The organism is Nocardioides sp. Soil_C_8 (genome assembly GCF_057656315.1).
The window spans coordinates 113,694-336,893 of sequence record NZ_JBDGKQ010000004.1 but is presented as its reverse complement, the minus strand read 5'-3'; the positions used below and the strand labels follow the sequence as shown (position 1 = coordinate 336,893).

At 72.4% G+C, this 223,200-nt stretch carries 227 protein-coding genes, 1 tRNA gene and 2 pseudogenes (2 of these 230 running past the window's edge); 148 read left to right on the top strand and 82 right to left on the bottom strand.

Going from position 1 to position 223,200, the window contains the following annotated elements; genetic code table 11:
• Positions 1-444, bottom strand: partial view of a TadE/TadG family type IV pilus assembly protein gene (locus tag AC3A3L_RS18630; RefSeq protein WP_487641534.1) — the 5' portion only. The gene continues 6 nt to the left of window position 1, outside the view; 444 of the gene's 450 nt are visible here — the first part of the coding sequence; the start codon lies at positions 442-444; its stop codon lies beyond the left edge, outside the window.
• A 167-nt stretch (positions 445-611) separates the two neighbouring features.
• Here AC3A3L_RS18630 and AC3A3L_RS18625 point away from each other — a divergent pair, with 167 nt between their 5' ends.
• On the top strand, positions 612-1,571 hold the full coding sequence (locus AC3A3L_RS18625) for an ROK family protein (protein WP_487641533.1): 960 nt from the start codon (positions 612-614) through the stop codon (positions 1,569-1,571).
• Here AC3A3L_RS18625 and AC3A3L_RS18620 read toward each other — a convergent pair.
• Together AC3A3L_RS18620 and AC3A3L_RS18615 are read right to left on the bottom strand one after the other, a co-directional pair.
• The gene (locus tag AC3A3L_RS18620; protein WP_487641532.1) at positions 1,556-2,791 is read right to left on the bottom strand and encodes an ornithine cyclodeaminase family domain; all 1,236 of its coding nucleotides are present in this window, start codon (positions 2,789-2,791) and stop codon (positions 1,556-1,558) included. The two genes, AC3A3L_RS18625 and AC3A3L_RS18620, sit on opposite strands and share 16 nt — an antisense overlap.
• A gap of 39 nt (positions 2,792-2,830) precedes the next feature.
• Positions 2,831-3,304, bottom strand: a complete 474-nt coding sequence (locus AC3A3L_RS18615; RefSeq protein ID WP_487641531.1) for a hypothetical protein — start codon at positions 3,302-3,304, stop codon at positions 2,831-2,833.
• A gap of 128 nt (positions 3,305-3,432) precedes the next feature.
• Between AC3A3L_RS18615 and AC3A3L_RS18610 the strand changes: the two genes are divergently transcribed.
• Genes AC3A3L_RS18610 through AC3A3L_RS18590 form a run of 5 tightly spaced genes read left to right on the top strand, consistent with a single transcriptional unit; the run spans position 3,433 to position 7,392 of the window.
• Positions 3,433-4,242: an alpha/beta hydrolase gene (locus AC3A3L_RS18610; RefSeq protein ID WP_487641530.1), complete on the top strand. Its 810-nt coding sequence runs from the start codon at positions 3,433-3,435 to the stop codon at positions 4,240-4,242.
• Positions 4,243-4,251: 9 nt separating this feature from the next.
• On the top strand, positions 4,252-5,049 hold the full coding sequence (locus AC3A3L_RS18605; RefSeq protein ID WP_487641529.1) for a lysophospholipid acyltransferase family protein: 798 nt from the start codon (positions 4,252-4,254) through the stop codon (positions 5,047-5,049).
• Entirely contained in the window at positions 5,046-6,200 is a 1,155-nt protein-coding gene (gene macS, locus AC3A3L_RS18600) for a MacS family sensor histidine kinase (protein ID WP_487641695.1), read from the top strand. Before AC3A3L_RS18605 ends, macS begins: the two co-directional genes overlap by 4 nt.
• A 4-nt stretch (positions 6,201-6,204) precedes the next feature.
• Positions 6,205-6,711, top strand: a complete 507-nt coding sequence (locus tag AC3A3L_RS18595) for a flavin reductase family protein (RefSeq protein WP_487641528.1) — start codon at positions 6,205-6,207, stop codon at positions 6,709-6,711.
• A 36-nt stretch (positions 6,712-6,747) separates the two neighbouring features.
• On the top strand, positions 6,748-7,392 hold the full coding sequence (locus AC3A3L_RS18590) for a response regulator (RefSeq protein WP_487641527.1): 645 nt from the start codon (positions 6,748-6,750) through the stop codon (positions 7,390-7,392).
• 9 nt (positions 7,393-7,401) lie between these two features.
• On the opposite strand, the gene AC3A3L_RS18585 is transcribed toward AC3A3L_RS18590, so the two are convergent.
• The 3 genes from AC3A3L_RS18585 to AC3A3L_RS18575 all read right to left on the bottom strand — a co-directional run bounded on the left by AC3A3L_RS18585 (position 7,402) and on the right by AC3A3L_RS18575 (position 9,949).
• Complete coding sequence (locus AC3A3L_RS18585) at positions 7,402-8,301, bottom strand: hypothetical protein (protein WP_487641526.1); 900 nt, start codon at positions 8,299-8,301, stop codon at positions 7,402-7,404.
• 134 nt (positions 8,302-8,435) lie between these two features.
• Positions 8,436-9,086 (bottom strand): class F sortase, encoded by a 651-nt coding sequence (locus tag AC3A3L_RS18580; protein WP_487641525.1) that lies wholly within the window; start codon positions 9,084-9,086, stop codon positions 8,436-8,438.
• Positions 9,083-9,949, bottom strand: a complete 867-nt coding sequence (locus AC3A3L_RS18575) for a DUF4397 domain-containing protein (protein WP_487641524.1) — start codon at positions 9,947-9,949, stop codon at positions 9,083-9,085. The genes AC3A3L_RS18580 and AC3A3L_RS18575 overlap by 4 nt, the downstream gene beginning before the upstream one ends.
• Positions 9,950-10,086: 137 nt before the next feature.
• On the opposite strand from AC3A3L_RS18575, the gene AC3A3L_RS18570 reads away from it, so the two are divergent.
• Genes AC3A3L_RS18570 through AC3A3L_RS18560 form a run of 3 tightly spaced genes read left to right on the top strand, consistent with a single transcriptional unit; the run spans position 10,087 to position 12,383 of the window.
• A complete protein-coding gene (locus tag AC3A3L_RS18570) occupies positions 10,087-11,019 on the top strand; it encodes an arylamine N-acetyltransferase family protein (protein WP_487641523.1) in 933 nt (310 codons plus the stop codon).
• Complete coding sequence (locus tag AC3A3L_RS18565; protein WP_487641522.1) at positions 11,016-11,474, top strand: N-acetyltransferase family protein; 459 nt, start codon at positions 11,016-11,018, stop codon at positions 11,472-11,474. The genes AC3A3L_RS18570 and AC3A3L_RS18565 overlap by 4 nt, the downstream gene beginning before the upstream one ends.
• 9 nt (positions 11,475-11,483) lie before the next feature.
• Positions 11,484-12,383 (top strand): hypothetical protein, encoded by a 900-nt coding sequence (locus AC3A3L_RS18560; RefSeq protein ID WP_487641521.1) that lies wholly within the window; start codon positions 11,484-11,486, stop codon positions 12,381-12,383.
• Positions 12,384-12,396: 13 nt separating this feature from the next.
• On the opposite strand, the gene glpK is transcribed toward AC3A3L_RS18560, so the two are convergent.
• Both glpK and AC3A3L_RS18550 read right to left on the bottom strand, forming a co-directional pair.
• Positions 12,397-13,866, bottom strand: coding sequence for a glycerol kinase GlpK (glpK, locus tag AC3A3L_RS18555; protein WP_487641520.1), 1,470 nt, complete (start codon positions 13,864-13,866; stop codon positions 12,397-12,399).
• Positions 13,863-14,702, bottom strand: coding sequence for a DUF1028 domain-containing protein (locus AC3A3L_RS18550; protein ID WP_487641519.1), 840 nt, complete (start codon positions 14,700-14,702; stop codon positions 13,863-13,865). Before AC3A3L_RS18550 ends, glpK begins: the two co-directional genes overlap by 4 nt.
• A gap of 22 nt (positions 14,703-14,724) precedes the next feature.
• Here AC3A3L_RS18550 and AC3A3L_RS18545 point away from each other — a divergent pair, with 22 nt between their 5' ends.
• Positions 14,725-15,975 (top strand): MFS transporter, encoded by a 1,251-nt coding sequence (locus AC3A3L_RS18545; RefSeq protein WP_487641518.1) that lies wholly within the window; start codon positions 14,725-14,727, stop codon positions 15,973-15,975.
• Positions 15,976-15,981: 6 nt separating this feature from the next.
• Here the strand turns inward: AC3A3L_RS18545 and AC3A3L_RS18540 are convergent, their stop codons facing one another.
• Positions 15,982-17,178 (bottom strand): pyrophosphate--fructose-6-phosphate 1-phosphotransferase, encoded by a 1,197-nt coding sequence (locus tag AC3A3L_RS18540; RefSeq protein ID WP_487641517.1) that lies wholly within the window; start codon positions 17,176-17,178, stop codon positions 15,982-15,984.
• A gap of 192 nt (positions 17,179-17,370) precedes the next feature.
• Here AC3A3L_RS18540 and AC3A3L_RS18535 point away from each other — a divergent pair, with 192 nt between their 5' ends.
• From AC3A3L_RS18535 to AC3A3L_RS18520, 4 genes are all read left to right on the top strand, one after another.
• Entirely contained in the window at positions 17,371-18,819 is a 1,449-nt protein-coding gene (locus AC3A3L_RS18535; protein ID WP_487641516.1) for an APC family permease, read from the top strand.
• Between the two features lie 61 nt (positions 18,820-18,880).
• Entirely contained in the window at positions 18,881-20,269 is a 1,389-nt protein-coding gene (locus AC3A3L_RS18530; protein WP_487641515.1) for a metallophosphoesterase family protein, read from the top strand.
• Between the two features lie 86 nt (positions 20,270-20,355).
• Positions 20,356-21,693 (top strand): class II 3-deoxy-7-phosphoheptulonate synthase, encoded by a 1,338-nt coding sequence (locus AC3A3L_RS18525; RefSeq protein ID WP_487641514.1) that lies wholly within the window; start codon positions 20,356-20,358, stop codon positions 21,691-21,693.
• A 410-nt stretch (positions 21,694-22,103) separates the two neighbouring features.
• Positions 22,104-23,105 (top strand): threonine aldolase family protein, encoded by a 1,002-nt coding sequence (locus AC3A3L_RS18520; protein ID WP_487641513.1) that lies wholly within the window; start codon positions 22,104-22,106, stop codon positions 23,103-23,105.
• On the opposite strand, the gene AC3A3L_RS18515 is transcribed toward AC3A3L_RS18520, so the two are convergent.
• From AC3A3L_RS18515 to AC3A3L_RS18495, 5 genes are all read right to left on the bottom strand, one after another.
• Positions 23,083-24,204, bottom strand: a complete 1,122-nt coding sequence (locus tag AC3A3L_RS18515; RefSeq protein WP_487641512.1) for an NADase-type glycan-binding domain-containing protein — start codon at positions 24,202-24,204, stop codon at positions 23,083-23,085. The genes AC3A3L_RS18520 and AC3A3L_RS18515 overlap by 23 nt on opposite strands.
• Before the next feature lie 58 nt (positions 24,205-24,262).
• Positions 24,263-25,162, bottom strand: coding sequence for a DMT family transporter (locus tag AC3A3L_RS18510; protein WP_487641511.1), 900 nt, complete (start codon positions 25,160-25,162; stop codon positions 24,263-24,265).
• Between the two features lie 17 nt (positions 25,163-25,179).
• Positions 25,180-27,363 carry a Stk1 family PASTA domain-containing Ser/Thr kinase gene (locus AC3A3L_RS18505; RefSeq protein WP_487641510.1) on the bottom strand — a complete coding sequence of 728 codons (2,184 nt, stop codon included), beginning with the start codon at positions 27,361-27,363 and terminating at the stop codon, positions 25,180-25,182.
• Between the two features lie 152 nt (positions 27,364-27,515).
• A complete protein-coding gene (locus AC3A3L_RS18500) occupies positions 27,516-28,268 on the bottom strand; it encodes a lytic transglycosylase domain-containing protein (RefSeq protein ID WP_487641509.1) in 753 nt (250 codons plus the stop codon).
• Positions 28,269-28,440: 172 nt separating this feature from the next.
• Positions 28,441-29,241, bottom strand: coding sequence for a glycoside hydrolase family 16 protein (locus AC3A3L_RS18495; RefSeq protein ID WP_487641508.1), 801 nt, complete (start codon positions 29,239-29,241; stop codon positions 28,441-28,443).
• 92 nt (positions 29,242-29,333) lie between these two features.
• Between AC3A3L_RS18495 and AC3A3L_RS18490 the strand changes: the two genes are divergently transcribed.
• The 3 genes from AC3A3L_RS18490 to AC3A3L_RS18480 are packed head-to-tail and all read left to right on the top strand — an operon-like array spanning position 29,334 to position 30,554.
• The gene (locus AC3A3L_RS18490) at positions 29,334-29,705 is read left to right on the top strand and encodes an Rv2175c family DNA-binding protein (protein WP_487641507.1); all 372 of its coding nucleotides are present in this window, start codon (positions 29,334-29,336) and stop codon (positions 29,703-29,705) included.
• Positions 29,705-30,115, top strand: a complete 411-nt coding sequence (locus AC3A3L_RS18485; RefSeq protein ID WP_487641506.1) for a guanyl-specific ribonuclease — start codon at positions 29,705-29,707, stop codon at positions 30,113-30,115. Before AC3A3L_RS18490 ends, AC3A3L_RS18485 begins: the two co-directional genes overlap by 1 nt.
• Positions 30,116-30,119: 4 nt before the next feature.
• Entirely contained in the window at positions 30,120-30,554 is a 435-nt protein-coding gene (locus AC3A3L_RS18480; RefSeq protein ID WP_487641505.1) for a barstar family protein, read from the top strand.
• Here AC3A3L_RS18480 and AC3A3L_RS18475 read toward each other — a convergent pair.
• Positions 30,551-31,615: a polyprenyl synthetase family protein gene (locus AC3A3L_RS18475; RefSeq protein ID WP_487641504.1), complete on the bottom strand. Its 1,065-nt coding sequence runs from the start codon at positions 31,613-31,615 to the stop codon at positions 30,551-30,553. The genes AC3A3L_RS18480 and AC3A3L_RS18475 overlap by 4 nt on opposite strands.
• Before the next feature lie 63 nt (positions 31,616-31,678).
• On the opposite strand from AC3A3L_RS18475, the gene metF reads away from it, so the two are divergent.
• On the top strand, positions 31,679-32,569 hold the full coding sequence (gene metF / locus AC3A3L_RS18470) for a methylenetetrahydrofolate reductase [NAD(P)H] (RefSeq protein ID WP_487641503.1): 891 nt from the start codon (positions 31,679-31,681) through the stop codon (positions 32,567-32,569).
• 5 nt (positions 32,570-32,574) lie between these two features.
• The gene (locus AC3A3L_RS18465) at positions 32,575-33,183 is read left to right on the top strand and encodes an SIMPL domain-containing protein (protein WP_487641502.1); all 609 of its coding nucleotides are present in this window, start codon (positions 32,575-32,577) and stop codon (positions 33,181-33,183) included.
• On the opposite strand, the gene AC3A3L_RS18460 is transcribed toward AC3A3L_RS18465, so the two are convergent.
• From AC3A3L_RS18460 to AC3A3L_RS18450, 3 genes are read right to left on the bottom strand one after another with little or no spacing between them, the layout of a single operon-like run.
• Complete coding sequence (locus AC3A3L_RS18460; protein WP_487641501.1) at positions 33,177-34,487, bottom strand: phytoene desaturase family protein; 1,311 nt, start codon at positions 34,485-34,487, stop codon at positions 33,177-33,179. The two genes, AC3A3L_RS18465 and AC3A3L_RS18460, sit on opposite strands and share 7 nt — an antisense overlap.
• A 20-nt stretch (positions 34,488-34,507) precedes the next feature.
• On the bottom strand, positions 34,508-35,098 hold the full coding sequence (locus AC3A3L_RS18455) for a DUF4126 domain-containing protein (RefSeq protein ID WP_487641500.1): 591 nt from the start codon (positions 35,096-35,098) through the stop codon (positions 34,508-34,510).
• 13 nt (positions 35,099-35,111) lie between these two features.
• Positions 35,112-35,585: a YbaK/EbsC family protein gene (locus tag AC3A3L_RS18450; protein WP_487641499.1), complete on the bottom strand. Its 474-nt coding sequence runs from the start codon at positions 35,583-35,585 to the stop codon at positions 35,112-35,114.
• A gap of 46 nt (positions 35,586-35,631) precedes the next feature.
• Here AC3A3L_RS18450 and AC3A3L_RS18445 point away from each other — a divergent pair, with 46 nt between their 5' ends.
• The 7 genes from AC3A3L_RS18445 to AC3A3L_RS18415 all read left to right on the top strand — a co-directional run bounded on the left by AC3A3L_RS18445 (position 35,632) and on the right by AC3A3L_RS18415 (position 43,583).
• On the top strand, positions 35,632-36,099 hold the full coding sequence (locus tag AC3A3L_RS18445) for a hypothetical protein (protein WP_487641498.1): 468 nt from the start codon (positions 35,632-35,634) through the stop codon (positions 36,097-36,099).
• 183 nt (positions 36,100-36,282) lie between these two features.
• The gene (locus tag AC3A3L_RS18440) at positions 36,283-36,606 is read left to right on the top strand and encodes a DUF6504 family protein (protein WP_487641497.1); all 324 of its coding nucleotides are present in this window, start codon (positions 36,283-36,285) and stop codon (positions 36,604-36,606) included.
• Between the two features lie 11 nt (positions 36,607-36,617).
• Positions 36,618-37,061: an SAV_6107 family HEPN domain-containing protein gene (locus tag AC3A3L_RS18435; RefSeq protein ID WP_487641496.1), complete on the top strand. Its 444-nt coding sequence runs from the start codon at positions 36,618-36,620 to the stop codon at positions 37,059-37,061.
• A gap of 12 nt (positions 37,062-37,073) precedes the next feature.
• A complete protein-coding gene (locus tag AC3A3L_RS18430; RefSeq protein WP_487641495.1) occupies positions 37,074-40,979 on the top strand; it encodes a DNA polymerase III subunit alpha in 3,906 nt (1,301 codons plus the stop codon).
• Between the two features lie 94 nt (positions 40,980-41,073).
• Positions 41,074-41,859 carry a methyltransferase domain-containing protein gene (locus AC3A3L_RS18425; RefSeq protein WP_487641494.1) on the top strand — a complete coding sequence of 262 codons (786 nt, stop codon included), beginning with the start codon at positions 41,074-41,076 and terminating at the stop codon, positions 41,857-41,859.
• Positions 41,860-41,883: 24 nt separating this feature from the next.
• Positions 41,884-43,053, top strand: coding sequence for a DNA polymerase IV (gene dinB / locus AC3A3L_RS18420; protein ID WP_487641493.1), 1,170 nt, complete (start codon positions 41,884-41,886; stop codon positions 43,051-43,053).
• A 92-nt stretch (positions 43,054-43,145) separates the two neighbouring features.
• Positions 43,146-43,583, top strand: coding sequence for a DUF3040 domain-containing protein (locus AC3A3L_RS18415; protein WP_487641492.1), 438 nt, complete (start codon positions 43,146-43,148; stop codon positions 43,581-43,583).
• A 164-nt stretch (positions 43,584-43,747) separates the two neighbouring features.
• On the opposite strand, the gene AC3A3L_RS18410 is transcribed toward AC3A3L_RS18415, so the two are convergent.
• From AC3A3L_RS18410 to AC3A3L_RS18400, 3 genes are read right to left on the bottom strand one after another with little or no spacing between them, the layout of a single operon-like run.
• Positions 43,748-46,114, bottom strand: coding sequence for a transglutaminase TgpA family protein (locus AC3A3L_RS18410; protein ID WP_487641491.1), 2,367 nt, complete (start codon positions 46,112-46,114; stop codon positions 43,748-43,750).
• The gene (locus AC3A3L_RS18405; protein ID WP_487641490.1) at positions 46,111-47,379 is read right to left on the bottom strand and encodes a DUF58 domain-containing protein; all 1,269 of its coding nucleotides are present in this window, start codon (positions 47,377-47,379) and stop codon (positions 46,111-46,113) included. The genes AC3A3L_RS18410 and AC3A3L_RS18405 overlap by 4 nt, the downstream gene beginning before the upstream one ends.
• Complete coding sequence (locus AC3A3L_RS18400; RefSeq protein WP_487641489.1) at positions 47,372-48,379, bottom strand: AAA family ATPase; 1,008 nt, start codon at positions 48,377-48,379, stop codon at positions 47,372-47,374. Before AC3A3L_RS18400 ends, AC3A3L_RS18405 begins: the two co-directional genes overlap by 8 nt.
• 375 nt (positions 48,380-48,754) lie before the next feature.
• Between AC3A3L_RS18400 and mraZ the strand changes: the two genes are divergently transcribed.
• From mraZ to AC3A3L_RS18285, 23 genes and pseudogenes are all read left to right on the top strand, one after another.
• Positions 48,755-49,183: a division/cell wall cluster transcriptional repressor MraZ gene (gene mraZ / locus AC3A3L_RS18395; protein ID WP_268112446.1), complete on the top strand. Its 429-nt coding sequence runs from the start codon at positions 48,755-48,757 to the stop codon at positions 49,181-49,183.
• 321 nt (positions 49,184-49,504) lie between these two features.
• Entirely contained in the window at positions 49,505-49,666 is a 162-nt protein-coding gene (locus AC3A3L_RS18390; protein WP_268112445.1) for a hypothetical protein, read from the top strand.
• Between the two features lie 4 nt (positions 49,667-49,670).
• Positions 49,671-50,654, top strand: a complete 984-nt coding sequence (gene rsmH, locus AC3A3L_RS18385; protein WP_487641488.1) for a 16S rRNA (cytosine(1402)-N(4))-methyltransferase RsmH — start codon at positions 49,671-49,673, stop codon at positions 50,652-50,654.
• Positions 50,651-51,211 carry a cell division protein FtsL gene (gene ftsL / locus AC3A3L_RS18380; protein ID WP_487641487.1) on the top strand — a complete coding sequence of 187 codons (561 nt, stop codon included), beginning with the start codon at positions 50,651-50,653 and terminating at the stop codon, positions 51,209-51,211. Before rsmH ends, ftsL begins: the two co-directional genes overlap by 4 nt.
• 92 nt (positions 51,212-51,303) lie before the next feature.
• Complete coding sequence (locus AC3A3L_RS18375; protein ID WP_487641486.1) at positions 51,304-53,076, top strand: peptidoglycan D,D-transpeptidase FtsI family protein; 1,773 nt, start codon at positions 51,304-51,306, stop codon at positions 53,074-53,076.
• A 17-nt stretch (positions 53,077-53,093) separates the two neighbouring features.
• Positions 53,094-54,632, top strand: a complete 1,539-nt coding sequence (locus AC3A3L_RS18370) for a UDP-N-acetylmuramoyl-L-alanyl-D-glutamate--2,6-diaminopimelate ligase (protein ID WP_487641485.1) — start codon at positions 53,094-53,096, stop codon at positions 54,630-54,632.
• A complete protein-coding gene (locus AC3A3L_RS18365) occupies positions 54,629-56,041 on the top strand; it encodes a UDP-N-acetylmuramoyl-tripeptide--D-alanyl-D-alanine ligase (RefSeq protein ID WP_487641484.1) in 1,413 nt (470 codons plus the stop codon). Before AC3A3L_RS18370 ends, AC3A3L_RS18365 begins: the two co-directional genes overlap by 4 nt.
• Positions 56,038-57,150: a phospho-N-acetylmuramoyl-pentapeptide-transferase gene (mraY, locus tag AC3A3L_RS18360; protein ID WP_487641483.1), complete on the top strand. Its 1,113-nt coding sequence runs from the start codon at positions 56,038-56,040 to the stop codon at positions 57,148-57,150. Before AC3A3L_RS18365 ends, mraY begins: the two co-directional genes overlap by 4 nt.
• Positions 57,143-58,609: pseudogene (gene murD / locus AC3A3L_RS18355) on the top strand (UDP-N-acetylmuramoyl-L-alanine--D-glutamate ligase); the annotation flags it as partial. The gene mraY and the pseudogene murD, both read left to right, overlap by 8 nt.
• A gap of 163 nt (positions 58,610-58,772) precedes the next feature.
• On the top strand, positions 58,773-60,083 hold the full coding sequence (gene ftsW, locus AC3A3L_RS18350) for a putative lipid II flippase FtsW (protein ID WP_487641482.1): 1,311 nt from the start codon (positions 58,773-58,775) through the stop codon (positions 60,081-60,083).
• Positions 60,084-60,094: 11 nt separating this feature from the next.
• Positions 60,095-61,174, top strand: coding sequence for an undecaprenyldiphospho-muramoylpentapeptide beta-N-acetylglucosaminyltransferase (gene murG, locus AC3A3L_RS18345; RefSeq protein WP_487641481.1), 1,080 nt, complete (start codon positions 60,095-60,097; stop codon positions 61,172-61,174).
• A complete protein-coding gene (gene murC, locus AC3A3L_RS18340; RefSeq protein WP_487641480.1) occupies positions 61,171-62,583 on the top strand; it encodes a UDP-N-acetylmuramate--L-alanine ligase in 1,413 nt (470 codons plus the stop codon). The genes murG and murC overlap by 4 nt, the downstream gene beginning before the upstream one ends.
• On the top strand, positions 62,584-63,465 hold the full coding sequence (locus AC3A3L_RS18335; RefSeq protein ID WP_487641479.1) for a cell division protein FtsQ/DivIB: 882 nt from the start codon (positions 62,584-62,586) through the stop codon (positions 63,463-63,465).
• Between the two features lie 219 nt (positions 63,466-63,684).
• On the top strand, positions 63,685-64,932 hold the full coding sequence (gene ftsZ, locus AC3A3L_RS18330; protein WP_487641478.1) for a cell division protein FtsZ: 1,248 nt from the start codon (positions 63,685-63,687) through the stop codon (positions 64,930-64,932).
• Positions 64,929-65,681 carry a purine nucleoside phosphorylase YfiH/LACC1 family protein gene (locus tag AC3A3L_RS18325; RefSeq protein WP_487641477.1) on the top strand — a complete coding sequence of 251 codons (753 nt, stop codon included), beginning with the start codon at positions 64,929-64,931 and terminating at the stop codon, positions 65,679-65,681. Before ftsZ ends, AC3A3L_RS18325 begins: the two co-directional genes overlap by 4 nt.
• Entirely contained in the window at positions 65,678-66,379 is a 702-nt protein-coding gene (locus AC3A3L_RS18320; RefSeq protein WP_487641476.1) for a YggS family pyridoxal phosphate-dependent enzyme, read from the top strand. Before AC3A3L_RS18325 ends, AC3A3L_RS18320 begins: the two co-directional genes overlap by 4 nt.
• 61 nt (positions 66,380-66,440) lie before the next feature.
• Positions 66,441-66,926: a cell division protein SepF gene (locus AC3A3L_RS18315; protein WP_487641475.1), complete on the top strand. Its 486-nt coding sequence runs from the start codon at positions 66,441-66,443 to the stop codon at positions 66,924-66,926.
• Positions 66,927-66,940: 14 nt separating this feature from the next.
• Positions 66,941-67,234: a YggT family protein gene (locus tag AC3A3L_RS18310; protein ID WP_191196913.1), complete on the top strand. Its 294-nt coding sequence runs from the start codon at positions 66,941-66,943 to the stop codon at positions 67,232-67,234.
• A 105-nt stretch (positions 67,235-67,339) separates the two neighbouring features.
• Positions 67,340-68,098 carry a DivIVA domain-containing protein gene (locus AC3A3L_RS18305; protein ID WP_487641474.1) on the top strand — a complete coding sequence of 253 codons (759 nt, stop codon included), beginning with the start codon at positions 67,340-67,342 and terminating at the stop codon, positions 68,096-68,098.
• A 716-nt stretch (positions 68,099-68,814) separates the two neighbouring features.
• Complete coding sequence (locus tag AC3A3L_RS18300) at positions 68,815-69,276, top strand: TraR/DksA family transcriptional regulator (RefSeq protein ID WP_487641694.1); 462 nt, start codon at positions 68,815-68,817, stop codon at positions 69,274-69,276.
• On the top strand, positions 69,249-69,821 hold the full coding sequence (gene lspA, locus AC3A3L_RS18295) for a signal peptidase II (RefSeq protein WP_487641473.1): 573 nt from the start codon (positions 69,249-69,251) through the stop codon (positions 69,819-69,821). Before AC3A3L_RS18300 ends, lspA begins: the two co-directional genes overlap by 28 nt.
• Positions 69,818-70,756 carry an RluA family pseudouridine synthase gene (locus tag AC3A3L_RS18290; RefSeq protein WP_487641472.1) on the top strand — a complete coding sequence of 313 codons (939 nt, stop codon included), beginning with the start codon at positions 69,818-69,820 and terminating at the stop codon, positions 70,754-70,756. The genes lspA and AC3A3L_RS18290 overlap by 4 nt, the downstream gene beginning before the upstream one ends.
• Positions 70,757-70,784: 28 nt before the next feature.
• Entirely contained in the window at positions 70,785-71,483 is a 699-nt protein-coding gene (locus AC3A3L_RS18285; RefSeq protein ID WP_487641471.1) for a GNAT family N-acetyltransferase, read from the top strand.
• A gap of 110 nt (positions 71,484-71,593) precedes the next feature.
• Here AC3A3L_RS18285 and AC3A3L_RS18280 read toward each other — a convergent pair whose 3' ends face one another.
• Entirely contained in the window at positions 71,594-72,730 is a 1,137-nt protein-coding gene (locus tag AC3A3L_RS18280) for a ThuA domain-containing protein (protein WP_487641470.1), read from the bottom strand.
• Between the two features lie 151 nt (positions 72,731-72,881).
• On the opposite strand from AC3A3L_RS18280, the gene AC3A3L_RS18275 reads away from it, so the two are divergent.
• The 4 genes from AC3A3L_RS18275 (at position 72,882) to AC3A3L_RS18260 (ending at position 79,968) form a co-directional block, all read left to right on the top strand.
• Positions 72,882-73,853 carry a DUF2332 domain-containing protein gene (locus AC3A3L_RS18275; protein ID WP_487641469.1) on the top strand — a complete coding sequence of 324 codons (972 nt, stop codon included), beginning with the start codon at positions 72,882-72,884 and terminating at the stop codon, positions 73,851-73,853.
• Between the two features lie 171 nt (positions 73,854-74,024).
• The gene (gene dnaE, locus AC3A3L_RS18270; protein WP_487641468.1) at positions 74,025-77,588 is read left to right on the top strand and encodes a DNA polymerase III subunit alpha; all 3,564 of its coding nucleotides are present in this window, start codon (positions 74,025-74,027) and stop codon (positions 77,586-77,588) included.
• Entirely contained in the window at positions 77,585-78,169 is a 585-nt protein-coding gene (locus AC3A3L_RS18265) for a hypothetical protein (RefSeq protein WP_487641467.1), read from the top strand. Before dnaE ends, AC3A3L_RS18265 begins: the two co-directional genes overlap by 4 nt.
• Positions 78,170-78,237: 68 nt before the next feature.
• Positions 78,238-79,968 (top strand): DUF3352 domain-containing protein, encoded by a 1,731-nt coding sequence (locus tag AC3A3L_RS18260; protein WP_487641466.1) that lies wholly within the window; start codon positions 78,238-78,240, stop codon positions 79,966-79,968.
• A 9-nt stretch (positions 79,969-79,977) separates the two neighbouring features.
• Here AC3A3L_RS18260 and ybaK read toward each other — a convergent pair whose 3' ends face one another.
• Positions 79,978-80,469, bottom strand: a complete 492-nt coding sequence (gene ybaK / locus AC3A3L_RS18255) for a Cys-tRNA(Pro) deacylase (protein ID WP_487641465.1) — start codon at positions 80,467-80,469, stop codon at positions 79,978-79,980.
• 16 nt (positions 80,470-80,485) lie between these two features.
• On the bottom strand, positions 80,486-81,151 hold the full coding sequence (locus AC3A3L_RS18250; RefSeq protein ID WP_487641464.1) for an LON peptidase substrate-binding domain-containing protein: 666 nt from the start codon (positions 81,149-81,151) through the stop codon (positions 80,486-80,488).
• Between the two features lie 85 nt (positions 81,152-81,236).
• Here AC3A3L_RS18250 and hisD point away from each other — a divergent pair, with 85 nt between their 5' ends.
• The 6 genes from hisD to AC3A3L_RS18220 all read left to right on the top strand — a co-directional run bounded on the left by hisD (position 81,237) and on the right by AC3A3L_RS18220 (position 87,460).
• On the top strand, positions 81,237-82,553 hold the full coding sequence (gene hisD / locus AC3A3L_RS18245) for a histidinol dehydrogenase (protein WP_487641693.1): 1,317 nt from the start codon (positions 81,237-81,239) through the stop codon (positions 82,551-82,553).
• Positions 82,550-83,677: a histidinol-phosphate transaminase gene (locus AC3A3L_RS18240; RefSeq protein ID WP_487641463.1), complete on the top strand. Its 1,128-nt coding sequence runs from the start codon at positions 82,550-82,552 to the stop codon at positions 83,675-83,677. Before hisD ends, AC3A3L_RS18240 begins: the two co-directional genes overlap by 4 nt.
• Positions 83,674-84,282 carry an imidazoleglycerol-phosphate dehydratase HisB gene (gene hisB / locus AC3A3L_RS18235; protein WP_487641462.1) on the top strand — a complete coding sequence of 203 codons (609 nt, stop codon included), beginning with the start codon at positions 83,674-83,676 and terminating at the stop codon, positions 84,280-84,282. The genes AC3A3L_RS18240 and hisB overlap by 4 nt, the downstream gene beginning before the upstream one ends.
• Positions 84,279-84,938 (top strand): imidazole glycerol phosphate synthase subunit HisH, encoded by a 660-nt coding sequence (hisH, locus tag AC3A3L_RS18230; protein ID WP_487641461.1) that lies wholly within the window; start codon positions 84,279-84,281, stop codon positions 84,936-84,938. The genes hisB and hisH overlap by 4 nt, the downstream gene beginning before the upstream one ends.
• 59 nt (positions 84,939-84,997) lie before the next feature.
• Positions 84,998-85,630: a hemerythrin domain-containing protein gene (locus tag AC3A3L_RS18225; RefSeq protein ID WP_487641460.1), complete on the top strand. Its 633-nt coding sequence runs from the start codon at positions 84,998-85,000 to the stop codon at positions 85,628-85,630.
• 120 nt (positions 85,631-85,750) lie between these two features.
• Entirely contained in the window at positions 85,751-87,460 is a 1,710-nt protein-coding gene (locus AC3A3L_RS18220; RefSeq protein WP_487641459.1) for an alkaline phosphatase family protein, read from the top strand.
• A gap of 13 nt (positions 87,461-87,473) precedes the next feature.
• Here the strand turns inward: AC3A3L_RS18220 and AC3A3L_RS18215 are convergent, their stop codons facing one another.
• Positions 87,474-87,977 carry a hypothetical protein gene (locus AC3A3L_RS18215; protein ID WP_487641458.1) on the bottom strand — a complete coding sequence of 168 codons (504 nt, stop codon included), beginning with the start codon at positions 87,975-87,977 and terminating at the stop codon, positions 87,474-87,476.
• 198 nt (positions 87,978-88,175) lie between these two features.
• Between AC3A3L_RS18215 and priA the strand changes: the two genes are divergently transcribed.
• The 8 genes from priA (at position 88,176) to AC3A3L_RS18175 (ending at position 96,619) form a co-directional block, all read left to right on the top strand.
• The gene (gene priA, locus AC3A3L_RS18210) at positions 88,176-88,925 is read left to right on the top strand and encodes a bifunctional 1-(5-phosphoribosyl)-5-((5-phosphoribosylamino)methylideneamino)imidazole-4-carboxamide isomerase/phosphoribosylanthranilate isomerase PriA (RefSeq protein ID WP_487641457.1); all 750 of its coding nucleotides are present in this window, start codon (positions 88,176-88,178) and stop codon (positions 88,923-88,925) included.
• Between the two features lie 2 nt (positions 88,926-88,927).
• Positions 88,928-89,380: an NUDIX domain-containing protein gene (locus tag AC3A3L_RS18205; RefSeq protein WP_487641692.1), complete on the top strand. Its 453-nt coding sequence runs from the start codon at positions 88,928-88,930 to the stop codon at positions 89,378-89,380.
• Positions 89,377-90,138, top strand: coding sequence for an imidazole glycerol phosphate synthase subunit HisF (gene hisF / locus AC3A3L_RS18200; protein ID WP_487641456.1), 762 nt, complete (start codon positions 89,377-89,379; stop codon positions 90,136-90,138). The genes AC3A3L_RS18205 and hisF overlap by 4 nt, the downstream gene beginning before the upstream one ends.
• A gap of 27 nt (positions 90,139-90,165) precedes the next feature.
• Positions 90,166-91,080 carry an ABC transporter substrate-binding protein gene (locus AC3A3L_RS18195; RefSeq protein ID WP_487641455.1) on the top strand — a complete coding sequence of 305 codons (915 nt, stop codon included), beginning with the start codon at positions 90,166-90,168 and terminating at the stop codon, positions 91,078-91,080.
• A gap of 10 nt (positions 91,081-91,090) precedes the next feature.
• Positions 91,091-91,954 carry an amino acid ABC transporter permease gene (locus AC3A3L_RS18190; protein WP_487641454.1) on the top strand — a complete coding sequence of 288 codons (864 nt, stop codon included), beginning with the start codon at positions 91,091-91,093 and terminating at the stop codon, positions 91,952-91,954.
• Positions 91,955-92,043: 89 nt separating this feature from the next.
• Positions 92,044-92,751 (top strand): amino acid ABC transporter ATP-binding protein, encoded by a 708-nt coding sequence (locus AC3A3L_RS18185; RefSeq protein WP_487641453.1) that lies wholly within the window; start codon positions 92,044-92,046, stop codon positions 92,749-92,751.
• Between the two features lie 126 nt (positions 92,752-92,877).
• Positions 92,878-94,740, top strand: coding sequence for an ABC transporter ATP-binding protein (locus AC3A3L_RS18180; protein WP_487641452.1), 1,863 nt, complete (start codon positions 92,878-92,880; stop codon positions 94,738-94,740).
• Between the two features lie 70 nt (positions 94,741-94,810).
• The gene (locus tag AC3A3L_RS18175; protein ID WP_487641451.1) at positions 94,811-96,619 is read left to right on the top strand and encodes an ABC transporter ATP-binding protein; all 1,809 of its coding nucleotides are present in this window, start codon (positions 94,811-94,813) and stop codon (positions 96,617-96,619) included.
• 46 nt (positions 96,620-96,665) lie between these two features.
• Here the strand turns inward: AC3A3L_RS18175 and AC3A3L_RS18170 are convergent, their stop codons facing one another.
• Positions 96,666-97,100: an SsgA family sporulation/cell division regulator gene (locus AC3A3L_RS18170; RefSeq protein WP_487641450.1), complete on the bottom strand. Its 435-nt coding sequence runs from the start codon at positions 97,098-97,100 to the stop codon at positions 96,666-96,668.
• Positions 97,101-97,308: 208 nt separating this feature from the next.
• Between AC3A3L_RS18170 and AC3A3L_RS18165 the strand changes: the two genes are divergently transcribed.
• The 3 genes from AC3A3L_RS18165 to AC3A3L_RS18155 all read left to right on the top strand — a co-directional run bounded on the left by AC3A3L_RS18165 (position 97,309) and on the right by AC3A3L_RS18155 (position 99,901).
• Positions 97,309-97,812 carry a PGPGW domain-containing protein gene (locus AC3A3L_RS18165; RefSeq protein ID WP_487641449.1) on the top strand — a complete coding sequence of 168 codons (504 nt, stop codon included), beginning with the start codon at positions 97,309-97,311 and terminating at the stop codon, positions 97,810-97,812.
• 52 nt (positions 97,813-97,864) lie between these two features.
• Positions 97,865-97,936 (top strand) — tRNA-Val (locus AC3A3L_RS18160).
• Positions 97,937-98,185: 249 nt separating this feature from the next.
• Positions 98,186-99,901 (top strand): glycosyltransferase family 2 protein, encoded by a 1,716-nt coding sequence (locus AC3A3L_RS18155; RefSeq protein ID WP_487641448.1) that lies wholly within the window; start codon positions 98,186-98,188, stop codon positions 99,899-99,901.
• A 30-nt stretch (positions 99,902-99,931) separates the two neighbouring features.
• On the opposite strand, the gene AC3A3L_RS18150 is transcribed toward AC3A3L_RS18155, so the two are convergent.
• From AC3A3L_RS18150 to AC3A3L_RS18140, 3 genes are all read right to left on the bottom strand, one after another.
• Positions 99,932-100,402, bottom strand: a complete 471-nt coding sequence (locus tag AC3A3L_RS18150; protein WP_487641447.1) for a hypothetical protein — start codon at positions 100,400-100,402, stop codon at positions 99,932-99,934.
• Between the two features lie 88 nt (positions 100,403-100,490).
• Positions 100,491-100,649: a hypothetical protein gene (locus tag AC3A3L_RS18145; RefSeq protein WP_487641446.1), complete on the bottom strand. Its 159-nt coding sequence runs from the start codon at positions 100,647-100,649 to the stop codon at positions 100,491-100,493.
• Positions 100,646-101,989, bottom strand: a complete 1,344-nt coding sequence (locus AC3A3L_RS18140) for an LssY C-terminal domain-containing protein (RefSeq protein WP_487641445.1) — start codon at positions 101,987-101,989, stop codon at positions 100,646-100,648. The genes AC3A3L_RS18145 and AC3A3L_RS18140 overlap by 4 nt, the downstream gene beginning before the upstream one ends.
• A 26-nt stretch (positions 101,990-102,015) precedes the next feature.
• On the opposite strand from AC3A3L_RS18140, the gene AC3A3L_RS18135 reads away from it, so the two are divergent.
• Positions 102,016-102,837 carry an alpha/beta fold hydrolase gene (locus AC3A3L_RS18135; RefSeq protein WP_487641444.1) on the top strand — a complete coding sequence of 274 codons (822 nt, stop codon included), beginning with the start codon at positions 102,016-102,018 and terminating at the stop codon, positions 102,835-102,837.
• A 22-nt stretch (positions 102,838-102,859) separates the two neighbouring features.
• Here AC3A3L_RS18135 and AC3A3L_RS18130 read toward each other — a convergent pair whose 3' ends face one another.
• From AC3A3L_RS18130 to AC3A3L_RS18115, 4 genes are all read right to left on the bottom strand, one after another.
• Positions 102,860-104,218: a M20/M25/M40 family metallo-hydrolase gene (locus AC3A3L_RS18130; protein WP_487641443.1), complete on the bottom strand. Its 1,359-nt coding sequence runs from the start codon at positions 104,216-104,218 to the stop codon at positions 102,860-102,862.
• 2 nt (positions 104,219-104,220) lie between these two features.
• Entirely contained in the window at positions 104,221-104,667 is a 447-nt protein-coding gene (locus tag AC3A3L_RS18125) for a hypothetical protein (protein ID WP_487641442.1), read from the bottom strand.
• Positions 104,664-106,112, bottom strand: a complete 1,449-nt coding sequence (gene gadC / locus AC3A3L_RS18120; protein WP_487641441.1) for a glutamate/gamma-aminobutyrate antiporter GadC — start codon at positions 106,110-106,112, stop codon at positions 104,664-104,666. The genes AC3A3L_RS18125 and gadC overlap by 4 nt, the downstream gene beginning before the upstream one ends.
• Positions 106,113-106,266: 154 nt before the next feature.
• Positions 106,267-106,725: an LURP-one-related/scramblase family protein gene (locus AC3A3L_RS18115; RefSeq protein WP_487641440.1), complete on the bottom strand. Its 459-nt coding sequence runs from the start codon at positions 106,723-106,725 to the stop codon at positions 106,267-106,269.
• Positions 106,726-106,908: 183 nt separating this feature from the next.
• On the opposite strand from AC3A3L_RS18115, the gene AC3A3L_RS18110 reads away from it, so the two are divergent.
• Entirely contained in the window at positions 106,909-107,076 is a 168-nt protein-coding gene (locus AC3A3L_RS18110) for a hypothetical protein (RefSeq protein WP_487641439.1), read from the top strand.
• A gap of 14 nt (positions 107,077-107,090) precedes the next feature.
• Here the strand turns inward: AC3A3L_RS18110 and AC3A3L_RS18105 are convergent, their stop codons facing one another.
• Positions 107,091-107,471, bottom strand: coding sequence for an SHOCT domain-containing protein (locus AC3A3L_RS18105; protein ID WP_487641438.1), 381 nt, complete (start codon positions 107,469-107,471; stop codon positions 107,091-107,093).
• Positions 107,472-107,473: 2 nt separating this feature from the next.
• Positions 107,474-107,890 carry a DUF7144 family membrane protein gene (locus tag AC3A3L_RS18100; RefSeq protein ID WP_487641437.1) on the bottom strand — a complete coding sequence of 139 codons (417 nt, stop codon included), beginning with the start codon at positions 107,888-107,890 and terminating at the stop codon, positions 107,474-107,476.
• A gap of 131 nt (positions 107,891-108,021) precedes the next feature.
• Between AC3A3L_RS18100 and AC3A3L_RS18095 the strand changes: the two genes are divergently transcribed.
• Positions 108,022-108,540: a hypothetical protein gene (locus tag AC3A3L_RS18095; RefSeq protein ID WP_487641436.1), complete on the top strand. Its 519-nt coding sequence runs from the start codon at positions 108,022-108,024 to the stop codon at positions 108,538-108,540.
• Here AC3A3L_RS18095 and AC3A3L_RS18090 read toward each other — a convergent pair.
• The 3 genes from AC3A3L_RS18090 to AC3A3L_RS18080 form a co-directional block, all read right to left on the bottom strand.
• Positions 108,537-109,766, bottom strand: coding sequence for a helix-turn-helix transcriptional regulator (locus AC3A3L_RS18090; protein WP_487641435.1), 1,230 nt, complete (start codon positions 109,764-109,766; stop codon positions 108,537-108,539). The two genes, AC3A3L_RS18095 and AC3A3L_RS18090, sit on opposite strands and share 4 nt — an antisense overlap.
• Before the next feature lie 281 nt (positions 109,767-110,047).
• Positions 110,048-112,270, bottom strand: a complete 2,223-nt coding sequence (locus AC3A3L_RS18085) for a winged helix-turn-helix domain-containing protein (protein WP_487641434.1) — start codon at positions 112,268-112,270, stop codon at positions 110,048-110,050.
• A 216-nt stretch (positions 112,271-112,486) separates the two neighbouring features.
• Positions 112,487-112,696: a hypothetical protein gene (locus AC3A3L_RS18080; RefSeq protein WP_487641433.1), complete on the bottom strand. Its 210-nt coding sequence runs from the start codon at positions 112,694-112,696 to the stop codon at positions 112,487-112,489.
• 119 nt (positions 112,697-112,815) lie between these two features.
• On the opposite strand from AC3A3L_RS18080, the gene AC3A3L_RS18075 reads away from it, so the two are divergent.
• Positions 112,816-114,159 carry a hypothetical protein gene (locus AC3A3L_RS18075; protein ID WP_487641432.1) on the top strand — a complete coding sequence of 448 codons (1,344 nt, stop codon included), beginning with the start codon at positions 112,816-112,818 and terminating at the stop codon, positions 114,157-114,159.
• 9 nt (positions 114,160-114,168) lie between these two features.
• On the opposite strand, the gene AC3A3L_RS18070 is transcribed toward AC3A3L_RS18075, so the two are convergent.
• Positions 114,169-115,500 carry a YhjD/YihY/BrkB family envelope integrity protein gene (locus tag AC3A3L_RS18070; RefSeq protein WP_487641431.1) on the bottom strand — a complete coding sequence of 444 codons (1,332 nt, stop codon included), beginning with the start codon at positions 115,498-115,500 and terminating at the stop codon, positions 114,169-114,171.
• 180 nt (positions 115,501-115,680) lie between these two features.
• On the opposite strand from AC3A3L_RS18070, the gene cls reads away from it, so the two are divergent.
• The 6 genes from cls to AC3A3L_RS18040 all read left to right on the top strand — a co-directional run bounded on the left by cls (position 115,681) and on the right by AC3A3L_RS18040 (position 119,836).
• Positions 115,681-117,132 carry a cardiolipin synthase gene (cls, locus tag AC3A3L_RS18065; RefSeq protein WP_487641430.1) on the top strand — a complete coding sequence of 484 codons (1,452 nt, stop codon included), beginning with the start codon at positions 115,681-115,683 and terminating at the stop codon, positions 117,130-117,132.
• Positions 117,133-117,145: 13 nt separating this feature from the next.
• Entirely contained in the window at positions 117,146-117,616 is a 471-nt protein-coding gene (locus AC3A3L_RS18060; RefSeq protein ID WP_487641429.1) for a hypothetical protein, read from the top strand.
• 4 nt (positions 117,617-117,620) lie between these two features.
• A complete protein-coding gene (locus AC3A3L_RS18055; protein ID WP_487641428.1) occupies positions 117,621-118,391 on the top strand; it encodes an MBL fold metallo-hydrolase in 771 nt (256 codons plus the stop codon).
• 115 nt (positions 118,392-118,506) lie between these two features.
• The gene (locus AC3A3L_RS18050) at positions 118,507-118,983 is read left to right on the top strand and encodes a DUF6325 family protein (protein WP_487641427.1); all 477 of its coding nucleotides are present in this window, start codon (positions 118,507-118,509) and stop codon (positions 118,981-118,983) included.
• A gap of 24 nt (positions 118,984-119,007) precedes the next feature.
• Positions 119,008-119,313: an SHOCT domain-containing protein gene (locus AC3A3L_RS18045; RefSeq protein ID WP_487641426.1), complete on the top strand. Its 306-nt coding sequence runs from the start codon at positions 119,008-119,010 to the stop codon at positions 119,311-119,313.
• 163 nt (positions 119,314-119,476) lie between these two features.
• Positions 119,477-119,836 (top strand): hypothetical protein, encoded by a 360-nt coding sequence (locus AC3A3L_RS18040; protein ID WP_487641425.1) that lies wholly within the window; start codon positions 119,477-119,479, stop codon positions 119,834-119,836.
• 22 nt (positions 119,837-119,858) lie between these two features.
• Here AC3A3L_RS18040 and AC3A3L_RS18035 read toward each other — a convergent pair whose 3' ends face one another.
• The 3 genes from AC3A3L_RS18035 to AC3A3L_RS18025 form a co-directional block, all read right to left on the bottom strand.
• Positions 119,859-120,293, bottom strand: a complete 435-nt coding sequence (locus AC3A3L_RS18035; protein WP_487641424.1) for a DUF7144 family membrane protein — start codon at positions 120,291-120,293, stop codon at positions 119,859-119,861.
• Positions 120,294-120,381: 88 nt separating this feature from the next.
• Complete coding sequence (locus tag AC3A3L_RS18030) at positions 120,382-120,909, bottom strand: DUF1269 domain-containing protein (RefSeq protein WP_487641423.1); 528 nt, start codon at positions 120,907-120,909, stop codon at positions 120,382-120,384.
• 10 nt (positions 120,910-120,919) lie between these two features.
• Positions 120,920-121,783, bottom strand: coding sequence for a class II glutamine amidotransferase (locus tag AC3A3L_RS18025; protein WP_487641422.1), 864 nt, complete (start codon positions 121,781-121,783; stop codon positions 120,920-120,922).
• Between the two features lie 149 nt (positions 121,784-121,932).
• Between AC3A3L_RS18025 and AC3A3L_RS18020 the strand changes: the two genes are divergently transcribed.
• Complete coding sequence (locus AC3A3L_RS18020; protein ID WP_487641421.1) at positions 121,933-122,481, top strand: hypothetical protein; 549 nt, start codon at positions 121,933-121,935, stop codon at positions 122,479-122,481.
• 10 nt (positions 122,482-122,491) lie between these two features.
• On the opposite strand, the gene AC3A3L_RS18015 is transcribed toward AC3A3L_RS18020, so the two are convergent.
• The 3 genes from AC3A3L_RS18015 to AC3A3L_RS18005 form a co-directional block, all read right to left on the bottom strand.
• Positions 122,492-123,610 carry an aminopeptidase P family protein gene (locus AC3A3L_RS18015; protein WP_487641420.1) on the bottom strand — a complete coding sequence of 373 codons (1,119 nt, stop codon included), beginning with the start codon at positions 123,608-123,610 and terminating at the stop codon, positions 122,492-122,494.
• A complete protein-coding gene (locus AC3A3L_RS18010; protein WP_487641419.1) occupies positions 123,607-125,100 on the bottom strand; it encodes an MFS transporter in 1,494 nt (497 codons plus the stop codon). The genes AC3A3L_RS18015 and AC3A3L_RS18010 overlap by 4 nt, the downstream gene beginning before the upstream one ends.
• A 118-nt stretch (positions 125,101-125,218) precedes the next feature.
• On the bottom strand, positions 125,219-125,788 hold the full coding sequence (locus tag AC3A3L_RS18005) for an ion channel (RefSeq protein WP_487641418.1): 570 nt from the start codon (positions 125,786-125,788) through the stop codon (positions 125,219-125,221).
• Positions 125,789-125,900: 112 nt separating this feature from the next.
• On the opposite strand from AC3A3L_RS18005, the gene AC3A3L_RS18000 reads away from it, so the two are divergent.
• Positions 125,901-126,050 (top strand): hypothetical protein, encoded by a 150-nt coding sequence (locus AC3A3L_RS18000; RefSeq protein ID WP_487641417.1) that lies wholly within the window; start codon positions 125,901-125,903, stop codon positions 126,048-126,050.
• Here the strand turns inward: AC3A3L_RS18000 and AC3A3L_RS17995 are convergent.
• The 16 genes from AC3A3L_RS17995 to AC3A3L_RS17920 form a co-directional block, all read right to left on the bottom strand.
• Entirely contained in the window at positions 126,038-128,143 is a 2,106-nt protein-coding gene (locus AC3A3L_RS17995; RefSeq protein ID WP_487641416.1) for a SpoIIE family protein phosphatase, read from the bottom strand. The genes AC3A3L_RS18000 and AC3A3L_RS17995 overlap by 13 nt on opposite strands.
• 105 nt (positions 128,144-128,248) lie before the next feature.
• Complete coding sequence (gene idi / locus AC3A3L_RS17990; protein WP_487641415.1) at positions 128,249-128,887, bottom strand: isopentenyl-diphosphate Delta-isomerase; 639 nt, start codon at positions 128,885-128,887, stop codon at positions 128,249-128,251.
• Positions 128,884-129,924, bottom strand: coding sequence for an NAD(P)/FAD-dependent oxidoreductase (locus tag AC3A3L_RS17985; RefSeq protein WP_487641414.1), 1,041 nt, complete (start codon positions 129,922-129,924; stop codon positions 128,884-128,886). The genes idi and AC3A3L_RS17985 overlap by 4 nt, the downstream gene beginning before the upstream one ends.
• Positions 129,917-130,477, bottom strand: coding sequence for an isoprenylcysteine carboxyl methyltransferase family protein (locus AC3A3L_RS17980; RefSeq protein ID WP_487641413.1), 561 nt, complete (start codon positions 130,475-130,477; stop codon positions 129,917-129,919). The genes AC3A3L_RS17985 and AC3A3L_RS17980 overlap by 8 nt, the downstream gene beginning before the upstream one ends.
• On the bottom strand, positions 130,474-131,538 hold the full coding sequence (locus tag AC3A3L_RS17975) for a type III polyketide synthase (RefSeq protein WP_487641412.1): 1,065 nt from the start codon (positions 131,536-131,538) through the stop codon (positions 130,474-130,476). Before AC3A3L_RS17975 ends, AC3A3L_RS17980 begins: the two co-directional genes overlap by 4 nt.
• Position 131,539: 1 nt before the next feature.
• A complete protein-coding gene (locus tag AC3A3L_RS17970) occupies positions 131,540-132,751 on the bottom strand; it encodes a geranylgeranyl reductase family protein (protein WP_487641411.1) in 1,212 nt (403 codons plus the stop codon).
• Positions 132,748-133,599 carry a UbiA family prenyltransferase gene (locus AC3A3L_RS17965; protein WP_487641410.1) on the bottom strand — a complete coding sequence of 284 codons (852 nt, stop codon included), beginning with the start codon at positions 133,597-133,599 and terminating at the stop codon, positions 132,748-132,750. Before AC3A3L_RS17965 ends, AC3A3L_RS17970 begins: the two co-directional genes overlap by 4 nt.
• A complete protein-coding gene (locus AC3A3L_RS17960) occupies positions 133,596-134,459 on the bottom strand; it encodes a phosphatase PAP2 family protein (RefSeq protein WP_487641409.1) in 864 nt (287 codons plus the stop codon). The genes AC3A3L_RS17965 and AC3A3L_RS17960 overlap by 4 nt, the downstream gene beginning before the upstream one ends.
• Positions 134,459-134,959, bottom strand: coding sequence for a glycosyl-4,4'-diaponeurosporenoate acyltransferase CrtO family protein (locus AC3A3L_RS17955; RefSeq protein WP_487641408.1), 501 nt, complete (start codon positions 134,957-134,959; stop codon positions 134,459-134,461). The genes AC3A3L_RS17960 and AC3A3L_RS17955 overlap by 1 nt, the downstream gene beginning before the upstream one ends.
• Entirely contained in the window at positions 134,959-136,140 is a 1,182-nt protein-coding gene (locus tag AC3A3L_RS17950) for a glycosyltransferase family 2 protein (protein WP_487641407.1), read from the bottom strand. The genes AC3A3L_RS17955 and AC3A3L_RS17950 overlap by 1 nt, the downstream gene beginning before the upstream one ends.
• On the bottom strand, positions 136,137-137,540 hold the full coding sequence (locus AC3A3L_RS17945) for a cytochrome P450 (protein ID WP_487641406.1): 1,404 nt from the start codon (positions 137,538-137,540) through the stop codon (positions 136,137-136,139). The genes AC3A3L_RS17950 and AC3A3L_RS17945 overlap by 4 nt, the downstream gene beginning before the upstream one ends.
• Positions 137,537-137,884 (bottom strand): lycopene cyclase domain-containing protein, encoded by a 348-nt coding sequence (locus tag AC3A3L_RS17940; protein ID WP_487641405.1) that lies wholly within the window; start codon positions 137,882-137,884, stop codon positions 137,537-137,539. Before AC3A3L_RS17940 ends, AC3A3L_RS17945 begins: the two co-directional genes overlap by 4 nt.
• Complete coding sequence (locus tag AC3A3L_RS17935) at positions 137,881-138,246, bottom strand: lycopene cyclase domain-containing protein (RefSeq protein WP_487641404.1); 366 nt, start codon at positions 138,244-138,246, stop codon at positions 137,881-137,883. The genes AC3A3L_RS17940 and AC3A3L_RS17935 overlap by 4 nt, the downstream gene beginning before the upstream one ends.
• A 7-nt stretch (positions 138,247-138,253) precedes the next feature.
• Positions 138,254-139,876: a phytoene desaturase family protein gene (gene crtI / locus AC3A3L_RS17930; RefSeq protein ID WP_487641403.1), complete on the bottom strand. Its 1,623-nt coding sequence runs from the start codon at positions 139,874-139,876 to the stop codon at positions 138,254-138,256.
• A complete protein-coding gene (locus AC3A3L_RS17925) occupies positions 139,873-140,757 on the bottom strand; it encodes a phytoene/squalene synthase family protein (RefSeq protein WP_487641402.1) in 885 nt (294 codons plus the stop codon). The genes crtI and AC3A3L_RS17925 overlap by 4 nt, the downstream gene beginning before the upstream one ends.
• Positions 140,754-141,797 (bottom strand): polyprenyl synthetase family protein, encoded by a 1,044-nt coding sequence (locus AC3A3L_RS17920; protein WP_487641401.1) that lies wholly within the window; start codon positions 141,795-141,797, stop codon positions 140,754-140,756. The genes AC3A3L_RS17925 and AC3A3L_RS17920 overlap by 4 nt, the downstream gene beginning before the upstream one ends.
• 42 nt (positions 141,798-141,839) lie before the next feature.
• Here AC3A3L_RS17920 and AC3A3L_RS17915 point away from each other — a divergent pair, with 42 nt between their 5' ends.
• Positions 141,840-142,730, top strand: coding sequence for a DICT sensory domain-containing protein (locus AC3A3L_RS17915; RefSeq protein WP_487641400.1), 891 nt, complete (start codon positions 141,840-141,842; stop codon positions 142,728-142,730).
• A 34-nt stretch (positions 142,731-142,764) separates the two neighbouring features.
• A complete protein-coding gene (locus AC3A3L_RS17910) occupies positions 142,765-144,573 on the top strand; it encodes an ABC transporter ATP-binding protein (RefSeq protein ID WP_487641399.1) in 1,809 nt (602 codons plus the stop codon).
• A 42-nt stretch (positions 144,574-144,615) separates the two neighbouring features.
• Here AC3A3L_RS17910 and AC3A3L_RS17905 read toward each other — a convergent pair whose 3' ends face one another.
• Complete coding sequence (locus AC3A3L_RS17905) at positions 144,616-145,206, bottom strand: hypothetical protein (RefSeq protein WP_487641398.1); 591 nt, start codon at positions 145,204-145,206, stop codon at positions 144,616-144,618.
• A 138-nt stretch (positions 145,207-145,344) separates the two neighbouring features.
• Between AC3A3L_RS17905 and AC3A3L_RS17900 the strand changes: the two genes are divergently transcribed.
• The 4 genes from AC3A3L_RS17900 to AC3A3L_RS17885 all read left to right on the top strand — a co-directional run bounded on the left by AC3A3L_RS17900 (position 145,345) and on the right by AC3A3L_RS17885 (position 150,220).
• On the top strand, positions 145,345-145,959 hold the full coding sequence (locus AC3A3L_RS17900) for an HAD-IA family hydrolase (protein WP_487641397.1): 615 nt from the start codon (positions 145,345-145,347) through the stop codon (positions 145,957-145,959).
• A 28-nt stretch (positions 145,960-145,987) separates the two neighbouring features.
• Positions 145,988-146,941, top strand: coding sequence for an SDR family NAD(P)-dependent oxidoreductase (locus AC3A3L_RS17895; protein ID WP_487641396.1), 954 nt, complete (start codon positions 145,988-145,990; stop codon positions 146,939-146,941).
• A 115-nt stretch (positions 146,942-147,056) separates the two neighbouring features.
• Positions 147,057-149,060, top strand: a complete 2,004-nt coding sequence (gene thrS / locus AC3A3L_RS17890; RefSeq protein WP_487641395.1) for a threonine--tRNA ligase — start codon at positions 147,057-147,059, stop codon at positions 149,058-149,060.
• Between the two features lie 5 nt (positions 149,061-149,065).
• Positions 149,066-150,220, top strand: coding sequence for a MalY/PatB family protein (locus AC3A3L_RS17885; protein WP_487641394.1), 1,155 nt, complete (start codon positions 149,066-149,068; stop codon positions 150,218-150,220).
• On the opposite strand, the gene AC3A3L_RS17880 is transcribed toward AC3A3L_RS17885, so the two are convergent.
• The gene (locus tag AC3A3L_RS17880) at positions 150,180-150,779 is read right to left on the bottom strand and encodes a GNAT family N-acetyltransferase (protein ID WP_487641393.1); all 600 of its coding nucleotides are present in this window, start codon (positions 150,777-150,779) and stop codon (positions 150,180-150,182) included. The two genes, AC3A3L_RS17885 and AC3A3L_RS17880, sit on opposite strands and share 41 nt — an antisense overlap.
• An 11-nt stretch (positions 150,780-150,790) precedes the next feature.
• Positions 150,791-150,913 (bottom strand): hypothetical protein, encoded by a 123-nt coding sequence (locus AC3A3L_RS17875; protein WP_487641392.1) that lies wholly within the window; start codon positions 150,911-150,913, stop codon positions 150,791-150,793.
• Between AC3A3L_RS17875 and AC3A3L_RS17870 the strand changes: the two genes are divergently transcribed.
• From AC3A3L_RS17870 to AC3A3L_RS17850, 5 genes and pseudogenes are all read left to right on the top strand, one after another.
• Positions 150,912-152,324, top strand: coding sequence for an HNH endonuclease signature motif containing protein (locus AC3A3L_RS17870; protein WP_487641391.1), 1,413 nt, complete (start codon positions 150,912-150,914; stop codon positions 152,322-152,324). The two genes, AC3A3L_RS17875 and AC3A3L_RS17870, sit on opposite strands and share 2 nt — an antisense overlap.
• Before the next feature lie 150 nt (positions 152,325-152,474).
• The gene (locus tag AC3A3L_RS17865; RefSeq protein WP_487641390.1) at positions 152,475-152,936 is read left to right on the top strand and encodes a hypothetical protein; all 462 of its coding nucleotides are present in this window, start codon (positions 152,475-152,477) and stop codon (positions 152,934-152,936) included.
• A gap of 379 nt (positions 152,937-153,315) precedes the next feature.
• A pseudogene (locus tag AC3A3L_RS17860) lies at positions 153,316-153,729 on the top strand (class I SAM-dependent methyltransferase); the annotation flags it as partial.
• 28 nt (positions 153,730-153,757) lie between these two features.
• Entirely contained in the window at positions 153,758-153,952 is a 195-nt protein-coding gene (locus AC3A3L_RS17855; protein WP_487641699.1) for a hypothetical protein, read from the top strand.
• Positions 153,953-154,333: 381 nt separating this feature from the next.
• On the top strand, positions 154,334-154,810 hold the full coding sequence (locus AC3A3L_RS17850) for a hypothetical protein (protein ID WP_487641389.1): 477 nt from the start codon (positions 154,334-154,336) through the stop codon (positions 154,808-154,810).
• On the opposite strand, the gene AC3A3L_RS17845 is transcribed toward AC3A3L_RS17850, so the two are convergent.
• Both AC3A3L_RS17845 and AC3A3L_RS17840 read right to left on the bottom strand, forming a co-directional pair.
• Positions 154,800-155,483: a GAF and ANTAR domain-containing protein gene (locus AC3A3L_RS17845; RefSeq protein ID WP_487641388.1), complete on the bottom strand. Its 684-nt coding sequence runs from the start codon at positions 155,481-155,483 to the stop codon at positions 154,800-154,802. The genes AC3A3L_RS17850 and AC3A3L_RS17845 overlap by 11 nt on opposite strands.
• Positions 155,484-155,572: 89 nt before the next feature.
• Positions 155,573-156,052: an N-acetyltransferase family protein gene (locus AC3A3L_RS17840; RefSeq protein WP_487641387.1), complete on the bottom strand. Its 480-nt coding sequence runs from the start codon at positions 156,050-156,052 to the stop codon at positions 155,573-155,575.
• 23 nt (positions 156,053-156,075) lie between these two features.
• Between AC3A3L_RS17840 and AC3A3L_RS17835 the strand changes: the two genes are divergently transcribed.
• The 4 genes from AC3A3L_RS17835 to pdxS all read left to right on the top strand — a co-directional run bounded on the left by AC3A3L_RS17835 (position 156,076) and on the right by pdxS (position 158,952).
• On the top strand, positions 156,076-156,573 hold the full coding sequence (locus AC3A3L_RS17835; RefSeq protein ID WP_487641386.1) for an HIT family protein: 498 nt from the start codon (positions 156,076-156,078) through the stop codon (positions 156,571-156,573).
• A gap of 1 nt (position 156,574) precedes the next feature.
• Positions 156,575-157,345, top strand: a complete 771-nt coding sequence (locus AC3A3L_RS17830; RefSeq protein ID WP_487641385.1) for an inositol monophosphatase family protein — start codon at positions 156,575-156,577, stop codon at positions 157,343-157,345.
• Between the two features lie 9 nt (positions 157,346-157,354).
• Positions 157,355-157,978 carry a phosphatidylinositol phosphate synthase gene (gene pgsA, locus AC3A3L_RS17825; RefSeq protein ID WP_487641384.1) on the top strand — a complete coding sequence of 208 codons (624 nt, stop codon included), beginning with the start codon at positions 157,355-157,357 and terminating at the stop codon, positions 157,976-157,978.
• Between the two features lie 65 nt (positions 157,979-158,043).
• On the top strand, positions 158,044-158,952 hold the full coding sequence (gene pdxS, locus AC3A3L_RS17820; protein WP_487641383.1) for a pyridoxal 5'-phosphate synthase lyase subunit PdxS: 909 nt from the start codon (positions 158,044-158,046) through the stop codon (positions 158,950-158,952).
• A gap of 43 nt (positions 158,953-158,995) precedes the next feature.
• On the opposite strand, the gene AC3A3L_RS17815 is transcribed toward pdxS, so the two are convergent.
• Positions 158,996-160,153: a serine hydrolase domain-containing protein gene (locus AC3A3L_RS17815; RefSeq protein WP_487641382.1), complete on the bottom strand. Its 1,158-nt coding sequence runs from the start codon at positions 160,151-160,153 to the stop codon at positions 158,996-158,998.
• 45 nt (positions 160,154-160,198) lie between these two features.
• On the opposite strand from AC3A3L_RS17815, the gene pdxT reads away from it, so the two are divergent.
• From pdxT to AC3A3L_RS17775, 8 genes are all read left to right on the top strand, one after another.
• Positions 160,199-160,795, top strand: coding sequence for a pyridoxal 5'-phosphate synthase glutaminase subunit PdxT (gene pdxT / locus AC3A3L_RS17810; RefSeq protein WP_487641381.1), 597 nt, complete (start codon positions 160,199-160,201; stop codon positions 160,793-160,795).
• Between the two features lie 35 nt (positions 160,796-160,830).
• Positions 160,831-161,616, top strand: a complete 786-nt coding sequence (locus AC3A3L_RS17805; protein WP_487641380.1) for a YebC/PmpR family DNA-binding transcriptional regulator — start codon at positions 160,831-160,833, stop codon at positions 161,614-161,616.
• A gap of 104 nt (positions 161,617-161,720) precedes the next feature.
• Positions 161,721-162,278 (top strand): crossover junction endodeoxyribonuclease RuvC, encoded by a 558-nt coding sequence (ruvC, locus tag AC3A3L_RS17800; RefSeq protein ID WP_487641379.1) that lies wholly within the window; start codon positions 161,721-161,723, stop codon positions 162,276-162,278.
• Positions 162,275-162,877: a Holliday junction branch migration protein RuvA gene (gene ruvA, locus AC3A3L_RS17795; RefSeq protein WP_487641378.1), complete on the top strand. Its 603-nt coding sequence runs from the start codon at positions 162,275-162,277 to the stop codon at positions 162,875-162,877. The genes ruvC and ruvA overlap by 4 nt, the downstream gene beginning before the upstream one ends.
• Before the next feature lie 16 nt (positions 162,878-162,893).
• Complete coding sequence (gene ruvB / locus AC3A3L_RS17790) at positions 162,894-164,006, top strand: Holliday junction branch migration DNA helicase RuvB (RefSeq protein WP_487641377.1); 1,113 nt, start codon at positions 162,894-162,896, stop codon at positions 164,004-164,006.
• Positions 164,007-164,073: 67 nt separating this feature from the next.
• Positions 164,074-164,370, top strand: a complete 297-nt coding sequence (gene yajC / locus AC3A3L_RS17785; RefSeq protein WP_487641376.1) for a preprotein translocase subunit YajC — start codon at positions 164,074-164,076, stop codon at positions 164,368-164,370.
• Positions 164,363-164,911 carry an adenine phosphoribosyltransferase gene (locus AC3A3L_RS17780; protein ID WP_487641375.1) on the top strand — a complete coding sequence of 183 codons (549 nt, stop codon included), beginning with the start codon at positions 164,363-164,365 and terminating at the stop codon, positions 164,909-164,911. Before yajC ends, AC3A3L_RS17780 begins: the two co-directional genes overlap by 8 nt.
• A gap of 56 nt (positions 164,912-164,967) precedes the next feature.
• The gene (locus AC3A3L_RS17775) at positions 164,968-167,256 is read left to right on the top strand and encodes a RelA/SpoT family protein (RefSeq protein WP_487641374.1); all 2,289 of its coding nucleotides are present in this window, start codon (positions 164,968-164,970) and stop codon (positions 167,254-167,256) included.
• A 19-nt stretch (positions 167,257-167,275) separates the two neighbouring features.
• On the opposite strand, the gene AC3A3L_RS17770 is transcribed toward AC3A3L_RS17775, so the two are convergent.
• Positions 167,276-168,538 carry a DUF349 domain-containing protein gene (locus tag AC3A3L_RS17770; RefSeq protein WP_487641373.1) on the bottom strand — a complete coding sequence of 421 codons (1,263 nt, stop codon included), beginning with the start codon at positions 168,536-168,538 and terminating at the stop codon, positions 167,276-167,278.
• A gap of 115 nt (positions 168,539-168,653) precedes the next feature.
• Here AC3A3L_RS17770 and AC3A3L_RS17765 point away from each other — a divergent pair, with 115 nt between their 5' ends.
• From AC3A3L_RS17765 to AC3A3L_RS17660, 22 genes are all read left to right on the top strand, one after another.
• Positions 168,654-169,352: an MBL fold metallo-hydrolase gene (locus AC3A3L_RS17765; protein ID WP_487641372.1), complete on the top strand. Its 699-nt coding sequence runs from the start codon at positions 168,654-168,656 to the stop codon at positions 169,350-169,352.
• Positions 169,349-170,701 carry a histidine--tRNA ligase gene (hisS, locus tag AC3A3L_RS17760; RefSeq protein ID WP_487641371.1) on the top strand — a complete coding sequence of 451 codons (1,353 nt, stop codon included), beginning with the start codon at positions 169,349-169,351 and terminating at the stop codon, positions 170,699-170,701. Before AC3A3L_RS17765 ends, hisS begins: the two co-directional genes overlap by 4 nt.
• On the top strand, positions 170,698-172,494 hold the full coding sequence (gene aspS / locus AC3A3L_RS17755) for an aspartate--tRNA ligase (protein WP_487641370.1): 1,797 nt from the start codon (positions 170,698-170,700) through the stop codon (positions 172,492-172,494). Before hisS ends, aspS begins: the two co-directional genes overlap by 4 nt.
• 172 nt (positions 172,495-172,666) lie before the next feature.
• Positions 172,667-173,701, top strand: a complete 1,035-nt coding sequence (locus tag AC3A3L_RS17750; RefSeq protein ID WP_487641369.1) for an ABC transporter permease — start codon at positions 172,667-172,669, stop codon at positions 173,699-173,701.
• A gap of 65 nt (positions 173,702-173,766) precedes the next feature.
• Entirely contained in the window at positions 173,767-175,545 is a 1,779-nt protein-coding gene (locus tag AC3A3L_RS17745) for an ABC transporter substrate-binding protein (RefSeq protein ID WP_487641368.1), read from the top strand.
• A gap of 130 nt (positions 175,546-175,675) precedes the next feature.
• Positions 175,676-176,686, top strand: a complete 1,011-nt coding sequence (locus AC3A3L_RS17740; protein WP_487641367.1) for an ABC transporter permease — start codon at positions 175,676-175,678, stop codon at positions 176,684-176,686.
• Between the two features lie 2 nt (positions 176,687-176,688).
• Positions 176,689-177,780, top strand: coding sequence for an ABC transporter ATP-binding protein (locus AC3A3L_RS17735; RefSeq protein WP_487641691.1), 1,092 nt, complete (start codon positions 176,689-176,691; stop codon positions 177,778-177,780).
• Positions 177,777-179,102, top strand: a complete 1,326-nt coding sequence (locus tag AC3A3L_RS17730) for an ABC transporter ATP-binding protein (protein ID WP_487641366.1) — start codon at positions 177,777-177,779, stop codon at positions 179,100-179,102. The genes AC3A3L_RS17735 and AC3A3L_RS17730 overlap by 4 nt, the downstream gene beginning before the upstream one ends.
• A 36-nt stretch (positions 179,103-179,138) precedes the next feature.
• The gene (locus AC3A3L_RS17725) at positions 179,139-180,518 is read left to right on the top strand and encodes a replication-associated recombination protein A (RefSeq protein WP_487641365.1); all 1,380 of its coding nucleotides are present in this window, start codon (positions 179,139-179,141) and stop codon (positions 180,516-180,518) included.
• Between the two features lie 18 nt (positions 180,519-180,536).
• Positions 180,537-181,493, top strand: coding sequence for a TIGR03885 family FMN-dependent LLM class oxidoreductase (locus tag AC3A3L_RS17720; RefSeq protein ID WP_487641364.1), 957 nt, complete (start codon positions 180,537-180,539; stop codon positions 181,491-181,493).
• 33 nt (positions 181,494-181,526) lie between these two features.
• Positions 181,527-183,197: an alpha-amylase family protein gene (locus tag AC3A3L_RS17715; RefSeq protein WP_487641363.1), complete on the top strand. Its 1,671-nt coding sequence runs from the start codon at positions 181,527-181,529 to the stop codon at positions 183,195-183,197.
• A gap of 29 nt (positions 183,198-183,226) precedes the next feature.
• Entirely contained in the window at positions 183,227-183,745 is a 519-nt protein-coding gene (locus AC3A3L_RS17710; RefSeq protein WP_487641362.1) for a hypothetical protein, read from the top strand.
• Complete coding sequence (locus AC3A3L_RS17705; protein ID WP_487641361.1) at positions 183,745-184,023, top strand: DUF6167 family protein; 279 nt, start codon at positions 183,745-183,747, stop codon at positions 184,021-184,023. Before AC3A3L_RS17710 ends, AC3A3L_RS17705 begins: the two co-directional genes overlap by 1 nt.
• Positions 184,023-186,722 (top strand): alanine--tRNA ligase, encoded by a 2,700-nt coding sequence (gene alaS / locus AC3A3L_RS17700; RefSeq protein WP_487641360.1) that lies wholly within the window; start codon positions 184,023-184,025, stop codon positions 186,720-186,722. The genes AC3A3L_RS17705 and alaS overlap by 1 nt, the downstream gene beginning before the upstream one ends.
• Before the next feature lie 2 nt (positions 186,723-186,724).
• Positions 186,725-187,192: a Holliday junction resolvase RuvX gene (gene ruvX / locus AC3A3L_RS17695; protein ID WP_487641359.1), complete on the top strand. Its 468-nt coding sequence runs from the start codon at positions 186,725-186,727 to the stop codon at positions 187,190-187,192.
• A complete protein-coding gene (gene mltG, locus AC3A3L_RS17690) occupies positions 187,185-188,372 on the top strand; it encodes an endolytic transglycosylase MltG (protein WP_487641358.1) in 1,188 nt (395 codons plus the stop codon). The genes ruvX and mltG overlap by 8 nt, the downstream gene beginning before the upstream one ends.
• Positions 188,366-189,190 (top strand): shikimate dehydrogenase, encoded by an 825-nt coding sequence (locus tag AC3A3L_RS17685; protein ID WP_487641357.1) that lies wholly within the window; start codon positions 188,366-188,368, stop codon positions 189,188-189,190. Before mltG ends, AC3A3L_RS17685 begins: the two co-directional genes overlap by 7 nt.
• Before the next feature lie 8 nt (positions 189,191-189,198).
• On the top strand, positions 189,199-189,933 hold the full coding sequence (locus AC3A3L_RS17680; RefSeq protein WP_487641356.1) for a prepilin peptidase: 735 nt from the start codon (positions 189,199-189,201) through the stop codon (positions 189,931-189,933).
• Between the two features lie 12 nt (positions 189,934-189,945).
• The gene (gene aroC, locus AC3A3L_RS17675) at positions 189,946-191,124 is read left to right on the top strand and encodes a chorismate synthase (protein WP_487641355.1); all 1,179 of its coding nucleotides are present in this window, start codon (positions 189,946-189,948) and stop codon (positions 191,122-191,124) included.
• A complete protein-coding gene (locus tag AC3A3L_RS17670; RefSeq protein WP_487641354.1) occupies positions 191,124-191,624 on the top strand; it encodes a shikimate kinase in 501 nt (166 codons plus the stop codon). Before aroC ends, AC3A3L_RS17670 begins: the two co-directional genes overlap by 1 nt.
• Positions 191,621-192,811, top strand: coding sequence for a 3-dehydroquinate synthase (gene aroB / locus AC3A3L_RS17665; RefSeq protein ID WP_487641353.1), 1,191 nt, complete (start codon positions 191,621-191,623; stop codon positions 192,809-192,811). Before AC3A3L_RS17670 ends, aroB begins: the two co-directional genes overlap by 4 nt.
• Positions 192,808-193,239 carry a type II 3-dehydroquinate dehydratase gene (locus AC3A3L_RS17660; protein ID WP_487641352.1) on the top strand — a complete coding sequence of 144 codons (432 nt, stop codon included), beginning with the start codon at positions 192,808-192,810 and terminating at the stop codon, positions 193,237-193,239. Before aroB ends, AC3A3L_RS17660 begins: the two co-directional genes overlap by 4 nt.
• On the opposite strand, the gene AC3A3L_RS17655 is transcribed toward AC3A3L_RS17660, so the two are convergent.
• Positions 193,236-194,015 carry a helix-turn-helix domain-containing protein gene (locus tag AC3A3L_RS17655; protein ID WP_487641351.1) on the bottom strand — a complete coding sequence of 260 codons (780 nt, stop codon included), beginning with the start codon at positions 194,013-194,015 and terminating at the stop codon, positions 193,236-193,238. The two genes, AC3A3L_RS17660 and AC3A3L_RS17655, sit on opposite strands and share 4 nt — an antisense overlap.
• A 13-nt stretch (positions 194,016-194,028) precedes the next feature.
• Positions 194,029-194,448, bottom strand: coding sequence for a hypothetical protein (locus AC3A3L_RS17650; RefSeq protein ID WP_487641350.1), 420 nt, complete (start codon positions 194,446-194,448; stop codon positions 194,029-194,031).
• 80 nt (positions 194,449-194,528) lie between these two features.
• Between AC3A3L_RS17650 and AC3A3L_RS17645 the strand changes: the two genes are divergently transcribed.
• Together AC3A3L_RS17645 and AC3A3L_RS17640 are read left to right on the top strand one after the other, a co-directional pair.
• Positions 194,529-194,807, top strand: a complete 279-nt coding sequence (locus AC3A3L_RS17645) for a hypothetical protein (protein WP_487641349.1) — start codon at positions 194,529-194,531, stop codon at positions 194,805-194,807.
• Positions 194,808-194,843: 36 nt separating this feature from the next.
• Positions 194,844-195,683 (top strand): PhzF family phenazine biosynthesis protein, encoded by an 840-nt coding sequence (locus tag AC3A3L_RS17640; RefSeq protein WP_487641348.1) that lies wholly within the window; start codon positions 194,844-194,846, stop codon positions 195,681-195,683.
• A 13-nt stretch (positions 195,684-195,696) separates the two neighbouring features.
• On the opposite strand, the gene AC3A3L_RS17635 is transcribed toward AC3A3L_RS17640, so the two are convergent.
• Both AC3A3L_RS17635 and AC3A3L_RS17630 read right to left on the bottom strand, forming a co-directional pair.
• Positions 195,697-196,830, bottom strand: coding sequence for an ankyrin repeat domain-containing protein (locus AC3A3L_RS17635; protein ID WP_487641347.1), 1,134 nt, complete (start codon positions 196,828-196,830; stop codon positions 195,697-195,699).
• A 137-nt stretch (positions 196,831-196,967) separates the two neighbouring features.
• A complete protein-coding gene (locus AC3A3L_RS17630) occupies positions 196,968-197,954 on the bottom strand; it encodes an SMP-30/gluconolactonase/LRE family protein (RefSeq protein WP_487641346.1) in 987 nt (328 codons plus the stop codon).
• Positions 197,955-198,093: 139 nt separating this feature from the next.
• Here AC3A3L_RS17630 and AC3A3L_RS17625 point away from each other — a divergent pair, with 139 nt between their 5' ends.
• Both AC3A3L_RS17625 and AC3A3L_RS17620 read left to right on the top strand, forming a co-directional pair.
• Positions 198,094-199,314 carry a sensor histidine kinase gene (locus tag AC3A3L_RS17625; protein ID WP_487641345.1) on the top strand — a complete coding sequence of 407 codons (1,221 nt, stop codon included), beginning with the start codon at positions 198,094-198,096 and terminating at the stop codon, positions 199,312-199,314.
• On the top strand, positions 199,311-199,937 hold the full coding sequence (locus tag AC3A3L_RS17620; protein ID WP_487641344.1) for a response regulator: 627 nt from the start codon (positions 199,311-199,313) through the stop codon (positions 199,935-199,937). Before AC3A3L_RS17625 ends, AC3A3L_RS17620 begins: the two co-directional genes overlap by 4 nt.
• 177 nt (positions 199,938-200,114) lie before the next feature.
• Here AC3A3L_RS17620 and AC3A3L_RS17615 read toward each other — a convergent pair whose 3' ends face one another.
• Positions 200,115-200,660, bottom strand: coding sequence for an N-acetyltransferase family protein (locus AC3A3L_RS17615; protein WP_487641343.1), 546 nt, complete (start codon positions 200,658-200,660; stop codon positions 200,115-200,117).
• Positions 200,661-200,783: 123 nt separating this feature from the next.
• Here AC3A3L_RS17615 and AC3A3L_RS17610 point away from each other — a divergent pair, with 123 nt between their 5' ends.
• The 4 genes from AC3A3L_RS17610 to AC3A3L_RS17595 all read left to right on the top strand — a co-directional run bounded on the left by AC3A3L_RS17610 (position 200,784) and on the right by AC3A3L_RS17595 (position 203,019).
• Complete coding sequence (locus AC3A3L_RS17610; RefSeq protein ID WP_487641342.1) at positions 200,784-201,545, top strand: histidine phosphatase family protein; 762 nt, start codon at positions 200,784-200,786, stop codon at positions 201,543-201,545.
• Positions 201,538-202,413 (top strand): NAD(P)H-hydrate dehydratase, encoded by an 876-nt coding sequence (locus AC3A3L_RS17605; RefSeq protein ID WP_487641341.1) that lies wholly within the window; start codon positions 201,538-201,540, stop codon positions 202,411-202,413. Before AC3A3L_RS17610 ends, AC3A3L_RS17605 begins: the two co-directional genes overlap by 8 nt.
• Positions 202,414-202,498: 85 nt before the next feature.
• A complete protein-coding gene (locus AC3A3L_RS17600; protein WP_487641340.1) occupies positions 202,499-202,687 on the top strand; it encodes a hypothetical protein in 189 nt (62 codons plus the stop codon).
• Positions 202,684-203,019, top strand: coding sequence for a hypothetical protein (locus AC3A3L_RS17595; protein ID WP_487641339.1), 336 nt, complete (start codon positions 202,684-202,686; stop codon positions 203,017-203,019). Before AC3A3L_RS17600 ends, AC3A3L_RS17595 begins: the two co-directional genes overlap by 4 nt.
• Positions 203,020-203,039: 20 nt before the next feature.
• Here the strand turns inward: AC3A3L_RS17595 and AC3A3L_RS17590 are convergent, their stop codons facing one another.
• Both AC3A3L_RS17590 and AC3A3L_RS17585 read right to left on the bottom strand, forming a co-directional pair.
• A complete protein-coding gene (locus tag AC3A3L_RS17590; protein ID WP_487641338.1) occupies positions 203,040-204,572 on the bottom strand; it encodes a Ppx/GppA phosphatase family protein in 1,533 nt (510 codons plus the stop codon).
• 22 nt (positions 204,573-204,594) lie between these two features.
• Positions 204,595-206,652 (bottom strand): glycosyltransferase, encoded by a 2,058-nt coding sequence (locus AC3A3L_RS17585; RefSeq protein WP_487641337.1) that lies wholly within the window; start codon positions 206,650-206,652, stop codon positions 204,595-204,597.
• 111 nt (positions 206,653-206,763) lie between these two features.
• On the opposite strand from AC3A3L_RS17585, the gene AC3A3L_RS17580 reads away from it, so the two are divergent.
• From AC3A3L_RS17580 to AC3A3L_RS17570, 3 genes are read left to right on the top strand one after another with little or no spacing between them, the layout of a single operon-like run.
• The gene (locus AC3A3L_RS17580) at positions 206,764-208,263 is read left to right on the top strand and encodes an arylsulfatase (protein WP_487641336.1); all 1,500 of its coding nucleotides are present in this window, start codon (positions 206,764-206,766) and stop codon (positions 208,261-208,263) included.
• A 1-nt stretch (position 208,264) separates the two neighbouring features.
• Entirely contained in the window at positions 208,265-209,206 is a 942-nt protein-coding gene (locus AC3A3L_RS17575) for a formylglycine-generating enzyme family protein (RefSeq protein WP_487641335.1), read from the top strand.
• A complete protein-coding gene (locus tag AC3A3L_RS17570; RefSeq protein WP_487641334.1) occupies positions 209,203-210,120 on the top strand; it encodes an HAD family hydrolase in 918 nt (305 codons plus the stop codon). The genes AC3A3L_RS17575 and AC3A3L_RS17570 overlap by 4 nt, the downstream gene beginning before the upstream one ends.
• Here AC3A3L_RS17570 and AC3A3L_RS17565 read toward each other — a convergent pair.
• From AC3A3L_RS17565 to AC3A3L_RS17550, 4 genes are all read right to left on the bottom strand, one after another.
• On the bottom strand, positions 210,117-211,487 hold the full coding sequence (locus tag AC3A3L_RS17565) for an HNH endonuclease signature motif containing protein (protein ID WP_487641333.1): 1,371 nt from the start codon (positions 211,485-211,487) through the stop codon (positions 210,117-210,119). The two genes, AC3A3L_RS17570 and AC3A3L_RS17565, sit on opposite strands and share 4 nt — an antisense overlap.
• A 67-nt stretch (positions 211,488-211,554) precedes the next feature.
• Positions 211,555-211,962: a DUF7715 family protein gene (locus AC3A3L_RS17560; RefSeq protein ID WP_487641332.1), complete on the bottom strand. Its 408-nt coding sequence runs from the start codon at positions 211,960-211,962 to the stop codon at positions 211,555-211,557.
• Positions 211,963-212,042: 80 nt separating this feature from the next.
• A complete protein-coding gene (locus tag AC3A3L_RS17555; protein ID WP_487641331.1) occupies positions 212,043-212,378 on the bottom strand; it encodes a gamma-glutamylcyclotransferase family protein in 336 nt (111 codons plus the stop codon).
• The gene (locus tag AC3A3L_RS17550) at positions 212,378-213,028 is read right to left on the bottom strand and encodes an SDR family oxidoreductase (protein WP_487641330.1); all 651 of its coding nucleotides are present in this window, start codon (positions 213,026-213,028) and stop codon (positions 212,378-212,380) included. The genes AC3A3L_RS17555 and AC3A3L_RS17550 overlap by 1 nt, the downstream gene beginning before the upstream one ends.
• Before the next feature lie 34 nt (positions 213,029-213,062).
• Between AC3A3L_RS17550 and AC3A3L_RS17545 the strand changes: the two genes are divergently transcribed.
• From AC3A3L_RS17545 to AC3A3L_RS17530, 4 genes are all read left to right on the top strand, one after another.
• Entirely contained in the window at positions 213,063-213,833 is a 771-nt protein-coding gene (locus AC3A3L_RS17545; RefSeq protein ID WP_487641329.1) for an aminoglycoside phosphotransferase family protein, read from the top strand.
• A 75-nt stretch (positions 213,834-213,908) separates the two neighbouring features.
• Positions 213,909-214,472: an elongation factor P gene (efp, locus tag AC3A3L_RS17540; RefSeq protein WP_172259690.1), complete on the top strand. Its 564-nt coding sequence runs from the start codon at positions 213,909-213,911 to the stop codon at positions 214,470-214,472.
• A 6-nt stretch (positions 214,473-214,478) separates the two neighbouring features.
• Positions 214,479-214,889: a transcription antitermination factor NusB gene (gene nusB, locus AC3A3L_RS17535; RefSeq protein WP_487641328.1), complete on the top strand. Its 411-nt coding sequence runs from the start codon at positions 214,479-214,481 to the stop codon at positions 214,887-214,889.
• Positions 214,890-214,999: 110 nt separating this feature from the next.
• Positions 215,000-215,809 (top strand): DUF1206 domain-containing protein, encoded by an 810-nt coding sequence (locus AC3A3L_RS17530; protein WP_487641327.1) that lies wholly within the window; start codon positions 215,000-215,002, stop codon positions 215,807-215,809.
• On the opposite strand, the gene AC3A3L_RS17525 is transcribed toward AC3A3L_RS17530, so the two are convergent.
• Positions 215,806-216,531 carry a TetR/AcrR family transcriptional regulator gene (locus AC3A3L_RS17525; RefSeq protein ID WP_487641326.1) on the bottom strand — a complete coding sequence of 242 codons (726 nt, stop codon included), beginning with the start codon at positions 216,529-216,531 and terminating at the stop codon, positions 215,806-215,808. The genes AC3A3L_RS17530 and AC3A3L_RS17525 overlap by 4 nt on opposite strands.
• Before the next feature lie 54 nt (positions 216,532-216,585).
• On the opposite strand from AC3A3L_RS17525, the gene AC3A3L_RS17520 reads away from it, so the two are divergent.
• The gene (locus AC3A3L_RS17520) at positions 216,586-217,446 is read left to right on the top strand and encodes a S1 family peptidase (protein WP_487641325.1); all 861 of its coding nucleotides are present in this window, start codon (positions 216,586-216,588) and stop codon (positions 217,444-217,446) included.
• Between the two features lie 13 nt (positions 217,447-217,459).
• Here AC3A3L_RS17520 and AC3A3L_RS17515 read toward each other — a convergent pair whose 3' ends face one another.
• Complete coding sequence (locus tag AC3A3L_RS17515; protein ID WP_487641324.1) at positions 217,460-218,989, bottom strand: ATP-dependent DNA ligase; 1,530 nt, start codon at positions 218,987-218,989, stop codon at positions 217,460-217,462.
• A gap of 69 nt (positions 218,990-219,058) precedes the next feature.
• Here AC3A3L_RS17515 and AC3A3L_RS17510 point away from each other — a divergent pair, with 69 nt between their 5' ends.
• The 4 genes from AC3A3L_RS17510 (at position 219,059) to AC3A3L_RS17495 (ending at position 221,875) form a co-directional block, all read left to right on the top strand.
• Entirely contained in the window at positions 219,059-219,691 is a 633-nt protein-coding gene (locus AC3A3L_RS17510; RefSeq protein WP_487641323.1) for an FMN-binding negative transcriptional regulator, read from the top strand.
• Positions 219,688-220,302, top strand: coding sequence for a hypothetical protein (locus AC3A3L_RS17505; protein WP_487641322.1), 615 nt, complete (start codon positions 219,688-219,690; stop codon positions 220,300-220,302). Before AC3A3L_RS17510 ends, AC3A3L_RS17505 begins: the two co-directional genes overlap by 4 nt.
• A 98-nt stretch (positions 220,303-220,400) precedes the next feature.
• On the top strand, positions 220,401-220,628 hold the full coding sequence (locus AC3A3L_RS17500; RefSeq protein WP_487641321.1) for a hypothetical protein: 228 nt from the start codon (positions 220,401-220,403) through the stop codon (positions 220,626-220,628).
• Positions 220,629-220,780: 152 nt separating this feature from the next.
• Complete coding sequence (locus tag AC3A3L_RS17495) at positions 220,781-221,875, top strand: carboxypeptidase-like regulatory domain-containing protein (protein ID WP_487641320.1); 1,095 nt, start codon at positions 220,781-220,783, stop codon at positions 221,873-221,875.
• Between the two features lie 22 nt (positions 221,876-221,897).
• Here the strand turns inward: AC3A3L_RS17495 and AC3A3L_RS17490 are convergent, their stop codons facing one another.
• Positions 221,898-222,914, bottom strand: coding sequence for an App1 family protein phosphatidate phosphatase (locus tag AC3A3L_RS17490; RefSeq protein ID WP_487641319.1), 1,017 nt, complete (start codon positions 222,912-222,914; stop codon positions 221,898-221,900).
• A 237-nt stretch (positions 222,915-223,151) separates the two neighbouring features.
• Here AC3A3L_RS17490 and AC3A3L_RS17485 point away from each other — a divergent pair, with 237 nt between their 5' ends.
• Positions 223,152-223,200 carry the start of a resuscitation-promoting factor gene (locus AC3A3L_RS17485; protein ID WP_487641318.1) on the top strand. The gene runs 779 nt beyond the window's last position, so only the first 49 of its 828 coding nucleotides appear in the window; it begins with the start codon at positions 223,152-223,154; the stop codon falls past the right edge of the window.

Below are 223,200 nucleotides of genomic sequence, written 5' to 3'. Positions count from 1 at the left end.
GTACTCGCACTGGAACTCCGCCTTGCTGGTGAGCGTTACCGAACCGGGGATGACGGACGACGGCAGGGGCCACGGGATCATGAACTTCGACCTGACCGTGCCCTTGACGATCATCCGGCCGCCGTAGGCGCTCCCCTTGCACGTCGATCCGACTCCGCCGTCGTAGACGACGCTGATGGGATCGGTCAGTGAGCGCGCCGTCGCGGTGGAGTTCCACTGGTCGGTCGCCACGGTGATGGGAGTCGGGGCCGTAGTGCCCCGATCCACGACACCCGCGCGTGCACCCGCCCGCACGGAGTTGTCGAGTGCCAGCTGCTGGGCGAAGACGAAGCCGAAGTTCACGATGCCCGCGATGATCATGAGCAAGGGGACGACGACGATCGCGAACTCGACGGCCGACGCACCGCGATCGGTGCGGTCGTCGAGGCGTGGGCGCCAGCGCATGAGATCCCCTTTCCCCGAGATGTTCGCCCGCCACCGTAGGAGGTGTCGGTCTCGGGTGTCGCTGGTTTGACGACACTCGTGAGCCTCCGTGACGCGAGATGGCTAGAAGTGACTACTGAGACCATCCGATCGGGCCATGCGGTGCGTCGTACGCCAAGATGTGGCCCGTGGACGAGGGCGTGGTGGTCGGGGTCGACATCGGTGGCACCAAGGTGCTGGCGGGCGTCGTCGACGACGAGGGGCGCGTCGCCCGCACAGCACTTCGTACGACGCCCGGGCGCCGTGTGGTGACCAGCTGGGTCGAGGACGCGCTGGTCGATGCCATCGTCGATGCTGCCGCCGGCGCGCCGCTCGTGGGTGCCGGGGTGGCCGCCGCCGGATTCGTCGACTCCGCGGGGGAGCGGGTCATGTTCGCGCCGCACCTGCCGTGGCAGGGCGAGCCGCTCAAGGAGCTGCTGGAGGAGCGCCTCGGCTGCCCGGTGGGCCTGGACAACGACGCCAACTGTGCGGCGCGCGCGGAGGCCCGCTACGGCGCCGCCCGTGGCGCCGCGTCCGCGCTGATGGTGACGATGGGCACCGGCATCGGGGGCTCCGTCCTGCTCGAGGGGCGTGTGGTGCGCGGCGCCAACGGGATGGCGGGGGAGTTCGGGCACATGCAGGTCGTGCCCGACGGCCAGCCCTGCGAGTGCGGCCGGCGGGGGTGCTGGGAGCAGTACTCGTCCGGCAATGCTCTCGTCCGCAACGCCCGCGCCCTGATGGTCGAGCAGCCCTCGGTGCTGGGGGAGATGACCGACGGCAACCCCGATCGGGTGACCGGACCGATGGTGACCAGTGCGGCCGAGCAGGGCGACCTCGTCGCGCACCGTGCCTTCGCCTCTGTGGGGCACTGGCTCGGCGTGGGCGTGGCGAACCTGGTCGCGGCCCTCGACCCCGAGGTCGTGGTCGTCGGCGGTGGCGTCTCAGCCGCGGGCGACCGGCTGCTGGAGCCCGCCCGGGACGCGCTCCGCCGCACGTTGGTCGGCGCAGCACATCGCCGGGTTCCCGACCTGCTCGCGGCCGAGCTCGGGCCGCAGGCGGGGATGATCGGGGCCGGGCTCCTGGTCGCCGGGGATCAGCCGCGGCGGTAGTCGGCGACCAGCTCGAGGGCGAGCTGCTCCAGGAAGAGCCCGACGTCGGTCACGATGCCGCGCCCCTGGCCGGTGCCGCGGTCGGCGAGCCGGGTGACCATGGCCGGGTTGATGTCGACGCAGACCAGCGGGACCGACGCGGGCAGGAGGCTGCCGGTCGCGACGGCGTACAGCTGGGTCGCCATCATCAGGCAGTAGCCGATGTCGTGGATCTCGGCCCGCATGGCCCGCTGGCCCTCGACCACGTCGGTGTGGACCTCGGGGAGGGGTCCGTCGTCGCGGACGGACCCGACCAGGACGAACCGCTTCCCGGCGGTGACGATCGCGTGCATCACGCCGCTGGGCAGGACACCGTCCCGCACCGCGCGCTCGATCGACCCGGCCCGGCGGATGGTGTTGACCGCACGGACGCGGTGCTCGTGGCCGTGCTCGTGGCCGGGCTGGGCACTGGTCTCGGGGGTGGGACCGAAGAGGGCGGTCTCGATGTCGAGGGCGGCCACGGCGTTGCCCGCGAAGAGGACGTCGACCCACCCTGCCCGCACGAGGGCGGTCATGGCAGGTACGCCGCCGGCGTGCACGAGCCCCGGGCCGGCGACCCAGAGGAGTCGCTTCCCGGCTGCCCGCGCGTGCCTCATCCCGTCGGCCACCTGTCGCACGAGGACCGTCTGCGGTCGGTCGGTCCCGGGATCCATGTCGAACGAGGCGACGGGGTCGGCGCCGGGGTCGTGACCCGGCACGGCCACCTGGATGCCGGTCGCGCCCACCACGATCCGCATGCCGCGGGCGACGTCCGACATGGGCACCGTCCGCACCCGCACGTGGTCGGGTATGGACTCGTCGACGACCAGGCCGCAGTCCATCTCGGGGTTCTCGACGTCGTACCACCGGCCGCCGAGACGCACGCGCGTCTCGAGGTTGGTCGTGGCGTAGAAGCCGTCGGGCAGCACCCCGTCCTGATCGGCGGTGCTGACGGAGGCGTCACCGTGGGCGACCTGGTTGACCCCGCGGGTCTGCAGCCGCATGAGCAGGCGCTGGAGCGACTCGTCGTCCGGGGCCTCGACGGTGATGCGGGCGCTGCTCGGGTCGTGCGCCTCGTGGCCGACGTCGAACTCCTCGATGACGAAGTCGCCGCCGTACTCGCGGATGTCGTCGAGGACGCGCGACAGGATGCCGCTGTCCATGAGGTGTCCCGTGACCTCGACCGTCTCGCGCGCCCCCACGCGGCAGACCCTACGCCTGAGGGAGGCCGGTCGTGCGGCTCAGATGCGGGAGCCGTCGTCCCAGGGGTCGCGGGGCGCCTTGGGCATGACGAGGACGAGGTAGGCGAAGCCGCCGACGAACCACCCGACCAGCACCCAGCCGACCAGTGGGTTGACGTAGATCGAGAGCAGCCCGATGACGAGCGCGATCAGGGGAGCCACGAAGATGCCGGCCCACGCCAGGCCGCGCTGCCAGGTGCGGGGGACCGGGAACGGGGGCGCCGGCGGCGGCCGGAAGCGCTCGGACTCGGCGATGGCCCGCTCACGCTGCTCGACCTCGTCGTCGTCGCGCAGGTGGTCGGGCAGGTCGGTCGGGGACGAGGCCGAAGAGTCCGCGGACGACGGACGCTCAGAGGTGGGTGCCGCCTCGTCCGAGGGGGTCGCGGGGTCGTCCAGGACAGCGCGCTCGCCGTAGTTCTCGACGATCTCGCGCCACGCGAGCTCGGTGCGGCTCTCGTCCTCCGGGCGACTCACGCGGACCACGGTAGCCGTAGGAGGTGAACGCAGTCTCGTGACGGGCGCCGGGCGCCTTCCTCGACCCCCGGGTGAGTGGGGGCCGCCGTCGACCAGCGGTGTCCCGGGTCCTGGTGCACACTGTGCCGGTGAGGATCCCCTTCCGCGCCCCGTCCGCGCCCCTCGACCCCACCCTGGTCGCGCCGATGTCCACCCCGGCGGAGCCCGAGCTGACCGGCGGCCGGCGCGTCGGTGTGCTGGTCGTGCACGGCTTCACCGGCAGCCCCGCCTCCATGCGGCCCTGGGCCGAGGACCTCGCGGCGCGTGGGTACGCCGTCGAGATGCCGCTGCTGCCCGGACACGGCACGCGTTGGCAGGACTGCAACAAGGCCACCTGGTCCGACTGGGTCGCGACGGTCGAGGGTGCCTTCGACCGGCTCGCCGCCGAGAACGACGCCGTCCTCGCCGTGGGCCTGTCGATGGGCGGCGCGCTCGCGCTGCGGCTCGCGGCGGACCGCGGCGAGGAGCTCGCCGGGCTCGTGGTCGTCAACGTCGCCGTCGACACGCTGCGCAAGGACGCCGTGCTGCTGCCGGTGCTGCAGCGGTTCGTGCCCGCGTTCCCCGGCATCCGCAACGACATCAAGAAGCCCGGGATGGACGAGATCGCCTATCCCGTCATGCCGCTGAAGGCCGCCCACGAGATGTCTCGCGGCTGGGCCGAGCTCCGCCGCGACCTGCCGAGGATCACGATCCCGGTGCTCTACTTCCGCTCGGAGGAGGACCACGTCGCCGACCTGTCGTCGTCGAAGGCCCTGCACGCCGGCCTGTCGTCCAAGGACTTCGAGGAGCGGGTGCTGGAGGACAGCTACCACGTGGCGACCCTCGACCACGACGCCCCGAGGATCTTCGCCGAGTCCGCGGAGTTCATCGAGCGGGTCACCGGCCAGCAGCAGGGATAGTCTCGACCCGTGCTCTATTGGTTCCTGAAGTGGATCGCCCTCGGGCCCGTCCTGCGACTCGTCTTCCGGCCCAAGGCCTACGGCATCGACCACGTGCCGGAGGTGGGTCCCGCGATCCTCGCCAGCAACCACCTGTCGTACGCCGACTGGCTGTTCATGCCGCTCACGCTCACCCGCCGGGTCACCTTCGTCGCCAAGGCCGAGTACTTCACCACCCCGGGGATCAAGGGCTGGTTCCAGAAGAAGTTCTTCACCGGTGCCGGTCAGGTCCCGATCGACCGGTCGGGTGCCAACGCCGCCGAGGGCGCCATGAAGTCGGCCATGAAGATCCTCGCCGAGGGCGAGCTGTTCGGGATCTACCCCGAGGGCACCCGGTCGCACGACGGCAAGCTCTACCGCGGCAAGACCGGCGTGGCCCGGCTCGCGCTCGAGAGCGGTGCCCCGGTCATCCCCTGCGCCGTCGTCGGCACCGACGTGGTGGCCCCGACCGGCAAGGTCTACGGCACGTGGACGCGCCCGGTCGTGCGCTTCGGGAAGCCGCTCGACTTCTCCCGCTACGCCGGCATGGAGAACGACCGCTACATCCTGCGGTCGATCACCGACGAGATCATGTACGAGATCATGCGGCTCTCCGGGCAGGAGTACGTCGACCTCTACGCCAGCAAGGCGAAGGAGCTCGACAAGGAGAAGGCCAGGCAGGCCGAGCGCGAGAAGGCCGAGCGGGAGAAGGCCGAGCGGGAGAAGGCCGAGCGGGAGAGCGCGGCCCGCGAGCAGGCCGTGGACGGGCCTGAGCAGAAGGCGTCCTGAACGCCGATCTCCGCCCGCAGGTCCACCACCCGCGGGCCGACTCCGCCCTCGCGGTCGAGGACCGGCTCTACTCCGCGCTCGCGCTCGTCCGGGTGGTGGTCACCGTCAACATGGTGGCCCTCAACGCCTACCGGCGTGACAGCTTCTCCCACCCGGACCTCGCCCTCGTCGTGGTGATTGCGCTGGTGGTGTGGACCGGGGTGGCGACCTGGCTCTACGGCCGGCGATCCACTCGCACGCCCGCCCTGCTCGTCGCCGACCTGCTGATCGCCGTGGCCGCGATCGCCGTCACCCCGTGGCTGAAGACGGAGAGCTTCAACGCGACCCTGCCCGGCTTCTGGGTGATGGGCGCGCTCCTGGCGTGGGCCATCCACTGGCACTGGAAGGGTGGGCTCGTCGCCGCGGTCGCCCTGTCGCTGGCCGACCTGCTGCCGCGCCAGGAGATCGACCAGGGCAACTACGGCAACGTCTTCCTCGTCCTCATCGGCGGACCGATCGTCGGCTACATGTGCGAGTCGCTGCAGCGCATGGCGGAGGAGCGGGACGCCGCCGAGCACGCCGCGGCGGCCGCCGAGGAACGCACCCGCCTCGCTCGCGCGGTGCACGACGGCGTGCTGCAGGTGCTGGCGATGGTGCAGCGCCAGGGCGCGGCGGCGGGCGGCCAGTGGGCCGAGCTCGGGCGGCTGGCGGGCGAGCAGGAGCGCGGGCTGCGCTCGCTCATCCGGCAGCAGGACACGGTGCCGACCCGGGCCCACGGACGGTCGGACCTCGCGGGGGCTCTCGAGGCGATGGCCACCGCGCACCCGGTGCGGGTGGAGGTCGCCACCCCGGGCGGCGCGATGCTGGTCGACCACCACGTCGCCACCGAGACCGTGGCCGCGGTCAAGGCGTGCCTCGACAACGTCCTGTCCCACGCAGGACCGGGGGCGTCGGCGTGGATCCTGGCCGAGGCCGCACCCGGTGCGATCACCGTCTCCGTGCGCGACGACGGTCCCGGCATGACGCCGGGCCGGGCGGAGGAGGCGGCCGCCGAGGGGCGTCTCGGCGTCGCGTCGTCGATCCGCGGCCGCATCGAGGGACTCGGCGGCACCGCCACCCTCGAGAGCGGCGAGTGGGGCACCGAGTGGGTGCTGTCGGTGCCGCTAGCGTGACCGGGTGACCATCCACGCCGGCCACCCGTTCCCGACCCCCGACGACCCCGTACGACGCCTGCGCGGGCGCCTCGGCGGGACGGTGTCCCTCTGGACCGCGGGGGACGACACCGGACGAGCGGGCCTGACCGTCACCTCGTGGCTCGTGGCGGGCGGCGACCCCGGGCGGGTCCTGGCGCTGCTCGACCCCGACGCGGACCTGACCGAGCTGCTGCTCGACACCGGGCGCGGCGTCGTACAGCTGCTGTCGTGGGACGACCGCGGCCTGGCGGACGCCTTCGCCGGCACCACCCCGGCGCCCGGCGGCCCGTGGCGGCTGGCGGACTGGACGGACAGCGGGTACGGCCCGCGGCTCGCGTCAGCCGGCACCTGGGCGCTGTTGGGAGTGGAGACGGCGACGGACGTCGGGTGGTCGCGGTTGGTGACGTGCACGCTGGACGAGGTGGTGGTCGGCGACGATCCCGCGCCGCTCGTGCACCGTCGGGGGCGTTACGTCCCGCCGGGCGGCTGAGCGGTCTACGCTGCGGTCCAACCGGGAGGGGGACCCATGGTGAGGGTGATGGTGGTCGACGACCACCCGATGTGGCGCGACGCGGTCGAGCGTGACCTGCAGGCGGCCGGCCACGAGGTCGTGGCGGTGGCGTCCAACGGGCGCGAGGCGATGGCGCGGTTCCCGGCGGCAGCGCCGCAGGTCGTCGTGCTGGACCTCCAGCTGCCCGACAGCAGCGGGGTCCAGGTCACGAGCATGATGCTCGCGCACGACCCGACCGCACGCGTGCTGATCCTGTCGGCCAGTGGCGAGCAGGAGGACGTGCTCGAGGCGATCAAGGCCGGTGCCACGGGCTACCTGGTGAAGTCGGCCTCGAGCGCCGAGCTCATCGACGCGGTGACGCGCGTGGCCGACGGCGACACCGTCTTCACGCCGGGCCTCGCCGGTCTGGTGCTGGGGGAGTTCCGCCGCATCGCGGACGGGCCGGCCGACGACCCGCGCGACCAGCTCACGGAGCGTGAGACCGAGATCCTGAAGATGGTGGCGACAGGCATGAGCTACAAGCAGATCGCCGCGCGGCTGGTGCTGTCGCACCGCACCGTGCAGAACCACGTCCAGAACACCCTGCGGAAGTTGCAGATGAACAACCGCGTGCAGCTGACCCGCTGGGCCATCGAGCACGGGCTCGACGGCGACGCCTGAGCCGCCGGCTCAGGACGGGACCGTCACGACGGCCATCACGCGGCTCCCGGCGTCGGTCCCGGTGAGCTCCACCCGCCACTGGTCGTCGCCCTCGGACCTCCCGCACGGGACGGGCTGCTGGTCCGGCTGGGCGCACGCGAGCGACAGCACCTCCTGCGACCGCACCACGCGGACGTCGCGTGCCTGCGGCGCGGTGACGACGAGCGAGGTCGCGGAGGCGAGGCCGCGGCCGTCGGCGGACGAGCTGAGCTCGACCGCCCCTGACATCCGGTAGCGGACCTGGATGCGGTTCGCGTCGTCGAAGGTGTACGTCGCCCCGCTTCGGGTGACGGTCGTGGGGCCCGTCCCGGGACGGCCGTCGGCGGTCACCTCCACCGCGGTCGCCGCGAGGTCCGCGCCGTCGAGGTCCGGCAGTGCGAGGCCGAGCTCGCCGACCGGGTCGTCGGCGTGTATCCAGTGGGTGACCTCCAGCTCCCCACCGGGCAGCACTTCGGTGACCGCGCGTGACTCCCCGGCGGCCGGCCACCCGTCGATGGGCAGCGACGCGGCCGGAGACGCGGACGGGTCATCGGGGCCGCCGAGCACCTGCCAGGCGACGACACCGCCGGCGAGCACGCCCATCAGCGCGGCTGCCACGAGGGCGAGCACCCGACGGTTGGCCGGTCCGGTCCGCGGCGCCGGTGGTGCGACCGGGGGCGGAGCGAGCGGGGGTGCGGGCGGGGCTGCGGGTGGGGCTGCGGGTGGGGCTGCGGGTGGGGCAGTCGGCTCGGCCGGCGGTGCGACGACCGCGTCCTGCTCGGCCGGACCCGCGGCGGGCGGGGCCTCGGCGACGTCGGGCTCCGCCGCGGGGGCCGGGGCAGGCGCAGGCCGGGCGGACGGCGTCGCGGACGGCGTCACGGACGGCGTCACGGGAGGGGGTGTCCGGGGCGCCCGGCGGGCGCGTGGGGGAGCAGGTCGCGGCCGGACGGCCTCCTGGGCCGGGGCACGACGCGGGGCCGGGGGCAGGACGGTCGGGAGCCGTTTCTGGTACGGCTTCTTCGGGCTCACGACGCCTCCGGCGGTCCGAGGGGGACGGCGGTGACCACGGCGAGGTTCTGGTAGCCACCGCGGGAGGCGTCGTACGGCGGTGCGCACGTGACCAGGGTGAGCCGCAGCCGGCCTCCGGCGTCGTAGATCCACGCGTCGTCGACGAGGCTGCCCTGCGGCACGAGCCGGCGCGACCGCACCCCGAAGTCCTGGCGCAGCCCGTCGGCCTCGAGGCGGACCTTCGCTCCCGGGCGGACCGCCAGGAGCTCGGCGAAGGGGCCGAGCCCCTCGGAGTCGCTGTCGACGTGGGCGGCGACGAGGATCGACCCGAAGGGGTCGCCGAGGCGCGAGCCGCCGCGCCACCACCCCGCGACGTCCACGTCGTCGGGCACGTCGAGCACACCGCTGCCGGTGGTGCCGGCAGGGCTCACGGGTACGACGCGCCCGCTCGGCAGCGTGGCCCGGTCGGGCCGGCGGGGCGTGACGACGGACCGGGCTCGCCGCGCCGGGGAGACCGGCTCGGCCGACGGGGGAGAGGAGGCGGATGTCGTGGGGGACGACGAGCGGGTCCCGGGGTCGGCCGGGCGGGCGGCGTCGGTGCTGCCGGCACATCCGGCGGCGACGACGAGGCAGGCGGAGGTCATGAGCGCACGCGTGCGGACGCTCATCCGGGCGGGGGAACGGCGCGCGTGCGGCGCCACCGCAGGCCCGCAGCGCCCAGTGCCACCAGGGCCGCCACCCCCAGCGCTCGGACCGCCGGCGGCAGGTCCCGGTCGCCCGCAGTCATGGGAGCGGTGAAGGTCGTGACCCGGCCGCGAGCCAGTCCCGCCGACCCGGTCTCGATGCGGGACGGGCGGACGCTGCCGTCGGCTGCGAGGTCCACGGTGTGGGCGATGACGTTCATCGAGCTGTCGCGCGGGTTGCCGTAGGCGTAGATCATCGAGAGGGTGCGGCCCTCCAGGGCCACGTCGAGCGGGCCGAGGATGGGGTCGGCGCCATCCTCGCCCGACGGCAGCAGCGCCACCTCGATCGAGCCCTCCGGGACGTCGGCGTCGGCGAACTCGCCGTTGGCGATGTTGGTGAACACCGTCTGGCCGTCGACCTCGACGTCGGCGGGTGCGACGGTCGCCGTGTGGGCGAGCAGGACCCTGGCCTTGCCGGGCCCGATCGGGCCGGCCGGTGCGGCGTAGGAGTGGACGACCGGGTCGCCCCCGACGTCCGCGGGCAGGTGCAGCACGACGTCGCTGGTGTCGCCGGCCCCGACGTCGAGGGTCGAGTCGACCTTGACGCCCTTGCCGCGGAACGAGATCTCGTGGCTGCCGGGATCGAGCTCGAACGGCCCGAGCACGTCGCCGACCGCCGCGCCCGCGGCGACCCGGCGGCCGTCCACGGAGACCTCGACGGTGGCCCCGGGGACCGCCTGCACGACGTTGACGTTGGCCGGCTGCGGCGCCGGGGCGTCGGCCCCGGCCGGTGCGCCGGTCAGAAGAGGCAGGCACACGGCCGCCAGCACTGCAGAGAGTCGACGCATCCCGACCACACCCCCATGGCCCCACTACGACGTCGTCCCGATCGGGACGCCGGACCTCACCTGAACACCTCGGCGCCCAGCGCCTCAACCCCGATATCGGGTACGTCCGACCGGTCGGACACCCTTAGGGTTGAGCCGTGGAGACCGGGGTCGTGCGCAGGACGGAATACAGCGGCAGGGACGTCGACCTGACGGTCCAGGGCTACCTCGCCCGCCTCGGGCTGGATGCACCCGTCGAGGCCACGACCGAGGGCCTGCGCGTGCTGCAGCGGGCCCACGTCGCGCGCATCCCGTACGACAACCTGTCCATCATGCTGGAGCGGCCCGACCCGGTCGACCCGGCCACGTGTGCCGCCCGCGCCGCCGGTGGGGGCCGGTTGGGCTACTGCTTCCAGCAGAACGGCGCCCTCGGCTGGCTGCTCGAGGAGCTCGGGTTCGCCGTCAGCCGACGCCACGGCCATGTCTGGGCACGTCCTGAGGACGAGCTGGCCACGTCGTTGAACCACCTCGTGCTCGTCGTCTCGGGGCTGCCCGCCGAGGGCAACCCGGGTGGTCACTGGTGGGTCGACGCCGGGCTCGGGGAGGGGTTCGCCGAGCCCCTGCCGCTGGTGCGCGGCGACCACCTCGTGGAGGGGTGGACGTTCGGCATCGGGGCGGGCTACGGCGCCCAGGCGGCGGGGCGGCCGACCGGCCCCGCGGCCTGGACCTACCGGCACCTGCCCGGCGGCGTGCTGCGCGGGATCGTGGTCACCTCGCGTGACCACGGCGACGATGCGATCGCGCTCGCCCACGCGACGCTGGGCGGGGGCGCGGCGTCGCCGTTCCGGCGGGTCGTCGTCGCCCAGCGCATCGAGGGGCGGCGGCAGCGCACGGTCCGCGGGCTGGTGCACCAGGCCATGACGCCGACCTCGACGGAGCAGCAGGACCTGACGTCGTACGACGACTGGCGCGGCGCGCTGGTGGACGACCTGCTGGTGCCGGTCGACGACGTCACCGACGACGAGTGGTCGGCGCTGTGGACCCGCGCGCAGGCCTCCCACCGGGCATGGGACGAGGCGGGGCGGCCATGAGCGACCGGGGGACGACCACCTGGCGTCGCGCGACGGCGGAGGACGCGGCCGCACTGCGCGACCTCGAGCGCATCGCGAGCCAGACCGGGCTGGCGCACGTGTTCGGCGACCTGCCCTACCCCGACGACGACGTGCTGGCGCGCTGGGCGCTCCTGCTCGACGACCCGGGCGTGGTCGTCGAGGTGGTCGAGGACGAGCGCGGGCTCGTCGCGCTCGCGGCCCACGACGGCACCACGCTGCGGCACCTGGCCGTCCGACCCGACCACTGGAGCGCGGGTCTCGGGCGGGAGGCGTTCCGTCGCGCCGAGGCAGCGGGTGCGCGACGCCTGTGGGTGCTGGAGGCGAACGGGCGGGCCCGAGGGGTCTACGAGTCGCTGGGCTGGACGCCCAGCGGGACCACCCAGGAATGCCCCTGGCCGCCGTACCCCACCGAGGTGGAGTACACCGCTCCCTAGGATCGGGGCATGCCGGACGCCGACCCGCTGCTGGACATCGCCGACGACCTCTATGCCCTGCCGCTCGCGGACTTCACTCCTGCCCGTGACGCGCTGGTCAAGGAGCACAAGGCCGACAAGGCGCTCGCCGCCTCGATCAAGGCGCTGCGCAAGGCGTCGGTGGCGGCCTGGGTGGTCAACCTGCTCGTCCGGCGCGACCCCGACCAGGTGGACCAGGTGCTGGCGGTGGGCGAGGCGCTGCGGGAGGCGCAGGACAACCTCGACGCCACCCAGCTGCGCGAGTTCACCAAGCAGCGCCGGCAGCTGACCGCCTCGGTGACCACGGCCGCCCGGCGGATGGCGCGCGAGGAGGGCGTCCGGACCACCGAGTCCGTCGGCGAGCAGGTCGAGGCGACGCTCACCGCAGCGATGCTGGAGCCGGACGCCGCACGAGCGGTGCGCAGCGGGCTGCTCGTGACGTCGCTGTCCGCGACCGGGCTCGGCGACCTCGACCTCAGCGGTGCCGTGGCGGTGCCCGAGGCGCTCGGGTTCAGCGCGAAGGCCCGTCCCGCTCCGGGCCCCGACCCCACGCAGCGGCCCCAGCTCCACGTCGTACCCGACCCGGACGCCGACGTGAAGGCCAGGGCGGCCGCCGACGAGCGGCTCGCCGACGCCCGTGCCGCGCTCAAGGAGCAGGAGAAGGAGCACCGGGCCGCCCGTCGGTCGGTGGAGAAGCTGCAGGCACGGACCCTGCAGGTCCAGTCCGAGGTCGATGAGCTCCGCAGCCGGATCGCGGAGCTCGAGGACACGCTCGAGGAGGTCGACGAGGAGCTCGCCGAGGCGGAGGCCGCGCAGGCCGAGGTGGAGGAGGCCGTCGAGGAGGCGCGGTCGGAGGTCGACGCCGCCCGCGAGGCGCGCGAACGCCTCTAGGACCCTCGGCCCGTCACCCGGTCCAGCCCTTCGACCGCTCGACCGCGTCGGTCCAACGGGCGTACGACGCGTCGAGCGCGTCCCGGTCGCCACCGGGCTCGAAGCGCCGGTCGAGGGCCCAGGTCTCCCGCAGGTCGTCGGTCGACCCCCACACCCCCGTGCCGAGCCCGGCGAGGAAGGCTGCGCCGAGCGCCGTCGTCTCGACGATCTCCGGACGCTCCACCGTCCGACCGACCTGGTCGGCCTGGAGCTGGCAGAGGAAGTCGTTCTCGGCTGCCCCGCCGTCGACGCGGAGGGTGGTGAGCTCGGGGAGCGTCTCCAGCACGTCGCGGACCTCGAAGGCGATCCCCTCGAGCGTGGCCCGGACGAGGTGGGCGCGCGTGGTGCCGCGGGTGATGCCGAGGATGGTCCCACGCGCGTGGGGGTCCCAGTGGGGTGCGCCGAGACCGGTCAGCGCCGGTACGAACACCACCCCGTCGGTGTCGTCGACGGTCGCGGCGATCGCCGCGGTCTCGGCGGCGTTGCCGACGATCTGCAGCCCGTCGCGCAGCCACTGGACCGCAGCACCGGTCACGAAGATGGCGCCCTCGAGGGCATAGGTCAGGTCGCCGTCAGGGGAGCGCCAGGCGGCGGTCGACAGCAGGCCGGCGTCGCTGCGCACCACGCGGGTGCCGGTGTTGGTGAGGATGAACGAGCCCGTGCCGTAGGTGCACTTGGACTCGCCCTCCTCGAAGCAGGTCTGCCCGAAGAGCGCGGACTGCTGGTCGCCGGCCACGCCGGCGATCGGCAGGGACAGCCCGAGGAAGACGGTCGGGTCGGTCGGCGCGATCTCGCCCCAGTTGGGGACCAGCTCGGGGAGTGCGTCACGGGGTACGCCGAAGAGCTCGCACAGCTCGTCCGACCAGTCGCCCGACTCGAGGTCGAGCAGCAGGGTGCGGCAGGCGTTGGACACGTCGGTGACGTGCCAGGTGCCGCGCGTCATCCGCGCGATGAGGTAGGAGTCGACGGTGCCGACGGCGTATCGTCCGGACTCCACCAGCGCCCACGTGTGCGGCTCGTTCTCGGCCAGCCACGTCAGCTTGGTGCCGGAGAAGTAGGGGTCGAGGCGCAGGCCGGTCAGCTCGGTGACGCGGTCCTCGTGGCCGTCCGCGCGCAGCCGGTCGCAGATGTCGGCGGTGCGGCGGTCCTGCCACACGATGGCGCGCCGCGGCGAGCCGAGCGTCTCGCGGTCCCACAGCACGACGGTCTCGCGCTGGTTGGTGATGCCGACCGCCGTGAGGTCGGACTGGTCGACCTTGGTCAGGACCTCGCGCGTGGCCTCCAGCGTGGCCTGCCAGATCTCCTCGGCGGAGTGCTCGACCCAGCCGGGCTGCGGGAAGTGCTGGCGGAACTCCTGGTAGCCCTTGGCCTGGATCCGCCCGTCGGGCCTGACGACGACCGCCGTCACGCCGGTGGTGCCGGCATCGATGGCCAGGATGCTCACTTCGCGCCCCCGCGGATGATGTCGAGGATCCGACGGTCGATCCACGCCGGGCGGAGTCCGGGCGCGACCCGCATCTCGTAGTTCTCCGAGCCGACCCACATGTGGAAGCTGTCCTTGCCCTCGGCCTTGGCCAGCGACTCCAGCTCGATCATCAGCGCGTCGTCGACCGGCACCTGCTCCTCGGGGGTCGAGGCGGTCAGGTAGAGCTTGTTGAGGTCGACGAGCCGGGCCAGCTCCACCACGGGGTCGGCGTGGTCGTCGACGCGGAGGTCGACGGCGACGTCGTCGTGACCGCCGTAGCCGGCACCGTCTCGCACGACGAGCAGAGCCGCGGACTGCCGGCCGCGGCTGTCGCCTCCCGCCTCGTCGCCGGCAGTCAGGGCCGCGAGCAGCCGCCGCTCGAGCGACTGGTCGACCGCGGCGATCCACGCACGCTCCATCGCCTCCACCACCTCGGGGCCGGTCAGGATGTTGCCCTGGATGGCGTAGCCACCGCGCTCGCCGCTGCGCCCGGTCGTCCCGCCCGCCCAGGCGAAGCAGTCGGAGCCGGTCCAGGTCGCGGCGTTGCCGTCGGAGTCGACGACGCCCACCTGCCGGTGCTCGCGCTCGTCGTCCTCCTCGACCAGCCGGTCGAGGGCGACCTGGGCGGTCGCACCGTCGTCGAGGTGGGCCAGCCCGAGGTACTTGAACGAGAGGTTGGCGTCGGCCTGCGTGGCGATGGCGCCGACCCCGGCCGCAGCTGCCGGGACGGCGGACCCGACGGCCAGGAACTTGGAGGCGACGGCGACGCCCCACGACTCGCCGTCGTCGGAGCGGGCCACGATCGAGAACGTCATACCTCGACCCTAGTCTGAGCCCGTGCTGACTCGTCTCGGCTTCCCCCGCGTGGGGGAGCACCGCCGCTTCGTCGTGGCGATCGTCGCCGACACCGTCGGCAGCGGGCTGTTCATGCCGATCACGCTGCTCTACTTCCTCGCGATGACCGACCTGTCCTTGGTGCAGGTGGGGTCTGCGCTGTCATTGTCGGCCCTGCTGACGATGCCGGGTGCGTTCGTCATCGGGACCCTCGTCGACCGCTTCGGTCCGCGGAAGATGATGCTCGTCGGCAACCTGGTGCAGGCCGCCGGGATGGTGGCCTACCTCTGGGCCGACTCTCTGCTCGCCGTCGCCCTGTGGACGGCCCTCCTCAACCTCGGGCGCCAGTCCTTCTGGGGCTCCTTCGGCAACGTCGTGACAGCGATCTCGGCCCCGGGCGAGCGGGAGATGTGGTTCGGCTTCCTGCAGGCCGTGCGCAACCTCGGCTACTCGGTCGGCGGGCTGCTCGCCGGGCTCGCCCTGCAGGTCGGCACCGACGTCGCCTACCAGTCGGTGGTGGTCGTCAACGCGGTCACGTTCGTCCTCGCGTTCGTCCTGCTGCTCGACGTGCCCGACCACCGCGTCGCGCACCCCGCGGACGCGCCGGTCGAGGGCTGGGGCGTCGTGCTGCGGGACACCGCCTACCTGCGGCTCGTGCTCGGCCAGCTCGGATTCGTGGCCGGGATGATGGTCCTCAACTTCGCGCTCCCGGTCTACGTCGCCGAGACGATCGACCTGCCGGGGTGGGTGGTCGGCGCGATCTTCACGCTCAACACCGCGATGGTCGGCCTCGGCCAGGGACTCGTCGTACGACGCATGACCGGGCGCGTGCGTGCCCGGATGATGGGGCTGGCGCAGCTGACGTTCGTCGTCGCCTACGCCCTGTTCGTGCTCGCCGGCTGGCTCCCGGTCTGGCTGGCGGTCGTGGTGATGCTGGTCGGCGCGGCGGTCTACACCGCCGGTGAGCTGACCGGTGGTCCCGTCTTCAGCGCCACTGCGGCCGAGGCCGCACCCGACCACCTCCGCGGTCGCTACCTCGGCCTGTTCCAGCTCAGCTGGGGCGTCGGGGGAGCGGTGACGCCGGTGGCGTTCACGTGGCTCCTCGCCCACGGGCAGACGACGCTGTGGTGGGTGCTGGCGCTGGTCGCGCTCGCCAGCGCGGCGTACCTCCAGCGGCTCCCGGGCGTCCTGCCGGCAGCGGGCCGGCGGGTGACCAACCGCGTCGAGGAGGAAGCCGCAGCCGACCCCGTCTGATGTCGCTCAGGCCTGGCCGATCTGCGCGAGCAGGTCGGTGAACCACTGCTGCTCGGCGTCGAACGGCTTGTGCCCGGCGATGCGCTCGAACTCGATGGCCCGCAGCTCGCCGTCGCGGTCCTCGTCGTGGCCGATCACCCCGGGCGTGCCGTCGAGGGCACAGGCGACGGCCAGCTCGGCCATCTCGCGGATGAGGGCGAGGTCGGTGTCGTTGGCGGGAGCCGAGCGGGAGAAGTAGCCGGACTTCTGCACCATCTTCTTCTCGGCGCCGATGGCCTCGGCGAAGCGGTCGGCGAAGTAGCGGCCGGGGTTGATCGTGTCGATCTGGACGTGCCCGAACGGGTCGCGCTTCACGGTCTCGCCCAGCGCCTCGAGGTGGGAGACGATGTCGTCGACGCCGGCCCCCTCGGCCAGGAAGATGTTGACGCAGCCGATCTCGTCCATGACCCCCCGCAGGCGGTCGGCCTCGGCGGCGAGGTCGATCGGCAGCTCGGGCACGTAGACCGCGTGGATCGCCCACTTCCGCCCGTCGAGCCCGATGCCGGGGAGCCACTCCTGGTCGGCGTGCCACGCCATGTAGTCGCGCGCTGCCGCTGCGGTCAGCCAGCCGCTCGCCCGCCCCATCACCTCGTGGACGATGAGCATCCGCGGGTTGGAGCCGTGCTCGGCCAGCACGTTCTGGGCGAACCGGGAGGCCTGCTGGGCCGCCGTCAGCGCGCCGAGGCTCTGCCGGATCGGCACGATGTCGTTGTCGATGGTCTTGGGGAGCCCGACGACCGTGAGCTCGGACCCCTGGGTCTCGAGGTACGCCGCCAGGTCGGCCGCCGCGGTGTTGGTGTCGTCCCCGCCGATGGTGTGCAGGACGTCGATCCGGTCGGCCTGCAGCCCCGCCGCGGCCACCTCGAGGGCGATGTCGCTGTGGCCGATCAGTCCTCGCCGGCGGCAGTCGTCGTCGTTGGTCAGCTTCACCCGGCTGTTGCCGATCGGGCTCCCGCCGTAGCGGTGGAGCAGCTTGGCGCCCGCGCGCTCCTCGGGACCGATGGTGATGCTGTTGCCGGTCAGCAGGCCGTGGTAGCCGTGCCGGTACGCGATCAGCTCGATGTCCGGGTCGACGGCGTCGTACGTCTCGATCAGCGCACCGACTGCGGACGAGAGGCAGGGGGCGTACCCGCCCGCGGTCAGGATGGCAACACGCTTCGGCATGGTGAGCAGCGTAGTTGGAACGATACAAGCCCGGAAGTACGTCCCCCCACCGTTGCGGGGGCGCCGGGCTGCCTCGGCGTGACCCGGAGGCCGACACGCCGTTGTGCCGGGGCGGGGGTGGTTGCCACACCCCCTCAGCAAGGTCATTGTGAGGGAAGCCGTGCGCTGCGCGGTCCGATGATGGGAGTCTCGATGAGCGCGACCGAAGCCAGGCAACAGGACGTCAACGGCCCCGAGGACGCCGATCTCAAGCGGGTGCTCGGACCCAAGCTGCTGCTGCTCTTCATCGTCGGTGACATCCTCGGCGCCGGTGTGTACGCCGTCACCGGCAAGCTCGCCGGCCAGGTCGGCGGCATCGCGTGGTTGCCGTTCCTGGTGGCGTTCGCGGTGGCGACCGTCACCGCCTTCAGCTACCTCGAGCTCGTGACCAAGTACCCGCAGGCCGCCGGTGCCGCGCTCTACACGCACAAGGCGTTCGGCATCCACTTCGTGACGTTCCTGGTCGCGTTCACCGTGGTCTGCTCGGGCATCACCAGCGCCTCGACGTCGTCCAACCTGCTCGCCGCCAACCTGCTCATCGGCTTCGGCAACGACGACCCCGGCTCGAGCGCCACGCTCCTGACGGCCCTGGCGTTCATGCTGGTGCTGGCGGCGATCAACCTGCGCGGCGTGGGCGAGAGCGTGAAGTTCAACGTCCTGCTCACCCTGGTCGAGATGCTCGCGCTCGCGATCGTCATCGGCATCGGCTTCTGGGTGATGGCGCGCGGCGACGCCGACCTGGGCCGCATCACGGTCTTCGAGAGCCCGGACGACAAGGGCCTCTTCATGGCGGTCACGATCGCCACGGCCATCGCCTTCTTCTCGATGGTGGGCTTCGAGGACTCGGTCAACATGGTCGAGGAGACCAAGGACCCGCTGCGCATCTTCCCCCGCACCATGCTGACCGGCCTGGGCATCGCCGTGGTGATCTACATGCTGGTCGCGATCTCGGTGGTCGCCGTGATCCCCGCCGGGCAGATCGCCGAGCCCACCAACGCCGAGGCCGGGATCCTGCTCGACGTGGTCAAGATCGGTGCGCCCGACCTGCCGATCGACGACATCTTCCCGTTCCTCACGGTCTTCGCGGTCGCCAACACGGCCCTGATCAACATGCTGATGGCGAGCCGGCTGATCTACGGGATGGCGCAGCAGGACGTGCTGCCGCGCTCCCTCGGAAAGGTGCTGCCGGGTCGTCGCTCGCCGTGGACCGCGATCCTGTTCACCACCCTCCTCGCGCTCGGCCTGATCACCGTCGTCACGCTCGACTCGGAGTCGTCGGTGGTCGGGGCGCTGTCGGGCACCACGGCCCTCCTGCTGCTGGCAGTGTTCACCATCGTCAACATCGCCTGCCTGATCCTGCGGCGCGACCCCACCCCGGACGGGGCGTTCCGCGCACCCTCGGCGCTCCCGGTCGTCGGTGCCATCTGCTGCGGCTACCTCCTCGGCCCCTGGGCGCGGCTCGAGGCCGACATGATCCAGTACAAGATCGCAGCCGGGCTGCTCGCCATCGGTGTGGTGCTCTGGGCGCTGACCTGGCTCACCAACCGCGGCGTGCGCGCCAAGAAGACGGGCTTCCGCGACATCGACCACCTCGAGGAGTGAGCCGGCCGACACGGAGGGGTTCCGCACGCGGACGTGGGCCGCGGCGTCTACGGTGGGGCGGGTGACCAAACGACCTGTGGGGCCCGTGCTGGCGATGCTGCTGGCCGGTGCGATCGGCTGCTCGACGGTCACGCCGCCCTCGCCCTCCGCGAGCGCCGTACCTGACTCGGACCCGCCGGCGCGGACGTTCACCGCGCCGCCGGTCGACCCGACCACCGCCACCTCTCCCGAGGTCCGTCCGGGCACACCCGCGGCCGAGCGCGGACCGCGCGACCGGCCGGCGGTGGCGGCGGCACCGGAGCTGCCCGGGGCCTACCGGTTCGTCTCCGCGCCCGACTTCCTCAACCAGGACGTTGCCGACCTCACGGCCGACGGCCGCAAGCAGTTCGTCGACAGGCGCACGGGTGAGGTCGCCAACTCCATCAACGCCGACTACGACGCGGCGCTGGACCACGTGATGGACGAGATGGCGTCGCACGACGCCGACGACGTCCTCGTCGCGGGTGACCTCGTCGAGGGGCGCTGGGGTCGCGACGACGCACGCACCGGGGTGTTCGGGCCGGTGCGGACCCAGTCCCAGCGGCTGCGGGCCTGGCGCCGTGCCGCCGACGTCTACTACCCGGCCTGGCGCGAGCGGTTCGAGGACCGCGGGCTCACGACCTATCCCGCCCTCGGCGACCACGAGATCGGTGACGACCCGTGGCGGACCCGCAAGCGCAACGCCTGGATCGACTTCAAGCGCCGCCACGTGCCGGAGTTCAAGCGGATCTACGCCGACCACATGCTGACCGGCCAGGACGGCCGGCCCCGGTTCCCCGACCGCCCCACCGGGCAGGCCCGCCGCACCGCCTACGCCGTACGCCTCGACGCGGACGTCCTGCTCGTCACGCTCGACGTGTTCCAGCGCCGCGGCGGCGACGTGCACATGTCCGTCGACCCCGCTCAGCTGCGGTGGCTCGAGCGGGTGCTCCGGCAGGCCCGCAAGGACGACGTGCCGTGGGTGATGGTCCAGGGGCACGTCCCGATGACGTCCAAGATGCGCGTCCGCAACTCCAGCAACCTCGTCTACGAGAAGGGCGCACGCTCGGCCCTGTGGAAGGCAATGGTCGACGGCGGCGTCGACGTCTACCTGAGCGGCGAGGTGCACGACCAGACCGCTCACGTGCGCGACGGCATCCTCCAGGTGTCCCACGGCTCGCTCCTCTACCGCGGCGAGGCGTCGTACGTCCTCGGCCAGGCCACCCCCGACCGGCTGGTGCTGGAGAACCACCAGTTCCGCGGGGAGATCGGGTTCGAGGACCGGCTGTGGACCACCTCGCGCCAGGGCGCACCCGGTCACATCAGCTATCCCGACCCGTCCGTCGTCACCGGCACCCTCGAGGCCAGCCGCACCCGCTCGGGGGGCCTGCGGGTCGACGACGCCGAGGGAGTGCTCGCACCGCAAGGCTGAGGTGCCCGCGCGGCGTGCGCGGAGTCACGCGTTCAGCGGGCGGTCACGGTTCGGGGGCGGCGGCCCGGCCGCCGTACCCTTGTGGGGTGAGTGCCATCCCCACCCTCGAGCAGCTGCACGCCCTGGGTCCCAAGCAGCAGCCGACCTATCCCGACTCCGGGGCGGTCGATGCTGCGGTCGCCCGACTGAGGACCGCGCCGCCGCTCGTCTTCGCGGGTGAGTGCGACGACCTCACCGACAAGATCGCCGCGGTCACCCGTGGCGAGGCGTTCCTGCTCCAGGGCGGCGACTGCGCCGAGACCTTCGCCGGCGTCACCGCCGACAACGTCCGCAACAAGCTGCGCGTGCTGCTGCAGATGGCGGTCGTGCTGACCTACGCCGCCTCCGTGCCCGTCGTGAAGCTCGGCCGCCTCGCCGGCCAGTACGCCAAGCCGCGCAGCTCCGACGAGGAGACCCGCGACGGCGTGACCCTGCCGGCGTACCGCGGCGACGCGGTCAACGGCTACGACTTCACGTCCGAGGCGCGCATCCCCGACCCCCAGCGGCTCGTCGAGGTCTACAACTCCTCCGCCGCCACGCTCAACCTGGTCCGTGCGTTCGTGACCGGCGGCTACGCCGACCTCCGCCAGGTCCACACCTGGAACACCGACTTCGTCCAGACGTCGCCATTCGGGCAGCGCTACGAGGCGATGGCCGACGAGATCGAGCGCGCGCTGACGTTCATGAAGGCGATCGGCGCCGACCCCGACGAGTTCCACCGCGTCGACTTCCACTCCAGCCACGAGGCGCTGCTGCTGGAGTACGAGCAGTCCCTCACCCGCATCGACTCGCGCACCGACGACCCCTACAACGTGTCGGCGCACTTCGTGTGGATCGGTGAGCGCACGCGCCAGCTCGACGGCGCCCACGTCGAGCTGCTGTCGAAGATCAAGAACCCGATCGGCATCAAGCTCGGCCCGACCACGTCGCCCGACGACGCGCTCGCCTACGCCGCGCGGCTCAACCCGGAGAACACGCCGGGGCGGCTGACCTTCATCACCCGCTTCGGCGCCGGCAAGATCCGCGACGGGCTGCCCGCCCTCGTGGAGAAGGTCACCGCCGAGGGCCTCAACGTCGCCTGGGTCTGCGACCCGATGCACGGCAACACCTTCGAGGCGTCCTCGGGCTACAAGACCCGCCGCTTCGACGACGTCATCGACGAGGTCCAGGGCTTCTTCGACGTGCACCGCGGCCTCGGCACCTGGCCGGGCGGCATCCACGTCGAGCTGACCGGTGACGACGTCACCGAGTGCGTCGGCGGTGGCGAGGAGATCGACGAGGTCGGCCTGGCCCACCGCTACGAGTCCGTCTGCGACCCCCGCCTCAACCGGGTCCAGTCCCTTGAGCTCGCCTTCCTCGTCGCGGAGATGCTGCGCAAGGCCTGAGGCGGCCGTTTTGTGCGGTGGCTGAGCGACCGACCCCGGCGCGGGGTGGGTCGAGCGGACCAGTGTCCGCTCGACGCACGCCATGGCGTGCGTCAGGCGTCCACGCCGTGCGTCCAGACAGGACACCGCGTCCCCGCCGCGACTCGAGCGGACCAGTGTCCGCTCGACGCACGCCGTGGCGTGCGTCAGGCGTCAACGGCGTGCGTCCAGTCCGCGGCTGACCGCTGGCGGCGTACGGCGGTCGCCGGCGGGCGGTGGGTGAGACACCTTTCCGGGCTCCGGAACATGTCTCACGCACCGCCAGCGCGCGGCTGGTCGTACGAGCGGTGAGCAGGACACCTTCTCGGGTTCCAGAACATGTCTCACGCACCGCTCGAGGACGGTCCAGCGGTGCCCGATAGGTTCGGCGCGTGATCGACCTGCGCTCCGACACCCTGACCCGGCCGACCGACGCGATGCGCGAGGTGATGGCTCGCGCGGAGGTGGGCGACGACGTCTACAACGAGGACCCCACGGTCACGGCGCTGGAGGAGCGGGTCGCCGGGATGTTCGGCCACGAGGCCGCGCTGTTCACCCCGACCGGCTCGATGGCCAACGTGCTCGCCGTGGCGAGCGTCGTGTCGCCCGGCCAGGAGGTGCTGTGCGAGTCGTCAGCCCACATCGCGCGTGCCGAGCTCGGTGCCCACGGCGCCATCACGGGCCTCACGATGCGCACCTGGACGCAGGCGCGCGGCCAGGTCGACCTACCGGCGATCGAGGCGATGCACGCCCCGGACATGGGTCCGTTCTTCGTGCGCACGGCCGCGGTGTCGGTCGAGAACACCCACAACTTCGCCGGCGGCGCGGTGCTCCCGATCGAGGACCTGCGGGCGCTGCGCTCGTGGTCCGAGGCCAACGACACCAAGGTCCACCTCGACGGCGCGCGGCTCTGGAACGCGCACGTCGCGACCGGGACGCCGCTGGCCGACTACGGCCGCGTCGTCGACGTGCTCGCGGTGTGCCTCTCCAAAGGCCTCGGCGCACCGATCGGGTCGCTGATGGTCGGCTCGGCGGACGCGGTCGCCGAGGCGCGGGTGCGGCGCAAGCGGATGGGCGGCGGGATGCGCCAGGTGGGCGTGCTCGCCGCGGCGGGGGCGTACGCCCTCGACCACCACGTCGAGCGGCTGGCCGACGACCACGCCCACGCGCGGCTGCTCGGCGAGGCGCTGGGGCTCGACCCGGAGGCCGTCGACACCAACATCGTCGTCGTCGAGCGCCCGGACGCGGCGTCCTTCGTCGAGCGTGCGGCGGCCGAGGGCGTGCGCATCGCCGCCGTGGGGCCGCGCACCGTACGCCTCGTGACCCACCTCGACGTCTCGCGCACGGACGCCGAGCGTGCGGCAGCGGTGCTCAGCCGGCTCGCCGCCCCGTGACGCTGACCTCGCTGATCGCGGTGTAGTCGCGACCCAGGCTGCCGGCGCCCGGGGGTGTCACGGTGGTGATCGTGATGGTGACCGTGGCGGTCTCGACCGGCGGCACCTTGAGCCGCTGCATGGTCGGTTGCTCGGCGAGGGTCTGCTCGACGGACGACCCGTCGTCGAAAACCCAGGTGACGGCGAGGATGCGGCGGTTGTTGGGGTACCAGTCGACCCCGGCGACCTGCTTGGCGTAGCCGTTGACGAGCCCGACCCGGCTGACCACCCCGGGCTCGGTCAGCGTCACCGTGATCGTCCCGCCGGTCGCGTCACCCGCTGTGCGCCACGCCGTGGCCGGGTTGCCGTCCCCCATCTGGCTGGCTTCGTAGGCCACCAGGTTGCCGTCGAAGTCGGTGGTCGGCGGCGCGGTGCCGGGGACCTCGAAGGTCGCGCCGCGGGCCAGGTCGAGCGGCTTGCCGACGCCGGCGGGCGCGTCGCTGGTCTCCGTCGGCTCGGCGCTGGGCTCCGTCGGGTCGCTGCTGGACTCGGGCGCCTGTGAGCTCGCCGTCTCGCCGGCAGCCGGGTCCGTGGCCACCTCGTCGCCCTCGGTGTCGAAGACCCGGAGCAGGAGGAAGGCCAGGGCGACCAGCAGCGCAGCGCCGATGACCCAGCCGATCCACGCCTTGCCGCGCACGGGCAGGTCGCCGTCGACGTCGTCGACCTCCTCGTAGGGCAGCAGCTCCTCGCGGGGGTCCCACGTCGGTCGTCGTGAGGGGGGCGGGGCACCCCGCTCGGTGGGCACGACCTCGGGCGTGACCTCGGGCGTGACGTCGGGCGGGCTGGTCGGCGGGACGGGGGTGGGGTCGGCCGCCTGGACGGGTGGCGCGACGGGCGCCGGGGAGCGCTCCTCGTCGGACGGGGCCGGGCGGTCGGACGGGGCCGGGCGGTCGGACGGGGCCGGGCGGTCGGACGGGGGAGCGGTGGCGGTCACCGTCGCCGGCTGTGGAGCCGCGTCCGGCTCGCGGCGGACCGGTGCGGGCGCACCGATGCGGTGCCCACAGTTGAGGCAGAACCGCCCCACCCCCAGCTCGGCGCCGCACGCCACGCACGTGTCCACGGGCCCACGATAGGGGGACGGACCCACGTCGGGTCCTCACCCATGGGACGGGAGAAGCTCAGACGGCGATGTGCGGGACCTCGCCCTCGACGGCCCGCCGCGGCGCGAGCTCGACGATCAGCATGGCCGCCAGCACCATCGAACCGCCGATGAGCAGCCGGGCCGTGACGTCCTCACCTCCGAGCCAGACCGCGAAGATCGAGGCGAACACCGGCTCCATGCTCATGATGAGCGCGCTGCGCGTCGGCGGGAGGTGCGCCTGCGCCCAGGTCTGGCCGAGCAGGCCGAGCGCGCCGACCACCACGGCCATGTAGAGCACCGCCCACCAGTCGGCGGTCCGGTCGGGCAGGACGATGCCGTCGTGCGCGGTCGCCATCGTGCACACGAGGGCGATCACCATCACCTGGAGGATCGTCAGGCCGACCGCGTCCTGGGCGCTCGACCACGCCCCCAGCCCGACGATGTGGAGGGCGTAGAGCACTGCGGACGCCAGGGTGATCAGCTCGCCGTAGCCGATGCTGAAGCCGTTGAGCGCGAGCACGCCGAGCCCCACGGTCGCGAGCACGACGGCCGCCCAGGTGATCGGCGGGATCCGGGTGCGGAGGATGGCAGCGGCGAGCAGCGGCGTGCAGACGACGTACAGCCCCGTCACGAACCCGCTGATGCTGGCCGGGGTGTGCGCCAGGCCGGCGGTCTGGAGGATCTGGGCGACGCCGTAGAGGAGGCCGAGGACCACGGCGTGGCGACGCACGACGGGGGAGAGCCGGCCCAGGGCCTTGGGCGCCACCACGAGCAGGGCGAGCGAGGCGATCGCGAACCTCAGCGCCACGAAGTCGAGCGTCGGCACCCGCTCGAGGAGGTCCTTGATCATGAAGAACGTCGAGCCCCAGCACGCCGCCAGGGCGAGCAGGGCCGCCGCTGCGAGCAGGGACGTACGACGGTTCTGCTCGGCGTGCACGGACGAAATCTAGGTGCTCAGACGAGGAACAGCGTGATCGTCGAGCCCTTCGGGACCTCGTCGCCGGCCCCGGGGTCGGAGCTGGCGACGAAGCCGAGGCCGAGGTAGGTGTCGGACTCCTTGGTCTCGACCTCGAAGCCGAGGCCCTCGAGCAGCTCGGTGGCCGCCTCGACGCCCATGGCCTGCACCCGCGGCACCTCGACGAGCTCGGGGCCGAGGGAGACCACGAACGACACCGTGTCGCCACGGAAGAGCGTGGCCTCGGGCGGGTCCTGCGAGATGACGTCGCCCTCCGCGACGGTGTCGCTGTGCTCCTCGCTGGTCACGCTGACCTGCAGGCCACGCTTCTCGAGGGCGGCGGAGGCGTCGTCGAACGACTCGCCGGTCCAGTCCTTCACCTCGATCGGCTTGCGGCCGCGGCTGAGCACGAGGTCGACGGTCGCGCCCGGCTTGAGGGTGGTGCCCGCCTTCGGCGAGGTGCGGATGACCTGCCCCTCGGGCACGGTCTCGCTCCACCGGCCCTTGCTCTTGCCGAACGCGAGGTTGGTCGCGGCGAGCGCGTCCTGGGCCTGGTCCTCGGTCTGCCCGGCGAGGTCGGGGAGGTCGTAGCGCTCGGGTCCCAGCGACAGCGTCAGGGTCACGGTGCCGCCGTCGAGCACCTTGCCGCCCGGTCCGGGGTCGGTGGCGATGACCAGTCCGGCGGTGACGTTCTCGCTGTAGGCCGGCTCGCCTGCCTCCGCCTCCAGGCCGGAGTCCTCCAGCTCGGCGGTGGCAGCCGCCTCGTCGAGGCCGAGGACGCCCGGCGTGGTGGTGTAGCGCTCCCAGCCGAACCACCACGCGCCGGCGGCGACGCCGCCGACCAGCAGGAGCGAGAGCAGGAGGAGCAGGGGGCCCTTCCTCGAGCGGCGGCGCGCGGTCGTCTCGACCGGGCCCACCCGGGTCGGCGCGCGGCCGGGGGTGGGCCGCGCGCTGGTCGGAGCGGCCGGGAGGGTGGTGGTCGCGGTCCCAGCCGCGGGGACCGTGGTGCGCATCGGCTCGGTCACGGGCCCGCCGGGCGGCCCGTCGGTGGTGGGAGGCCCGGCGGGAACGGGGCGGCGTTCGAGAGCCGTGGTGCGGTCGGGGCTGCCGTCGTCGACGAGCCCGGAGTCACTCGGGTCGACCTCGGTCAGCAGCGCGAGGGCACGGGCGTCGAAGGGCTCCGGGGTGGTGTCGTCGGGCGAGACCGGCTCGGCCACCGCCTCGGCCGCGCGCCGGGGGAGCAGGTCGGCGGCGAGCTCTGGGTCGGAGTCGAGCCCCTCGCGCAGGGCCTGCACGACCCGGTGGAGGTGGTGCAGCAGCACCGTGGCGTCGGCGGGGCGCTGGTCGCGGTCGCGGGACGTCGCGCGCGCCACGAGCGCGTCGACGTAGTCGGGGATGCCGGGCTCGACCAGGGACGGCATCGGCACGTCGTGGTGGACGTGGCGGTAGGCCACCTGGATCGGCGACTCGCCCTCGTGGGGCTTCGCGCCGGTCAGCAGCTCGTAGAGCACGACGCCGGCCGCGTAGACGTCGGCCCGGGCGTCGGAGCGGCCGTCGACGACCAGCTCGGGGGCGAGGTAGGAGACGGTGCCGATGAGCACGCCCCCGGTCGCGGTGTGCTGGGTGTCGGCGCTGACCGCCTTCGCGAGACCGAAGTCGGCGACCTTCACGGTGCCGCCGTGGGCCTCGTCGGCGATGAGGACGTTCTCCGGCTTCACGTCGCGGTGGATCAGCCCCGCCCGGTGCGCGGCAGCGAGCGCGGAGATGACCGGCTCCAGCAGGGCGAGCGCCCGCGCGGGCGGCATCGGGGACTCCTTGCGCAGGACGTCGCGCAGCGTGTGGCCCGGGACGTACTCCATCACCAGGAAGATCGTGTCGGTGCCGTCCGAGGTGTCGTCGCCCTGGTCGTAGACGCCCACCACGTGGGGGTGGTTGAGGCGGGCGGCCGCGCGGGCCTCGCGCACGAAGCGCTGCGCGAACTCCTGGTCGTCGCCCAGACCCGGGTGCATGACCTTGACCGCGACGGTGCGGTCGAGCCGGGTGTCGGTGGCCTCGTAGACGCTGGCCATGCCACCGCGCGCCACCCGGGCGAGGATGCGGTAGCGACCGTCCAGCAGCCGTCCGACCAGGGGGTCGCCAGCAGCCCCGGGCGCGGTTGCGCGGGCGTGCTCGGGTGGCTCCACTGGTCGACCTCCAGGTGCCGGACCAGGACGAGACGGGGAAGGATCCGGCGCGCCCATCGTACGGAAACGGCGCCTGCGCGCACGCTCAGGCGTGGTCCCGGCGTGGCGGCACCCCACCGGCGCGCCCGCGACTGCGGGCCGTCACGCACTCGTCACGACGGCGCCCGACCGGCCTCGAGGCGTCGCTTGATCGCCTCGACGTCGGCGACGTAGGCACGGGTCTCGTCGTACAACCCGTGCCGCCGCACCGCGCCGAGGCCCTGGTAGTAGGCGCCGATCTTGTGCGTACGACGATGGGTGTGCCGCGACAGCACGTCCAGCAGCAGCACCCCGGCCGTGGCGTTGTCGCCGAGCTTCTCCAGGTCGAGCGGACGGCCTGCGTAGTGCTCCATCCAGCGTCCCGTCGGGCGCAGCACCTGCATCGCCCCGATGGCGTCGGCGTGCGAGACGACGCCCATCTGCCACCCGGACTCCTGCCACGACACGGCGAGCGCGAGCTGCGGGTCGACGCCGTGCCTGCGGGCGGCGCCGGCGATGACCCGGCAGACCTTCTCGCGGTCGGGGTCGGGGTGCTGCCACATGGTGGCCTGCGAGCCGCCGGCCCTGCCGACGACGGGGATCTCGATGCGCTGGCCGACCTGCAGCGCGCCGAACCGGTCGAGGTGGTTGTGCGAGACGATCTCGGCCGTCCACGCGTGGAACCGCACGGCGAGGCCCGAGACGGTGTCACCGGGCTCGACGACGTACGACACCAGCGTGCGGCCGGCCGGGTTCCGGTCGTGGTCCGCGTGGGCCGGGACCGCGACGCTGGACAGCATGGTCGCCGTGAGCACGAGACCGGCTGCGCACTGGGCGAGCCGGCGCCACGAGCCGGCTGGTCGGGCTGGTCGGGGGTGTGGGGGCACGGAGCTGCTCCTCGTCACGTCCGCTGCGCCCGGGGTCCGAGGCCCGCGGGAGGGAAGCGCGCGAACGAGCAGTCGACGCTAGCCACTGCCGGTGGCGGGACGCGAACGGCGGCCGGGTCGGGCGTGTCGCCCGGCCACGGCCGCCGCTCGTGGGTCGCTGGTCGCCTGCCGGTCAGCAGGCTCCGTTGTAGGTGCTGAGCTCGAACTGGGGGGCCTTGATCGACTTCTCGTTGGGGGCGCGCATCGACCAGTAGCGCATCCAGTCCATCTGCATCCGGGCCGGGTCCATCTTCTTGCCCTTCTTCGCGCGCAGCTCGAACTTCAGCTGACGCGGCACCGGGTCGAGCGCCTCGTCGCGGCGCTCGGTGTGGATCACGTGCGCGTCGACGAACCACGAGATGTGGTCCTTGGCGACCTCGACGGCGTAGGTGTGCCAGCGGTCGTTGCGCAGGTGGCGGCCGAGGAACCCGCGGTAGGAGCTGTTCGGCAGCGTGTGGACGTAGGACTTCACGGTGTTGGTGCCGAGCGTGAAGTTCTGCATGCCGATGTCGCGGCCGCCGCAGTGCTGGTCTCGGGTGCCGCCGGGGACGAGCTCGGTGACGACCTTGAACGGCTTGCCGCCCTTGACCTTCGCCATGGTGCGGGCCCGCATCCGGATCTCCCAGCGCCCGTAGGAGTGGCCCTTGAGGTCGAGCGTGGCCGACACGCTGCCGCGCTTGGTGCTCATCAGCGTGAGCATGCCGTTCTGGGTGCGGACGACGCCGCGGCCCTTCTTCTTCCAGAAGCCGGGCTTGGGGCCGATGAACTCCTGGCGGAACACCCCGTGCTGGTACCAGCCGAAGGTGTTGCCCGCGTGGATCGGGCCGGGAGCGCCGTCGTAGTGGTCGGCCGAGGCGGGGGAGACGACCGGGGAGAGCGTGAGCGCCAGCAGGCCCACGAGGGCAGCGGCGACCGCAGACTTGAGGGGGTGCATCCAGGGCACGCTACGGATCACCCGCCGGGGTGACAACTCCGGCGGCCCCGGACGACTTCGCCGCTGGGCCGCTGCTCTCCTAGGCTGATGACATGACTGACGTGCCTCTCGCCGACCGTGACCTGGCCGCCCTCGTCCCCGAGTGGCTCGACTGGGACCAGGTCGCCGAGCTGCTCGGCGTGACGCCGGGCAAGGTGCGCACGATGATCCGCGAGCACGAGCTGGCCGCCGCCGTGCCGGAGCCGGGCACCGGCCCGCAGGTGCCGGCCGACTTCATCCAGGACGGCCTGGTGGTCAAGGGCCTGCCCGGCCTGCTGACCCTGCTGCACGACCACCGCTTCGACGACCGCGAGTGCATCGCCTGGCTCTTCACCGACGACGACCTGCCGGGCCGCCCGATCGACGCCCTCCGGGAGAACCGCGGCAGCGAGGTCAAGCGCCGCGCCCAGGTGCTGGAGTACTGATGGCCCCGGCCGCGTCCACGGGCAGGCAGCGCTACCGCTGGCTGCTCGTCCTGGCCGCGGCCGTGATGCTCGTCGCCTGGCTGGTCGCCGGCGGCGGTGACGAGGACCCCGCGACCGACCCGGCGACCGGCCTGCCCGTGGTGCTCCTCGCCGACCTCCCGCCCGAGGCTGAGCAGACGGTGGAGCTGATCGACGCGGGCGGTCCGTTCCCCGAGCCCGACCACGACGGCGGCACGTTCGGCAACCGGGAGGAGCTGCTGCCCGACCGCCCGCTGGGCTACTACCGGGAGTACACGGTCCCGACCCCCGGCTCCGACGACCGCGGTGCGCGTCGCATCGTGGCGGGCGACGGCGAGGAGCTCTACTGGACCGCCGACCACTACAGCTCGTTCTCGCGCATCAGGAGGTGAACACGTGAGCGGACTCGCAGCGGTGCTGTCGGGGCACGAGCCCCCCGGGATCCACCTGTGGCACGGCGCGTTCGACGTCGTCGACGTCCGCCACTCCGTCGAGCACGCCGGGTGGGCCTTCGGCTGGGTGGACGGCTGGACCGGCGCCGACACGAAGCCCGGCTTCCTGGCAGCGGTGGGCGAGGCGCTCGACTTCCCGGACCACTACGGCCAGAACTTCGACGCCCTCGCCGACTGCCTCCACGACATCGGGATCGGCCGCGGTGGCGTCGTCCTGCTGTGGGACGGCTGGGCGACGCTCGCCCGCGCGGACGAGAAGGCCTTCAGCATCGCGCTCAGCGTGCTGGGCTCGCGGGTCGACGACGACCGGGGCGTGCCGTTCACCGTGCTGCTGCGCGGCGAGGGTCCGGTCGTGCCCGGGATCACCAGCCTCGACTAGACCGAGCGCTGGGTGGCTGCCGCGGCCAGCTCGACGAGCACGTCACGCGCGTGGGGGTCGATGTCGGCCGCCCGGAGCGCCTCGACCGCGTGGTCGGAGAGCTGGCCGATGACCGCCTCGACCTGGGCGCGCGCCCCGGAGTCGTCGATGATGCCGCGCAGCTCGTCGACGTCGGTGCTGGTGAGCGGGGTGCCGAGCGCGGCGTCGAGGCGCTCGGCCGCGGCGCGGGGCGCGGCGTCGAGGGCGAGGGCGACGAGCACCGTGCGCTTGCCCTCGACGAGGTCGTCCCCGGCAGGCTTGCCCGTCTCCTCCGGGTCGCCGAACACTCCGAGGAGGTCGTCACGCAGCTGGAACGCCTCACCGAGCGGCAGGCCGAAGCGCCCGAGCTGGTCGAGCTGCTCGGGAGCTGCTCCGGCGAGGGCGGCACCGATGTGGATCGGCCGCTCGATCGAGTACTTGGCTGACTTGTAGCGCAGCACCGTCATCGCGGTGTCGACGTCGGCGCGCCCGCGCGCCTGGACGGACACGTCGAGGAACTGGCCGGCGATGACCTCGTTGCGGCACCGCTCGAAGATGGCCAGGCCGGGCGCGACCTCCTCGGCGGGGAAGCCGCTGCGCCGCAGCATGTCCTCGGCCCAGCCGAGCAGGAGGTCGCCGAGCAGGATCGCGGCAGCGGCGCCGTACTGCTCGGGGTCGCCGCGCCACCCCGCGTCCCGGTGCTCGGCCTCGAAGGCACGGTGGGTCGCGGGTCGGCCACGTCGAGTGTCGGAGGCGTCCATGTAGTCGTCGTGGACGAGCGCGCTCGCGTGCAGCACCTCCAGCGACGCGCACGCCCGGGCCAGTGCCGCGTCGTCGTCCACCGACGGCCGGATCGCCCGGTGGCCCCAGTGGCAGAACGCCGCCCGGAACCGCTTGCCGCCGCTGACCGCGGTACGAGCCTCGGCGATCAGCCGGCCGGCGTCCGGGCCGAGGGGGGCGAGCTCGGCCTCCCGTTCGTCGAGGAAGGAATCCAGCACCTGCTGGACCCGGTCGCGGAAGTCGGCGGGGTCCCAGGTCGTCACCAATTCAGACTAGTCACTGGACACGTCACGTCCGACGGCGCGGTCCTCCGTAGGCTGTTGCGCATGACGCACGGACCGGGACAGAGCATGCGAGAGCTGCTGGCGCGTGGCGACAAGTCGTTCTCCTTCGAGTTCTTCCCGCCCAAGGACGAGGTCGGCGAGCAGCAGCTGTGGCAGGCGATCACCGATCTCGAGCCCTACGGGCCGACCTTCGTGTCGGTGACCTACGGCGCCGGCGGCACCACCCGTGACCGCACCGTGGCGATCACCGAGCGCATCGCGCGCGAGACCAGCCTGCTCCCGGTCGCCCACCTGACCTGCGTCGGCCACACCACTGAGGAGATCGCCGCGATCCTCGACGACCTCGGCCGTGCGGGCGTCGAGCACGTGATGGCGCTGCGCGGTGACCCGCCCGGGGGACCCGGCACGCCGTGGACCCCGACGGAGGGCGGGCTCACCTACGCCAACGAGCTGGTCGCGCTGATCCGGCGGCGCACCGACATGCGTATCGGCGTCGCTGCCTTCCCCGAGGGCCACGTCGACGCCCCGGACCTCGACCACGACGCGCGGGTGCTCAAGGCCAAGCACGACGCCGGCGCCGAGTTCGCGGTGACCGAGATGGTGCTGCGCGCCTCGGACTACGTGGCGCTCGTCGAGCGTGCCCGCGCCGTCGGTGCCGACCTGCCGATCATCCCGGGCATCATGCCGATCCTGAACCTCCGGTCGATGGAGCGGATGGTGGAGCTCTCCCGCCGCCAGCTGCCCGAGGAGATCACCGCCCGCCTCACGCCGTACGCCGACGACCCGGCCCAGCTGCGGGCAGAGGGCATCGCGATCGCGACCGAGCTGTGCGAGACGCTGCTCGACGCCGGCGCGCCGGGCCTGCACTTCTACACGCTCAACCGGTCCAAGGCGACGCGCGAGATCTTCGCCAACCTGCAGATCACCGTCTGACGCCCGTGCAGACCGTCACCGTCACCGGCACCGGAGTCGTGCCCGTCGTCCCGGACAGCGCGGTGGTGCGGCTCGCGGCCGTGGCGCGGGGGAGCGGCGTGGCCGAGGCGTACGAGGCGATGGCGGCGGCGGCCGCAACCGTCGTCGAGGTCGCACACCGCCACACTGAGGAGCGCCGCGTCGCCTCGTCCGGGGTCTCCGTGTGGCCGGCCCGTGACCACGCGGGACGCGAGGCCGGCCACGAGGCCCATCACTCGTTCGCCGTCGCCTGCCCCGACCTGGCGGCAGCCGGCGCCCTGCTGCGAGACCTTGCAGGCGAGCTCGGCGACTCGCTCGTGGTCGACGGGGTGACGCTCGAGGTCACCGAGGCCCACGGAACCGGTGACCGGGCGCGCGAGGCGGCCTTCGAGGACGCCCGGGAGCGCGCTGCCCAGCTCGCCCGGATGGCGGGTGCAGGTCTGGGGGCCGTGCAGACGATCGTCGAGGGCGATGCCGACCGGGGTCCGTCGCCGATGCCCAAGGTGGCCCTGGCCCGCGCGTCCGCGGGAGGGATCGAGCCGGGCGAGACCTCGGTGACCACGACCGTCACCGTCGTGTGGGAGCTCGTCTACTGACGTGGTGCCCGGCCGACCATCTCGGCCACCAGGGCGGCGCTGAGGCCGGCGAACGGCAGGCCCGACCCGGTCGTGGCGTGGGCTCCGGCGGCCAGCACGCCGGCGATCGGCGTGCGTGGACCGAGGCGCGCGCGGGCCGTGCGCGGATCGTGCCACTGCACGCCGTGCGGTGAGCCGCCCCAGGCCTCGACGAGGTCGCGAGGGCTGCGGTCGACACGGGTGACGACCTGTCCACGGACGTCGAGACCGTGGCGCGCCACGGCCGTCAGGACGTCCTCCGCGATGTGGCCGCGGGCCAGCACCGTCCAGGCAGTGGCTCCGTGCGGCGCGCGGCCACCCGTGCGCACCACCAGCAGCGGGTCGCCGTGCAGCACCACCTCGTGCGGGAGGTCGGGAACGTCGCCCTCCAGCCCCACGTGGCACACGACCGGTGGGAAGGCAGGCATCGTGCGCCGGACGTGGGTCGCCAGGGCGGGCAGGCGTCGCGGGTCGACCGCGACGACCACGACGTCGGCGTCGAGCTCGCCGCCCGACGTCCGCACCGCTGCGACCCGGCCGTCGCGCACGACGAGGTCGGTCGCCGGCGTGCCGGTCAGCACGGTGACGCCGCGCAGCGCGAGACGGTCGGCCATCGCCACACCGAGGGCGGCGAGCCCACCCGGGACCGTCCACGTCCCGAACCGCTGCTCGAGGTAGACGTCGACGCCGGCGAGCACGGGCGCGCGGCGGAGCTCGTGGCCGTCCATGACGACCCGGTGGCCGGCGACCAGCCTCAGCCGCTCGTCGGTGAGCGCCTTGCGCAGCCGCTTGTGCAGCGACTCGCGTCGGTCGATGAGCGCGGTGAGCTCGGGGGGCGCGACGTCGGGGTCGAACGGCCGCTCGTACCACTCCTTGCGCAGCACCTCCCAGGGCTCGCCGTACGACGCCACGTGGTCGACCCACTGCCGACCGAGACCGGCGCCGAGGGACTCGACGGCCGCCAGCTGTGCTGCGCGCGAGCCGCCGGGCAGGCGTAGGGACGAGCCGTCGGCGAAGCGGTGCTCGCGGACCAGGTCGAGTGGCTGGAGGTCGAGCTCGCGCTCCAGCGGGCGCCCCGACTTGCGGAACAGGTCGCGCACGACCGCGGGCAGGAGCGTGGTGGTCGGCCCGGCGTCCCACGCGAAGTCGTCCTGCTCGACGGTGGTCAGCGCACCGCCCAGCTGCTCGGCGCGCTCGACGAGCGTCACCTCGTGGCGGAGCCGGGCGAGACGGGCAGCGGCCGCCATGCCGCCGAAGCCGCCGCCGACCACCACCACACGTGCCACGGTGGAACCCTAGGGGTCCACTAGGTGGCCCGACGGACGGGCTCCTTGTCGCGCCAGCGTCGCCAACCGCGGCGCACCGCCCGACCGAGCACGAGCAGCAGTCCCAGGCCGCTCAGGAGCAGGACGCCGGCGATCGCGGCGGCCGCCTGAGGGTGCTCGATGGAGAACCACACCACGCCCAGCACGGCCGCGTCCTCGGTGAGGCTGGCCCCGACGTTGGTCACCGGTTCGGGGGAGGAGTTGATGGCCAGCCGGCTGCCGGCCTTCGCCAGGTGGCTCAGCAGGGCCGTGCCGCCGCCGACCACGCCGAGCACGGCCTGCTCCAGCGAGGTGGCGTCGCCGGCGAGGAGCACACCGATGACCGCGCCGACGGTCGGCCGGATCGCGGTGGAGACGGCGTCCCAGGTCGAGTCGAGGTAGGGGATCTTGTCGGCGACGAACTCCATCGCGAACAGGAAGCCGGCGACGGCCAGGACGTCCCCTCGCCCCAGCACGTCGGGGATGTCGGCGAAGGAGCCGAGTCGGTCGGAGATGCCCAGCACCAGCACGACGAGGTAGGCGTTGATGCCGCTCGCCCAACCGCTCGAGAAGGCCAGCGCGAGGCTGTCCATCAGCGCGCCCCCATCAGTCCACCTCGACCTCGACGGCGCCGGTCATCCTCACGAGCTCGTCGTAGGACGTCGAGAACACCGCGGCCGGGTGGCCGGCCGCCGCCCACACGACCTCGTGGCGACGCAGCCACGGGTCGATCCAGGTGCGGATCGGCGCCGGGTGGTCGATGGGGGAGACGCCACCGATGACCTGGCCCGTGTGGCGGCGCACGAAGTCGGGGTCGGCGCGCTCGAGGCGCGTGACGCCGATGCGGTCGGCGACCGCCGCGGTGTCGACGCGGTGGGCACCGGAGGTCAGGACCAGGACGGGCTCGCCGTCAGCATCGAAGAGAAGGCTGTTGGCGATGGCGCCGACCTCGCACCCGAGTGCCGCCGCGGCGAGTGCCGCAGTGTGGGCGCTGTCGGGCAGGATGACCACGTCACCGGCGCCACCGCGCCGGGCGAGGTCGCCTCGAAATGAGGTGATCGATGCGTGCTCGGTCGACATGATGCGAGCCTAGCCACGAACGACGACAGCTGAGGGGTACTCCACGATGGCGCGCGACCTGCCCGGATCCGTGGTCAACAGCATGCGAGTGCTCGGGCTGATCGTGGCCACGGCCGGCGTGATCACGCTGCTGATCTGGCTGATGCGCGACGACGTCATCCTCGGGTGGGCCGAGGGCAACCCGTCGGCGCAGGAGCTCCTCGCCCAGGGCGGCATCGAGCTGCTGCGGGAGAGCCCGATCGTGCCCGGCTTCGTGGCCCTGTCGATCGTCGCCTTCGTCGGCTTCGCGGCGCTGGTGCTCGTGCTCGGCTGGTTCTTCGTCGGCGGCTACGGCTGGACGCGTCCCGTGCTCACCGCCACCGCCGGTGTCGGCGTCCTGGTCGGCATCGTCTGCCTCGACAGCCACCTGCCGATCATCTTCGTGGTGCTGTCGGCCCTCGTGATCGCCGAGGGCCTGGTGCTCTCGTTCTTCCTGTGGCAGCGCGAGACGACCGACTACCTGCGCAGGGTCTGACGCCTCCTCCCGCCGGACGCGTCCTTCGTCCCGAGCTCGGGCGCGGGCCTTGACGGGCTGTCGGTGGGAGGGAGTACCGTTCTGGGTGTTCGAACAGATGTTCGATGCGACCCGGTGGCGGTGACCTCGACCCCCACCGTTCCCGGGTCGGCCCCGGGGTCGACGGATGTGCGAGGAGGCGCGATGAGGCAGTACGACGACCCCGTCGAGGTGCGACGGGGCGAGGCGGAGGACCCTGACCAGTTCCTGTGGCGGGGCAGGTTGTGGAAGGTGCGCGCGGTGGTCGCGCACTGGGTGGAGACCGGTGCCTGGTGGCAGGGCGGGGCCGAGGGCGCGCAGCGGGGCGCGGCCGACCTCGTCGCCGAGCGCGAGCTGTGGCGGGTGGAGGCCGGCCGCGGCATGCCGGGCGGACGACAGCAGTCCGGCGACCAGCAGTCCTACGGCGTGTTCGACCTCTCCTTCGACTGGACCGACGGGCGCTGGCAGCTCGTCGGGTGCCTGGACTGAGGGGGCCGACGATGACCACGACGACCAGTCGCCGATCGGTGAGCGGGCCCGGTGCCGGGCCCCACCTGCTCCCTGCCACCGCCCACTCCTACCTCGAGCGTTCCGCCACGTCCCTGCGGGACGCGATCACCGCGCGCGACGTGCCGACCCGATACGCCTGCGCCCACGTCGCAGCGCTCTGTGCGGCGGCCGCCCTGCTCGCGGCCAAGGCCCGCCCGGCTCCGCGTGGCCGGAGGCAGAAGAACGCCTGGGTCCTGCTCGCCGAGGTGGCTCCCGAGCTGTCCGAGTGGGCGAGCTTCTTCGCCGCCGGAGCCGGCAAGCGCGCCGCTGCCGAGGCCGGGTCGACCCGGGCCGTCACCGAGCGGGAGGCCGACGACCTGGTGCGTGACGCCGACCGGTTCCTGGCCGTGGTCGAGCAGGCGCTCGGCCTGGTCCCGCATGCCAGCGTCGCCTGAGGGCGGGGCGAGGTGTCGCCTGACCCGTTCGTCCACCTCCACGTCGCCTCCGGGTTCTCGCTGCTCCACGGCGCGTCCCACCCCCACGTGCTCGTCGAGCGCGCGGCCGAGCACGGCATGGACACCCTCGCGCTCACCGACCGGGACGGCACCTACGGCGCGGTGAAGTTCGTGGGCGCCGCCGGCCGGGCCGGCATCCGGCCGGTGCTCGGGGTCGACCTCGCCGTCGCCCCGACCACCGGTGCGGCGCTCGGGGACCGACCCGTCCGCGGCGCACGCCCGGCCCCCCGTCGTACCCCCGTCCGCGGTGGCGTGGCGCGCGACCCGTCCCTGCAGCAGGGCGGCAGCGCGCGCGTCACGTTCCTGGCGATGGGCCGGGCCGGGTGGGCGGCGATGTGCCGGATGGTGTCCTCGGTCCACCTGTCGGGAGAACGCGGCAGGCCCGTCGCGACGCTCGACCTGCTCGCGCCCCACCTCGCGGGAGGCGACGTGCTCGTGCTCCTCGGTCCGTCCTCGGAGCTGGGCGCGGTCGCCACCCGGCGACGGGACGACCTCGGCCCGGCAGCGCTCGCGCCGTGGCTCGAGGTCGTCCCGCGACCCAACCTGGTCGTCGAGCTGGTGTCCCACCGGCTCGGTGGGCGCGGCGGTGCCTGGGGTCCGGGCACGTCCGCCCACGCCGCCCGGATGGCGGGCCTCGCACGCCGCGCCGGGCTCGCCACGGTGCTCACCAACGCGGTGCGCTACACCGACCGGCTCGACGCGCCGACCGTCGACGTCCTCGACGCAGCCCGGCGACTGGTGCCGCTGGGCTCGCCCGGGCTCCGCGACGTCGGCCCCCACGGCAGCCGCGGCAACGCCGAGGGGTTCCTCAAGTCCGGCAAGCAGATGCACGAGGTGGCCGAGGAGATCTGCCGCCTGGCCGGGCTGGGCGACGCCGAGCTGGAGGCGCGGCGGCTGCTCGCCCGCACGAGGGCGTTGGCCGACCGGTGCGCGCTCGACCCGCGCACCGACCTGGGCATCGGCGAGGTGCACTTCCCCGAGCTCGACCTCCGCGGTGCGGGGTCGGACCGCACGGCCGACCACCTGCTGCGGGCGCGGTGCGAGGCGGCGATCGGCCGGCGCTACGGCACGGGTCCGAGGATACGGGTCTGGAAGCGGCTCGACGACGAGCTCGAGACGATCCGGTCGCTGGGCTACGCGTCCTACTTCCTGACCGTCGCCGACGTCACCGACCTGATCGGCGCGATGGGCGTACGTCGCGCCGCGCGCGGGTCCGGCGCCGGCAGCATCGTCAACTACCTGCTCGGCGTCTCCGGCGTCGACCCGATCCGCCACGACCTGCTGATGGAGCGGTTCCTGTCGCCGCTGCGCGCCTCGCTGCCCGACATCGACGTCGACGTCGAGTCAGCGCGGCGGGAAGAGGTCTACCGCGCGATCCTCGACCGCTTCGGCGGCGAGCGGTGCGTGACCGTCTCGATGATGGACACCTACCGCGTGCGTCACGCCGTGCGCGACGTCGGCGCCGCCCTCGGCATGCCGCCCGGGGAGGTCGACGCGATCGCCAAGGCGTTCCCCCACGTCCGCGCGCGCGACGCCCGGGCGGCGCTCCGCGACCTGCCCGAGCTGCGGGCCAGCGGGCTCGGCGACGGAGGGCTCGACCGCTTCTTCGGGCTCGTCGAGCGGCTCGACGGGCTGCCGCGCCACATCGCGATGCATCCCTGCGGGGTGCTGCTGTCCGACCTGACGCTGCTCGACCGCACTCCTGTCGAGGCGTCCCACGCAGGCTTCCCGATGAGCCAGTTCGACAAGGACGACGTCGAGGAGCTCGGCCTGCTCAAGCTCGACGTGCTCGGCATCCGGATGCAGTCGGCGATGGCCCACGCGGTCGCGGAGGTGCGGCGCGTCGACGGGGTGCACGTCGACCTCGACGACGAGGCGCAGGTGCCGTTCGACGACGCCACGACCTACGACCTCATCAGCAGCGCCCGGACGCTGGGCGTCTTCCAGATCGAGTCGCCGGGCCAGCGCGAGCTCGTCGGCAAGTCCGGCATCGAGACCTTCGACGACATCGTCACCGACATCTCGCTGTTCCGGCCCGGTCCCGTCAAGAGCGACATGATCACGCCCTACCTCGAGGCCAAGCACGGGTGGCGCGAGGTCCACTACCTCCACGACGACCTGCGCCCGATCCTCGAGGGCACCCGTGGCGTGGTGGTCTTCCACGAGCAGGTGATCGAGATCATCGCGAGGTTCGCCGGCGTCTCCAACGCCGAGGCCGACGAGAAGCGGCGTGCGCTGGGGAGCGCCGACGGGATGTCCGCGACGCGGGCCTGGTTCGTCCCACGGGCGCTGGGCCGGGGCTACGACCTACGGCTGGTCGAGCGCATCTGGGCGGTCCTCTCGGCCTTCGCCGCCTTCGGCTTCTGCAAGGCCCATGCGGCAGCGTTCGCCCTGCCGACCTACCAGTCGGCGTGGCTCAAGGCGCACTGGCCGGCCCACTTCCTCGCCGGCGTGCTGACCCACGACCCGGGCATGTATCCCAAGCGCCTGATCCTCGACGACGCCCGGCAGGTCGGCGTCGGCGTGCGGGGGCTCGACGTCAACGCCAGCGCCTCCACCTACGTCGTGGAGCGCGCCGACGACGTCGGAGACGGTCGCCCGGCGCACGCGATCAGGCTCTCGCTGGCCGACGTGAAGGGGATCAGCGCTGCCGAGGTGGCCCGCATCGTCGAGGCGCGCGAGGGCGGCCGCTACGTCTCGCTGTCCGACTTCTTCCACCGTGCGCGGGTCTCCCGGCCGACGCTCGAACGGCTGGTGCTGGCGGGTGGCTTCGACAGTGTCTACGGCATCGCGACGGGCGAGCAGGCCCTCGATCGGCGCGGTCGCGTCACGCGTCGCGACCTCCTGCTGCAGGCGGCCGAGCTCGACCTGCACGCGCGCCTGGTGGACCGGGGGTCGCGAGCGCGGGGTCGCGGTCCGAGCAGGCGGGGTGCCGCCTCGCCGTCGGCCTCCGCCGCATCCGACGCCGCTGCCCGCAACAGCACCGACCCCACGGTGCGCGCCGGGTCGGGCCCCACCGAGCGGCACGCGCTGGCCGACGCCGGCGTCTGGGCGCGCGCCTCCGCCCAGTCGCGATCGGCACGGCCGGTGGTCGGGGCCGAGTCGGTCCAGCTCACGCTGACGCTGGGCGACGAGCCGGGCCGGCCGGGGGAGCGGCCGAGCGGGTTGCCGGAGATGACCACGCCGGAGCGGATGCGCGCCGAGCTCGAGATCCTGGGCCTCGACGTCAGCCAGCACGCCGTCACGCCCTACGCCTCGCTCCTCGACGCGCTCGGGGTGACGCGCAGCCGCGACCTGCTGCGTCGCCGAAGCAGGTCCGAGCTGCTCGTCGGCGGGGTCAAGGTCGCGACCCAGACCCCGCCGATCAGGTCGGGGCGACGGGTGGTGTTCCTGACCCTCGACGACGGCACCGGCCCGGTCGACGCGACCTTCTTCGAGGACGCCCAGGGCCACTGTGCCGCGACCGTGTTCTCGTCCTGGCTGCTGCTCGTGCGCGGTGAGCTGCGGCGCACAGGTCGCCGAGGGGTGTCGTTGCGGGCCACCGGTGCGTGGGACCTGACCGACCTGCACGCCCTCTGGCAACGGGCCGGCACCACCGACGAGGCACTCGACCGGGTGCGTGCCGAGCTCGCGCGACGGCCCGAGACCCTCCCGCACGACGCGGACGAGCCGGCCGTGAGGCGGGCCCTCGTCCACTCCAGCGGGTTCCGGCTCTCGCCCTACGCCGACGTGGCGCCGGCCGGCGACCCGACCCGGGACGTCGGGCGCAAGCTCGGTGCCGCCGGCGCGGATCCGCGGGTCGGCGAACCGCCCCCGTCCCGCACGCTGTGGCACCGCAGTCCCGGGAGCCCCGGATGAGTGCCACGACCGCCCCGACCGGCATGAGCAGCAGCCGTCGTGGCGCCTGTGGGCACGGCGAGGCGCCACTCACCGAGCCACTAGGGTGGCGCCCATGGCCCAGCCGACCGCGAGCTCCTCTGCCAGCGAGCGCCGCCAGTCCGTCCGCACCGGTGTGGTCTGGGAGGGCGTACGCCGCCTCCTGGGGTCCGGCGACACGGCCGACGGGCGGCAGGCCCGCATCGTCGACATCGGCGGGGGCACCGGCGGGTTCGCCGTCCCGCTCGCCGAGCTGGGGCACACCGTCCAGGTCATCGACCCCAGCCCCGACGCCCTCGCCTCCCTCGACCGGCGCGCCCGCGAGGCCGGCGTCGCCGACCGCGTCACGGGCCAGCAGGGCGACCTCTCCGACCTGCCCGACCTGGCCGACGAGGCCGACCTGGTCCTCTGCCACGGCGTCCTCGAGATGGTCGACGACCCGGCGACCTCCCTCGCCTCGATCGCCGACGTGCTGCGCTCGGGCGGCCACCTCAGCCTGCTGGTCGCCCAGCGCCACGCGGCGGTGGTGGCGCGCGCCATGGCCGGTCACTTCCAGGCTGCCCGCGAGCTCCTCGACGACCCGCCCCACGGATCGTCCGGCCCGGCCGACGGCCCCAGCGGTCCGATCGGGCGCGGGGGGCGCCGCTTCACCCACGACGAGGTCGTCGACCTCCTCGACGGTGCTGCCCTGCACGCCGAGTCGGTCCACGCCGTCCGGGTCTTCGCCGACCTGGTGCCCGGCAGCCTCCTCGACCTCGAGCCCGGCGCGACAGCGGCGCTCGTCGAGCTCGAGAAGGCAGTGGCCACCCGCCCGGAGTACCTCCCTCTCGCCACCCAGCTCCACGTCATCGCGCGGCGCTGACCCCCGCCCCGACGGGGGCGTGCGGTGACCGATACCCCGCTGCTCCACGTCGACATGGACGCGTTCTACGCCTCCGTCGCGCTCCGCGAGCGCCCGGACCTGGTCGACCAGCCGGTCGTGGTGGGCGGCAGCGGTCGGGGCGTCGTGCTCGCCGCCAACTACGTCGCCCGGCGCTACGGCATCCGGTCGGCGTTGCCGATGACCCGCGCCCGCCGGCTCTGCCCGCACGTCGTGGTGCTGCCGCCCGACTACTCGACGTTCACCAGCGTCTCCGCCTCGGTGATGGAGACCTTCCGCGACGTCACTCCCGTGGTCGAGGCCATGTCGCTCGACGAGGCGTTCCTCGACGTGCGAGGGGCGACCCGACGTCTCGGCGACCCCGGCGAGATCGCCGAGCGGCTGCGGGCGACCATCCACGACGAGCAGGGCATCACCTGCTCGGTCGGGGTGGCGGCGTCGGTCTCGGTGGCGAAGGTGGCGAGCCGACGCGCCAAGCCCGACGGTGTGGTGGTCGTGCCGCCGAGCGAGGTCACGTCGTTCCTGCACCCCCTCGACGTCGGCGAGCTCTACGGCGTGGGGGAGAAGACGCAGGCGCTCCTGCACCGCTTCGGCCTGCTCACGGTCGGCGACGTCGCCCACACTCCCCTCCAGACCCTCCAGCGCGCGGTCGGTGACCACCTCGGTCGCCAGCTCCACCACCTGGCCTGGGGCACCGACCGCAGCGACCTGACGCCGACGGCCGGACCGCACGAGCCGGAGCGGTCGATGGGAGCCGACGAGACCTTCGCACGCGACACCGACGACCGCGACGTGATCGTGCGCGAGCTGCTGCGCCTCTCGGCCCGGGTGGCCGGGCGCATGCGCGCGGCCGGGGTCGCGGGTCGCACGATCACGCTGAAGGTGCGCTTCGCCGACTTCACCACGATCACCCGCTCCCGCACGATGCCGGAGGCCACCGACGTCACCGTCGAGGTGCACCGCACGGCGACGCGCCTCTACGACGCGCTCGGGCTCCAGCGGGCACGCCTGCGGCTGGTCGGCGTACGCGTGGAGGGGCTCGTGCCGCGGGCGACCGTCCACCGGCAGCTGGTGCTCGGCGAGCCCGAGCACGGGTGGGCCGAGGCCGACCGCGCGGTGGACCGCGCGACCCGGCGGTTCGGAGCCGCGGCCGTCCGTCCGGCGAGCCTGGTCTGAGGTCCACCCCCTGCGCGGGGGTGAATTTTCCGGGGACGCCTACCGTAGGTGGTGGCGGGTGCCTAGACTTGGACCAGAGGTGAGGAGGAAACGTGGAGCTCTCCGAAGAAGAACTTCGAATGCTCGAGCAGATGGAGCGCGCCCTCGTCGAAGAGGACCCCAAGCTCGCCTCGACCTTGCGCGGCACCTCCTTCCAGCGCGCCGCACGTCGCCGGATGGTCCTGGGCGGGGCGATCCTCCTCGTCGGCATCGGCCTCCTGATCGTCGCCGTGCTGCTCGACCTCACCGCCGTCCTCCAGACCATCACCGGTGTCCTCGGCTTCGTCGTGATGCTCGCCGGCGCGATCCTGGCCCTCACGTCCGCGCGCAGCCCCGGCCGGGCGACGCCCAAGGTGCGTGCCTCCGGCCGGACCGGCTTCGGCGTCGTCGACGGCGGTCGTCAGCACCGCCCCGGCCGCCAGCGCTCCGGGAGCCCCTTCATGGAGCGCATGGAGGAGCGGTGGCGCCGTCGACGCGAGCGCGGCCTCTGACCTGATCGCAGCCTGATCGCACCCCATCGCCCGGTCCTCGGACCGGGCGTTCGTGCGTCCGCCCACCTTCGCAGACGTCATGGGCGCCGGTCGCCGGGACGACCGCCTGCCATGACGTCGTACGCAGTGGAGGACCGGTCGTGTCCGGCCGGGGGCCGGGCGGGTCAGCCGACCAGCTCGTCGACCGTCCGGGTGGTCTCGTGGTCCGGCGTCGCGGTCGCGGCGCGGCCGGCGCGGGTGCGGGGGCGCCACGACCGCCGTCGTCCCACGACGGACGCGGGCCACCACTGGGCGCGGCGCTCGTCCCGCGCGGTCACCCCGGCGCTGAGGGACTCCTCCACCAGGGCGAGGTCGTCGGCGAGGTCGCTGGCAGCGAAGCTCTCCGGGTCGCGGGCGTAGCGGCTGCGCTCGAGGACCGCGACGAGTCGGTCGAGGGCGTACGCCGCCTCCGGGGCCTGGTCGCGACCTCGGCGCGGGCGGTCGGGTCGCGACCCGTCGTGGACGGGAGTCGCGAGCAGGTGGCCGAGCCACTCGCCGGCGCGCCGGGGTGAGCGGCCCGCGGGCCAGGCGTGGCCAAGGTCGACCGCCATGTCGCGCAGCTCGAGCCACAGGTCCTCGACGTCGCCGTCGAGGCGGCGCCGGCGCCGAGCCGCGCGGACCAGGCGCGGGGTCAGCAGCAGGAGGGTCACCAGCGCCAGGGCGAGGACGCCGGCGAGGATCGGCACCCACGGGATCGAGGAGGCGCTGCTGTCGTCGGTGGTCGTGGCCGCGTCGGCCTCCGCACCGCGCTGCGGCAGGTCCTCGGTGGGACGCGCGGCGCTCGGGGTCGGTGTCTCGGGCACCTCGGCGAACTGGGCCTCGGTGTAGTCGGGCGGCTGGCTGGTGCGCGTCTGGGGCGTGGGCTCGAAGCGCACCCAGCCCGAGCCCGGGAAGTAGAGCTCGGGCCACGCGTGCAGGTCGCGCGAGGAGAACTCCCACGAGCCGTTGGTGGCGCGCTCGGGCTCGAGAAAGCCGACCGCCACCCGGCTCGGGATGCCGATGATGCGCGCCATGATCGCCATCGACGCGGCGAACTGCTCGCAGTAGCCGACCCGGTCGTTGAGGAACGCGAGGAGGTCGGCGCTGCCGTCGCCCGCGGACGGGACCTCGCTGAGGTCGTAGCGGAAGCCGCCGTCCTCGCGGAACCACTGCTGCAGCACCTGCGCCTTCTGGAAGCGCGTGGGGGCGGTCGCGGTGATGCTCGCCGCGAGCCGCCGGATCTCGTTGTTGAGCGTGCTGGGCACCTCGGTGAAGATCCCGGCCACCGACCCGGCGCCGGACACCGCGGAGTTCATCCGGTCGGCGTCGTAGGTGAGCTGCACGCCGGTGAAGTCGTAGGTGCTGTCGGCCGTCGTGACCCCCTCGCGGGCCGCGATCACGTCGCGGGTGTCGAGGTCGTAGCGCCAGTCGTTGCCGGCGGCGATCCGCGTCGTCTGCTCGGCGGTGGGCAGCCACGTCGAGGCGAAGTCGGGCCCGACGCGCACGTCGTACTTGAACTCCCGACGGGGCACGTCGACGCCGACGCCGTCGAGCGCGGGCAGCGCCCCCGTCGCGGACTGGGACTCGGGGATCTCGCGATCGCCCGGCGTCCACTGCGACCCGCTGAAGCGGGACAGGACCGAGATGCGAAGGTAGGTCGGCTTCGGTCCGAGCGTCGTGACCCACAGGAGCGGGACGTCCTCGCCGCGGCGCAGGTCGCGGCGGAGGTCGACCATGGGGTCCTGCACCTCGACCTCGCGGGTGCCGGGCCCGTTGCCGTCGAAGACGCTCATGCTCATCGTGGGAACGGCGACGGGTACGACGACCGCGAGCGCGATCGCGGTCGCGCCGAGCGCGAGGGCGGTGTTGCCGATCGCCCCGGTGCGGACCGAGAACGAGCCCTTCTCGCCCTCGGGTGCACGGCCCCAGCTGGTGACGTGGTCGCTGTGCTGGATGAAGACCAGGGTGAGGAAGAGGCCCGCGACCACGGCGAAGAGCCACCACGAGACGGAGTTGCCGGTGACCGCGACGGGGAGGGTGTAGGCGGCGAGCAGCACGAGGCCGGCCACGGGGGCGCGGCGGAGCGTGCAGGCGATCACGTCGACCAGCAGCACGACGAGGGCGCCGCCGATGAGCAGCAGGGGGTGGACGGGCGGGACGCCGGACTGCACGGGAGCTGCGTAGGCGCGCGAGGTCTCCAACGCGTCTGTCAGTGCGGCCGTGAAGGCGTCGACGTTGGCCGGGGTCGGGACGGGCGACCCGGTCGTGGTGCCCAGCACGAGCAGGGCGCCGAGGACGAGCTGGCCGGCGACGATCGCGAGCGCCGGGACGCGGCCCCACCGCGCCACCGCTCCCGCGCCGCAGACGACCACACCGATGAGGAGCAGGGGGATCGCGACCTCGCCGAAGCCCTCGGTCAGCACGCGCCACGACAGCACGGTCGCCCAGGCCGCGAGCAGCGCGACGCCGGCGATGCGCAGCTGGTGGGGCAGCGTGCTCCAGGACGACCTCATCGGGCGGCTCCTGCCGACGCGGTGGCTCGGCTCTGCATCAGGCCGAGCTCCTGCCACGCAGTGTCGAGGCGGTCGCGCGGGCCGAGGGTGATCGAGCGCCAACCGGTCGAGGTGAGGTGGGCGGCCGCACCGATGCCGGGCTGGGCCGGCAGGTGGGGAGCCCACGCGTCCACGTCGAGCGCGATCGCGAGGCTCGACGACGCGTGGTGCTGCAGGCGGCGCAGGAACGGCAGGTCGGTCTCGCCCAGTCCGCCGAAGATGCCGATCGTCAGACCGCCGTGCCCCGGCTCGGCCAACCACTGCGTGTCGGGCGTGGGAGAGCTGTCGAGCTGGACCACGGCGAGCGCCTCCAGCAGCGGGATCGTGCTGGCCTCGGCGGTGTGGGAATGCCACTCGGTCTCGCGGCTGTCGCCGGAGGCGGTGAGGAGACGGACGGTGTAACCGTGGTGCGCGAGGTGGATGGCGATCGACGCGGCAGCGGACACCGCGCCCTCCAGCGAGCTGGCGGCGCCCTGGCCGCGGTGGGCCAGCGCCCGGTTGTCGAGGAACACGGTCGCGCGGGACTGCCACGGCTGCTCCTCGCGGCGCACCATCAGCTCGCCGACGCGGGCCGAGCTGCGCCAGTGGACGCGCCGCAGGTCGTCCCCGCGGCGGTACTCACGGACGGTCACGTCCTCGGCGCTGCCGGTGGCGAACGCGCGCGGCCGGTTGTCGCCTGACCCGGTCCACGCCCCGCCGAGCGGGATGCTGGGCAGGGGAGTGGTGCGCGGCGTGACCGTGAGGCGGGTCGTGGCGTGGAAGGTGCGACCGAGCTCGACGAAGCCGAACGGGTCGGTCACCCGTACCGACATCGGGCCGATGTCGAACTGCCCCCGCAGCTCCGAGCGCACCTGGTAGGTCGCGTGGCGGCGCCACCCGTGGCCTAGGCCCTCCAGGACGAAGCGTGGGCGGGTGCCGAGGACGTAGGGCAGGCGCTCCTCCAGCAGCAGCACGCCCGTGGGCGTGCGCGACTCGTTGGAGACCGTGAGCTCCACGGTCGCGGGTTGGCCGGCGACGACGAGCTGGGGCGAGACCGTGCGCACCAGCGAGAGGCGGTAGCGGGAGCGCCCGACCCACCAGGCGGTGAGCAGTGGCAGCACGGCGACCAGCACGCCGATGCGCACCACGGAGGAGTGCCCGACCACGATCGCGGCCACGACAGTGGTGATCCCGGCCGCGAGGAACGCCCGTCCGCGGACGGTCAGCGCTGCGAGTGCCTCACGCACGGCTGCCACGTGGCGACGTGGAGTCGGGCGCCGAGGGGACGGGGACCGACTCCACGATCCCGGCGAGGATCGCGGCGGTGGTGCGTCCGCTCATCGTCGCCTCGACGTTGGGGAGCAGCCGGTGGGCGAGGACGGGCGACGTGATGCCGAGGAGGTCGTCCGGGAGGACGTAGTCACGTCCCTGCGTGGCGGCGACCGCCTTGGCCGCCCGCACGAGGTGGAGCGTCGCCCGCGGTGACGCGCCGAGGTGCAGGTCGTTGCTGGCGCGGGTCGCGGTGGTGAGGGCGACGGCGTAGCGCTGCACGGCGGACGACACGTGCACCCGGCCGACGATCTCGATGACCTTGCGGATCTCGCCCGCGTCGGTGACCGGCTCGAGGTCGTCGAGCGGGTTGTGGGCGGTGTGCCCCTCGAGCATCGCGATCTCCGCCGACTCCACTGGGTAGCCCACCGAGACACGCGCCATGAAGCGGTCGCGCTGGGCCTCCGGCAGGGCGTAGGTGCCCTCCATCTCGATGGGGTTCTGGGTCGCGATGACCATGAACGGCTTCTCGAGCTGGTAGGTCGCGTTGTCGACGGTGACCTGGCGCTCCTCCATGCACTCGAGCAGCGCCGACTGCGTCTTCGGGGACGCGCGGTTGATCTCGTCGCCGACGACGATGTTCGCGAAGACGCCGCCGGGGCGGAACTCGAACTCGCGGGTGTTCTGGTTGAAGATCGAGACGCCGGTGACGTCCGACGGCAGCAGGTCCGGGGTGAACTGGATGCGGCGCACGGACGAGTCGATGCTCCGGGCCAGCGCCTTGCTGAGCTGGGTCTTCCCGACGCCGGGCACGTCCTCGATGAGCAGGTGACCCTCGGCCAGCAGGACGACCAGGGCGGCGTTGACGACGTCGGGCTTGCCCGCGATGACCCGCTCGATGTTCTGGCGTACGGCGCCGGTGACCCGCCGCACGGTGTCCAGGTCGGGCGCCTGCCCGGATACGCCAGTCGTCGTCACGTTGTCCGTCCCCTCGTCCGTGCTCGTCACCACGGTATGTGGTGCGCGCAACATACCTGCCCGACGCGGCGCCTGCGGCTCCCCGCGGTGGGCGTCCCCCACCCGGGGGACCCGCCTTCCCCCACTTAGCTCCACAGCCCGTGGTCGATCCTCCCCACCGGCGCTCCACCCAGGCCCTCCTGAGCGTGGATCACGCTCGTCGCGAGCGTGGATCGGCGCGCCCGGGACCGACGCGGGCGGTGGAGCGATCCCGCGGCGCGCTCGAAATTCGTGCGTGAAACACGCTCGTTCTGGTTGACGGTGGAGTGAAGTGGAGTACTGTGGGGCGAAGTGGGGGACAGGGTCGATCTGCCCGCCGAGCAGGGGAGGTGCCGGATGTTCTTCGGCACCTACACGCCCAAGCTCGACGAGAAGGGCCGGCTCTTCCTCCCGGCGAAGTTCAGGGACGAGCTGACGGAGGGACTCGTGGTGACCAGGGGTCAGGAGCGCTGCCTCACCGTCTGGTCCATGGCCGACTTCGAGAAGCTCACCGACCGGCTCCGCGAGGCACCGGTCACGCAGAAGAACACCCGTGACTACGTCCGCATGCTGTTCGCCGCCGCCAGCCAGGAGGTGCCGGACAAGCAGGGACGCATCAACATCCCCGCACCCCTGCGGGAGTACGCCTCGCTCCGCAAGGAGTGCGTGGTCATCGGGTCGATGAACCGGATCGAGATCTGGGACCCGACCGCCTGGGCGACCTACTCCGAGGAGCAGGAGCAGAAGTTCTCCGAGCTGAGCGACGAGGTCTTCCCCGGCATCTGAGCCAGCACCACCCGCAGGACCAGGCGCAGCAGCACCGACAACTCCACAGCTGACATCGCGACCCGTATCACCAGGTCTCGAGCCCGCTCCTCGCGTGGCCATCTGGGGCACTTCCCCGGCACCAGAGGGCTTTTCCCCTTCGCAGGGGAGCGGGCAGGGACCTGGTGCGGCGGCTCGCCCCGTGCCACACGGCGGGGAGTGTCAGCCGCACCGCCAACCCAGAAGAACCCAGAAGAACCCAGCAGCACCCAGCAGCACCCAGCAGCACCAGCCAGCAGCACCCAGCCAGCACATCCGCAGCACACCAGTGGGGTCGAGACCATGAGCACCACCCAGCCCGTGGGACGCACGGCAGCGGCACCGCCGCTGCGGGTGCGCGACCAGGCGCGCGAGGCGGCTGCCCTGATCGCGTTCTCGGCCGCCACGGCGTGCGGCCTGGCGCTGGCCCTGCTCCTGCTGACCCACCTGGGCTCCCAGGGCTGAGCCGATGACCACTCCTCGCCACGCCCCGGTGCTCCTCGACCGGGTCGTCGCCCTGCTGGCGCCTGCGCTCGAGGCACCCGGCTCGGTCTACGTGGACTGCACGCTCGGCCTCGGCGGCCACAGCGAGGCGGTCCTGGAGCGCCTCCCGAACGCCCGGGTCATCGGCATCGACCGCGACCCCACCGCCCTACAGATGTCGACCGAGCGGCTCGCGGCCCACGGTGACCGCTTCACCGCCGTGCACGCGGTGTACGACGAGCTGCCGGAGGTGATCGGCTCGCTCGGGCTCGACCACGTCGACGCCGTCTTCTTCGACCTCGGGGTCTCCTCGATGCAGCTCGACGTCCGCGACCGTGGCTTCGCCTACGCCGAGGACGCGCCGCTCGACATGCGGATGGACCCGACGACCGGCCGCACCGCGGCCGACCTGCTCAACACGGCCACGGCCCAGGAGCTGACCCGCATCCTCCGGGAGTACGGCGAGGAGAAGTTCGCCAGCAGGATCGCCCGCGAGGTCGTCCGCCGGCGCGAGGCGACTCCCTTCACCACGAGCGCCGACCTCGTCGAGCTGCTCTACGCGACGATCCCCGCCCCGGCACGGCGTACGGGTGGCCACCCGGCCAAGCGCACCTTCCAGGCGCTGCGCATGGCCGTCAACGACGAGCTCGCCGTGCTCCGACGTGCCATCCCGGCGTCGATCGAGGCCATCGGCGTCGGCGGCCGCGTGGTGGTGGAGTCCTACCACTCGCTCGAGGACCGTCTCGTCAAGCGCGCCTTCGCCGATGCCACCCGGCTCGACGTGCCCCCGGACCTGCCGTTCGTGCCGGACGGCGCCGAGCCGGCCCTGCGGCTCGTCACCCGCGGGGCCGAGCAGGCCGACGAGCACGAGATCGCCGAGAACCCCCGAGCAGCCTCCGTCCGCCTGCGCGCCGTCGAGCGCGTCCTTCCGTCCGCGTCCTCTCCCTCTTCCCCAGGAGTCGCCCGATGAGCAGTCCCGCCCTCCAGCCCAGGACCCGGGTCACCAGGATCGCCCAGGAGGCGGTCGACAAGGCCCGACTCACCGTGGTGCCGCGGGTGCGGACCCGTGCCCCCCGGGTTCCGTTCATGACGCTGGTGAGCCTCGTCCTCGTCGGTGGCATCGTGGGGCTGCTCCTCTTCAACACCTCGATGCAGCAGGCGTCGTTCACCGCCTCCGCGCTCGAGTCCGAGGCCGACACCCTGGCCGCCCGCGAGCAGACGCTGCGGATGGAGCTCGACGAGCTCCGCAACCCGCAGCGCGTGGCGACCGAGGCGCAGGCGATGGGCATGGTGATCCCGTCGGCCCCGGTGTTCCTCGACCTCGAGACCGGGAAGACCACCGGCGAGCGCACGCCCGCCACCCGGGAGAACGCCATCCAGCTGCTGCCGCCGGCCCCGATCAAGCCGGCGATCCTCGCGCCCGAACCGACCTACGTCGAGGTGCCCGCCGCGCCGACCGTCGAGGAGCAGGCCACGACGGACCCCGGGGCGGCGAACGCCAAGCCGCGGAAGAACCGCAACCGCTGACGGCGCGGTCGCGCCGTTCGGCGGCGCCACGGACCTAGATTGTCGAGCAGGCCGGATCCAGTCGGGATCCGACCGGGAAACGAGGGAGACAAGTGCCGAGCACCCGCACCAGGCGTGGCGCCTCGCGCGGCGCGCCGATGCTGCGACTGCGCATCGGGTTCGTCCTCATCGCGATCGTCCTGTCCTTCTTCGGTGCCCGGCTCGTGCAGCTCCAGGGCGTCGATCCGCGCTCCTACGCGGTCCGCGCAGCCGCCGAGGGCGCGGTGCGTCTGCCGCTCGTGGCCGAGCGGGGCGACATCCTCGACCGCAACGGCGTACCCCTCGCCGACTCGGTCAAGGGCAAGATGGTCATCGCCGACCCCGACCTGACGGCCGACCGCGCGCCCGAGCTCGCCCGGCTGCTCTCCGACCGGCTCTCGATCGACTACTTCAAGACCCTCACCGCACTGCGCGGACGCAAGGAGGGAAGTCGCTACGAGTACGTCGCCCGACGGGTGCCGAGCACCCTTGCCGGCGACACCCTCGCGGAGCTCGACGAGGCCGGGTTCACCGGCATCAGCCTCCAGGACGACCCGATCCGCTCGTACCCCTCCGGCGACGTCGCCGCCAACCTGCTCGGCTACATGGGCACCGACGAGCCGCTCGGCGGCTTCGAGCGCACCTTCGACAAGCAGCTGGCCGGTGTCGACGGCGAGGCGACCTGGCAGTCCAACTCCGGCAAGGGCGTGCGGATCCCGCTGCGCGAGAGCACGCTCAAGGCCGCGCAGGACGGCGCGCCGCTGCGCACGACCATCGACCGCGACCTCCAGTGGTTCACCCAGAAGGTGCTCGCGCAGGCCGTGCGCCAATACCGCGCGGAGAGCGGGGCCGCGGTGGTCATGGACACGCGCACCGGCGAGCTCCTCGCCCTGGCCGACGTGCCGACCTTCGACGCCAACGCGCCGACGGAGGCGGACGAGGACGACCTCGGCTCGCGCGCGATGAGCGACACCTACGAGCCGGGCTCGGTGGAGAAGGTGCTCACCGCCGCCTCGCTCATCGACGCCGGCAAGGCGTTCCCGCGCCAGCGCTTCAAGGTCCCGCCGAACCTCGCCCGGCAGGACCGGGTGATCGGTGACTGGTTCGACCACGGGAACATCCGGCTCACGCTGGCCGGCATCATCGCCAAGTCCTCCAACATCGGCACCGTGCTCGCCGCGGACGCGTTCTCCCCGCTCGAGCTGGTGACCTACCTGCAGAAGTTCGGCCTCGGCCAGCGGACCGACATCGGCGTGCGCGGCGAGACCCCCGGCATCCTCACGCCCGGTGAGGCGATGAGCTCGCAGACCAAGGACCGCGTCGCCTTCGGCCAGTCCCTCTCGGTCAACGTCGCCCAGATGGCCGCGGCCGTCAACACGGTGGCCAACGGCGGCGTCCGGGTGTCGCCGAGCCTGATCGCCGGCTCCGCGGTCACCGACGACGGGGTCACCGTCGGCACCGACGTCGCCACCCGCACGCGGGTCGTCAGCAAGAAGGCCGCCCGCGCGACCGCGCGCATGATGGAGAAGGTGGTCGACCCCGAGGACGGCGTGGCGCCCGCGGCGCAGGTGCCCGGCTACCTCGTCGCGGGCAAGACCGGCACCGCGCAGCGGGTCGCCAGCGACGGCACCGGCTACGACGGCAGCACCTCGGTGTCCTTCGGCGGCTTCGCCCCGGCCGACGACGCGCGCTTCACCGTCTACGTCGTGGTCCACGCCCCGAAGGTCGACGGCGGTGGCGGTTCCATCGCCGGTCCGGTGTTCTCCCGGATCATGGGCTACGTCCTGGGCCGCTACGGCGTCGAGCCCACCAATGGCACCCCGTCGCGCCTGCCCGTCGAGTGGTGACTCGATACGCTCGGTCGGTGCACGAGCCCGTGAGTGCGACGCGTCCGCAGCAGTCCCCGGCGACCCCTGCTGCCGAGCTCGCCGACTGGCTCTCGGCCATCACGGAGGTGGCCGTCCACGGCGACCTCGACGTGGCTGTGTCCGGCATCTCGCTCAGCACCGCACGCGTGCGCGCCGGCGACCTGTACGCCGCCCTGCCGGGCGCGCGCGCCCACGGCGCGGACTTCGCGGCGCAGGCCGTCGAGGCCGGTGCGGTCGTCGTGCTGACCGACGCAGCAGGCCTCGACCGGCTGCCGTCGGGCACGCCCGCCCTCGTGGTGGCCGACCCTCGCCGCGTGCTGGGGCGCCTCGCCGCACGCATCTACGGGGATCCCGCGTCCGGCCTGCGCGTCATCGGCGTCACGGGCACCCAGGGCAAGACCACCACCACCCGCGTGCTCGAGCAGGGCCTCACCGAGGCAGGCGTCACCTCGGCCGTCATCGGGACCAACGGCACCCGGATCGCGGGCGAGGACGTCCGGACCGCGCTCACGACGCCGGAGGCGCCGGACCTGCACGGCCTCTTCGCGGTGATGCGTGAGCGCGACGTCGACACGTGCGCGATGGAGGTCTCCAGCCACGCCCTCGTCCTCGGTCGGGTGGACGGCGTCGTCTTCGACGTCGCGACGTTCCTCAACCTCGGCCGCGACCACCTCGACTTCCACGCCGACCTCGACGACTACTTCGCCGCCAAGGCCGGTCTCTTCACCCCGGAGCGGGCTCGCGTCGGGCTTGCGAACCTCGACGACGAGTTCGGCCGTCGCCTCCTCGACGTCGCCGGCATCCCGATGTCGACGTACTCCTCACGCGGGGGCGACGCCGACTGGCGGGCGGTCGACGTCGACCTCACCGCCGGGGGCGCGAGCTTCACCGTCCTCGGTCCGGACGTCGAGCTGCGCACGGAGATCCACGTGCCCGGCGAGTTCAACGTCTCCAACGCCCTCGCCGCCATCGCCTCGGCGGCGCTCGCCGGGCTCGACCCGCAGCGCGTCGCCGACGGGATCGCCCGCGTCGGTGGCGTGCCGGGCCGGCTCGAGCAGGTCGCCGCCGGCCAGGACTTCACGGTCGTCGTCGACTACGCCCACAAGCCCGACGCCCTCGAGGCGGTGCTGGCCACCCTGCGGCCGCTGACCGACGGCCAGGTCGTCGTCGTGGTGGGCGCGGGCGGTGATCGCGACACCGTGAAGCGTCCGGTGATGGGGGAGATCGCCGCACGTCTCGCCGACGTCGTGGTGGTCACCGACGACAACCCCCGCACGGAGGACCCCGCCTCGATCCGCGCTGCGGTCCTCGCCGGCGCCCGGGGACCCGCCGAGGTGCTCGAGGTGGGGGACCGCCGGCTCGCCATCCGTGAGGCCGTACGCCGCGCGCGTCCCGGCGACGTGGTCCTGGTCGCCGGAAAGGGGCACGAGACCGGGCAGGAGGTGGGGGACGTGGTGCACCCGTTCGACGACCGGGTGGTCGCGGCCGAGGAGCTCCGTGCGCGCGCCACCCACGCCACCGGGGACGACGCATGATCGAGATGACGCTCGACCAGATCGCCGACGCCGTCGGGGGAGTGGCCCACGGCGAGGCCACCGTCACCGGCGGAGCGTTCGTCGACACCCGGACGCCGGAGGCGGGCGGCCTCTTCGTGGCCGTCGCCGGCGAGCGGGTCGACGGCCACGACCTCGCCACCGCCGCCGGTGACGCCGGAGCCGCGGCGGTGCTCGGCACCCGTCCGACCGAGCTGCCGACCGTGGTGGTGGACGACGTGACCGTGGCGCTCGGACTGCTCGCGCGCCATGTCGTCGACCGCCTGCCCGACGCCGTCGTCCTCGCGATGACCGGGTCCCAGGGCAAGACCGGCACCAAGGACTACCTCGCCCACGTGCTGTCCGAGTCCGGGCCCACCGTCGCAACGCGCGGCAACTTCAACAACGAGCTGGGCGTGCCGCTGACCGTTCTGCGCGCGACCCCCGACACCCGCTACCTCGTCGTCGAGATGGGGGCGCGCGGCGTCGGGCACATCGCCGAGCTGTGCGCGATCGCGCCGCCCCGGATCGCCGCCGTGCTCAACGTCGGCACCGCCCACATCGGCGAGTTCGGCAGCCGGGAGGCGATCGCCCGGGCCAAGGGCGAGATCGTCGAGGCGCTGCCCTCCGACGGCACCGCCGTGCTCAACGCCGACGACGACCTCGTGGCCGCGATGGCCGGTCGCACCGCGGCGCAGGTCGTGACCTTCGGCGGCCCGGTGGCCGGCGAGGCGGACGGCCCGGCGCCCGACGTCGCCGTCAGCGAGGTCACCGCCGACGAGCTGGGCCGGCAGTCGTTCGAGCTGGCCCACCGCGGCTCCGGTGCCACGGTGCACCTCGCCCAGGTCGGTGCGTACCAGTGGCGCAACGCCGCCGCGGCCGCCGCGATGGCGCTCGCCGCGGGGCTCGACCTCGACACCGTCGCCGACTCCCTCGCCGACGCCGTCCCGGCCAGTCGCTGGCGGATGGAGCTGGCCGAGCGCCCCGACGGGCTCGTCGTGCTCAACGACTCCTACAACGCCAACCCCGAGTCGATGCGGGCTGCGCTCGAGACGCTCGCCGGCATCGGCGTCCGCACCGGCCGGCGTACGGTTGCCGTGCTGGGCCAGATGCTCGAGCTCGGCGAGGGTGCCGCCGCCGCGCACCGCGGCGTGGGGGACTACGCCGCCCGCGCCGGGGTCGACGTGCTGCTGGCCGTCGGCGACGCCGCGGGGATCGCCAGCGGGTTCGACGCTGCCGGCAGCGGGGGAGTGAGCATCACCACGGCGGGGCGTGACGAAGCGTCCGAGTGGCTGCGGCACAATGTCTCGGCTGCTGATGTCGTCCTGGTGAAGGCATCGCGGGGGGCGGCGCTGGAACTGATCGCCGACGACCTCCTGACCGGGAGCGGCAAGGAAGGAAGCACCACATGAGAGCCATCCTGTTCGGAGGAGGACTCTCCCTGCTGATCTCCCTGCTCGGGACGCGTTACGCGATCCGCTTCTTCACGCGGCAGGGGTTCGGCCAGCCGATCCGCGACGACGGCCCGACGACCCACCACGTCAAGCGCGGCACCCCGACCATGGGCGGCGCGGTGATCGTGCTGGCCGCCGTCGTGGGCTACTTCGCCGCCAAGGTCATCACCGGGTCGGCGCCCACCGCCTCGGCGCTGCTGCTGATCTTCCTCTTCGTCGGCCTCGGGACCGTCGGCTTCCTCGACGACTTCCTCAAGGTGAGCCGGCAGCACAACCTCGGCCTGCGCAGCCGCGCGAAGATGATCGGCCAGACGCTCGTCGCCGTGGTCTTCGGCTTCCTCGCCCTGTCGCCTGTGCTGGAGGACGAGCGCGGCTGGCGTCCCGCGTCGGACCACATCTCGTTCATCCGCGACTACGAGGGCTTCGCGCTGCCGACGGTGGTCGCGATGCTCCTCATCTGGTTCTTCGTCACCGGGTTCAGCAACGCGGTCAACCTCACCGACGGACTCGACGGCCTGGCCGCCGGCTCGTCGATCCTGGTCTTCGCCGCCTACACGCTGGTCAACATCTGGCAGAACAGCCAGTCGTGCGCGCTCGAGGCCGGGCCGAAGTGCTACGAGGTGCGTGACCCCCTCGACCTCGCAGTGGTCGCTGCCGCGATCACCGGCGCGTGCTTCGGCTTCCTCTGGTGGAACGCCTCTCCCGCCCAGATCATCATGGGCGACACCGGCTCGCTCGCACTCGGCGGCGCGATGGCGGGCTTCGCGATCATGACCCGCACCGAGCTGCTGCTGGTCATCATCGGTGGCCTCTTCGTCGCGGTCACGCTGTCGGTCATGATCCAGGTGTCGGTCTTCAAGGTGAGCCGCGCGAGCGGGCTGTTCCGGAGCATCTTCAAGGTCCAGCCCGGCCACCGGGTCTTCCGGATGACGCCCCTGCACCACCACTTCGAGATGCTCGGCTGGGAGCAGGTGACCATCGTCATCCGCTTCTGGATCATCACCGGCCTGACGGTCGCCATCGGCCTCGGCATCTTCTACGCCGAGTGGGTCGCCGGCGTTGGATAGCACTGCGATCGAGGCCCTGGGCCGCACGAGCGACTGGTCCGGCGTGCGAGCGGTCGTCGCCGGGTTCGGCGTCTCCGGGTTCGCCGCCGCCGACAACCTCCTCTTCCTCGGCGCGCAGGTGACGGCGCTCGACGAGTCCACCAGCGACGAGAAGACGGAGAAGGCCCGCCTCCTGGAGACGCTCGGCGCGACCATCCGGCTGGAGCCGGGTGCGACCGACGTGCTGCCCGACGACGTCGACCTCGTGATCACCTCGCCGGGCTGGAAGCCCACCGCACCGCTGCTGGCCCAGGCCACCGGGCGCGGGATCCCCGTGTGGGGCGAGGTCGAGCTGGCGTGGCGCCTGCGCGACCCCGAGGCACCCGCCCCGTGGCTGGCCGTCACCGGCACCAACGGCAAGACCACGACGGTGCAGATGCTGCAGTCCATCCTCACCGCGGCCGGGCTCCGCGCCGCCGCCGTCGGCAACGTGGGCCTGCCGATCGTCGAGGCCGTGATGGACCCCGAGCCCTACGACGTGCTCGCCGTCGAGCTCTCCAGCTTCCAGCTCCACTACACCCGCTCGATGGCGGCCGAGTCCGCCGTCGTCCTCAACATCGCCGAGGACCACCTCGACTGGTACGACGACGAGCCGGGTGCGGGCACCGACCCCGGCGCCCGGACGGGCATGCAGGTCTACGCCGCCGACAAGGCACGCGTCTACTCCGGCGTGCAACGGGCCTGCGTCTACAACCTGGCCGACCCCGCGACCGAGGACATGGTCCGCGAGGCCGACGTCGTGGAGGGCGCGCGAGCGGTGGGCTTCACGCTCGGCACCCCTGCTCCCGGCAACCTCGGTGTCGTCGAGGACCTCCTCGTCGACCGGGCGTTCATCGAGGAGCGTGCGACCAGCGCCGCCGAGCTCTGCACCCTGGGCGACCTCGCCTCCCCGGCGCCGCACTTCGTCGCCAACGCCCTCGCCGCGGCAGCGCTGGCCAGGGCGCACGGCGTCAGCCAGCAGGCGGTGCGCGACGGCCTGCGCGCGTTCCGTCCCGACGGCCACCGGATCGCCCACGTCGCGGAGGCCGACGGCGTCACCTGGATCGACGACTCCAAGGCGACCAACCCGCACGCCGCCCAGTCGTCGCTCTCCGCCTTCGACGACGTCGTGTGGATCGCGGGCGGTCTCGCCAAGGGTGCGCGGTTCGACGACCTCGTCGAGGCGGTGCGCGGCCGGCTGCGCGGCGTGGTCCTGCTCGGCCGGGACCGCCAGGTCGTGGCAGACGCTCTTTTGCGACACGCGCCCGATGTGCCGGTCATCGATGTGGGCGCCGACGAGACTGGGGCTCCGATGGAGCGTGTGGTCGACGCGGCCGCCGGGCTCGCCAGGTCCGGTGACACGGTGTTGCTCGCGCCGGGGTGCGCGTCCATGGACATGTTCGCCAACTACGGCGCCCGCGGTGACGCGTTCGCAGCCGCCGTGCACGCCCGCATCGCCCGCACCACCCAGCCGAACCAGCCAGACCAGCCCGACCAGCCCGACCAGCCCGACCAGCCCGACCAGCCCGACCAGCCAGACCAGCCAGACCAGCCAGACCAGCCAGACAGCGACTGAGCAGCCGACCCGAGGGGAGCCGCGACGCATGACCACCGCGAACCCCGGAGGAGTGGGACTGGACGTCGGTCCGGAGCCGGCGCCCGAGACGCTGACCGACGGCTCCGGCGGTGCGCCCCGGGTCGGGCGTGCGCCGCTGGGGTCCGGGCTCGTCGCAGGCCGGCGCTCCATCCGCGAGGCGCTCGACAAGCCGCTGGCGTCCTACTACCTGCTCCTCGGCGCGTCGCTGCTGCTCCTCACCATCGGGCTCATCATGGTGCTCAGCGCCTCCAGCGTCTCGTCGTACCGCACCTACGACGACTCCTACGCCGTGGTGAAGCGGCAGCTGCTCTGGGTCGCGATCGGCCTGCCGTGCGCGTGGGTGGCGTCGCGCATGCCGATCAAGCACGTGCGCCGGCTCGCCTATCCCGGCTTCCTGGTCGCGCTGGTGCTGCTCGCGCTGGTGGCACGGTTCGGCGAGTACATCAACGGCAACAAGAACTGGCTGGCGATCGGCCCGTTCACGATGCAGCCGGCCGAGGTCGCCAAGCTCGCGATCGTGCTGTGGGCCGCCAACATCTACGCCCACAAGGAGCGGCGCCTCCGCGAGCTCCACCACCTGCTGGTGCCCGTCGTCCCCGGGCTCTTCGCCGTGATCGGCCTCGTCCTCGTCGGCCGCGACCTCGGCACCGCGCTGGTCCTCGCCGCGATCCTGCTGGGGATGCTCTGGGTCGTCGGAGCCCCGATGCGCTTGTTCGGTCTCAGCCTGTCGGTCCTCGGTGTCGCCGCCGTCGCGCTCGCCGCCACGGACGCCGAGCGGCTCAAGCGCATCACGCACTTCACCGACCCCTTCAAGGACTACACCGACGCAGGCTGGCAGCCCGCCCACGGCCTCTACGCGCTGTCCAGCGGTGGCTGGTTCGGGCAGGGCATCGGTGCCTCCACGCAGAAGTGGGGCGACCTGCCCGAGGCCCACACCGACTACATCTTCGCCGTCCTCGGCGAGGAGCTCGGCCTCGTCGGCACGCTGCTGGTCATCGCACTGTTCTTCACGATCGCCTACGCCGCGGTCCGGGTGGCGCTCAGCACCCAGGACCCCTTCGTCCGCTACGCCACCTTCGGCATCGTGGTGTGGCTGCTCGGCCAGATGATGATCAACGTCGGCATGGTGCTGGCCCTGCTCCCGGTCATCGGCATCCCGCTCCCGATCGTGTCCTACGGCGGCTCGGCCCTGCTGCCCTCGCTCGTGGCGCTCGGCCTGGTGATCGGCTTCGCGCGACGGGAGCCGGAGGCCGCGGCCGCGCTGGCGGCACGCCGACGCAACCGCTCCGCCGGTCTCTCCGCAGGCCCCGCTCGCTAGATTTGCCTCCGATGCGCGTACTCCTCGCCGGCGGCGGCTCCGCCGGCCACACCTCGCCCCTGCTCGCCACCGCCGACGCCCTGCGCCGGCTCGACCCGGCGACCGAGGTCACCTGCCTCGGCACCCGCGAGGGACTCGAGGCCCGCCTGGTCCCGGAGGCCGGCCTGCCCCTCGAGATCGTGCCCCGCGTCCCGCTCCCGCGCCGGCCCGGCCCCGACCTGCTGCGTACGCCGACCCGGTTGCGCGCGGCCCGCGCGGCCGCGCTCGAGGTGGTGGACCGGGTGCGCCCCGACGTCGTCGTCGGCTTCGGCGGCTACGTCTCCGTGCCGGCCTACCTCGCCGCCCGCAAGCGCGGCGTGCCGATCGTGGTGCACGAGGGCAACGCGATCCCCGGCATCGCCAACAAGCTGGGCGCGCGCATGACGACCCACGTCGCCACGAGCTTCCCCGACACGGACCTGCCCCGGGCGGTGTGCACCGGCCTGCCGATCCGCCGGCTCATCTCGACGATGGACCGCGGCGCTCTGCGGGCAGATGCGCTGGCGACGTTCGGCCTCCGCGACGACCTGCCGACGCTCCTGGTCACCGGCGGCTCGCAGGGAGCCGCCCGCATCAACGCGGCCGTCTCCGGGGCGGCGCCCGCGCTCGCCGCCGCCGGCGTGCAGGTGCTGCACGTCGTCGGACCGAAGAACGAGCTCTCGGTCGCGTCGGGGGAGGTGCCCTACGTCGTGCTCGGCTACGTCGACCGCATGGACCTCGCCTACGCCGCCGCCGACGCGGTGCTGTGCCGCGCGGGCAGCAACACCGTCACCGAGGTCTCGGGCGTCGGACTGCCGGCGATCTACGTCCCGCTGCCGATCGGCAACGGCGAGCAGGCGCTCAACGCGCGTCCGGTCGTCGACGCCGGCGGTGGCCTGCTCGTCGCCGACGGCGCGCTGACGCCTGAGTGGGTCGCGGCCAGCGTCCCCGGTCTGCTCCGCGACGCCGAGCGGCTCGCGACCATGGGCGCCGCTGCGACGGGCGTCATCCCGCTCGACGCCGACGAGAAGCTGGCGCGCATCGTCCTCGACGCAGGGGGGCGGCGCGCGTGAGGATCCCCGTCCCCGACGAGGTGCTGCCCGCCGCCGAGCTCGGGCGCGTCCACTGTGTCGGCATCGGCGGCGCGGGCATCTCCGCGATCGCCCGCATCATGGCCCAGCGCGGCCTCACGGTCACCGGCAGCGACGACCACGACACACCGTTCCTCCCGGCCCTGCGCGAGCTCGGGGTGACCTGCCACTTCGGCTACGACGCCGCCCACCTCGGCGACGCCGACACCCTGGTCGTGACGACCGCGGCGCGCGAGGACAACCCGGAGGTCCTCGAGGCGCGACGCCGCGGCCTGCGGGTCCTGCCCCGCTCCGCCGGCCTCGCGGCGGTGATGGCCGGCTCCCGCGTCCTCGCGGTCGCCGGCACCCACGGCAAGACGACGACCACGGGCCTGCTCACCTCGGCCCTGCTTGCGGCGGGCGTCGACCCGTCGTACGCCGTCGGGGGCGTGCTGACCGCCACCGGTCGCAACGCCGACGCCGGTGCCGACGACCTGTTCGTCGCCGAGGCCGACGAGAGCGACGGCGCCTTCCTGCACTACCGGCCGCACGCGGCGATCGTGACCAACGTCGAGGCAGACCACCTCGACAACTGGGGCACGGAGGCGGCCTACCACCGGGCCTTCGAGGACTTCGTCGACACGATCGACCGCGACGGCTTCCTCGTCTGCGTCGTCGACGACCCCGGCGCGGCTCGCCTCGCGGGCATGGCGCGCGAGCAGGGACTCGACGTCGTGACGGTGGGGGAGTCGGAGGTCGCCGACGTGCGCATCCACGACCTCGTGCTCGACGGGTCCACCTCGTCGTGCCGGGTGACCCGTGGCCGCGACGACCTCGGCGAGCTCCGGCTGCGCATTCCCGGTCGCCACTACGTCCTCGACGCGGTCGCCGCCCTCGCGACGGGTCTGCGGCTCGGGTTGTCCTACGACGCGCTGGTCGAGGGCCTGGGCGGCTTCACCGGCACGGGCCGCCGGATGGAGCTCAAGGGCGAGGTCGGGGGCGTGCGGGTCTACGACTCCTACGCCCACCACCCCGTCGAGATCCGCGGCGACCTCGAGGCGGCCCGCGCCCTCGCCGGCGACGGTCGTGTCGTCGCGGCGTTCCAGCCGCACCTGGTCTCCCGGACCCGCATCTTCGGCGAGGCGATGGGCCGCGAGCTCGGCGCGGCCGACGAGGTCGTCGTGCTCGACGTCTACGTCGCCCGCGAGGACCCGGACCCCGCGGTGACCGGACTGCTCGTCGCCGACGCCGTACCCCTGCCGGTGCAGCACGTGACCTACGTCGACGGCCTGGGCGCCGCCGCCCAGGCGCTCGCCGAGCGCGCGCGCCCCGGCGACCTGGTCATCACGCTCGGGGCGGGCGACATCACCGGCGTCGGACCACGGGTGCTCGACCTCCTCGAGGAGGGCTGAGTGGATCGCGAGGCACCGGAGCGCGGCCGCGAGGCGTCCGGCACCACCAGCACCGGCATCCCGCGCGACGGCGGGCACGACACGCCGGCCACCGAGCACAAGCCGGGCAAGGCGGACAAGCCGGGCAAGGCGGACAAGCCGGGCAAGCAGGCCGCGGCGACGCGGCGGACGCGCCGCCGCTTCGCCCGTCGGCAGTGGGCCCGGCGCTGGCTGTCGCTGCGCTACGTCCTGGCGTTCCTGCTGGTCCTCGCCCTGCTGGGCACCTCGGTCTACATGGTGTTCTTCTCCGCGACCCTCCAGGTCAAGCGCGTCGAGGTGGTCGGCAACAGCCTGCTCAGCGACGGCCGGATCCGCGAGGTGGCCGATGTCCCGGTGGGCGAGCAGCTCGCCCTCGTCGACCTCGGTCGCGCGGACGCGCGCGTCGGCTCCCTCGCCGAGGTGCAGTCCGTCGACGTCACCCGCACCTGGCCCGACGCCGTACGCATCGCCGTCGTCGAGCGCACCGCCGTGGCGGTGGTCGAGCTGGCCGGGAGGCTCCGCGGCCTCGACCCCGAGGGTGTGGTGTTCCGCGAGTACCAAGCAGTCCCCAAGGGGATGCCGCGGGTCCGCCCGGGCGCCAACGCGGGCACCGACGCCCTGCGCGAGGCGGCCACGGTCGTCTCGGCACTGCCGGACGACCTGGTCACCCGCGTCGACCACGTCGAGGTCGCCACGGTCGACCAGATCTCCCTCGTCATGCGGGACCGGCGCGAGGTGCTGTGGGGGAGCGCTGAGGAGTCGGAGCTCAAGGCGCAGGTCCTCGACAAGCTGCTGGCCGCCCAGAAGGCGCCGTTCTACGACGTCAGCGTCCCGGGCAACCCGACCTACCGCACGACGCCCTGACGCAGTCGGACGCCGCGGGCAGAATTTCTTTGGCGACACGCGTCGCGTGGGCGTGTCCGCCCGGGAATCGAGGTGCTCGGTGCCTAGTGTCTGGCGAAAGGCGAGGTTGACATAACTATAACCCTCAGGCTCACGGTTAGGGTTCCGGGAGCCACCGAGGGTGTCGACCACCGTCCATCCCCAGACGTCACAGACCCACACAAGGAAGGCCCCGGAGCCGTGGCAGCAGCGCAGAACTACCTGGCGATCATCAAGGTCGTGGGCATCGGTGGTGGCGGCGTCAACGCCGTCAACCGGATGATCGAGGTCGGCCTCAAGGGCGTCGAGTTCATCGCCATCAACACCGACGCCCAGGCACTCCTCATGAGCGACGCCGACGTCAAGCTCGACATCGGCCGCGAGCTCACCCGCGGCCTCGGCGCCGGCGCCAACCCCGACGTGGGCGCCAAGGCGGCCGAGGACCACGCCGACGAGATCGAGGAGGTCATCAAGGGCGCCGACATGGTGTTCGTGACCGCCGGCGAGGGCGGCGGCACCGGCACGGGGGGTGCGCCCGTCGTGGCCCGGATCGCCCGCTCGCTGGGTGCCCTGACCATCGGCGTGGTGACGCGTCCGTTCGCGTTCGAGGGTCGCCGTCGGGCCAACTCTGCGGAGGAGGGCATCAGCCAGCTCCGCGAGGAGGTCGACACCCTCATCGTGATCCCCAACGACCGGCTGCTGTCGATCACCGACCGCAACGTGTCGATCCTCGACGCCTTCAAGCAGGCCGACCAGGTGCTGCTGCAGGGTGTCTCGGGCATCACCGACCTGATCACCACCCCCGGTCTGATCAACCTCGACTTCGCCGACGTGAAGTCCGTGATGGCCAACGCCGGCTCCGCCCTCATGGGCATCGGCTCGGCCCGCGGCGAGGACCGCGCCGTCGCGGCCGCGGAGATGGCCGTCTCGAGCCCGCTGCTCGAGGCGAGCATCGAGGGCGCGCACGGCGTGCTGCTCTCGATCGCCGGTGGCTCCGACCTCGGCCTGTTCGAGATCAACGAGGCGGCGGCGCTCGTCTCGCAGGCGGCGCACGCCGAGGCCAACATCATCTTCGGAGCGACCATCGACGACGCGCTGGGCGACGAGGTGAGGGTGACGGTGATCGCCGCCGGCTTCGACGGCGGCATGCCCAAGCGTCGCTCCGACGGCAACGTGCTGCGGCAGGGCCAGCCCGCCCAGACCCAGGAGCAGACCCGTGCGGCTGCCCGGCAGATCGCGACGAAGGAGGCGGCGCCGGCCCAGAACGCGCCCGCTCCGGCTCAGACGAGCACCACCTTCGCGCCGTCGACCCCATCGGCCCCGGCACAGTCCCCGCAGCAGTCCCAGCAGCAGTCGCAGCAGCCCGCCCAGCAGTCGGCGCCGTCGCGGCCGGCCCGTCAGGTCCAGTTCGACGACGACGACCTGGACGTCCCCGACTTCCTGAAGTGAACGTCTCTGACGCGACGGGCCTCCTGCGCCACCGCGACCGGATCGAAGGCGACCTCGTGATCGAGGTCGCCTTCACCGACGCCTCCCTGGATCTCGGGGACGCGGCGCCCGACGACCGGCGCAGCATGGCCCTGGGCGCGATCGCCGGCGTGTCGGGCACGTTGACGGCGGTGATGGACCAGGTCCACGGTGCCGACGTCGTGCACCTGGACCTGCCGGTGCCGTGGCCCGAGCGGCCGACCTGTGACGCCCTCATCACGTCGCGACCCGGCCTGTCCCTGCTCGCCCGCGCCGCCGACTGCGTGCCCGTGCTGCTCGCCGACCCGGAGGCCGGGTGGGTGGCGGCCGCGCACGCCGGTCGACCCGGCCTGGCGGCGGGAGTGGTCCCGGCCACCATCGCCGCGATGCGTGCGGAGGGCGCCGCGCCCAGCGTCGCGTGGATCGGGCCGCACGTGTGCGGCGCCTGCTACGAAGTGCCCGCGGAGATGCAGGACGAGGTCGCCGCGATCGTCCCCGAGGCGCGCTCGACCACCTCGTGGGGCACGCCTGCGCTCGACCTCGGTGCCGGGGTGCGCGCCCAGCTCGCGGCTGCGGGCATCGACGACGTACGCACTGTCGACACCTGCACGCGAGAGGACCCCGGCTGGCCGTCCTACCGCCGCGACGGCGCTGCCGCGACCCGTTTCGCCGGCGCGATCTGGATCGAGCACACACCTGCCCGCCGCGAGCGGAAGCGGTGGTCCCGGTGACGGCGCGCCGCGACGAGATCGCCGCCAACCTCGACGTCGTACGACGTCGCATCGCCGCGGCCTGCGCCGAGGCGGGGCGCCCCGAGGACGACGTGTCCCTCGTCGTCGTCACCAAGTTCTTCCCCGCCTCCGACGTCCGCGTGCTCGCCGAGCTCGGGGTCACCGACGTGGGGGAGAACCGCCACCAGGAGGCCGAGGCGAAGGCCGCCGAGTGCGCCGACCTCGGCCTGCGCTGGCACTTCATCGGCGGGCTCCAGTCCAACAAGGCCGCCGCGGTGGCGGCCTACGCCGACGTCGTCGAGTCGGTCGACCGCGCCAAGCTGGTCGCGCCCCTCTCGCGAGGCGCCCACTCGCGAGGCCACGACGTGGACGTGCTGCTCCAGGTCAGCCTCGACCCTCCGGGCGCCACCCACCGGTCCGGGGCGGACCCCGGCGACCTCGCCGACCTCGCCCAGCGCGTCGAGGAGGCCGGCATGCTCCGGCTGCGCGGCCTGATGGCCGTCGCGCCGCTGGGTGAGGAGCCCGACGTGGCCTTCGCCCGGCTCGCGGAGGTCCGCGAGGCCTTCGTCCGCGACCACCCCCGGGCCACCACGCTGTCCGCCGGGATGAGCGGCGACCTGGAGGCGGCCGTCCGGCACGGTGCGACACACGTGCGTGTCGGCTCCGCGGTCCTCGGTGAGAGGCCCGCGGTCCAGTAATGTCCACAACAGTCAACAGGCGCCCGGTCCCGGGTGCCAGGTCTAGCGGAGGAACAGTCTCATGAGCGGCGCGATGCGCAAGATCGGCGAGTACCTCGGCCTGCTCGAGGACACCGGCCACTACGACGACTACGACGGCGACACCGAGACCACGACCCACGACGCTGTCGAGCAGCGCCCGGTCCAGCGCGAGCGCCGTCCTGCCCCTGTGTCCGACCTCGCCGAGCGCCGCCGTCCGGCCTCGGTCCAGACAGGAGTCGTGGCCGAGTTGAGCCGCATCACCACCCTGCACCCCCGCAACTACAACGAGGCCCGCCTGATCGGTGAGAACTACCGTGACGGCACGCCCGTGATCATGAACCTCAGCGAGATGGACGACAACGACGCCAAGCGTCTCGTCGACTTCGCCGCCGGCCTGATCTTCGCCACCCGTGGCTCCATCGAGCGCGTGACCAACAAGGTCTTCCTGCTCTCGCCGCCCAACGTCGCCATCTCGGCGGAGGACAAGGAGCGGATGGCGGAGGACGGGTTCTTCAACCAGAGCTGACCCATACTTCTCTCGTGCAAGCCTTCGGTCAGGTCCTCTACGTCATCCTGCTGCTCTTCATCGCGCTGCTGTGGGTGCGTTTCGTCGTCGACTGGGTCCAGGTGTTCGCGCGCCGGTGGGAGCCCCGCGGGCCGCTGCTGGTCGCGCTGGAGGGCGTCTACTCGGCGACCGACCCGCCGATCGTGGCGCTGCGCCGCGTCGTCCCACCGCTGCGGATCGGCCAGGTCGCCCTCGACCTGAGCTTCCTGCTGGTGATGGTGGGAGCATGGCTGCTGCTCAACGTGGTCGCCACCATCTTCGGCCTCTAGAACCATCCGTCACACGGGTCACTGTGCCCGGTGGCATTCCGGGCGCTATTGTCTCCTGACAGCAGAGCCACCGTGATATTCGATCGTGAAAGTTTGGGTGAGGTCATGCCGCTGACGCCTGAGGACGTGAGCAACAAGCGCTTTACGCCTGTCCGCCTCCGTGAGGGCTACGACATGGGCGAGGTGGACCAGTTCCTCGACGAGGTCGAGGCCGAGCTCGCCCGGCTCACCAAGGAGAACGACGACCTGCGGGCCAAGCTGTCGGCCGCGCAGTCCGGTGCGCCGACGTCCGCTCCCGCGCCTGCGTCGTTCGCCCCCGCCGCTCCGGAGCCGGAGCCCGAGCCGGAGCCGGAGCCGGAGCCCCAGCGGCCCGCGCCGGCACCCGTCGCCGCCGCGGCGCCGGTGCAGACGATGCGCGTGGAGACCGTGCCGGAGGCGTCCAACGCCGCCGCCCGCCTCCTCGAGATCGCGACGCGCAACGCCGACGAGCTCGTCGAGGACGCCAAGAACGAGGCCGACCGCATCGTCGGTGCCGCGCGCACCAAGGCCGAGCGCGTCGAGTCCGAGGCCAAGACCAAGGCCGACCGCATGGAGGCCGACGCCCGCCAGCGTTCGCAGATGCTCGACTCGGAGACCGCCGAGCGCCGCCAGCAGATGTTCGGTGACCTGGAGAAGGAGCGCGACAAGCTCAACAGCGACGTCGAGACCCTCCGCCAGTTCGAGCGCGAGTACCGCTCCCGCCTGAAGACCTACTTCACGCAGCAGCTGGAGGCACTCGCCAGCGGCAGCGAGACGCAGGCTCCGGTCGACAGCGGCAACGCGCCGAAGCGCCTCCGCTCCGTGCTGGGTGACGACGACAGCTGATCGCCGCACCTCACACAACTGTCGAGGACGACCACCCCCCAGGGGTGGTCGTTCTCGCATTTCGGCGAGCCGAGGTTGGTTCGTCAGGGTGCACCGGCTAGCCTCCCTGCCACCGTGTGGTTCCCACCACACCTGACGGATGCGGGAGGCCCTCGGAGATGGCTGGCACCACGCGCAAGTCCCTGGCCGGCACCGCCGCCGCCGCTGCGAAGCGGGTGATCGGCCGCAAGCGCGCCGCGACGCCGGACGAGTCCGCCACCACGGCTCCCGCGAAGAAGAGCACGGCCACGAAGGCCACGGCCAAGAAGGCCACCGCCGAGAAGGCCACCGCCGAGAAGGCCACCGCCAAGAAGGCCACGGCCAAGAAGAGCACGGCCACGAAGAGCACGGCCAAGAAGAGCACGGCCACGAAGAGCACCGCCACGAAGAGCACCGCCAAGAAGGCCGCCACGAAGAGCACCGCCGCGAAGGCCGCGACCACGAAGGCCGCGGCAGCCACTCCCACGAAGAAGGCGTCCGCCACGAAGAAGGCGTCCGCCACGAAGAAGGCGTCCGCCACGAAGAGTCCGGCCACGAAGGCGGCTCCCGCCAAGGTGGCCCAGAAGAGTCCGGCGAAGGCGGCGAGCAAGAAGGCGCCGACGAAGAAGACCGCGACGAAGAAGACCGCCGCGACGTCCGCATCCACCACCTCGACCCCCACGAAGAAGGCTGCACCCGTGACGAAGGCCGCTCCGACGCCCGCCAAGAAGGCCGCGCCGGCGAAGAAGGTACGCAAGGCCACCCCCTCCACGCTCGTGGTGCTGGACGGCGAGGACCCGTGGACCAGGGGTGAGCTCAACGAGGTCGTGAAGGAGCTCAAGGAGCACCGCGACCGGCTCGCCGCCATCGTGGGCGAGTCCGAGCAGGAGCTGGCGGGCCTGATGCGCGACGCCGGCGACGGGGCCGGGCACGACCAGGCCGACGTCGGTGCGACCAGCTTCGAGCGCGACCACGAGCTGACCGTCCTGGCGCGCGAGCGGGAGACGCTGGTGCAGATCGAGCGGGCGCTGGCCCACATCGAGGACGGCTCCTACGGCGTCTGCGACTCCTGCGGCAACCCCGTGGGCAAGAATCGGTTGATGGCGGTGCCCCATGCCACACTGTGCATGTCATGCAAGCAGCGCGAGGAGCGTCGCTGAACCCCAGCGACCAGGCCGACCCCGTCCCGTCCCGACCCCGCGTGGATGCGCGGTTGGTGTTCGCCGCAGTGGCCCTGCTGGCCTACGGCCTCGACCTCGCCAGCAAGCAGTGGGCGCTGGCCGAGCTGGCCGACGGTGACATCCCGGTCCTCGGTGACTGGTTGACGTTCCACCTGACGTTCAACCCGGGCGCGGCGTTCAGCACCGGCACCGACTTCACCATCGTGTTCACCTGCCTGGCGATGGTCGCGGTCGTGGTCGTGCTGTGGCTCAGCCGCCGGATCCGCAGCACCGGCTGGGCGCTCGCGCTCGGCCTGCTGCTGGGCGGCGTGGCCGGCAACCTCACCGACCGCATCGTGCGCGAGCCGGAGCCGTTCCACGGGCACGTCGTCGACTTCCTGATGCTCCCCAACTGGCCGGTCTTCAACGTCGCCGACATGTGCATCAACATCGCCGCCGGCCTGATCATCCTCCAGACGTTCCGCGGCATCGCCCTCGACGGCAGCCGCGACTCCGACCGCGGATCGAGGCACGAGGCGGCGTGACCACCCACGCCGAGCAGCGCACGGTCCTCGTCCCCGACGGCCTGGCCGGAGAGCGCGTCGACGCCGCGATGGCGCGGATGTTCGGGTTCTCCCGCACCAAGGCCGCCGACCTCATCGCCCAGGGCCTCGTGCACGTCGACGGCGCGTCCGTCGGCAAGAGCGACCGGGTCGACGCGGGGGCGATGCTCGACGTGACCATCCCGGCCGAGCGCGACCCGCTCGAGGTGAAGCCCGAGATCGTCGAGGGGATCCGGATCATCCACGACGACGACGCCATCGTGGTGATCGACAAGCCGGTCGGCGTGGCCGTGCACCCCTCGCCGGGCTGGACCGGTCCCACCGTGGTCGGCCACCTCGCCGGTGCCGGGTTCCGCATCTCCACCAGCGGCGCGAGCGAGCGGCAGGGCATCGTCCAGCGCCTCGACGTCGGCACCAGCGGCGTGATGGTCATCTGCAAGTCCGAGCACGCCTACTCGGTGCTGAAGAACGCCTTCCGGCACCGCACGGTCGACAAGACCTACCACGCGCTCGTCCAGGGCCACCCCGACCCGCTGTCCGGCACGGTCGACGCCCCGATCGGCCGCCACCCGCACCACGACTACAAGTTCGCCGTGATGGCGGACGGTCGCCACAGCGTGACCCACTACGAGACGCTCGAGGCGCACCGCTTCGCCAGCCTGCTGGAGGTGCACCTCGAGACGGGGCGCACCCACCAGATCCGCGTGCACATGAGCGCGCTCAAGCACCCGTGCGTGGGCGACCTGACCTACGGCGCCGACCCCACGCTGGCCAGGCGGCTCGGTCTCGAGCGGCAGTGGCTGCACGCCATGCGCCTCGGCTTCGACCACCCGGAGACGGGTGACTACGTCACCTACGAGTCGACCTACCCGGACGACCTCGCGCACGCGCTCGACGTGATCCGTGACTTGTCCTGAGGAACGCGTGGAGCGCGTGTCACGAAGCGTGAGCACTGAGCTGACGCTCCGCCCGGTCACCATCGACGACCTCCCGGCCGTCGCCGAGCTGCACCTCGCCGCGCGGCGCGGGGCCGGTGACGCCTTCCCGCCGTCCGTGCACCCCGACCACGAGGCGCGTGCGTGGGTCGCGGGCTGGGACCTGGCGGCGTACGACGTCTGGGTGGCCGAGCGCGGCGGGGAACCGGCCGGCTACGCGCGCTGGACAGCGACCTGGCTCGACGACCTCTACGTCCACCCCGACCACCAGGGCCACGGTGTCGGGACCGCGCTCTTCGAGCTCGTCGCGTCGGCGCGCCCGGCTGGCTTCTGCCTGTGGGTCTTCGAGTCCAACGAGCCGGCCCGGGCGTTCTACCGGCGGCACGGGTGCCTCGAGCTCGAGCGCACCGACGGCTCGGCCAACGAGGAGGGTGCGCCGGACATCCGTGTGGCATGGCCCGGCGCCGACCCGTTGGCGTTCCTGCGCGGTCTGATCGACGAGACGGACCTCGTGCTCGGTGACGTCCTGGCGCGCCGGACGGCACTGACCCGGGCAGTGCAGGCGGTGAAGCCGTCGACCGAGCGCGACCCTGTGCGTGAGGCGGAGATCGCCGAGCGGGTGGCCGGGGTGGTGCCCGAGCTCGGTGTGGAGCGGGTGGCCCGCATCGTCGACCTCATCATCACCGAGTCGCTCGACGCGTCCCGCTGAGCGGGCACCCCTCCACGCGCGACGACCGGCCACGCCCGGGTCGGGCGCGGCCGGTCGTCGACCGGTGGTGCGTCAGGTGGTGCTCCAGGTGGTGCGTGGTCGGGCGGTGGTCACCAGCCGACCAGGCCGCCCTGCCACTCCTGCAGGTCGGCGAGCTTGTCGACGATCGTGTCGTCCTGCAGCCCGTGGGCCTTGCCCTTGGCCTGCTTCAGGATGTGCGCGGCCCGGGCGTGGTCGCCGGCGTCGGCTGCCGCCTCCGCGGACGCCAGGTAGGCGGCCACGTCGCTGCTGAGCTTGGCGTTGCGGTTGCCGCCGGCCTCGCCGAGGTCACTCGTGATCTTCTCGACCTCCGGGAAGGTCACGCAGTTGCCGCCACCCTCGACGACACCCGCGGTCCACTCGATGCCGCCGAGCAGGTGCTCGAGGAACAGCGGGTCGCTGTAGGCCGCGTCGACGTGGCCGGCTCCCTCGTACCAGGAGCGGCCGCCCTCGAAGTTGTGGCACCAGGCGATCGGGTGGTCGGCGCCCATCGCGCCGTTGCCCGGGTTGTAGGTCGACTCGTCGAGCGTGAGCAGGACGTGCACGTCCTCGCGCGGGTTGGACGTGAAGTTGTACCACTCGTCGAAGCGCGACCACTGCTTCGGCAGCATCGTCGTCGACGGGTGGTTCGGGCTCTCGACGACCATCGTGGCCTGCTGCTGCGCCGGGTGGTTGCGGAACCGCGCAGAGCCGCCGGTCAGCTCGCTGAACCACGGGACGGCATGCATCTCGTCGGTGGCCGCGTGGAGGCCGACGAAGCCGCCGCCCTGACGGATGTAGCCCTGGAACGCCGCCAGCTCGGCGTCGTCCAGGGTGCGGGGGCTGGCCGGGTTCTGGCTGTTCGTGCCGTCGACGGGCGAGGCGAACATGATGGTGGCGTACTTCGACAGGGCCTCGGTGCTCGTGAACGGCGTCGTCGCCATGGACAGCGCGGGCTGGCCGGGCGAGCGGCCGATCGGCGGGTCCCAGACGTCGACGGTGAAGCCGTGCTCCTGGCCCAGCTTGATCACCGCGTTGGTGGTGTCGTCGATGTGGGAGTGGCGGAAGCCGAGCGTCTTGCCGACGACGAGCACCTTGTAGGGCTCGGCAGCTGCAGCGGCGCTGGTGGCGGGGTCGGACTCGGCACCGGCGGAGGCGTAGCTGGCCCCCGTCAGCAGCAGGGCGCCGGCGGCGAGGCCGGTGGTGAGCAGGCTGAGCGGTTTCCTCATGAGTCGTCCTTCTCGGGATGGGGGGAGTTTGTTTGTTTGGAACCCAAACAAATGGCCTGGGTGGAACGCTATGTGACCCACGTCACCTAGGTCAACGCCCCCGCCCGGACTACGAGCGCGTGCCAGGCAGGTGGTCAGGGATGATCAGCAGGTGCTGCTCTACGACGACGTGGTGGCGGAGTACCGCGACTTCGCGACCTACGCGGCGGGCGACTCGCCCTGCTTCGAGTCCTGGGCGCTGGGTGTCGCGGACGACGAGGAGGTCCTTGCCTGGCTGGGGACGCTGCCGCCCGTCAAGCGACAGCCCAACCTCGTCTTCGCCGCCGCCCGGTGGCACGGCGCCCCGGCCCCGGCGTCGTACGACTCGCTCCGCACGGTGCTGAGGGAGCAGGAGCCGGCCGTGCGCGCCACCGTCATGGCCCGGGCCACCCAGACCAACGAGGTCGGCCGCCTGGCGACGCTCGCGCCCGTCCTGGGACTGGTCGCACAGGCCGAGGGGCCGCTGTCCCTGATCGAGGTGGGGGCCAGCGCGGGGCTGTGCCTCTTCCCGGACCGCTACGACTACGCCTGGCCACCGACGGGCGAGCTGCGGGGGAGCGGGGGACCCGTGCTGACCGCGCGAGCGTCGGGGCCGCTGCCCGTGCCCGCCTCGCACCCGGACGTCGGGTGGCGGGGTGGCGTCGACCTCAACCCGCTCGACGTCGCGGACCCGGACGCGATGGCGTGGCTGGAGAACCTGGTCTGGCCCGAGCAGGACGAGCGCCGGGCCAGGCTCCGGGCTGCGGTCGCGGTGGCCCGCCGCGAGCCACCGGCGCTGCGCCGGGGCGACCTCTTCGACCACCTGCCCGACCTGCTCGACGAGGCGGCCCCGCACGGCACGCCGGTGGTGTTCCACTCGGCCGTCATCGCCTACCTCGAGGAGCCCGACCGGGCGCGCTTCCACGACCTGATGACGCGCCTCGTCGGCGAGGGCCGGTGCCGGTGGATCAGCAACGAGGGGAGGCGGGTCCTGCCCCGCGTCGCGGGCGGGTCGGACGCACCGTCGGGGCGGTTCGTGACCGCGCTGGACGGCGTCGCCGTGGCCTGGAGCCACGGCCACGGTCACGCGATCGACTGGCTGTGAGCGCGGCGCCCCGGGCGGTCCGGATCGGGTCGAGTGTCCTGTCGGTGGGGGCGGGCACACTGACGTAGGCTGACTGCTCTTCCCCCTCCTTCTGGATGCACCGCTGCGCAGTCAGCAACCGCTCCACCGATCGACCCGTCAGCGACCCCGAAAGGCGCGGAAGTCTCCTCCATGTCGTCCGGCTCCTCCACCAGCTCCGCGGACAACTTCGTGCACCTCCACGTGCACACCGAGTACTCGATGCTCGACGGGGCGTCGCTCCTCGACGGCCTGTTCGCCCGCACCAGCGAGCTCGGCATGCCGGCCATCGCGATGACCGACCACGGCAACCTCCACGGCGCCTACGACTTCTACCGCAAGGCCAGGCAGCACGGCGTGAAGCCGATCATCGGCATCGAGGCCTACCTCACCCCCGGCACCATGCGCGGGGAGCGTCGCCGGGTCCGCTGGGGCCAGGGCGACGTGGCCGAGGAGGGCGGCAAGGACGTCGCCGGCGGTGGCGCCTACACCCACATGACGATGTGGGCCGAGACGACCGAGGGGATGCACAACCTCTTCCGGCTCGCCAGCCTGGCCAGCATCGAGGGCTACTACTACAAGCCCCGCATGGACCGAGAGCTGCTCCAGCGCTACTCGAAGGGCATCATCGCCAGCACCGGGTGCCTGTCCGGCGAGATCCAGACCCGGCTGACGCTCGGCCAGTACGACGAGGCGCTCCGCGCCGCCGGGGAGTTCCAGGACATCTTCGGCAAGGACAACTTCTACCTCGAGCTGATGGACCACGGCATCGCCGCCGAGCGGGCCACGCGCAAGGACCTGCAGAGGATCGCCGCGACCCTCGGCCTGCCGACGATCGTCACCAACGACACCCACTACACCAACCCCGAGGACGCCGACGGCCAGGACGCCCTCATCTGCGTCGCCTCCGGCAAGCGGCTGGCCGACACCAACCGGCTCAAGTTCGACGGCGGCGGCTACTACATCAAGTCCGCCGCCGAGATGCGTGAGCTGTGGGCCGACGTCCCCGAGGGATGCGACAACACGCTCGAGATCGCCGAGCGGTGCAACGTCGAGTTCGTCGAGTCCACGGGCGGCTACATGGCCCGCGCCGACGTCCCCGAGAGCGAGACCGAGGAGTCCTGGTTCCGCAAGGAGGTGTGGCGCGGCATCGAGGCGCGCTACCCCGGCGAGCGACTGACCCAGGAGGTCAAGGACCGGGTCGAGATGGAGCTCGGCGTCATCTCGCAGAAGGGCTACTGCGGCTACTACCTCGTGGTCGCCGACTTCATCCAGTGGTCCAAGCGCAACGGCATCCGGGTCGGCCCGGGTCGAGGCTCCGGTGCGGGCTCGATCGCCGCCTACGCCCTGAGCATCACCGACCTGTGCCCCCTCGAGCACGGCCTGTTCTTCGAGCGGTTCCTCAACCCCGAGCGTCCGTCGATGCCCGACTTCGACATCGACTTCGACGACGCCCGCCGCGGCGAGGTCATCAAGTACGTCACCGAGAAGTACGGCACCGAGCGGGTGGCCCAGATCGCGACCTTCGGCCGGCTCAAGTCCAAGGCCGCCATCAAGGACGCGGCGCGCGTGCTCGACCACGGCTTCGCGATCTCCGACCGCATCACCAAGGCGCTGCCCCCCGACGTGATGGGCAAGGGCGTCGCGCTCAAGGACATCTTCGACCCCCAGCACAAGCGCTACAACGAGGGCGGCGAGTTCCGCGCGCTGCACGACTCCGACCCCGATGTGCGCACCATCTTCCACACCGCGCTCGGCCTCGAGGGCCAGATCCGCAACTGGGGCGTGCACGCCGCCGGCGTGATCATGTCGAGCGAGCCCATCATCGACGTCGTACCCATCATGGCGAGGCCGCAGGACGGCGCCGTCATCACCCAGTTCGACTATCCGATGTGCGAGTCGCTCGGGCTCGTCAAGATGGACTTCCTCGGCCTCTCCAACCTCCGCATCCTCGAGGACGCGCTGGCCAACATCCAGGCCAACCGCGACGAGACCGTCGTGCTGGAGGAGCTGCCGTTCGACGACCGGGCCACCTACGAGCTGATGGGCCGCGGCGACACGCTGGGCGTCTTCCAGCTCGACGGCTCGGGCATGCGGGCGCTGCTGCGCTCCCTGCAGCCCGACGCCTTCGCCGACATCACGGCGGTCAGCGCCCTCTACCGCCCCGGCCCGATGGGCGCCGACTCGCACAACAAGTACGCCCGCCGCAAGAACGGCCGCGAGGCGATCGAGCCGATCCACCCCGCCCTCGCCGAGGCGCTCGAGCCGGTCCTGGGGGAGACCTACGGCCTGATCGTCTACCAGGAGCAGGTCATGGCGATCGCCCAGGTGCTCGCCGGCTTCACCCTGGGTGCCGCTGACAACCTCCGCCGCGCGATGGGCAAGAAGAAGAAGGAGGAGCTCGACAAGCAGTACGCCGGCTTCCAGGCCGGCATGCTCGAGCGCAACTTCCCGCAGGTCGCGATCGACAAGCTGTGGGAGATCCTGCTCCCGTTCTCCGACTACGCCTTCAACAAGTCGCACTCCGCCGCCTACGGCGTCATCACCTACTGGACCGCCTACCTCAAGGCCAACTACCCAGCCGAATACATGGCCGCGCTCCTGACGTCCGTCAAGGACGACAAGGACAAGATGGCCATCTACCTCAACGAGTGCCGGCGCATGAAGATCCAGGTCCTCCCGCCCGACGTCAACGAGTCGCACGCCAACTTCACCCCGGTGGGCAACGACATCCGCTTCGGCCTCACCGCGGTGCGCAACGTCGGAAGCAACGTCGTCGACCGGATCGTCGGCGCCCGCGAGGAGAAGGGCCGCTACACCGACTTCAACGACTTCATGGACAAGGTCCCCGCGCTGGTCTGCAACAAGCGGGTCGTCGACTCGCTGATCAAGGCCGGCGCCTACGACGACATGAAGCACCGGCGTCGTGCGCTCTCGATCATCCACGAGGACGCCGTCGAGAAGTACGTCCAGGCGAAGAAGGACGACGAGAGCGGGCAGGACTCGCTCATCGACATGTTGATGCCGGACGACGTGGGGGCCGCCGGTGCGACGGTCGTGATCCCGGACGTCGACGACTGGGACAAGATGACCCTGCTCGGCCACGAGCGCGAGATGCTCGGCCTCTACGTCTCCGACCACCCGCTCCTCGGGCTCGAGCACGTCCTCTCCCAGGGCACCGACTGCACCATCGGCCAGCTCATGCTCGACGAGGACCGGCCGCACAACTCCACGATCACCGTCAGCGGCCTGATCACGTCGGTCTCGCGCAAGATCACCAAGCGCGGCGACCCGTGGGCGACGATCACGCTCGAGGACCTCGACGGCGCCATCGAGGTGCTGCTGTTCCCGAGCTCCTACACGCTGGCCTCGACCCTCCTCGTCGAGGACAACATCGTGCGGATCAAGGGCCAGCTCTCGCGCGACAAGGACCAGCCCGAGCTGCGCGCGCAGGAGGTGACGGCCCCCGACCTGACCCAGGGGCCGACCGGCCCGGTCGTGATCAGCCTGCCGTCCACGCGGTGCACCCCGCCGGTCGTCGCCCAGCTGCGCGACGTCCTCGGCACCCACCCCGGGATGACCGAGGTGCAGCTGCGACTGCTCACCCGCAGCTCGACCAAGGTGCTGCGCCTCGACGACAACCTGCGCGTCAGCCCGAGCCCCGCTCTCTTCGCCGACCTCAAGCAGCTGCTCGGGCCCGGCTGCCTCACCGGATGAGCGAGGCGACGGTGACGCCCGGCGGGCCGGACGTGGCGCCCGAGACGCGGACCGGCGCGCCGCGCCGGCTGGTGCTGCGCCTCGCCTCCGTGCTCGGGCTCTTCGTCGCGGCCGGGGCGGCCGGCGGTGTGCTCTGGGAGCGGTTGTGGAGCGCACCCACCGGCGTCGCCTACCGGGGCCACTGGTACCTCGAGCCGGCCGGGCCGGACTTCTCCTTCGAGGGCATCGCGCTCTTCGTCCTCATCGCCTTCCCGATCGGCCTGGTGCTGGCGGTGCTGGTCGGTCTGTGGCGCGGCGGCGAGACCGTCACGGTGGTGGGGGTGCTCGTCTCGGCGGTGGTCGCTGCGGGCGTGATGTACGCCGTCGGCAGCGCGCTCGGGCCCCCCGACCCGCAGGTGCTCGCAGCGGGCCGACCCGACTACACGCCGCTGCCCGGCGACCTCGGCCTGACCGCGCCCGACCGAGGCCGGGTGCCGTGGCACTCGACCGCCCTGGTCGCCCTGCCCGTCGGCGCGATGTGCGGCCTCGTCGGGACCTATCTCTTGGGGAACAGAGGGTTCGCCGGGCGCTTGCGTGGGTAGGCTTGCGCCGCCCGCAAGTGGGCAGTCCCGGCGCCGTCGGGACCCGTGCAACGGGGGAGCAGAGCGACATGAGCATCACACCGGGCGGTCCGGCCGACGGGCCTGAGTACCTCGAGGGATCGGGTCCGTCGCAGACGGCGCCCGACAACGACAACAAGAAGCGGCTGATCGCGGTGGGCGCGATCGTCGCCGGCGGGGCGGTCGTCGCCGGCGGCGCGTGGGCGGCCACCAGCTTCTTCTCCACCGGTGCGCAGCCCGCGGAGGCGCTGCCGAGCTCGACGGTCGCCTACTTCAGCGTGGACCTCGACCCCGCCGGTGGTCAGAAGATCGAGGCGATCAAGACGCTGCGCAAGTTCCCCGCGTTCACCGACAAGGTCGACCTCGACACCGACGACGACCTGCGTGAGCGCCTCTTCGAGGAGGTCACGAAGTCCGGCGAGTGCGAGGGCCTCGACTACTCCTCCGACGTGAAGCCGTGGCTCGGCTCCCGTGCCGCGATGGCCGTCGTCGACCTCGGCGAGGACGAGCCCGCCCCGGTCGGCGTGATCCAGGTCAGCGACGCCGGCAAGGCCGACGACGGCATGGCCAAGCTGGTCGAGACCTGTGGCGGCAGCACCGACGGCGAGGCCGGCGGCTGGGTCGTCGACGGCGACTGGATGGTCGTCGGCGAGACGAAGGAGGTCGCCCAGCAGGTCGTCGACGCGACCGACGGCGGCACGCTGGCTGCCGACTCCGCCTTCGGCCAGTGGACGGGCGAGGCGGGCGACGACGGCTTCATGTCGATGTACGTCGCCAAGTCCGCGGCGAAGTACCTCGAGGACGCGGTCGGCATGAGCGGCATGAGCGGCCTGGGTGGCGTGACCGGCGGTCCATGGCTGTCGGACGACGCCCCGATGGGGTTCGACGAGGACTGCCTCACTGACGCCACCACGCCCGAGGAGATGGACGCCTGCTTCAGCGAGTCCACCGACCCCTCGGACGCCACCTCGTCGGAGGAGATCCCGCCGGAGCTCCAGCAGATGATCAACGACTTCGACGGCGCCGCCGCCACGGTCCGCTTCAACGACGGTGCGGTCGAGGTCGAGTACGCCATGTCGGACTACCAGAAGGACCTGACGAAGTTCATCGACAGCAAGGAAGGCGTCGACATGGTCTCCGGGCTGCCGGAGGACACCGTTGCCGCCTTCGGCTTCGCGCTCTCCGAGGGTTGGGCCCAGGGCATGCTCGACTACGTCAAGACGCTCGCGCCCGACGAGGCCGCGACGATCGACGACGAGCTCGCGCAGTTCGAGAGCGAGACCGGCCTCGCCTTCCCCGAGGACGTCGAGACGCTCCTCGGCGACGGCGTGACGGTCTCGGTCGGCGGCGGGATCGACCCCGACGCGATCGCCAACGGCGGCCCGGGCGAGATCCCGGCCGGCATCAGGATCAAGGGCGACGCCGACGAGATCCAGGCCGTGCTCGACAAGATCAGCGAGGTCGCCGGGCCCGAGGCCGAGCAGTACCTCCAGGTCACCGAGGGTGACGGCTACGCCGTGCTGGCGCTCCAGGACGACTACCGCAGCAAGCTCGAGGGTCAGGGCGACCTCGGCGGCAGCGAGGCCTACTCGAAGGTGGTCGACGGCGACGCGGAGTCGGTGTTCTTCGTCGACTTCGACGCCGACGACGACTGGCTGGTGCGGCTCACCGGCGACGAGCCCGAGCTCAGCAAGAACCTCGAGCCGCTCGCAGCCTTCGGTGTCAGCGGCTGGGTGGACGGCGACGTCGTCCACGGCATGGTGAAGCTCACGACCGACTGAACGGCCTCGTCAGCGACCGATGGTGGCGGTCACCGCTCCGGTGATCGCCACCAGGTCGGTCGGCGCGAGCTCGAGGTCGAAGCCGCGCTGTCCGCCCGAGACGAGGATCGTGTCGTGGTCGAGCGCCGAGGCGTCGAGCACCGTGCGGTGCCGGCGTTTCTGACCGACCGGCGAGATGCCGCCAGCGACGTAGCCGGTGGCCCGCTCGGCGGCCGCCACCTCGGCCATCACCGCCTTGCTGCCGCCGAGGGCGCGGGCCAGGGCCTTGAGGTCGAGCTGGCCGGTGACCGGCACGATGCCGACGACGAGCGAGCCGTCGAGCGAGGCCAGCAGGGTCTTGAAGACGCGCGCCGGATCGACGTCGAGCGCCTCGGCCGCCTCGGCGCCGTACGACTCGGCGCGGGGGTCGTGGTCGTAGGCCCTGACCTCGAAGGCGATGCCGGCAGCCGACAGCGCGACCGTGGCCGGCGTACCCCCGGCGCCGCGCGCCCTTTTCGCCATCAGGTGGTCCCGCCCGTCAGTTGGGTGACCACGCGGTGCGGGCCACCTGGGTGGCCGGCAACGACGGGATGACGTTGATCGCGCGGAGCTCCTCGGTCAGCATCCGGGTCACCAGCGTGAGCCGCTCGGTGGCGTCCTCCGCCTCCAGCAGCGACTGCCGCTCCGCCATGGGCAGCGGCGCCAGGGCGGACAGCGTCCACGCGAGGTAGTCGGGGTCGCGGGGGAGCGTGCCGCTGAAGGGGTCTCCCTGCAGCTCGGTCATCGCCGCGCGGAACGCGGTGAAGGTCGCGCGGGCCCGCTCGAGGACCTCGGCCGGCACGTCCACCTCCGGCTCGGGGAGCACGACGGCGAGGCCCTGCGGGTAGTCGGCGCCCCGCTGCATCTCCTCGAGGACCAGTCGCTCGCGGGCCACGGCGACGATGTCGAAGGTGCCGTCGTCGCGCCGGTCGACCTCGGTCAGCTGCAGCACGCAGCCGACGCGGTAGACCGACTGGGCGCCGTGGTCGCCGACCTCGTAGCCCTCGCGGATCGCGACGGTGCCGAAGACCCGCTGCGCGGGGTCGTCCTGCTCGAGGAGGTGGCGCACCAGCATCCGGTAGCGGTCCTCGAACACGTGGAGCGGCACGCTCATGCCCGGGAACACCACGGTGCTCAGCGGGAACATCGGTAGCGGCTCGCTCACACCCACGACACTAGTGGCCGCTGTCCACCGCTGGCCCGCGACTTCGGGTCGACCCGCGGAGGAACCTAGAATCGGGGGCATGTCCCTGATCCGTCGCATCGACCTGCGGGGCGCCGACACGGCGTCCGTCGACTACCGCGCGAGCGTGCCTCGCGCCGAGTTCGACGTCGAGGCCGCCACGCATCAGGTGCAGCCGATCCTCGACGCGGTCCGGTCCCGCGGTGTCGAGGCGATCACCGACTTCTCCGCCCGTTTCGACGGCGTGCAGAGCGACGACATCGCGGTGCCGCGCGAGGCGCTCACGACCGCGCTGGAGGCGCTCGACCCGGCCGTGCGGGCCGGTCTCGAGGAGTCGATCCGTCGCCTGCGCGCCACCTGCGAGGCCGAGCTCGAGCGCGACGTCACGAGCCAGGTCGCCCCCGGCGCGACCGTCACCCACCGCAAGGTGCCCATCGGCCGCGTCGGTCTCTACGTGCCCGGCGGGCTCGCCCCGCTGGTGAGCAGCGTCGTCATGAACGTCGTCCCGGCCCAGGTCGCCGGGGTGCGATCGATCGCGCTCGCGAGCCCGCCGCAGAAGGAGCGCGGGGGCCTGCCGGAGCCGACGATCCTCGCTGCCTGCGCCCTGCTCGGCGTCGACGAGGTCTACGCCGTCGGCGGCGCCCAGGCGATCGCGATGTTCGCCTACGGCGCCGGTCCGTGCGCCCGCGTCGACCTCGTGACGGGGCCGGGCAACATCTACGTCGCGGCCGCGAAGCGGTTGCTCCGCGGCGTCGTCGGCATCGACTCCGAGGCCGGGCCCACCGAGATCGCGATCCTGGCCGACGACAGCGCGGAGGCCGCGTTCGTCGCCGCCGACATGGTCAGCCAGGCCGAGCACGACCCGATGGCGGCGTCGGTGCTGGTCACCGACTCGCTGGAGCTCGCCGACGCGGTCGAGGCCGAGCTCGACAAGCAGGTCTTCGCCACCCGCCACACCGAGCGGATCCGCACGGCGCTGGGCGGGCGGCAGTCCGCGATCGTGCTGGTCGACGACATGGACCAGGGTGTCGCCGTGGTCGACGCCTACGCCGCCGAGCACCTCGAGGTCGTCACCCGCGACGCCGCCGCACACGCCGCGCGTGTTCGCAACGCCGGCGCGATCTTCGTCGGCGCCTGGTCGCCGGTGTCGCTCGGCGACTACTGCGCAGGGTCCAACCACGTGCTGCCGACGGCCGGCTGCGCCTGCCACTCCAGCGGGCTCTCCGTGCGTGCGTTCACCAAGTCGGTGCACGTCATCGACTACTCGCGCGAGGCGCTCGCCGAGGTCGCCGACCACGTGGTGACGCTGGCCGAGGCGGAGGACCTGCCGGGCCACGGCCAGGCGGTCAGCGTCCGGTTCGACAGCGACCGGCTCCAGCCGTGACCGGGCCGTTCCCACCCCTGCGCGAGGAGCTGCGGGGGATCGAGCCCTATGGTGCGCCCCAGCTCACGCTGGAGCAGGCGCCCGTGCAGCTCAACGTCAACGAGAACCCCTACGGTCCCTCGCCCGAGGCGGCGGCCGACATCGCCCGTGCCGTCGGTGCGGCGGCGGTGTCGCTGAACCGCTATCCCGACCGCGAGTTCGTCGAGCTGCGCACCGCGCTGGCGGCGTACCTCGACAGCTCGGGCGGCACGGGCATCACCCCCGAGATGGTGTGGGCGGCCAACGGGTCCAACGAGGTCATGCTGCAGCTGCTGCAGGCCTTCGGGGGGCCGGGGCGCGTCGCGCTGTCGTTCGCCCCGACGTACTCGATGTACCCCGAGTACGCCCGCGACACGATGACCGAGTGGGTGGCCGGGCACCGCGCAGAGGACTTCTCACTCGACCTCGACGCCGCGCGCCGGCTGGTGGAGGAGCGCCGACCCGCGGTCGTGCTCCTGCCCAGCCCCAACAACCCGACCGGGACGGCGCTGCCGCCCGAGGCGGTCACCATGCTGTGCGAGGCGGCCGCGTCCTACGAGCCCGGCGGCGTCGTGGTCGTCGACGAGGCCTACGGCGAGTTCCGTCGCGCCGGGACCCCGAGCGCGCTCGAGCTGCTGCCGCGGCACCGCAACCTCGTCGTCACCCGCACCATGAGCAAGGCGTTCGCCCTGGCCGGTGCGCGACTCGGCTACCTCGCGGCCGACCCCGCGATCTGCGACGCGATCCGCGTCGTGCGGCTGCCCTACCACCTCTCGGCCGTCACCCAGGCGACGGCACTGGCGGCGCTGCGGCACGCGCCCGAGCTGCTCGGCAAGGTCGACGACCTGCGAGCCGAGCGGGACGCGACGGTGGCCTGGCTGCGGGAGCAGGGCCTCGAGGTCGCCGACTCCGACGCCAACTTCGCGCTGTTCGGCCGGTTCGCCGACCGCCACGCGGTCTGGCAGGGTCTGGTCGACCGCGGTGTGCTCATCCGCGAGACCGGTCCCGGCGGGTGGCTGCGCGTGTCGATCGGCACGGCCGCGGAGATGGCAGCCTTCAAGAAGGCCCTGCTGGACACAATCGAGACGACGAAGGAGCTCGCATGAGCCGCACCTCCAAGATCGAGCGCACCACCAAGGAGTCCGGCGTCCTCGTCGAGGTCGACCTCGACGGCACCGGCCGCTCCGACGTGTCCACAGGCGTGGGGTTCTACGACCACATGCTCGACGCCTTCGCCCGTCACTCGCTGGTCGACCTGGTCGTCCAGACCACCGGCGACACGCACATCGATGCCCACCACTCGGTCGAGGACACCGCCATCGTGCTCGGCCAGGCACTGCGCGAGGCCCTCGGTGACAAGGCAGGCATCCGCCGCTTCGGCGACGCCACGGTGCCGCTCGACGAGGCGCTGGTCCAGGCCGTCGTCGACGTGTCGGGTCGACCCTACTGCGTGCACACGGGTGAGCCGGAGGGCCAGGAGTACGTCGCCATCGGCGGCACCGGCGCCACCTACATGGGCTCCCTGACGCGCCACGTCTTCGAGACGATCTCCTTCCACGCCCACCTCGCGCTCCACGTGCGGGTGCTCGGCGGTCGCGACCCGCACCACGTGGTCGAGGCGCAGTTCAAGGCCTTCGCCCGCGCCTTCCGCGACGCCGTGGCGATCGACCCCCGCGAGACCGGCGTACCGTCGACGAAGGGCAGCCTGTGACGGTTCCGGACGTCGTCGTCCTCGACTACGGCTCGGGCAACCTCCGCTCGGTCGTGCGGGCCGTCGAGCGCGCCGGTGCCACGGTCACGCTGACCGGTGACTTCGACACCGCGCTCGCGGCCGACGGCCTCGTGGTGCCCGGCGTGGGCGCCTACGCCGCGTGCATGGCGGGCCTGCGCGAGATCAAGGGCGAGCGGATCATCGGCCGGCGCCTGGCGGGCGGACGGCCGGTGCTCGGCATCTGCGTCGGCATGCAGATCCTGTTCGCGGGCGGCGTCGAGCACGGCGTCGAGACCGAGGGATGCGACGAGTGGCCTGGACTGGTCACCCGCCTCGAGGCGGACGTCGTGCCCCACATGGGCTGGAACACCGTCGAGGCGCCCGGGGGGACGCGGCTGTTCGCGGGGGTCGAGGACGAGCGCTTCTACTTCGTGCACTCCTACGCCGCGCGCTCGTGGGACCTCGTCACCAACGACCGCACGGCCGCACCGCTGGTGACGTGGGCCGAGCACGGGGGAGACCGGTTCGTCGCAGCGGTGGAGAACGGTCCGCTCTCCGCGACCCAGTTCCACCCGGAGAAGTCCGGTGACGCCGGCGCCGCGCTGCTGCACAACTGGGTCTCCTCGTTGACGGTGTCGGCGCAGGGCGCTCGCTGACCGGGAGATACCCCGAGATCGGGTCGCCGCGGTCCGGGCCCGCTCGCTAACGTCCGGGCATGACGGGGACCCTGAGCATGAACCAGATCATCCATGCGGCGGTGCGCCGCGACGTGAGCCGGACCGAGCACGCACTGCGCACGCTGCCCGACGGTGACACGGCGCGCGCCCGCGAGATCCGCACCGCCTGGCGCAACCTGGTCCGGGAGCTCACCCACCACCACGAGGCCGAGGACGAGCACGTGTGGCCGTTCCTCCAGTCGCGGGGCGTGGACCTCACGCTGCTCGAGGAGATGGAGTCCGAGCACGTCGCGATGAAGCAGGCGCTGGCGTCGGTGTCGACCAGCCTCGACGAGGTCGTCGCCGCGCCGTCCTCGATGAACGCCTCGGCCGCAGCCGACGAGGTCGCCCGGGCACGCGAGGTGATCAACGGCCACCTCGACCACGAGGAGCGTGACGTCGAGGGTCCGATGGGCGCGTTGAAGGACGACGAGGAGTTCAAGGCACTGACCAAGAAGCTCCGCCCGGCCAGCCCGGTCGACGCCGCCAACTCGCTCGCCTGGATGCAGGACGGGGCAGGGGAGCGGGAGCTCTCCTCGCTGAGGGCGACCATCCCCGCACCGGTGGTCGCGATACTGACCCGCTTCGTCGCGCGCCGCTACCGCCGTGAGGTCGCCCCCGTCTGGCGCTGACGGCACCCGGCCGTCGCCGGTCGCGGACCTACCCATCCCTGGGGATTGCCGGGGGTGCGGGCCGGGTCTACGTTCGGCTCACGGACCGCGGCAGCGTGGCCGCGCCGGGAGGGAGTCGTGATGGCTCAGCGCCGTGCCCGCCTGCTCACCGTCGTCGCCGCCGCCGCGGTCGCGCTCACCGTCGCCGGCACCCAGTCGGGTGCGCAGGCCGGGGGCCGTGGCGGACACGGACCGCAACCCGTGGCGAAGCCGACGAAGGTCGTGGTCATCGTCGTCGACGCGCTCAGCAAGGAGATCGTCGACCGGTACGACATGCGCAACGTGCAGGCGCTGATGAAGGACGGCGTCGACACGCCGAAGGGATATCTCGGCCACACCGGCTCCGTCACGGTCGTCACCCACAACGTGCTCACGACGGGAGCGTCGCCCAAGCACATGGGCTGGACCACCGAGGGCTACCGCGACGTGAAGGGGCTGCTCGGCGCTCCCGGTGGCCTCTACCTCACCAGCAACTTCGGCCGCGCCCAGATGGCGCCGCTCCAGGAGGCCGCCGGCTACCCGCACCTGTCCGACTACCTGGACGACACCGGCAAGGTCTTCACGGTCAGTCCGAAGGGGTACGCCGCATGGGGGCTCAGCGGCCCCGGGTCGGCGAACACGTCGACGATCACGTTCGGGAGCGGCCCGAGCTGCACCGACCCCGACGGTTCGACCACCCGCTACCGCCAGCCGACGGGGTGGAACGTGCCGGCGTACTTCTCCGCCGCCTGCGGCTCCCGCTGGCTGGTGCGGCGCGACACGATCTACGACACCGGCCAGTACCCGGCGCAGCTCTACCCCGCCACCGACAACCGCTACGTCGTGGGCCACGACCCCGTCCAGCAGGGCGGTGACGTCTGGGCCACCGATGCGGTCCTCGAGATCATGGGGAACGAGGCAGACGGGTGGAGCGGCATCTTCGTCAGCCTCCCCGGCGTCGACAAGGCCGCGCACATGTGGGGAGGCGTCAACGACCCCGAGGGCGCGACACCGGGCTACGACCCGATGACGCACATGCGGTACGCCACCCGGACCGCCGACGCCCAGGTCGGCCGGATCATGCAGGCGCTCGAGGACAGCGGCCAGCTCGACGACACGCTCGTCGTCCTCACCGCCGACCACGGGTCCGTCGCGGCCGGCGAGGGCCACTTCCACGGCGACTTCGAGCCGGTGAACGACTACGGCTACTTCAACTGGTACTACGGCTCGCCGGCCAACGACGTGCCGTACCTCCGCCCGCAGCAGGCGCTGCGACCGCTCATCGAGGGCACCGACGACGGCACCGGCCAGACCAACGTCGGCTTCTCCTACAGCGACTCCTCGCTCAACGTGTGGCTGAAGGACCAGTCGCCCGCTGCGGTCGCCGACGCGGCGGCCATCATGGAGGACCTGCCCGACGTGACCGCGGTGTGGCAACGCGACGGCGACCACTACGACAGGGTGTCCCCGGTGCGCTGGGACCGGATGCACGGCGCCGAGAAGCGGTGGTTCGCCACCAAGGCCCAGGAGCTCGTCGACACCCAGGCCGCCGACTACGGTCCCGACCTGGTCGCCACGCTGCCCGACGACACGACGTACTCCGTCCTGGGCGACCACGGCGGCATCCAGCGCTCCGCCCAGCAGGTCCCGATCGTCTTCGCGGGCGCCGGCACCTCCCACAAGGACCTGCGGGCCGAGGTGCGGTCGGTCGACGTCATGCCGACGATCCTGCGGGCGATGGGCATCACGCCGACCCACCCGATGGACGGCATCGCCTACGAGCTGCCGACCCGGAGGGGCGGCGGTCACTAGGCCGCTCGGGTGCTCACCTGCTCCGCTCGTCCGACTCCGCCAGATCCTTCAGGGTCAGCAGCTGCTTGCGCGCCATCACCAGGTCGCCGACCGAGAGGGCCGGCGCGAGCCAGCGGCTGGCGCGCGCGACGACCTCGAGCACGAGGCGTACGTCGCCATCCCACGGCAGGACGGCGTACGACATGTGGGCGCCCATGATCGTCGCCGTGAGCTCGCGGCCGGGGTCGACCGACACCACCCGGCCCTGGTCGCGGCCGAGGGCGTGCGTGAACGGGTCGCCGACGCGGGGGTCCGGCAGGTCGCGAGGGTCGCGCGGAGACCGTCGGCCGAGGTTGTCGACGAGGTCGTACGGGTAGGGCGCGACCCGCACCTGGCGCAGACGCGCCCACACGGTGCCGGGCTCGGCGTGCACGGTGACGCCACGCCACGCCTCCAGGGTCGGCGCGGGGACGAACACGTCGCAGCCATAGGGACGGCGCACCTCGGCGTCGCTGACGCCCCAGCGGTCGCCGATCATGGGCCCACGCTAGCGCTCGATCTGGCCGCGCCGAGCGGAGAACTGCGGCCGCGCGACAGCCCACGGCCCGAGACCCTGTCGCCCGGCCGCAGTTCTCGAGGAGCGGGTCCTCCGTCCGCACCTGGCGAGGACGTGGCGAGTGTCTCGCCGGGCACCCGGGCGACGGGCAGCGGCGTGCGCGGCTCCTAGGATCGACCCATGCCCAGCACCCCCGAGCAGCCCTACCTCGAGCTCCTGCCCGCCGTGGACATCAAGGGCGGCCAGGCCGTCCAGCTGGTGCAGGGGGTGGACGGGTCGGAGAAGCGGTTCGGTGACCCGATCGAGGCGGCGCTGCGCTGGCAGGAGGCGGGCGCGGAGTGGATCCACCTCGTCGACCTCGACGCGGCCTTCGGCCATGGCCACAACCGCGAGCTCCAGGCCCGGATCGTCGGCACGCTCGACATCCAGGTCGAGATGAGCGGCGGCATCCGCGACGACGAGTCGCTCGGGGCCGCGATGGCGACCGGCTGCCGTCGCGTCAACATCGGCACCGCCGCGCTCGAGCAGCCCGAGTGGTGCGCGCGCGCGATCGCGACGTACGGCGACCGGGTCGCGGTCGGCCTCGACGTGCGTGGCACGACGCTGGCCGCACGCGGGTGGACCCGCGAGGGCGGCGACCTGTACGAGACCCTCGCCCGCCTCGACTCCGAGGGGTGCGCCCGCTACGTCGTCACCGACGTCAACAAGGACGGCATGCTCCAGGGGCCCAACCTCCAGCTGCTCCGTGAGGTGTGCGCGGCCACCGACAAGCCAGTGGTGGCCAGCGGCGGCGTCACCACGCTCGACGACATCCGCGCGCTCATGACCCTGGTCGACGAGGGCGTCGAGGGCGCCATCGCCGGCACCGCGCTCTACGAGGGCCGGTTCACCCTCGAGGACGCGCTGGCGCTGACGAAGCCGGTGCCGTGACCATGGAGTTCACCGACTACCACACCCGGCTCGGCGCCTACGTGCTCCTCGTCGACGAGGTCGACGGGCAGGAGTGCGTCCTGCTCGCGTGGTGGAACGGCGAGGGGCACAGCGACCCGGCCTGGTCGCTGCCCGGCGGCGGCATCGAGTTCGACGAGTCGATCCGCGACGGGCTCGTGCGCGAGGTCTACGAGGAGACCGGCTACCACGTCGAGCCCGGCGCGCTCCTCGCCGAGGACTTCTTCACCGGTCAGGGGCGGACCTTCGACGGGCCGTTCCGCTCCCAGCGGTTCGTCTTCGAGGCGACGATCACCGGCGGGGAGCTCGGCACGACCGAGGTGGACGGCTCGACCGACCACGCCGCCTGGGTGCCGCTCGCCGAGCTCGGCGCCGCGTCCCGGGTCAGCATCGTCGACGTCGCCCTGGCGGCCCGTGAATCCCGGGAGCAGCGATGAGCCTCGCGATCCGCGTCATCCCCTGTCTCGACGTCGACGGCGGTCGCGTGGTCAAGGGGATCAACTTCCAGGAGCTCCGCGACGCCGGGGACCCGGTCGAGCTCGCCCGCGTGTACGACGCCGAGGGCGCTGACGAGCTGACCTTCCTCGACATCTCCGCGTCGCACGAGGGCCGCGCCACCACGATGGAAGTGGTCAGCCGGTGCGCCGAGGAGGTCTTCATCCCGCTCACGGTGGGTGGCGGCGTGGGCAGCGTCCAGGACGTCGACCGGCTGCTGCGGGCCGGCGCCGACAAGGTCGCGGTCAACACCGCCGCGATCCACCGACCCGAGCTGGTCGCCGAGATCGCCGACCGCTTCGGCAACCAGGTGCTCGTGCTCAGCGTGGACGCACGCCGTGCGCAGGGCACCCAGAGCGGGTTCGAGGTCACCACCCACGGTGGTCGCAGGAGCGCCGGGCTCGACGCCGTCGAGTGGGCCGTGCGCGCCGCCGAGCTCGGGGCGGGGGAGATCCTGCTCAACGCGATGGACGCCGACGGCACGACCGACGGGTTCGACCTCGAGCTGATCCGTGCCGTACGCCGCGAGGTGGGCATCCCGGTCATCGCCAGCGGGGGAGCGGGTGCGGTCGAGCATTTCCCGCCAGCCGTGGATGCCGGGGCCGACGCGGTGCTGGCGGCCACGGTCTTCCACTTCGGGACACTGACCATCGGCGACGTCAAGACCGGTCTGTCCACGGCGGGTCATCCGATCCGCTGACGTCGTGCTCGGTCGTAGGATTCGGCCATGCTGAAGACCTCCCGGCGCGCGACCAAGCGCCACCTCGCCGTCGTCACCCTCGCGTCCGCTGCGATCGCTCTCTCCGCGTGCGCCCCGACCGACGAGACCGACAGCGGGAGCGACTCCTCCTCGGAGACCTCCGACTCGGAGTCCGCGTCGCCCGCCGCCGACGAGTGCACGCCGGACACGATGCAGACCGTCGCCGACGGCACCCTCACGATCGCGACCGACGACCCCGCCTACGAGCCGTGGTTCGTCGACAACGACCCCACCAACGGTGAGGGCTACGAGTCCGCGGTGGCCTACGCCGTCGCCGAGCAGCTCGGCTACACCCAGGACCAGGTCGCCTGGGTGAAGGTGCCGTTCAACAAGGTCGTCCAGCCCGGGCCGAAGGACTTCGACTTCGACGTCAACCAGGTCTCCATCACCGAGGCCCGCCGCAAGGCCGTGGACTTCTCCTCCGGCTACTACGACGTCGTCCAGACCGTCATCACCAACAAGGGCAGCGCGATCGACGGCGCGACCAGCCTCGCCGAGCTCGCGGACGCCAAGCTCGGCGCGCAGGTCGGCACCACCAGCTACACCGCGATCACCGACCAGGTCCAGCCGTCCGCGGACCCTGCTGTCTTCGACACCAACGACCAGGCCGTACAGGCCCTCAAGAACGGCCAGATCGACGGCATCGTGGTCGACCTGCCGACGGCCTACTTCATGACGGCCGTGCAGCTCGACGACGGCGTGATCGTCGGGCAGCTGCCGCTGCCGGACGGTGAGCCGGAGCAGTTCGGCGCTGTCCTGGCGAAGGACAGCCCGCTGACCGACTGCGTCTCGTCGGCCGTCGACACGCTGCGCGAGGACGGCGTCCTCGACCAGATCGGCCAGGAGTGGCTCGCCCAGCAGGGCGCTCCCGAGCTGTCCTGAAGGCTGACCCATGACTGACCAGGTGGACACCGCCTGGGAGCCCTCCACGGTCCAGCGCGAGCGCGACGAGTGGCGGCGGCGGCGCACGATCCGCAGCGCCGTCATCGCGTCGGGCAGCACCCTGCTGCTGCTCGGCGTCGTCGGCGGCCTTGTGGTCAGCTCGCCGGGCTGGGAGCGCGTCCAGGAGACCTACTTCGACTGGGACAAGGCGGTCTCGTCGTTCCCGGCGGTGCTCGAGGGCCTCTGGCTCAACATCCGGGTGATGCTGCTGTGCGCGGTCCTCATCGTCGCGCTGAGCCTGACGATCGCGGTGATGCGCACCATCCGCGGTCCCGTCGCGTTCCCGCTGCGCCTCGTCGGGACGGCGTACGTCGACGTCTTCCGCGGCCTGCCGCTGCTGCTCGTGATCTTCCTGCTCGGCTTCGGCGGCCCCGCGCTCAGCCTCTCCGGGCTGCCCACCTCGGCCCTCTTCTGGGGGTGTGCGGCGCTGGTGCTGTCCTACTCGGCCTACGTCGCCGAGGTGTTCCGCGCCGGCATCGAGTCGGTGCACCCGAGCCAACGCCTGGCCGGGCGGTCGCTGGGGCTGACCTACGGACAGACGCTGCGCCACGTCGTGCTGCCCCAGGCCTGGCGCCGGGTCATCCCGCCGCTGATGAACGACCTGGTCTCGCTCCAGAAGGACTCCGGGCTCATCGCGGTGCTCGGCGTCGTGGACGCGATCCGGGCGGCCCAGATCGAGACGGCCATCGACTTCAACTACACGCCCTACGTCGTCGCCGGCGTGCTGTTCTGCTGCCTGACCATCCCGATGGCCCGGCTCACCGACCGCTACGCCCGCAAGAAGGGCTACCACGGCGCTGGAGGCCACCTATGAACACCCCACGACGTTCTTCTCCTCCGCTCCGCTCCTCCGAACAACGCCGCGGGGACCCCGTTCCCTCCGAGCTTCTCACCCTGAAGGGCGTGCGCAAGTCCTTCGGCGACCACGTCGTGCTGCGTGAGGTCGACCTGAGGATCGAGCCCGGCCAGTGCGTCGTGCTGATCGGTGCGTCGGGGTCGGGCAAGTCGACGCTCCTGCGGTGCGTCAACCTCCTCGAGGTGGTCGACGACGGCGTGATCACGTTCGAGGGCCGCGACATCACCGATCCCCGCGTCGACGGCGACGAGGTGCGCTCGCGCATGGGGATGGTCTTCCAGGCCTACAACCTCTTCCCGCACCTCGACGTGATCGGCAACGTCACCCTGGCGCTCCGCCTGGTGCACGGGATGGGTGCCGACGAGGCCCGGTCGCGCGGCCTGGCGATGCTCGAGCGGGTCGGGCTGTCCGCCAAGGCGGAGGCGCGCCCCGACGACCTCTCCGGCGGGCAGCAGCAACGCGTGGCGATCGCGCGGGCGCTGGTGGCCAACCCTCGGCTGATGCTGCTCGACGAGGTGACGAGCGCGCTCGACCCGGAGCTCGTGGGCGAGGTGCTCGACCTGCTGACCGACCTCAAGGCCGAGGGCGTGACCATGCTCCTCAACACCCATGAGATGGGCTTCGCGCGCGACGTTGCCGACGAGGTCTGCTTCCTGCACGACGGCCGCATCCACGAGCGGGGCAGGCCCGATCAGGTGATCGGCGACCCCCAGCAGGAGCGCACCCGCGCCTTCCTGTCCCGCATCCGCGCCTGAGGGTGCTCGTCGCGACGGGCTGATTGGGCCGCTGTCGGTGCGGAGGAATAGCCTTGCCCGGTTGGTTGGTTGCGGTTGGCAACCGACCGGCGGAGACAGCGGACGACGAGGAGGCGGGCGACACCTGTGGGCGACGACACGGAGCTTCGGGGCGGCACCACTCTCGACGGCTTCCGGGTCCTGTGGGTCGCCATCTTGCGCGAGCCGATCGTCTTCACGGTCGCAACGGCGGGAGCCGTGCTCTTCGGCGTGCTCACGGTGGCAGACGCGTGGGTCCTGGGCTGGGCCACCCAGCACGTCCTGATCCCGGCGTTCGAGACCGGCGAGATCGGCACCGACATGCTGGTCTGGGTGGTCGCCCTCTTCATGGGCGTCGCGATCCTGCGAGCCGTCGGCATCGTCGCGCGGCGCCTGGGCGGCGGCATCATGTACTACCGGATGCAGTCCCACACGCGCCGCGGCGTCACCAGGCAGTACCTCTCCCTCCCGATGGAGTGGCACCAGCGCCACCCGACCGGTCAGCTGCTCTCCAACGCCTACTCCGACGTCGAGGCGGCCTGGGCGCCGATCATGCCGCTGCCGATGGCGCTGGGCACCGTCGTGATGATGGTCGTAGCGGTGGTCCAGATGTTCGTCGCCGACGTCGTGCTCGCGCTGGTGGGCCTGCTCGTCTTCCCGGCGGTCGTCGTCGCCAACCTGCTCTACCAGCGCTTCTCCTCCCCGCTGATGACCCGCGCCCAGGGGCTGCGGGCCGAGGTGAGCGAGATCGCCCACGAGTCCTTCGACGGTGCGATGGTCGTCAAGACCCTGGGTCGCGAGGTCGAGGAGACCGACCGGTTCCGCGCGAAGGCCCACGAGCTGCGCGACGTCAACATCCGCGCCGGCCGCTTCCGCGCGATCTTCGACCCGACCCTGGCCAGCCTGCCCAACCTCGGCGTGCTCGTCGTCCTGGCCGTCGGCGTCTCCCGGGTCACCACGGGCGCGACGGAGGCCGGCGACGTGGTGACGGTCGCCTACCTGCTCACGATCGTCTCCTTCCCGATCCGGGCGATCGGGTGGCTGCTCGGCGAGTTCCCGCGCTCGGTCGTCGGCTACCGCCGCGCCAAGGCCGTGCTGGACGCGACCGGCAGCATGGCCTACGGCCACGACGAGCTGCCCGCGCGCACGACGGGCGCCCTGCTCGAGGTCGAGGACCTGCACTACTCCTACGACGCCGACGCGCCCCTGCTGCGCGGCGTCGACTTCGACGTGCGCCCCGGGCGCACCGTCGCCCTCGTCGGTGCCACCGCCTCGGGCAAGAGCACGCTGACCAGCCTGATGACCCGCCTGGTCGACCCCGACTCGGGTCGCATCCGCATCGACGGCCACGACCTCAAGGGCCTCCGCAAGGGCGAGCTGCCGCGCGACGTGGCGCTGGTGCCCCAGACGGCCTTCATGTTCGACGACACCGTCCGCGGCAACGTCACGCTCGGCGCCGACATCCCTGATGCCGACGTGTGGGCCGCCCTGCGCACCGCCCAGGCGGACGGCTTCGTCGCCGCCCTCCCCGAGGGTCTCGACACCAGGCTGGGGGAGCGCGGCACCTCGCTCTCCGGCGGCCAGCGCCAGAGGTTGTCGCTCGCCCGCGCACTCGTCCGTCGTCCGCGGCTGCTGATCCTCGACGACGCCACGTCCGCGGTCGACCCGGAGGTCGAGGCACGGATCCTCGCCTCCCTGCGTGACGACCGCGAGGGCACGGGCGATGGGGATGGCGATGGCGAAGGTGGCGACTCGGCCGCGTCGCTCGTCGTGGTGGCCTACCGCAAGGCGACGATCTCGCTCGCCGACGAGGTCGTGCACCTCGACGAGGGCCGGATCGTCGGCCGGGGCACCCACGCCGAGCTGCTCGCCACGAGCCCGGCCTACGCCCAGCTCGTCAACGCCTACGAGGCCGACGCCGCGCTCGATGCCGAAGCCGGGCCTGCCACCGATGGAGGGAGCCGATCATGAACCCACCCCACGACGTTCCCGACCTCCCCCGCTTCGCTCCTCCGATCGACAACGCCGTAGGGACCCCGAGATGAGCACCACCGCTCCGACCGCCGGCACGCGGATGGACACCGGCGAGGACATCGGCGCCATCGCCACCATCCGCATCGGCATGAGGTACTCACCCGAGCTGCGCGAGGGCCTCGGCCTCACGCTCCTCTACGCGGTGATCGCCTCGTGCGGCCAGATCGTCGTCCCGATCGCGGTCCAGCAGACCCTCGACCGCGGGCTCGGCGCACCCGGTGGGCCCCGCCTCGACTACGTCGCCTGGATGGGCGTGCTCGCCGCCCTCGCGATCGCCGCGACGAGCTGGGCGTCCTACATGATGACCAACCGGCTCTTCACCACCTCCGAGCGTGGGCTGGCGACCTTGCGCACCAAGGCTTTCCGCCACGTCCACGACCTCCCGCTGCTCACCCAGAACACCGAGCGCCGCGGCGCGCTGGTCTCCCGGGTGACGAGCGACGTCGACCAGGTCAGCCAGTTCCTCGTCTTCGGCGGTCTGATCTTCGTCGTCAGCATCGGGCAGGTGCTGGTCGCGACGGTGGTGATGGTCTTCTACAGCTGGCAGCTCGCGCTGGTCGTCTGGCTGGCGTTCGCGCCGCTGTTCCTGTCGATTCGCTGGTTCCAGAAGAAGCTGTCGGCCGCCTACACGGTCGTACGCCACCAGGTGGGGGTGCTGCTCGGCGCCATCTCCGAGCCGGTCGTCGGGGCCGCGGTCGTCCGCTCCAACGGAGTCGAGGACCGCACCCAGGCGCGGATCGACACCGCCATCCAGGACTGGCAGGACGCCTATACGCACGCGCAGACCTACACCGTCACCTCGTTCTCGCTCGGCGGCCTCTCCGCCGGCCTGGCCAACGCCGGCGTGATCGTGATCGGCGTGCTGCTCGGCTTCACCGGTGACATGACACCGGGGCGGGTCCTCGCCTTCGCGTTCCTCGTCACCCTGTTCGTGGGCCCGGTGCAGATGGGCACCCAGATCCTCACTGACGCGCAGAACGCGATCGCCAGCTGGCGCCGCGTCCTCGGCATCCTCGAGACCCCGGCCGACCTCGTCGACCCGGGAGCCGAGGGCGAGGTCCTGCCCCGGGGCCCGATCGACGTCCGCTTCGCCGACGTCACCTTCGCCTACCCCGACGGGCCGCCGGTGCTCCGCGAGGTCGACCTGGCCATCGCCGCCGGCACCCGGGTCGCGATCGTGGGGGAGACCGGTTCGGGCAAGTCCACCTTCGCCAAGCTGCTCACCCGCCTGATGGACCCGACGCACGGTGCCGTGCTCCTCGACGGCGTCGACGTACGCCGCATCGAGGCGCAGTCGTTGCGGCGCAGCGTCGTGCTCGTGCCGCAGGAGGGCTTCCTCTTCGACGACTCGATCGCGGCCAACGTGCGCTACGGCAAGCTCGACGCCACCGAGGACGACATCCGCGCCTCGGCCGTCGAGCTCGGCATCGACGACTGGCTGCGCGGCCTCCCACGCGGGCTCCAGACCCAGGTGGGCCAGCGCGGTGAGTCGCTCTCGGCCGGCGAGCGCCAGCTCGTCGCGCTCCTGCGGGCGCACCTCGCCGACCCGGACCTCCTGGTCCTCGACGAGGCCACCAGTGCCGTCGACCCCGCCCTCGAGATGCAGATCGGTCGAGCCCTCGAGCGGTTGATGCAGTCGCGGACGTCGGTCACTATCGCGCACCGGCTGTCCACCGCCGAGAGCGCGGACGAGGTGATCGTGGTCGACAAGGGACGGGTGGTGCAGCGCGGACCGCACCGCGAGCTCGTCACCCAGGCGGGCAGCATCTACGCCGGACTGCACGCGAGCTGGGTCGCGCAGCACTCGCGCGTCTAGCTCCGGCGGCCCGCTCGCGACGTGGCTGTGCCCGTGGCCGCGGCGGTCAGGAGGCGAGCAGCTGGCTGATGAGCAGGTCGGCGTCGAAGGCGTCGGACTCGCTGCCGGGCGGGACCACCGCGGCGGTCCGCGTGATGAAGTCGAGGACGTCCGAGGCGCGGGCCAGCAGCACGAGGTGGCCGTCGGGAGAGCTGAGCTCGATGGAGACCATGGCGCGGCCGCTGAGGCCGATGGCGGGGGAGACGTGCACGTCGCCGTCGCCGGCGGGGGCCTCCGTGCCGCGGATCAGCAGGTCGCGACCGAAGGTCCACACGAGGTTGCCCTCAGAGGTGACGAAGGTCATCGCCACCGCGAACGGGTCGGAGGCGGCATAGCTGAGCACGGTGTCGATCTCGTGGCGGATGCCGCGGTCGTCCATGCACTCGACGGTGATGTCCAACGCGACGTCGGACAGGGTGTGCCCGCTACCGGACAGGTTCATCGAGAGCTCCTAGTGGTCGCCCGGAGGGAGGGGTCCTCCGGGGTTCGTGCTCATGAGACGGCATGCCGGGATGCTCGTGATGCAGAACGGCAAAAAATGACCCGGGCTGGTCCAGACCGGATCTTGAAGCTGGCTCGTGGCGAACTTGACGGTAACCCCGCGTTTCGCCTGCTGCGAAACCGCTGGCCCGGCCGGGTAGGTTCGTCCCATGACGGGGGCAGCCAAGCGCATCGGTCTCGAGGTCCTGGGATGGACGCTGCTGGTCCTCGGGGTGGCGGCGATCTTCCTGCCGGGCCCCGGGTTGCTCGGCATCTTCGCCGGCCTCGCGCTCCTCTCCCAGCAGTACGACTGGGCCGAGAAGCGGGTCGAGCCGGTCCGGCTGCGGGCGATGCTGGGCGCAGCGGAGAGCGTCGAGACCTGGCCTCGCGTGATCGTCTCCTGCTTCGGCGCGGTCGTGCTGGCGGCGTGCGGTGTGCTCTGGATCATGAAGCCGCCGGCCCCGGGCTGGTGGCCGGTCTCCGACACCTGGTGGCTGCCCGGCGGGATCTGGACCGGCGTCACCCAGGTGGCGTCCGCCCTCATCGCAGTCGGCCTCATCGTCTACAGCTACCGTCGCTTCCACGGCCACCCCGAGGAGGCCGACGAGCTGCGCCGCGACATCAAGGCTCGCGGCCGCAAGTCCGAGGACCGCACCGTCGCGGCCGACAACTGACTGACCCGATTCCGGCTCGGGTGCCACCATGGGATACGGTTCTGCCGAGCTCGGGCGATTGGCGCAGTGGTAGCGCGCTTCGTTCACACCGAAGAGGTCACTGGTTCGAACCCAGTATCGCCCACCGACACCGAGACAGCCCCTGACCTGCGAGAAGAGCAGGTCCAGGGGCTGTCGGCATTCAGGCGCACCTCCGCCGTGCGCCCACCGGGCACAGGCGCCAGGGTCCACCACCGGACGTCTCATGTCCCTACAACGACGCATGGTCGGGTGAGGTGACGGCTGCGAAGTTCACCCGTTGCAGGTCACCCGCCCCCGGCGGACGTGGGGGAGAGTGGACGCGTTCCTGTCGTCCCGGGGAGGGAGCACGCGGGTGTCCAGCGCGAGCCAGCCTGCCCTGCGCACGCGTGCATCGCGGTACGGATGGTCCACGGCCGTCCTCGCCGCGGCTGCTCTCGTGCTCCTGGTCGTGGCGGCGGCACTGCTCGCGGCGGCGCGGGATCCCGGGCGGCACCCCACGCTCGCCCCGCTCAACGTGCGATTCGCGAATCCTGGCGGAGCAGTGCTGACGGCAGCCGCCGTGCTGGTGCTCGCGACCTTCGTCGGGCTCGCCGCCCTCCAGACGTCCGCCGCCATGCAGATCCTGTCGCCGGAGCGGGCGATCCCGCCGCCGCCCTCCCGTGCGGTCCGTCAAGCGCGGCGGCTGATGCTCGGACCCCTCGAGCACGACCTGGTCAGCGTGGAGCGTGGGGAGGACCTGCCTGCTCTGGCGCTGCCGACGCCGGAGGAACGGGCAGTCGGCGTCGCCGTACGGTGCACCGTGCTCGTTCCGGCCCACGACGAGGAGGCGGTCCTGGGCGACACGCTGGTCTCACTGGCACTGCAGACGAGGCGACCGGACCGCATCGTCGTGGTCGCCGACAACTGCACCGATGCGACCGCGGACGTGGCGCGCCGGCACGGCGTGGAGGTCGTGGAGACGGTCGGCAACACCGAGAAGAAGGCCGGCGCGCTCAACCAGGTCCTCGCCGACCTGCTGCCGGGCTCCGAGCGGCATGACGTGGTCCTCGTCATGGACGCCGACTCCACCCTCTCCGAGGACTTCCTGGAGGTTGCTCTCGGGCTGCTCGAGGACGACCCGGGCCTGATCGCCGTCGGCGGCCTGTTCTACGGCGACGACGGTGGGCGGCTGGTCGGCCAGTTCCAGCGCAACGAGTACGGCCGCTACCAGCGGCTGGTGGCCCGCAAGCTCGGCAGGGTGTTCGTCCTGACCGGGACCGCCTCGGTGATCCGGTCCTACGCCCTCCACGCCGTCGCCCAGGCGCGAGGAACCCTCGTTCCGGGGACCCTGGGAAACGTCTACGACACGCACGCGCTCACCGAGGACAACGAGCTCACGTTGGCGCTCAAGACGCTGGGCGGCCGGATGACATCGCCGCCGGAGTGCCAGGTGACGACCGAGATCATGACGTCCTGGCGGCACCTGTGGCGGCAGCGCCTGCGGTGGCACCGCGGTGCGCTGGAGAACATCAGCGACTACGGACTGACCCGGGCCACCGCGCTCTACTGGGGCCAGCAGCTCGGCCTGGCCTACGGCGTCCTGGCCCTGCAGTCCTACTTCCTGCTGATGACGGTGTCCCTGCTCGCCGCCGACACCATCCGGTGGTCCCCGTTCTGGCTGTGCATCGGCGCGATCTTCGTCGTGGAGCGACTGGTCACGGTGTGGCGGGTCGGGTGGCGGGCCCGCCTCGTGGCGGCGCCGATCTTCCTCGAGCTGGCGTACACCGCGTTCCTCCAGGCCTGCTTCGTCGCCTCGCTGGCGCAGATCATGCTGCGCCGCAAGGCCGACTGGAACTACGTCCAGCAGCCACCCGTCGCGAGCGTGACGACGCTCGTGGCGCTCGCCTGGCTGGTCGCCCCGTGGGGCATCCTCCTGCCGACCTCGGTCCTCTACACCGACTGGTTCCACGCACTCTGCCTGTGGGTCGGCTTCAACACCCTGGTGTTCGCCTTCCTCAGCGTCCTGCACCTCCTGCCGCCCAGGCGGCGCTCCCGACCGCTCCGCGACAGGGCCCCGGCAGCCCCATGACGTCCGGGACCGACGTCATGGTCCGACCCCTCAGTGAGACAGCGGCGAGGCGTTGCGCAGGGCCCGCTTCGAGCTCTTCACGCCCGCTCTGGCTGCTGAGGTGATGCCCTGGGTGAGCAGGGTCAGTCCGGCACCGACCAGCCATACGTCCTTCGCCACTGCCGTTCCCTCCTGGCTCGGGCGGATGCCGTCGTCCAGGGTCATGGCGGGCGTCCTCAGGTACATGCCGATCAGGCTGGCACCGAAACCGGTCAACGCCGCTCCGGCCACGGTCGCGGGGACCATGGGCGCGAGGAGGGCCGTCCCCACGCCGATCTCGCTGACGGCGAGCAGGCGCGCGAACTTCGTCGCCTCCATGTCCTTGAACACGGCCGGATAGGTGGCCGCTGCCGCGCCGTGGAGGAACTGGGCCGTGCCTTCGTCGGCGCCCAGCTTGCCGATGCCCGAGTTGAGGATGAACGCGCCGGTGGCGAGGCGGAGCGGTGCTTGGGTGAAGGACACGATCTCTCCTGGGTGACGTCGTGGGCAGCTCTTGCACACTCAGTGACCACCCGGCCGCAGTTCATGCGCGGTTCAGTCCACGAGACCCCTAGGCTCCGCCGCCACCACCGCCGCCCCCACCGCCGTCCCCGACGCCGCCGTCGCCGGCCTGGCTCCCGGTCCTCGTGGCCTCCAGGGGACCGCGGAGAGCGTTCTCGACGACGAGGCCGACGAGCAGGACGACGAGCACGAGGACGAGGTACGTCATCTCGATCGCCGCCCGAGCCCCACCCAGCCCCGGGCCGCGTCCGAGCTCACTGCGATGAGGATCAGGACGGTGATCGCGGTGCTCGTCAGGACCAGGAAGTGGGCCTCGTCCGCGGCGCCGAGGTCGATCAGCTGGGTGACCGCCTCGGCGGTGCACACGACCAGCAGGGCGGTCCTGGCCCACGCGTGGTGGGCGAGCATGAGCACCCACAGGCCGATCAGGCACAGGGCGCTGATGCCCATGACGGCGATCTCGCGCGTCGATGCCGTGGTCGGGGCGGTGTCACTGAGGAAGACGGCGACGAGCACGGTGGCCAGGGTGACGGTGGCCTTGGCCATGCTCATCACGGCCGCGGCCAGCAGGGTGGGCGGAGGCATGCGGTGGGACGCCGCGCGCGTCAGCGCATCGGTCGCCGGCTCCGTCCGTTCCGGCTCCGTCTCACGGAGCCCGGTCAGGTCGAGGATCGGCAGGCTTCCGTCGGTGCGGACGACGTCGCCCCCGCCGTTGCGGGTGGTGAACGCGGTGGAGTAGTCCCGGATCACGCGCAGGGAGGCGTCCGGGACGGCGTACCGGACGGTGTCGATCACGTAGTCGCGCTCGAGGTCGATGTCGGCATCGACCCGGTGCGTGACCTGGAGCGTGAACAGGGAGATGCCGACGGCCTTGTCGTACGTCGCCGCGGCCAGCCACTGCACCTCGAACCCGCCGGGCAGCTTCCAGCCGTCGGGGACCGGCCAGAACCGCACGTGGTGGCGTTGCGACGGGTTGCCGTCGACCTCCTGCTGGTAGGCGAAGGCCTGCCGCCGGCCGAAGAGGAACAGGGAGGAGACCGGGGCCTCCGGGTAGGGGCGGCGCAGCACGGACGAGACCACGATCCTCCACGAGGAGCGGACCGTGAGCTCGTCGGCACGCGTCCAGCCGGCTCGGCGCATCGCCGCGTGGATGTCGGCCTCGCTGCCGTCGAGAGCCAGGTTGATCGGGTCACCGAGCACGCCTACGTCGGTGAGGGACCGTCCGATGAAGTAGTCGGGCACGTAGACCTTGGAGAGCACCTCCTGGAGTCGTGGGAGGCCCACGTAGGCCAGCAGCACCCAGAACAGGAACACCGAGGCGATCGCGTACCAGCCGTCCTCGAGGCCGACGGTGACCACGATCCAGCCGAGCCACATGACGAGCACCGTGCCGATGACGAAGAAGGCGCCGTCCACCATCTGCTGCACGGGCCACAGCGGGGTGCCCGGGACGTCGTCCGGTGCCAGCTCGAACGTGGGTGGTGACGTCGGGGGCGGCGTGTCCACGGCATCGCCGCGTCGCCAGTCGTCGGCGGGCTCGACCCTCATGCGTGGACCTCCACTAGCCTCGGCCCATGAGGGCCCGACCAGGACCAGGCAGCGGTTGGCTGGACGAGCGGCTCCGCGTCGGCGGTACGTCGGTGCACTGCCGGCGCAGCACCGCCGAGGGCGGCGTCCCGCTCGTCCACCTGCACGGATTCGCGATCTCCGGCTCGTACCTGATGCCGACCGCCCGGGCCCTGGCCGGCCGTGGCGTGAACGTGGTGCCGGACCTGCCCGGCTACGGGCTGAGCGAGCGCCGGGACCATGTCCTCGACATCCCTGCCCTGGCCGAGAGCGCGATCGAGGTCCTCGACCGGCTCGACATCGACGAGGCGGTCCTGGTCGGGAACTCGATGGGCTGCGCCGTCAGCCTGGAGGTCGCCCACCAGGCGCCGGGGCGGGTTCGCCGGCTGGTCCTGGTGTCGCCGGCCGGGGGAGTGCACAACCAGCCGCTGGGACGCGCGATCGGGCAGCTGGCGAGGGACGTCCTGCGCGAGAGCCCGAGGATGTTCCCAGTGGCCCTGCCGGACTACGTGCGGTTCGGGCCCCTCAACGGGCTGCGACTCTTCGCCGAGCTGACCCGCTTCCCGTCCCTCGAGCGGCTGCTCCACACGCCGGTCCCGACCCTGGCCGTGCTCGGGACCCGAGACCCTCTCCTGCCGCCCCCCGACCGCATCCGCGACGTGGCCGGGCAGGCCCCGGAGCACCTGACGGTCGCCCTCGTCGACGGGGCGGCGCACGCGGTCAACTTCAGCCACCCGGTCGAGCTCGCGGGCGCGATCGGGTGGTGGCTCGACGACTCGGTCGATGACGTCTCCCTCCTGCCGGGCGGGGTGCGGGTGGTCACGGCCTAGCCCGGCCTGTGCTGCCCACGAGTCAGGGCGATCCAGCGGCGTATCGCTGGAGGAACAGCGCCTCGGTCAGGGCCATGGCGGAGATCTCCCGCGGGTCGACGCTCTCGTTGGGTGCGTGGATCAACGCCAGGGGCTCCTCCACGCCCATGAGGATGATCTCGGCGTCGGGGTAGGTGTCGGTGAACACGTTGCACAGGGGGATCGAGCCTCCTTGGCCCAGGAACCCCATGGGCCTGTCGTAGGCCTCCTGCATCGCCCCACCCATCGCCCGGTAGGCCGGGCCCTCGGTGGTGGCCCGGAACGGCGCGCCGGTCGCCTCGATCTCGACGGAGACGTGGACGCCCCACGGCGCGGCGTTCAGCAGATGCGCCGTGAGCGCCTCCTGCGCCACCTCCGGGGCCAGCCCGGGCGGGATGCGGAGGTTGAGCCGGGCCGCCGTCCTCGGCACGATCGCGGCGGCCGACCCGACCACGGGCGGGCAGTCGATGCCGAGCACGGTGACGGCCGGCCGAGCCCACAGCATGTCCGACACGGTCCCGTCACCGAGGAGCTGCACGCCGTCCAGGAGGCCGGCGTCGTCACGGAACTGCTCCGGTGGATAGGGCTGGCCCTCCCAGCGCCCTGTGCCGTCCAGGCCGTCGACGGTCGTGTTGCCCTCGGCGTCGCGCAGGGAGGCGAGCATGGCGACGAGCGCCGCCAACGCGTCCGGTGCGGCGCCACCGAACATGCCGGAGTGCACCTCGGACGCGAGCGCCTCCACCGTCACGACCACGTTGACCATCCCGCGCAGGCTGACCGTCGCGGCGGGCTCGCCGACGGCGGCGTTGCCGGTGTCGCACACCAGGATCGCGTCGGCCCGCAGCAGGTCGGGGTGGTCGACCACGAAGGCCTCGAGGCCGCCCGTGCCCTGCTCCTCCGACCCCTCCACCACCAGCTTCAGGTTGACCGGGACGTCGTCCCCCAGGGCTCGTAGCGCCAGCAGGTGCATGAGGATGTTGCCCTTGCAGTCCGCCGTCCCGCGGCCGTACCAGCGCCCGCCCTTCTCGGTGAGCTCGAAGGGCGGCGTCTCCCAGGCGTCGTCGTCCAGGGGCGGCTGCACGTCGTAGTGGGCGTACAGGAGCACGGTGGGCGCGCCGGCGTCCGCGCACGGCCGGGACCCGACCACGGCGTTGCTGCCGTCGGACGTCCTGGCGAGCCGTGCGTCGGTGAAGCCGAGGGCTGCGAAGTGGTCGAGCACCCACTGGGCCGCCCGGTCGCACTCCTCGGGTGGGAACTGCCGAGGGTCGGCGACCGACCGGATGGCGACCAGCTCGGCGAGCTCGTCCGCGGCCCGCGGCATGAGCCCGGCGACGCGTGCGCGAAGGTCCGTCCCCACGTCCATGGTCATGAGCCCGCCACGCCGTCGGTCTTGAGGTCGTCGACGAACGCCTTGAAGTCGTCCAGCTCGTCGGGGCAGTAGATCTCGATGATGAGCAGCTGGCCCTGCACGACCCGGCTGTCCGCGATCACCGGCCGCGCGCCCGGGCCGGAGGCCCCGTTGGCGAGCTGGGACAGCAGGATGGACCGGCTGAGGGCGTCGTTCGGGTTCTCGCAGGTGGCGCCCCCGTCGTCGCCCAGGACGCGCGCCACCTGGTCCACGTCGGGAGTGCGGGCCCCGACCTCCGTGAGCCTGTCGACGAGCTCGTTGGCCTTGTTCTGGGCCTGGGCGTCGTTCACCCCTCTGCTGAAGGCGAGGACGCCGGCCAGGGTGACCACGGCGAGGAGGACCAGCGCGGTGATGAAGATCCAGCTGCGCTCGCTCTTGCTCTGCGTCTCCGCGGGCGTGCTCATGACGCGCTCACCTCCTGCGGTTCCGGCTGCCTCCAGCTCGGCTTGCGCATGCGGTAGAAGAGGAAGGGAACCAGGAGCCCGAGCCCGAGCGCGCCCCCACCCACGATCACGAAGTAGAGCCCCGAGTTGCCGTCCGCGAACTGCGACGGCGGGATGAACCCGACGAGCAGGGCCGCCAGGGATGCCGCGAAACCGATGCCGCACAGCCCGATCAGCATGGGTGCGCGGTAGCCCCGCGGGTGGTCGGGCTCCTTCCGGCGCAGCTGGATCGCAGCGACGAACATCAGCAGGTACATGATCAGGTAGACCTGCGTGGTGATCACCGAGAAGATCCAGTAGGCGCTGGAGACGTCCGGGATCAGGGCGTACGCGAGGCCGATCACCGTCGTGAGCAGGCCCTGGACGACCAGGATGTTCTGCTGGACGCCGTTCTTGTTGAGCTTCTGCAGGAACGGCGGCAGGTAGCCCTCCTGGCGGGAGATCAGCAGCAGGCCCTTGGACGGGCCGGCGAGCCAGGTCAGCATCCCGCCCAGCGAGGCGGCGACGAGCATGATGCCCACGATCGGGGTCAGCCACTGCCAGCCGAAGTTCGCGAAGACCGCGTCGAAGGCCTGCATCACACCAGCGGTCAGCGACAGCTGCTCGGCCGGGACGATCCAGCTGATGGCCAGCGCGGGGAGGATGAAGATCAGCAGCACCAGGCCCATCGCCAGGAACATCGACTTCGGGAACTCCTTGCCCGGGTTCCTCAGCGAGCCCACGTGGACCGCGTTCATCTCCATGCCCGAGTAGGAGAGGAAGTTGTTCACGATCAGCACCAGGCTCGAGAGCCCGGCCCACACCGGGAAGATGTTGTCGGCGGTCATCGGCGCTGCTGACTCGTTGCCCTGTCCGAGGAAGACCACGCCCAGCAGGACCAGGACGACGCCGGGGATGAGGGTCCCGATGATCAGGCCGCCGCTGGCCAGGCCGGCCACTCCCTTGGTGCCGCGCGCGGAGACCCACACGCCGGACCAGTACACGACGATGATGACGGCAGCGGTCCACACGCCACTGCTGGCCAGCTCGGGGTTGAAGACGTACGCGAGCGTGCTGGCCACGAACCCGAGCAGGCTCGGGTAGTAGAAGATCGTCATCGCGAACTGGCACCACACGGCCAGGAAGCCCATCGGCTTCGAGATCCCCTCGGAGACCCACTTGTAGATGCCGCCCTCCCATCCGGACGCCAGCTCCGCGGACACCAGCGATGTCGGCAGCAGGAAGACCAGGGCCGGCAGGAGGTACAGGAACACGCAGGCCAAGCCGTAGACGGCCATCGTCGGCGCCGCGCGGAGGCTGGCGACCGAGCTGGTGGTCATCATCGCCAAGGCCACCCACGAGATCCAGTTGGTCGCCGGCACCGCGGCACGCGCGGCCACGTCCCGGCCCCGCTCCGAGGCGGTCACGTCGCCCGCCACTCCGAGTCGGGCTCCACACCACGAGTCATCCTCATCACCCCTCCAGCGAACGGCCCAGTGCCGGACTTCGACGCTAGTCAGGCGGCCGGAGGAGCCGGATCATCCGCGACGGGTGACCCGACCACCCGGAGGGAGCACGGCTTCAGCCGCGCGCCATGGCGTCGACGCACACCGTGATCGCGAGGATGAGCGCGACGTCCTGGCCCTCGGCCAGCTGGACGCCGTACGTGTCGCGGACCCGGAACCACTTCTTCGACACCCGCGCGACCGTGTCACCGTCGCGCTCGATCTCGTACTCGTGGTCGACGATGTTGCCGTGGGCCTTGAGGTCCTCGCCGTCCTCCACCTCGATGACGTAGTGGTCGCGGATGCCGACGAGCCGCTTGTGCACGGTCGCGGTCGTGCTGCCGTGCTCGATGGTCATCTTGTCGCGCACGGACAGCTTCTTCTCCTGGATCTTGCACAGCTCGTTGCCGCCCGCGTCCTCCAGGACGAAGGTGTCGCGCCACCGGACGGCCTTGCCGTTGACCTTGAAGAGCCGGTGTCCGCGGTCGTCCTCGATCCAGTAGTCGTCCCCGATCGCGATCAGCTTCTCGCGCATCCTGAACGTGGGGCCCCCGAGGTCCCGGTCGCGAAATCCCATCGTTCCTCCCACGTGTCGGGCGTCTCGGGCAGCTCGAGCGTCGTCCCCTGCGCCACCCGCGACCTCCTCCGTGACGGGTGATCCGGGCGGGGCGGCACGAGGCGGACCATGGGCGGACACGTGACGGGGAGGAGGTGCCTGATGAGCACGAGTGGTGCAGTTCCCTGGGGTCCGCTGGCCGTCGTCGCAGGAGGAGTCGTGACGTACGTCGTCGGAAGACGTGCGGTGCACGCCGCGGTGCGTACGGCGCTCGGTGAGCTCGACTACCGGGCGAGCGACCTGGGCTCGCTGGTCACCTGGCGCCGCTGAGAGCGCGCGTCCGCTCAGGCCAGGACCTTCGCCTTGGCCTGGTCGTACTCCGCGGGGGACAGGACGCCGCTGTCGCGCAGCTCGGCGAGACGGGCGAGCTCGTCCGACACCTGGGGTGCGGGCGCGCGCTGGGAGTCGTAGATCGCCATGCGCGCCATCGCCGCCTGGCGGTTGCGCTCGTTCATGGAGTCGCCTCGCGAGATGATGTACACGAGGGCTCCCAGCCACGGGATGAGGACGATGAAGATCGTCCACAACGCCTTCTTGCCGCCGCTCAGGCTGTCGTCGCGGAAGATGTCGGCGAGGATGTGGATGAGGAGCGAGATCCAGGCGAGCAGGATCGTGAACCAGAAGATCGAGACCATCACGTCCCAGAATCCGAAGTCATCTGACATGTCTACCCAGCTCCCATGGATCGGCGGTCACCGTGGACCGTGACGGCGTAGATCACCAGGACGTTGATGGTGATCATGATGAGCGACCACAGGGGATAGGCCGCCATGAAGACCAGGTTGGCGAGGGAGCTCGCCACCGCCAGCACGATGGCGACGATCCGGGCCCACATGGCGCCCCGGAGGAGCGCACCACCCGCGCAGGCCACCAGGATCCCCAGGAGCAGGTGCGTCCAGCCCCAGGTCGTGTAGTCGACGCTCACGACGAGCCCGTTCTCGCCGACCCGGTAGTAGTCCTCGTCGAAGATCCCGACGAAGCCGGCGATCGCGTGGAAGCACCCGAGGATCAGCATCAAGGTGCTGGCGAACACGATCCAGCCCGACCACGCACCTCCCGTGGTCCGGCGGTCCTGCTCCCTCACCGGGGCCGATGTCGACATCGACGTGCCTTCCTGTCGTGGTGCTCGTGCCCTCAGCATGGGGACAGCGCAGCAGACCGGCCTCACCCCCCGAGGGTGACGCGGGGAACGGCCCGGCGGAGCACCGTTGCGGGATGGTGGACGAGGAGCAGGCATTCGAGTACGACGTGCAGCTGACGCGACGTCCCGACGACACGCTCCGTGAGCTCTACCCCCACATGACGGTGCGCGTCACCGAGCCCCAGACCGCCCTCCGGCGGCGGGTCGAGGGCCCGGAGGAGCTCAGTGCCCTGCTGGTCCAGATCGCCAGCCTGGGCCTGAAGCTGACGGACGTGCACCGGGTGATGAGCCTCGAGGACGGCGACGCCGACGGGGACCGGTCCGGCGAGCACCGTGGGTCCGGCACGTGCCCCGCCGGCGCGGGCCTCTACGAGGTCCGGGTCGTCGGTGAGCTGGGCGGGACCTCCCTGCGGTACCTGAAGTGCACGCACTACTCCGTGCAGAAGCAGACCGTCGTACGGCTGACGCTGGTGGCGGGCGAGCTCCACCGGTTCCTGCAGGCCTGCACGGACTGCGGTGCGGGTCTGGCGCGCGTGCACCGCGTGGGGTCTCCTGGCGGGGTGCGCTCGCCGGCCCTCGCCGGTCCGGCCTAGCAGAGGCCGAGGGTCCGGCCGCGGCGCACCGCGTCCACCCGGCGGTTGACCCCGAGCTTGCCGAAGATCCCCTTGAGGTGGGTCTTGACCGTGTTGGTGGACACGAAGAGGGTCGCGGCGATCTCCTCGGTGGAGTTCATCTGGGCCAGCAGCTCGAGGACCTGGCTCTCGCGCTCGGTGAGCAGCGAAGGGCGGATCCGGTCGGCGTCCGTCGTCGCCGGTGCGATCGTCGTCGGTCTCGCGGTCTCGTCGTAGCCGGGACACGTGGCGAGGAAGTCGCGGTGCTTGCGCAGCAGGCCGGAGTCGCGTTCCACCGTCCGGCGCAGCCAGCACCAGTCGCGCATCACGGCGCGTCGCATGCCCTCCCCGGTGGCCGAGCGGAGGGCTCGGTCGGTCAACAGCCGGGCCCGCTCCGGTCGCTGCTGGTCCTCGGCCATCCTGGCCTCGAGCAACCAGGCCTCAACCTGCACGGCCAGCGGCGCGTGGTCGAGGTCGGTGACCGCGCGGCTGAGGACGGCCAGCGCTCCGCGCACGTCCCCGATCATCCGCCGGGCAAGGGCCGCCATGACCATGGCCTCCACGACGGCGTGCCGCGGCACGGGGGTGAGCAACGCCATGGCCCGCTGGGGCTCGCCCGACGCGATCAGCGCCTCGGCCCGCGCGACCGTCACCAGCTCGGAGAGCCAGTCCGTGGGTGCCGCGAACGAGGCTGCTCCCTGACGGGCAGCGAGGAGTCGCGTCGCGGCCTCGGGCGCTCCCGCTGCGATCGAGAGCTTCGCGTCGAGCAGCACGTGGCTCGTCGCGAGCCAGGCGTCGTGCCCGCGCACGACGTCGTCCAGGTCGTCGAGGTGACGCCGGGCACCGTCGAAGTCCGCCCGCTCGAGGGCGACCCAGCCCTGGGCGAGCCGGGCGTGGGCACGGCTCGAGCCACCCTGCGGGTCGGACGCTCCGGAGAGCACCTGCTCGGCGTGGCGCTCGGCCCGCCGCAGGTCGCCCTGGAAGGCCTCCACGTGGGACAGCGGGCCGAGGAAACGGCTGCGGGTCTCGGCCGTCGCGGCGCCGGCTCCCCGCGAGAGCAGCGAGGCGACCTCCTCGCGATCGGCGTCATCGACCTGGGCGGCGGCGAGGTGGGTCCGGAGGAGCTCGCTGAGCTCGGTGATGCTCGACGGGACCGATGTCAGGGCCTCGACCAGCGGCGGCTCCAGGGTCCCGGGTGCCGGGATCACGCGGGGTTCGCCCCAGGTCCCGTCCGCTCGGATCTCCACCAGTGCCCAGCCCCACGTGGGCGGGCTCTGATCGCGGACGGTGCTCCGCGGGCGTGGCAGCGCGGGGCCCGGAACACGTGCCGGGGAGCGGGTCTGCCGGGACAGGGACTGCCGGGCAGGCGGGTGGAGTGACATGTCGGGACCCCCGGGTGCGTCGGACGACGGACGCCACCAATAACCCACCCATCGGGGTGACCCGGGATCACCCCGCGTGCGATCTCACCCGGGTGAGGTCCAGACCGCTAGACCAGTGACCGCTGGCGCGCGAGGCGGACCGCATCGGCCCTCGAGTGGGCCCCCAGCTTGCGGTAGACCGCCCGGGCGTGCGACTTCACGGTGTTGGTGGACAGGTACAGCTCCACGGCGATCTCGTGGAGGCTCAAGGAGCCCTGGAGCAGGCGCAGCACGTCGAGCTCGCGCTCGGTGAGGGGTTCGCCGACAGCCCCGAGGGCATCGTGGTCGTTGACGATCCTCCGGACCGCGTCCGCTCGCGCGCGCATCGCCATCATCCCGTCGTCGAAGCGGCTCATGCGCTGGGTCAGCTCCGCCAGCAGCTCCCTGGCGAGGTCCGCGTGGCCGAGGCGGGCGGCGATCCGGGCGCTCACCTGCAGGTGGTGGATGGGTCCCCACACCGCCTGTGCGTTGTTGAGCCGCCGCGTGGACAGACCCAGCTCCAACGTGCGCATCGCGTCGTCGGACTTGCCGGCGTCGGCCTGCGCCTGGGCCAGGGCGACGTAGGCCCACGAGGCCTGGGGAGTCGCTCCGAGCCCGCGGCTGTCGAGGACCTCCATGGCCTGCTCCGCGCACTCGCGCGCGTGCGTGGTGTTGCCGCGCTCGCTCTCGGCGAAGCACTCGAGCGAGAGGGTGAGGATGCGGATCATCCCGGGAGCGCGATCCGCCCGGGTGGCCGCTCGCAGTGGCGGGACCGCCTGGTCCAGCTCGCCCTGCACGTAGTGCGCATGACCGAGCGCCGCCTGGGCGATGGCGAACTGGGCCGAGCGACCGTCCGTCTCGAGCTGCGTGGCGCGTCGTGCGGCCGCCATCATCTCGACGGGCCCGCCGTAGCCGAACAGCGCGCGCAGCTGGGCCGTGGCTGACTCGACCGAACGGGAGCCGTCGGGCAGCGGTCCGTAGTCGTCCTTGCCCTCGAGGGCGCAGAGGTGGCGTGACATCCCCTGCTCGTCACCGACCAGGCACGCCATCCAGGCCGCGGTGACGTGGGCCGGGGGAGTGTCGTCGCCGGGAGCCAGGACGTCGAGCCACCTCTGCACGGTCCCGGCGCGGCCGGCGTCGACGAACTCCAGCCAGTGCGCGTGGACGAGCTCGGACGCGTCCGACGTCCGCCCGGCAGCGAGCCAGTGCGAGATCGCCTCCGGGACCAGTCCGTCGCCGGAGAACCACTCGGCGGCCCGGGCATGGAGCTCCTCGACGCGCTCGGGCCGCGACAGCTCGAGCTCGCTGCGGGCGACGGCGGCGAAGAGCTGGTGGAACCGGTACCACGTGCGGTCGGCGTCGAGCGGCACGAGGAACAGGTTGGCCCGCTCGAGGTCGTTGAGGATCGTGGCGCTGTCACTGCGCGCGAGCAGGTGGTCGCAGAGCGGGGCGGAGAACCGGTCCAGCACCGAGACGTCGAGGATGAAGTCCCGCAGCCGCTCCGGGTGCCGGCTGAGGACCTCCTCGGTGAGGTAGTCGCCGATGAAGCGGTTGCTGCCGCTGAAGCGGTGGACGAATGCGTCGGGATCCGGTCGGTCGGCCAGCGACAGCGCGGCGAGGTAGAGCGCTGCGGGCCAGCCCTCGGTCCGCTCCACCAGCTCGGCGAGGGTGTCGTCCGCGAGGTCGACTCCGGTGCGGACGACCATCTCGTGGGCCTCCTGCGGCGTGAAGGCGAGGTCGTCGGCCCGCAGCTCGGCGAGGTCGTGGGACACACGCAGCCGGCCCAGCCGCAGGCCGGGGTCGGAGCGGGTGATGATCACCAGGTGCGCCTTCTCCGGCAGCGCCTGGATGAGGGTCTCGACCTCGTCGTGGCGCTCGGTCGACTGCACGAAGTGGAAGTCGTCGAGGACGAGCACCAGGTCGTCCGGCATGGCCGCCAGTGCGGCCATGATCGTCACCAGCAGGGTCGGCGGGGCTTCCACGGCCCGGCCGAGCACCCGCGACGGCTCGACCAGGGGCAGCACGCACCCTGCCCGCTCGAGGGCCGCCGCCACGTGGCTCCACAACCGAGCCGGGTCGTTGTCCCCGGCGTCGAGGGAGACCCAGGCGGAGCCGGGGCACTCCTCGGCCTGCAGCGCCTGTGCGACGACTGTGGTCTTGCCGTAGCCGGCCGGGGCCGCCACGAGGGTGACCGGCAGCCGGATCGCATCGGCCATCGCGGCCATCAGGCGTGGTCTGTCGACCCAGCTCGCGCGACGTGACGGCGCGTGGAGCTTCACGTCCGAGAGGTGGCCGGTCGACGGAGCGAGCACGGCACCACGGACTGGCGGTTCCGACCCGAACGCGCTCATCGGTCAGCCTCCCATCCCGCCCGCCCGTCTCCCCCGAGCTGATCGCGACCCACGGGCGACGATACGGCCTCCGGCGCACCGGCGTCTGCACCCGGGACGGTCCTCGGACCGTCCCGGGACGGTCCCGGGCCGGCACGGCCACGCCGGTGTGCGGCCTCCCGGCCCGGTGCCTGCGGGCTAGACGTCCGGCTCGCGGCGCACGTCGACAAGTGCGAACCCTTGACGGCTCAGCGCGGCCAGCAACCCGTGCAGCTCGGCGTCGTCGCCGAGCTCCACGTGGATCGTGAACCCGCCCGGGTCGATCGAGACGGTCGCACCCTCGAAGTCCTCCAGCAGGTCGGAGGGTACGTCGCCCACGGCGCGGATCTCGTAGGCCGATCTCGACATGAAGTCCTCGATTCGTCGACGGGGTGTGCCGGCACCTCCTACGGTGCGTCACCACGGTGCGGGATCGCGTCACCCTCTGCGGGTGACGCATGCACCCTGTGGAGGTCGCACGGTGGAGCATGGCCTCCTCCCAGACGTACGACACCCCGGAAGCAGCCGCCGAGGAGATCGAGCGCCTGCGTGCCGAGCTGGCCCGGCTGAGGGCCGCGCCCCCCGCCGCTCAGTCCCCGACCGCCGCGACCGAGCGCCACGGCTGGTGGCGGCCCGTGGTCGCGGGCGTGCTGATCCTGCTCGCCGCGCTGCTCGCGCCCCTGTCGGTCCTGGCGACGTGGTCCAACGGTCAGATCCAGGACACCGACCGCTACCTCGCGACCGTGTCCCCGTTGGCGGACGACCCCGCCGTCCAGGAGGCCATCGCCGCCCGCCTGGAGCAGGTGATCTTCTCGTACATCGACGTCGACGCGGCCGTCGACGAGGTCGTCACCGCGCTCGAGCAGCGCGGGTTCCCGGACCGGGCCGGCACGACCCTCTCGGCCCTCTCCGGCCCGCTCTCGACCGGTATCCGCGGCTTCGTCGAGGACCGCATCCTGGCCGTCGTGCAGTCGGACACCTTCAAGCAGGCGTGGGTGGAGGCGAACCGGACGGCCCACGACGAGCTGGTCGCCGCCCTGGAGGGTGACGCCGAGGGCGCGGTGGTCATCGACAGGGGAGAGGTCAGCGTCAACCTCGCCACGCTCATCAACACCGTCAAGCAGCAGCTGGTCGACGCCGGCTTCACGATCGCCGACCGGATCCCGGAGGTCGACGCCTCCTTCGCGATCGTCAAGTCTGACGACCTGGCCACGGCGCAGTCCCTGCTCGGCGTGCTGGACCCCCTCAGCAGGTGGTTGCCGGTGGTCGGACTGGCCCTGATCGGGTGTGCGGTCGCGATCGCCCGAGACCGGCGACGCACGGTGCTGGCCGCGGGCCTGGCGGTGGCGGCATCGATGCTGCTGCTCGGGGCGACCCTCAACGTGATCCGGCCGTTCTACCTCGACGCACTGCCCGAGAGCAGCTCGCCGGCGGCCGCCGGTGCGGTGTACGACCAGCTCGTGTCCTTCATCAGGCTGGCGCTCCGCGGTGTGCTGGTGATCGCCCTGACAGTGGCCCTCGTGGCCTGGCTGAGCGCCCCGCGCGGATCCGGTGCGGCCGCGCGTTCGGGGTTGGCGAGGGGGGTCGACTCGCTGCGGAGCGGGCGGTCCCGGGCCGGGATGGACACCGGCCGGCTGGGCGTGGCGCTCGCGACCTACCGGGGCCCGATCCGTGCGGGCGTGGTGGGGTTGGCAGCGATCCTCTACCTCGCGCAGGACCACCCGACCGGAGGAACCGCCCTCGCGTTCGTGCTCGTCACCGCACTCGTGCTGCTCGTCCTCGAGGTGCTGGCCGCCCGGCCCGACCCGGCCCCCACGGACCGTCAGGCGTGAGCCAGCCGGTCAGGGGGAGTCGCCCGGGGTGTTGGTCGAGGCGCTGGTCGGCGTGCTGGTCGGCCTGATCACCAGCTCGAGCAGCGTCCCGGTCACGGCGATCACCGCGGCTCCCAGCAGGGCGGTGCCCGGACCGGCGATGTCGAGGTTCGCGCTGAGGCCAGCCGTGACCGCGAGGAGCGCGCCATTGACGAGGAGTGCCGAGGCGCCCATCCGGAGCCACGACTGGGAGCCGACGAGCCACTGGAGCACCGGTCCGACCATCGCGTTGACCAACCCGAACAGGACGGAGACGGCGAGGTAGGTGCCGACCCCACCGTGGACCTCGATGCCCGGGACCAGCAGCGTCGCGACCCACACCGCGGCGGCCATGATGCACCAGTTCACCAGCACGTGGACGATGGTCAGCAGGTCGTCGCTCGTGAGGCCGCCGTCACCCGTCGCAACGCCGTCGGCGTAGTGCGGCACCGCGGGCGCGCCCACCGCACCGTCGGTCAGCGAGAACCGCGTCTTGATCCGCACGAGCCAGCGTGCGTCGGAGGCGTCGAACTGCGCTCCCATCACGGCGCAGGCGATGAGGATGAAGGCAGCGGCGAGGAGCCAGCCGAGCAGGGTGATCGTGACCCCGAAGAGGCCGAAGTCCTCGGTGGCCCCCACCATCACCGCCGGCATGTAGATGGGTGTGCCGATGGCGAGGACCGTCATGCCCACCGCCGACGCGGCTCCGGTGGCCAGCAGCCGACGCCAGTGCACCTGCCGCTCGAGCAGGAGGTACGGGATGGCCGTCCACAGCACCAGGCCGACACCGGCCGTGACCGGGATCGTCCACAGCCACTCCAGCGGGAACCGGCTGGCGACCTCCCTGATCAGGAAGGAGAGACCGGCCATCACGGTGAAGGCGACCAGGCCCATGCCGGCGTACAGCGTGCTGCGCATGCCCGCCTTGGTCCGCCCCCACGCGGCGCGGTACATCGACTGGAGCCGACGACTGAACGCCATCGCGGAGTAGATCAGCAGCAGGGCGCTGAACAGGGAGACGCTGCTCGACGCCCCGGCGGGTGCCTGGAAGAGCTGCTCCACGGCGTCTGCCGAGGCACCCGACAGGTTGAACCTGCGGATGATGGACCGGCTGATCACGTCCTCCTGGCCCGCCGGGGCCGCGCTGGCCACGACGATGAAGAGGGGGATCAGTGCCGTCAGGACCTGGGAGGAGATCACGATGCAGCGGTCGAACCCGTCCATGAGCGCGAAGCGCCGCACCGACTGACCGAGGAACGACGCGGCGACCCGGCGGGACAGGGCGTTGACCTCGTCCGAGCGCTCCACCGGCAGCAGGCGCATCAGCCCACCTGCCCTCGTCGCCTCCTCGACCCGCGTCCGTGCGGGTCCTGACGACGCCATGCTCCGGCGCAGCGACGCGGCAGCGGCTCACACGCGGAGGGTGATACGCGCGTGCCGCTCGTGCCCGAGACTCGACGGGGTGGAGACGATCCGGCACCACCGGCGCGTGCGGAGGCGGTGATGAGCGACGTCCTCGTCGTCCTGGGCGCCGCCGTGGTGGTCCTGGACTACGTCATCAAGTTCCTGGCGCTCGGGGTGCTCCCGAGCAACAAGAAGCCCTCGTCCGCCATGGCGTGGCTGATCCTGATCCTGATCGTCCCGCTGGCCGGCTTCCTGGTCTTCCTGGTCCTGGGGCGCACGAACCTGGGACGGGGCAGGCTGGCGCGTCAGCGCGAGGCGGACGCGGCGATCCGTGCCGCCACGGAGAGCCTGCCTGCGTGGACGGTCGCGGAGCCGGCGTACCTGCCCTCGATGGCCACGCTCACCTACAACCTCGGCGCGCTTCCCCTGCAGGGCGGGAACCAGGTGGACCTGATCCCGGGATACCACGACGCGATCGCGGCGATGACCGCCGAGGTCGCCAGGGCCGAGACATCGATCGAGGTCGAGTTCTACATCGCGGCCTGGGACGAGGTGACCGCTCCGTTCTTCGAGGCACTCGTCCAGGCCACCGCCCGGGGAGTCGAGGTGCGCCTGCTCGTGGACCACCTGGGGTCCAGGGGGATCCCGGGGTACGCCGACTTCGCGAAGCGCCTCGACGACACGGACATCCGGTGGCGGCCGATGCTCCCGTTCCGCCCGCTGAAGGGCCAGCTGCAGCGCCCGGACCTGCGCAACCACCGCAAGCTGCTGGTGGTCGACGGCCGCGTGGCGTTCATGGGGTCGCAGAACCTCATCGAGCCGGGCTACAACAAGCCGAAGAACCACGCCGCCGGCCGGGAGTGGGTCGAGCTGGTCGCGCGTGTCGACGGCCCGACCGTCAGCGCGCTGCGTGCCGTGTTCGCGAAGGACTGGTTCACCGAGACCCAGGAGCGCCTGGCCGACCAGGTCGCCTCAGCTCGGCCGCGGAGCCACCCCGGCGGCGTGACGGCGCAGGTGCTGCCGAGCGGTCCGGGCTACGTCACCGAGAACAACCTGCGGCTCTTCACGGCGCTGATCTACTCCGCGCAGACGCGCGTCTCGCTGACCAGTCCGTACTTCGTCCCCGACGAGCCGCTGCTGTACGCCGTGACCACGGCCGCCCGCCGTGGCGTGGAGGTGGAGCTCTTCGTCAGCGAGGAGGGCGACCAGTTCATGGTCTACCACGCTCAGTGCTCGTACTACGAGGCGCTGCTCGAGGCGGGCGTCCGCATCCATCTCTACCCGGCCCCGGCCGTGCTCCACTCCAAGCACTTCTCGATCGACGACGACGTCGCCGTCATCGGCTCCAGCAACATGGACCTGCGCTCCTTCGCGCTCAACCACGAGGTCTCCATGATGCTCACCGGAGCCGACATCGTCGCGCGGTTCCGCAAGGTCGAGGACGACTACCGGGCGCTGTCGCGCGAGCTCACCCTCGAGGAGTGGCGCCAGCGGTCGCCCTGGCAGCGCTACCTCGACAACACGATGCGGCTCACCGCCGCGCTCCAGTGAGAGGACACCGACGATGGCACGGACGACGCGTGACCTGTGGCTCGAGGACCGGCAAGGCGTCATCGACCGGTGCCGGGACAGGACGTGGTGGCGGTGGCTGCACTGGTGCAGCTCCATCGGGCTGCTGCTCGCGGTCGTGCAGTGGGGCTGGGTCGTCCCCAGCGTGGTCGTGCTCTCCAGCGTGGCCATCGCCGTGCTGCTCTTCATCGCGTGCGTGGGCAGGGTCGACCTCCCGCGGGTGCGGCTCGTCGCGGACGTCGTCGCGCTGGGCACCCTCGCGGCCGTCGGCGCAGCCGGTCTGGTGGCGGTGTCGACCGCGGCGGGGCTGCTGGTCGTGGCGGCGCTGACGCTCACCGCCCCCGCCGTACGCCGGTGGGTGCGGGACGCGCGCGCGGCGCTGCGCGCGTCCGTCGCCCTGGCCCGCGAGGCGCGCAGGCGCACGCCCCGCTCCTGGCCCAGGAGCGACTGGAGCGACTGGCCGTAGTCCGGTGGGCATCACCCTCACCTGGCTCGGCCACGCCACCGTGGTGGTCGACATCGACGGCGTCCGGATCGTGTCCGACCCCCTCCTGCAGCGGCACAACGGCGTCCTGCGGCGGCGCGGAGGAGCGGCCCCGGAGGGCGGGGCGTGGGCCGGCGCGGACGCGATCCTGCTCTCGCACCTCCACCACGACCACGCGGAGGTCGCCTCGCTGAAGCTGTTCGACGAGGTGCCGGTGCTCACCGCACCGGAGAACGCCGTCTGGGTGAGGAAGAAGGGCCTGGTCGGACGCGGACTCGAGGAGGGGGAGTGGGCGTCCGTCGGTGGCGCCGAGGACGTGGAGGTCCGGCTGGTCCCTGCCGTGCACCACTCCCGGCCGATGCCGCACCGGCCCAACGCGGCCAACGGGCACCTCGTCCGGGGCCCGTCGGGAGTCGTCTGGCTCGCGGGCGACACCGACCTGTACCAGGGGATGGCCGGCCACCCGGAGCTCGCGGGCTCTCCGATCGACGTGGCCGTCGTCCCCGTCGGTGGATGGGGCCCGCGTCTCTCCCCGGGACACATGGGGCCCAAGCAGGCCGCGATTGCGTGCCGGCTCGTGGCTGCCCGCTCCGCGGTCCCGGTGCACTGGCAGACCCTGCACGTCCCCGTCGCCGGGAGGTTCCCGCGCGGCTGGATGGACCTCGCCGGTCCGCGATTCGCGGAGTCGCTGTCCCGCGAGGCACCGGCCTGCCGACCGTTCGTCCTGGACATCGGGTCGTCGGCGTCCCTCCCCTGACGGGCTCATCCGCTGTGGGTGAAGCGGCTCGGCGACGGCGCTACCTACGCTCCGAGAGGACGACGGACCGGGTGACATCCCACCGAGTCGCGTCCCCAGACAGCAGGAGGAGAGCATGACCAACGACCTCGAGCAGGAGACCGGCGACGACCTCGACCTCATGGGTCCGATCGACTACATCGTGGTCGAGTTCCCCGGCAGCAGGATGACGGGGGAGGGCTTCCCGATCCTGCTCGACCTCGTCGACCGCGGGCTCATCCGCATCCTGGACCTCGCCTTCGTCACCAAGGACGAGGACGGGACGATCCACGCGATCGACATCAGCGACGTCGACGGCGACGGCGAGCTCGACCTGACGGTGTTCGAGGGCGCCTCGTCGGGGCTGCTCGACGAAGGGGACCTCGACGACGCGGGCAGCGCGCTCGAGGCGGGCAGCTCTGCCGGGATCCTCGTCTACGAGAACGTCTGGGCCGCGCCCTTCGCCCGTGCCGTCCGGCAGGGCGGCGGCCAGCTGGTGGCCAGCGGCCGCATCCCGGTGCAGGCGATGCTGGCCGCCGTCGACGCAGCCGAAGCCGCCGCCGCCCAGGTCTGATCCACGAGAGAACAGGAACACGTCATGCCAGGTCTTCTCCGCGGTGTCGCACGCACCGCCGTCGTCGCCGGTACCGCCACGGCCGTGTCCAACCGCGTCTCGCGCAGGCAGGCGGGCAGGTGGGCGGCCCAGGAGCAGCAGCAGTACGGACAGGAGCAGTACGCCGCCCCACCGCCCCAGCAGTACGCCGCGCCCCCCGCCCAGGCTCCCGACCAACCGGGCATGGACGACAAGCTGGCGCAGCTGAAGGAGCTCGGGGAGCTGAAGGCGGCCGGCGTGCTGAACGACCTCGAGTTCGAGCAGCAGAAGAACCGCATCCTCAACGCCTGACGCCCACGCGACCACGGGGTGCGCTCGTCCCCTCGTCGCGTCGCCGCGTGGAACCCGGGCCCGTGGGTACTGGTCCGGGGCACCCCCCTGCGTGACTGCGCGAGCCCTCGCGCGTTGGAGGTGTGCGCGGGACGGACCCGCGGGTCCTGAGCGAGGCGGCACCATGAACGCGCTGTGGAACTACCGGTCATCGGTCTGGGACTACCGCGAGTCCACGTGGACCCTTGACAGCGACCTCGTCGGCTACGCGGTCGAGGCCACCGACGGCCACCTCGGCACCGTCGTGCGCGCCTCCAGCTCGCCCGAGGCGGCCTACCTGGTGGTCGACGCCGTCCCCACCGGAGCGGGGCGGCGCGTGGTACCGGCGCTTGTGGTGACCTCGATCCGGCACCACGACCGGGCGATCCGCATCGACCTCACCGGCCTCCAGCTCCTGGCTGCGCCGGCCCTGGAGGACGAGCACCTGGACGACGTCGCGCGCGCGGAGCACGACCACTACTTCAGCAGCCTGGGGGACGGATGACCGTCCGGCGCCCGGTCGAGCGCTAGTCGCGCTCGTCGTCGAAGTGGACGGTGACGGCGTAGATCACCAGGACGTCGAGCAGGATCAGCAGGCCGTACCAGACGGGCGCAGCCGAGAGGAACATCAGGTTCGTCACGGCGCTGAGCGAGGCGACCACGATGGTGGCGGGCCTGCTCCAGGGCCTGCGGTAGAAGAGCGCGACCCCGGTGAGGAAGGCGAAGACGCCGAGCGCGATGTGGGCGATGCCCCAGCCCCGGTAGCTCTGGAACAGGATCAGGTCGGAGGCGTCCACCTCGTAGACCCTGTTCTCCAGCAGGGCGATGAACCCCCCCAGGGCGTGGAAGCCACCCAGCAGCAGCAGCATGATGGACGCGAAGCCCAGCATCCCGGTCCACAGCGGGGAGGCCGGTGCCTCGTCCGGTTCCTGACGGTGCGGGCGGGTGGTGTCGCTGGTCATGGTGCTCCTCCTCGTCCGGGTGCCGTCCGGCTCAGGCTGGCACCACATTGGTGCTGGGGGTTCACCCGGCGTGGGTGACGTCGCGTGGTCACGAATCGGTGGGCCCGCGGCTGCGCGTGAGCTCGTCCATCGCCTCGACCATGGCCGCCGGTGCGTCCTCGGAGAGCTCGGCGTGCATCAGCACGACGTCGCCTCGCCGGAGCTCGCGCTCCATCGCGGGGCGTACCTCGTCGAGGTCGCCGTCGCTCGACAGCACGAGGAGGGCGGACGATCCGGGCGTCAGCTGCGAGCCGAGCTCCTCGACGAACTCCTCGTCGATGCCGGACCGGCGCAGGCGCGCGGACACCCCCGCGACGCCTGCCCCGATCGCGGCCCCTGCCGCCGGAGCCAGCACGAGCAGGCCCACCAGGCCGCCCAGGACGGATCCCTTGCCGACGCTCGAGGCGGTCGGGTGCTTCACGTGGCCGATCACCGGCTCGTCCGCCCGCGGCATCCACGCGATCGTGATGGCGTCGTGCACCGTGAGCACCTTCCGCTCCGCCAGGGCCTTGAGGCGCACGGCGCCGGCATCGGCCCCGAAGGGGGTGTCGTAGCGCCAGACCGTCAGGGCCGTCATCGCGGCCGCCTCACAGCGCCGCCGGGCTGGAGCCCGCCGGCGCGTCCGCCCGGACCGGCGCGAAGGGGTGCAGCTGCTCGCGGCCCCCCTCGATCACGAGGCAGGTCGACTCGGGCACCTCCCGCCAGGCGCCTTCGAGGCTGCCCAACGGCTCGGACACGATCAGGCGTGCGTCGTCCGACACCCGCTGGAGGGTGGGGTTGTCCGGGTGCTGGAGACGGAGGGTGCGGACGTCGGCGTTGTGGAACAACGATCGGGACCGGCCCTCGGTGGAGTAGCGGAACGCCCACGTGACCTCGCCATTTGTCGTGGCCACCGTCATCTGGATCGGGTGCGGCACGCCGTGCCGTCGTCCCGTCTCCTCGATGAGTCCGACGGCCCGCGCCACCGCCGCCGGCGGGTCCTGCTCGAGCCCGAAGGTGAGGGCGAGGAAGAAGAACAGCTCCGAGTCCGTCGACCCCTCGATGTGGGGGAACAGCGAGGGCTCCACCGCCAGCGTCAGGTCGCGCTTGACCGAGGCGAAGTCGGCGATCGACCCGTTGTGCATCCACAGCCAGCGCCCGTGCCGGAAGGGGTGGCAGTTGGTCTGCTGCACGGCCGTGCCGGTCGTCGCCCGGATGTGCGCGAACACCCGGCCCGCGGACGCGTGGCCCGAGATCTCGCGGAGGTTGCGGTCGCTCCAGGCGGGCTCGGTGCTGTGGTAGATGCCGGGCTCCTCCTGGGCGCCGTACCAGCCGACCCCGAAGCCGTCGCCGTTGACGGCCTCGACCCCGAGCCGCGAGTGCATGCTCTGCACCACCAGGGAGTTCTCCGGTGCGAAGAGCAGGTCCGCGATGAGCACCGGCGAACCCGAGTAGGCGAGCCAACGACACATGGCACCGTTCCTTCCGTTCACGGGCGGCCACCCCATTCCACGCGCGCGACGTGGTCGGCGGCTCACCCGTGCAAGGTGAGGTCGGGCGGCGACGGCGGGCCGTAGCGTCTGACGGACGCCTGGCAGCACGCGCATCAGCGGGAGGGTCGATGCCTGAACCGGAGTCCACCCGCGCCGGGCCTGCCGACAGCGACGCGACCTACGGTCATCGCCGCCGGGCAGCGGACACCCTGGCCCGCCGTGACCCGGGTGGCATCCTGTACGGCGCCGTGATCACGGCGGGCTCCCTGGCCGCGGTGAGTGCCAACCTCTCGCACGCCCACCGGGTCGCGCTCAGCGTCGCTGCGGTAGTCGCCGTCTACTGGCTGGCCCACGTCTACACGGAGTCCCAGGAGATGCTCTTCGAGGGGGACCGGCGCCCGCTCTTCCGCCGCACGCCCCATGCCGCTGCCCGGGAGGTCTCCATCCTCTGGGGTGCCATGCCGGCCCTCGCCGTCTACCTCCTGCTCGACGTGCTCGGGCTGTCCTCCAGCGGCGCGGCTTACTGGGCGCTGTGGTTCTCCGTGGGCTTCCTCGCCGTGATCGGCTACCTCGGCGCCCACCGGGCGGGCATCGGTGGCTGGCGGCTCCTGCTCGAGTCGGCCGGCGCGGCCTCGCTGGGCGTCCTCGCGGTGCTGGGCAAGCTCTTCCTGCACTGAGCAGGCGCCGTCAGCCGACCAGTTGCAGGGAGTGGTCCGTGTTGTTGAGCCGTCGCCCCGCGGTGTCGGTGACCGTGACGATGTCCTCGATGCGGACGCCGAACCGGCCGGCGAGGTAGACGCCGGGCTCCACGGAGAAGCACATGCCCGGGACCATGGGCTGCTCCTCGCCCTCGATCATGTACGGCGGCTCGTGCGTCGTGGTGCCGATCCCGTGGCCGGTGCGGTGGATGAACTGCTCGCCGTACCCGGCATCGGTGATCACCGCGCGGGCGGCCCGGTCGACCTCCTGGCACGCGACGCCGGACCGTACGGCGTCCACGCCGGCCTGCTGCGCGAGCCGCACGACCTCGTGCACCTCGCGGACCAGGTCGGTCGGCTCACCGACGCACACCGTGCGGCTGGTGTCCGACCCGTAGCCGGACATGAGCCCGCCGAAGTCGAGCACCACGCAGTCGCCGACCTCGATCGTCCGGTCGCCGGCCTCGTGGTGCGGGTTGGCGCCGTTGGGCCCCGACCCCACGACGGTGAAGTCGACCTGCTCGTGACCGTGCTCGCGCAGCAGGTCGGCGAGGTCCGCGGCCACGTCGGTCTCCTTCCGGCCCGAGAACCGCACGCCGAGGATCCGCTCGTACGTCGCGTCCGCCGCCGCGCCCGCCGCCTCGAGGCGGGCGAGCTCGTTGGCGTCCTTGACCGCGCGCAGCATCGGCAGCCGCGTCGTCATCGCGTCGTACGACGTGCGGGGCAGGGCTGTCTGGAGGGCCAGCAGGTGCATCGCCCACGCGTTGTCCGAGATCGCGTAGCGACCGTCGGGACGCAGCAGCGCGCCGGCCGCGGCGTAGGGGTCGGCGCCGTCGAGCCAGTCGACGACGGTCGTCGCGGCGGTCCCCTCGGCCCGCTCGGCGTCCGGCCGCTCCAGCGTCGGCACCAGCAGCGTCGGGTCGCGGTCGGCGGTGAGGAACAGCATCGTCAGCCGCTCCGTGATCGCGGTCGGCTGGTAGCCGGTCAGCCAGACCAGGTCGGGGCCCGGCGTGACCAGCACGCCGTCGACCCCGGCCGCCCGGCCGTCGACCACCACCCGCGCCATGCGGGCGGCGTAGTCGTCCCGGGTGAAGGGGACAGCACTCATGACGCGCTCCCGGAAGCGGTGGTGGGGATGGTGTGCAGGTGGGCGGCCGCGGAGGCGGCGGCGTCGCGAGCGGTGCCCTCGGCAGCCTTGTGCCGCCGGATCGCGACCACCGCCAGGAGGACGCCGAGCGCGCTGATCACGGCCATCAGCCACGAGGCGGCCCCCAGCCCCGAGGCCAGGGCGTCGCCCGCGCTCGCGCCGTCGTCGAGCTGGTTGCTGTCGACGGTGGCGTAGATCGTGGCGCACAGGGCGGTCGCGACGGCGGCTCCGACGTAGCGCGCCATGTTGGAGACACCGGATGCCCCGCCGACCTGCTCCTGCGGGACGGAGGCGGTCGCTGCGGACGACGCAGGCCCGTTGGAGAGGCCCATGCCGACCGCGATCGCCAGGATCGGGAGCAGGAAGGCGGTGTACGCCCACGACGAGTCGGTGAGGCCGATCCACGCGAAGCCGACCGTCATCAGGATGAAGCCCACGCCGATCACCTGGCGACCGCCGAGCCGGTTGGCCAGCCTGGGCACGAGCGGGGCGACGACGACCAGGCCGACGGTCGCCGGCAGGGTGGCGATGCCGGCCTCGAGCGGGCTGAAGCCGAGTGCCGCGGGGTTCTGGAAGTAGAGGCTCAGCAGGTACATCAGCCCGTTGATCGTGCCGGCCCCGATGAGGATCGCCAGGGTCGCGCCGACCAGGATCCGGTTGCGCAGCAGCGCGAGGTCGAGCAGCGGCACCGCGACCCGCTTCTCGGTCATGACGAAGAGGAAGCCGGCGACGACCGACGCGGCGAAGCAGCCGAGCGTCGCAGCGGACAGCCACCCCCAGTCGCCGCTCTTCGTGAACCCGTAGATCAGCGGCACGAGCGTGAGCGCGATCAGCACGGTGCCGAGGTAGTCGATCGACCGTGGCCGCGCCTCGTCGCGCGACTCCTCGACCGTCGAGAAGGTCAGCAGCATGCAGACGACGGCGACCCCGGCGTCGATCCAGAAGAGACCCTGCCAGCCGGTGACGTCCACGAGCACGCCGCCGAGCAACGGGCCGGCCGCCGCGCCGACGGCGGCGGCGGCGCCCCACAGCGACACGAACTTGAGCCGTTGGTCCCCGGACGTCGCCACCGTCAGCAGGCTGAGCCCGCAGGCGAGGATCGTCGAGCCGGCGGCTCCCTGGATCACCCGCCCGGCGATCACCATGCCGCCGGACTCTGCCAGCGCGATCAGCACGCACGAGACCACGAAGAGTGCCAGGCCGAGCTGGAAGACCAGCTTGCGCCCGAACACGTCACCCAGCGAGCCGGACGTGATGATCACCGCGGCACCGACGAGCGAGTAGCCGGTCACGGCCCACTGCAGCGTCTCGACACCCATGCCGGTGTCCTCGGAGATCGCGGGGAGCAGGATGCTCACCGCCGAGGTGTTCGCGTTGACCACCAGGGTGGAGATGCAGGTGGCTGCGAGCACCCCGCTGGCCTTGGTCGTGCTCGTGGCCACGTCGCTCATCCAGCATCCTCCCGGTCACAGCCCCGTCCCACCGGCTCCCGGCCGACGGTACGGGCGGGTCCGCGGCACTGCCCTCACCCGTCGTGGGCGATAGGCGACGGTGGTCGGTGGGGGTGGTTCAGCCGAGGGGATGGTCGCGGTCCCCGAGGTCGGGCCGACCTCCGCGACGGGCGATGCCGCGTCGCGCCGCCGAGGTGAGCAGCCTGATGCCCAGCCCCAGCACCACCAGGTTGAGCAGCATCTGCGCGGTCACGAGCAGCAGCATGGCGTCGCTCTTCGCCACGATGTCCCCGAAGCCGACGGTGGCGAAGACCGTGACCGTGAAGTAGAGGGCGGAGACGTGGTCGAGGCTGCGCGAGAAGCCTGACGGGTCGTCGAGGCTGTTCACCAGGTAGATCCGGGCGAAGATCAGCAGGTACAGCGGGACCAGCACGGCGAGGGCCTCGATCGCGCGCAGGATGGGGTGCCTCGACCGGATGATGGCGGGCACCTGCGCCCCGACCACGGCGGCGAACACCCCCAGCTGCAGGACCAGCCACAACACCGGGGAGCCTTCGTCCGAGCGTCCCGCCGGCAGCAGGAAGTACGCCGCGAACAGCACGGACACCGTCAGCGTCACCCGGGAGAGCACGAGGAGGCCGAACGACCACCTCTGTCGTCGGGTGACCGACGGCCACGCCTGGCTCATGCTGCGCACCATCCGGCATGTGTGGCCGGGTCGACCTCCCCCGAGGGGGGTGATCGGGTGCGTGCCGGGGATCGAGCGGCATGGGCCGTCCGGCCCCGGGGTACGGCACGTCATGGACGATCGTGAGCGCCCGACCACCGACCAGCCCCTCAACGCGCCCGGGCCGCGGCCCAAGGTCACGCCGTTCCTGGCGGTGATCGGGATGATCCTGCTGATCGCGGCGATCTTCGTCGTGATCAGCCTGCTGCGCTACAACACCTGAGTCTCGGGAGCCCACCTGACGACGAGCAGCGCGACGTCGTCCTCCTGCTCCTCGCTGGTCATGGCGCCCAGCAGCCGGTCGCAGAGGTGGTCGAGGTCGGGGGTGGCAGGACCGACCTCGGCGAGGAGGTGCTCCAGCGCCTCGATGCCGTCCTCGATGTCGCGGTCACGGCGCTCGACGAGACCGTCGGTGTAGAGCACGAGCGTCGCGCCCGCCTCGAGCGCGACGACCCCCTCGTGGCGGGCGGCGGCCGGGTCGAAGCCCAGCAGCAGGTCGTTGGCGTCGGCGTCCGCGAGCCGCGTGACGACCCCGCGGTGGTCGACGAGCAACGCCGGCGGGTGGCCGGCGTGCGACCAGCGCAGCAGGACCTGCGGCGAGCCCGTGCCCGCAGTGTGCACCTGCTCGAAGCGGGCCACGACCGCGGTCGCGGTGGTCTCGAGCTGCAGCGACTGCATGACGGTGTCGAGGCCGGACAGGATCGCGGCGGGGGCGTCGCCGCTGTGCACGGCGATGCCGCGCAGCAGGCCGCGCACCTGTCCCATGGCAGCAGCCGCCTCGACGTCGTGGCCCACGACGTCGCCCACGACGACCACGATGTCGGGTGTCGCGGCTGCGGCGTCGCCCTGGAGGAACGCGTCGTACCAGTCCCCGCCGATGCGGGCCGCCTCGCCGGCGGGCGTGTAGCGGGTCGCGACCTGCAGGCCCCGGCGGGCGGGCGGTGCAGTGAGCATGCTCCGCTGCAGCGCCTCCGACACGTCGCGCTGCGACTCGTAGAGGCGCGCGTTGTCGAGTGCCAGCGCCGCGCGGGCGCCGATGTCCTCGAGCAGGGCGACGTCGTCGGTGGTGAACGGCGTGCGGTGGATGTCGCGGAAGGCACTGACCACGCCGACCGTGCGGCCGCGGGCCCGCAGCGGGACGACCGCGGCGGAGAAGGGCGCCAGCCGGCGGAGCAGGTCACGGGCCGTGCCGGGCTCGAGGACGGCTGCCACCGACTCGGCGGCAGAGGACTCCATGAGCACGGGTGTCATCTCGCGGATGGCCTGGGCGAGGTAGGAGCTGTCGGTCATCGCGCGGAGCCGCCGGGCCGCGTAGTCGCGCAGGACACCTTCCATCTCGGGGTCGCGGTGCGACCACCCGAGGTCGCGCAGCCCGCGCCGCCAGTCGGTCGCGTGCGGGTCCTCGACGAGGGTCACCAGGCACCAGTCCGCCAGCTCGGGCACCAACCGGGTGGCCAGTCGGCTGACGCCCTCGGTGGGGTCGAGCGTCGCCGTGAGGGCCTCCGACACCGACGCCAGCAGTGCGAGGCGGTGGGCCGAGCGGTCCAGCGCCTCCTGGGCGTCGCGGCGGGAGGTGATGTCGACGAAGTAGACGGCCAGGCCCTCGGGCGACGGCCAGGCCCGCACCTCGTACCAGGCGTCGAGCGGCGGCGGGTACCAGGCCTCGAAGGTCACCGGCTCGCCCGACGCGACGGCGCCACGGTAGTGGTCCTCGAAGGCGCTGCCCACGGCGGCGGGGAACGCCTCCCAGATGCTGGCGCCGATGAGGTGCACGCGCGTCGCGCCCAGCAGCCGCTCGGCCTCGGAGTTGACGTAGGTGAAGCGCCACTCGTGGTCGAGCTGGAAGAAGGCCGACGACATCGACTCGAGCACGCGTCCCACGCGGGCCTCGCCCTCGCGGACGTGGGTGGTGTCGTACGCCGCCCCGACCAGGCGGACGGGGGGTCCGTCGGGCTGGTCGGCGAACGCGTGGCCACGTGCCTCGATCCACCGCAGCGTCCCGTCGGGCAGGACCACCCGGTACTCCGCGTCGTAGTCGCCGCACGTGGCGATGGCGCGCTGGAGGGCATCCGAGACGCGGCCGACGTCGTCGGGGTGCACGCAGCGGTTGAAGGCCTCGATCGTCCCGCCGAAGTTCTCCTCGTCGAGGCCGAACAGCTCGTGGAGCCGCTCGTCCCACCGGAGCTCGCCGGTCACCAGGTCCCAGACGAAGGCCCCCACGCCGGCGGCGTCGACGGCGAGCCGCCACGCGAGGCGGTCGCTCTCCGCGTCGAGGACGGACCGGGAGGTCGGCGGCGGGGTGTCGTCGTCGGTCACAGGTCCTTCTCATGCCAGCTCATGCCAGGTCGGCGGCCCACGGTCCTCGAGGCACGCGCACAGCGTGTCACAGCGTGGGCCCTGCCGCGGCCGAACGGCGGAACCTCAGGGCCGGGCGTCGACGGCCCTCGCCGCGGGCGGGAGGTCGGCGACGTCGGCCGGGACCGCCGACGCCGGGTCGGCCGGCAGCTGCGCGACCTGCTCGCGGCACCAGACCGACACCGGGCGGCTGCCGTCGAGCACCGCGGCGCGGAACGACTGCCACGGTTCCCACCGTGCGTCGTCGACCTCGTCGGGGTCGGGGGAGACGTCCGCGGCGGCACCGACGGGGACCGAGCCGACGAACACCGGGCACATCTCGTTCTCCACGACGCCGTCCTGCTCGGCGCGGTAGCGGAAGCGCGGCAGCACGAGCCGCAGGTCGGTGACCGTGGTGCCGAGCTCCTGCTCGACACGCCGGCGCACGGCGTCCGCGAGCGGCTCGCCCGGAGCGGGGTGGCCGCAGCAGCTGTTGGTCCACACCCCCGGGAAGGTGCGCTTGTGCAGGGCCCGGCGGGTCACCAGCACGTTGCCTGCGTCGTCGAAGAGGTAGCAGGAGAACGCCAGGTGCAGCGGGGTGTCGGCGTGGTGGACGCCCGCCTTGTCGGCCGTGCCGACGGACTGCCCGCCCTCGTCGAGCAGCACCACCAGCTCGGGCGCAGCGTTCTGGGTCAGGCTGTTGAAGGTGGTGTCGGGCGTGGTCATGCGGGCCTCCCCACGGGTCGGGCGAGCTGGTTGACGGCGGTGTCGAAGAGCCACGGCAGCCTGGACGCGGCCGGGACGAGGTTCCTGCGGACGCCGGCGTGGGCGGTGGCGCGCAGGAGGGCGTGCGTGAGGAGCTCGTGCCGCAGGCCGAGTCGGCCGGCGAGCCGGTCGTAGCGGTCGGTGCTGCCCTCGGCGATGCACGCGACGGCGACGCGCGCCTGGGCCAGGCCGAGGGCGATGCCCTCGCCCGTGAGGGCGTCGACGTAGCCGGCGGCGTCGCCCACCAGCAGCACCCGCCCGGCCGACCGCGAGCGCGCGCGCTGCCGCAGCGGTCCGGCGCCCATCACCCGCGTGCGCGGACCCGTGAGCCGCTGCTGGAGCAGCGGGAAGTCGTCGATCAGCTCCTCGAAGCGCGACCCGGCCTCGCCGAGGACGGCCACGCCGACGAGGTCGTCGTCGACCGGTGTCACGTAGGCCTCGGCGCGCGGCGACCAGTGCACCTCGACGTACGGCGACCACGGAGCCTGCTGCACGTGGCAGCGCAGGCCGAACCGGCGCCGGCCGGCGACCGGGGCGTCGAGACCGACCAGGCGCCGCACGGGGGAGTGCAGGCCGTCGGCGGCGAGGAGGTGGCGGGCCGGCTCGCCGTCGACGAGCAGGTGGTCGCCCGCGTCGTCGACACGGGCCACCGGCCGGGGGTCGACCTCGATCCCGGCGGCGGAGACCTGCTCGGCAAGCGCGTCGTGCAGCACGGTGCGACGCACCCCGCGTCCCGGCCCACGCGCGAACCTGGCCGTCGCGCCGCGCCGGTCGGTGCTCCCGTCCAGGTAGCGGATGCCTCTCAGCTCGCGGCCGCGCGGGTGCACGTCGAGGGCGGCCAGCTCGGCGACCGCTCCGGGCATCAGTCCCTCCCCGCACGCCTTGTCGATCGGCCCGCTGCGGGGCTCGCGCACCACGACCGACAGCCCGGCGCGGTGCGCGTGCAGCGCCGCGGCGAGGCCCACCGGGCCGCCGCCGGCCACCAGGAGGTCACGCACCGGCGGCCTCCGTCCGCGGACCGGCGACGTCGGCACGGGGGAGGGTGGCCAGCGCCGCGTCCTCCACCCGGATGCGTACGACGAGCAGGGCGGCGTTCAGGACCGTGAAGACCAGCGCGGTGATCCAGGCGGCGTGCACCAGCGGCAGCGCGATCCCCTCGACCACGACGGCCACGTAGTTGGGATGGCGGAGGAACCGGTAGGGGCCCGACGTCACGGGTGGCATCCCCGGCACCACGATCACGCGCGTGTTCCAGCGCGGCCCGAGGGTGGCGATGCACCACCAGCGCAGGGCCTGCGACGCCACGACGAGCGCGAGCATCGACCACGCGAGGGCGGACGGGACCTGCGGCTGCCGGATCCACGCCTCGGCCAGCGCGCCGACGAGCAGGCCGGTGTGCAGCACCACCATGGCCGGGAAGTGGCCGAGCCCGTGCTCGACGCCGCCGCGCTCGCGGCTCCACCGGGCGTTGCGGGTCGAGACGACGAGCTCGGCGACCCGCTCCAGCCCGACGAGCGCCACCAGGACGGTGAACGCGACGAGCCCGGTCACGATGCGGCCCTCAGCAGCACGAGCTCGGAGCAGAAGCCCGGGCCCATCGCCATCAGGACCCCGTGGGTGCCCGGGGCGGGCGGACGGTCGCGCAGGGTGTCCTCCAGGACGTGGAGCACCGACACCGAGGACAGGTTGCCCACCCGGGCCAGCGACTCCCAGGTCAGCCGGACCGCCTCCCGCGGCACCTCGAGGGCATCCTCCAGCGCCTCGATGACCTTGGGACCGCCGGGGTGGCACACCCACCACCCGATGTCGGCGCGGGTGAGCCCGTGGTCGGCGAGGAAGGCGTCGACGTCGCCGCGCACGAACCGACGGACGAGGGTCGGCACCTCGGCGTCGAGCACGATGCGCAGGCCGTTGCCCGTGACGTCGAAGCCCATGGTGCGCTCGCTGTCGGGGTAGAGCCTGCTGCGCGAGTCGAGGACCTCGACCGGGCCCGGACGACCGGACCGGCCGGACTCGCCGACCGCCACGACGGCTGCGGCGCCGTCGCCGAAGAGGCCGCTCGCGACGAGGTTGGGCACGGAGGCGTCGTCGCGCTGCACGGTCAGCGAGCAGAGCTCGACGGCGACCAGCACCGCCGTGTGGTCGGGATGGCCCAGCAGGTAGTCGTGGACGCGGGCGATGCCGGCCGCGCCGGCCACGCAGCCGAGCCCGACGAGCGGCATCCGGCGCACGTCCTCGCGGAGCCCCACCTGGGCGGCAATGCGTGCGTCGAGGGACGGCACCGCGAGCCCGGTGACCGTGGCGGTGACGACGAGGTCGACGTCGGACGGCGTGAGGTCGGCGGCCTTGAGGGCGTCGACGAGTGCGCGCGAGCCGAGCTCGACGGCATGCTCGATGAACAGGTCGTTGGCGTGGCCGAAGTCGCCGAGCCCGGCGTACTGGTCCAGCGGCAGGACGGTGTGGCGTCGCTCGACCCCGGCGTTGGCGTGGAAGCGCCGCAGCATCGACCGGTCGAGGCTGCGCTCGGAGATGAACTCGCCGAAGGCCTCGGTGATCTCGGCCTGGGGGTGCGAGTGGGGCGGCAGCGCGCCACGTACGGAGACGATCTTCATGTCAGCCACCTCGGGGTGTGGGGGTCGAAGTCGGGTCGGGTCGGGCGGATCGGCCCGGTCGGGCCAGGCTGCGCACGAGTCCGCCCGCCAGGCGGGCGTCGATGCGGCCGTCGCCGAGGCCGAGCTCGACGAGTGCGTCGAAGGCGTGGCGGTCGCGGCCGGCCGCGCGGATCCCGGCGTCGACGATGCGGGGTGACTGCGCCAGCCGCGAGGCCGCCCACGTGTGCCGCAGGTGGGAGCCCAGCAGCGAGCGTACGACGCGGCGGTGCTCGGCGCCCGCGTCGTGCGGCCGACCGGCGCGCACGGTCCGCGCCGCCGTGCGTCCGGCTGCGATGCCGGTCGCGACGGCGTAGTAGATGCCCTCGCCGGTCATCGGGTTGACCAGGCCGGCGGCGTCGCCGACGAGCAGGACCGGGCCGTCGGGCTGGTCCCACCGCCAGGTGCTCAACGGGAGGTGGTGGCCGCGCCAGTCGTCGCCGGTGCTGGCGGCGCCGGGCACGAGCTCCTCGAGCTGGTCGAGCAGCAGCCGGCGGCTCGGCGCACCACCGTGCCGCTCGCCGGGCAGCAGCTCCCCGTAGCCGACGTTGGCCAGCCCGTCACCGCGGTCGAACGCCCAGGCGTAGGACGGCTGGCGGCGGCTCCCGTAGCGGATGACCTGGCGTCCGGCCATCTCGGGTGTCGTCGGCGCGTAGCCGCGGATCGCGATGGCGCGCGGCTCGCGGCGCTTGCCCAGCAGCGCGGTCCGGACGAACGAGTGCGCTCCGTCAGCGCCGACCACGACGTCGGCCGACAGCTCTCCCGACACCACCGGGGTGGCCGTGCGGGTCAGCGAGGTCGCGCGGTGCGTGCGCAGGACCGCCCCGGCGGCCACCGCCCGCTCGACCAGCCGGGCGTCCAGCACCCGGCGTGGCACGACGTGCACCTCGCGACGCATCGGGCCGGCGACGGACACGCCGCCGTGGGCCAGCTCCAGGTCGCGCAGGGGTGCCCACCCGTCGACCACGTCGGCCGCGCCGACCGGCGCGAGGGCGTCGAGGACGTGGGGGGCGACGCCGTCGCCGCAGGACTTGTCACGGGGGAAGTCGCTGCGGTCGAGGAGCAGGACGCGCAGGCCGGGGTCCTCGGCCAACGCGCCCAGCGCGGTCGCGGAGCCGGCGGGGCCGGCCCCGACGACGACGAGGTCCCAGTGCTCGGTGGGCGCGTCGCGGCTCATCGCGCCACCACCAGAAGCAGGGCGTCGACCAGGGCGACGGCGACCGCTGCGACGAAGGGCCACCGGCCCGTGCCCAGGACCACCACGCCGGCCAGCACCAGCACGACCCCTGCGACCACGACGCTGGCCGCGAGCGGCGGCGCGGACCCGACGAGGACCACCGCGGTCGCTGTGACCAGCACGAGGGCGGCGACGGGCCCGATGCGGCGCGGGCCGAGGCGGTGGGGGAGGCCCCGCACGCCCGTCGCAGCGTCGTCCTCGAGGTCGGGCAGCACGTTGAGGAGGTGCGCACCGACACCGAGGAGCGCGGCCCCGACCGGCCACCACCACGGGGGCGCCTCGCCGTCGGCGAGCGTGACCACCGCGGTGAGCCCGCCGAACGACACGGCGTAGGGGACCCACGACCACAGCGTCGCCTTGAGCCCGAGGTTGTAGGCCCACGCCGAGGCGACACAGGCCAGGTGGACGAGCCCCGCGGCGGGCCCGAGCGCGAGCGACAGGACGACGCAGGCCACGACGGCCACGCAGCACGCCACCCGGACGACGGCGACCGAGCCGTCCCCGGCGGCGTCGTCCGAGGCGAGCGGCTTGTCGTCCCGCCCGGCCGCGCGGTCACGCGCGCGGTCGACGAGGTCGTTGCTCCACCCGATCGAGAGCTGGCCGGCGAGGACCGCCGCCACCAGCACGGCGGTCGTGGTCGGGGCCAGCCCCTGAGCGAGCGACAGGAGGCCCGCCAGGACGGTGACGGCGAGGGCCGGCCCGGCGTGGGCGGCGCCCGCGAGCGCCCGCACGTGCGAGTGGTGGGGCGCGCGGCCGGCGCTCACACCGGTGACGGGCCGGGTGCTCATGGCGCTCCACCCGACGCCTGCGGCTCCCGGGCGAGCCGGGCCACCAGGAGGGAGGTGCCGATGCCGGCCACCGCGACGAGCCAGCCGGCGAGCACGTCGACCACGTAGTGCTCGCCGGTGTAGACGAGGGTCAGCGCCATGGCCAGGGCGTACGCCGTTAGCAGCACGCGCGGGACGAGCGACACCGACGGCCACAGGAACAGCGCCGCCAGCAGCGCGGCACCGGCGTGCAACGACGGCATCGCGGCCACCGGGTTGCTGCCGGACTGGCCGAGCTGCACCAGCCGGCCGACCGCGTCGAGCCCGAGGTGCTCCCAGCCGAGGTGGGAGATGCGCTCGAGCGCGCCGATGTCGTCGCGCCGGGAGGCGAGCCACGGCGGCGCAGCCGGGTAGGCGAGGTAGCCGGCGATGCCGATCAGCGACATCGCGAGGACCGCGGTGAGCCACTGCCCGAACCGGTCGCGCAGGCGGAACCACACGACCGCGGTGATGAGCGGGATGGTCACGAAGTGGGTGACGTAGACGAGCGCCGCCACGACGTCGTACCAGTGCGGGGAGCCGTCGACGAGGCGGGCCTGCAGCCACACGCTGGGGACCGTCCCGAACACCGTCTCGTCGGCGCGCGCCGGACCGAGCACGTGCAGGCTCGCCCCGAGCCGGTTGGTGTCGGCGCCGTCGCCCACGCCGAGCGGCGCGGTGATCCACTGCGCCACCCAGTAGGCCACCAGGATCGCGCTGAGCGGCGACCAGGCGATCAGCAGCTGCGCGACCGGTCCGTGGCGGGAGTCCCGGGCGCCCGCGACCTCGCCGTCCCGCGCCGGGGCGGCACCGGCGCGGGAGCGCGAGGTGGCGGGGCTCATCATGTCGTGCTCCGCCGGCGGGCGACACGCGCGAGCAGGGCCTGGGTCCGGAAGCGGTTGTAGCGCTGGATAGCGATGAACGGCAGGTTGACCAGCACCCCGTAGGCACCGAGCAGGAACGCGGCCAGGGGCGGGTTCCACAGGACGAACAGCGGGCCGCACCAGAGCGCCCACCAGTGACCCAGCTCGGCGCGGCGGGTCTCGCGCACGAAGAGCTCGAGCCCCTCGGCGTCGAGCGCCGGCAGCTCGCGCTTGCTGACCCCGCCCTCGAACAGCGCGCCCGCCTCGGGCAGCCGGTCCTTCCAGCGGTGGATGCGCAACCGTCGGCGGTACCAGCGGCCATGGTCCTCGAACGACCGCTCGCGCAGCCCCCAGCCGTCGCGCGCCAGCCGCTCGTCGCCCAGCCGGTGGGCGGCGTAGCCGGTCGCGGCGTGGAAGACGCCCCACGCGACGACGTCGACCACGATGGTGGCCGTCTGCGGCATGACGAGTCGGAGCATCAGGCCACCCCCTCCCCGGAACGGCTGCCGGCGAGGGACACCTCGCGCCCGCGCCACGACACCGAGCGGCGGATGACCGTGAGGGTCAGTGAGCGGGCGAAGACGAGGTCGAAGGCGAGCAGGGGCACGGGGAACAGCGCCCAGGCCCACCAGCGGAACGACCCGGCACGGCGCAGCACCCAGCGCAGCTGCAGCGCCACGGCGGCGTAGCCGACGGCCCACAGCAGCGGGCTGCCGACCACGAGCGACCCACCCCGTCCGGCCAGCGCGACGACGAGGGACAGGACGGCGCCGACGGCGACGGCATGGTGTGCGCTGATCCACGCGACCGTGGCGGCGGTCGCCGACGGCGCGGCGTCGGCCGCCCCGGAGGCGATGTTCTTGGTCCACCCGGCCACGAGCTGGCCGAGCCCGCCGGGATAGCTGCGCATGCGTACCGCGTCGCCGCCGACAGCGCACCAGACCGGCAGCGCCGCCCGCTGGTAGGCGGCGGCGAGCGCGGCGTCGTCGAGGATGTCGGCGCGGACCGCCTCGTGCCCGCCGGCGAGGTCGTAGTCGTCGCGCGAGGTCAGCAGGCACGGCCCGAACGCCATCGGCGTGCGGGCCGCGTCGACAGCGTCGCGGCGGGTGAAGGCGGCGCTGGCCATCAGGGCGACCACGTTGAAGTAGGCCGACAGCTGCTCGTAGGGGCGTACGACGTCGTGGTGCGGCTGCACCGACACGAGGCCGCCGTGCCGGTCGTGCGCCTCGAGCAGCCCCGCGAGGGCGCCGGGCGTGAGGACGGTGTCGGCATCGAGGAAGAGCAGCAGGTCACCGGTCGTCGCCGCTGCGCCGGTGTGGCAGGCCCACGCCTTGCCGGTCCACCCGGGCGGCGGCGTGCCGGCCGGCACGACCCGGGCCCCGCCCTCCCGTGCCACGGCGGCTGTCGCGTCGCGCGACGCGTCGTCGACGACGACCACCTCGCGGACCGTCGGCACCTGCTGGGCCACCGACCGCAGCAGCGCCGGCAGCGTCTGCTCCTCGTCGCGCGCCGGGACCACCACCGACACCGCGACCTGCTCCGCAGCGGTCGTGCCGGCCGGAGGCAGGGTGCGGAGGTCGGCCACCAGGCGCTGCGCCCACACCGCGGATCCGAGGAGGACGAGGGCGAGCGCGAGGTCGACGAGGAGGGCGGTCGTCACGGGGTCGCCGTCCGTCGTACGACGAGCGGCATGCCGCCGCGGGGGTGGACGGCGACCTTCGCCTCCGCGACGGGTCGCGTCCAGCGGTCCGGGCCGCCGGGCACCTCGAGGTGGTGCTCGCGCAGCAGCTCGGCGAGCACGACGACCATCTCTCCGAGCGCGAACTCCCGTCCGATGCACAGCCGCGGTCCCTGGCCGAACGGCAGGTAGCCGGTGCGGGTGGCGCCGTCGAGGAAGCGCTCGGGACGGAACGCCTCGGGCTCGGGCCAGAGGTCGGGACGCCGGTGGACCAGCCAGGGACTGATGATGGCGAGCGTGCCGGCGGGGACGTGACGCCCGCCGACCTCGTCGTCGCGGTGCGAGCGGCGCGAGATGGCCCAGGCCGGCGGGTAGAGGCGCAGCGCCTCGTCGACGACCGCGCGCGTCCACGGCAGGCGGTCGCGGTGCCCCACGAGAGGCACCGGGTCCGGGTGGGCGTCGAGCTCGGACCGCACGCGGGCCTGCGCGTCCGGGTGCTCCGCGAGGAGCATGAGGGTCCACGCCAGCGCGGCGGCCACCGTCTCGTGGCCGGCGATGACCATGGTGACGAGCTCGTCGCGGATCTCGTCGTCGCCCATGCCGCTGTCGAGCAGCAGGCCGAGCAGGTCGTCGCCGTGGTGGGCCGTCCCGCCCGCCCGCGCGTTGCGCGTCCGTCGTTCCGCGATGATCGCGGCTGCCCCGGCGTCGAGCCGGCGGCGGGCGGAGCGGAGCCGGAGGTTGGTCCGCGTGGGCGTCCACTCGGCGCGGGGGAGGACCGACCGGCCGAGCCGGACGACCAGGTCGGCTGCCTCGCTCGTGGCTGCCAGGAGGTCGTAGGCGTGGTCGGACAGGTCGGTGCTGAAGAGCGCGCGGCCGACCGCGTCGAGGCCGATGGTGTGGGTCAGCGCGGCGACGTCGACGACCGCTCCCTCGGCGACCGCGGATGCGTGCGCGCCGCCCAGGCGAGCCTCGAGGGCGGTGCGCGCCGCCGCGCGCACCTCGGTGCCCACCGCGTCGAGGCGCTGGTGGTGGAAGGCCGGTGCGGCGAGCCGCCGGTGGTCGATCCAGCTGGGCTCCGCCGAGGCGAGCAGGCCTGGGCCGGTGACGCGCGCCAGGGCGGCGTACTGGACGGTGTCCTTGCCCCAGCTGCGCGCCGAGGTCTGCAGCACGTGCTTGACGTCGGCGGGGTCGTTGAGCAGCAGCGCGGGCGCGCCGGGCACGGGGAAGGAGACGGTGTCGCCGTAGTGCTGCGACACCTCGCCGAGGAAGGTGAGCGGGTCGGCGCGCACCGAGCGGAAGGCGCGGGCCATGTCCCACGACGTCGGTCCGGGCACGCCGACGTCGGTCGGCTGCATGGCCTGCAGGCGGGTCGCGACGCTCATCCGCTGGCCTCCTCGACGGAACCGCCGCGTCGGCGGCCCAGCCACGTCCAGGCGATGCAGCTGCCGAGCACCAGCCCGAAGCCGAACCCCAGGTCCTCCACCGGTGCGTAGAGCAGGCGGCCGTCGCCCAGGAACGCGATCCGCCCGCTGCCGATGATGGCGTCACCGGAGTAGCGCACGATGCCGCGGCCGGTCAGCCAGCCGTTGGTGAGGAGCTGGAAGAACACGATGATCGCGTAGGCGGCCCACCAGTCCCGGGTCGAGGTGAGCCGGGTGCGGACGACCCAGCGGTCCAGCACGACGGCCAGCGGCACGCACAGGACGGCGATGGTCGTGTAGGTCATGGCGAGGTCACCTCGCCATCCTCGCGGGTGCGCGGTGACCACGGGCGTACGCCGCGTCGGGCCGCGCGCACGCCCTCGAGCGTCAGCACCGACACGACCGGGATGACCACGAAGAAGCCGATCTCCTCGAGCGGCAGACCCGCGACGCGCCAGGGGAGGGTCTGGTGCTCGTCGAACCACCAGTGCCCGACGTGGGTGGCCCACAGGTCCCACAGCAGGAACGGCGTCCCGGCGAGGGCGATGGTGAGCAGCAGGCGCCGCGGCTGCCGGAGCACCTGCAGCCGGAAGGCAGGCACCAGCGGCAGCGTGCCGGCGAGGCAGAACGCCAGCATGGCGACGTACGCCCAGTGGGGGAGGCTCATGGGCGGCTCACGCCTGCACCGGCAGGCTGGACCGGTCGCCGGAGAGCCGCTTGAGCACGAGCTCGGCACTGATCAGGCACATCGGCAGGCCGACGCCGGGGACGGTGCTCGCGCCGGCGTAGAGCAGGCCGTCGACCTTGGCCGACGCGTTGCCGGGGCGCAGGAACGCGCTCTGGCGCAGGGTGTGCTCGAGGCCCAGGGCTCCTCCCCGCCACGAGTGGTAGCGGGTGGCGAAGTCCTCCGGGCCGACCGTGTGGCGCACCCGGATCCGCTCGCGCAGGTCGGGCACCCCCGCCCAGGACGCGACCTGGTCGATCGCCGCGTCGGCCGTGCGCTCGACGGTCTCGGACCCGGCGCCGTCGTCGCCGCCGCTGCCGATGGACGTGTCGGCGGGCACGGGGACGAGCACGAAGAGGTTCTCGCAGCCCTCCGGTGCGACGGAGGGGTCGGTCTCGGAGGGCTTGCAGACGTAGACGGAGGCGGGGTCGGGCACCCGTGCATCCTTGCCGAAGATGTCGCCGAAGTTCTGCCCCCAGTCGCGGGTGAAGAACAGCGAGTGGTGGGGCAGCTGCGGCAGCCGCCCCTCGACGCCGAGCATCGCGAGCACCGCACCGGGCCCGGGGGAGCGGTCGCGCCACGCCTGCTCCGGGTGGGTCTGCAGCTCAGCGGGCAGCAGCGCCGTCTCGAGGTGGTGCAGGTCGGCGGCCCCGACGACGACGTCGGCGTCGACGGTGCGCGGCCCGCCGGGGGCCTCGTGCTCGACACCGGTGACGACCGGTCGTCCGCCGCTCGGGGCGGAGGTGAGGATCCGGGTGACGGCCGCACCGGTGTGCAGGCGGGCGCCGTGCTTCTCCGCGAGGTCGGCGATGACGCGGATCAGGCGGGTGAAGCCGCCTTGCGGGTAGAGCACCCGGTCGCCGAGGTCGAGCCGGCTCATCAGGTGGTACATGCTCGGCGTGCGGCTGGGGGAGGAGCCCAGGAAGACGGCGGGGTAGCCGAGCACCTGGCGCAGCCGGTTGTCGGTGAAGGACCCGGCGACGTGGCTCTCCAGCGAGCGCGTCAGCAGCCGACCGAGGGCCGGGGTCCGGCGTACGACGTCGGGGTGCACGAAGGCCGAGGGTGAGTCGAAGCTCGTGTAGAGGAAACGGCGCAGGGCCATGTCGTAGGTGTCCTCGGCCGAGCGCAGGTAGGCGTCGAAGCGGTCCCCGGCACCCGGCTCGAGCGACTCGAACAGCGCGCGGTTGTGCGCACGGTCGGGACGCAGGTCGACCGGCTCCGGGTGGCCCTCGAAGAAGACCCGGTAGCTCGGGTCGAGCACCTCGAGGTCGAGCTCGGCCTGGGCCGTGGTGCCGAGCAGCTCGAAGAAGTGCTCGAAGACCTCGGGCATGAGGTACCACGAGGCGCCGGTGTCGAACCGGAAGCCGTCGCGCTCGACGCTGCCGACGCGACCGCCGAGGTCGTCGTTCTTCTCCAGCAGGTCGACCGAGTGCCCGCGCGAGGCGAGGAGGGCCGCGGTCGCGAGGCCGGCGATGCCGCCGCCGACCACGACCACGCGACGGGTCGCGCCGTCCGCGGCGCGGCGGGTCGTGGGCGCGAACCGGCTGAGGCGTTCGGGCAGGCGAAGGGTCACGAACGTCCTCCGCGCAGCGAGCTCGCGGCGAGTCGCAGCTTCACCGGGGTCGGGACCCGGACCCGGGTGTGCCGGATCTCCTCGGGCGATGCGGCGCGCAGCCGGTGGGCCAGCTCGGCGAAGGTCGCGTGGGCCGCCCGGACCGCCCGGCGGCTGCTCGGCGGGAGGTCGGGCACGACGGCGGCTGCCGCCCGCAGGTCCTCGTCCACGTCGTCGAGGATCCGGTCGCGGTCCGCCTCGCAGAAGGACTCGACGTCCAGGCCGGGGAAGTAGTCGCGCCGCAGGAGGTCGTGGTCGTCGGACAGGTCGCGCACGAAGTTGAGCTTCTGGAAGGCCGCGCCGAGGCTGCGCGCGCCCGGGGTGAGCCGCTCGTAGTGCGCCTCGCGGTCGGGCGGCGCGTCCGGTGCGGCCAGGAAGGCACGCAGGCACATCAGCCCCACGACCTCGGCCGAGCCGTACACGTAGCGCTCGAAGCTCTCCTGCGTGTGCGACCGGGTGTCGAGGTCGGTGCGCATCGAGGTGAAGAACGGTGTCACGATGGCGGGCTCGATGCCGACGGCGATGGCGGTGCGGGCGAACGCGTGCACCACGAGATTTCCGCTGTAGCCCGTGCGCATCGCGTGGGCGACGTCGCCCTCGAGCCAGTCGAGCATCGTGGCGCGCGCGGACCGGTCGAGCGTCGGGTCCGGGTTGTCGACGATCTCGTCGGCGACGCGCACGAGGGCGTAGACGTTGCGGACCTGGGTGCGCACCGGCTCGCCGAGTAGCCGCGAGGCCAGGCCGAACGAGCTGGAGTACTCCCGGATCACCACGGCCGAGCTGGCCTCGGACACCGAGTCGTAGAGGCTGCGGGGGGCGCTGCGACCCACGAAGAGCGTCATGCCGCGACCTCGTCGCCGTCGGCCAGCACGGCCGGCCGGACCGCGACGCCGTCGACCAGGTCGACCGGGATGCCGAGGCCGTCCAGCATGGTGCGCGCCTGCGCGAGGTGCTGCTCGGCGAGGTCCTCGACGAAGCGCCGCGACCCGCACGTGACGAGCAGGGATCTCGCCTCCTCGAGCTCGATGTCGCTGAGGTCGCGGCCGACGTAGCCGCTGACCTGGGGCCAGGCCGACGTCGTGCGGGCGTGCACCAGGAGCGGCGTCTGCTTGCGGGTGCGCAGGTCGCAGGTGGCGCTCTTGCCGGAGCGCGCCGGGTCGCCGAACACGCCGATGAGGTCGTCGGCGAGCTGGAAGGCGATGCCCATCGACCGACCCACGTCGCCGAGGCGGGCGGTCGTCGTCGCGTCGGCGCCGGCGAGCACCGCTCCCGCCTGCAGTGGGAGGGTGAACGAGTAGGCGCTGGTCTTCTGCGCCTCCATCTCCAGGCTCTGCGCGAGGGTGGCGGGCGCGAGGTCGAGGGAGTGGCGCACGTCGGCGAGCTCGCCCGCGGCCGTCCTGTGCAGCGCGGTGTCGAACAGGTCGAGCAGTCGCTCGGCGACCGGTGCCGGTGCGCCGCTCATCGCGACGGCACGGATCGCTGCGGTCAGCGCGAGGTCGCCGGCCAGGATCGCGGCGGTCAGGCCGTAGCCGGCGGCCACATCGGGGGCGGCGCCGTCGACGCCGGCCAGGGCGCGGAAGGTGCCGCTGACGTTGGGTCGTCCCCGGCGCACGTGGTCGTCGTCGATGACGTCGTCGTGGATGACGAACGCGGTGTGCAGGAGCTCGACCGCCGCACCCACCTCGGCGGCAGCGGCGGGCGAGCCACCGCCGAGGGCGTCGTGGGTGGCGACCACCAGCGCCGGGCGGAACCGCTTGCCCCCCTCGGTGGCGGTGCAGAGCGCCTCCCACAGCAGCGCGTGGTGGGCGTCGACCGCGGCCGCGCGTCGGCGCCCGTCGTCGAGGATCCGTGCCAGTGCCTCGTCCGTGGCGGTGCCGATCATGTGTGCCTCCCGCAGCTCGACCGTTCCTTGGTTGCCAAACCTATGCAACACTTCCAACCAAATCTAGGCACAGTGCGAAGGGGTGGACAAGGTTTGGGCAGAGCCACTCTCACCATCGGGGATCTGGCCCACAGGACCGGAGTACCCATTTCGACGCTCCGTAGCTGGGAGAGGCGCTACGGGTTTCCCGAGCCGCGTCGTCAGCCCGGGGGACACCGCCGCTACAGCGAGGGTGACGTCGAGGCCGTCCTGGAGGTGCTGGCGCGCCGGCGTGGCGGCCTGTCCCTGGCGGCCGCCGTGCAGCGCGCCGACGTCCCGCAGGTGCGGTCGGGGTCCGTCTTCGCCGACCTCCGACGCCTGCACCCCCTGCTCCGTCCGCAGGTCCTGTCCCGGCGCACGCTCGTGTCGATGAGCCACGCCATCGAGGACGAGTGCGCGGCCCGCGCCGCCGACCCCGTCCTCTTCGGCGGGTTCCAGCGCGAGCGGTTCCTCCGCGCGTCCTACGACCGCTGGCGCGAGCTCGCCCGCACGGCCCGGTGCACGATCGTCTTCGCCGACTTCACCGATCCCGCTCCGGTGCGTCGGGGTGCGCCGGTGGAGGTCGCGATCCCCCCGGAGTCACCGCTCAACCGTGAGTGGCTGGTCGTGTGCGACGCCGCCGACCTCCCGGCGTGCCTGGTGGCGGTGGAGCGGCCCGGCCAGCGCTCCGACCCGGCGACCCGGCGCACGTTCGAGGCCGTCTGGTCGGTCGACCCGCAGGTCGTGCGCGACGCCAGTCGGATCGCCTCCGGCCTGGCCGACGAGCTGCGCCCCGGGTGGCGCGACGCGGTGGACCTGGCGCCCCAGCCCGACCCACCCGGGGCGTCGGAGGACCTCTACCGGGCGACGCTGCTCTTCGACCGGATGGTCGCCTACATCGACGCCGCCCGATGATGTCCGGCTGGTTAGGGTCACCTAACCTGTGCGGGTGCCCGAGCCTGCCACCCCCGACGCCGTCCAGCCGCTGAGAGCCCTCTGGCGTCGCTACGGGGCCTACCGCGCCCGGTTCGTGGGAGCCGTCGCCGCCTCGACGGTCAACAAGGTCGCCGACATCGTCCCCGAGCTCCTGATCGGCGCGGCCGTCGACGTCGTGGTGCGCGGCGACGCGTCCTTCGTCGGCGAGGTGCTCGGCGTCGAGTCGCGCTTCGCGCAGCTCGGCTGGCTGGCCGTGATCAACGCCGTGGTGTGGGTCGTGGAGTCGGTGAGCGAGTACGTCGCCAGCGTGCTGTGGCGCGGTCTCGCCCAGGGCGTCGAGCACGACCTGCGCGTGGAGGCGTACGACCACGTCCAGCACCTCGACCTCGGCTGGCACGAGAGCCGCCCGGCGGGATCGACCCTCGCCACCCTCAACGACGACGTCAACCAGCTCGAGCGGTTCCTCGACGTCGGGGCGCCGGCGATCCTGCAGACCGCGCTCAACGTGCTGCTGGTGGGCGCCGTCTTCGCGGCCGCGTCGGGCCAGCTGCTGGTGCTGGCCTTCCTGCCGATCCCGCTGATCGTCATCGGGTCGCTCGTCTTCCAGCGTCGCCTCGAGCCGCTCTACGACCGGGTCCGCGTGGCCGTCGCCGACCTGTCCAGCACGCTCTCCTCCAACATCTCGGGCATCGCCACCATCAAGGCCTTCACGGCCGAGGACCGCGAGCGCGACCGCGTCGCCGACGTCTCCTCGGCCTACCGTCGCGCCAACACCGACGCGATCCGTTCCTCCGCTGCGTTCGTGCCGCTGGTCCGGATGGCGATCCTGGCCGGCTTCACGTGCACCCTGCTGCTCGGCGGCTGGGCGACGTTGCGTGGCGACCTCGAGGTCGGGCTCTACTCGGTGCTGGTCTTCATGACGCAGCGCCTGCTCTGGCCGCTGACCGAGGTCGCCGAGGTCCTCGACCTCTACCAGCGCGGCCGGGCGTCGGCGGCCCGCATCCTGGGCCTGCTCCAGGTGCCGGTGACGGTCCCCGCCGGCGTCACGGCGCTGGAGCGCCCGGTCACCGGGCGCGTCGAGCTGCGGGGAGTGCGCGCCGGCTACGCAGACGGCCCCGACGTCCTGCACGGCATCGACCTCCTCGTGCCCGCGGGCGAGACCCACGCGATCGTGGGCTCGACCGGATCCGGGAAGTCCTCGCTGCTGCGCCTGGTGCTGCGCTTCGACGACCCCCGCGAGGGAGTGGTCCTCTTCGACGGGCAGGACGTGCGGGGCCTCGACTGGGACTCGCTGCGCGGGTCGTTGGGCTTCGTCGCGCAGGACGTCTTCATGTTCGCCGGGTCGGTGGCCGACAACATCGCCTACGGCCGTCCCGGCGCCACCCGCGAGCAGGTGCGGGAGGCCGCAGAGGCGGCAGCCGCGCTCGACTTCATCGAGGCCATGCCCGACGGGCTGGACACGTGGGTCGGCGAGCGCGGCGTCACCCTGTCAGGTGGCCAGCGGCAGCGGCTCGCCCTGGCCCGCGCCCTCCTCCGCGACCCCGCTGTGCTGGTGCTCGACGAGGCAACGAGTGCGGTCGACAACGAGACCGAGGCCGCGATCCAGCGGTCGCTGCAGCGGGCCACCGCCCGACGCACCGCGATCGTCGTCGCGCACCGCCTCTCGACCGTCCGGCACGCCCACCGGATCTGGGTGCTCGACGCGGGCCGGGTGGTCGAGGCCGGCACGCACGACGAGCTGATCGATCGCGGCGGTTCCTACGCCGCCCTCTGGCGGGTCCAGACGGGACTGGTGGCAGAGCAGGACCCGGTCGCCGGGTGAGGCGACCGGGTCCCGGGCGGGCGGTCCGGGGTGGTGGGGGAGTCAGGCGGTGACCGGCTCCCACTGGGGCGCGACCTCGGCACGGGCGGTCTGCCGCGCGTGCCGCAGCCCGAGGAGGGCCATGGCCAGGAGCACGGACGCGCCCAGGAACGCGGCGATCGCGGCGTAGCCGGCGATGGTGCCGATGGTGGCGAAGGCGTAGCCGTAGAGGAGCAGCCCGCGCAGGGCGTTGCCCATGAAGAGCGTCTGGCGGAGGCCGGCCAGCGCCTGGCCCTCCTCGCTCGCCTTGGCCTCGTCGTCGAGCGCCAGGTACTCGCCGCTCACCTGCTGGTAGGTGCGGCCGTCGCTCGCGGCATCCATGTGGGCCAGGATGTAGTGGTCGGCGTACGCCTTGGCCTCCGGGCCGGTGTCGAGTGCGCTGCCGGCGTACTTCTCGAGCGCGCCGGCGTCCGCCTCCGGCAGTCCGGCCAGCGCGTCGCCCTCGGGCATCGTGATGTCCTGCATGACCAGCTGGTCGTGGACCTGGTCGCCGATGAACGAGTTCGCCCACGTCAGGAGACCGCCGGCGATGAGCAGGACCGCGGCGACGGCCACTCCCGTCCAGGAGACCAGCTTGTCGAGAAACGCGCGCATGATGTGCCTTCCGTCAGGGCGGTCACCGGGTCGTTCCCGCCTCGTCCCCGACGCTAGGGAGCCGGCGCCCCGGCCGGACGGGGCGTTCGCACCCAACTCCGCAGGACCAAGGTCCCGAGCCGGACCTAGGGTGTGCGGATGGCGATCCGCGCGGTGGTCCTCGACATCGGGGGAGTCCTGGAGGTCATCGACGACGACGTCTTCCCCGCTCCCGCCGAGCGCCGCCTCGGCCTGGCCGCCGGCACGATCGCCGGCGGGCTGGCCGGGCTGCCGGGCGACGCCGTCGTGGGCGAGGTGACCGAGGACGAGATCCGGGCGGAGTGGCAGCGCGCGCTCGGCCTCGACGACCGCCAGGTCGACGCGCTCGTGGACGACTTCTGGCGGTGGTACGTCGGCACGCTCGACCGGGAGCTGTTCGACTGGTTCGCAGCCCAGCGCCCGGCGCGGCTCACCGCGATCCTGTCCAACTCCGGTCCCGGCGCCCGCGAGCGCGAGCGGTGCCACGGGTTCGAGGACGTCACCGACGACATCGTCTACAGCCACGAGGTGGGGCTCGCCAAGCCGGACCCGGCGGCCTACGAGCTCGCGACCCGCCGGCTCGGCGTCGCGCCCGCCGAGGTCGTGTTCCTCGACGACGTCCAGGCCAACGTGCTGGCCGCGCGGGCGATGGGCTGGCACGCCGTCCTGCACCGCGACACCGCCACGTCGATCGCCGAGGTGGAGCGCGTCATCGAGGCGGCGGCTCGCGTCTGATCCGGCCAGCACGGGGGTACCGGCTGGCATGCCGACCCACGACCGCCCAGCACGCGTCGTCCTCGTCACCGGTGCCTCGAGCGGCATCGGCGAGGCCGCCGCCCACCGCGTCGCGCGACGCGGCGACCACCTCGTCCTCCTCGCCCGGGGACGCGACGCCCTCGACCGCGTCGCCCGTGACTGCGACCGGCTCGGGGCCGCCTCGACGACCGTCGTGGCCGCCGACATCAGCAAGGACGACGAGGTCGAGACCGCCGTCGCCACCACCATGGCGCACCACGGCTGGATCGACACCGTGGTCGGCAGCGCGGGTGTGGTCGCCTACGGCCGCGTGGAGGACGTGCCGGCCGAGGTGTTCGACCAGGTCGTGGCGACCAACCTGCTCGGCTCGGTCAACCTCGCGCGCCACGTGCTCCCCGTCATGCGCACCCAGGGCGCGGGCAACCTCGTGATGGTCGGCTCGGTGATCGGCCACATCGCGGTCCCGGACATGGCGGCCTACGTCATCAGCAAGTGGGGTGTCCGCGCGCTCGTGCGGCAGCTGCAGGTCGACAACCGCGACTGCCCGGGCGTGCGGATCGAGTACGTCGCCCCCGGCGGCGTCGACACGCCCATCTACCGGCAGGCGGCGACGTACGGCGACGCGGCCGGACGCCCGCCGTTCCCGGTCACCAGCCCCGAGCGCATCGCCGCCCGCGCGCTGGCGGTGGCCGACGGGCGGCGCAGCGGCGGCCAGGTCGGTCTCGCCAACGACGTGATCCGGTTCGGCTTCACCGCCGTGCCGTGGGCCTACGACCGCCTCGTCGGTCCGCTGTTCTCCCTCGCCGCCCAGGACCAGACGGCGGAGGTGAGTCCCAGCCCGGGCAACGTGCTGCGCTCGCGCGAGGAGCTCAACGGCCTGCGGGGCGGTCACGGCAACGCGCTGGTCGCCATCGGCGCCAACGTCGTCGAGCTGGCCCGCCGGCGGGTGCGGGGCGACTGACGCCGCGGCGGCCGACAAACTGGCCGGACAAACCGGGGTGAGGCGCTGCCTGCCCGGCCGATAGCATCGCCGGGGACATCCGTCCGACCCCTCACACCCTCCCGAAGGAGCTCTCGTGTCCGACATCCAGGTCGTCCGCATCCACGCCGATCAGCGTGCGGAGACCACGGTCACGACGGGCACCAAGGCCTGGGAGCTGTTCCGGGACGACGCCGACGTGGTTGCCGCGCGCGTCGGCGGGGCCTTGAAGGACCTCGCCTACGAGCTCGCCGACGGCGACGAGGTCGAGGCCGTGGCCATCGACAGCCCCGACGGCCGCGACATCCTGCGGCACTCGACCGCGCACGTCATGGCGCAGGCGGTGCAGCAGATCTGGCCCGAGGCCAAGCTCGGCATCGGCCCGCCGGTGGAGAACGGCTTCTACTACGACTTCGACGTCGAGACCCCGTTCGTGCCCGACGACCTGGTCAAGATCGAGTCCGCGATGCGCAAGATCATCAAGGAGAACCAGCGCTTCGAGCGGCGGGTCACCACCGACGCCGACGCGCTGGACGAGCTCAAGGACGAGCCCTACAAGATCGAGCTGATCGGGCTCAAGGGCGGCGCGGGTGCCTCCGACACCGAGTCGATCGGGGAGGGCGCCTCCGTCGAGGTCGGGGCGGGCGAGCTGACCATCTACGACAACATCGGCCGCAACGGCGAGGCGAAGTGGTCCGACCTGTGCCGCGGCCCCCACCTGCCGACCACCAAGCGCATCCCGGCCTTCAAGCTGATGCGGAGCGCCGCGGCCTACTGGCGCGGTGACGAGAAGAACAAGCAGCTCCAGCGCATCTACGGCACCGCGTGGGAGTCGAAGGAGGCGCTCGAGGAGCACCTCCACCGCATCGAGGAGGCCGAGCGTCGCGATCACCGCAAGCTCGGGCGCGAGCTCGACCTCTACTCGTTCCCCGACGAGATCGGGTCGGGCATGGCGGTCTTCCACCCCAGGGGTGGCGTGATCAAGCGGGAGATGGAGGACTACGTCCGCCGCCGGCACCTCGAGGAGGGCTTCGACTACGTCGGCACCCCCCACATCAGCAAGGACGGGCTGTTCCACACCTCCGGGCACCTGCCCTACTACGCGGACACCATGTTCCCGCCGATGGAGATGGAGCACGCGGAGTACCGCCTCAAGGCGATGAACTGCCCGATGCACAACCTCATCTACCGCTCGCGGCAGCGCTCCTACCGCGAGCTGCCGCTGCGGCTGTTCGAGTTCGGGTCGGTCTACCGCTACGAGAAGTCCGGCGTCGTGCACGGCCTGACTCGCGTGCGCGCGATGACCCAGGACGACTCGCACTCCTACGTCACCCCGGAGCAGGCGCCGGCCGAGGTCGAGCACCTCCTCACCTTCGTCACCGGCCTGCTGCGCGACTTCGGCCTCGACGACTACTACTTCGAGCTGTCGACCCGCGACGACTCGAAGCCCGACAAGTTCATCGGCTCCGACGACCAGTGGGAGACCGCCACCGCGGTGCTCGAGTCCGCCGCACGCAAGTTCGGCGTCGACCTCGTGCCCGACCCGGGCGGCGCCGCGTTCTACGGCCCGAAGATCTCCGTGCAGGCCAAGGACGCCATCGGCCGCACCTGGCAGATGTCGACCATCCAGTACGACTTCAACCAGCCCGCGGTCGACCGCTTCGACCTCGAGTACGTCGCCGCCGACGGCAGCCGCCAGCAGCCGGTCATGATCCACTCCGCCAAGTTCGGCTCGATCGAGCGGTTCATCGGCGTGCTCGTGGAGCACTACGCCGGCGCCTTCCCGCCCTGGCTCGCGCCCGTGCAGGTGCAGGGCATCCCGATCGCCGAGCGCCACAACGACTACCTCTTCGACATCGCGAAGCAGATGAAGGCGCAGGGGCTGCGGGTCGAGGTCGACGACTCCGACGACCGGATGCAGAAGAAGATCCGCAACGCCCAGCTGCAGAAGGTGCCGTTCATGATGATCGCCGGCGACAACGACGTCGAGGCCGGCGCCGTGTCGTTCCGCTACCGCGACGGCCGCCAGGACAACGGCGTCCCGCTGGCCGAGGCGATCGAGCGGGTGGCCGCGGCGGTGGCCTCGCGCGAGCAGGTCTGACCCGGGTGGCCGGGTTCGCGCGCCGACCGATCGTCGACCTCACCGAGGAGCAGGCGCGCCGGACGCTCCCGCTCAAGTGGAGCGTGCCCGACGACGTGATCCCGGCCTGGGTCGCCGAGATGGACTACGCCGTCGACCCGGTCGTGATGGACGCGGTGCAGCGGGCGCTCGCCGACGGCATCACCGGCTACCCCCTCGAGCGGGACGCGGCGCTGGGTGAGGCGTACGCCGGGTGGGCCGCGCGGCACTTCGGCTGGGCGCCGGACCCCACGGCAGTGCGTGAGGTCGTCGACGTGACCGCCGGCGTGCGGGTCGCGATCGACGTGTTCAGCGGCCCGGGCGGCGTGGTCTTCCCGACACCGGGTTACAACGCCCAGTTCGGCCTGGCCGGCATCACCGGTCGCGAGGAGGTCCGGCTCGACGTGCCTGCGGCGGCCGACCGGGCCGAGGTCGACCTCGACCGCCTCGACCGCCTGTTCGCCGACGGTGCGCAGACGCTGATCCTGACCCAGCCGCACAACCCCTGGGGCCGCGTCTTCACGCGCGCCGAGCTGGAGGGGATCCGCGACGTCGTCGTACGCCACGGCGCGCGGGTCGTCAGCGACGAGATCCACGCCCCGCTGGTGCTTCCCGGCGCCGAGCACGTCTCCTACCTGTCGATCGACGGCACCCACGACCACGCGGTCGCGGTGGTCGCTGCGTCGAAGGCGTTCAACACCGCGGGGCTCAAGTGCGCGCAGCTCGTCGTCCCCTCGCCGGATGACCGCGCGCGTCTCGACGCGGAGCCGATGTCCCGCAACGACTCGTGGTCACCGCTCGGCGTGGTGGCTGCGCGAGCGGCGTACGACCTCGGGGACCCGTGGCTCGCCTCGCTCGTCGAGCGGCTCGACCGGCAGCGTGCGCTGCTCGGTGAGCTCCTCGCCGACCATCTCCCCGAGGTGCGGATGCGCCCGCTCGAGGCCACCTACCTCGCCTGGCTCGACGCCTCCGCCTACGGTCACGACGACGCCGCGGCCGTCGCGCTCGAGCGCGGTCGGGTCAAGGTGAGCCCGGGGGAGTCCTACGCCCCCGGCACCACCGGCCAGGTCCGGCTCAACATCGCCACCTCGCCCGACCGGCTCACCGAGATCGTCGAGCGGCTGGCCAAGGCCTGGAGGTAGGCGCTCGGACCGGCGGGCGGGCGATCTGGCGGCACATCCGGAGCGACGTGCCCACCGGTTCGCTGCCGTCCGCGGCGACGTACGGGACCCGCCCGCGCTCGACGAAGCCTCGCGCCCGGTAGAAGGGGAGGGCCAGCTCGTTGCCCTCGGTGACCGACACCCACTGCTCCGCGGCGCCGGCTGCGAGCTGCTGGCGGGTGAGGTGGTCGAGCAGCGCGGTGCCGATCCCGCGACCCCTCAGTGGAGGATCCAGGTAGAGCACGAGGACGTTGCCGACGGTCCCGTCGCTCACGCCGCCGCCGGCGGCTCCGAGCACCTCGTCCAGCGGCGACACGGCGACGACGTACCCCTGCCAGGACGGGTGGTGCGGGTGCGCCGCGATCTCGGTTCGCACGCGGTCGACGTCGTAGTAGTGATCTGCCTGGTGCTCGATGACCTCGGGTGGCAGCAGCCCACGCGACGACAGGCCGTAGCCCTCCCGGCAGACCCGCGCGATCGCGGCCTCGTCGCCCGGACGTGCTGCGCGGACGGCGAAGACTGATGGCTCGCGGAAGGTCACGGCTCCCGAGCCTAGGACGCGGCCTCGCGGTCGAGATCACGCACCAGGTAGGAGCGAATCGCGACCAGGGTGGGTGCTGCCCGCTCGCCCGTGCCGCGGCCGGTGTCGGTGGTCGCCGGTAGAATCGAACACATGATCGAGACGCTGGCAGGCCGCGGAGCAGGTGGGGTCGAGGACCTCACCGCCTCGGGGTTGCTGCGTGCGATCCGGGCCCGACGTCTTGACGAGGAGCGCGCGGCGGCCGACCAGCTGGTCCTCGCCGCTCGGTGGGCTGACCTGCACCCGCCGGAGTCGATCCACGACGCGGCTGCGTTCGTGGTGCCCGGGTCGGAGCACGAGGAGCCGATCGCGGGCGTGGGTGCGCCGCTGGTGGCGGAGTTCTGCCTCGCCGAGCTCGGCGGGGTGCTCGGGGTCTCGACGACGGCGGCGAAGAAGCTCGTCGGCCACGCCCTCGAGCTGCGCCACCGCCTCCCGCGACTGTGGGACCTCGTCCAGGCGGGCCGGGTGCCGGCGTGGCGTGCCCGCGCGGTCGCGGAGGTCACCATCCACACCGCTCCGGCCCTGACTCGTGACGCGGCGGCGTTCGTGGACGCGCAGGTCGCCGCGGTGGCGGGGAGGGTCGGTCCGGCGCAGCTCGATCGGCTCGTCGCGGAGGCGATCAAACGGTTCGACCTCGCCGAGGCGGATCCGGCCGCGGACCCGGAGGACGGCTACCTGTCGGTGGACCCGCGCCACGTCACGATCCACGACGACGTGCACTTCGCCGGCACGATGCGGATCGAGGCCGAGGTCGACATCGCCGACGCCCTGGACCTCGACCGCGCCCTCGCGCGGGCTGCCGAGGTGCAGAAGGCGCTGGGGTCCGCGCTGTCCGTCGGCGCCCGCCGGGCCAAGGCCCTCGGGGACCTCGCCCGCACCCAGACCGCCCTCGACCTCCACACCCAGGAGGCCGGGGCGGGTGCCGACCGTGAGCACCTGCCCGCCGCCCGGGAGATCGTCCTCCACGCCCACTTCGACGCCACCTTCTCCGGTGATACGACCGTCTTCGACGCCACGGGTCGGCTGGAGGAGGGCCAGCGGCTGATGCTGCTCGACCAGATCCGCGACTGGTGCGGCGACTCCCGCACCAAGGTCACCATCAAGCCGGTCATCGACCTCAACGCCGACCTCGCCACCGCGGCCTACGAGGTTCCGGACCGGATCCGCGAGCACGTGGTCCTCCGCGATCGCACGTGCGTGTTCCCCTGGTGCACCCGACCCGCCCGCGGCTGCGACATCGACCACGTCATCCCGCACGACCCTGACGCCGAGGCGGAAAGTCGACCTCAGCCGGGGCCGACCAGCAGTCACAACCTCGCGGCACTCTGCAGGTTCCACCACCGATTGAAGACCCACACCGCCTGGCGCTACCGCATGACAGAGCCAGGGGTGTTCGAGTGGACCAGCCCCCACGGTCACACCTACCGCCGCGACCGCACCGGCACCAGCCCCATCGAGTCGCCAGCCGATGATCCACCTGGGATCCCGCGCCCTCGCCGACCATGACCCCGCCCCACACCCCGCCACCCACCAGGTAGCGGGGCCACCGGCACGCCCGGTGTCGGCTGGCGTCCGCCTGGGCAGATCCGCAGGGCTACAAGCGACGCGCTGCCTGAACAAGCAGGCGCGCGGCAACGATGTGCCACCCTTCCCGCCATGGGCTACCTCGTGGAGACGGCGGGTCGACTGCTCCTTCCCTCTGACCTCGAGGGCGCGGCCTTCCAGGCGTTGACCTCGGCGATGGCAGCGCACGATGGGTGGTTCGATCCGGAGGACGACGAGTGGCCGGTCTCGTCCTTGGCCGACCTGGCTCCGTTCGCGGCGACCTCCGTCGAGCGCGACGGCGACTGGCTGGTGCTCGCCACCGACGAGGACGGCGATCCCAAGTGGTCCGACCGGGCCACGGCCTTCTACGTCGAGCTGGCGAGATGGGTCGGTCACGGCACAGTTCACCTGTCCGGCGAGGACGGGGTCGAGTGGAGCTACGCCTTCGGCGGAGGTCGGCTGACCCAATCAGGCCAGAACGGTTGGGACGGGTCGATCGAGCCGTTCGGGAGTCCTGTCGAGGAAGTGCCGCCGGACGCGCCACGAAGGCGCGGCTGGTTCCGCCGGCGTTGAAGGGGCGTTCCCGAGGCACGCGTCGCGGAAGATCCGGACTTCCGACTGGCTCCGGTAGGGCGACGGCAGCCGCACGATGTCGAACCCGCTGCGATTCGTGTGGGGCGATGCCTATGATCGTCACGAGCCCGCCCAAGGCGCATCTACCCGGTAAGGATGCGCCCTGCCCGTCGCACGGTGGGGGTGGCAGCCCGTTCGAGCCGGGCCGGGTCCGGGGGACTCACGCCTCGACGGGAGGTGTCGGGGTTCCCGTCCCGCTCGACTCGCACCACGAGCGGACGTCTACCGATGCCCGAGAGCGGCTTCAGGGCGTCCCTCACGACCACTCGGCCGTGCCGGGAACCACCCGCCCGGGCGCCGACGAGGCAGGGTGTCCCTCATGGGCGAGGAGTTCTACTCGGATGCGCGGCTGTACGACCGGTTGTTCCCCGGGAGCGAGCATGCGGTCGACTTCTACCGGGCTGAGGCTGCTCGCGGGGGCGGCCGCGTCCTGGAGCTCGGGTGCGGCACCGGGCAGAAGCTGATCCCGATCGCGGCCGACGGCCATCAGTGCGTGGGTCTGGAGCTCTCGCGGCACATGCTCGCCGAGGCCCGGCGCAAGTCGGACGAGTGCGGCGTGACGGTGGAGTGGATGCAGGGCGACATGCGCGCGTTCGAGCTGGGCCGGACCTTCGACCTCGTGGTGATCGCCGCCAACTCGCTGCTCCACCTGCACGAGGCCGACGACCTGGTGGGGTGCCTCCGGGCGGTGCGCAGGCACCTGGCGCCCGGAGGGCGGCTCGTCCTCGACGTGTTCAACCCGAGCATTCACCTCCTCGCCGGTGCCGACGGCGTACGGCGAAGGCGAGGCCGACTTCCTCGTCGCTCCGCTCGAGATGCGGAGCATCTTCCCGCAGGAGCTTCCGCTGCTGCTGTCGCTCGGCGGTCTGAGGGTGGTCGAGCGCTTCGGCGACTGGTCCCGTGCGCCGTTCGCCCCAGATGCGGCCCTGCAGCTGTGCGTCTGCGAACCGGACTGACGCCCTGCGCGACACCGGAGACATCGAGTCCCGGAGGTGTCACGATCGGTCCTGACACTGACGGGGGACAGCGGGGCCCGTCGAGAGGGAAGACCTCGATGCTCACGAGAGCACTGGTCGCACTGAGACGGCGGCGCAAGCGGCGCAGACGCGGGCGGGGCCAGACCATGCTCCTCTCGCGTGGCCCGGCGCCCGACCCGCGGATCGCCCAGCAGTCCCTCGACCCGAACGCACGGTTCATCGGTGAGCAGATGGGATCGGGCGGGGAGGGCTGACGGCACCTCCCCCGCGGCGTGGGAGGACACCCGGCCGACCCCGAGGAACACTGACGGTGATGCCGAGCCCGCTCGGGGTGCGGCCCGCGCTCGAAAGGTGTGTGTCGTGACGACGAAGAGCGACTTCTCCGAGGAGGACTGGGTTCGCATCGTGCGGGCACCGTTCGTCGCCGGGCTGGCGATCTCGCTGGCCGATCCGGGCGGGCCGATCGAGGCCGCGAAGGAGACGATGGCGACCATGCGGTCGGCCACCAGTCCGCCGAGCCGCGAGCAGCTCCTGGCTGACGTGGCGCTCGACGTCCAGGGCATGGTGCAGGAGCGCCGTCACCCGCTCAAGGGCTACAAGCCCACCGGCCCGGCGGTCGGGGACGAGGTGGTCACCGAGCTCCGCGAGGTGGTGGGCATCGTGGCGGCCACGGCGTCGACCGAGGAGACGTCGGCGTACGGCGCCTGGCTCGTCGCGAGCGCGGAGGCCGCGGCCGCCGCCGCGAAGGAGGGCGGCTTCATGGGCTTCCACGCGGAGCAGGTCAGTGCCGGCGAGCAGGCGATGCTCGACCGGGTCCGGGATGCCGTCACCACCTGAGCCCGCCCGTGGCGAGGACCTCGCGGGCGGCCTGGGCGAGGTCGACGTCCTTGGCGCTGGCGACTCGGCGCAGCACGGCGAACGCCTGGTCCAGGTTCAGTCCGAACCGCTCGACCAGCACGCCCTGGGCAACGCCGATGACGTGCCGCGACGCAACGGTGACCTCGGGGGCCGCGATGACGCCGGCCGCGACGAGCGCGTGCGCAGCGTGCGCGGCGGAGAACAACGCCGCGCTGATCTCCTCGGGATCCGTGAACCCGTTCACCTGTCCGGAGTAGAGGTTCAGCGCGCCGAGACGGTCGCTCGCGGCCCAGAGCGGCACCGTCAGCAGCGACCTCACCCCCAGCTTCGCGGCGGCCGGTCCCCACGACGGCCACCTCTCGTCGGCAGCCACGGTCCCGGCGCGGATCCAGTCGCCGGTGCTCGCCAGCGTCACGCACGGCCCTTCCTGCATGGCGAGCTGCAGCTGGTCCACCACTCGCGCTGCTCGTGACGTCGCCGCCACCGTGCGGTGGTCGTGCCGGCCCCGCCGGATCGTCAGGCTTCCGCTGTCGGCGACCCGGACGGCGTCGACCGCCCTCGCCATGATGGCGTCGACCGTCTCCAGGGAATCGGCCTCGACTCGGATCTCCGTGGCGGTGCGCCGCAGCAGCTCGGACAGGTCCGACGTCATGTCGCCCTCCGGGGTCCCACACCTGCGACGCAGCCGTTGCCTGGACTGCACGACGGAACGTACAACGGGAGCAGGGGTCGAGGGGAGGTTCAGCGCACCTTCTTCACGTATTTCCGGCACGGCGAGACGAACGTCTGCCCGTCGGCGCTGACCTCGTAGGGGAGGTCGCCGCGGTCCGACCAGCCCTGCCGCTCGTAGAACCGCCGGGCCCGCGCGTTCCCCACCACGACCGCCAGCCAGGCCGACGGGTGCCCGGCGGCGGCCACCCGTCGCTCGCCCTCGGCCAGCAGCTCGGTTGCCAGCCCCGTCCCGCGGGCCGACCGCGCGACGAACACCTGCTCCACCTCGTCGTCGACCACCATCACGAAACCCTGCACCGATCCGTCGCCGGCGACCGCGACCGCCGTGTCGGCGACCCGCGGCGGGGTGCGCTCGTGGAAGGCGGCCAGCGTGCGCGCAGCGGTCAGCCCGTCGGGCACGTGACCGGCGTGGCCGTCGTGCCAGCCCTCGTGCCAGAGGTCCGCGACCGCGGCCATATCGGCGACCTCGGCCGGTCGGATCGACGTCATGCGGCCACCCTAGGATCGCTGCCATGAGTGACGACGCGCTCGAGCGGATCTGGACGCCCCACCGGATGGCCTACGTCCGCACGGCGGTCGACGACGAGGGCTGCCCGTTCTGCGCCATCCCCTCGCACCCCGACGAGGAGTCGCTCGTCGTCGCGCGCGGCGCGTCGACGTACGTCGTGCTCAACCTGCACCCCTACAACCCCGGCCACCTGATGGTGCTGCCCTACCGCCACGTCGCCGACCTGACCGACCTCACCGCGGAGGAGGCGGCCGAGCTGATGTCGATGACGCAGCAGGCACTGCGGACCGTACGCACGGTGAGCCGCCCGCACGCGTTCAACGTCGGCCTCAACCTCGGCCGGTCGGCCGGCGGTTCCCTGTCCGAGCACCTGCACCAGCACGTGGTCCCGCGGTGGACCGGCGACGCCAACTTCATCACCGTCGTCGGTGGCACCAAGACGCTCCCGCAGCTGCTCGAGGACACGCGCGACCTGCTCGCGAGCGCCTGGGCGGACGCCTGAAGTGACCTCCCACCTCGCCGCCGACGCCGCCCTCGCCGCCGACCTGGTCCGGGAGGCGGCGCTGCTGGCCGCCCGCATCCGGCAGGAGGGGCTCGACGTCGAGCGCAAGACCAGCGGCTCCGACATCGTCACGCAGGCCGACACCGCCGCCGAGCGGCTCATCGTCCAGCAGCTCACCGCCGAGCGACCCGGTGACGCCATCGTGGGGGAGGAGGGCACGTCGAGGCCCGGCACCTCGGGCCGGACCTGGGTCATCGACCCGGTGGACGGCACCTACAACTTCTCGCGCGGCAGCGACTGGTGGTGCACCGCGATCGCCCTGCACGACGAGGACGACGTCCTGCTCGGCGCCGTGCACCACGCCGCCAGCCTGCGCACGTGGGTGGGCGGCCCCGACCTCCCCAGCACGTGCGACGGGGTGCCGCTCGCGCCGCTCCCCGACACCCCACGCGAAGCACGCTGCGCAGCGACCTACCTGCACCCGCCGTTCTACGGCAGCGAGGTCGGCGAGGCCTTCGCGCGCGCACTGCGCCAGGTCGGCACGCTGCGGATGTTCGGCTCCGGGACGATGGACACGATGGCGATCGCCTCGGGCCAGTGGGACGTGCTCTTCCAGCACTCGGTGTCCGACTGGGACCGGCTGCCGGGCGCGGCGATCATCCGCGGCGCCGGCGGCGAGTCGGACGTCGTAGCCGCCGCCGGCGTGGACTGGACCGTGTCCGGTGCTCCCGCCGCCGTGGCGGACGTCCGGGCGGCGCTGCTGGACCGGTAGCCTGCGGCCGTGCTCGATCGGTTCAAGCAGTTCTGGCAGGGCGTGGTGCTCGCGCCCTTCATCAACCTGTTCATCCGCCTGGGCATCAGCCCCGACGTCGTGACGCTGGTCGGCACGTTCGGCGTCAGCTTCGGCGCGCTGTTCTTCTTCCCCCGCGGCATGGTGTGGGAGGGCGTCCTCTTCATCACCGCCTTCGTCTTCAGCGACCTGGTCGACGGCGCGATGGCGCGCAAGGTGGGGCGCAAGGACGACTTCGGCGCCTTCCTCGACTCCACCCTGGACCGGGTCGCCGACGGTGCGCTGTTCGCCGGGCTCGCGGTCTTCTTCGCCTGGCAGCGCGAGAGCCACCTCTACCTCTGGCTGTGCCTCGTCATCCTCGTCATGGGCGCGGTCACGTCGTACGCCCGGGCGAAGGCCGACCACCTCGGGTACGACGCCAAGGTGGGCGTCGCCGAGCGCCCCGACCGCCTCGTCGGCATGCTCGTGCCGGCCTTCTTCGCCGACCTCCTCGACCTCTGGATCCTGCTCGAGGTGGCCCTCTGGGCGCTCGCGGTCGCGGCCACGGTGACCGTCGCGCAGCGCATCTGGGTCGTCCGGCGGCAGGCGCTCGCACGCGCGGCCTCGCAGGCCTGATCAAGCGCTCAACCATCGTCGGTGGCGATGCATCCTTTGGGATGAGGCCGCACTACGATCGAGGCATGGCTGAGCACACCTCTGAGACCCCCATCGAGCACGGCACCAGCCGCGTCAAGCGCGGCATGGCGGAGATGCTCAAGGGCGGCGTGATCATGGACGTCGTCACCGCCGAGCAGGCGAAGATCGCCGAGGACGCCGGCGCCGTCGCCGTGATGGCGCTCGAGCGCGTCCCGGCCGACATCCGCGCCCAGGGCGGCGTGTCCCGGATGAGCGACCCCGACATGATCGACGGCATCATCGAGGCCGTCTCGATCCCCGTGATGGCCAAGGCCCGCATCGGCCACTTCGCCGAGGCGCAGGTCCTCCAGTCGCTCGGCGTCGACTACATCGATGAGTCCGAGGTCCTCACCCCGGCCGACTACACCAACCACATCGACAAGTGGGCCTTCACGGTCCCCTTCGTGTGCGGTGCGACCAACCTGGGCGAGGCGCTGCGCCGCATCACCGAGGGCGCCGCGATGATCCGCTCCAAGGGTGAGGCCGGCACCGGTGACGTCTCCAACGCCGTCACCCACATGCGCACCATCGGCGGTGAGCTGCGGCGCCTGCACAGCATGTCCGAGGACGAGCTCTACGTCGCGGCCAAGGAGCTGCAGGCCCCCTTCGAGCTGGTCAAGGAGGTCGCGGCCGCGGGCAAGCTGCCGGTCGTCCTCTTCACCGCCGGCGGCATCGCCACCCCGGCCGACGCCGCGATGATGATGCAGCTGGGTGCGGAGGGTGTCTTCGTGGGCTCGGGCATCTTCAAGTCCGGCAACCCGGCCCAGCGCGCCGAGGCGATCGTCAAGGCCACCACGTTCTACGACGACCCCGACGTGGTCGCCAAGGTCTCCCGCGGCCTGGGCGAGGCCATGGTCGGCATCAACGTCGACGAGATCCCCCAGCCGCACCGCCTGGCCGAGCGCGGCTGGTGAACCGTGCCGCGGCGGCCCCCGGGCCGCCGCGGAGCACCGCTTGTCAGCGCACCGCGCGGGTCAGCACGCGGGCGGCGTTGGTGAAGCCGTACGCCTCCTCGCCCGGTTGGGCGGGCAGGCCGAGGCGCACCACCATCGTGCGCGTCGACGGATCGACGAGCAGCACCTGGCCGCCGAAGCCGAGCGCGGCGAAGACGTCGACCGGAGCCGACGGCGCGAGCTGTCCGGTGGTCGGGTGCAGCGGCTGCCCCTGCGCGTCGACCGGGTCGGTCGCGCCCCGGAGCGCGCCGGGGCGGTTGAGCCACCACAGGTATCCGTAGGCCGCGTTGTGGACCGTCGAGGAGCGCCCGACCGCGCGCTGGATGTACGAGGCGTCGAGGATGCGCTTGCCGCCGGCCCTGCCGCCGACCTTCCCGCCGTCGAGGTAGAGCAGGCCCAGCCGGGCGATGTCGAGGCACGTCGTGCGGAGGCCGTAGAACACCGCGGCGTCGTCCGCACGGTCGGTGACGAAGGACGTCCGGGACATGCCGAGCGGCTCGAAGAGCCGCTTCCGGGCGAACCTCGCGACCGGCATCCCGGTCGCCTCCTCCAGCACGGGCTCGAGCACCTGGATCGCGGCGTTGTTGTAGGCCCACGCGGTGCCCGGGGCGTACTGCTGCGGGAGCGAGACGGCGTACCTCGTGCGGCTCCGCGCCGCGAGCAGGTCGGCGTAGTCCGACTGGAACGACCAGAAGCGGCCGCTGTCGTTCGAGAGCAGGTTGCGCACCGTCACCGACTCCGACGCGGTGCCGCGCCACTGCGGCACGTAGGTCGAGACAGGGTCGTCGAGGCGCAGGTCGCCGTCGCGGACCGCGATGCCCACGAGCGTGCTCGTCACGGACTTGGTGATCGAGAAGACCTCGCGCGGCTCGTCGCGCGGCAGCTGCCAGCTCCACTCACCGGCCACCCTGCCCTTGCGCAGGACCGCGAAGCAGGTGGAGTCGAGCCGGCGGGCCTCGGTCGCACCGCGCCTGACCACCCTTCCGCGCAGGCCCAGCTCCGCCGGGGTCGCCACGGGCCATCCCTCGACGGTGCGCGCACCCGCCGCCGGTCGTCCGGCGGTCGCGTCGACGGCGTCGGCCGTGCTCGCGGACGTGGCTCCCGCGGCCAGTGACAGGGCGAGCAGGACGACGCCCAGGCGGGCCGGGCGGGGGAGCCTCATGGGGCGTGAGCCTACGGCCGGGCGGCCGTCCTAGGATCGGCGTTCGTGAATCCGACCATCGGCGTGCTCGCGCTGCAGGGTGACGTGCGCGAGCACCTCGCGACCCTGCGGTCGCTGGGCGCGGACCCGATCTCCGTACGCCGTCCCGCCGAGCTCGCCGCGTGCGACGGCCTCGTCATCCCGGGCGGCGAGTCCACGACGATGGCCAAGCTGGCCGGCATCTTCGAGCTGCTCGAGCCGCTGCGCGACGCCGTACGCGGTGGGCTGCCCGCCTTCGGGACGTGCGCGGGGATGATCATGCTCGCCGACCGCATCGAGGACGGTGCGGCGGGGCAGGAGACGATCGGCGGCCTCCACATCACGGTGCGGCGCAACGCCTTCGGGCGCCAGGTCGACTCCTTCGAGGAGGACCTCCACCTCGACGGGCTGGCCGACCCGGTGCGGGCGCTCTTCATCCGCGCCCCGTGGGTCGAGGCGGTCGACGACGACGTCGAGGTGCTGGCCCGGGTGGAGGACGGGCCGGCCGCGGGTAGGATCGTCGCGGTCCGTCAAGGCCCCCTGATGGCGACCTCGTTCCATCCCGAGGTCGGCAGCGACGGCCGGGTGCACGGCATGTTCGTGGACCTGGTGCGCTCGGCCTGACGACCGCACGGACGAAGCGACGGATAGAGGGACTCATGTCAGGCCACTCCAAGTGGGCAACGACCAAGCACAAGAAGGCCGCGATCGACGCCAAGCGCGGCAAGCTCTTCGCCAAGCTGATCAAGAACATCGAGGTCGCGGCGAAGCAGGGCGGCGGCGACCCGGCCGGCAACCCGACCCTCTACGACGCCATCCAGAAGGCGAAGAAGAGCTCGGTCCCCAACAAGAACATCGACTCCGCGGTCAAGCGCGGCTCCGGTGCCGAGTCGGGCGGTGTCGACTACCAGGGCATCTCCTACGAGGTCTACGGCCCGCAGGGCGTCGCCTTCCTCGTCGAGTGCCTCACCGACAACAAGAACCGCGCCGCGATGGAGGTCCGGACCGCGGTCACCCGCAACGGCGGCACCATGGCCGACCCGGGCTCGGTCTCGCGGCTGTTCACCCGCAAGGGGATCGTGGTCGTGCCGAAGTCGCAGGACCACGACGGCACCGTCCGCGAGGTCACCGAGGACGACGTCCTCGAGGCCACCCTCGACGCCGGGGCCGAGGAGGTCAACGACCTCGACGAGGCCTTCGAGGTGCAGAGCGAGGCCACCGACGTCGTCGCGGTCCGCACCGCCCTGCAGGACGCCGGCATCGACTACGACTCCGCCGACGTGGAGTTCGTCCCCAGCCTCGAGATCCCGGTCGACGCCGACGGCGCCGGCAAGGTGCTCCGCCTCGTCGACGCCCTCGAGGACCTCGACGACGTGCAGGACGTCTTCACCAACGTCGACATCCCCGCCGACGTGATGGCCGAGCTCGAGACCGCCGACGCCTGAGCCGGGCCCGCCGCGCCGCGTGTCGTACGACGTCGCGCCCGCGGCGCGGGTTAGCGTGGTCGCACGAACACATGTTCGGACGAGACCGGCGGGAGGGGAGTGGCGTGCGCGTGCTCGGCATCGACCCCGGCCTCACCCGGTGCGGCGTCGGCGTCGTCGACGGCAGCGTCGGCCGACCGCTGACGATGGTCGACGTCGGCGTGGTGCGGACGAGCTCCACCCTCCCGATCGCCGAGCGGCTGGTCACCATCGAGAAGGGCCTCGACGCCTGGATCGAGGAGCACCGACCCGACGCGGTCGCGGTGGAGCGGGTCTTCGCACGCTCCGACTCCAGCACCATCATGGGCACCGCCCAGGCCAGCGGCATCGCGCTCGTGGTCGCCGCGCGTCGCGGCCTGCCGATCGCCATGCACACCCCGAGCGAGGTGAAGGCCGCGGTCTCCGGCAACGGACGTGCCGACAAGGCGCAGGTGGGGGCGATGGTCGTCCGCATCCTGCGCCTGGCCGAGCTCCCGAAGCCCGCCGACGCCGCCGACGCGCTCGCGCTCGCCATCACCCACGTCTGGCGCGGGTCGGCGCACAACCGGCTCGAGTCCGCGGTGGCCCAGCAGCGAGCTCAGCTCAGGGTCGCCCAGCAGAAGCAGGAGATGAGGACCCGATGATCGCCTTCGTCCGCGGCGAGGTCGCCGCCGTCACCCTGTCCAGCGCCGTCCTCGAGGTCGGCGGTGTCGGCCTCGAGCTGATGTGCACGCCCGGCACCCTCGCCACCCTGCGCGTGGGCCGGCAGGCGACCCTGCCGACCAGCATGGTCGTGCGCGAGGACTCCCTGACCGTCTTCGGCTTCCTCGACGACGACGAGAAGTCGATCTTCGAGATCGTCCAGACCGCGTCCGGTGTCGGCCCCAAGGTGGCGCAGGCGATCGTCGCGGTGATGAGCCCCGACGACGTGCGCCGCGCCATCACGACCGAGGACGTGAAGGCCCTGACCCGCGTGCCCGGGATCGGTCAGAAGGGCGCCCAGCGCATCATCCTCGAGCTCAAGGACCGCATCGGCCCACCGGTCGGCGCGCACCACCCGGCGGCGGCAGCCGTTCCCGCCGCCGACGCCTGGCGCGACCAGGTGCACCAGGGTCTCGTCGGGCTCGGCTGGTCCGCCAAGGAGTCGGAGAAGGCCGTCGAGGCCGTCGCCCCCGAGGCCGGTGACGCCCCCGACGTCGGCGCCCTGCTGCGCGCCGCTCTCCGCACGCTGAGCAAGGCCTGAGGCGGGCGCGACGGCGATGAACTGGGACGACACCGACGAGGACACCTTCGACGAGATCGAGCTGACCGGCGCCGAGCTGAGCCACCTCCAGCGGCTGACCGACGCCGACGCCGACGGCGACGAGCGCGCCGTCGAGGCGGCGCTGCGCCCCAAGACGCTCGACGAGGTCGTCGGGCAGGCGCGCGTGCGCGACCAGCTGGGGCTGGTGCTGGAGGCGGCCCGCCGCCGCGGCCGGGCGCCCGACCACGTGCTGCTGTCGGGCCCGCCCGGTCTCGGCAAGACCACCCTCGCGATGATCATCGCCGCCGAGATGAGCACCCCGCTGCGGCTCACGAGCGGGCCCGCGATCACCCACGCTGGCGACCTCGCCGCGATCCTGTCCGGCCTCAACGAGGGCGACGTCCTCTTCGTCGACGAGATCCACCGGATGTCGCGTCCGGCCGAGGAGATGCTCTACATGGCGATGGAGGACTTCCGGGTCGACGTCGTCATCGGCAAGGGACCCGGCGCGACCGCCATCCCGCTCGAGATCCCGCCGTTCACCCTCGTCGGCGCCACCACGCGCGCCGGCCTGCTGCCGGGACCGCTGCGCGACCGGTTCGGCTTCACCGCCCACCTCGAGTTCTACGAGCCCCACGAGCTCGACCAGATCGTGCACCGCTCCGCCGGGCTGCTCGGCGTGCACCTGACGTCGGAGGGCTCGAGCGAGATCGCCTCGCGCTCGCGCGGCACCCCCCGCATCGCCAACCGCCTGCTGCGCCGGGTCCGCGACTACGCCCAGGTGCGCGCCGACGGCGTGCTGAGCCTGCCGGTCGCGCAGGCGGCGCTCGACCTGTTCGAGGTCGACGAGTCCGGGCTCGACCGCCTCGACCGCGCGGTGCTCGACGTGCTGTGCCGACGCTTCGGCGGGGGACCGGTCGGTGTGTCGACCCTCGCCGTCGCGGTCGGCGAGGAGCGCGAGACCGTCGAGGAGGTCGCCGAGCCGTTCCTGGTGCGGATGGGGATGCTCGCGCGCACCCCGCGCGGACGGGTCGCGACGCCCGCGGCGTGGCACCACCTCGGTCTGACCCCGCCGGCGATGCCGACGGTCGACTCCACGCTCGACTCCACGCTCTTCGACGAGGTGTGAGCCCCTCCGGGGCACCCGCGTAGACTCCACGCGCTCCCGCACCCGACTCTCGAGGAGAGCCCCGATCGTGAACGACCTCGCTGCGCTTCTGCCCCTGGTGGCCATCCTGGCCCTGTTCTGGTTCATGGTGGTCCGCCCCCAGCGGCGCCGGCAGCAGGAGGTCGTCCGGCTCCAGGAGAGCATCCAGGTCGGCCAGCGGGTGATGATGTCCTCGGGCATCTTCGGCACCGTCGTCTCGATCGCCGACGACCGCGCCCGCCTCGAGATCGCGCCCGGCACCCAGATCGACATCGCCCGCGCCGCGATCGCCAAGATCGACGAGCCGCTGCCGGAGCCCGGCCCCGACGCGCGCGACGATGCCTGACCGTCGTACGGCTCAAGAGGCGCTGCAGCGCCTGACGGTCGACGTGCCGGACTGGCCGGAGAAGGGCGTCACCTTCAAGGACATCACCCCCGTCCTCGCCGACCACCAGGCGTTCTCCGCCGTCATCACCGCGCTGGCGGCCGCCGGCCGCGACGACCACGGCACGGTCGTGGTCGACAAGGTCGTCGGCATGGAGGCGCGCGGCTTCATCCTCGCCGCACCCGTGGCGCTGGCCCTCGGCATCGGCTTCGTGCCGGTGCGCAAGGCCGGCAAGCTGCCGCGGGCGGCCCACGCGGTGTCGTACTCCCTGGAGTACGGCGAGGCGACGCTCGAGGTGCACCGGGACGCGATCGCTCCCGGTGAGCGCGTGCTGATGGTCGACGACGTGCTGGCGACCGGCGGCACCGCGGTCGCGACACGTCAGCTGATCGAGGCCTGCGGCGGCGTCGCGACCGGTGCCTCGGTCCTGATGGAGCTGTCGTTCCTCGACCCGCGGTCGGTGACGGGCGACCTCCCGGTCACCACGCTTCTCACGATCTGACCACGACCAGACCGGTCCGGGCGCGACGTTGCCCGACGGCTCACTAGACTGGGCCAATGGCTGAGGAGCAGGCACCCGCGCAGGACGCCAAGGCGCCCCTCAGCGCGCGCGGCATGCGGGCCCGCCTCGCCCGGGTCGGCACCCGGCCGCCGTCGTCCAACCCGGTCCTCGAGCCCCTGTTCCGGGCCGTGCGCGCCAACCACCCGAAGGCCGACCTGGCGCTCCTCGAGCGTGCCTACGCGGTCGCCGACAAGTGGCACACCGGCCAGATGCGCAAGAGCGGTGACCCCTACATCACCCACCCGCTCGCCGTCACCACGATCCTCGCCGACATCGGCATGACCGAGCCCACGCTGGTCGCGGCACTGCTCCACGACACGGTCGAGGACACCCCCTACACGCTCGACGCGCTGCGCGCCGACTTCGGCGACGAGGTCGCCCTGCTCGTCGACGGCGTCACCAAGCTCGACAAGGTGCAGTACGGCGCCTCGGCGCAGGCCGAGACGATCCGCAAGATGATCGTGGCGATGTCCCGCGACATCCGGGTGCTGGTGATCAAGCTCGCCGACCGGCTGCACAACATGCGCACCCTGCGCTACGTCCCCGCCGCCTCCCAGGAGCGCTCGAGCCGCGAGACCCTCGACATCTACGCCCCGCTGGCCCACCGGCTCGGCATGAACACCCTCAAGTGGGAGCTCGAGGACCTCGCCTTCGCGACCCTGCACCCGAAGATCTACGACGAGATCGTGCGGATGGTCGCCGAGCGCGCGCCGTCGCGCGACCAGTTCCTCGCCGAGGTCGTGGCCGAGATCGAGCAGGACCTCAAGACCGCCAGGATCAACGCCAAGGTCACCGGCCGACCCAAGCACTACTACTCGATCTACCAGAAGATGATCGTCGGCGGTCGCGACTTCTCCGACATCTACGACCTCGTCGGCATCCGCATCCTCGTCGACGAGGACCGCGACTGCTACAGCGCGCTGGGCGTGATCCACTCGCGCTGGAACCCGGTCCTGGGGCGGTTCAAGGACTACGTCGCGATGCCGAAGTTCAACATGTACCAGTCGCTCCACACGACGGTCATCGGACCGCAGGGCAAGCCGGTGGAGGTGCAGATCCGCACCTTCGCCCAGCACCGTCGCGCCGAGTACGGCGTCGCCGCGCACTGGAAGTACAAGGAGAACACCAAGGCCGGCGTCGACACCGACCGCCTCGGCGACAAGGACGACCTGACGTGGCTGCGCCAGCTGCTCGACTGGCAGAGCGAGGTCGAGGACCCGGGCGAGTTCCTGGAGTCGCTGCGCTTCGAGATGAACCAGCAGCAGGTCTACGTCTTCACGCCGCGTGGCGACGTGATCCCGCTGCCGATGGGTGCGACCCCGGTCGACTTCGCCTACGCCGTCCACACGGAGGTGGGCCACCACACGATCGGGTCCCGGGTCAACGGCCGCCTCGTGCCCCTCGAGTCGACGCTCGACAACGGCGACGTCGTCGAGGTGTTCACCTCGAAGTCGCCGACGTCGGGGCCCTCACGCGACTGGCTCAACTTCGTCCAGTCGCCCCGCGCGCGCTCCAAGATCCGCCAGTGGTTCACCAAGGAGCGCCGCGACGAGGCGATCGAGCGCGGCAAGGACCAGATCGCCAAGCTGATGCGCAAGGAGGGCCTGCCGCTCAACCGGCTGATGACCCACGACGTGCTCGCGCTCGTCGCCGAGCACTTCCACCATGCCGACGTCTCGGCCCTCTACGCCGCGGTCGGCGAGGGCAACCTCAGCGCGCAGGCCGTCGTACGACGTGTCATCGACATCCACGGCGGCGACGAGGGAGCCCAGGAGGACCTCGCCGAGGGCGTCACCATCACCGGGCGCTCGCGGACCGCCACGAAGCGCGGGCCGACCGACTCCGGCGTGATCGTCAAGGGCGTCGACGACCTGTGGGTCAAGCTCGCCAAGTGCTGCACGCCGGTGCCTCCCGACCCGATCCTGGGCTTCGTCACCAAGGGCGGGGGAGTGTCGGTGCACCGCAAGGACTGCACCAACGCCTCGAGCCTGCTCGGCCAGCCCGAGCGGGTGCTCGAGGTCGAGTGGGCCCCGACGTCGCAGTCGACGTTCCTCGTCAACATCCAGGTCGAGGCCCTCGACCGCGCCCGCCTGCTCTCCGACATCACGATGGCGCTCTCCGACGCCCACGTGAACATCCTCAGCGCGACGCTCTCCACCACCCGCGACCGGGTGGCGAAGAGCCGCTTCTCCTTCGAGATGGCCGACGCGGCCCACCTCGACGGCGTGCTGCGCGCCGTGCGCGCCGTGCCCGGCGTGTTCGACGCCTACCGCGTCACGGCCTGACCAGCGACGACGAGCCCGGTCAGCTGAAGTCGGCGGCAGCCCTCCGGGCCATGTCGAGGAAGGCCTGCTTGTTGGCGAGCTCGGACTCGAGGTCCTTCACGCGGCGGTCGTCGCCGGCGGCGGACGCCTTCTCGAGCTTGGCCCGGGTCTCGGCGATGCCGGCCTCGAGCTTGCCGATCATGTCGTCGGCGCGCGCGGACTTCTCCGGGTCGCTCTTGCTCCACTGCTCGTCCTCGACGGCGCGGATGGCCTGCTCGACCTTCCGCATCCGGCCCTCGAGCTCCTTCATCCGGTCGCGGGGGACCTTGCCGGCGGCGTCCCAGCGGTCGGCGAGCTCGCGGAAGGTCTTCTTGGCGGCCTCGAGGTCGGTCACGGGGACCAGCGCCTCGGCCTCCACGAGGATGGCGTCCTTGACCTCGGCGTTGGCCGCGAACTCTTGGTCGAGCGCGGCGTTGGCCGCGTCGCGGGCGCCGAAGAAGGTGTCCTGGGCGCCACGGAAGCGCTGCCAGAGCTGGTCGTCGACCTCTCTCGGCGCGGGACCGGCGGCCTTCCACTCCCGCATCAGGTCGCGGTACCTGCCCGCGGTCGGACCCCACTCGGTCGAGGTCGAGAGGGCCTCGGCCTCCTTGGCGAGCCGCTCCTTGACGACCCGCGCGGAGTCGCGGCGCTCGTGCTCCTCGGCGAAGTGCGCCTTGCGGTGACGGGTGTACGTCGTGCGCGCGGTGGAGAAGCGTCGCCACAGCGCGTCGTCGGTGGCGCGGTCGAGCCGGGGGAGCTCCTTCCACGTGGCCAGCAGCTCGCGGAGCCGGTTGGCGCCGTTGCGCCAGTCGGTGCCCTCGGCGAGCCGCTCGGCCTCGGCGACGAGCTTCTCCTTCGCCGCCTTGGACTCCGCGGACTTCTGTGCCCGCTCCTCCTTGCGCGCCGACCGCTGGACCGCGATGACCGGTGCCAGTGCGTCGAGGCGGGCGGCGAGGGAGACCAGGTCACCCACGGCGTGGGCGTCGACGACCTGCTCGCGCAGGGCCTTCACCGACGAGGTGGCCTCCTCGGGCGCGAGCCGCCCGGAGGCGACGCGCTGCTCGAGCAGGTGGACCTTGCCCTCGAGCTCCTCGTAGCGCTTGGTGAAGAACTCCAGCGCCTCCTCGGGCGTGCCGGCCTCGTAGGACCCCACGGGACGCTCACCCTCGGCGGTTCGGACATAGACGGTGCCGTCCTCGGCCACCCGGCCCCAGGGCTGCTCACCCTGGGCCGAGTCGTCTCGGGACTGCTTGTCGGCGCTCATGGTCGCCCATCGTAGTCATGGCCCGGACCGCCCTCGGTAGGCTTCCCACCGACAAGCAGACGACTGGCCGGACGACCGGTCGACGACCAGCGACGACCAGCAAGGACTGACGCCCGTGTTCATCGCCGGCTTCCCCGCCGGACCGTGGGGGACCAACTGCTACGTCGTGGCGACAGGCCCCGGGTCGGAGTGCGTGGTCATCGACCCGGGCAAGGACTCCGCTGCCGGTGTCGACCAGGTCGTCCGCGAGCACCGGCTCAAGCCGGTCAGCGTGCTGGTCACCCACGGCCACGTCGACCACATGTGGTGCGTCGCCCCGGTCGCGGGCACCTACGACGCGACGGCGTGGATCCACCCGTCCGACCGGCACCTGCTGTCCGACCCGATGGCCGGGATGAGCCCGGAGACCACCCAGATGCTGCTCGGGGGCGACTACTCCTGGGCCGAGCCCGACGACGTACGTGAGCTGTCCGACCTCGCCGAGCTCGAGCTCGCGGGGCTGCGGTTCGTGGTCGACCACACCCCGGGCCACACCGAGGGGTCGGTGACCTTCCGCACGCCCTACGCCCAGCAGGACGTCTCGGAGCTGATGTTCTCCGGCGACCTGCTCTTCGCCGGGTCGATCGGCCGCACCGACCTGCCCGGCGGCGACCACGCCACCATGCTGCGCAGCCTGGCCGACAAGGTCCTGCCCCTCGCCGACGACATCGTCGTGCTGCCCGGCCACGGCGAGCAGACCTCCATCGGCCGTGAGCGGGCCACGAACCCCTTCCTCCAAGACCTTCCCCGCGACATCTCCCAGGAACGACGATGAGCAAGATCGCCCCGCTGAGCGGGTTCCCCGAGCTGCTGCCCACGCAGCGTGCCGTCGAGCGTGAGGTCATCGCCTCGGTCTCGCGCGCGTTCGAGCTGCACGGCTTCACCAACATCGAGACCCGGGTCGTCGAGCCGATCGACCGGCTGGCCAAGGGCGGTGAGGTGGACAAGGAGATCTACGTCCTCCAGCGCATCGCCGCCGAGCCCGACGCCCGGGCCGAGCTGGGCCTCCACTTCGACCTCACGGTGCCGTTCGCGCGCTACGTCCTCGAGCACGCCGGGCACCTCGATTTTCCGTTCCGGCGCTTCCAGGTGCAGCCGGCCTGGCGCGGGGAGCGACCCCAGGAGGGCCGCTACCGGCAGTTCACGCAGGCCGACGTCGACATCGTGGGCCGCGACGAGCTGCCGTTCCACCACGACGTCGAGGTCATGTCGGTGATGGTCGACGCCCTCGGCCGCCTCCCGATCCCGCGGGTGTCGTTCCAGTTCAACAACCGCAAGCTGATCCAGGGCTTCTACCGCGGCCTGGGCATCGACGACGTCACCGACGCCATCCGCGTGATCGACAAGCTCGACAAGCTCCCGGCCGACGAGGTCGCGAAGCTGCTCGTCGAGCGGGTCGGCACGACGCCCGAGCAGGCGCAGCGCTGCCTCGAGCTCGCGACCATCCGCGTCGAGGACACCTCGTTCGTCGAGCAGGTCCGTGCCCTCGAGGTGAGCGACGAGCTGCTCGACCAAGGCCTCGAGGAGCTGGCCGCCGTGGTCGAGGGCTGCCGCGCGGTCGCCGGCGACCGCGTCGGTGTCGAGGCCAACCTGCGCATCGCGCGCGGCCTCGACTACTACACCGGCACCGTCGTCGAGATCTTCATGGAGGGCTACGAGCGCCTGAAGTCCGTCGGCGGGGGAGGGCGCTACGACGCGCTCGCCAGCGACGGGCGTACGACCTATCCGGGCGTCGGCGTGTCATTCGGCGTCTCCCGCACACTGATCCCGCTCATCTCCGACGGCGTCCTGTCCGGCAGTCGCCCCGTGCCGAGCGTGGTCCTCGTCGCGCTCAACAACGAGGGCGACCGCCCCGCCAGCACCCGCGTCGCCGCTGCCCTGCGGTCGCGGGACATCGCGTGCGAGGTGGCCCCGTCACCGGCGAAGTTCGGCAAGCAGATCCGCTTCGCCGAGCGCCGGGGCATCCCCTACGTCTGGTTCGTCCAGGCCGACGGCACCAGCCAGGTCAAGGACATCCGCACCGGCGAGCAGGTCGAGGCGGACGCGGGGTCCTGGACCCCGCCCGAGGACGACCTGCGCCCCACGATCATCAGCACCGCCACCACCAAGGAGACAGACAAGTGATCCGCACCCATGACGCCGGCGCCCTGACGCTGCCTGCGAACGTCGGCCAGACCGTCACCCTCGCCGGGTGGGTGGCGCGTCGGCGCGATCACGGCGGGGTGGCGTTCATCGACCTGCGGGACTCGACAGGCATCGTCCAGGTCGTGATCCGGGATCCCGAGGTGGCGCACCCGCTCCGCAGCGAGTTCTGCCTGAAGGTGACCGGCGAGGTCGTCGAGCGCAGCGAGGGCAACGTCAACCCGCAGCTCCCGACCGGGCACTACGAGGTGGTCGCGACCGAGGTCGAGGTGCTCTCGGCGTCCGACCCGCTGCCGTTCCCCGTCGACGACGCGTCCGGCCACAAGGGCGGCGAGGTCGGCGAGGAGGCCCGGCTCAAGCACCGCTACCTCGACCTGCGCCGCTCCGGACCGAACGCCGCGCTGCGCCTGCGCAGCAAGATCAACAAGGCGGCCCGCGACGTCCTCGACGCCCGCGACTTCGTCGAGGTCGAGACGCCCACGTTGACGCGCTCCACGCCCGAGGGCGCCCGCGACTTCCTGGTGCCCGCCCGCCTGGCCCCGGGCAGCTGGTACGCCCTGCCGCAGAGCCCGCAGCTGTTCAAGCAGCTGCTGATGGTCGGCGGCATGGAGCGCTACTACCAGATCGCGCGCTGCTACCGCGACGAGGACTTCCGCGCCGACCGGCAGCCCGAGTTCACCCAGCTCGACATCGAGATGAGCTTCGTGGACCAGGAGGACGTCATCGAGCTCATGGAGGACGTCCTGGAGGCCATGTGGGCGCAGGCCGGCCACACCATCCAGCGACCCCTGCCCCGGATGACGTACGCCGAGGCGATGGCGAAGTACGGCTCCGACAAGCCCGACCTCCGGATGGGACTCGAGCTCGTCGAGTGCACCGACTACTTCAAGGACACCACGTTCCGGGTGTTCCAGGCCGACTACGTCGGCGCGGTCGTGATGCCGGGCGGCGGCAGCCAGCCGCGCCGCCAGTTCGACGCCTGGCAGGACTGGGCCAAGCAGCGGGGCGCCAAGGGACTGGCGTACGTCACCGTCGCCGAGGACGGCGAGCTCGGCGGCCCGGTCGCCAAGAACCTCACCGACGCCGAGCGCGAGGGCCTCGCCGCCCATGTCGGTGCCGAGCCCGGCGACTGCATCTTCTTCGCCGCCGGGCCGGCCAAGAGCAGCCGCGCGCTGCTCGGCGCCGCGCGCCTCGAGATCGGCCGCCGTGGCGACATGCTCGACGACTCGACGTTCGCCTTCACCTGGGTCGTTGACGCCCCGCTGTTCGAGCCGAGCTCCGACGCGGTCGCCAGCGGCGACGTGGCCGTCGGTGCGGGCGCGTGGACGGCCGTGCACCACGCGTTCACCAGCCCGAAGCCCGAGTTCCTCGACACCTTCGACACCGACCCCGGCAGCGCGCTGGCCTACGCCTACGACATCGTCTGCAACGGCAACGAGCTCGGCGGCGGGTCGATCCGTATCCACCGTGGTGACATCCAGAAGCGCGTGTTCGCGGTGATGGGCCTGTCCGAGGAGGAGGCGCAGGAGAAGTTCGGATTCCTGCTCGACGCCTTCAAGTTCGGTGCGCCTCCGCACGGCGGCATCGCCGTCGGCATGGACCGCATCGTCGCGCTCCTCGCCGGCACCGACTCGATCCGCGACGTGATCGCCTTCCCGAAGTCCGGAGGCGGCTACGACCCCCTCACCGCCGCTCCGGCGCCCATCACTGCGGAGCAGCGCAAGGAAGCCGGTGTCGACGCCGAGCCCGCGAAGGACGTCCCGCAGGGCGAGTGATCTCCCGCACGTTTGCCCGGCCATCGCGGTGACGACGGGGACAACGCGTCGTAACGGGATCGTTACCCGTCGGTGATCGTCCACGCGTCACAGGTCACATAGAGTCCCGTTCGGCGCGGTCCCCGGTGGGGACCCGCCGAACACCACCGGACCCGAACGTGATGGGGAGAGAATGTCGGCACAAGCGACAGGGCCTGAGACCCTGGGCTCGCTCAGCGACGAACCGGAGATCAACGATCCGAACAGCAAGCAGGCCAAGGAGATCTCCGGCAAGTCGCCGATGCAGATCGCACTCGGCCGCCTGCGGCGGGACAAGATCGCCATCACCTGCGCGGTCGTCGTCGTCTTCTTCCTGCTCGTGGCGATCTTCGCCGACCTGATCGCCAAGGCGTTCGGGGTCAGCCTCGACACCGTCACCGCGTGTGACGTCCTGGAGTGCAACTTCGCCGAGCCGGGCGTCGGCTACCCCAAGACGGGCCCGCCGTTCTACCCGTTCGACCCCGAGCACCCCTTCGGCCTCGCGCCGCGCACCGGCGCGGACAACCTGGCCCACTGGATCTACGGGTGCCGCACCTCGCTGATGATCGCCGGCGCGGCAACGCTGTTCGCCTCGGTGTTCGGCATCATCGTCGGCCTCGTCGCGGGCTTCACCGGTGGTGTCGTCGACAAGATCCTGTCGTTCATCACCGACTTCTTCCTGACGATCCCCTTCCTGCTCGCCGCGTTGACCATCTCGCCGATCATCATCGACCGGTTCGGCACCAGCGACAGCTACGAGACCATCCAGATCGCCTCCCTGATCCTCATCCTGTCGATGTTCGGCTGGATGACGGTGGCGCGACTGATCCGCGGCGAGGTGCTCTCCCTGCGTGAGCGCGAGTTCATCCACGCCGCCCGGGTGCTGGGCATGCCCACCCGGCGCATCCTGTTCAAGGAGCTCCTGCCCAACCTGACGGCGCCGATCGTCATCAGCATCTCGCTGATGCTGCCGGCGTTCGTGGCGGCCGAGGCCGGCCTGGCGTTCCTCGGCATCGGTGTCACGGGCAGCGCCTCGTGGGGCCAGACCATCGCCAACGCGGTGCCGTACTGGAGCAACTACCCCCTCTACCTCTGGGAGCCCCTGATCGGCGTCGTCGCCCTGGTGCTCGCGCTCAACCTCCTCGGCGACGCGGTCCGTGACGCGTTCGACCCGAAGACCCGCCGCTGAGGCGGAACTCCCACAGACGTCACCCGGGCGCTTCCGGTGTGCGAACAACAACGAAAGGCTGGACAATGAGACGGACCAAGGCGGCGGCAGCACTCGCCACCAGTGCCGCGCTCGTGACCCTCGCTGCCTGTGGTGGCGGCGGCGGGAACGACGACGAGAGCGGCAGCGGCAGCGGCAGCGAGGGTTTCCAGGATGCTTCGGAGACCATCGCCAAGGACCCGGAGCGCCAGGGCCCCGCGCCCGACGTCGAGGGCGCCTCGGCCGGCGGCACCATCACGGTGTACCTGCCGGACGACCCGGGCCCCGAGGACCTCGACCCGACCAACGGCTGGTCGGTGACGGGCAACTCGATCCAGCAGGCGCTCACGCACCGGTCGCTGACCCAGTACGCCCGTGACGACGAGTCCGGCGAGATGATCCTCGTCCCGGACCTCGCGACCGACCTCGGAAGCCCCAACGAGGACTTCACCGAGTGGACCTTCACCATCCGCGACGACGCGACGTGGGAGGACGGCAAGCCGATCACCGCCGAGGAGGTCGCCTGGGGCATCGAGCGCTCGCTCGACTCCGAGGCGTTCCCGTCGGGTCCCGGCACCGAGTACTCCACGCACTACTTCCTCGACGCCGACAAGTACAAGGGTCCCTACACCGACAAGGGCAAGGACTACAAGGGCATCACGTTCGACGAGGACGCTCGCACGGTCACCATCAAGATGTCCATGCCGTTCCCGGACATGGACTACTGGGGCGCCTTCATGGCGATGGGCCCGTCCCCGCTCGGCAAGGTCTCGGACCCGCCGGAGTACGGTCGCAGCCCGCTGTCGACCGGCCCCTACAAGGTCGAGTCGTTCCGCCCGAGCGAGGAGCTCGTCCTCGTCAAGAACGACGCCTGGGTGGCCGACTCCGACCCGGCCCGTCACCAGTACGCCGACAAGTGGATCTTCAAGTTCGCTGCTGACCCGACCCAGACCGACGAGCTGATGCTCAGCGGCAACACCGAGTCGCAGACGGCCCTCTCGGCCAGCGTCACCGCCGAGAACTACGCCAAGTTCAACCAGGACCTCGGCGACCGCCTCGTGCAGCAGTCGGCGCAGTGCACCAGCTTCTGGGCGCCCGACTACGAGAAGACCACGCCCGAGATCCGCAAGGCCCTCGCGTACGCCTACCCGTACGAGAGCGTGTGGCAGGCCTCCGGTGAGGTTCCCGGCGTGACCCGCGTCCCGGCGAACTCGGTCATGCCTCCCGGCATGGCGGGCAAGTCCGACTACCAGGTCGACGGTGAGCAGATCACCTACCAGCCCGAGAAGGCGAAGGAGATCCTGGCCGAGGCCGGCGAGGAGGGCTACGAGATCCACATGGCCTACAACACCGGCTCGCCGACCACCGAGGCTGCCCAGAAGCAGATCGAGAAGGGTCTCACCGACTCCGGCTTCAAGGTCACGTCCTACCCCGTGCCGATCGAGACCTCGCTCTACACGATCTGGACCGACCCGGACAACAAGATCAACAAGAAGCTCAACCTCCGCGGTGTCAACTGGTGCTCGGACTGGCCGTCCGGCTCCACGATGATCCCGGCTCTGCTCCGCACGGGCGCCACCTACAACACGGCGTTCTTCTCGGAGGACTCCATCGACTCCAAGATGGACGAGATCGGCACCATGGAGCTCGACGCGCAGCCCGACGCCTGGGGTGCCCTCGACGAGCAGATCGCGACCGAGTACTACCCGATCATCCCGACCGCGTTCCGCAACGACCTCTTCGCCTTCGGCGAGAAGATCGGGAACCCGACCGGTGACGGTGCCCTCGGCGCGCCCAACTACAAGGATCTCTTCGTCGCTCAGTGATCCTGGGATCGACTGACTGAACGTCTCGATCCTGCTCCACCTCGGTGTGGGGGCCCCGTGAACCGGGGCCCCCACACCACCGTGTGCCGGCCTTGCCGGCAGCTGCTCACAACCCCGGAGGGAAATCCTCGTGTTCGCCTATGTCGTCAAGCGCCTGCTCTCGGGCGTGGTCGTCCTGTTCCTCATCTCGATGAGCGTGTTCCTGCTCTTCTGGTACGGACCGTCCGAGCCCGCCCAGACGATCTGCGACAACGACACCAGCAACCGCTGCACACCCGCGCGGCTCGAGGTGTTCCGCGAGAACCTCGGCTTCAACAACCCGTGGTACGAGGAGTACGGCAAGTTCATGAAGGGTGTCGTGGCCGGCCGCGAGATCCAGTTCGGCAGCACCAAGAAGTTCGACTGCCCGGCCCCGTGCCTGGGCTACTCCTACCGGACCAAGGCCCCGGTGTTCGAGGAGATGAAGGACCGCATGCCCGCCACGTTCTCCGTGGCCATCGGCGGCGCGTTCCTCTACCTCACGCTCGGCATCCCCATCGGCGTCGCCGCGGCCCGAAGACGGGGGACAGTGGCCGACAAGGCGCTCGTGTCGAGCTTCCTGGTCATCTCCTCCATCCCCTACTACCTCTTCGCCCTGCTGACATGGTTGTTCCTCACCATCAGCTGGGAGATACCCCTGTTCTCCGAGACCGGGTACTTCCCGATCACGGAGAACCCAGCCAAGTGGTTCAGCGGCATGGCCCTCGCCTGGCTGGCACTGGGCGCCTTCGGGTGCACCTCCTACACCCGCTACTCCCGCGGGTCGATGGTCGAGGTGCTCAACGAGGACTACATCCGCACGGCGAAGGCCAAGGGCCTCAACGCCAACACCGTGGTCTACAAGCACGGGTTGCGCGCCGCGCTGGTGCCCGTCATCACGATCTTCGGAATCGACTTCGGCACCCTGCTCGCAGGTACGATCTTCACCGAGACGATCTTCGACATCGACGGCATCGGGTTGTGGAGCCTGCAGGCAGTCGCCCAGCGCGACCTGCCGGTGGTGTCGGCCACGGCCCTGTTCGCGGCCGCCGTCCTGATCATCTCCAACATCGTCGTCGACGTCATCTACAGCGTTCTCGATCCCCGAGTGAGGCTCTCTTGACCATCACGTCCCCCTCCTCCCAGTCGTCGTCCACCGACGTCGACGGGCCGTTCCTCCAGGTGGAGGACCTCACGGTGACGTTCCCGACCCAGGACGGGCCCGTCCAGGCCGTGAAGGGTCTGAGCTACTCCGTCGAGCTCGGCAAGACGCTCGGCATCGTCGGCGAGTCCGGCTCCGGCAAGTCGGTCTCGAGCATGGCCGTGATGGGACTGCACGATGCGAAGTCGAGCGAGATCAGCGGCTCGATCCGCGTCGGTGGCACCGAGGTCGTCGGGCTCGCCGAGAACCGCATGCGCAAGCTGCGCGGCAACTCGATGGCGATGATCTTCCAGGACGCCCTGGCTGCGCTGCACCCCTTCTACCGCGTCGGCGACCAGCTCGCCGAGGCCTACTCCATGCACCACCCCAAGGCGTCCAAGCGCGACGCGCGCCGCAAGGCGATCGAGATGCTCGACCGGGTCGGCATCCCGCAGCCCGACCGGCGGGTGGACGACTTCCCGCACCAGTTCTCCGGCGGCATGCGCCAGCGCGCGATGATCGCGATGGGCCTGATCAACGACCCGTCCCTGCTGATCGCCGACGAGCCGACCACGGCCCTCGACGTGACCGTGCAGGCGCAGATCCTCGACCTGCTCCAGGACCTGCAGCGCGAGTTCAACTCGGCCGTCATCATCATCACCCACGACCTCGGCGTCATCGCCGAGATGGCCGACGACGTGCTCGTCATGTACGCCGGTCGCTGCGTGGAGTTCGGCACGACCAAGGAGATCCTGACCCGCCCCGAGATGCCGTACTCCTGGGGGCTGCTGTCCAGCATCCCCGAGGTCGGTGCGTCGACGGACGCGCGGCTCATCCCGATCCCGGGCAACCCGCCCAGCCTGCTGAAGCCCCCGTCGGGCTGCTCGTTCCACCCGCGGTGCGCGCACCGTGACAAGGTGCCCGGCGACCTCTGCTTCACCGAGCTGCCCGAGCTGACGTCGGCCAGCAACCGTGCCGGCCACCTCAAGCGGTGCCACCTGCCCAACCCCGAGGAGATCTACCAGACGGAAGTGCTTCCGGAGATCGCCCCCGACCTCGCTGAGGAGACCCGATGAGCCAGGACCCCAACGCCAAGGTGGGGATCGACTCCAGTGAGATCGGCGCCAACGCGGCGGAGACGGGTGATCGCGACCTGTCCCACCACACCGACGTCGTGGACGACCACGAGGCCGTGCACGACCTCGACTTCCACGAGCTCGCGGAGCACGGGCACGTCGCCACCGAGCTCGACCCCGACGCCGAGCCGATCATCTCGGTCGACAACCTGAAGATGTACTTCCCCGTGAAGTCGTCCGGGCTCGTCCGCAGGACGGTCGGCCACGTCCAGGCCGTCGACGGTGTCTCCTTCGAGGTGCCTCGTGGCGGCTCGCTCGGTCTGGTCGGCGAGTCCGGTTGTGGCAAGTCCACGACCGGCCGGCTGATCACCCGGCTCTACAAGCCGACCGGCGGGTCGATGATGTTCGACGGCAAGGACCTCGCCAAGCTCTCCAACTCGGAGATGAGGCCGCTGCGCCGCGACGTGCAGATGATCTTCCAGGACCCCTACACCTCGCTCAACCCGCGCCACACGGTCGGGTCGATCGTCGGTGCGCCGCTCGCGGTGCACAACGTGGTGCCGAAGAACAAGATCCTGGGGAGGGTCCAGGAGCTGCTGGAGGTGGTGGGGCTCAACCCCGAGCACTACAACCGCTACCCCAACGAGTTCTCCGGCGGTCAGCGCCAGCGCATCGGCATCGCCCGCGCGCTGACGCTCAACCCCAAGCTCCTCGTCGCCGACGAGCCGGTCTCGGCGCTCGACGTCTCGATCCAGGCGCAGGTGGTCAACCTGCTCCAGGACCTGCAGCGTGAGTTCGACATCGCGTTCCTCTTCATCGCCCACGACCTCGCGGTGGTGCGCCACTTCTGTCCCGAGGTCGCGGTGATGTACCTCGGCAAGATCGTCGAGATCGGCGACCGCGACACCATCTACGGCCACGCCCACCACCCCTACACGCAGGCGCTGCTCTCCGCGGTGCCCGACGTGAAGCAGGCCGCCATCGGTGGCCGACGCGAGCGCATCCGTCTCGAGGGTGACGTCCCGAGCCCGATCAACCCGCCCTCGGGCTGCCGGTTCCGGACCCGTTGCCAGTTCGCCCAGGAGATCTGCGCCAAGGTCGAGCCCCCGCTGCTCCAGATCGGCAAGCGCCACAAGGTCGCCTGCCACTTCGCCGGCGAGCTGGGTGCCCACCCGGCCACGCCCGTGACCACCGACCTGCTCGCGGTCGACGAGCAGGGCACCCCGGTGCCCGGTGCCACGCCGACCAACGAGCAGCTCACGATCCCGGGCTACGAGAAGACCTGGTACGACCTGAAGACCAAGCAGACGACGGGGGTCTAGGCGCCGCACGGACGGCGTCGGGGGATACTCACCGGCGTGGACGGCTTGTTCGAGATACCGGGCGCGGGGCAACCCGCGCCCGGTTCGGTGTCCGGGCAGGTGCCGAGCGCCGGCTCGCTCGGTGCCAACACGCACGCGTCGGCGCCGCTTGCGGTGCGGATGCGGCCGCGCACCATCGACGAGCTCGTCGGGCAGCAGCAGCTGCGGGCCGCCGGCTCGCCCCTGCGCCGGCTGATCGAGGGCGACCAGTCGATGTCGCTGCTCCTGTGGGGACCGCCGGGCACCGGCAAGACGACGATCGCTGCGATCGTCAGCCAGCAGACACGGCGCCGCTTCGTCGAGGTGTCGGCCGTCGCTGCGGGCGTCAAGGAGGTCCGTGCCGCCATCGATGGCGCCCGGGCCGAGCTGGCGCGGGGCGGCCAGGAGACGGTGCTGTTCGTCGACGAGGTGCACCGCTTCACCAAGGCCCAGCAGGACGCGCTGCTGCCCGGCGTGGAGAACCGCTGGGTCACGCTGATCGCGGCGACCACGGAGAACCCGTTCTTCTCCGTGATCAGCCCGCTGCTGTCGCGCAGCCTGCTGCTGCGCCTGCAGTCCCTGACCGACGACGACGTCGCCGAGGTCATCGACCAGGCCCTCGCCGACGAGCGCGGTCTGGCCGGCAGCACCGGGCTCGACGACGACGCCCGCGCCCACCTCGTACGACTGGCCGGCGGCGACGCGCGGCGCGCCCTGACGTACCTGGAGGCCGCTGCTGGGGCCGCAGCCAGCAACGGCCTCGAGGCGATCGACCTGGCCACCGCCGAGACCGCCGTCGACCAGGCAGCGGTGCGCTACGACCGGCAGGGCGACCAGCACTACGACGTCATCTCCGCCTTCATCAAGTCCATCCGCGGCTCCGACCCCGACGCGGCGCTGCACTACCTCGCGCGGATGATCGAGGCGGGGGAGGACCCCAGGTTCATCGCCCGCCGGCTCGTCGTGCACGCCAGCGAGGACGTCGGCCTGGCCGACCCCACAGCGCTGCAGGCAGCGGTGGCCGCGGCGCAGGCCGTGCAGCTGATCGGCATGCCGGAGGCCCGCATCAACCTCGCGCAGGCCACCATCCACCTGGCCGTGGCCCCCAAGTCCAACGCCGTGATCAGCGCGATCGACGCGGCCATCGCCGACGTGAAGGCCGGGAAGATCGGGCAGGTGCCCGCCCACCTGCGAGACGCCCACTACGGCGGCGCCAAGGACCTCGGCCACGGCAAGGGCTACGCCTACCCGCACGACGAGCCCTTCGGCGTCGCGGAGCAGCAGTACCTCCCCGACGTGCTCGGCGACGCGAGCTACTACAAGCCGACGTCGCTCGGCGCGGAGGCCGGGGTGAAGGAGCGATGGGAGCGCGTACGCCGCATCGTCCGGGGGCGGTGACCCGGCTACGGTGACGGCATGCGTCTCGGGTTCCACGCCTCCCACGAGCAGGTCGCACCCTCTCGGCTGCTGAGCGACGTCCGGCACGCCGAGCGCGCCGGGTTCGAGATGGCCATGTGCTCGGACCACATCGCCCCGTGGAGCACGCGGCAGGGCCACTCCGGCTACGCCTGGAGCTGGCTGGGCGCAGCCCTCGCCACCACCGACCTCGACATCGGCTGCGTGTCCGCGCCGGGGCAGCGCTACCACCCGGCCGTCGTCGCCCAGAAGATCGCCACCCTGGCCGAGATGTTCCCGGGGCGCTTCTGGACCGCCCTCGGCAGCGGCGAGGCGAGCAACGAGCACATCACCGGCGACCGGTGGCCCTCCAAGGAGGAGCGCACGCGCCGCCTGGAGGAGTGCGTGGACGTCATCCGACGCCTGCTGGCCGGCATGGAGGTCACCCACGACGGCCTCGTCACCGTCGACCGCGCCCGCCTCTGGGACCTGCCGCAGGTGCAGCCCAAGCTGATCGGGCCCGCGGTGTCGGTCGCGTCCGCGGCTCGCGTGGCGGCGTGGGCCGACGGGCTCGTCACCATCAACCAGCCTGTCGACGTGCTGCGCGACCTCGTCGCGGCCTACCGTGACGCGGGCGGTGGAGGACCGCTGTCGCTACAGGTGCACCTGTCGTGGGCGCCGACGCGGGACGAGGCGGAGGCGATCGCGCTCGACCAGTGGCGCACCAACGTCTTCACCGAGCCCGTCAGCTGGGACACCGAGACCCCCGAGGCGTTCGACGTGATGGCCGAGCACGTCGACATCGATGGCGTACGCCGCTCGGTGGAGGTGTCGGAGGACCTCGGGTGGCACCGCGACCGGATCGCCGAGCTCGCGTCGGTCGGCTTCGACGACGTCTACCTGCACTTCGTGGGACAGGAGCAGGAGGGCTTCATCGACGCGTTCGGCGAGCACGTGCTGCCGGCCCTGAGGGGCTGACGCCGACGCGTGGGGTCTGCTTGTGTGTCTGACGTGCGAGTGACGGACACGAGCGACCTGTGGTGGAAGAGCGCGGTGATCTACTGCCTCGACGTCGAGACCTTCTACGACGCCGACGGCGACGGCGCGGGCGACCTGGAGGGCCTGGCCCAGCGCATCGACTACCTCGCCGAGCTGGGCATCACCTGCCTGTGGCTGATGCCGTTCTACCCGAGCCCCGACCGCGACGACGGCTACGACCTGACCGACTTCTACGGCGTCGACGCCCGGCTGGGCAACCACGGCCAGCTCGTCGAGGTGATCCGCACGGCGCACGACCGCGGCATCAACGTCATCGCCGACCTGGTCGTCAACCACACCTCGGACCGGCACCCCTGGTTCCAGGCCGCGCGGCGCAGCACGTCCAACCGCTACCGGGACCACTACGTCTGGCGGGACACCAAGCCGCCGGACACGTCGAAGCTGGTGGTCTTCCCCGACCGGGAGGACTCGATCTGGGAGCTCGACGACCGCACGGGTGAGTGGTACCTCCACAACTTCTACAAGCACCAGCCCGACCTCAACCTCGCCAACCCGGAGGTGGTCGACGAGATCCTCAGGGTCGTCGGGTTCTGGCTGCAGCTCGGGTTCGACGGATTCCGGGTGGACGGCATCCCGTTCCTGGAGCAGAACGCCGCGAACATCGGCGACCCTGCGCTGGTCGTCGACCCACACGAGCTGATGCGGACCCTCCGCAGCTTCCTCAACCGGCGCGCCGGGCACGCGATGATGCTCGGCGAGGTCAACCTGCCGCACCCCCAGCAGCTGGAGTTCTTCGGCGGCGAGTCGGCCGACCAGCTGCACATGCAGTTCGACTTCATCGGCATGCAGGCGACCTACCTCGCGCTGGCCCGCGAGGACGCCGGGCCGATCGTCAGGGCGCTCGAAGAGCGGCCGGACATCGACGCGACCTGCCAGTGGGCGACGTTCGTGCGCAACCACGACGAGCTCACGCTCGACAAGCTCACCGACGCCGAGCGCCAAGAGGTGTTCGCGGCCTTCGGTCCGCAACCGGAGATGCAGCTCTACGACCGCGGCCTCAAGCGTCGGCTCCCCACCATGCTCGGCGGTGACCCGCGCCGCATCCGGATGGCCTACAGCCTGATGTTCTCCCTGCCGGGCACTCCCACGCTCTACTACGGCGAGGAGATCGGGATGGGGGAGGACCTCGAGGCGGAGGGGCGCATGGCCGTGCGCACGCCCATGCAGTGGAGCGCCGGTCGCAACGGGGGCTTCTCCACCGCTGCCCCGTCGCGGCTTGTGCAGAGGGTCGTGCCGGGCGCCTGCGGGCCCGAGCACGTCAACGTCGTCTCGCAGGTGCACGATCCCGGGTCGCTGTGGAGCTTCATGCGCAAGCTGATCAGCATCCGGCGCACCTGCCCCGAGCTGGGGTGGGGCACCTGGAACGTGGTCGCGCAGCCGGACCCCCACGTGCTGGTGCAGCGGTGCCAGCTCGACGGCACGGCCGTCGTGACCGTGCACAACCTCGGCGCCGGACCCGTCAGCGTCGACGTACCGGTCGACCCGCATGACGAGGGCCTCGAGGCAGTGGACCTGATGGCCGAGGAGCTGGTCACCAGTCAGGCGACCACGCGGGTCACCCTGGAGGGCTACGGCTTCCGCTGGCTGCGGGTGCGCCCGTCGGGCGACCTCGCCATCCCCTGAGCCGCTGGGAGGCTTGTAGGCTCGGCGCCGTGACTTCGGAGCAGGTGGGGCTGGCAGCAGCGGGCGCGGTGGCGCTCGTCGCGCTCGTCGTCGCCCTGCTGGCGCTCCGCCGGGCTCGTCGCGCGGAGGCCCTCGCGGCCTCGCTCGCCGAGCGCCCCGTCGTACCCGTGACGCCGGCGGCCCAGGTGCCGCCGGTCCCGGAGAGCGACACGACGGCCTTCGTGATCACCCAGGTGGGCAGCCAGGCGCTGGACGACGCGCCCGCTTCCGACCCGGCGCCGGTGGCCCGCCCCATCGACGGCCGCCTCTTCACCGACATCGTGGCCCGCGAGACCGTGGTGAAGGCCGCTGGTCTGACCTACGGCCTGCGCCGGGCGCTGTCGCCCGAGACCCGCAACCGGATCCGCTTCGAGGTCCGGCAGGAGACCCGCCGGGCGGGACGCGAGCGGCGCGCCGAGATGAAGCAGGCCCTGCGCGAGTTCCGGGCCCGCGAGCGGGCCGCCACGCGTGACGGCGCGCCGGGGTCGCTCGGGGAGGACGTCGCCTGATGGGACGCCCTCTCTGGTTCGTCGCCGGGGCGGGGGTCGGGGTCTACGCCGCTGCCCGCGCCCGCCGTGTCGCCGAGTCCCTCACCGCTGACGGCCTACGCGACCGGGTGCGCGGCTGGCAGGTCGGTGCCCGGATCTTCGCCGAGGAGGTCCAGCAGGGGCGGGCCGAGCGCGAAACCGAGTTGCGCGAGCAGCTGGGCCTGCGGCCCCATGGCACCGGGACACCAGAGCTGATGACGAGGCAGGACGAGCCGAACGAGATGGAGAACGAGAACTGATGGACACCGCCGAGATCCGCCGCCGCTTCCTCGCGCACTTCGAGGCCGCCGGACACGCCGTGGTGCCCTCCGCCTCGCTGCTCGCCGACGACCCGAACCTGCTGTTCGTCCCGGCCGGCATGGTGCCGTTCAAGCCCTACTTCCTGGGCCAGGAGACGCCGCCCTTCGACCGGGCCACGAGCATCCAGAAGTGCGTGCGGACGCCCGACATCGAGGACGTCGGCAAGACCACGCGCCACGGCACGTTCTTCGAGATGTGCGGCAACTTCTCCTTCGGCGACTACTTCAAGCGCGGCGCCATCGAGCTGGCCTGGGACCTCATCACCAAGCCCGTCGAGGACGGCGGCTACGGCCTCGAGAAGGACCGGCTCTACCCGTCGGTGATGGTCGGTGACGAGGAGGCCATCGGCCACTGGATGGAGGTCACCGGGCTGCCGCGCGAGCGGATCGTCCAGCTCGGCCCCAAGGAGAACTACTGGTCGATGGGCGTCCCCGGACCCGGCGGCCCGTGCTCGGAGATCCTCTACGACCGTGGACCGGAGTGGGGCCCGGACTTCGACGTGGCCACGCTCGGCCCCGACATGCCCGTCGAGCTCGAGGACCGCCTGCTCGAGATCTGGAACCTCGTCTTCATGCAGGACGAGCTCAGCGCCGTCCGCTCGAAGTCGGACTTCGACATCTCCGGCTCCCTGCCGAAGAAGAACATCGACACCGGCATGGGCCTCGACCGGGTCGCGTTCCTGCTGCAGGGCAAGCAGAACATGTACGAGATCGACGTGGTCTACCCCGTCATCCAGAGGGCCGAGGAGCTCACCGGGAAGCGCTACGGCGCCGACCACGACGACGACGTCCGGTTCCGCGTGGTCGCCGACCACGTCCGTTCGTCGATGATGCTCATCGGCGACGGCGTCACGCCCGGCAACGACGGCCGCGGCTACGTCCTGCGCAGGCTGCTGCGCCGCGCCGTCCGCTCCATGCGCCTGCTCGGCTGCGAGGACCGGGTGCTGCCCGAGCTGATGCCGATCTCCCGCGACAAGATGGGGGAGACCTACGACAACCTCCTCACCGACTGGCCGCGCATCTCGCAGGTCGCCTACGCCGAGGAGGACGCGTTCCGCAAGACGCTCCAGGCCGGCACGCAGATCTTCGACCAGGCCGCGACCGAGGTGAAGGGCACCGGCGGCACGACGCTGTCCGGCGAGCGCGCCTTCGCGCTCCACGACACCTACGGCTTCCCCATCGACCTCACGCTCGAGATGGCGGCCGAGCAGGGCCTCACCGTCGACGAGCAGGGCTTCCGCGGCCTGATGGCCGAGCAGCGCGAGCGTGCCAAGGCCGACGCCCGCGCCAAGAAGGGCGCCCACGGCGACACGGCCGCCTACCGCGGTGTCTTCGACGAGTTCGGCCCCACCGAGTGGCTGGCCTACGAGACGCTCGAGACCGAGTCGAAGCCCCTGGCGCTGCTCAGCGGCGGCACGCCCGTGTCGCGCCTCGCCGAGGGCGAGGTCGGTGAGCTGGTGCTCGACCGCACCCCGTTCTACGCCGAGTCGGGCGGACAGGTCGCCGACGCCGGCACGATCGTCTTCGACGGTGGCCGCCTCGAGGTGCTCGACGTCCAGCGCCCGATCAAGGGCCTGGTCGTCCACCAGGTGCGCGTGCTCGAGGGCGAGCTCGACCCCGGCCGCGAGGTGCATGCCCGCGTCGACCCGGAGTGGCGCACCGGCGCGCGGCAGGCGCACTCCGGCACCCACGTCGTGCACGCCGCCCTGCGGGAGGTGCTCGGCCCGACCGCCCTGCAGTCCGGCTCCTACAACCGCCCCGGCTACCTCCGCCTCGACTTCGGCTGGACCCAGGCGCTGAGCCCGGAGCAGGTCCGCGACATCGAGCTGGTCTCGCAGCAGGCGCTGCGCGCCGACCTGCCCGTGTCGTGGGACTACATGACGCTCGAGCAGGCCAAGGAGTGGGGCGCGATCGCGCTCTTCGGCGAGACCTACGACAACACCAAGGTCCGTGTCGTCGAGATCGGCGGGCCCTGGTCCCGTGAGCTCTGCGGTGGCACCCACGTCGACCACGCCTCGCAGATCGGCACCGTCGTGGTGACCGGGGAGACCAGCGTCGGGTCGGGCAACCGCCGCATCGAGGCGCTCACGGGTGTCGAGGGCTTCGGCTACCTCGCCCGCGAGCGCGACGTCGTCGCCCAGCTCACCGGCCTCCTCAAGACCCAGCCGGACGACCTGGTCGGGCGCGTGCAGGGCCTCACCGAGCGCCTCAAGGTGGCCGAGAAGGAGCTCGAGAAGGCCCGTCTCGCCCAGCTGCTCGGCGCCAGCGCCGACCTCGCGGCCGGAGCGGCGCAGGTCGGCCCGGTCAAGGTCGTGGCCCACCGTGCCGACGGCGCCGGCGGGGGCGACGTACGCAACCTGGCGATGGACGTGCGCGGCCGGCTGCCGCAGGGCGAGCCCGGCGTCGTGGTCATCATCGGACAGGCGGACGGCAAGGTCTCGGTCGTGGCGGCCACCAACGACGAGGCGCGCGCCCGCGGGCTGTCCGCCGGCGAGCTGGTCCGCACCGTGGGGCCCCTCCTCGGCGGCAAGGGCGGCGGCAAGGACGACGTCGCCCAGGGTGGCGGCACCGACGCCTCGCGCATCGACGAGGCGCTCACCCTGGTGACCCGGGAGGTCGCGGCGAAGGTGCAGGGCTGAGGATGCGGACAGGGGTGCGGCTCGGCGTCGACCCGGGTGACGCCCGGATCGGCGTCGCGAGCAGCGACCCCTCCGGCTTTCTCGCGACCCCCGTGGAGACGGTGCGCAGCGGCAAGGGCGACGTACGTCGTCTCGCGCAGCTCGTCGCCGAGCTCGAGGCGGTCGAGGTCGTGGTCGGGCTGCCGCGCTCCCTCAACGGGTCGGAGGGACCGGCCGCGGAGAAGGCACGTGCGCTCGCGGGCCGGTTGGCCCGCCGAGTTGCGCCCGTGCCTGTCAGGCTGTGTGATGAACGACTGACCACGGTGTCAGCCGAGTCGATCCTGCGCGAGCAGGGCCGACGGGGGGCCAAGCGACGCGCCGTGGTCGACCAGGCAGCAGCCGTGCTGATCCTGCAGACTGCGCTGGACACGGAGCGGTCGAGTGGACACGCACCGGGAGAGATCGTCGAGGTGACGGAGACAGATGAGTGAGCACGAGACCCGTCCGGACGACGCTGTGCGTGCGGACGAGCCCGAGGAGCTCGAGGACTACGAGTACGTCCCGGGCGGCAAGCGCCGCAAGGGACGTGGCCTCAAGGGCTGCCTCGCGGTGCTGGTCGCGCTCGCGGTGCTCCTCGGCGGGTTCTACGTCGCGCTGACCCAGGGCGTCTCGTGGGTCGCCGACCAGTTCCAGGGTCCCGACGACTACCCGGGCCCGGGCAAGGGCTCGGTGGAGTTCACCGTCAACGAGGGCGACACGACCGCCCAGATCGGCCGCAACCTCAAGGCCGACGGCGTCACGAAGTCGGTCCAGGCGTTCATCGACGCCGCCGCCGGCGAGCCCGACGCCGCAGGCATCCAGGTCGGTGCCTACGAGCTCCAGAAGGAGATGAAGGCCTCCGACGCCCTCGAGGTGCTCGTCGACCCCGACAACCTCATCGGCTTCCCGACCGTCACGATCCCCGAGGGCCTCCGGCTCACCGAGATCGTCTCGACGCTCGCGGAGAACACCGACTTCCCCGAGCAGGCGTGGAACCGCGCGCTGCAGCAGACCGACCGCATCGGGCTGCCCGACTACGCCGGGGGCAACGCCGAGGGCTACCTGTTCCCGGCCACCTACGAGATCAAGCCGGGCATGAAGCCGGTCCGCATCGTCAAGATGATGGTCGACCGCTGGCGCGAGGCTGCCGAGGCCGCCGACCTCGAGGCCAAGGCCGCCGAGCTCGGGCACACTCCCGGCGAGCTGATGATCATCGCCTCGCTCATCGAGGCCGAGGGCCGCGGTGACGACATGCCCAAGATCTCCCGCGTGATCTACAACCGCCTGGACGGGCCCGGCGACAAGGGCGGCACCAACGGCACGCTCGGCATCGACGCCTCGATCGCCTACGGCCTCGGGCTCTCGCCCGGATCGACCGAGCTGACGCCGGAGCAGCTGGCCGAGGACACGCCCTACAACACCCGCATCAACGCCGGGCTCCCGCCGACGCCGATCGAGGCGCCGGGTGACGACGCCATCGCCGCCGCGGCCAACCCCGCCGACGGCGACTGGTACTACTACGTCACGGTCGACCTCGCCACGGGCGAGACCAAGTTCTACGAGGACTACGACGGCTTCCTCGAGGGACGCGACGAGTACAAGGCCTACTGCGAGACCTCTGACCGGTGCTGACCCGGCGCTGCGGCGTGCTGGGCGACCCGATCGCCCACTCGCTGTCACCGGCGCTGCACCGGGCGGCCTACGCCGACCTGGGTCTGGACTGGAGCTACGACGCCCGCCGGGTCGCCTCCGGTGGGCTCGGGGAGTTCCTGTCCGGGCTCGGCGCGGAGTGGCGGGGGCTGTCGCTGACCATGCCCCTCAAGCGCGAGGTGCTCCCGCTGCTCACCCGGCTCACCGACCGGGCGCGCCTGGCGGGCGCGGTCAACACCGTGGTGCTCGAGGACGACGGCACCCGCGTCGGTGACAACACCGACCTGCCCGGCGCGGTCGCGGCCGTCCGTGAGCGCACGTCGGCCCCGCTGGCGGCAGCGACGATCCTCGGTGGCGGCGCCACGGCCACCTCGGTGGGGCTCGCGCTCGCCGACCTCGGCGTGCGCACCGTCACCGTGGCCGTGCGGGACGAGGCCCGGGCGGCCGAGACCCTCACGGCCCTGCGCGCCCACCCCGCCGCGCCCGAGGTCGTCGTGTCGTCGCTGGGCTCGGCGCCCGGCCGTGGCGTCGACATCGTCGTGTCCACCGTCCCGGCGTCGGCGCAGACCCCCGAGCTGGTCGCGCGGTGCGCGGACGTGCCGGTCGTCTTCGACGTCCTGTACGACCCGTGGCCGACGCCGCTCGTCACCTCGGCTGCCGGGCGCACCGTCATCGGCGGGCTGGACCTCCTGGTTCACCAGGCCGTGCTGCAGGTCGAGCTGTTCACCGGGCGGACGGTCGCGGTCGACGTCCTGCGAGATGCGGGCGAACGCGCCCTCGCGGCGCGCAGTGCCGGTTGAATGACCCCGTGACCGACACCGTCCTCGCCGCGCTCGTGGCTGCCCTCGTCGCCGGCCTGGGCGGTCTGCTGGTCCCGCAGCTGATCGCCCGCGTGCCGGAGCCTGCGGCGAAGCAGACGGGTGCGGACGACGTCCCTGCCGACGAGCCGCCCAAGATGCTCTACGCCGACATCGCCGCGCGCCCCGGGCTGCGGTGGCGGAGCGCGGCGCTCGCAGCGGCTGCGGCCGCCCTCGTGGGCGCCGCCACCGGCCTGGACTGGCCGCTGCTGTGGCTGGTGCCGCTCACCCCGGTCGCGGTCGCCCTGTCGACCATCGACTGGCACACCCGCCTGCTGCCTCGCGTGGTCGTCGTACCCGTCACCCTCGCCGCAACCGCGGTGGTGACGGTGGTGGGGCTCGCGACAGGGGAGCGGGAGGCACTGGTGCGCGCGCTGGTCGCGATGGTGCTCGCCCGGTCGTTCTTCTGGGTGCTGTGGTTCGTGCGGTCGGCCGGCATGGGCTTCGGCGACGTCCGGCTGGCCGCGCCCGTCGGGCTGGTGCTCGGCTGGACCGGCTGGGGCGCGCTGGCGATCGGCCTCTGGGCGAGCTTCCTGCTCTTCGTCCTGCCGGCCCTGGGGGTGCTGCTGGCCCGCCGCGACCGCAGCCTGCTGAAGAAGTCGTTCCCCTTCGGTCCGTTCATGGTCGGCGGCGCGCTGGTGGGTCTCGTCTGGGGGACTGCGCTCGCTGCGCGCATGTGGGGCTGAGAGACTTCCCCCATGCTCCGATGGCTCACAGCAGGCGAGTCCCACGGTCCCTCGCTGGTGGCGATCCTCGAGGGGCTGCCCGCCCACGTCCGCGTCACCTCCGACGACCTCGCCGACTCGCTGGCCCGGCGCCGGCTCGGCTACGGCCGCGGCGCCCGGATGAAGTTCGAGCAGGACCAGGTCCGCGTGCTCGGCGGCGTCCGGCACGGTGAGACCCAGGGCGGCCCGGTCGCCATCGAGGTCGGCAACACCGAGTGGCCGAAGTGGGAGAAGGTCATGTCGGCCGACCCGGTCGACCCCGTGGAGCTCGAGGCGCTCGCCCGCAACGCCAAGCTGACCCGGCCGCGACCCGGCCACGCCGACCTCGTGGGGATGCAGAAGTACGACTTCGACGAGGCCCGCCCCATCCTCGAGCGGGCCTCCGCCCGCGAGACCGCGGCTCGCGTGGCGCTCGGCCGGGTGGCGTCCAACTTCCTCGAGCAGGCCGTCGGCGCCCGAGTGGTCTCCCACGTCGTCTCACTCGGCGGTGTGAAGGCGCCCGCCGGCGTCGTACCCGGTCCCGACGACGTCGAGCGGCTCGACGCCGACGAGGTCCGCTGCCTCGACCCCGAGGCCAGCGCCGCGATGGTGGCGCGGATCGACCAGGCCCACAAGGACGGCGACACGCTCGGCGGCGTCGTCGAGGTGGTCGTCCACGGCCTCCCCCCGGGCCTCGGCTCGCACGTGCACTGGGACCGGCGGCTCGACGCCCGGCTCGCCGGTGCGCTGATGGGCATCCAGGCCATCAAGGGGGTCGAGGTCGGCGACGGCTTCGAGCTCGCCGACACCCCGGGCTCGCAGGCGCACGACGAGATCGTCACGACCGACAACGGCCTGCGCCGCACCTCGGGCCGCTCCGGCGGCACGGAGGGCGGCATGTCCACCGGCGAGGTGCTGCGGGTGCGTGCCGCGATGAAGCCCATCGCCACCGTCCCGAAGGCGCTGCGCACCGTCGACGTGGCCACCGGCGAGGCGGCCGTCGCGCACCACCAGCGCTCCGACGTCTGCGCCGTGCCCGCGGCCGGCATCGTCGCGGAGGCGATGGTGGCGCTCGTGCTGGCGGACGCCGTGGTGGAGAAGTTCGGCGGCGACTCGGTGCGGGAGACCCGGCGCAACGCCGAGTCCTACCTCGACACCCTCAGGTTCCGCTGATGCCCCCTCGCGTCGTCCTCGTCGGCCCCATGGGGGCCGGCAAGACGACGGTCGCCGGCCTGCTCGGCGACGCCTGGGACCTGCCGGTGCGCGACACCGACGCCGACATCGAGGCCGGCACCGGCCGCGAGATCTCCGACATCTTCGTCGAGTCGGGCGAGGACCACTTCCGCGACCTCGAAGCAGCCGCGGTCGCCGCCGCGCTCGCGGAGCACGACGGGGTCCTGGCGCTCGGCGGCGGGGCGGTCCTCCGCGCGGAGACGCGTGAGCTGCTGGCCGGGCTCCCGGTGGTGTTCCTGCGGGTCGGCCTCTCCGACGCGGTGAAGCGGGTCGGCCTCGGGGTCGGGCGCCCGCTGCTGCTCGGCAACGTGCGTGCGCGCATCAAGGCGCTGCTCGACGAGCGCACCCCCGTCTACGAGTCCGTGGCCGCCCACACCGTCGACACCGACGGCCGCACCGCCGACGAGGTGGCGGCGGAGGTCCGGAGGCTTCTCGGATGACGAAGCGCCAGACCCGGAAGCAGCACCAGCGGACCCAGCAGCGGGCCCAGCAGCGAGCCCGATCGTCCGAGCCACCGGTTCGCGAGGAGTCGGGCGACACCGTGCTGCACGTCGGCGGCGCGTCGCCGTACGACGTGGTCGTCGGGCACGGGCTGCCCGACCGGTTGCCGGCGATCCTGGGTGGGTCGGTCGAGCGGGTCGCGGTGCTCTACGCCGGCACCCTCGGCGAGCTCGCCGACCCGGTGGTCGACGCCCTGGTGGAGCACTACGACGTCCTCGCGCTCGGCCTGCCCGACGGCGAGCGCGCGAAGACCGCGCCCGTTGCGTCCGACTGCTGGGAGGCACTCGGCGAGGCCGGCTTCACCCGGTCCGACGCCGTGGTGACCATCGGCGGGGGAGCGACCACCGACCTCGGTGGCTTCGTGGCCGCCACCTGGCTGCGCGGCGTGCGCGTGGTCCACCTGCCCACGACCCTGCTGGCCATGGTCGATGCCGCCGTCGGGGGGAAGACCGGGATCAACACCGGCGCCGGGAAGAACCTCGTCGGGGCCTTCCACGAGCCCGCCGGCGTGCTCTGCGACCTCGCGCTGCTGGAGTCGCTGCCGCACGAGGAGCTCGTCGCCGGGCTGGGCGAGGTCGTGAAGTGCGGCTTCATCGCCGATCCTGCCATCCTCGACATCGTCGAGCGCACCGACCCGGCCGCTCTCACCTGGGACTCCGACGAGCTGCGCGAGCTGGTCGAGCGGGCGATCCGGGTCAAGGTCGACGTCGTCGTCGACGACCTCAGGGAGACCGGCGGCGCCGACGGGCACCCCGGTCGCGAGGTGCTCAACTACGGCCACACCCTCGCGCACGCGATCGAGCGCACCAGTGACTACACCGTCCGCCACGGCGAGGCCGTCGCGATCGGGTGCGTCTACGTCGCCGAGCTCGCCGCGCGTGCCGGCAGCCTCGACCCGGCGCTCGTCGAGCGGCACCGGGCCACGTTGTCCCGCGTCGGCCTGCCGACGACGTACGACGCGGCGTCCTTCGACGACCTCCACGCCGCCATGAAGGTCGACAAGAAGGCACGCGGCTCGCAGCTGCGCTTCGTCGTGCTCGACGACCTCGCCACGCCGCGCATCCTCGCCGGGCCCAGCGAGGACGACCTGCGCGCCGCCTGGGCCGCGATCGGAGGGACGTCATGACGAAGGTCCTCGTCCTCAACGGCCCCAACCTGGGCCGGCTCGGGCGTCGGCAGCCGGAGATCTACGGATCGACGACCCACGCCGAGCTCGCGCACCAGTGCGTCGAGTGGGGCAGGGAGCTCGGCCTCGACGTCGAGGTCCGCCAGACCAACCACGAGGGCGAGCTGCTCGACTGGCTCAACGCCGCCGCCGACGATGGCCTGCGCGTGGTGCTCAACGCGGGTGCGTGGACCCACTACTCCCTCGCGCTGTGGGACGCGTGCGCCCAGCTCACCGCGCCGCTGGTCGAGGTTCACATCTCCGACCCCAAGCAGCGCGCCGAGGAGTTCCGCCACACCTCCGTCGTCGAGCCGCATGCGGTGGCGACGATCGCCGGGCAGGGCGTCGACGGCTACCGGCAGGCCCTCGAGGTGCTGGCCGGCGCCTAGGTCCGGCCCAGCAGGGCGCGGGTCGCTGCGTCGGCCGGGTAGAGCGCCTCGATCGCCAGCTCGGCCACCGTCACGTCGCCGGGCGTGCCGAAGACCGTCGTGGTCGTCAGGAACGACAGCACGTCGTCGCCGGCACGCAGCCGCAGGGTGAGGACGATCCCGGGTGCGGGATGCGGGCCCCGGACCGGGAACTCTGCGAGCAGCGCCGCGAGCCGCGGGTCGCCGGTGGTGTCGTGCTCGTGCCGGATCCGCGACATGATCGCGGTGCGCCACTCGTCGAGGTTGGCGATGCGCGGCGCGAGGCCGCGCGGGTCCAGGCTCAGCCGTACGACGTTGACCGGCGGCTCCAGCAGCTCGGCCGGCACCTCCGCGAGCAGGCGGTAGGCGGCCTCGTTGGCGGCGACGAGGTCCCAGCCCCCGTCGATGACGAGGGCCGGGTAGGGCTCGTGCCCGGAGAGGATCTGCTCGAGCGCCTCGTTGACCTCCGCGAGGGCGGGTGCTCCGAGCGGCAGCTCCGAGGTGTCGGGCACGAACCCCGCGGCGGTGAACAGCCGGCGTCGCTCGCGCAGCGGGACGGCCAGCGCCTCGCTGAGCTGCCCGACCATCGACGGGCTCGGGCGCGCCTTGCCGGTCTCGATGTAGGACAGGTGGCGGGTGGAGACCCCGCACTGGTCCGAGAGCGCCTGCTGGGACAGCCGCCGGCGCTGTCGCCACTGCCGCACCAGGGAGCCCACGTCGGTCGGCGCGGACGCGTCGAGGGGGACGTCGAGGGTCATGGTGGTCACTGTGTCAGCCCTTCCGCACCAGCCACACCTGCCCCGCGGCGAAGACGCCCACGACGACCGCCTGCAGCACGGTCCAGACGACCCCGAGCGTCGTGAGCCCGCCCAGGATGGCGTAGGCCAGGCTGGCGACGACCCAGACGACGTTGAGCTCCGCGAGCGCGGCGACCCCACGTCGGGGGACGGGGCGCCTCGTGGCCAGGACCGCCACCCCCACGGCGACGAGGACGAGGAACCCGCCGAGGGAGCGGACGAGGGCCTCGGGCGCACCGAGCCAGTCGGCGAGCCAGGCGCCGGCGACGACGTACGCGAGGCCGTTGACGCCGGTCGTGACGGCGTCGACGAGGAGGAAGGGGCCGGCGACCGGGAGGGTGATCCCGCCTCCGGAACGTGTCGAGGTGGTCGTGATCTGCTGTGTGGTGGTCATGGCCTCAGGCTGGTCGCCATCGTGACGCGCGGCCATGACGTCGGAGGTCATGACGGCACCGCGGGTGGCACGATCGCGTCATGGACGCCCCGGTGGACCTCACTGCCCTCGCCATCAACGTCGTGGTCCCCGAGGAGCTGCGCTGGCGTGACACGCGCCGCGACGAGGAGTTCGAGCTCCAGTCGCTCACGATCAGGATGCTGCCCGACGGCACCCTCGCGGCGAAGGCCTACGGACGCCCGGTCGCCGGGGGACGGGGTGCGTACGTCTCGTTCCCGGTGCCGGACCGGCCCGAGCTGGCTGCCCTCGTCTCGGCGGCGGCGGACGAGGCGGCCCGCAGGTGGGCCGCCCACGCCTGACCCGGCCTGCGCCGGGTCCTGTGCTTGGATCGCCGGGTGCTGCCCTTTCGCCAGGTCGATGTGTTCAGCGCCGAGCCGTGGCTCGGCAACCCGCTCGCGGTCGTGCACGACGCGGACCGGCTCAGCGATGACCAGATGGCGCGCTTCGCGCGGTGGACCAACCTGTCCGAGACGACGTTCCTGTGCACGCCCACCGACCCGGCGGCCGACTACCGGGTGCGGATCTGGACCACCACCGGCGAGCTGCCGTTCGCGGGCCACCCGACCATCGGCAGCGCCCACGCCTGGCTGGAGGCCGGGGGAGTTCCCCGTGGCGAGGCGGTGGTGCAGGAGTGCGGTGCAGGGCTCGTCGACGTACGACGCTCGCCGCGGCTCGGGTTCGCTGCCCCGCCCCTGCGTCGCTCGGGTCCGGTCGACGCCGACCTGCGGGCGCGGATCGTCCGCGCGCTCGGCATCTCCGACGACGCGGTGCAGGACATGGCGTGGATCGACAACGGGCCCGGCTGGGTCGGCGTCGACCTCGGGGCGGCCGAGTCCGTGGTCGCCGTCGTGCCCGACGTCGCCGCGTTCACCGACCTCAAGGTGACGATCCTCGGTCGCTGGGGGACGGTCACGGCCGGCGAGCTCGGTGCCGACGTCGAGGTGCGCGCCTTCTACGCCGACGGCCGCGAGTTCGGGGAGGACCCGGTCACGGGGAGCGCCAACGCCGGGCTCGCCCAGTGGCTCATCGGCACCGGCGCGCTGCCGTCGTCGTACACCTCCCGCCAGGGCAGCGTCATCGGCCGCGAGGGCCGGGTGCGGCTCGAGGCCGTCGACGACCAGCTGTGGGTCTCCGGCGACGCCGTCACCCGGATCGTGGGCGAGGTCGACCTCTGACGGGGAGGCGCGCTCATCCTGTGCCGCGGCGCAGGATCGCGGCGAGGCGGTCGTAGCCGCGCCGCTCGGCGTGCTGCAGCGGCGTGACTCCGTCGCGGTCGGCGATCGACGGATCCGCACCCGCCGCGAGGAGGATCCGCACGATGTCCTGGTGCCGGTCGCCGCCGTCACCGAGGATCACCGCCTCGAGCATCGCGGTCCAGCCGAGGTCGTTGACGTGGTCGAGGTCGACGCCCGTCGTGACCACCCGGCGCAGGTAGGCGACGTGGCCACGCTCGCTGGCGGGGATCGGCGACAGGCCTCCGAACCGGTTGCGGACGGTGAGGTCGGGCCGAGCCGGGAGCAGGGTCTCGAGCATGGCCACGCTGCCCGTCACGCCCGTGACGAGCCACGGGGTGTCGTGGCGGTCGTCGAGGGCATCGGGGTCGGCGCCCATCGCGACGAGGAGCGCGGCCACGTCCACGTGGTCGAGGGTGGACGCCAGGAGCAGGGCGGTGCGGTCGTGCTCGTCGCGCACCTCGATGTCGGCGCCCGCCCGCAACGCGATCGCCACCGCGTCCGGGTCACCGGACTCGGCCGCCTGCAGGAGAGCGGCACCAGGGTCGGACGGGCGGCCGGCCGTGGTGATCGTCCGCAGGACGCGCTCGAGTCCGCCATGCCCGCGCGAGACGGCCATCTCGAGCGGGGTGAGCCCCGCTGACGGTGACCTGCGCCCGAGCTGGGCGCCGCCGGCCGCCAGCGCCCGCACGGTCGTGGCGTAGGACGGGGTGTCGTCGCCGAGCCAGACCGCCTCGTGGATCGCGTGGTAGCCGATCCGGTTGACGTGGTCGCGGTCGATGCCCGCCCGGAGGAGCTCACCGACGACCAGCGCGTGCCCGCGCTCGGCGGCGCGGATCAGCCCGGTGCCGTTCCAGCTGTCCTTGTCGTCGACCTCCGCCCCGCTCTCGAGTGCGAGGCGCAGGAGCTCGAGGTGGCCCTCGCTCGTCGCGACGAGGTAGGCCGACTGCTGGGTCGCGTCCTTGGCGTTGACGTCCGCACCCCTCGCGACGAGGCGCCGCGCCAGAGGCACGTCATCGGACCACGCGGCGTCGCGCAGCCGCTCGTCGAGCACGGCCTGCTGCTCCGCGTCGGGGGATGGTGGGCTCACGGGCTCCTCCTGGCTGCTGGTCACGGTTGCGGTGGGGGTCGGCTCGGGCGGTTCGCGCCGCGGGACGGGGTCGCCGCCGCACGCCCCCACCACGAGGGCGAGCGGGAGGACGACGCCCGCCGTCCGGATGGTCGGCCTCATCGCGTCGGGTCGGTCAGGACCTCGTAGGGACCGGTGGCGACTGCCTCGTCGAACTTGCTGTCGACGTAGAGGATGCGTCCCCGAAGGACCTTGGCAGTCGTCAGCACGCGGTCGGCCGCCGTTGCCTCCTGGCCCAGCAGCACGGCCCGGGACCCGTCGGCCGACAGGCGGAGCGTGGCGATCATCCGGCTGAAGTTGCGCACCACCTGCAGCCGGTTGCCGCGCCGCACCAGCCCGTCGGCGTCGACGAGGTCGGCTCCGTCGGTCGCGACCTGCGACACCGAGCCGGTGCGGGCGTCGAAGCGCCACAGCAACCCCGCGTTGCCCTGCGCGACCACGAAGGCGCTGCGGTCCGCGGTCAGCACGATGCCGCCGAGGTTGAACCCCGCGAGCCGCTCGATCCGGTCGGTCGCGTCCGCCCACAGCGTCGCCTGCCACCCGGCACCGTCGTCGGCGACCCGGAACACCTGGGCGTCGTTCGAGTTGGTGAAGTAGGCCGCTCCGTCGGCTCCGATCGCCACGTCGTTGAGGAAGACGTCGTCGCCGGGTGCACGGAGCGCGGCGAGCAGCGTGCCGTCGGCGTCGTACACCCAGAGGTCGGGTCGTCCGGTGCCGATGCCGTTGGGCCCGCCCGCGACGTACACACGACCCTCGTCGTCGACGGTGATGCCGCGAGCGGTGAACCGGCCGTCGGTGCCGACGCCGGCGAGCCACTCCTCGGTCACGGCCGAGCCGACGGTGCCCCGGTGGACCTCCCCGCCGGTGACCTCGCTGACGTAGAAGAGACCACGGCGCTCGTCGGCGCCGATGCCCTCGAACTTGGAGCCGACCGGGCTGGTCGTGTCTCCCGTGAGCAGGTACGTCGTGGGGCGGGCGGGATCGGCCGTCGCCGGCGCGACGGCCGTCGTGCACAGGGCAGCGACGACGGCCGCGGTGGCGATCGTGAGGGTCGGACGTGCCTGGCGGGCCACGGTGAGCTGCATGGTGATCTCCTGGGACGGGGCGATGGACGACGTCGAGTCTGTGCGCGGCACGCACGGACGTGCGTCGGACGAGCGGCCACGGCTGGGTAGCCGATCGGTTGATGCGACCCACGTGCACCCTCCCTAGGGTGGATCGACCATGACGACCGCCACGAACCCTCTGGATCGGCGCGCCGGGGTGCAGGGCATCCTGGCTCCCGCGAGCCGGTTGGACCGCTGGCTGCTCGCGGTGCTCATCGTGCTGCTCGTCTCCAGCGCCCTGCGGTACGTCGACCGGCACGGGCTCGGCGGCACCGGCTTCCTGGTCCTCGCCGGTGCGGTGGCCCTCGGGCTCGCCTACGCCACTCGTGGCCTGCTCGCGTCGCGCACGTGGTGGCCCACGACCTGGGTGGTCGGGATGGTCGTCCTCTGGGGCCTCCTGACGGCCGTGGCTCCGTCGTTCGCGTGGTGCGCCGTCCCGGTGGCGTTCGCCGTGCTCCGGGTGCTGCCGTTCGCCTGGGCGGTGGCGACGGTGGTCGCGATGACGGTGCTCCTGACTGCTGCCTGGCAGCGGATCGGGGACGGCTTCGACCTCGTGCAGGTCGTCGGACCGGTGAGCGTCGCGGTGGTGACCGTGCTGGCCTACCGAGCGCTGGACCTCGAGTCCCGGGCCCGCCAGGAGCTGCTGGACCGGCTCGTCGACGCGCAGGACGAGCTGGCAGACGAGCAGCACCGCACGGGGGCGCTCGCCGAGCGCACCCGACTCTCGCGCGAGATCCACGACTCCGTGGGTCAGGGGTTGTCGAGCATCAACCTGCTGCTGCAGGCGGCCGACCAGGAGTGGGACGGCCACCCGGGACGGGCGCGCGACCACGTGCGGACCGCTGCCGCGACGGCGCGTGACGGGCTGGAGGAGGTGCGCCGCGTGGTGCGTGACCTGGCACCCTCGGAGCTCGACGGGACCAGCCCGACCGGTGCCCTGCCGTCCGCGCTCCGACGGGTGGCGGCGCAGGCCGGCCCGGGGATGGCAGTGGAGGTGCGCTTCGACGGGGCACCCCTGGCCCTCCCCGTCGACGTCGCGGCCGCCATCGAGCGCAGCGCCCGGGGTGCCCTCGCGAACGTCCGGGAGCACGCCCGCGCCGACCGTGTCGTCGTCACGCTGACCTACCACCCGGACGAGGTCGTGCTGGACGTCCACGACGACGGCCGGGGCTTCGACCCCGGACAGGTCCGACCACGCGGCTCGCGTGGGCGGGGGCTGGCGGGGATCCGCGACCGGGCCTCGTCGCTCGGAGGCGTCGCCCACGTCGAGAGCACGCCGGGCGAGGGCGCCACCGTGTCGGTCCACCTCCCACTCCGACCCGCAGAGGAGCCGACGTGATCCGCATCGTGCTGGTGGACGATCACCCCGTGGTGCGCGCAGGGCTGCGGGCCCTGGTCGACGGCCAGGCCGACCTCACCGTCGTGGCCGAGGCCGACGGGCTGGACGCTGCGGTGGTCGTCGTGGACCGGGAGCGCCCCGACGTGGTGCTCATGGACCTCAACCTGGGCGAGGGCCGGCCCGGGGGAGCGGAGGTGACGACGACGCTGCGTGGCCTCGCCGACCCGCCCGAGGTGCTCGTGCTCACGACGTACGACACCGAGGCCGATGTCATGCGGGCGCTCGACGCCGGGGCCCGGGGCTACCTCCTCAAGGACGCGCCCCCGGACGAGCTCTTCGCCGGGATCCGGGCCACCGCCCGTGGCGAGACGGTCCTGGCGCCGTCCGTGGCCGCGACCCTGGTGCGTCGCACCGGACCGGGCGCCACGGCCATCACCGAGCGGGAGGTGGAGGTCCTCGAGCTGCTCTCCCGCGGGATGGGCAACCGGGAGATGGCTCGGGAGCTGTTCGTGTCGGAGGCGACGGTGAAGTCCCACCTCACCCACATCTACACCAAGCTCGGCGTCGACACGCGCGCCGGCGCCGTCGCGGCCGCCATCGAGCGGCGGATCATCCGCACCTGACGGCGTCGTGTCCGCCGCGAGCGACAGGCCACGACGGACCATGCGGGACTCGCCCGACGGTCGGCCGGAGGCACCGAGGGCTGGGTCCGGCAACGAGGGTAGGCGAGCATCGTGGCGCTGTCCCCCGAACGGCCGGACCGGTATGGACCTGTGGACAGTGAGCGTGGCCGCTCCGCGCTAGGTCGCGCGCAGGGCGCGTTCGCGCACCACGTCGTCCTCCCACGCGTCGCCGATGTGGAACCTCTTGCGGCCGACCGGCACGAAGCCGTGGCGGGCGTAGAAGGCGTTCGCGCGGGCGTTCTCCTCGCTGACACCGAGCCACGCTCCTCGCGCCTCGGTGGCGCCGGCCGCTGCGAGGGTGTGGTCCATCAGCAGGCCGGCCGTCCCGGAGCCGTGGTGGCCGGGGTGGACGTAGAAGCGCACCAGCTCGATCGTCGGGCGGTGCCGGAGCGCCGCCGCCACGTCCGGGTCGAGCGGCTCGCCGAGGAGCAGCATCGCGTAGCCGACCGGGTCCTCGCCGGGCGCGTCCTCGGCGAGGAGCAGGGTGCACGCCGGGTCGGTGAGGTGGCCCCGGAAGCTGGCCGGGTCGAGCCGGGCGGCGATGTGGGTGGCGAGGAGGTCGGCGGGTGTCTGCGGGGTGCAGGCGAGGGGGAAGGTGAGCGCCGCCAGCCGGGACAGGCCCTCGGCGTCGGCCTCGCTCGCACGACGGACGGTCACGGGCACGCCGGCAGGGTATCGCCGCGCGCCGCGTGGTCGAGCGCGCTCGTCACGCGCATCCGGGCCGTGGTGTCGGGGTAACGGTGTCGGCGAGGGACGAACCCGACGACGACACGACGAGGAGGCGCGGTGGGCCTGACGAGCGCGTTGCAGGCAAGACGTGGACCCGACGAGCTGGTGCTGGTGCGCCACGGCGAGAGCGCCGGCAACATCGCCGACAGCGAGGCCCGCGACGCGGACGCCGAACGGCTCGAGCTCTCGGCGCGGGACGCGGACGTCGAGCTCTCCGCCAACGGCGAGGAGCAGGCACGCACCCTCGGCCGATGGGCCGCCGCGCTCGCCGAGGGCGACCGCCCCGACCTCGTGGTCAGCTCGCCCTACCGTCGCGCGGCCGAGACCGCCCGTGCCGCGTTGGCCGACCTCGACATCGAGCTCCTGATGGACGAGCGGCTGCGCGAGCGCGACCTCGGCCTGCTCGACGGCCTGACCGGCAAGGGCATCCGGGCGCGACACCCCGAGGAGGCCAAGCGCCGCTCGCACGTCGGCAAGTTCTACTACCAGCCCCCATCGGGGGAGAGCTGGGCCGACGTGGTGCTGCGCGCGCGCAGCCTGCTGGCCGACCTGCGCGAGGGGTACGACGGCAAGCGCGTGTGGCTGTTCACGCACCAGGCGGTGATCATGTCGTTCCGCTACGCGCTGGAAGGGCTCGAGGAGGCCCAGCTGCTCGAGATCGACCGGACCACACCCATCCCGAACGCGTCCGTGACCCGCTACCGCAGGCGGCCGGACGGCCTGGTGCTGGAGACGTTCGCCAGCGACGAGCACCTCGAGCCCGGCCCGGCGGAGAAGACCGACGAGGACGACCAGGCAGGGGAGGCGCCCGATGCCTGACGGCAGGCTCGTCGACGCAGCGCTCCTGCGGGACTGGCCGCTGCCCGACCTCGGCTCGGACAAGGAGGAGCGCGGCCGGCTGGTGGTCGCGGCCGGCGGCCGGGAGACCCCGGGAGCCGGCCTCCTGTCGGCCGAGGGTGCGTTCCGGGTGGGCGCCGGCAAGATCCAGCTCGCGACCGCGAGGTCGTGCGCCCCCGTGCTCGCCGTCACGCTCCCCGAGCTGATGGTCACCGGGCTCGCCGAGGACGACGGCGGCTCGCTGCACCCCGACGAGGCGGACCGCCTGGTCGAGTACGCCGACAGCAGCACCGTCCTCCTCGGTCCCGGCTTCACCGACCCCGACGTGTCCGACGCGCTCGTGCGCCGGGTCCTGCCCCGGCTCGGGGGCAAGGTCGTGCTCGACGCACTGGCCACGGCGTACGTCACCGACAACCACGAGGAGGTGGCCGCGCTCGACGCGACGCTGGTGCTCACCGTGAATCCCGACGAGCTGGCCCACTGCCTCGGCGTCGGCGGCGACGAGGTGTCCGAGGACCTGGAGGCCCACACGGCCCGGCTCGCTGCCCGGACGCGCTCGGTCGTCGTGTGCGGCGGCCCGGTCAAGGTCGTCGCCCACCGTGACGAGGTGTGGCGCGTCGAGGCCGGCAATCCCGGGCTCGGGACGGCCGGGTCGGGCGACGTCCAGGCGGGGATCGTGGCCGGGCTGCTGGCCCGCGGCGCCGAGCCCACCCAGGCGGCCGTGTGGGGTGCGTGGCTGCACGCCACCGCCGGCGACCGTCTCGCAGACCGGGTGGGACCGGTGGGCTACCTGGCCAGGGAGCTGCCAGGCGAGCTGCCGGGGCTGCTAGCCGAGCTGGGTGGCGGCTGACCGGTCCAGACATCCGTAGTAATGCTGATGCGGCTGCCTCGCCGCCACGGTCACACTCGAGGTGCAACGACAGGGGAGGAAGACCATGGGAAGCGTCCTGAGCAGGAGCGCCCACGCGGACCAGCTGGAGGCGGAGGTGCGCGACGCGATGTGCTGCGTCCCGACCGACCGCTGCTGGGAGTGCCAGGTGAAGCTGGGGGAGGTGCGCGCGGCGCGCCGTGACGCCCTGCTGCACTCGATGAGCACGGTCCGACCGCGCCGGCCCGTCTGGTGATGGTCCGGGACGGCGCGGCCGGCGCAGGCAGCGCCGGACGCGTCCCGCACTCGGTCGCGGCACGCAGCAGGGACGAACGACGCGAGGCTGCGCGTGACCGCGCGACGCTCGAGTTCGGTGACCGGGCCGACGCGGCCCTCGACGTCCTCGAGCTCCTCGAGCTCGCCTGGCACGACAGCCACGGCGACCCGGCACCTCCGACCGACGTCGTCGAGGACGTCTGGCAGGTCGCCGCGGGCGACCTCGGCCGGCTGGCCTCGGCGTCGCGGCTCGCCGTCACCGACCGCCGCGACCTCCGACTGGCGGCCGACGAGGTGCGCGCAGGAGTCTGAGGGCACGCTGGTCTCCAGCGCTAGCGAAGCGCCGGCGCGCCGAACCGCTCGGCGATGACACCGTGCCGGAGCCCGCGGTCGCTGACCGTGACGGCTTCCTGGCCGGCGAGCTGCAGGATCGAGCGGACGATGCATGCCCCGGCGAGGATCACCTCGGCCCGGGCGGGCTGCAGGCCGGGGATCCCTCGCCGTTCCTCGGCCGAACGGGTCCGGAACGCCTCGATCTGTCGGTCCACCTCGCGCGCCTCGAGGATCGTCCCGTGGACGACCTCCGGGTCGTAGTGGTCGAGGCCGTGCCTCACGGCTGCCAGGTTGGTGGAGGTGCCGCCCATCCCGATCACCATGTCGGGCCGCGGGCGGTCCGCGATGTCGGAGAGCTCGGACGCGATCGCACGCAGGGCTGCGTCGACCGTCTCGCGGGGTACGGCGTCCCCCAGCCCGAACCGTTCGGCGAACCGCACGGCGCCCACGTCGACGCTGAGCTGATCCTCGATCCGGTCCGCGCTCCCGAGAGTGAACTGGCTGCTCCCGCCGCCGGAGTCGTACACCATCAGCCGGTCGCCGGTCAGTGGGAGTGTCGACACCGCGGCGGTGTAGGCGAGCCGAGCCTCGTCCCGGCCCGAGATGACCTCCACCGTGACGCCGCAGCGGCTCTGGACGGCTGCCACGAGCTCGTCCCGGTTCGACGCCTGCCGCAGGCCGGCGGTGCCCACGGCGACGATGTCGAGCGGACCGTCGCGTCGGGCTCCGGTGACGAGGTCCTCGATGGCGTCGACCGTGCGACCCATCGAGGCGGCGGTCAGCCTCCCGGCTGCCGCCAGGCCCTCACCGAGCCTCGTGACCACGGCGGTCTCCGACTCGACGTGCGGGACGCCGTCCTCGTCGCGCCGGCCGAGGGCGAGCTTGACGGAGTTGGTGCCGACGTCGATGACGGCGAATCGCCTCGGTCCCCAGCCGAGCAGCGACTTGAGCCCTCGGGGCACGCAGACGTTGGGTCGGTCGTCCAGGCCCAGCCGTCCGACTGTCCGGGAGACCAGCCCGGCGTCGGGGGACTCCACGGCGACGGTCAGGACGGTCCTGCCCCCGGCGCTCGTCTCGGTCAGCTCGACCATGCAGTCGTCCACGACCGAGCGGCGACGGCGCTTGCCGGTGGCCACGGCGCACAGGTCGTCGCGGGGAGCGACGAGGTCCTCGAGGAGCTGCTCCCGGCTGACCTCGGAGGGACCGGTGGGAGGAGGGGGCCCGCCGAGGGCTGCGAAGGCGGCCGTGACGGCTCCCGAGTCGAGCGGGAAGGGAGCCTTCATCGTCGGCACCCACAGCTGCAGCCCGGCGCCACTCACCCGCTGCAGGACCTTGACGTCGAGGACGCCGTCCCGCACCTTCACCGACGCGTCGCCGTACATCGACAGGACGTAGGTCTCGTCGCTGGCGACGGGTGCCACGGTCCGCAGGGGCTCGAGCGCGCCGACGCCGTCGAGGTCGTCCCCGAAGGTCCGCCACTCCCAGCGCGGTACGACGACCGGCGCTGAGGGGTGGGTCGGGTGGTCGCTCATCGGACTGTCGGGCCTGCCCGGGTCACGCCCGCGCGTCCGCCTCCGCTGGTGAGCCGGCCGAGAGCTCGGCGGCGAAGAACTCGAGTGCCGTCTTCGTCTTCGTCTGCTGCTCGCCCGACACGTCGAGGCCCTTCGCGGCGAGGAAGGCCCTCAGCTCTGCCGCGGCCTGGAAGGCCTCGGAGGGCGGAGCCTTGGCCGAGAGCTCGACGATCCTCGACCCGTCCGGGTAGAACCAGAGCTCCGCGACGAGGCGCGTGCTGAGCTCCAGGGGGCGGAGCCTGAGCTTGAACACCGTGATCGGACCCAGGACGGACAGGTCGTCCAGGGCCACGCCGTCGGGTGCGTGGGCCGCGTAGAACTGGCGCTGCTCCTTGGAGAACAGCGTGCGGATGCCCTTCCTGCCGGCCGCGACCTGCTTCACCGCCTTCGGACCGAGCGCGCCCTTCATGGAGGCCGAGCACACGAAGCCACCTGGCATGGCGTCGACCTCGACGACCAGGTTGTCCGACGTCCTCTCCTCCTGGACGTCCTTGGGGACGACGGGCCTCAGCTTGACCACGGAGTCGTCCCCGCGCCCCTGGACGCGGCGCGCCCGGACGACCACGCCGACCGCGTTGAGGGCGAGGCCGGGGGTGTCGAAGAAGAAGACCTGCCGGATCTGCGCGTCCAGCGGGTCGACCCCCAGGGCCACCGCGGCCTGTCGTCGGTGGGAGTCCGGCACCGTCAGCTTGAGCTCGACGCTGTCGGCGTCCTTCGTCAACGCCAGCATCTCGCCGACCTGGGTGTCGGTGAGTCGGGCCGACGTCTCGTCGGAGGTCACGGACATCCTTCGCTCCCTTCGGGGGTGGGAGGGCGCGTCGCCCGGATCGCCCTGTCGGACACTCTCCAGCGCCGCGACGTGCCGGGCATCACCCGGAGCGTGTGACGTGCCGGCCGAGCCTCGGCCCCTGGCGGCCCGCCCGGTGAGGCCGGTGAGGCCGGTGAGGATGGTGGCGACGGAGTCCGGGCTGGGCATCTGCCTGATGACGTCGCCGAGGCGTCGTGCGGCCTGTCGTTCGGGCGCGGTCTCCTCGACCATGGCGGTGACGGCCGCCGCGATCGAGGTCGGCGGCGCACCGGGCGGGACGACGCGAGCCGCACCTTCGGCGGCGAGGTGGTCGGCGTTCCAGAACTGGTCGGCCCCCTGGGGGACGACGACCTGCGGAAGTCCGAGGGCGAGCGCCCCGATGACGGTGCCGGTGCCGCCGTGGTGGACGACCACGTCGACGTGCGGCAGAACCTGTGCCTGCGGGACCTCCTGCTCGACGTGCACCGTCGGCGGCATCTCACCGAGGGCGCCTGGACTCGTCCGGGGCCCGGTCGCCACGAGCACCTCGCACCCGCTGCCGGCGACGGCGAGCGCAGTCGTGCGGAGCAGCTCCTCGGTGCCGAAGACCGTACCCATGGTGACGTACACCCGCGGGGCACGTCGCGACTCGAGCAGCCACGGTGGGACGGGCCGATCCGGGGACCAGGCGGTCGGCCGCATCGCGACCGAGGGGAACGGCGGGGTGGCCGTGGGGTCCTGGAGGAAGGGTGGGTGGGGGTCGATGAGCGCCTCGGCCAGGGCGCGGGGCGAGGGCGTCGGGGCGATCGCCGCCGTGGCGGTGTAGATGTCCGACCACTGGTGCCCCCACCCGACGATGGCCTGGCAGAAGGTCCGGATGCCGGCCCGGTGGGCAGCGATGGCGGCGCCGACGTCCGTCTGCTCGAAGACGACGACGTCCGGACGTTCGCGCTGCAGCACGCCTGCCATGACGCCGACGACGTGCGGCGCGCAGAGCTCCACGAAGAGCGTCCGTCCCACGGGCGCGTCCGGGCCCAGTCCGTCACTCTCGATGCGGCGACCGATCTCGGCCATCGCCTCGGCGAAGGACCAGGACTCCTCGGCCCCGACGACCGTCCGGAAGGGGACCCGGCCGGCGAACTCCTCGCCAGTGGCCAAGACCACCGTCGCCCCCGCGCGCTCGAGCGCGAGACCCAGCGGCACGAGAGGATACACGTGACCGAACGCGGGCAGGGCGGCGAGGACGACCCTCATGTGGTCACCGTCCTCCGGTCGCCCCGGCCGAACGTCACCCGGAGCAGGTGAGGCCATCCGGGGCACGTGCCGCGAGCGTGGAGGGGACCCAGGCCCACCAGCGGAGGCGCCATGACGGACAAGCCGAACATCCTCATCATCTGGGGCGACGACATCGGCATCAGCAACCTGAGCTGCTACAGCGACGGGTTGATGGGATATCGGACGCCGAACATCGACCGGATCGCGGATGAAGGGGTGCGCTTCACCGACTACTACGGCGAGCAGAGCTGCACCGCCGGCCGGGCGGCGTTCATCACCGGCCAGAACCCCTACCGGACCGGCCTGACCAAGGTCGGCTTCCCCGGTATGGACAGCGGTCTCCGGGCCGAGGATCCGACGATCGCGACGGCGCTCAAGGACCTCGGCTACGCGACCGGGCAGTTCGGCAAGAACCACTTCGGGGATCGCGACGAGTTCCTGCCGACGGTGCACGGCTTCGACGAGTTCTTCGGCAATCTCTACCACCTCAACGCCGAGGAGGAGCCCGAGCTCCCCGACTATCCGACGGAGGAGGAGTTCCCGGGATTCCGGGAGCGGTTCGGCCCGCGCGGCGTCATCCACTGCTGGGCCGACGGCGAGGGCGGCCAGCGGATCGAGGACACCGGTCCGCTCACCCGGGAGCGGATGAAGACGATCGACGACGAGGTCGTGCCGGAGGCGCTGCGGTTCATGTCCGAGGCGAAGGACGCCGACACGCCCTTCTTCGTCTGGCTCAACACCACCCACATGCACTTCCGCACGCACATCAAGGACGAAAGCCGGGGTCGGGCCGGCCGGTGGCAGTCGGAGTACCACGACGTGATGTGCGACCACGACGACCTCGTGGGTGACGTGCTCGCCTTCCTCGACGACAACGGGCTCGCCGAGGACACGATCGTCATGTACTCCACGGACAACGGACCGCACATGAACTCGTGGCCGGACGCCGGGATGACGCCGTTCCGCAACGAGAAGAACTCGTGCTGGGAGGGCGCCTACCGCGTCCCGGCGGTGGTGCGCTGGCCGGGACGCATCCCAGCAGGCACGGTGCTGAACGGTCTGGTCAGCCACAACGACTGGTTCGTCACCCTCCTCGCCGCCGCCGGCGACACGGACGTCGCGGAGCGGCTCAAGGCCGGGACCGAGCTCCACGGCAGGAGCTACAAGGTGCACCTGGACGGCCACAACCAGCTGGACTACATCACGGGCGAGGCCGACCAGAGCCCGCGTCGGCACTTCTTCTACGTGTCTGACGACGGTGACCTGACTGCGATGCGCTTCGACAACTGGAAGCTCGTCTTCCTCGAGCAGCGCGCCGCCGGCACGCTGCAGGTGTGGGCCGAGCCCTACACCCAGCTGCGGGTGCCCAAGATCTTCAACCTGCGTACCGATCCCTACGAGCGGGCGGACATCACGTCCAACACCTACTACGACTGGATCCTCGACCACGCCTGGCTGGTCGTGCCCGCGCAGATGTACGTCGCGCGCATGGTCAGCGTCCTGGCGGAGTTCCCGGCCAGGCAGGAGCCGCCGAGCTTCAGCATCGACCGGGTGCTGGAGAAGCTGCAGGCCGGCATGGGCAGCAGCTGAGATGGCCGTCGACCTCCCCGGCGGGGTCTTCAGGATGGGCTCGGACACCCACTACGCGGAGGAGAGTCCGACCCATCGCGTGCGGGTCGGGGCCTTCTCGATCGACGAGACGACGGTGACGAACGCGGAGTTCGCAGCGTTCGTGGCCGACACCGGCCACGTGACGGTGGCCGAGCGGCCCCTGGACCCGGCCGAGTTCCCGGACGCACCTCCGGAGAACCTCGTCCCGGGGTCGATGGTCTTCACCCCCACGCGAGGGCCGGTCGACCTGCGGCACCTCAGCCAGTGGTGGCGCTGGAAGCCGGGCGCGTGCTGGCGCCACCCACGTGGCCCGAGGAGCTCCCTCGACGGCCTCGAGGACCACCCGGTGGTGCACGTCGCCCACGAGGACGCGCTCGCGTACGCGGAGTGGGCCGGCGCGGCCCTGCCAACCGAGGCGGAGTGGGAGTACGCCGCACGCGGCGGCCTGGACGGGGCGACGTACACCTGGGGCGACGAACCGCGACCGGGTGGTCAGATCATGGCGAACACCTGGGACGGTCCGGACTTCCCGTGGCGCAGCACGGGCGAGAGCGGCTTCCTGCGCACAGCCCCCGTGGGCAGCTTCCCGCCCAACAACTATGGGCTCCACGACATGGCCGGCAACGTGTGGGAGTGGACCGACGACTGGTGGACCAGTCGGCACCCCGACGACGCGGGCTCGCCGTGCTGCGCACCGGAGAACCCCCGCGGGGGTGACATGCAGGCGAGCTACGACCCGGCACAGCCGCAGTTCCGCGTCGGGCGGAAGGTCATCAAGGGCGGCTCGCACCTGTGCGCCGACAGCTACTGCCTGCGCTACCGACCGGCCGCGCGCAGGCCGCAGCCCGTCGACACCGGCATGAGCCACGTCGGGTTCCGCTGCGTACGCCGCCTCGCTCGAACGGGGGAGGAGACGACGTGACCGGGTCACCTCAGGACGTGCTGCCGTCCTGGCGCGACGGCGCCGCTCGCGACGCACTGGTCGCCTTCCTCGACGCGTCGGAGGACATCCCAGAGCACGAGCGGCTCGCCTGCTTCGACAACGACGGCACCCTGTGGGTCGAGCGTCCCGACTACGTGCAGCTCGTCTTCTTCGTCGACGCACTCGGCCGTGCGGTCGCTCGCGACCCCGACCTCCGGCACCGCCCGGAGTACGCCGCCCTGCTCGACCGGGACGTCGCGGCGATGGGTGACCTCGGGCTCCCGCGCATCGCCGTGGCGCTCACGGAGCTGTTCGCGGGCGTGTCACCCGAGGCCTTCACCGAGCGGGTGCGGCAGTTCATGTCCGGTGCCCGCCACCCCGTGCTCGACCGACCGCTCCGGTCGCTGGTGTACCAACCGATGCTCGAGCTGGTCGACGAGCTGCGTGCCCGGTCGTTCAGCATCGCCATCGTGACCGGAGGCGGCACCGAGTTCGTCCGTGCGGTCAGCGAGGAGCTCTACGGCGTGCCGCCCGAGGCCGTCGTGGGCACGCTGATCGAGTACGACTTCGCCGGCGGCGACCGGCCCTCGCTGCGACGCACCACACGTGTCGTCGGAGGTGCCAACGAGGGGGCGACCAAGGTCGTCAACATCCAGACCCAGCTCGGCCGGCGCCCCGTCGTGGCCGCGGGGAACAGCGACGGCGACACCGAGATGCTGGCCTGGGTGGGCAGCGGGGACGGGCCCACCCTCGCGCTCCTGGTGGACCACGACGACGCCGAACGCGAGTTCGCCTACTCCGGGCAGAGCGTCTCCCTGTCCGGGACCGAGCCCGTGCTCGACACCGCTGCCAGGCTGGGATGGACCGTCGCCCACATCGCCACCGACTGGGAGCGGGTCTTCCCCGACAGCTAGCTCCGGGGGATGGCGACCGTGCCGCGTGGCGTGACCAGCGCGGAGAGCCCGGCGGGTCCGGACCAGAGGTAGGTGCCGGCATCGACGCGCTCGTAGGACCACGAGCCTGCGGTCTTCCCACGGTGGTGCCGCCGGCACAGGGGTGCGAGCGACTCGGGCGAGGTCTGGCCCGGCGGTCCGCCGTCGCCCGGGTCCTCGAAGGGTGCGCGGTGGTCGAGGTCGCACTGGCGCGCGGACCGACCGCACCACGGGAAGACGCAGGACTCGTCCCGGAGCCGCACCTCGTCGGCCATCCGCGGCGGCGGGTCGTGCCGGTCGACCGACCAGCGGTCGTCGGCCGCGACATGGATGACGGGCTGCACCGTCACGCAGGAGCGGCCGGCCCAGTCGCGGACCAGGTCGAGGGTCACCGGACCGAGCGCCTCGGCGGAGCCGGTCGCTCCCGCGTCGCCCGCGACCACGTCGGCGAGCGATGCGTGGAGATAGAGCCGGACCTTCGCGTCGCGGCGGCCGAGTGCCTGCCGCCGCGCCTGCTCGTGTGCCTCCGGGGCCGGAGCGTCGAGGAGAGCCGTCAGGTCGAGGCGCGCCTGGGCGTCGGCGATCACGCCGAGTGCCTTGGCCTTGCGGATGCCGAGGTCGTCGGTGTCGCCGAGCGCTCCCAGCGCCTCGGCCTCGGCGCACACGACGTCGTGGAAGCGGGTCAGGTCGAGGGTGTCGCCGGCGGCCCGCAGCTCGGACGTGCCGGTGTAGTGACGGGGATCGGGGTGGACCAGCACCACGTCCCAGGACTGCCGTGCCGCCGCCTCTCGCTCACCGTGGTCCTCCTCGTCGCAGCGGGCGGCTGCCTCGGCGACGAGCCGGTCGAGCGCGGGAATACTCAGTGACGACACGCGGTCGGCGACCTGTCGGTCGAGCCAGCGCGCCGCCTCGAGGGACAGGTGCCTGGTCCGCGCAGCGACGCGTCGTGCCTTCCACGCCGGGACGAGCTGAGCGCGGGTCCGGTCCCAGAGGAGCGGGAGCCGGTGGTTCAGGTCGAGAGCATCGGCGAGGAGGGCTGCGGCGGAGGTCGGCGAGCAGCCCAGCGCGACCGCCAGCGGCTCAGGCGCGAACGCGGCGACCGACGGCGTGCCTGCTCCTCCGAGGGTCTCGGGCGTCGTCAGCACCGACGGGAGCGACGCACCGCCCGGCGTCTCGCAGGCATCGAGCGCGGGACGGGCGATCGCCCACTGGTAGGCGATCCGGAGCTTGTGGACCTCTGCCTCGCGCAGCAGCGCCTCGACCTCGGACGCCTCGGCGAGCAGCGCGCCCTCAGCGAGGTCAGCCAGGTCGTCGACCCGGGTCCACGTGAGGGTGTCGGTGCTTTCCATGGACCTACTCAACCAGAGCCCACCGACACTGGATGACGGCGCCGGAGCGGCCTGTGGAGAGCTGAGATCACCTGCTCCGGACGTCGTAGTACCGGTTGATGCGGCGCCTCACAACCGTGCCGGGAGGGAAGTGTCGGGCGACGCTACTCATGTCGTCAACGGCCTCGCGCACCATCGTGCGCGCCGTCTGTGGCGTGCAGTAGGCCGGATCGAGCCAGCCTCCGGCCTCCAGGCTTGATCGGATCGCCTCGTCAACGTCGGCACGTGACAGATCGGAGTCGACGACCAGGGCGGTCGAGGTGGCGTGGTGTGAGTTCGTGCCGGCGAACCCGCGTCCGCACCCACAGGGCCCGTCGGGGTCACGCTTGTCGCTCGCGCAGGGCTCCTGCATGTAGACGAGCTCGCCCTCGATGCAGTGGTCGTAGTCGCCCGTCACGTCACCGTTGGTCTGGTGTGTCGCCACGAGGATTCGCATGGAAGCAGCCTCGGCCGAGCCACCGACAGCTGAGTCCGGACATCCACAGCTGGCCGGTCCGCTCGCACCCTTGTGGACCGTCAGTCGCCGGCCGCGCGGCCGACGTACAACCAGGCCTCGACGACCCGCCCGGACGACAGTGTCACGGGTGCCACGACACGCTCGTAGCCGTCACCCTCGAACTCGTCGAGCCGCGGCCACTCGGCGTCGAGCGACGCGGAGGTGAGCACGAAACCGGCCACCGGGTCGGCGTCGTCGCGCAGGACCAGTGCCGGGAAGCCCGACGCCGCTCCCCAGCCGCGATCGTGGAGGTCGCCGCGGACGGTGCCTTCGTCCCAGGTGCCTGGCACGTCGGCGAGCACGTGCTCGTTCGGCCGTCCCGGCGCGAGGGTGCCGTAGACGAACAACCGCTGCATCAGAGCGAGGCGAGCCACTCGTCGATGGGGACGTCGCCGTCGCCGAAGACGAGGGTCTGGCGGTGCGCGCGGGGGTCGCCCAGCACGGCGAGCACGACCTGGGCGACGAGCTCGCGCGAGGTGGTGTCGCCCTCGCCGGAGCGGGCGTGCGGGTTGACCGTGCCGCGGCCGGGCTCGAGGGTCAGGCTGCCCGGACCGAGGACCGTCCAGTCGAGGCCCGACGCGCGCAGGTGCTCGTCGGCGGCGATCTTGGCGTCCTGGTAGTGCCGGAACGGGTTGTCCTCGGGCACGAGGGAGTCGCCATCGGCCCCGGAGAACGACACCATCACATAGCGCCCGACGCCGGCCGTCTGCGCCGCGTCCATCGACCGGATGGCCGCATCGCGGTCGACCGCGTAGGTGCGCTCGGGGTCGCCGCCACCGGCGCCGGCCGACCAGACGACCGCGTCCTGACCGGACAGCAGGTCGGCCATGGCGTGGGTGTCGGCGTCCTCCACCGAGGACACCAGCGCGGTGGCACCGGTGGCCTCCACGTCCGCCACGTGGTCCGGGTTGCGGATCACCGAGGTGACCTCGTGCCCCGCCTCCACGAGCAACGGTGCCAGGAGAAGTGCGATCTTGCCGTGTCCGCCGATGATGGTGACTCGCATGGTGTCGACGCTACACACGGCTAGGTTGGCGCGGGTGCAGACCTCGACCCACGACCACGAGGCGCAGGCCGAGCGCGAGTGGGCGTGCCTGACCCTCCTCGACGAGCACGCGCCGGGCCTCGCACCGAGGCCGCTGCGGCGCGAGGACGGCGACCAGCCGGTGATCGTGATGTCGCGCGTCGCGGGGGAGGTGCTGCCCGCTCGGCCCCTCACGACGGGCGAGACCGGTGGGCTCGGGTCCGCACTGCGCCGGCTGTACGACGTACCGGTCGAGGCGGTGGCTGCGGCCGGGATCGGACCGCGGAGGTACGGCGCCGACGTCCTGCCCGACGTGCTGGTGGGGTGGCTCGCCGACGACCACGACCTGGCGGAGTGCCGGGACCCGGCGCTGGTGGCGGACGCCGTGGCCCTCGCGCGGGCGTACGTCGCCGCGCCGCCGCTGCCGGAGCCGCGGCTGACCGCCCTGGGGATCGCCGACCTCAACCCGGCCAACGTCCTCGTCCACGGCGACGACGTCCGGCTCGTCGACTTCGAGGACGGCGGACTCAGCGACCCGGCGTACGAGCTCGCGGACCACGTCGAGCACCTCGGCAGCCGGCTGCCCGGCGTGTACGACGCCCGCGCCCTCGCCGGTGCAGTCGGCCTGGACGCGGAGGAGCAGCATCGGATGGACGCCTACCGGCCCCTGTTCGGTGCGTTCTGGCTGGCGATGCTCCTGCCGGGCAACGGCAGCTGGCGACGCAACCCACGTGGCACCACGGAGGCGCAGGCCGCGCATTTCATGGCTCTCGCGGGCCACCACTAGACTTGTCGGTCGGCGCCGGGCCCGTGGCCCGCCCACGGACTCCTTGACAACTCGACGAAGGCGGACAACACAGACATGGCAACCACCAACGACCTCAAGAACGGCATGGTCCTCAAGATCGAGGGTCAGCTCTGGTCCGTCGTCGAGTTCCAGCACGTGAAGCCCGGCAAGGGCCCGGCCTTCGTGCGCACCAAGCTCCGCAACGTCGAGTCGGGCAAGAACGTCGACAAGACCTTCAACGCCGGCACCAAGGTGGAGACGGCCAACGTCGACAAGCGCACCATGCAGTACCTCTACAACGACGGCTCGTCCTACGTCTTCATGGACACCAGCACCTACGAGCAGCTCGAGGTCACCCCCGAGGTCGTGGGCGACGCCAAGAACTTCATGCTCGAGAACCAGGAGGCCATCGTGGCCACCAACGAGGGCCGCGTGCTGTTCATCGAGCTGCCGGCCTCCGTCGAGCTGCTGATCGCCGAGACCGAGCCGGGCCTGCAGGGCGACCGCTCGACCGGCGGCACCAAGCCCGCCACGCTCGAGACCGGCCACACCATCGCGGTTCCGCTCTTCATCACGACCGGCGAGAAGGTCAAGGTCGACACCCGCGACTCGTCCTACCTCGGCCGCGTCAAGGCCTGACACCACGTGGCTGCCCGTTCGAAGGCGCGCAAGCGCGCGCTGGACATCCTGTTCGCCTCCGAGCTCCGCTCGGAGGACCCCGTGGTCGCGCTCGAGCGCGCCATCGAGGCCGGCGAGGGCCCGACCAACGACTACACCACGACGCTGGTGCGGGGCGTGGTCGAGCACCGTGAGCGCATCGACGAGGTGCTGACGACCTACAGCAAGGGCTGGACGCTCAGCCGCATGCCCGCGGTCGACCGCAACGTGCTCCGCATCGGCGTCTTCGAGCTGCTGTGGGGCGACGACGACGTGCCCGACACCGTGGCCGTCAGCGAGGCGCTCCACCTCGTGCAGGACCTGTCCACCGACGACTCGCCTGCCTTCGTCAACGGGCTGCTCGGCTCGGTCCAGCGCGACCGCTCGACCCTCGTCTGACATCTGCTCCGACACGCGTCGGGGTCCCGCGGGCGGGGGGTGGAGACACCCCCCACCCGCAGGGGTCAGTCGACTCGCGGCCGCGGGTCACGACGTCCTAGGTTGACCCCATGAACGCGTCCACCACCGCCGAGCAGGTCCACCACAGCGACTGGATGGACCACGCGGTCCGCGCCGGCCTCGTGGCGTACGGCGTCGTGCACCTGCTGGTCGGCTGGCTGGCCCTCCAGCTCGCCTTCGGTGAGAAGGAGGACAGCGCCTCCAACTCCGGCGCCCTCCACTACCTCGCGCAGCAGCCCATGGGCGGAGTGCTGGTGTGGCTGATCGCCGTGGGCATGTTCCTCCTCGTCGTGTGGCGACTGCTCGAGTTCGGCTTCGGCTACCGCGACGAGTCCGACGACTCCAAGCGGTGGCGCAAGCGCGCCACCTCGCTCGGCAAGGCCGTCATCTACGGCGCCATCGGGTGGAGCGCGGTGCAGGTCGCCACGCACTCCGGTGGCGGTGGCGGTGGCACCGACTCCACGACCGCCAAGCTGATGGACCTGCCCGGTGGGCAGCTCATCGTGGGTGCCGTCGGTCTGGCGATCATCGGTTACGGCGGATCGCTGGTCTACCGCGGCTGGACCGAGAAGTTCCGTGAGCACCTCGACGCCCAGGGCCAGTCCGGCCAGGACGGCTCGGTCTACGTCCTGATGGGCAAGATCGGCTACATCGCCAAGGGCGTCGCGATCGCCATCGTGGGCGGGCTGTTCTGCTACGCCGCGATCACCCACGACCCGGAGAAGTCGGGCGGGCTCGACCAGGCGCTGCAGACGGTGCTCGAGCAGCCGTTCGGCCAGGTCCTGCTGACGGCCATCGCGATCGGCATCGCCGCCTACGGCGTGTTCTGCTTCGCGCGGGCCAAGCACCTCTCGCGCTAACGACCGACTCCGCGGATGCCCGCGCTCGCGGGTGACCCGGCGGCGACGGCCAGCGCCGAGGCGACCATGTGGTCGCGCACCTGCTCCACGGTGACGCGGCTGATCCGCGGCACGCCGGGCTCCTCCTCGGAGACCAGCATCGCGACGCGGCCCAGCTGGAGGGTGCCGAGCCCGCTGGCGTAGAGCATGTTGGCGAGCAGCCCGGGGTCGTCTACGTGGAAGTCGCCGCTCTGGACGCCGGCAGTGATCGTGTGGGTCAGCACCGAGAGGCACCCGCCGATGGCCTGCCCCAGGCGGTACATCGCGCCCTCGCTGACCTCCTCCAGCAGGTCGCCGCCGGGGCGTCGCATGATCGCCTGCGCGCAGTCGACGAACGCAGGATGGGCCAGGCCGTAGTCGACGAACGCCTCCACCAGGCACACGAGCTGGTGGCGCGGCTCGTCGGTCGTCGCGGCGGCCTGCTCCAACGCCACCCGCAGCTCCTCGAGGTACTGCACCAGCGTGAGGCTGAAGAGCTCCTCCTTGCCGGTGAAGTGGCGGTAGATGATCGCGCGGTTGATGCCGACCGCCCGCGCGATGTCCTCGATCTGGGCGTCGCGGACACCGCGCTCGTCGAAGAGCCGGCGCGTGGCGGAGATGATCTCGGCCTCGCGCAGCCGGCGCCGGGAGGCCGCGGTGCCACCCCGAGCGGGGGCGTTCGCGGAGGTCGGCTCGGTGCTCATGAGCGTCAGTCTAGGTAGGTCGTCGTGCGGGGCCGGTTGTGGTTCGATGCCGGGGTGTTGGTCACCGTCGCCCGTCACCCCGCCCGGCGTGGCGTCATCGCAGCGTGCACGGTCCTGGTCGTCGCGGTGCTCGGTGTGCTCCTCGCCCCCGTCAGCGCCACGGCGACCGCGACCGGTGAGGGTCGCTTCGCCGGCACCGTGCGACTGCCCGGGTGCTCCGGGGCGGTCGTCCGGTGGCCCGCCGCGCTCGACACCGACCGCGCCGTCGTCCTCACCAACGGCCACTGCGTGCGGCAGCCGTTCCTCGGAGCCCGCGAGGTGCTGGTGGACGAGAAGCGCTTCACCCGGGTCGAGCTCCTCGACGGACTGGGGCGCGTCGCGCTCCCGGCGCGCGCCGTGCGGCTGCAGTACGCCTCGATGTACCGCACCGACGTCGCCCTGCTCACCCTCCGCGAGACGTACGCCGACCTGGCCGGCGCGGGCGTGACGCCGCTGTCCCTGGCTGCCGCGGGACCGTTGCGCGGTGACCGGGTCCGCATCCCGTCGGGCTACTGGACCGAGCAGCGTGCGTGCACGACCACGGGGACGGTGCACCGCCTCCACGAGCGCGCGTGGGACTGGTGGCGGTCGATCCGGCTCCCGGCCCGCGGCGGCTGCGCGATCCGGGGCGGCTACTCCGGCTCGCCGATCGTGTCTCGCGAGACCGGGCTGGTGGTCGGGGTCGCGAACACCGGCTACGTGGGCGGTCGCCGGTGCATCGACTCCGCCTGCGAGGAGAACCGCCGCGGTCGGGTCGTCATGCGCAAGGACATGAACTACGGGCAGCAGACGTCCTGGCTGCTCGGCTGCCTCGACGCCGGGCGCACCTTCGACCTCGCGGTGCCCGGCTGTCGGCTGGCGAAGCCCCGCGGCTGACGGGCAGGACCGCTCAGGCGGTGACGTGGGAGCGCACGGTCTCGATCGTGTCGGCCTCGTCGGGCCCCTTGTCGTCGCGGTAGCGGAGCACCCGCGCGAAGCGGAGCGCGACGCCGCCGGGGTAGCGGGTCGAGCGCTGGAGGCCGTCGAACGCGATCTCCACGACCTGGAGCGGCCGCAGCTCCACGACGTAGCTGTCACGCACCGTGGCGGGGGAGACCGCGAGCTCGGTGAACCGCTCGGTCTGCCAGGCGAGCATCTCGTCGGTCATCCCCTTGAACGTCTTGCCGAGCATCACGAAGCCGGTCTCGGACGTCTCGTCGCGCGCGCCGAGGTGGATGTTGGAGAGCCAGCCCTCACGTCGTCCCGACCCCCACTCGACGGCCAGGACGACCAGGTCGAGGGTGTGCCGCGGCTTGACCTTGACCCACGCCGACCCACGTCGGCCGGCGGCGTAGGGCGCCGACAGGTCCTTGAGCACCACGCCCTCGTGGCCCGCGGCGACGGTCTCGGCAGCGAACGTGTCGGCAGCCTCGGGGTCGGCGGTGACGAGGCGGCGCACGCGGTGCTGCTCCGGGACGAGCGCGTCGAGGGCGGCGAGGCGCTCGTGGCCGGGGGAGTCGAGCAGGTCGCGGCCGTCGACGTGCAGCAGGTCGAAGAAGTGGGGCGTGACGGCGACACCGGAGTCCTGGGCAGTGCGGCTCGCGGTGTCCTGGAAGGCCATCGGGCGGCCGTCGTCGGACAGCGCGAGCGCCTCGCCGTCGAGGACGAAGCGCTCGGCGGGGAGCGAGCGAGCGACCTCGACGACCTCGGGCAGCCGCCCCGTGATGTCGTCGAGGCTGCGGGTCACGACGAGCACCTCGTCACCGTCGCGGTGGACCTGGATGCGGATGCCGTCGAGCTTGGCGTCGATGGCGACCTCGGTCTCGCCGCCGGGGGAGAGGCCCGCCATCGCGGCGGTGACGTCGGGCGCGCTGGAGGCGAGCATCGGCATGACCGGCCGGCCGACCTCCAACCCGATCGCAGCGAGCGCCTCCTCGTCCGCGAACGCGGCCCCGGCGGCCGCGACGGTCGAGCCGGCGAGCATCGCGGCCCGGCGCACCGCGGCGAGCGGGACTCCTGCCACCTGGGCCACCGCCTCCTGGGTGACCGCGTCGAGCGCTCCCTGGCGGACGTTGCCGGTGACGATCGCACGCAGCCACTTCTGCTCCTCCGCGGTGGCGCGGCCGAAGAGGTCGCCGACCGCCTCCTTCCGGGCGAGCTGCGAGCCGGCCCCGGACAGCTGCGACATCGCCTCGAAGGCCGCATCGACCTCGACGACGGTCAGCGAGGGGGAGTCGGCGGGGGAGGGGAGGTCGCTGACACCGCGCCAGCCCAGGCCCGTGCGCCGCTGGCGCAGCGCGCCGCCGAGGTAGGACACGACGACCTCGAGCTCGTCCGGCTCGACACGACCGAGCAGCCCCGCGAGCGCCGCGACCTTGGCCTTGCGCGAGCGGGTGGCGGCCACGGCGGCAGAGGTGGCGACGAGCTCGGCGAGCAGCATGGACCCATCCTGCCGCCCGCCACCGACAGCGGTGCCACCCGATAGGGCCGAACGGGCAGGATGGTGCCCATGAGCACGACCCCTCCGGCCCGGCCCGCCTCGCTCTACGTGCCGCGCTCCAACGTGATGGACCCGGACGACGTCCGCCCCTTCGTCGAGGCCGTCGCCACCGCGCAGCTCGTCACGGTGGGTGAGGACGGCGCGCCGGACGCGACGTTCCTGCCGGTGCTGTGGGAGGGCGACCGGTTGGTGGGCCACGTCGCCCGCGCGAACGGCCACTGGCGCCGGATCGTCGACGGCTCACCGGCGCTGGCGATCGTCACCGGCCCGGACACCTACGTCTCGCCGTCCTGGTACGCCACGAAGGCCGAGCACGGCAAGGTCGTCCCCACCTGGAACTACTCGGTCGTCCACCTCCGGGGTCGCATCGTGGTGCACGACGACCCCGCGTGGGTGCGTGGACTCGTCACCCGGCTGACCGACCGCCACGAGCAGCCGCGCGCGGAGCCGTGGGCGGTCAGCGACGCCCCGGCCGACTACGTCGACAAGAACCTCCGCCCCATCGTCGGCGTCGAGCTCGTCGTGTCGTCGGTGGAGGCCAAGGCCAAGCTGAGCCAGAACCGCTCCGACGAGGACCGAGCCGGCGTCGCCACCGGCCTGGCGGCGGACGGACGCGAGCCGGACGGGCTCGTCGCCCCGTGACCCGCGTCCGCGAGCGCTTCTCCGGTCGCATCGCCGGCGTCGGCAGCGCCAGCGGCGTACGCCTCGTCGTGGGCCGCTGGGACGACTCGCCATGGGGCGCGTTCGCCGACGTGATGGTCGAGGACGCGGCGGGCCACCGGGTGCTCCTGGCGCCGTCTGAGCGGGTGCGCGACTTCGTCGCCGCGACGTACTCGTTCGACGAGCACGTCATCGAGCCCGTCGCCGTCGAGGACACCGCCGACGGCTGGCTGGTGTCCACGCCGTCCCTGTCCCTGCGTCTCGTCACTGGCCGTCGTACGCCGCTCGGCGCCCTGCTCTCCGTGGTTCCGGGCCGCCTCGCGACGTCGCCGGCGTGGTGCTCCGTCGTCGACCCCGTCGCCCGGGTCGTGCTGCGGGGCGTGCGCACCCGCGGGACGGCCGGCAACGACCGGCGGGAGTGGTACGGCGCGACTTCCGTCGTCGCGGTCACCGCGATCTCCGGCCGCTGGCGGGACGTCGAGCTGGGCGCGATCGCCCCAGTGGACCCGCCGTGCCGGTTCGGGTTCTCCAGCACGCCGGAGCGCCCGTCCGTGACGAGCGTCGTGACGACGATCGAGCGCGCCGGCACGTAGCCCCTCGGTGCCCGGGAAGCGGATCATGAGGGCGCAACGGGGGTACTGGCGGAGGGACGTCGAGGACTGCCTCGACGCAGGAAGTCACGAGGCCCGGCATGTCGTCGATCACCCCCCTGTTCTCCGACGAGTTCGACGACGACCACTGCGTGGTGCACCAGTTCATCCGGCGCCACGGGCGCGCTCCGACGCCCGAGGAGATGACCGGCCTGCGGAGCAGCACCGCCGGCACCGACGTGCTCGCGGTCGCTGGCGGCAACCGCCTGCGAGCGGCCCTGACGAGGGTCGTCCGCCGCGAGGTCGTGCAGCCGGCGCACCGGCTCTGACGGGCCGCTGGGCGGCCCACGTCCTCGGGCCGCACACCGCCGTGCCACGCGACTGACACGGCATACCCACATCCGGGACCGCGCCGATTTGACAGACCTACGTTGCGCATGTACGGCATCGGGAGGCGATGCCCGTCAGCCAGGGGAGCGTCATGCGCACAATGGACAAGCGGGTCGTGGGGACCCTGCTCGCCGCCACGGTCGGACTCACGTCCGCGACGGTGGTCGCCGGACCGGCCGAAGCCGCGCCGCCGGCCCGGATCAAGGGAATCGTCAGCGCCGCAGGAGGCGGCGTCCTCGCCGGGATCCGCGTCGCCGCGCTCGCGGAGAAGAGCATCGGCGGGATCGACCAGTGGGTGGAGGTCGACAGCGCCGTCACCGGAGTCGACGGGCGCTACAGCGTCGGCAAGCTGGAGGAGGGCACCTACCGGGTGCGGTTCGACGACCCGGCGGGTGGCTACTCCACCGAGTTCTACAACGACGTCTTCCGGGCCGAGGACGCCGAGGACATCGTCCTCGTCAAGTACGGCGGCATGCGTGAGCTGGCGCCCACCGTGCTCGGCGGCGCGGCCCACCTGACCGGTGTGGTCACCGGCAGCACGGGCGCCGGGATCGAGGGTGCGGAGGTCACCGCGTACGTCGAGCAGGACGGCGCCTGGGTCCCGTTCACCACCGTCCTGACCGCTGCCGGGGGTCGCTACGACCTCGGCGGCCTGCCCGGTGGCGCGTACAAGCTCGGCTTCGACGACCCCGCCACCGGGGTCGCGGAGTACTGGAACGACGAGGCCGCCCTCGCCGACGCCGACACGCTGACCGTCCAGAACGCCGGGTCGACCAGCGGTCTGAACGCCACGCTCGCCACGCCGCTGCCCGAGCCGACGCCGACCCCGACGCCGACGACGACCGTCACCACGACGTCCACGGTGGACCCGGTGCAGCAGGCGGTGCCGGCACCGGCCACCACCGCGACGGCGCAGGTGGTCGTGGTCCAGCGGCCCCGGATCAAGGGCGTCGCCCAGCTCTCGAAGGTCCTCCGCGTGACCCGCGGCACCTGGAACCCGACCACCGTCTCGCGCAAGATCCAGTGGCTCGCCAACGGCAAGCGCGTCAAGGGCGCCACCAAGGCCCGCCTCACGGTGACGAAGAAGCTCGTCGGCAAGCGGCTCTCGGTGCGGGTCGTCGCCACCGCGCCGCAGCGCACCCCGCTCGTGGTGACGACGCGCGCGACGAAGAACGTCCGCCGCTGACCCACCCGCGCGGCAGTAGCGGTCAGAGCAACCCGAGGCCGTGCGCGTGCATGCGCACGGCCTCGGAGTCCGCGGCCAGCACGAACGGCACGTCCGGACCCCAGGCGTCGGAGACCTTCTCCACGCGCCCGTCGCCCGGGTCGAGCCGGACCTCGCGGATGTAGACCGCCAGGACCCGCCCGGGGTGCTCCCGCACGATGTCGGCGTAGATCTGGGGATCGTGCTCGCCGGAGTCGCCGAGCAGGACGAACGGCAGGTCCGGGTGGAGGTCGAGCACCTCGCGGATGCGGTCGTGCTTCTGCTCGCGCCCCTGCCAGTTGCCGATCAGGTCGCGCAGCAGGACCGGTCCGAGCGGGAAGCCGCGGTGACGCAGGAACCCGACGAGGAACGAGTGCAGGTTCCACGGGCTCGAGGAGACGTAGAAGACCGGGTTCACCCCGGCGGCGAGGTCGCGGTAGAGCTCCGCGGCCCCGGGGAACGGCGTACGGGTCAGCCAGGACCCGGTGAGCGTGTGGAGGACCATCCGCCCCACCCGCTGGACGCCGGTCTGCAGGATCGTGTCGTCGACGTCGGAGATGATGCCGAACCGGGCGTCGCCCGAGGTCACCCGGACGTCGACGGCCGCTGAGTGCCCCGCGGTGCCGCGGTAGTCGCCGCGGAGCACCACGGTGCCTCGGGTCCACGGGCTCTCGAGCGTCCCCGGCGCGGCGGGCATCCGCACCAGGAAGTAGCCCTCGCGGTCGGAGACGGTCTCCGCGGTGGTCCCGCCGACGGTGACCTCGAGGGGCACGCCGGGCAGCTCGTCGGTGAGGAAGTTGCGGAGCGTCCGACGGACCGCGGCTCCAACGCCCTCGCCCTCGACCGTCTCCGCCTCCATCGGGTTGTCGAGCACCCGTCCGCGGACGACGACGCCCGCCGGCCCGCCGTGGCCGATGTAGGGCTCGATCCTGAAGTGCTCCGGCGTCCGGGACCGCGCGCGCCGCAGTCGGGCGCCGTCCCAGGCGCGCTCAGCCGCGACGACCAACCACTGGAGGTTCACGGGGGCCACCGTATGCACCGGGTCCGTGAGTTGCCTCACGCGGGCCCGGCTGCAGGCGGGAAGCCGGACCCCCGACGATTCGACATGACTGGTGGATCGTGTTCTCGTGGAAGGGCCGCAGGCAGTGGTCCCCGTCGTGAGCGGGGCGCCTCCCATCGCGAGGTGATGCCCGCCGCGGCCTCGATGCCCGACTCGACGGTGTCGCGTCCGAGCGCCCCAGGAGGCGCACAACCCCCCGTGAGGTCCAAGCACGTGCGTGCCACCACCACACCCGCCCTGTCCACCC

What these genes read in the sequence shown, in the direction of transcription:
- cls (WP_487641430.1), top strand. Translation starts at nt 115,681, where the DNA reads ATGAGCGACGTCCTCGTCGTCCTGGGCGCCGCCGTGGTGGTCCTGGAC.
- ftsW (WP_487641482.1), top strand. Translation starts at nt 58,773, where the DNA reads ATGACCACCGCGAACCCCGGAGGAGTGGGACTGGACGTCGGTCCGGAG.
- AC3A3L_RS18125 (WP_487641442.1), bottom strand. Translation starts at nt 104,667, where the DNA reads ATGAGCACGCCCGCGGAGACGCAGAGCAAGAGCGAGCGCAGCTGGATC.
- AC3A3L_RS17780 (WP_487641375.1), top strand. Translation starts at nt 164,363, where the DNA reads ATGCCTGACCGTCGTACGGCTCAAGAGGCGCTGCAGCGCCTGACGGTC.
- AC3A3L_RS18010 (WP_487641419.1), bottom strand. Translation starts at nt 125,100, where the DNA reads ATGAGCGACGTGGCCACGAGCACGACCAAGGCCAGCGGGGTGCTCGCA.
- AC3A3L_RS17585 (WP_487641337.1), bottom strand. Translation starts at nt 206,652, where the DNA reads ATGAGGGTCGTCCTCGCCGCCCTGCCCGCGTTCGGTCACGTGTATCCT.
- AC3A3L_RS18135 (WP_487641444.1), top strand. Translation starts at nt 102,016, where the DNA reads ATGAGGGCCCGACCAGGACCAGGCAGCGGTTGGCTGGACGAGCGGCTC.
- AC3A3L_RS18165 (WP_487641449.1), top strand. Translation starts at nt 97,309, where the DNA reads ATGACGGGGGCAGCCAAGCGCATCGGTCTCGAGGTCCTGGGATGGACG.
- AC3A3L_RS17720 (WP_487641364.1), top strand. Translation starts at nt 180,537, where the DNA reads ATGCGTCTCGGGTTCCACGCCTCCCACGAGCAGGTCGCACCCTCTCGG.
- AC3A3L_RS18450 (WP_487641499.1), bottom strand. Translation starts at nt 35,585, where the DNA reads ATGTCGACCGAGCACGCATCGATCACCTCATTTCGAGGCGACCTCGCC.
- AC3A3L_RS17645 (WP_487641349.1), top strand. Translation starts at nt 194,529, where the DNA reads ATGGACGCCCCGGTGGACCTCACTGCCCTCGCCATCAACGTCGTGGTC.
- AC3A3L_RS17920 (WP_487641401.1), bottom strand. Translation starts at nt 141,797, where the DNA reads ATGATCGGCACCGCCACGGACGAGGCACTGGCACGGATCCTCGACGAC.
- AC3A3L_RS18550 (WP_487641519.1), bottom strand. Translation starts at nt 14,702, where the DNA reads ATGACGTTCTCGATCGTGGCCCGCTCCGACGACGGCGAGTCGTGGGGC.
- rsmH (WP_487641488.1), top strand. Translation starts at nt 49,671, where the DNA reads ATGACCACTCCTCGCCACGCCCCGGTGCTCCTCGACCGGGTCGTCGCC.
- hisB (WP_487641462.1), top strand. Translation starts at nt 83,674, where the DNA reads ATGAGCCGCACCTCCAAGATCGAGCGCACCACCAAGGAGTCCGGCGTC.
- AC3A3L_RS18485 (WP_487641506.1), top strand. Translation starts at nt 29,705, where the DNA reads ATGGCCCCGGCCGCGTCCACGGGCAGGCAGCGCTACCGCTGGCTGCTC.
- AC3A3L_RS18075 (WP_487641432.1), top strand. Translation starts at nt 112,816, where the DNA reads ATGGCCTCCTCCCAGACGTACGACACCCCGGAAGCAGCCGCCGAGGAG.
- AC3A3L_RS17955 (WP_487641408.1), bottom strand. Translation starts at nt 134,959, where the DNA reads ATGCTCCGACTCGTCATGCCGCAGACGGCCACCATCGTGGTCGACGTC.
- AC3A3L_RS17945 (WP_487641406.1), bottom strand. Translation starts at nt 137,540, where the DNA reads ATGAGCGTCGCGACCCGCCTGCAGGCCATGCAGCCGACCGACGTCGGC.
- AC3A3L_RS18580 (WP_487641525.1), bottom strand. Translation starts at nt 9,086, where the DNA reads ATGAGCGTCCGCACGCGTGCGCTCATGACCTCCGCCTGCCTCGTCGTC.
- AC3A3L_RS17525 (WP_487641326.1), bottom strand. Translation starts at nt 216,531, where the DNA reads ATGAGCACCGAGCCGACCTCCGCGAACGCCCCCGCTCGGGGTGGCACC.
- AC3A3L_RS18015 (WP_487641420.1), bottom strand. Translation starts at nt 123,610, where the DNA reads ATGAGTGCTGTCCCCTTCACCCGGGACGACTACGCCGCCCGCATGGCG.
- AC3A3L_RS17550 (WP_487641330.1), bottom strand. Translation starts at nt 213,028, where the DNA reads ATGCGAGTCACCATCATCGGCGGACACGGCAAGATCGCACTTCTCCTG.
- AC3A3L_RS18435 (WP_487641496.1), top strand. Translation starts at nt 36,618, where the DNA reads ATGACCACGACGACCAGTCGCCGATCGGTGAGCGGGCCCGGTGCCGGG.
- AC3A3L_RS18390 (WP_268112445.1), top strand. Translation starts at nt 49,505, where the DNA reads ATGAGCACCACCCAGCCCGTGGGACGCACGGCAGCGGCACCGCCGCTG.
- AC3A3L_RS18495 (WP_487641508.1), bottom strand. Translation starts at nt 29,241, where the DNA reads ATGCACCCCCTCAAGTCTGCGGTCGCCGCTGCCCTCGTGGGCCTGCTG.
- AC3A3L_RS18220 (WP_487641459.1), top strand. Translation starts at nt 85,751, where the DNA reads ATGGCTCAGCGCCGTGCCCGCCTGCTCACCGTCGTCGCCGCCGCCGCG.
- ruvA (WP_487641378.1), top strand. Translation starts at nt 162,275, where the DNA reads ATGATCGCCTTCGTCCGCGGCGAGGTCGCCGCCGTCACCCTGTCCAGC.
- AC3A3L_RS17600 (WP_487641340.1), top strand. Translation starts at nt 202,499, where the DNA reads ATGGGAAGCGTCCTGAGCAGGAGCGCCCACGCGGACCAGCTGGAGGCG.
- AC3A3L_RS17530 (WP_487641327.1), top strand. Translation starts at nt 215,000, where the DNA reads ATGAACGCGTCCACCACCGCCGAGCAGGTCCACCACAGCGACTGGATG.
- AC3A3L_RS18000 (WP_487641417.1), top strand. Translation starts at nt 125,901, where the DNA reads ATGGACGATCGTGAGCGCCCGACCACCGACCAGCCCCTCAACGCGCCC.
- AC3A3L_RS18315 (WP_487641475.1), top strand. Translation starts at nt 66,441, where the DNA reads ATGAGCGGCGCGATGCGCAAGATCGGCGAGTACCTCGGCCTGCTCGAG.
- mraZ (WP_268112446.1), top strand. Translation starts at nt 48,755, where the DNA reads ATGTTCTTCGGCACCTACACGCCCAAGCTCGACGAGAAGGGCCGGCTC.
- AC3A3L_RS17915 (WP_487641400.1), top strand. Translation starts at nt 141,840, where the DNA reads ATGCAACACTTCCAACCAAATCTAGGCACAGTGCGAAGGGGTGGACAA.
- AC3A3L_RS17900 (WP_487641397.1), top strand. Translation starts at nt 145,345, where the DNA reads ATGGCGATCCGCGCGGTGGTCCTCGACATCGGGGGAGTCCTGGAGGTC.
- AC3A3L_RS17625 (WP_487641345.1), top strand. Translation starts at nt 198,094, where the DNA reads ATGACGACCGCCACGAACCCTCTGGATCGGCGCGCCGGGGTGCAGGGC.
- AC3A3L_RS17730 (WP_487641366.1), top strand. Translation starts at nt 177,777, where the DNA reads ATGAGCCAGGACCCCAACGCCAAGGTGGGGATCGACTCCAGTGAGATC.
- mraY (WP_487641483.1), top strand. Translation starts at nt 56,038, where the DNA reads ATGAGAGCCATCCTGTTCGGAGGAGGACTCTCCCTGCTGATCTCCCTG.
- ruvB (WP_487641377.1), top strand. Translation starts at nt 162,894, where the DNA reads ATGAACTGGGACGACACCGACGAGGACACCTTCGACGAGATCGAGCTG.
- AC3A3L_RS18050 (WP_487641427.1), top strand. Translation starts at nt 118,507, where the DNA reads ATGACCAACGACCTCGAGCAGGAGACCGGCGACGACCTCGACCTCATG.
- AC3A3L_RS17590 (WP_487641338.1), bottom strand. Translation starts at nt 204,572, where the DNA reads ATGAGCGACCACCCGACCCACCCCTCAGCGCCGGTCGTCGTACCGCGC.
- ybaK (WP_487641465.1), bottom strand. Translation starts at nt 80,469, where the DNA reads ATGGCGAAAAGGGCGCGCGGCGCCGGGGGTACGCCGGCCACGGTCGCG.
- AC3A3L_RS17565 (WP_487641333.1), bottom strand. Translation starts at nt 211,487, where the DNA reads ATGGAAAGCACCGACACCCTCACGTGGACCCGGGTCGACGACCTGGCT.
- AC3A3L_RS18590 (WP_487641527.1), top strand. Translation starts at nt 6,748, where the DNA reads ATGGTGAGGGTGATGGTGGTCGACGACCACCCGATGTGGCGCGACGCG.
- AC3A3L_RS17510 (WP_487641323.1), top strand. Translation starts at nt 219,059, where the DNA reads ATGAGCACGACCCCTCCGGCCCGGCCCGCCTCGCTCTACGTGCCGCGC.
- efp (WP_172259690.1), top strand. Translation starts at nt 213,909, where the DNA reads ATGGCAACCACCAACGACCTCAAGAACGGCATGGTCCTCAAGATCGAG.
- AC3A3L_RS18145 (WP_487641446.1), bottom strand. Translation starts at nt 100,649, where the DNA reads ATGACGTACCTCGTCCTCGTGCTCGTCGTCCTGCTCGTCGGCCTCGTC.
- AC3A3L_RS18190 (WP_487641454.1), top strand. Translation starts at nt 91,091, where the DNA reads ATGACTGACCAGGTGGACACCGCCTGGGAGCCCTCCACGGTCCAGCGC.
- AC3A3L_RS18280 (WP_487641470.1), bottom strand. Translation starts at nt 72,730, where the DNA reads ATGAGGAAACCGCTCAGCCTGCTCACCACCGGCCTCGCCGCCGGCGCC.
- AC3A3L_RS17500 (WP_487641321.1), top strand. Translation starts at nt 220,401, where the DNA reads ATGTCGTCGATCACCCCCCTGTTCTCCGACGAGTTCGACGACGACCAC.
- AC3A3L_RS18175 (WP_487641451.1), top strand. Translation starts at nt 94,811, where the DNA reads ATGAGCACCACCGCTCCGACCGCCGGCACGCGGATGGACACCGGCGAG.
- AC3A3L_RS18170 (WP_487641450.1), bottom strand. Translation starts at nt 97,100, where the DNA reads ATGAACCTGTCCGGTAGCGGGCACACCCTGTCCGACGTCGCGTTGGAC.
- AC3A3L_RS17555 (WP_487641331.1), bottom strand. Translation starts at nt 212,378, where the DNA reads ATGCAGCGGTTGTTCGTCTACGGCACCCTCGCGCCGGGACGGCCGAAC.
- AC3A3L_RS17495 (WP_487641320.1), top strand. Translation starts at nt 220,781, where the DNA reads ATGCGCACAATGGACAAGCGGGTCGTGGGGACCCTGCTCGCCGCCACG.
- AC3A3L_RS18205 (WP_487641692.1), top strand. Translation starts at nt 88,928, where the DNA reads ATGGAGTTCACCGACTACCACACCCGGCTCGGCGCCTACGTGCTCCTC.
- AC3A3L_RS18445 (WP_487641498.1), top strand. Translation starts at nt 35,632, where the DNA reads ATGGCGCGCGACCTGCCCGGATCCGTGGTCAACAGCATGCGAGTGCTC.
- AC3A3L_RS17605 (WP_487641341.1), top strand. Translation starts at nt 201,538, where the DNA reads ATGCCTGACGGCAGGCTCGTCGACGCAGCGCTCCTGCGGGACTGGCCG.
- AC3A3L_RS18110 (WP_487641439.1), top strand. Translation starts at nt 106,909, where the DNA reads ATGAGCACGAGTGGTGCAGTTCCCTGGGGTCCGCTGGCCGTCGTCGCA.
- AC3A3L_RS17770 (WP_487641373.1), bottom strand. Translation starts at nt 168,538, where the DNA reads ATGAGCGCCGACAAGCAGTCCCGAGACGACTCGGCCCAGGGTGAGCAG.
- AC3A3L_RS18020 (WP_487641421.1), top strand. Translation starts at nt 121,933, where the DNA reads ATGCCTGAACCGGAGTCCACCCGCGCCGGGCCTGCCGACAGCGACGCG.
- AC3A3L_RS17870 (WP_487641391.1), top strand. Translation starts at nt 150,912, where the DNA reads ATGATCGAGACGCTGGCAGGCCGCGGAGCAGGTGGGGTCGAGGACCTC.
- idi (WP_487641415.1), bottom strand. Translation starts at nt 128,887, where the DNA reads ATGACCACGCCCGACACCACCTTCAACAGCCTGACCCAGAACGCTGCG.
- mltG (WP_487641358.1), top strand. Translation starts at nt 187,185, where the DNA reads ATGAGTGAGCACGAGACCCGTCCGGACGACGCTGTGCGTGCGGACGAG.
- murG (WP_487641481.1), top strand. Translation starts at nt 60,095, where the DNA reads ATGCGCGTACTCCTCGCCGGCGGCGGCTCCGCCGGCCACACCTCGCCC.
- AC3A3L_RS17935 (WP_487641404.1), bottom strand. Translation starts at nt 138,246, where the DNA reads ATGAGCCTCCCCCACTGGGCGTACGTCGCCATGCTGGCGTTCTGCCTC.
- lspA (WP_487641473.1), top strand. Translation starts at nt 69,249, where the DNA reads ATGCAAGCAGCGCGAGGAGCGTCGCTGAACCCCAGCGACCAGGCCGAC.
- AC3A3L_RS18080 (WP_487641433.1), bottom strand. Translation starts at nt 112,696, where the DNA reads ATGTCGAGATCGGCCTACGAGATCCGCGCCGTGGGCGACGTACCCTCC.
- AC3A3L_RS17925 (WP_487641402.1), bottom strand. Translation starts at nt 140,757, where the DNA reads ATGACGCTCTTCGTGGGTCGCAGCGCCCCCCGCAGCCTCTACGACTCG.
- AC3A3L_RS17750 (WP_487641369.1), top strand. Translation starts at nt 172,667, where the DNA reads ATGTCGGCACAAGCGACAGGGCCTGAGACCCTGGGCTCGCTCAGCGAC.
- ruvX (WP_487641359.1), top strand. Translation starts at nt 186,725, where the DNA reads ATGCGGACAGGGGTGCGGCTCGGCGTCGACCCGGGTGACGCCCGGATC.
- hisS (WP_487641371.1), top strand. Translation starts at nt 169,349, where the DNA reads ATGAGCAAGATCGCCCCGCTGAGCGGGTTCCCCGAGCTGCTGCCCACG.
- AC3A3L_RS17815 (WP_487641382.1), bottom strand. Translation starts at nt 160,153, where the DNA reads ATGAGGCTCCCCCGCCCGGCCCGCCTGGGCGTCGTCCTGCTCGCCCTG.
- AC3A3L_RS17630 (WP_487641346.1), bottom strand. Translation starts at nt 197,954, where the DNA reads ATGCAGCTCACCGTGGCCCGCCAGGCACGTCCGACCCTCACGATCGCC.
- AC3A3L_RS17650 (WP_487641350.1), bottom strand. Translation starts at nt 194,448, where the DNA reads ATGACCACCACACAGCAGATCACGACCACCTCGACACGTTCCGGAGGC.
- AC3A3L_RS18425 (WP_487641494.1), top strand. Translation starts at nt 41,074, where the DNA reads ATGGCCCAGCCGACCGCGAGCTCCTCTGCCAGCGAGCGCCGCCAGTCC.
- AC3A3L_RS17670 (WP_487641354.1), top strand. Translation starts at nt 191,124, where the DNA reads ATGCCCCCTCGCGTCGTCCTCGTCGGCCCCATGGGGGCCGGCAAGACG.
- AC3A3L_RS17975 (WP_487641412.1), bottom strand. Translation starts at nt 131,538, where the DNA reads ATGAAGATCGTCTCCGTACGTGGCGCGCTGCCGCCCCACTCGCACCCC.
- hisF (WP_487641456.1), top strand. Translation starts at nt 89,377, where the DNA reads ATGAGCCTCGCGATCCGCGTCATCCCCTGTCTCGACGTCGACGGCGGT.
- AC3A3L_RS18440 (WP_487641497.1), top strand. Translation starts at nt 36,283, where the DNA reads ATGAGGCAGTACGACGACCCCGTCGAGGTGCGACGGGGCGAGGCGGAG.
- AC3A3L_RS18575 (WP_487641524.1), bottom strand. Translation starts at nt 9,949, where the DNA reads ATGCGTCGACTCTCTGCAGTGCTGGCGGCCGTGTGCCTGCCTCTTCTG.
- AC3A3L_RS18560 (WP_487641521.1), top strand. Translation starts at nt 11,484, where the DNA reads ATGCCGGACGCCGACCCGCTGCTGGACATCGCCGACGACCTCTATGCC.
- AC3A3L_RS17965 (WP_487641410.1), bottom strand. Translation starts at nt 133,599, where the DNA reads ATGAGCACCCGGCCCGTCACCGGTGTGAGCGCCGGCCGCGCGCCCCAC.
- AC3A3L_RS18490 (WP_487641507.1), top strand. Translation starts at nt 29,334, where the DNA reads ATGACTGACGTGCCTCTCGCCGACCGTGACCTGGCCGCCCTCGTCCCC.
- AC3A3L_RS18540 (WP_487641517.1), bottom strand. Translation starts at nt 17,178, where the DNA reads ATGCCGAAGCGTGTTGCCATCCTGACCGCGGGCGGGTACGCCCCCTGC.
- AC3A3L_RS18410 (WP_487641491.1), bottom strand. Translation starts at nt 46,114, where the DNA reads ATGAGGTCGTCCTGGAGCACGCTGCCCCACCAGCTGCGCATCGCCGGC.
- AC3A3L_RS18305 (WP_487641474.1), top strand. Translation starts at nt 67,340, where the DNA reads ATGCCGCTGACGCCTGAGGACGTGAGCAACAAGCGCTTTACGCCTGTC.
- AC3A3L_RS18535 (WP_487641516.1), top strand. Translation starts at nt 17,371, where the DNA reads ATGAGCGCGACCGAAGCCAGGCAACAGGACGTCAACGGCCCCGAGGAC.
- AC3A3L_RS18565 (WP_487641522.1), top strand. Translation starts at nt 11,016, where the DNA reads ATGAGCGACCGGGGGACGACCACCTGGCGTCGCGCGACGGCGGAGGAC.
- priA (WP_487641457.1), top strand. Translation starts at nt 88,176, where the DNA reads ATGCCCAGCACCCCCGAGCAGCCCTACCTCGAGCTCCTGCCCGCCGTG.
- AC3A3L_RS17905 (WP_487641398.1), bottom strand. Translation starts at nt 145,206, where the DNA reads ATGCGCGCGTTTCTCGACAAGCTGGTCTCCTGGACGGGAGTGGCCGTC.
- metF (WP_487641503.1), top strand. Translation starts at nt 31,679, where the DNA reads ATGACGCACGGACCGGGACAGAGCATGCGAGAGCTGCTGGCGCGTGGC.
- AC3A3L_RS18060 (WP_487641429.1), top strand. Translation starts at nt 117,146, where the DNA reads ATGGCACGGACGACGCGTGACCTGTGGCTCGAGGACCGGCAAGGCGTC.
- AC3A3L_RS17960 (WP_487641409.1), bottom strand. Translation starts at nt 134,459, where the DNA reads ATGAGCCCCGCCACCTCGCGCTCCCGCGCCGGTGCCGCCCCGGCGCGG.
- AC3A3L_RS18225 (WP_487641460.1), top strand. Translation starts at nt 84,998, where the DNA reads ATGACGGGGACCCTGAGCATGAACCAGATCATCCATGCGGCGGTGCGC.
- AC3A3L_RS17845 (WP_487641388.1), bottom strand. Translation starts at nt 155,483, where the DNA reads ATGACGTCGGACCTGTCCGAGCTGCTGCGGCGCACCGCCACGGAGATC.
- AC3A3L_RS18215 (WP_487641458.1), bottom strand. Translation starts at nt 87,977, where the DNA reads ATGATCGGCGACCGCTGGGGCGTCAGCGACGCCGAGGTGCGCCGTCCC.
- AC3A3L_RS18365 (WP_487641484.1), top strand. Translation starts at nt 54,629, where the DNA reads ATGATCGAGATGACGCTCGACCAGATCGCCGACGCCGTCGGGGGAGTG.
- AC3A3L_RS17940 (WP_487641405.1), bottom strand. Translation starts at nt 137,884, where the DNA reads ATGACCTACACGACCATCGCCGTCCTGTGCGTGCCGCTGGCCGTCGTG.
- AC3A3L_RS17705 (WP_487641361.1), top strand. Translation starts at nt 183,745, where the DNA reads ATGGGACGCCCTCTCTGGTTCGTCGCCGGGGCGGGGGTCGGGGTCTAC.
- AC3A3L_RS17575 (WP_487641335.1), top strand. Translation starts at nt 208,265, where the DNA reads ATGGCCGTCGACCTCCCCGGCGGGGTCTTCAGGATGGGCTCGGACACC.
- AC3A3L_RS17865 (WP_487641390.1), top strand. Translation starts at nt 152,475, where the DNA reads ATGGGCTACCTCGTGGAGACGGCGGGTCGACTGCTCCTTCCCTCTGAC.
- AC3A3L_RS17805 (WP_487641380.1), top strand. Translation starts at nt 160,831, where the DNA reads ATGTCAGGCCACTCCAAGTGGGCAACGACCAAGCACAAGAAGGCCGCG.
- AC3A3L_RS17835 (WP_487641386.1), top strand. Translation starts at nt 156,076, where the DNA reads ATGAGTGACGACGCGCTCGAGCGGATCTGGACGCCCCACCGGATGGCC.
- aroC (WP_487641355.1), top strand. Translation starts at nt 189,946, where the DNA reads ATGCTCCGATGGCTCACAGCAGGCGAGTCCCACGGTCCCTCGCTGGTG.
- AC3A3L_RS17515 (WP_487641324.1), bottom strand. Translation starts at nt 218,989, where the DNA reads ATGCTGCTCGCCGAGCTCGTCGCCACCTCTGCCGCCGTGGCCGCCACC.
- AC3A3L_RS18455 (WP_487641500.1), bottom strand. Translation starts at nt 35,098, where the DNA reads ATGGACAGCCTCGCGCTGGCCTTCTCGAGCGGTTGGGCGAGCGGCATC.
- AC3A3L_RS18045 (WP_487641426.1), top strand. Translation starts at nt 119,008, where the DNA reads ATGCCAGGTCTTCTCCGCGGTGTCGCACGCACCGCCGTCGTCGCCGGT.
- AC3A3L_RS18095 (WP_487641436.1), top strand. Translation starts at nt 108,022, where the DNA reads ATGGTGGACGAGGAGCAGGCATTCGAGTACGACGTGCAGCTGACGCGA.
- AC3A3L_RS18115 (WP_487641440.1), bottom strand. Translation starts at nt 106,725, where the DNA reads ATGCGCGAGAAGCTGATCGCGATCGGGGACGACTACTGGATCGAGGAC.
- AC3A3L_RS17895 (WP_487641396.1), top strand. Translation starts at nt 145,988, where the DNA reads ATGCCGACCCACGACCGCCCAGCACGCGTCGTCCTCGTCACCGGTGCC.
- AC3A3L_RS18195 (WP_487641455.1), top strand. Translation starts at nt 90,166, where the DNA reads ATGCTGAAGACCTCCCGGCGCGCGACCAAGCGCCACCTCGCCGTCGTC.
- AC3A3L_RS17745 (WP_487641368.1), top strand. Translation starts at nt 173,767, where the DNA reads ATGAGACGGACCAAGGCGGCGGCAGCACTCGCCACCAGTGCCGCGCTC.
- AC3A3L_RS18005 (WP_487641418.1), bottom strand. Translation starts at nt 125,788, where the DNA reads ATGAGCCAGGCGTGGCCGTCGGTCACCCGACGACAGAGGTGGTCGTTC.
- AC3A3L_RS17580 (WP_487641336.1), top strand. Translation starts at nt 206,764, where the DNA reads ATGACGGACAAGCCGAACATCCTCATCATCTGGGGCGACGACATCGGC.
- AC3A3L_RS18105 (WP_487641438.1), bottom strand. Translation starts at nt 107,471, where the DNA reads ATGTCAGATGACTTCGGATTCTGGGACGTGATGGTCTCGATCTTCTGG.
- dnaE (WP_487641468.1), top strand. Translation starts at nt 74,025, where the DNA reads ATGTCGTCCGGCTCCTCCACCAGCTCCGCGGACAACTTCGTGCACCTC.
- AC3A3L_RS17655 (WP_487641351.1), bottom strand. Translation starts at nt 194,015, where the DNA reads ATGACCCTCGACGTCCCCCTCGACGCGTCCGCGCCGACCGACGTGGGC.
- AC3A3L_RS18260 (WP_487641466.1), top strand. Translation starts at nt 78,238, where the DNA reads ATGAGCATCACACCGGGCGGTCCGGCCGACGGGCCTGAGTACCTCGAG.
- AC3A3L_RS18265 (WP_487641467.1), top strand. Translation starts at nt 77,585, where the DNA reads ATGAGCGAGGCGACGGTGACGCCCGGCGGGCCGGACGTGGCGCCCGAG.
- AC3A3L_RS17840 (WP_487641387.1), bottom strand. Translation starts at nt 156,052, where the DNA reads ATGACGTCGATCCGACCGGCCGAGGTCGCCGATATGGCCGCGGTCGCG.
- ftsL (WP_487641487.1), top strand. Translation starts at nt 50,651, where the DNA reads ATGAGCAGTCCCGCCCTCCAGCCCAGGACCCGGGTCACCAGGATCGCC.
- AC3A3L_RS17970 (WP_487641411.1), bottom strand. Translation starts at nt 132,751, where the DNA reads ATGAGCCGCGACGCGCCCACCGAGCACTGGGACCTCGTCGTCGTCGGG.
- AC3A3L_RS17560 (WP_487641332.1), bottom strand. Translation starts at nt 211,962, where the DNA reads ATGCGAATCCTCGTGGCGACACACCAGACCAACGGTGACGTGACGGGC.
- AC3A3L_RS18035 (WP_487641424.1), bottom strand. Translation starts at nt 120,293, where the DNA reads ATGACCAGCGACACCACCCGCCCGCACCGTCAGGAACCGGACGAGGCA.
- AC3A3L_RS18140 (WP_487641445.1), bottom strand. Translation starts at nt 101,989, where the DNA reads ATGAGGGTCGAGCCCGCCGACGACTGGCGACGCGGCGATGCCGTGGAC.
- AC3A3L_RS17875 (WP_487641392.1), bottom strand. Translation starts at nt 150,913, where the DNA reads ATGTGTTCGATTCTACCGGCGACCACCGACACCGGCCGCGGCACGGGC.
- aroB (WP_487641353.1), top strand. Translation starts at nt 191,621, where the DNA reads ATGACGAAGCGCCAGACCCGGAAGCAGCACCAGCGGACCCAGCAGCGG.
- AC3A3L_RS18025 (WP_487641422.1), bottom strand. Translation starts at nt 121,783, where the DNA reads ATGTGTCGTTGGCTCGCCTACTCGGGTTCGCCGGTGCTCATCGCGGAC.
- AC3A3L_RS18030 (WP_487641423.1), bottom strand. Translation starts at nt 120,909, where the DNA reads ATGACGGCCCTGACGGTCTGGCGCTACGACACCCCCTTCGGGGCCGAT.
- pdxS (WP_487641383.1), top strand. Translation starts at nt 158,044, where the DNA reads ATGGCTGAGCACACCTCTGAGACCCCCATCGAGCACGGCACCAGCCGC.
- AC3A3L_RS18040 (WP_487641425.1), top strand. Translation starts at nt 119,477, where the DNA reads ATGAACGCGCTGTGGAACTACCGGTCATCGGTCTGGGACTACCGCGAG.
- AC3A3L_RS18130 (WP_487641443.1), bottom strand. Translation starts at nt 104,218, where the DNA reads ATGGACGTGGGGACGGACCTTCGCGCACGCGTCGCCGGGCTCATGCCG.
- AC3A3L_RS18070 (WP_487641431.1), bottom strand. Translation starts at nt 115,500, where the DNA reads ATGCGCCTGCTGCCGGTGGAGCGCTCGGACGAGGTCAACGCCCTGTCC.
- AC3A3L_RS17660 (WP_487641352.1), top strand. Translation starts at nt 192,808, where the DNA reads ATGACGAAGGTCCTCGTCCTCAACGGCCCCAACCTGGGCCGGCTCGGG.
- alaS (WP_487641360.1), top strand. Translation starts at nt 184,023, where the DNA reads ATGGACACCGCCGAGATCCGCCGCCGCTTCCTCGCGCACTTCGAGGCC.
- AC3A3L_RS17775 (WP_487641374.1), top strand. Translation starts at nt 164,968, where the DNA reads ATGGCTGAGGAGCAGGCACCCGCGCAGGACGCCAAGGCGCCCCTCAGC.